Origin of the sequence: Actinoplanes sp. CA-051413, assembly GCF_050955795.1 — a bacterium.
GTDB lineage: Bacteria > Actinomycetota > Actinomycetes > Mycobacteriales > Micromonosporaceae > Actinoplanes.
In genome coordinates, this window is record NZ_CP192100.1 from 6,753,645 (window position 1) to 6,978,543 (window position 224,899).

At 71.7% G+C, this 224,899-nt stretch carries 198 protein-coding genes, 1 tRNA gene and 2 pseudogenes (1 of these 201 running past the window's edge); 113 read left to right on the plus strand and 88 right to left on the minus strand.

Annotated features, from left to right (window positions below):
- The first annotated feature begins 53 nt into the window (after window positions 1–53).
- From ACQP2Y_RS31785 to ACQP2Y_RS31810, 6 genes are all read left to right on the plus strand, one after another.
- Window positions 54–1,028 (plus strand): methyltransferase, encoded by a 975-nt coding sequence (locus ACQP2Y_RS31785; protein ID WP_433719059.1) that lies wholly within the window; start codon window positions 54–56, stop codon window positions 1,026–1,028.
- 36 nt (window positions 1,029–1,064) lie between these two features.
- The gene (locus ACQP2Y_RS31790; RefSeq protein ID WP_433719062.1) at window positions 1,065–2,156 is read left to right on the plus strand and encodes a carboxylate-amine ligase; all 1,092 of its coding nucleotides are present in this window, start codon (window positions 1,065–1,067) and stop codon (window positions 2,154–2,156) included.
- A 62-nt stretch (window positions 2,157–2,218) separates the two neighbouring features.
- Window positions 2,219–2,386 carry a hypothetical protein gene (locus tag ACQP2Y_RS31795; protein ID WP_433719065.1) on the plus strand — a complete coding sequence of 56 codons (168 nt, stop codon included), beginning with the start codon at window positions 2,219–2,221 and terminating at the stop codon, window positions 2,384–2,386.
- Complete coding sequence (locus tag ACQP2Y_RS31800; RefSeq protein WP_433719067.1) at window positions 2,386–2,916, plus strand: hypothetical protein; 531 nt, start codon at window positions 2,386–2,388, stop codon at window positions 2,914–2,916. The genes ACQP2Y_RS31795 and ACQP2Y_RS31800 overlap by 1 nt, the downstream gene beginning before the upstream one ends.
- Window positions 2,917–3,063: 147 nt before the next feature.
- Entirely contained in the window at window positions 3,064–4,455 is a 1,392-nt protein-coding gene (locus ACQP2Y_RS31805) for a hypothetical protein (RefSeq protein ID WP_433719070.1), read from the plus strand.
- A gap of 70 nt (window positions 4,456–4,525) precedes the next feature.
- Window positions 4,526–4,756 (plus strand): hypothetical protein, encoded by a 231-nt coding sequence (locus ACQP2Y_RS31810; protein WP_433719073.1) that lies wholly within the window; start codon window positions 4,526–4,528, stop codon window positions 4,754–4,756.
- A 1-nt stretch (window position 4,757) separates the two neighbouring features.
- On the opposite strand, the gene selB is transcribed toward ACQP2Y_RS31810, so the two are convergent.
- Window positions 4,758–6,509 carry a selenocysteine-specific translation elongation factor gene (gene selB / locus ACQP2Y_RS31815; RefSeq protein WP_433719076.1) on the minus strand — a complete coding sequence of 584 codons (1,752 nt, stop codon included), beginning with the start codon at window positions 6,507–6,509 and terminating at the stop codon, window positions 4,758–4,760.
- Entirely contained in the window at window positions 6,509–7,813 is a 1,305-nt protein-coding gene (gene selA, locus ACQP2Y_RS31820; RefSeq protein ID WP_433719078.1) for an L-seryl-tRNA(Sec) selenium transferase, read from the minus strand. The genes selB and selA overlap by 1 nt, the downstream gene beginning before the upstream one ends.
- 92 nt (window positions 7,814–7,905) lie before the next feature.
- Between selA and ACQP2Y_RS31825 the strand changes: the two genes are divergently transcribed.
- The gene (locus ACQP2Y_RS31825) at window positions 7,906–8,979 is read left to right on the plus strand and encodes a pentapeptide repeat-containing protein (RefSeq protein ID WP_433719081.1); all 1,074 of its coding nucleotides are present in this window, start codon (window positions 7,906–7,908) and stop codon (window positions 8,977–8,979) included.
- 284 nt (window positions 8,980–9,263) lie between these two features.
- Here the strand turns inward: ACQP2Y_RS31825 and ACQP2Y_RS31830 are convergent, their stop codons facing one another.
- From ACQP2Y_RS31830 to ACQP2Y_RS31845, 4 genes are all read right to left on the minus strand, one after another.
- A complete protein-coding gene (locus tag ACQP2Y_RS31830) occupies window positions 9,264–9,662 on the minus strand; it encodes a carboxymuconolactone decarboxylase family protein (protein WP_433719083.1) in 399 nt (132 codons plus the stop codon).
- Between the two features lie 16 nt (window positions 9,663–9,678).
- Window positions 9,679–10,155, minus strand: a complete 477-nt coding sequence (locus ACQP2Y_RS31835) for a MarR family winged helix-turn-helix transcriptional regulator (protein ID WP_433719084.1) — start codon at window positions 10,153–10,155, stop codon at window positions 9,679–9,681.
- 17 nt (window positions 10,156–10,172) lie between these two features.
- Window positions 10,173–11,006, minus strand: coding sequence for an MBL fold metallo-hydrolase (locus ACQP2Y_RS31840; RefSeq protein ID WP_433719086.1), 834 nt, complete (start codon window positions 11,004–11,006; stop codon window positions 10,173–10,175).
- 100 nt (window positions 11,007–11,106) lie between these two features.
- A tRNA-Sec gene (locus ACQP2Y_RS31845) sits at window positions 11,107–11,199 on the minus strand.
- A 67-nt stretch (window positions 11,200–11,266) separates the two neighbouring features.
- Here ACQP2Y_RS31845 and selD point away from each other — a divergent pair.
- On the plus strand, window positions 11,267–12,280 hold the full coding sequence (gene selD, locus ACQP2Y_RS31850; protein WP_433719089.1) for a selenide, water dikinase SelD: 1,014 nt from the start codon (window positions 11,267–11,269) through the stop codon (window positions 12,278–12,280).
- 21 nt (window positions 12,281–12,301) lie between these two features.
- Here selD and ACQP2Y_RS31855 read toward each other — a convergent pair whose 3' ends face one another.
- On the minus strand, window positions 12,302–13,186 hold the full coding sequence (locus ACQP2Y_RS31855) for an SDR family oxidoreductase (protein ID WP_433719090.1): 885 nt from the start codon (window positions 13,184–13,186) through the stop codon (window positions 12,302–12,304).
- Window positions 13,187–13,256: 70 nt separating this feature from the next.
- Here ACQP2Y_RS31855 and ACQP2Y_RS31860 point away from each other — a divergent pair, with 70 nt between their 5' ends.
- Window positions 13,257–13,820 (plus strand): TetR/AcrR family transcriptional regulator, encoded by a 564-nt coding sequence (locus ACQP2Y_RS31860; protein ID WP_433719093.1) that lies wholly within the window; start codon window positions 13,257–13,259, stop codon window positions 13,818–13,820.
- Between the two features lie 4 nt (window positions 13,821–13,824).
- On the opposite strand, the gene nrfD is transcribed toward ACQP2Y_RS31860, so the two are convergent.
- From nrfD to fdh, 3 genes are read right to left on the minus strand one after another with little or no spacing between them, the layout of a single operon-like run.
- A complete protein-coding gene (gene nrfD / locus ACQP2Y_RS31865; protein ID WP_433719096.1) occupies window positions 13,825–14,967 on the minus strand; it encodes an NrfD/PsrC family molybdoenzyme membrane anchor subunit in 1,143 nt (380 codons plus the stop codon).
- Complete coding sequence (locus ACQP2Y_RS31870; protein ID WP_433719098.1) at window positions 14,964–16,028, minus strand: 4Fe-4S dicluster domain-containing protein; 1,065 nt, start codon at window positions 16,026–16,028, stop codon at window positions 14,964–14,966. The genes nrfD and ACQP2Y_RS31870 overlap by 4 nt, the downstream gene beginning before the upstream one ends.
- Window positions 16,028–19,297 (minus strand): formate dehydrogenase, encoded by a 3,270-nt coding sequence (gene fdh, locus ACQP2Y_RS31875; RefSeq protein WP_433719100.1) that lies wholly within the window; start codon window positions 19,295–19,297, stop codon window positions 16,028–16,030. Before fdh ends, ACQP2Y_RS31870 begins: the two co-directional genes overlap by 1 nt.
- A 74-nt stretch (window positions 19,298–19,371) precedes the next feature.
- On the opposite strand from fdh, the gene ACQP2Y_RS31880 reads away from it, so the two are divergent.
- Window positions 19,372–20,460, plus strand: coding sequence for a permease (locus ACQP2Y_RS31880; protein WP_433719103.1), 1,089 nt, complete (start codon window positions 19,372–19,374; stop codon window positions 20,458–20,460).
- A 29-nt stretch (window positions 20,461–20,489) separates the two neighbouring features.
- On the opposite strand, the gene ACQP2Y_RS31885 is transcribed toward ACQP2Y_RS31880, so the two are convergent.
- Together ACQP2Y_RS31885 and ACQP2Y_RS31890 are read right to left on the minus strand one after the other, a co-directional pair.
- Window positions 20,490–21,203, minus strand: a complete 714-nt coding sequence (locus ACQP2Y_RS31885; protein WP_433719105.1) for a GAF and ANTAR domain-containing protein — start codon at window positions 21,201–21,203, stop codon at window positions 20,490–20,492.
- Window positions 21,204–21,397: 194 nt separating this feature from the next.
- Window positions 21,398–21,835: an STAS domain-containing protein gene (locus tag ACQP2Y_RS31890; protein ID WP_433719108.1), complete on the minus strand. Its 438-nt coding sequence runs from the start codon at window positions 21,833–21,835 to the stop codon at window positions 21,398–21,400.
- A 129-nt stretch (window positions 21,836–21,964) separates the two neighbouring features.
- On the opposite strand from ACQP2Y_RS31890, the gene ACQP2Y_RS31895 reads away from it, so the two are divergent.
- The 4 genes from ACQP2Y_RS31895 (at window position 21,965) to ACQP2Y_RS31910 (ending at window position 25,096) form a co-directional block, all read left to right on the plus strand.
- On the plus strand, window positions 21,965–22,978 hold the full coding sequence (locus ACQP2Y_RS31895; RefSeq protein ID WP_433719111.1) for a radical SAM/SPASM domain-containing protein: 1,014 nt from the start codon (window positions 21,965–21,967) through the stop codon (window positions 22,976–22,978).
- Between the two features lie 199 nt (window positions 22,979–23,177).
- Complete coding sequence (locus tag ACQP2Y_RS31900) at window positions 23,178–23,900, plus strand: ANTAR domain-containing protein (protein WP_433719113.1); 723 nt, start codon at window positions 23,178–23,180, stop codon at window positions 23,898–23,900.
- Between the two features lie 97 nt (window positions 23,901–23,997).
- A complete protein-coding gene (locus tag ACQP2Y_RS31905; RefSeq protein WP_433719116.1) occupies window positions 23,998–24,429 on the plus strand; it encodes an STAS domain-containing protein in 432 nt (143 codons plus the stop codon).
- 322 nt (window positions 24,430–24,751) lie between these two features.
- Entirely contained in the window at window positions 24,752–25,096 is a 345-nt protein-coding gene (locus ACQP2Y_RS31910; RefSeq protein WP_433719118.1) for a hypothetical protein, read from the plus strand.
- A gap of 61 nt (window positions 25,097–25,157) precedes the next feature.
- Here the strand turns inward: ACQP2Y_RS31910 and ACQP2Y_RS31915 are convergent, their stop codons facing one another.
- On the minus strand, window positions 25,158–26,021 hold the full coding sequence (locus ACQP2Y_RS31915; RefSeq protein ID WP_433719121.1) for a GAF and ANTAR domain-containing protein: 864 nt from the start codon (window positions 26,019–26,021) through the stop codon (window positions 25,158–25,160).
- Here ACQP2Y_RS31915 and ACQP2Y_RS31920 point away from each other — a divergent pair.
- Genes ACQP2Y_RS31920 through ACQP2Y_RS31930 form a run of 3 tightly spaced genes read left to right on the plus strand, consistent with a single transcriptional unit; the run spans window position 26,014 to window position 27,956 of the window.
- A complete protein-coding gene (locus ACQP2Y_RS31920) occupies window positions 26,014–26,367 on the plus strand; it encodes an STAS domain-containing protein (RefSeq protein WP_433719124.1) in 354 nt (117 codons plus the stop codon). The two genes, ACQP2Y_RS31915 and ACQP2Y_RS31920, sit on opposite strands and share 8 nt — an antisense overlap.
- Before the next feature lie 28 nt (window positions 26,368–26,395).
- Window positions 26,396–26,584, plus strand: a complete 189-nt coding sequence (locus ACQP2Y_RS31925) for a hypothetical protein (protein ID WP_360815166.1) — start codon at window positions 26,396–26,398, stop codon at window positions 26,582–26,584.
- 19 nt (window positions 26,585–26,603) lie between these two features.
- On the plus strand, window positions 26,604–27,956 hold the full coding sequence (locus ACQP2Y_RS31930) for a neutral zinc metallopeptidase (RefSeq protein WP_433719128.1): 1,353 nt from the start codon (window positions 26,604–26,606) through the stop codon (window positions 27,954–27,956).
- A gap of 45 nt (window positions 27,957–28,001) precedes the next feature.
- Here the strand turns inward: ACQP2Y_RS31930 and ctaD are convergent, their stop codons facing one another.
- On the minus strand, window positions 28,002–29,765 hold the full coding sequence (ctaD, locus tag ACQP2Y_RS31935; RefSeq protein ID WP_433719131.1) for an aa3-type cytochrome oxidase subunit I: 1,764 nt from the start codon (window positions 29,763–29,765) through the stop codon (window positions 28,002–28,004).
- A 135-nt stretch (window positions 29,766–29,900) separates the two neighbouring features.
- Here ctaD and ACQP2Y_RS31940 point away from each other — a divergent pair, with 135 nt between their 5' ends.
- A complete protein-coding gene (locus ACQP2Y_RS31940; protein WP_433719134.1) occupies window positions 29,901–30,167 on the plus strand; it encodes a DUF3040 domain-containing protein in 267 nt (88 codons plus the stop codon).
- Window positions 30,168–30,176: 9 nt separating this feature from the next.
- Here ACQP2Y_RS31940 and ACQP2Y_RS31945 read toward each other — a convergent pair whose 3' ends face one another.
- A complete protein-coding gene (locus ACQP2Y_RS31945) occupies window positions 30,177–30,995 on the minus strand; it encodes a SigB/SigF/SigG family RNA polymerase sigma factor (RefSeq protein WP_433719137.1) in 819 nt (272 codons plus the stop codon).
- Window positions 30,996–31,427: 432 nt separating this feature from the next.
- Here ACQP2Y_RS31945 and ACQP2Y_RS31950 point away from each other — a divergent pair.
- Both ACQP2Y_RS31950 and ACQP2Y_RS31955 read left to right on the plus strand, forming a co-directional pair.
- Window positions 31,428–31,709 (plus strand): annotated as a pseudogene (locus tag ACQP2Y_RS31950) (Vms1/Ankzf1 family peptidyl-tRNA hydrolase); the annotation flags it as partial.
- 97 nt (window positions 31,710–31,806) lie between these two features.
- A complete protein-coding gene (locus ACQP2Y_RS31955; RefSeq protein WP_433732431.1) occupies window positions 31,807–31,995 on the plus strand; it encodes a hypothetical protein in 189 nt (62 codons plus the stop codon).
- Between the two features lie 70 nt (window positions 31,996–32,065).
- Here the strand turns inward: ACQP2Y_RS31955 and ACQP2Y_RS31960 are convergent, their stop codons facing one another.
- From ACQP2Y_RS31960 to ACQP2Y_RS31975, 4 genes are all read right to left on the minus strand, one after another.
- Window positions 32,066–33,550 carry an MFS transporter gene (locus ACQP2Y_RS31960; protein WP_433719139.1) on the minus strand — a complete coding sequence of 495 codons (1,485 nt, stop codon included), beginning with the start codon at window positions 33,548–33,550 and terminating at the stop codon, window positions 32,066–32,068.
- Between the two features lie 89 nt (window positions 33,551–33,639).
- Entirely contained in the window at window positions 33,640–33,933 is a 294-nt protein-coding gene (locus tag ACQP2Y_RS31965) for a hypothetical protein (RefSeq protein ID WP_360827720.1), read from the minus strand.
- Between the two features lie 57 nt (window positions 33,934–33,990).
- Window positions 33,991–35,355, minus strand: a complete 1,365-nt coding sequence (locus tag ACQP2Y_RS31970) for a M20/M25/M40 family metallo-hydrolase (protein WP_433719141.1) — start codon at window positions 35,353–35,355, stop codon at window positions 33,991–33,993.
- A gap of 28 nt (window positions 35,356–35,383) precedes the next feature.
- Window positions 35,384–37,684, minus strand: a complete 2,301-nt coding sequence (locus ACQP2Y_RS31975; protein ID WP_433719142.1) for a putative bifunctional diguanylate cyclase/phosphodiesterase — start codon at window positions 37,682–37,684, stop codon at window positions 35,384–35,386.
- Between the two features lie 339 nt (window positions 37,685–38,023).
- Between ACQP2Y_RS31975 and ACQP2Y_RS31980 the strand changes: the two genes are divergently transcribed.
- The 4 genes from ACQP2Y_RS31980 to ACQP2Y_RS31995 all read left to right on the plus strand — a co-directional run bounded on the left by ACQP2Y_RS31980 (window position 38,024) and on the right by ACQP2Y_RS31995 (window position 41,592).
- Complete coding sequence (locus ACQP2Y_RS31980) at window positions 38,024–38,737, plus strand: GAF and ANTAR domain-containing protein (protein WP_433732159.1); 714 nt, start codon at window positions 38,024–38,026, stop codon at window positions 38,735–38,737.
- A gap of 54 nt (window positions 38,738–38,791) precedes the next feature.
- Window positions 38,792–39,103, plus strand: a complete 312-nt coding sequence (locus ACQP2Y_RS31985) for an STAS domain-containing protein (RefSeq protein WP_433719145.1) — start codon at window positions 38,792–38,794, stop codon at window positions 39,101–39,103.
- Between the two features lie 76 nt (window positions 39,104–39,179).
- Window positions 39,180–39,917, plus strand: a complete 738-nt coding sequence (locus ACQP2Y_RS31990; protein WP_433719148.1) for a GAF and ANTAR domain-containing protein — start codon at window positions 39,180–39,182, stop codon at window positions 39,915–39,917.
- 19 nt (window positions 39,918–39,936) lie between these two features.
- Window positions 39,937–41,592 carry an amidohydrolase gene (locus ACQP2Y_RS31995; protein WP_433719151.1) on the plus strand — a complete coding sequence of 552 codons (1,656 nt, stop codon included), beginning with the start codon at window positions 39,937–39,939 and terminating at the stop codon, window positions 41,590–41,592.
- A 6-nt stretch (window positions 41,593–41,598) separates the two neighbouring features.
- Here the strand turns inward: ACQP2Y_RS31995 and ACQP2Y_RS32000 are convergent, their stop codons facing one another.
- Window positions 41,599–42,366 (minus strand): hypothetical protein, encoded by a 768-nt coding sequence (locus ACQP2Y_RS32000; protein WP_433719153.1) that lies wholly within the window; start codon window positions 42,364–42,366, stop codon window positions 41,599–41,601.
- 375 nt (window positions 42,367–42,741) lie between these two features.
- On the opposite strand from ACQP2Y_RS32000, the gene ACQP2Y_RS32005 reads away from it, so the two are divergent.
- The 3 genes from ACQP2Y_RS32005 (at window position 42,742) to ACQP2Y_RS32015 (ending at window position 45,208) form a co-directional block, all read left to right on the plus strand.
- The gene (locus ACQP2Y_RS32005) at window positions 42,742–43,431 is read left to right on the plus strand and encodes a laminin G domain-containing protein (protein ID WP_433719155.1); all 690 of its coding nucleotides are present in this window, start codon (window positions 42,742–42,744) and stop codon (window positions 43,429–43,431) included.
- Window positions 43,431–44,003 (plus strand): choice-of-anchor C family protein, encoded by a 573-nt coding sequence (locus ACQP2Y_RS32010; protein ID WP_433719158.1) that lies wholly within the window; start codon window positions 43,431–43,433, stop codon window positions 44,001–44,003. The genes ACQP2Y_RS32005 and ACQP2Y_RS32010 overlap by 1 nt, the downstream gene beginning before the upstream one ends.
- Window positions 44,004–44,161: 158 nt before the next feature.
- Window positions 44,162–45,208 carry a TolB family protein gene (locus tag ACQP2Y_RS32015; protein ID WP_433719161.1) on the plus strand — a complete coding sequence of 349 codons (1,047 nt, stop codon included), beginning with the start codon at window positions 44,162–44,164 and terminating at the stop codon, window positions 45,206–45,208.
- Here the strand turns inward: ACQP2Y_RS32015 and ACQP2Y_RS32020 are convergent.
- Both ACQP2Y_RS32020 and ACQP2Y_RS32025 read right to left on the minus strand, forming a co-directional pair.
- Window positions 45,178–45,921, minus strand: coding sequence for a cache domain-containing protein (locus ACQP2Y_RS32020; protein ID WP_433719163.1), 744 nt, complete (start codon window positions 45,919–45,921; stop codon window positions 45,178–45,180). The two genes, ACQP2Y_RS32015 and ACQP2Y_RS32020, sit on opposite strands and share 31 nt — an antisense overlap.
- Window positions 45,914–46,645 (minus strand): FadR/GntR family transcriptional regulator, encoded by a 732-nt coding sequence (locus ACQP2Y_RS32025; protein WP_433719166.1) that lies wholly within the window; start codon window positions 46,643–46,645, stop codon window positions 45,914–45,916. The genes ACQP2Y_RS32020 and ACQP2Y_RS32025 overlap by 8 nt, the downstream gene beginning before the upstream one ends.
- Window positions 46,646–46,755: 110 nt before the next feature.
- Here ACQP2Y_RS32025 and ACQP2Y_RS32030 point away from each other — a divergent pair, with 110 nt between their 5' ends.
- Genes ACQP2Y_RS32030 through ACQP2Y_RS32045 form a run of 4 tightly spaced genes read left to right on the plus strand, consistent with a single transcriptional unit; the run spans window position 46,756 to window position 50,696 of the window.
- The gene (locus ACQP2Y_RS32030) at window positions 46,756–47,769 is read left to right on the plus strand and encodes an ABC transporter ATP-binding protein (RefSeq protein ID WP_433719168.1); all 1,014 of its coding nucleotides are present in this window, start codon (window positions 46,756–46,758) and stop codon (window positions 47,767–47,769) included.
- Window positions 47,770–47,798: 29 nt separating this feature from the next.
- Window positions 47,799–49,004: an ABC transporter substrate-binding protein gene (locus ACQP2Y_RS32035; protein WP_433719170.1), complete on the plus strand. Its 1,206-nt coding sequence runs from the start codon at window positions 47,799–47,801 to the stop codon at window positions 49,002–49,004.
- 7 nt (window positions 49,005–49,011) lie between these two features.
- Entirely contained in the window at window positions 49,012–49,893 is an 882-nt protein-coding gene (locus tag ACQP2Y_RS32040) for an ABC transporter permease (protein ID WP_360829903.1), read from the plus strand.
- Window positions 49,893–50,696 carry an ABC transporter permease gene (locus ACQP2Y_RS32045; RefSeq protein ID WP_433719172.1) on the plus strand — a complete coding sequence of 268 codons (804 nt, stop codon included), beginning with the start codon at window positions 49,893–49,895 and terminating at the stop codon, window positions 50,694–50,696. The genes ACQP2Y_RS32040 and ACQP2Y_RS32045 overlap by 1 nt, the downstream gene beginning before the upstream one ends.
- 23 nt (window positions 50,697–50,719) lie before the next feature.
- On the opposite strand, the gene ACQP2Y_RS32050 is transcribed toward ACQP2Y_RS32045, so the two are convergent.
- Both ACQP2Y_RS32050 and ACQP2Y_RS32055 read right to left on the minus strand, forming a co-directional pair.
- Window positions 50,720–51,079 carry a nuclear transport factor 2 family protein gene (locus ACQP2Y_RS32050; RefSeq protein WP_433719174.1) on the minus strand — a complete coding sequence of 120 codons (360 nt, stop codon included), beginning with the start codon at window positions 51,077–51,079 and terminating at the stop codon, window positions 50,720–50,722.
- Between the two features lie 27 nt (window positions 51,080–51,106).
- Window positions 51,107–52,705: an LPXTG cell wall anchor domain-containing protein gene (locus ACQP2Y_RS32055; RefSeq protein WP_433719176.1), complete on the minus strand. Its 1,599-nt coding sequence runs from the start codon at window positions 52,703–52,705 to the stop codon at window positions 51,107–51,109.
- A gap of 469 nt (window positions 52,706–53,174) precedes the next feature.
- On the opposite strand from ACQP2Y_RS32055, the gene ACQP2Y_RS32060 reads away from it, so the two are divergent.
- The 7 genes from ACQP2Y_RS32060 to ACQP2Y_RS32090 all read left to right on the plus strand — a co-directional run bounded on the left by ACQP2Y_RS32060 (window position 53,175) and on the right by ACQP2Y_RS32090 (window position 58,937).
- Complete coding sequence (locus ACQP2Y_RS32060; RefSeq protein ID WP_433719179.1) at window positions 53,175–54,197, plus strand: SMP-30/gluconolactonase/LRE family protein; 1,023 nt, start codon at window positions 53,175–53,177, stop codon at window positions 54,195–54,197.
- Window positions 54,198–54,266: 69 nt separating this feature from the next.
- Entirely contained in the window at window positions 54,267–54,599 is a 333-nt protein-coding gene (locus tag ACQP2Y_RS32065) for a hypothetical protein (protein WP_433719182.1), read from the plus strand.
- A 68-nt stretch (window positions 54,600–54,667) separates the two neighbouring features.
- A complete protein-coding gene (locus ACQP2Y_RS32070; RefSeq protein WP_433719184.1) occupies window positions 54,668–54,919 on the plus strand; it encodes a DUF3040 domain-containing protein in 252 nt (83 codons plus the stop codon).
- Between the two features lie 139 nt (window positions 54,920–55,058).
- Window positions 55,059–55,979 (plus strand): hypothetical protein, encoded by a 921-nt coding sequence (locus ACQP2Y_RS32075; RefSeq protein WP_433719187.1) that lies wholly within the window; start codon window positions 55,059–55,061, stop codon window positions 55,977–55,979.
- A 1-nt stretch (window position 55,980) separates the two neighbouring features.
- Window positions 55,981–57,162 carry a serine hydrolase domain-containing protein gene (locus ACQP2Y_RS32080; RefSeq protein WP_433719189.1) on the plus strand — a complete coding sequence of 394 codons (1,182 nt, stop codon included), beginning with the start codon at window positions 55,981–55,983 and terminating at the stop codon, window positions 57,160–57,162.
- A gap of 88 nt (window positions 57,163–57,250) precedes the next feature.
- Complete coding sequence (locus ACQP2Y_RS32085; protein WP_433719192.1) at window positions 57,251–58,369, plus strand: alpha/beta fold hydrolase; 1,119 nt, start codon at window positions 57,251–57,253, stop codon at window positions 58,367–58,369.
- A gap of 100 nt (window positions 58,370–58,469) precedes the next feature.
- Window positions 58,470–58,937 carry a hypothetical protein gene (locus ACQP2Y_RS32090; protein ID WP_433719194.1) on the plus strand — a complete coding sequence of 156 codons (468 nt, stop codon included), beginning with the start codon at window positions 58,470–58,472 and terminating at the stop codon, window positions 58,935–58,937.
- Window positions 58,938–58,942: 5 nt separating this feature from the next.
- On the opposite strand, the gene ACQP2Y_RS32095 is transcribed toward ACQP2Y_RS32090, so the two are convergent.
- A complete protein-coding gene (locus ACQP2Y_RS32095) occupies window positions 58,943–59,959 on the minus strand; it encodes an SDR family oxidoreductase (RefSeq protein WP_433719197.1) in 1,017 nt (338 codons plus the stop codon).
- Window positions 59,960–60,108: 149 nt separating this feature from the next.
- Here ACQP2Y_RS32095 and ACQP2Y_RS32100 point away from each other — a divergent pair, with 149 nt between their 5' ends.
- The 4 genes from ACQP2Y_RS32100 (at window position 60,109) to ACQP2Y_RS32115 (ending at window position 63,232) form a co-directional block, all read left to right on the plus strand.
- Window positions 60,109–60,360, plus strand: a complete 252-nt coding sequence (locus ACQP2Y_RS32100; protein ID WP_433719200.1) for a hypothetical protein — start codon at window positions 60,109–60,111, stop codon at window positions 60,358–60,360.
- 53 nt (window positions 60,361–60,413) lie between these two features.
- On the plus strand, window positions 60,414–61,313 hold the full coding sequence (locus ACQP2Y_RS32105) for an SDR family oxidoreductase (protein ID WP_433719201.1): 900 nt from the start codon (window positions 60,414–60,416) through the stop codon (window positions 61,311–61,313).
- A 65-nt stretch (window positions 61,314–61,378) separates the two neighbouring features.
- Complete coding sequence (locus ACQP2Y_RS32110) at window positions 61,379–62,626, plus strand: PP2C family protein-serine/threonine phosphatase (protein ID WP_433719204.1); 1,248 nt, start codon at window positions 61,379–61,381, stop codon at window positions 62,624–62,626.
- Between the two features lie 42 nt (window positions 62,627–62,668).
- On the plus strand, window positions 62,669–63,232 hold the full coding sequence (locus tag ACQP2Y_RS32115; protein ID WP_433719206.1) for a DUF5709 domain-containing protein: 564 nt from the start codon (window positions 62,669–62,671) through the stop codon (window positions 63,230–63,232).
- Here ACQP2Y_RS32115 and ACQP2Y_RS32120 read toward each other — a convergent pair.
- On the minus strand, window positions 63,229–64,077 hold the full coding sequence (locus tag ACQP2Y_RS32120) for a transglutaminase-like domain-containing protein (RefSeq protein ID WP_433719207.1): 849 nt from the start codon (window positions 64,075–64,077) through the stop codon (window positions 63,229–63,231). The two genes, ACQP2Y_RS32115 and ACQP2Y_RS32120, sit on opposite strands and share 4 nt — an antisense overlap.
- 98 nt (window positions 64,078–64,175) lie before the next feature.
- On the opposite strand from ACQP2Y_RS32120, the gene ACQP2Y_RS32125 reads away from it, so the two are divergent.
- Complete coding sequence (locus ACQP2Y_RS32125) at window positions 64,176–64,844, plus strand: hypothetical protein (protein WP_433719209.1); 669 nt, start codon at window positions 64,176–64,178, stop codon at window positions 64,842–64,844.
- On the opposite strand, the gene ACQP2Y_RS32130 is transcribed toward ACQP2Y_RS32125, so the two are convergent.
- On the minus strand, window positions 64,810–65,163 hold the full coding sequence (locus tag ACQP2Y_RS32130) for a hypothetical protein (protein WP_433719211.1): 354 nt from the start codon (window positions 65,161–65,163) through the stop codon (window positions 64,810–64,812). The genes ACQP2Y_RS32125 and ACQP2Y_RS32130 overlap by 35 nt on opposite strands.
- A gap of 392 nt (window positions 65,164–65,555) precedes the next feature.
- Here ACQP2Y_RS32130 and ACQP2Y_RS32135 point away from each other — a divergent pair, with 392 nt between their 5' ends.
- The 5 genes from ACQP2Y_RS32135 to ACQP2Y_RS32155 are packed head-to-tail and all read left to right on the plus strand — an operon-like array spanning window position 65,556 to window position 69,580.
- Entirely contained in the window at window positions 65,556–65,873 is a 318-nt protein-coding gene (locus tag ACQP2Y_RS32135; protein WP_433719214.1) for a chorismate mutase, read from the plus strand.
- Window positions 65,873–67,150, plus strand: a complete 1,278-nt coding sequence (locus tag ACQP2Y_RS32140) for a hypothetical protein (protein WP_433719216.1) — start codon at window positions 65,873–65,875, stop codon at window positions 67,148–67,150. Before ACQP2Y_RS32135 ends, ACQP2Y_RS32140 begins: the two co-directional genes overlap by 1 nt.
- Entirely contained in the window at window positions 67,147–68,040 is an 894-nt protein-coding gene (locus ACQP2Y_RS32145) for a hypothetical protein (RefSeq protein WP_433719219.1), read from the plus strand. The genes ACQP2Y_RS32140 and ACQP2Y_RS32145 overlap by 4 nt, the downstream gene beginning before the upstream one ends.
- Window positions 68,037–68,390, plus strand: a complete 354-nt coding sequence (locus ACQP2Y_RS32150) for a hypothetical protein (protein ID WP_433719221.1) — start codon at window positions 68,037–68,039, stop codon at window positions 68,388–68,390. Before ACQP2Y_RS32145 ends, ACQP2Y_RS32150 begins: the two co-directional genes overlap by 4 nt.
- Window positions 68,387–69,580, plus strand: a complete 1,194-nt coding sequence (locus ACQP2Y_RS32155) for a hypothetical protein (RefSeq protein WP_433719224.1) — start codon at window positions 68,387–68,389, stop codon at window positions 69,578–69,580. Before ACQP2Y_RS32150 ends, ACQP2Y_RS32155 begins: the two co-directional genes overlap by 4 nt.
- Window positions 69,581–69,629: 49 nt before the next feature.
- Here ACQP2Y_RS32155 and ACQP2Y_RS32160 read toward each other — a convergent pair whose 3' ends face one another.
- The 11 genes from ACQP2Y_RS32160 to ACQP2Y_RS32210 form a co-directional block, all read right to left on the minus strand.
- Entirely contained in the window at window positions 69,630–70,061 is a 432-nt protein-coding gene (locus ACQP2Y_RS32160) for a hypothetical protein (RefSeq protein ID WP_433719227.1), read from the minus strand.
- A gap of 31 nt (window positions 70,062–70,092) precedes the next feature.
- On the minus strand, window positions 70,093–70,935 hold the full coding sequence (locus ACQP2Y_RS32165) for a phosphotransferase (RefSeq protein WP_433719229.1): 843 nt from the start codon (window positions 70,933–70,935) through the stop codon (window positions 70,093–70,095).
- 62 nt (window positions 70,936–70,997) lie between these two features.
- Window positions 70,998–71,693, minus strand: coding sequence for a hypothetical protein (locus tag ACQP2Y_RS32170; protein WP_433719231.1), 696 nt, complete (start codon window positions 71,691–71,693; stop codon window positions 70,998–71,000).
- On the minus strand, window positions 71,690–72,658 hold the full coding sequence (locus ACQP2Y_RS32175) for an NAD-dependent epimerase/dehydratase family protein (protein WP_433719233.1): 969 nt from the start codon (window positions 72,656–72,658) through the stop codon (window positions 71,690–71,692). Before ACQP2Y_RS32175 ends, ACQP2Y_RS32170 begins: the two co-directional genes overlap by 4 nt.
- Window positions 72,655–73,974 carry a nucleotide sugar dehydrogenase gene (locus ACQP2Y_RS32180; RefSeq protein ID WP_433719236.1) on the minus strand — a complete coding sequence of 440 codons (1,320 nt, stop codon included), beginning with the start codon at window positions 73,972–73,974 and terminating at the stop codon, window positions 72,655–72,657. Before ACQP2Y_RS32180 ends, ACQP2Y_RS32175 begins: the two co-directional genes overlap by 4 nt.
- A gap of 23 nt (window positions 73,975–73,997) precedes the next feature.
- The gene (locus ACQP2Y_RS32185; RefSeq protein WP_433719237.1) at window positions 73,998–75,029 is read right to left on the minus strand and encodes an endo alpha-1,4 polygalactosaminidase; all 1,032 of its coding nucleotides are present in this window, start codon (window positions 75,027–75,029) and stop codon (window positions 73,998–74,000) included.
- On the minus strand, window positions 75,026–75,925 hold the full coding sequence (locus ACQP2Y_RS32190) for an NAD-dependent epimerase/dehydratase family protein (RefSeq protein ID WP_433719239.1): 900 nt from the start codon (window positions 75,923–75,925) through the stop codon (window positions 75,026–75,028). Before ACQP2Y_RS32190 ends, ACQP2Y_RS32185 begins: the two co-directional genes overlap by 4 nt.
- The gene (locus ACQP2Y_RS32195; RefSeq protein ID WP_433719241.1) at window positions 75,922–76,647 is read right to left on the minus strand and encodes a sugar phosphate nucleotidyltransferase; all 726 of its coding nucleotides are present in this window, start codon (window positions 76,645–76,647) and stop codon (window positions 75,922–75,924) included. Before ACQP2Y_RS32195 ends, ACQP2Y_RS32190 begins: the two co-directional genes overlap by 4 nt.
- Window positions 76,648–76,675: 28 nt before the next feature.
- Window positions 76,676–78,199, minus strand: coding sequence for a hypothetical protein (locus ACQP2Y_RS32200; protein WP_433719244.1), 1,524 nt, complete (start codon window positions 78,197–78,199; stop codon window positions 76,676–76,678).
- Window positions 78,196–79,758, minus strand: a complete 1,563-nt coding sequence (pelF, locus tag ACQP2Y_RS32205; protein WP_433719247.1) for a GT4 family glycosyltransferase PelF — start codon at window positions 79,756–79,758, stop codon at window positions 78,196–78,198. Before pelF ends, ACQP2Y_RS32200 begins: the two co-directional genes overlap by 4 nt.
- A 27-nt stretch (window positions 79,759–79,785) precedes the next feature.
- Window positions 79,786–81,927 (minus strand): hypothetical protein, encoded by a 2,142-nt coding sequence (locus ACQP2Y_RS32210; protein WP_433719250.1) that lies wholly within the window; start codon window positions 81,925–81,927, stop codon window positions 79,786–79,788.
- Between the two features lie 633 nt (window positions 81,928–82,560).
- Here ACQP2Y_RS32210 and ACQP2Y_RS32215 point away from each other — a divergent pair.
- Window positions 82,561–83,601 carry a glycerophosphodiester phosphodiesterase family protein gene (locus ACQP2Y_RS32215; RefSeq protein ID WP_433719252.1) on the plus strand — a complete coding sequence of 347 codons (1,041 nt, stop codon included), beginning with the start codon at window positions 82,561–82,563 and terminating at the stop codon, window positions 83,599–83,601.
- Between the two features lie 4 nt (window positions 83,602–83,605).
- Entirely contained in the window at window positions 83,606–84,055 is a 450-nt protein-coding gene (locus ACQP2Y_RS32220; protein WP_433719255.1) for a MaoC family dehydratase, read from the plus strand.
- Window positions 84,056–84,101: 46 nt separating this feature from the next.
- On the opposite strand, the gene ACQP2Y_RS32225 is transcribed toward ACQP2Y_RS32220, so the two are convergent.
- From ACQP2Y_RS32225 to ACQP2Y_RS32240, 4 genes are all read right to left on the minus strand, one after another.
- A complete protein-coding gene (locus tag ACQP2Y_RS32225) occupies window positions 84,102–85,151 on the minus strand; it encodes a M14 family zinc carboxypeptidase (RefSeq protein ID WP_433719257.1) in 1,050 nt (349 codons plus the stop codon).
- A gap of 57 nt (window positions 85,152–85,208) precedes the next feature.
- Window positions 85,209–85,922, minus strand: coding sequence for a hypothetical protein (locus tag ACQP2Y_RS32230; RefSeq protein ID WP_433719259.1), 714 nt, complete (start codon window positions 85,920–85,922; stop codon window positions 85,209–85,211).
- Window positions 85,923–85,983: 61 nt separating this feature from the next.
- Window positions 85,984–86,823, minus strand: coding sequence for a hypothetical protein (locus ACQP2Y_RS32235; protein ID WP_433719261.1), 840 nt, complete (start codon window positions 86,821–86,823; stop codon window positions 85,984–85,986).
- Window positions 86,820–88,094, minus strand: coding sequence for a WXG100 family type VII secretion target (locus ACQP2Y_RS32240; RefSeq protein WP_433719263.1), 1,275 nt, complete (start codon window positions 88,092–88,094; stop codon window positions 86,820–86,822). Before ACQP2Y_RS32240 ends, ACQP2Y_RS32235 begins: the two co-directional genes overlap by 4 nt.
- Window positions 88,095–88,179: 85 nt before the next feature.
- Here ACQP2Y_RS32240 and ACQP2Y_RS32245 point away from each other — a divergent pair, with 85 nt between their 5' ends.
- The gene (locus ACQP2Y_RS32245) at window positions 88,180–89,016 is read left to right on the plus strand and encodes an NAD(P)H-binding protein (RefSeq protein WP_433719266.1); all 837 of its coding nucleotides are present in this window, start codon (window positions 88,180–88,182) and stop codon (window positions 89,014–89,016) included.
- Here the strand turns inward: ACQP2Y_RS32245 and ACQP2Y_RS32250 are convergent.
- Both ACQP2Y_RS32250 and ACQP2Y_RS32255 read right to left on the minus strand, forming a co-directional pair.
- Window positions 89,009–91,111 (minus strand): putative bifunctional diguanylate cyclase/phosphodiesterase, encoded by a 2,103-nt coding sequence (locus ACQP2Y_RS32250; protein WP_433719268.1) that lies wholly within the window; start codon window positions 91,109–91,111, stop codon window positions 89,009–89,011. The two genes, ACQP2Y_RS32245 and ACQP2Y_RS32250, sit on opposite strands and share 8 nt — an antisense overlap.
- A gap of 5 nt (window positions 91,112–91,116) precedes the next feature.
- Complete coding sequence (locus ACQP2Y_RS32255; protein ID WP_433719270.1) at window positions 91,117–91,926, minus strand: SAM-dependent methyltransferase; 810 nt, start codon at window positions 91,924–91,926, stop codon at window positions 91,117–91,119.
- Between the two features lie 246 nt (window positions 91,927–92,172).
- Between ACQP2Y_RS32255 and ACQP2Y_RS32260 the strand changes: the two genes are divergently transcribed.
- From ACQP2Y_RS32260 to ACQP2Y_RS32270, 3 genes are all read left to right on the plus strand, one after another.
- A complete protein-coding gene (locus tag ACQP2Y_RS32260) occupies window positions 92,173–93,630 on the plus strand; it encodes an NlpC/P60 family protein (protein ID WP_433719272.1) in 1,458 nt (485 codons plus the stop codon).
- 3 nt (window positions 93,631–93,633) lie between these two features.
- Window positions 93,634–94,698, plus strand: a complete 1,065-nt coding sequence (locus ACQP2Y_RS32265) for a COG1470 family protein (protein WP_433719275.1) — start codon at window positions 93,634–93,636, stop codon at window positions 94,696–94,698.
- A 114-nt stretch (window positions 94,699–94,812) separates the two neighbouring features.
- Window positions 94,813–97,374, plus strand: coding sequence for a PQQ-binding-like beta-propeller repeat protein (locus tag ACQP2Y_RS32270; RefSeq protein ID WP_433719277.1), 2,562 nt, complete (start codon window positions 94,813–94,815; stop codon window positions 97,372–97,374).
- 14 nt (window positions 97,375–97,388) lie between these two features.
- Here the strand turns inward: ACQP2Y_RS32270 and ACQP2Y_RS32275 are convergent, their stop codons facing one another.
- Window positions 97,389–98,870 (minus strand): dynamin family protein, encoded by a 1,482-nt coding sequence (locus ACQP2Y_RS32275; RefSeq protein ID WP_433719279.1) that lies wholly within the window; start codon window positions 98,868–98,870, stop codon window positions 97,389–97,391.
- Window positions 98,867–100,663, minus strand: coding sequence for a dynamin family protein (locus ACQP2Y_RS32280; RefSeq protein WP_433719282.1), 1,797 nt, complete (start codon window positions 100,661–100,663; stop codon window positions 98,867–98,869). Before ACQP2Y_RS32280 ends, ACQP2Y_RS32275 begins: the two co-directional genes overlap by 4 nt.
- Before the next feature lie 225 nt (window positions 100,664–100,888).
- Between ACQP2Y_RS32280 and ACQP2Y_RS32285 the strand changes: the two genes are divergently transcribed.
- The 17 genes from ACQP2Y_RS32285 (at window position 100,889) to ACQP2Y_RS32365 (ending at window position 118,496) form a co-directional block, all read left to right on the plus strand.
- On the plus strand, window positions 100,889–101,512 hold the full coding sequence (locus tag ACQP2Y_RS32285; protein ID WP_360833731.1) for a helix-turn-helix transcriptional regulator: 624 nt from the start codon (window positions 100,889–100,891) through the stop codon (window positions 101,510–101,512).
- A 12-nt stretch (window positions 101,513–101,524) separates the two neighbouring features.
- Complete coding sequence (locus ACQP2Y_RS32290) at window positions 101,525–102,184, plus strand: DUF4255 domain-containing protein (RefSeq protein ID WP_433719284.1); 660 nt, start codon at window positions 101,525–101,527, stop codon at window positions 102,182–102,184.
- Window positions 102,181–104,169 carry an ATP-binding protein gene (locus ACQP2Y_RS32295; protein WP_433719286.1) on the plus strand — a complete coding sequence of 663 codons (1,989 nt, stop codon included), beginning with the start codon at window positions 102,181–102,183 and terminating at the stop codon, window positions 104,167–104,169. Before ACQP2Y_RS32290 ends, ACQP2Y_RS32295 begins: the two co-directional genes overlap by 4 nt.
- Before the next feature lie 90 nt (window positions 104,170–104,259).
- Window positions 104,260–104,952 (plus strand): eCIS core domain-containing protein, encoded by a 693-nt coding sequence (locus tag ACQP2Y_RS32300; RefSeq protein WP_433719288.1) that lies wholly within the window; start codon window positions 104,260–104,262, stop codon window positions 104,950–104,952.
- A gap of 112 nt (window positions 104,953–105,064) precedes the next feature.
- Entirely contained in the window at window positions 105,065–107,011 is a 1,947-nt protein-coding gene (locus ACQP2Y_RS32305) for a hypothetical protein (RefSeq protein WP_433719289.1), read from the plus strand.
- A gap of 111 nt (window positions 107,012–107,122) precedes the next feature.
- Window positions 107,123–108,673, plus strand: coding sequence for a phage tail sheath family protein (locus ACQP2Y_RS32310; RefSeq protein WP_433719291.1), 1,551 nt, complete (start codon window positions 107,123–107,125; stop codon window positions 108,671–108,673).
- A 22-nt stretch (window positions 108,674–108,695) separates the two neighbouring features.
- Window positions 108,696–109,133, plus strand: a complete 438-nt coding sequence (locus ACQP2Y_RS32315) for a phage tail protein (protein WP_433719293.1) — start codon at window positions 108,696–108,698, stop codon at window positions 109,131–109,133.
- A 2-nt stretch (window positions 109,134–109,135) separates the two neighbouring features.
- The gene (locus tag ACQP2Y_RS32320; RefSeq protein ID WP_433719296.1) at window positions 109,136–109,579 is read left to right on the plus strand and encodes a hypothetical protein; all 444 of its coding nucleotides are present in this window, start codon (window positions 109,136–109,138) and stop codon (window positions 109,577–109,579) included.
- The gene (locus tag ACQP2Y_RS32325) at window positions 109,525–109,734 is read left to right on the plus strand and encodes a DUF6760 family protein (RefSeq protein WP_433719299.1); all 210 of its coding nucleotides are present in this window, start codon (window positions 109,525–109,527) and stop codon (window positions 109,732–109,734) included. The genes ACQP2Y_RS32320 and ACQP2Y_RS32325 overlap by 55 nt, the downstream gene beginning before the upstream one ends.
- Before the next feature lie 96 nt (window positions 109,735–109,830).
- Complete coding sequence (locus ACQP2Y_RS32330; RefSeq protein WP_433719302.1) at window positions 109,831–112,278, plus strand: hypothetical protein; 2,448 nt, start codon at window positions 109,831–109,833, stop codon at window positions 112,276–112,278.
- A 25-nt stretch (window positions 112,279–112,303) separates the two neighbouring features.
- On the plus strand, window positions 112,304–112,741 hold the full coding sequence (locus tag ACQP2Y_RS32335) for a phage tail protein (protein WP_433719304.1): 438 nt from the start codon (window positions 112,304–112,306) through the stop codon (window positions 112,739–112,741).
- Between the two features lie 11 nt (window positions 112,742–112,752).
- Window positions 112,753–113,523 carry a LysM peptidoglycan-binding domain-containing protein gene (locus ACQP2Y_RS32340; RefSeq protein WP_433719307.1) on the plus strand — a complete coding sequence of 257 codons (771 nt, stop codon included), beginning with the start codon at window positions 112,753–112,755 and terminating at the stop codon, window positions 113,521–113,523.
- On the plus strand, window positions 113,516–115,258 hold the full coding sequence (locus tag ACQP2Y_RS32345; RefSeq protein WP_433719309.1) for a VgrG-related protein: 1,743 nt from the start codon (window positions 113,516–113,518) through the stop codon (window positions 115,256–115,258). The genes ACQP2Y_RS32340 and ACQP2Y_RS32345 overlap by 8 nt, the downstream gene beginning before the upstream one ends.
- Before the next feature lie 14 nt (window positions 115,259–115,272).
- Window positions 115,273–115,554, plus strand: a complete 282-nt coding sequence (locus ACQP2Y_RS32350; RefSeq protein ID WP_433719312.1) for a PAAR domain-containing protein — start codon at window positions 115,273–115,275, stop codon at window positions 115,552–115,554.
- 1 nt (window position 115,555) lies between these two features.
- Complete coding sequence (locus ACQP2Y_RS32355; RefSeq protein WP_433719315.1) at window positions 115,556–115,987, plus strand: GPW/gp25 family protein; 432 nt, start codon at window positions 115,556–115,558, stop codon at window positions 115,985–115,987.
- Complete coding sequence (locus ACQP2Y_RS32360) at window positions 115,987–117,921, plus strand: putative baseplate assembly protein (protein ID WP_433719317.1); 1,935 nt, start codon at window positions 115,987–115,989, stop codon at window positions 117,919–117,921. The genes ACQP2Y_RS32355 and ACQP2Y_RS32360 overlap by 1 nt, the downstream gene beginning before the upstream one ends.
- Window positions 117,922–117,923: 2 nt before the next feature.
- Window positions 117,924–118,496 (plus strand): phage tail protein, encoded by a 573-nt coding sequence (locus ACQP2Y_RS32365; protein ID WP_433719320.1) that lies wholly within the window; start codon window positions 117,924–117,926, stop codon window positions 118,494–118,496.
- Here ACQP2Y_RS32365 and ACQP2Y_RS32370 read toward each other — a convergent pair.
- Window positions 118,490–121,285 carry an AAA family ATPase gene (locus tag ACQP2Y_RS32370; RefSeq protein ID WP_433719322.1) on the minus strand — a complete coding sequence of 932 codons (2,796 nt, stop codon included), beginning with the start codon at window positions 121,283–121,285 and terminating at the stop codon, window positions 118,490–118,492. The two genes, ACQP2Y_RS32365 and ACQP2Y_RS32370, sit on opposite strands and share 7 nt — an antisense overlap.
- 192 nt (window positions 121,286–121,477) lie before the next feature.
- Window positions 121,478–125,113: a phage tail protein gene (locus ACQP2Y_RS32375; protein ID WP_433719325.1), complete on the minus strand. Its 3,636-nt coding sequence runs from the start codon at window positions 125,111–125,113 to the stop codon at window positions 121,478–121,480.
- Between the two features lie 289 nt (window positions 125,114–125,402).
- On the opposite strand from ACQP2Y_RS32375, the gene ACQP2Y_RS32380 reads away from it, so the two are divergent.
- The 4 genes from ACQP2Y_RS32380 to ACQP2Y_RS32395 all read left to right on the plus strand — a co-directional run bounded on the left by ACQP2Y_RS32380 (window position 125,403) and on the right by ACQP2Y_RS32395 (window position 128,060).
- Entirely contained in the window at window positions 125,403–125,813 is a 411-nt protein-coding gene (locus ACQP2Y_RS32380; RefSeq protein WP_433719327.1) for a YbaB/EbfC family nucleoid-associated protein, read from the plus strand.
- Window positions 125,803–126,132 (plus strand): hypothetical protein, encoded by a 330-nt coding sequence (locus ACQP2Y_RS32385; RefSeq protein WP_433719330.1) that lies wholly within the window; start codon window positions 125,803–125,805, stop codon window positions 126,130–126,132. The genes ACQP2Y_RS32380 and ACQP2Y_RS32385 overlap by 11 nt, the downstream gene beginning before the upstream one ends.
- Window positions 126,133–126,735: 603 nt before the next feature.
- Window positions 126,736–127,497, plus strand: coding sequence for a hypothetical protein (locus ACQP2Y_RS32390; RefSeq protein WP_433719332.1), 762 nt, complete (start codon window positions 126,736–126,738; stop codon window positions 127,495–127,497).
- The gene (locus tag ACQP2Y_RS32395; protein ID WP_433719334.1) at window positions 127,494–128,060 is read left to right on the plus strand and encodes a hypothetical protein; all 567 of its coding nucleotides are present in this window, start codon (window positions 127,494–127,496) and stop codon (window positions 128,058–128,060) included. The genes ACQP2Y_RS32390 and ACQP2Y_RS32395 overlap by 4 nt, the downstream gene beginning before the upstream one ends.
- Before the next feature lie 7 nt (window positions 128,061–128,067).
- Here the strand turns inward: ACQP2Y_RS32395 and ACQP2Y_RS32400 are convergent, their stop codons facing one another.
- Entirely contained in the window at window positions 128,068–129,213 is a 1,146-nt protein-coding gene (locus ACQP2Y_RS32400; RefSeq protein ID WP_433719335.1) for an acyl-CoA dehydrogenase family protein, read from the minus strand.
- Window positions 129,214–129,292: 79 nt separating this feature from the next.
- Here ACQP2Y_RS32400 and ACQP2Y_RS32405 point away from each other — a divergent pair, with 79 nt between their 5' ends.
- The 5 genes from ACQP2Y_RS32405 to ACQP2Y_RS32425 all read left to right on the plus strand — a co-directional run bounded on the left by ACQP2Y_RS32405 (window position 129,293) and on the right by ACQP2Y_RS32425 (window position 136,627).
- A complete protein-coding gene (locus ACQP2Y_RS32405; RefSeq protein ID WP_433719337.1) occupies window positions 129,293–131,098 on the plus strand; it encodes an acyclic terpene utilization AtuA family protein in 1,806 nt (601 codons plus the stop codon).
- Complete coding sequence (locus ACQP2Y_RS32410; RefSeq protein ID WP_433719340.1) at window positions 131,095–132,693, plus strand: acyl-CoA carboxylase subunit beta; 1,599 nt, start codon at window positions 131,095–131,097, stop codon at window positions 132,691–132,693. The genes ACQP2Y_RS32405 and ACQP2Y_RS32410 overlap by 4 nt, the downstream gene beginning before the upstream one ends.
- A gap of 5 nt (window positions 132,694–132,698) precedes the next feature.
- Window positions 132,699–134,642 (plus strand): biotin carboxylase N-terminal domain-containing protein, encoded by a 1,944-nt coding sequence (locus ACQP2Y_RS32415; protein WP_433719342.1) that lies wholly within the window; start codon window positions 132,699–132,701, stop codon window positions 134,640–134,642.
- Window positions 134,635–135,246 carry a TetR/AcrR family transcriptional regulator gene (locus ACQP2Y_RS32420; protein ID WP_433719345.1) on the plus strand — a complete coding sequence of 204 codons (612 nt, stop codon included), beginning with the start codon at window positions 134,635–134,637 and terminating at the stop codon, window positions 135,244–135,246. Before ACQP2Y_RS32415 ends, ACQP2Y_RS32420 begins: the two co-directional genes overlap by 8 nt.
- A 64-nt stretch (window positions 135,247–135,310) precedes the next feature.
- The gene (locus ACQP2Y_RS32425) at window positions 135,311–136,627 is read left to right on the plus strand and encodes an SGNH/GDSL hydrolase family protein (RefSeq protein WP_433719347.1); all 1,317 of its coding nucleotides are present in this window, start codon (window positions 135,311–135,313) and stop codon (window positions 136,625–136,627) included.
- Window positions 136,628–136,640: 13 nt separating this feature from the next.
- Here the strand turns inward: ACQP2Y_RS32425 and ACQP2Y_RS32430 are convergent, their stop codons facing one another.
- The 3 genes from ACQP2Y_RS32430 to ACQP2Y_RS32440 are packed head-to-tail and all read right to left on the minus strand — an operon-like array spanning window position 136,641 to window position 139,756.
- The gene (locus tag ACQP2Y_RS32430) at window positions 136,641–137,276 is read right to left on the minus strand and encodes a CG0192-related protein (protein ID WP_433719349.1); all 636 of its coding nucleotides are present in this window, start codon (window positions 137,274–137,276) and stop codon (window positions 136,641–136,643) included.
- 9 nt (window positions 137,277–137,285) lie between these two features.
- Entirely contained in the window at window positions 137,286–138,638 is a 1,353-nt protein-coding gene (locus ACQP2Y_RS32435) for an FAD-dependent oxidoreductase (protein ID WP_433719352.1), read from the minus strand.
- 47 nt (window positions 138,639–138,685) lie between these two features.
- Window positions 138,686–139,756: a cation diffusion facilitator family transporter gene (locus tag ACQP2Y_RS32440; RefSeq protein WP_433719355.1), complete on the minus strand. Its 1,071-nt coding sequence runs from the start codon at window positions 139,754–139,756 to the stop codon at window positions 138,686–138,688.
- 105 nt (window positions 139,757–139,861) lie between these two features.
- Here ACQP2Y_RS32440 and ACQP2Y_RS32445 point away from each other — a divergent pair, with 105 nt between their 5' ends.
- The 6 genes from ACQP2Y_RS32445 to ACQP2Y_RS32470 all read left to right on the plus strand — a co-directional run bounded on the left by ACQP2Y_RS32445 (window position 139,862) and on the right by ACQP2Y_RS32470 (window position 142,649).
- Window positions 139,862–140,197, plus strand: coding sequence for an ArsR/SmtB family transcription factor (locus ACQP2Y_RS32445; protein WP_433719358.1), 336 nt, complete (start codon window positions 139,862–139,864; stop codon window positions 140,195–140,197).
- 97 nt (window positions 140,198–140,294) lie between these two features.
- Window positions 140,295–140,639, plus strand: a complete 345-nt coding sequence (locus ACQP2Y_RS32450) for a hypothetical protein (protein ID WP_433719361.1) — start codon at window positions 140,295–140,297, stop codon at window positions 140,637–140,639.
- Window positions 140,636–141,079, plus strand: a complete 444-nt coding sequence (locus ACQP2Y_RS32455) for a MerR family transcriptional regulator (RefSeq protein WP_433719363.1) — start codon at window positions 140,636–140,638, stop codon at window positions 141,077–141,079. The genes ACQP2Y_RS32450 and ACQP2Y_RS32455 overlap by 4 nt, the downstream gene beginning before the upstream one ends.
- On the plus strand, window positions 141,063–141,539 hold the full coding sequence (locus ACQP2Y_RS32460; RefSeq protein ID WP_433719366.1) for a hypothetical protein: 477 nt from the start codon (window positions 141,063–141,065) through the stop codon (window positions 141,537–141,539). The genes ACQP2Y_RS32455 and ACQP2Y_RS32460 overlap by 17 nt, the downstream gene beginning before the upstream one ends.
- Window positions 141,540–141,567: 28 nt before the next feature.
- Complete coding sequence (locus ACQP2Y_RS32465) at window positions 141,568–141,903, plus strand: YnfA family protein (protein ID WP_433719368.1); 336 nt, start codon at window positions 141,568–141,570, stop codon at window positions 141,901–141,903.
- Window positions 141,904–141,929: 26 nt separating this feature from the next.
- Complete coding sequence (locus ACQP2Y_RS32470) at window positions 141,930–142,649, plus strand: sulfite exporter TauE/SafE family protein (RefSeq protein ID WP_433719371.1); 720 nt, start codon at window positions 141,930–141,932, stop codon at window positions 142,647–142,649.
- 16 nt (window positions 142,650–142,665) lie between these two features.
- On the opposite strand, the gene ACQP2Y_RS32475 is transcribed toward ACQP2Y_RS32470, so the two are convergent.
- The 4 genes from ACQP2Y_RS32475 to ACQP2Y_RS32490 all read right to left on the minus strand — a co-directional run bounded on the left by ACQP2Y_RS32475 (window position 142,666) and on the right by ACQP2Y_RS32490 (window position 146,484).
- Window positions 142,666–143,832 carry a winged helix DNA-binding domain-containing protein gene (locus ACQP2Y_RS32475; protein ID WP_433719374.1) on the minus strand — a complete coding sequence of 389 codons (1,167 nt, stop codon included), beginning with the start codon at window positions 143,830–143,832 and terminating at the stop codon, window positions 142,666–142,668.
- 184 nt (window positions 143,833–144,016) lie between these two features.
- Complete coding sequence (locus ACQP2Y_RS32480; protein ID WP_433719377.1) at window positions 144,017–144,619, minus strand: hypothetical protein; 603 nt, start codon at window positions 144,617–144,619, stop codon at window positions 144,017–144,019.
- Window positions 144,616–145,521: an ATP-binding cassette domain-containing protein gene (locus ACQP2Y_RS32485; RefSeq protein WP_433719380.1), complete on the minus strand. Its 906-nt coding sequence runs from the start codon at window positions 145,519–145,521 to the stop codon at window positions 144,616–144,618. Before ACQP2Y_RS32485 ends, ACQP2Y_RS32480 begins: the two co-directional genes overlap by 4 nt.
- A 24-nt stretch (window positions 145,522–145,545) precedes the next feature.
- The gene (locus ACQP2Y_RS32490; RefSeq protein WP_433719383.1) at window positions 145,546–146,484 is read right to left on the minus strand and encodes a PrsW family intramembrane metalloprotease; all 939 of its coding nucleotides are present in this window, start codon (window positions 146,482–146,484) and stop codon (window positions 145,546–145,548) included.
- A gap of 67 nt (window positions 146,485–146,551) precedes the next feature.
- Between ACQP2Y_RS32490 and ACQP2Y_RS32495 the strand changes: the two genes are divergently transcribed.
- The 4 genes from ACQP2Y_RS32495 to ACQP2Y_RS32510 all read left to right on the plus strand — a co-directional run bounded on the left by ACQP2Y_RS32495 (window position 146,552) and on the right by ACQP2Y_RS32510 (window position 151,555).
- Window positions 146,552–147,808 (plus strand): PP2C family protein-serine/threonine phosphatase, encoded by a 1,257-nt coding sequence (locus ACQP2Y_RS32495; RefSeq protein ID WP_433719385.1) that lies wholly within the window; start codon window positions 146,552–146,554, stop codon window positions 147,806–147,808.
- Window positions 147,805–148,164 carry an STAS domain-containing protein gene (locus tag ACQP2Y_RS32500; protein ID WP_433719388.1) on the plus strand — a complete coding sequence of 120 codons (360 nt, stop codon included), beginning with the start codon at window positions 147,805–147,807 and terminating at the stop codon, window positions 148,162–148,164. The genes ACQP2Y_RS32495 and ACQP2Y_RS32500 overlap by 4 nt, the downstream gene beginning before the upstream one ends.
- Before the next feature lie 7 nt (window positions 148,165–148,171).
- A complete protein-coding gene (locus ACQP2Y_RS32505) occupies window positions 148,172–151,123 on the plus strand; it encodes a glycoside hydrolase family 2 TIM barrel-domain containing protein (protein WP_433719391.1) in 2,952 nt (983 codons plus the stop codon).
- Between the two features lie 78 nt (window positions 151,124–151,201).
- On the plus strand, window positions 151,202–151,555 hold the full coding sequence (locus ACQP2Y_RS32510; RefSeq protein WP_433719394.1) for an ester cyclase: 354 nt from the start codon (window positions 151,202–151,204) through the stop codon (window positions 151,553–151,555).
- A 316-nt stretch (window positions 151,556–151,871) separates the two neighbouring features.
- Here ACQP2Y_RS32510 and ACQP2Y_RS32515 read toward each other — a convergent pair whose 3' ends face one another.
- The 5 genes and pseudogenes from ACQP2Y_RS32515 to ACQP2Y_RS32535 all read right to left on the minus strand — a co-directional run bounded on the left by ACQP2Y_RS32515 (window position 151,872) and on the right by ACQP2Y_RS32535 (window position 160,632).
- Window positions 151,872–152,849, minus strand: coding sequence for a hypothetical protein (locus ACQP2Y_RS32515; protein ID WP_433719397.1), 978 nt, complete (start codon window positions 152,847–152,849; stop codon window positions 151,872–151,874).
- 338 nt (window positions 152,850–153,187) lie between these two features.
- Window positions 153,188–154,354, minus strand: a pseudogene (locus ACQP2Y_RS32520) (cupredoxin domain-containing protein); the annotation flags it as partial.
- On the minus strand, window positions 154,351–158,262 hold the full coding sequence (locus tag ACQP2Y_RS32525; RefSeq protein WP_433719400.1) for a ThuA domain-containing protein: 3,912 nt from the start codon (window positions 158,260–158,262) through the stop codon (window positions 154,351–154,353). The gene ACQP2Y_RS32525 and the pseudogene ACQP2Y_RS32520, both read right to left, overlap by 4 nt.
- An 18-nt stretch (window positions 158,263–158,280) precedes the next feature.
- A complete protein-coding gene (locus ACQP2Y_RS32530; protein WP_433719403.1) occupies window positions 158,281–159,279 on the minus strand; it encodes a multicopper oxidase domain-containing protein in 999 nt (332 codons plus the stop codon).
- A 1,155-nt stretch (window positions 159,280–160,434) separates the two neighbouring features.
- A complete protein-coding gene (locus tag ACQP2Y_RS32535; RefSeq protein ID WP_360544681.1) occupies window positions 160,435–160,632 on the minus strand; it encodes a hypothetical protein in 198 nt (65 codons plus the stop codon).
- Window positions 160,633–160,736: 104 nt separating this feature from the next.
- Between ACQP2Y_RS32535 and ACQP2Y_RS32540 the strand changes: the two genes are divergently transcribed.
- From ACQP2Y_RS32540 to ACQP2Y_RS32555, 4 genes are all read left to right on the plus strand, one after another.
- Complete coding sequence (locus ACQP2Y_RS32540) at window positions 160,737–161,924, plus strand: hypothetical protein (protein WP_433719407.1); 1,188 nt, start codon at window positions 160,737–160,739, stop codon at window positions 161,922–161,924.
- 45 nt (window positions 161,925–161,969) lie between these two features.
- A complete protein-coding gene (locus tag ACQP2Y_RS32545; protein ID WP_433719410.1) occupies window positions 161,970–162,425 on the plus strand; it encodes a Fur family transcriptional regulator in 456 nt (151 codons plus the stop codon).
- Window positions 162,422–164,698 carry a catalase/peroxidase HPI gene (katG, locus tag ACQP2Y_RS32550; protein ID WP_433719412.1) on the plus strand — a complete coding sequence of 759 codons (2,277 nt, stop codon included), beginning with the start codon at window positions 162,422–162,424 and terminating at the stop codon, window positions 164,696–164,698. The genes ACQP2Y_RS32545 and katG overlap by 4 nt, the downstream gene beginning before the upstream one ends.
- A 103-nt stretch (window positions 164,699–164,801) precedes the next feature.
- Window positions 164,802–165,494, plus strand: a complete 693-nt coding sequence (locus ACQP2Y_RS32555) for an NUDIX hydrolase (RefSeq protein WP_433719415.1) — start codon at window positions 164,802–164,804, stop codon at window positions 165,492–165,494.
- 62 nt (window positions 165,495–165,556) lie between these two features.
- On the opposite strand, the gene ACQP2Y_RS32560 is transcribed toward ACQP2Y_RS32555, so the two are convergent.
- The gene (locus tag ACQP2Y_RS32560; RefSeq protein WP_433719418.1) at window positions 165,557–165,709 is read right to left on the minus strand and encodes a hypothetical protein; all 153 of its coding nucleotides are present in this window, start codon (window positions 165,707–165,709) and stop codon (window positions 165,557–165,559) included.
- Between the two features lie 317 nt (window positions 165,710–166,026).
- Here ACQP2Y_RS32560 and ACQP2Y_RS32565 point away from each other — a divergent pair, with 317 nt between their 5' ends.
- Window positions 166,027–166,791 (plus strand): hypothetical protein, encoded by a 765-nt coding sequence (locus tag ACQP2Y_RS32565; RefSeq protein ID WP_433719420.1) that lies wholly within the window; start codon window positions 166,027–166,029, stop codon window positions 166,789–166,791.
- On the opposite strand, the gene ACQP2Y_RS32570 is transcribed toward ACQP2Y_RS32565, so the two are convergent.
- The gene (locus tag ACQP2Y_RS32570; RefSeq protein ID WP_433719422.1) at window positions 166,781–167,347 is read right to left on the minus strand and encodes a hypothetical protein; all 567 of its coding nucleotides are present in this window, start codon (window positions 167,345–167,347) and stop codon (window positions 166,781–166,783) included. The two genes, ACQP2Y_RS32565 and ACQP2Y_RS32570, sit on opposite strands and share 11 nt — an antisense overlap.
- A gap of 192 nt (window positions 167,348–167,539) precedes the next feature.
- Between ACQP2Y_RS32570 and ACQP2Y_RS32575 the strand changes: the two genes are divergently transcribed.
- Window positions 167,540–170,557 carry a BTAD domain-containing putative transcriptional regulator gene (locus ACQP2Y_RS32575; RefSeq protein ID WP_433719425.1) on the plus strand — a complete coding sequence of 1,006 codons (3,018 nt, stop codon included), beginning with the start codon at window positions 167,540–167,542 and terminating at the stop codon, window positions 170,555–170,557.
- A 21-nt stretch (window positions 170,558–170,578) separates the two neighbouring features.
- On the opposite strand, the gene ACQP2Y_RS32580 is transcribed toward ACQP2Y_RS32575, so the two are convergent.
- Together ACQP2Y_RS32580 and ACQP2Y_RS32585 are read right to left on the minus strand one after the other, a co-directional pair.
- A complete protein-coding gene (locus ACQP2Y_RS32580) occupies window positions 170,579–172,543 on the minus strand; it encodes a hypothetical protein (protein ID WP_433719428.1) in 1,965 nt (654 codons plus the stop codon).
- On the minus strand, window positions 172,540–173,322 hold the full coding sequence (locus ACQP2Y_RS32585; RefSeq protein ID WP_433719431.1) for a hypothetical protein: 783 nt from the start codon (window positions 173,320–173,322) through the stop codon (window positions 172,540–172,542). Before ACQP2Y_RS32585 ends, ACQP2Y_RS32580 begins: the two co-directional genes overlap by 4 nt.
- Before the next feature lie 410 nt (window positions 173,323–173,732).
- Here ACQP2Y_RS32585 and ACQP2Y_RS32590 point away from each other — a divergent pair, with 410 nt between their 5' ends.
- On the plus strand, window positions 173,733–174,983 hold the full coding sequence (locus ACQP2Y_RS32590; RefSeq protein WP_433719434.1) for a hypothetical protein: 1,251 nt from the start codon (window positions 173,733–173,735) through the stop codon (window positions 174,981–174,983).
- Between the two features lie 5 nt (window positions 174,984–174,988).
- On the opposite strand, the gene ACQP2Y_RS32595 is transcribed toward ACQP2Y_RS32590, so the two are convergent.
- From ACQP2Y_RS32595 to ACQP2Y_RS32615, 5 genes are all read right to left on the minus strand, one after another.
- A complete protein-coding gene (locus tag ACQP2Y_RS32595; RefSeq protein WP_433719437.1) occupies window positions 174,989–178,162 on the minus strand; it encodes an ATP-binding protein in 3,174 nt (1,057 codons plus the stop codon).
- Window positions 178,159–178,791, minus strand: a complete 633-nt coding sequence (locus ACQP2Y_RS32600) for a hypothetical protein (RefSeq protein WP_433719440.1) — start codon at window positions 178,789–178,791, stop codon at window positions 178,159–178,161. The genes ACQP2Y_RS32595 and ACQP2Y_RS32600 overlap by 4 nt, the downstream gene beginning before the upstream one ends.
- A 22-nt stretch (window positions 178,792–178,813) precedes the next feature.
- A complete protein-coding gene (locus ACQP2Y_RS32605; RefSeq protein WP_433719442.1) occupies window positions 178,814–180,751 on the minus strand; it encodes a tetratricopeptide repeat protein in 1,938 nt (645 codons plus the stop codon).
- A 142-nt stretch (window positions 180,752–180,893) separates the two neighbouring features.
- A complete protein-coding gene (locus ACQP2Y_RS32610) occupies window positions 180,894–182,033 on the minus strand; it encodes a tetratricopeptide repeat protein (RefSeq protein ID WP_433719444.1) in 1,140 nt (379 codons plus the stop codon).
- Window positions 182,034–183,720: 1,687 nt separating this feature from the next.
- Window positions 183,721–185,184 (minus strand): 5'-methylthioadenosine/S-adenosylhomocysteine nucleosidase, encoded by a 1,464-nt coding sequence (locus ACQP2Y_RS32615; protein WP_433719447.1) that lies wholly within the window; start codon window positions 185,182–185,184, stop codon window positions 183,721–183,723.
- A gap of 56 nt (window positions 185,185–185,240) precedes the next feature.
- On the opposite strand from ACQP2Y_RS32615, the gene ACQP2Y_RS32620 reads away from it, so the two are divergent.
- Window positions 185,241–185,762 carry a hypothetical protein gene (locus ACQP2Y_RS32620; protein ID WP_433719449.1) on the plus strand — a complete coding sequence of 174 codons (522 nt, stop codon included), beginning with the start codon at window positions 185,241–185,243 and terminating at the stop codon, window positions 185,760–185,762.
- A gap of 121 nt (window positions 185,763–185,883) precedes the next feature.
- Window positions 185,884–188,652: an ATP-binding protein gene (locus tag ACQP2Y_RS32625; protein ID WP_433719452.1), complete on the plus strand. Its 2,769-nt coding sequence runs from the start codon at window positions 185,884–185,886 to the stop codon at window positions 188,650–188,652.
- A gap of 18 nt (window positions 188,653–188,670) precedes the next feature.
- On the opposite strand, the gene ACQP2Y_RS32630 is transcribed toward ACQP2Y_RS32625, so the two are convergent.
- The 7 genes from ACQP2Y_RS32630 to ACQP2Y_RS32660 form a co-directional block, all read right to left on the minus strand.
- Window positions 188,671–188,976 (minus strand): hypothetical protein, encoded by a 306-nt coding sequence (locus tag ACQP2Y_RS32630; RefSeq protein WP_433719454.1) that lies wholly within the window; start codon window positions 188,974–188,976, stop codon window positions 188,671–188,673.
- A 65-nt stretch (window positions 188,977–189,041) separates the two neighbouring features.
- Window positions 189,042–189,719 (minus strand): ABC transporter ATP-binding protein, encoded by a 678-nt coding sequence (locus tag ACQP2Y_RS32635; RefSeq protein WP_433719455.1) that lies wholly within the window; start codon window positions 189,717–189,719, stop codon window positions 189,042–189,044.
- Window positions 189,719–190,663, minus strand: coding sequence for an ABC transporter ATP-binding protein (locus tag ACQP2Y_RS32640; RefSeq protein ID WP_433719457.1), 945 nt, complete (start codon window positions 190,661–190,663; stop codon window positions 189,719–189,721). The genes ACQP2Y_RS32635 and ACQP2Y_RS32640 overlap by 1 nt, the downstream gene beginning before the upstream one ends.
- Window positions 190,660–193,356, minus strand: coding sequence for an FtsX-like permease family protein (locus ACQP2Y_RS32645; RefSeq protein WP_433719459.1), 2,697 nt, complete (start codon window positions 193,354–193,356; stop codon window positions 190,660–190,662). The genes ACQP2Y_RS32640 and ACQP2Y_RS32645 overlap by 4 nt, the downstream gene beginning before the upstream one ends.
- Window positions 193,353–196,445, minus strand: a complete 3,093-nt coding sequence (locus ACQP2Y_RS32650; RefSeq protein ID WP_433719462.1) for an FtsX-like permease family protein — start codon at window positions 196,443–196,445, stop codon at window positions 193,353–193,355. Before ACQP2Y_RS32650 ends, ACQP2Y_RS32645 begins: the two co-directional genes overlap by 4 nt.
- Window positions 196,446–196,529: 84 nt before the next feature.
- Window positions 196,530–197,513: an aldo/keto reductase gene (locus tag ACQP2Y_RS32655; protein WP_433719464.1), complete on the minus strand. Its 984-nt coding sequence runs from the start codon at window positions 197,511–197,513 to the stop codon at window positions 196,530–196,532.
- Window positions 197,514–197,618: 105 nt separating this feature from the next.
- Window positions 197,619–198,497 (minus strand): aldo/keto reductase, encoded by an 879-nt coding sequence (locus ACQP2Y_RS32660; RefSeq protein ID WP_433719467.1) that lies wholly within the window; start codon window positions 198,495–198,497, stop codon window positions 197,619–197,621.
- Between the two features lie 139 nt (window positions 198,498–198,636).
- Between ACQP2Y_RS32660 and ACQP2Y_RS32665 the strand changes: the two genes are divergently transcribed.
- Window positions 198,637–199,500: a helix-turn-helix transcriptional regulator gene (locus ACQP2Y_RS32665; RefSeq protein ID WP_433719470.1), complete on the plus strand. Its 864-nt coding sequence runs from the start codon at window positions 198,637–198,639 to the stop codon at window positions 199,498–199,500.
- Window positions 199,501–199,732: 232 nt separating this feature from the next.
- Here ACQP2Y_RS32665 and ACQP2Y_RS32670 read toward each other — a convergent pair whose 3' ends face one another.
- The 3 genes from ACQP2Y_RS32670 to ACQP2Y_RS32680 form a co-directional block, all read right to left on the minus strand.
- Window positions 199,733–200,302, minus strand: coding sequence for a flavodoxin (locus ACQP2Y_RS32670; RefSeq protein WP_433719472.1), 570 nt, complete (start codon window positions 200,300–200,302; stop codon window positions 199,733–199,735).
- 451 nt (window positions 200,303–200,753) lie between these two features.
- Entirely contained in the window at window positions 200,754–201,617 is an 864-nt protein-coding gene (locus ACQP2Y_RS32675; RefSeq protein ID WP_433719474.1) for an SDR family NAD(P)-dependent oxidoreductase, read from the minus strand.
- 14 nt (window positions 201,618–201,631) lie between these two features.
- Window positions 201,632–202,360 carry a hypothetical protein gene (locus tag ACQP2Y_RS32680; protein ID WP_433719477.1) on the minus strand — a complete coding sequence of 243 codons (729 nt, stop codon included), beginning with the start codon at window positions 202,358–202,360 and terminating at the stop codon, window positions 201,632–201,634.
- A gap of 109 nt (window positions 202,361–202,469) precedes the next feature.
- On the opposite strand from ACQP2Y_RS32680, the gene ACQP2Y_RS32685 reads away from it, so the two are divergent.
- From ACQP2Y_RS32685 to ACQP2Y_RS32705, 5 genes are all read left to right on the plus strand, one after another.
- Window positions 202,470–202,913: a MarR family winged helix-turn-helix transcriptional regulator gene (locus ACQP2Y_RS32685; RefSeq protein WP_433719480.1), complete on the plus strand. Its 444-nt coding sequence runs from the start codon at window positions 202,470–202,472 to the stop codon at window positions 202,911–202,913.
- A complete protein-coding gene (locus ACQP2Y_RS32690) occupies window positions 202,910–203,905 on the plus strand; it encodes a S66 peptidase family protein (RefSeq protein ID WP_433719482.1) in 996 nt (331 codons plus the stop codon). Before ACQP2Y_RS32685 ends, ACQP2Y_RS32690 begins: the two co-directional genes overlap by 4 nt.
- Before the next feature lie 69 nt (window positions 203,906–203,974).
- On the plus strand, window positions 203,975–204,217 hold the full coding sequence (locus tag ACQP2Y_RS32695; RefSeq protein WP_433719485.1) for a hypothetical protein: 243 nt from the start codon (window positions 203,975–203,977) through the stop codon (window positions 204,215–204,217).
- 114 nt (window positions 204,218–204,331) lie between these two features.
- A complete protein-coding gene (locus ACQP2Y_RS32700) occupies window positions 204,332–205,327 on the plus strand; it encodes an SMP-30/gluconolactonase/LRE family protein (RefSeq protein ID WP_433719486.1) in 996 nt (331 codons plus the stop codon).
- Between the two features lie 24 nt (window positions 205,328–205,351).
- On the plus strand, window positions 205,352–207,016 hold the full coding sequence (locus ACQP2Y_RS32705) for a PQQ-dependent sugar dehydrogenase (protein ID WP_433719488.1): 1,665 nt from the start codon (window positions 205,352–205,354) through the stop codon (window positions 207,014–207,016).
- Here ACQP2Y_RS32705 and ACQP2Y_RS32710 read toward each other — a convergent pair.
- Window positions 207,007–207,288 (minus strand): hypothetical protein, encoded by a 282-nt coding sequence (locus ACQP2Y_RS32710; protein ID WP_433719490.1) that lies wholly within the window; start codon window positions 207,286–207,288, stop codon window positions 207,007–207,009. The two genes, ACQP2Y_RS32705 and ACQP2Y_RS32710, sit on opposite strands and share 10 nt — an antisense overlap.
- Window positions 207,289–207,306: 18 nt before the next feature.
- Window positions 207,307–207,753 (minus strand): hypothetical protein, encoded by a 447-nt coding sequence (locus tag ACQP2Y_RS32715; RefSeq protein ID WP_433719493.1) that lies wholly within the window; start codon window positions 207,751–207,753, stop codon window positions 207,307–207,309.
- A gap of 182 nt (window positions 207,754–207,935) precedes the next feature.
- Between ACQP2Y_RS32715 and ACQP2Y_RS32720 the strand changes: the two genes are divergently transcribed.
- Window positions 207,936–208,601, plus strand: a complete 666-nt coding sequence (locus ACQP2Y_RS32720) for a response regulator (protein ID WP_433719495.1) — start codon at window positions 207,936–207,938, stop codon at window positions 208,599–208,601.
- Here ACQP2Y_RS32720 and ACQP2Y_RS32725 read toward each other — a convergent pair.
- A complete protein-coding gene (locus ACQP2Y_RS32725) occupies window positions 208,598–209,809 on the minus strand; it encodes a monooxygenase (protein ID WP_433719497.1) in 1,212 nt (403 codons plus the stop codon). The two genes, ACQP2Y_RS32720 and ACQP2Y_RS32725, sit on opposite strands and share 4 nt — an antisense overlap.
- Before the next feature lie 244 nt (window positions 209,810–210,053).
- Here ACQP2Y_RS32725 and ACQP2Y_RS32730 point away from each other — a divergent pair, with 244 nt between their 5' ends.
- Entirely contained in the window at window positions 210,054–212,213 is a 2,160-nt protein-coding gene (locus tag ACQP2Y_RS32730; RefSeq protein ID WP_433719499.1) for an MMPL family transporter, read from the plus strand.
- Window positions 212,214–212,476: 263 nt separating this feature from the next.
- On the opposite strand, the gene ACQP2Y_RS32735 is transcribed toward ACQP2Y_RS32730, so the two are convergent.
- Both ACQP2Y_RS32735 and ACQP2Y_RS32740 read right to left on the minus strand, forming a co-directional pair.
- Window positions 212,477–213,925: a HAMP domain-containing sensor histidine kinase gene (locus tag ACQP2Y_RS32735; protein WP_433719502.1), complete on the minus strand. Its 1,449-nt coding sequence runs from the start codon at window positions 213,923–213,925 to the stop codon at window positions 212,477–212,479.
- Window positions 213,922–214,605: a response regulator transcription factor gene (locus tag ACQP2Y_RS32740; protein WP_433719504.1), complete on the minus strand. Its 684-nt coding sequence runs from the start codon at window positions 214,603–214,605 to the stop codon at window positions 213,922–213,924. The genes ACQP2Y_RS32735 and ACQP2Y_RS32740 overlap by 4 nt, the downstream gene beginning before the upstream one ends.
- Before the next feature lie 361 nt (window positions 214,606–214,966).
- Between ACQP2Y_RS32740 and ACQP2Y_RS32745 the strand changes: the two genes are divergently transcribed.
- On the plus strand, window positions 214,967–217,255 hold the full coding sequence (locus ACQP2Y_RS32745; protein WP_433719507.1) for an ATP-binding protein: 2,289 nt from the start codon (window positions 214,967–214,969) through the stop codon (window positions 217,253–217,255).
- Here the strand turns inward: ACQP2Y_RS32745 and ACQP2Y_RS32750 are convergent.
- Both ACQP2Y_RS32750 and ACQP2Y_RS32755 read right to left on the minus strand, forming a co-directional pair.
- Complete coding sequence (locus tag ACQP2Y_RS32750; RefSeq protein WP_433719508.1) at window positions 217,174–217,665, minus strand: response regulator; 492 nt, start codon at window positions 217,663–217,665, stop codon at window positions 217,174–217,176. The genes ACQP2Y_RS32745 and ACQP2Y_RS32750 overlap by 82 nt on opposite strands.
- Window positions 217,658–219,394: a PP2C family protein-serine/threonine phosphatase gene (locus ACQP2Y_RS32755; protein WP_433719511.1), complete on the minus strand. Its 1,737-nt coding sequence runs from the start codon at window positions 219,392–219,394 to the stop codon at window positions 217,658–217,660. Before ACQP2Y_RS32755 ends, ACQP2Y_RS32750 begins: the two co-directional genes overlap by 8 nt.
- A gap of 300 nt (window positions 219,395–219,694) precedes the next feature.
- Here ACQP2Y_RS32755 and ACQP2Y_RS32760 point away from each other — a divergent pair, with 300 nt between their 5' ends.
- The 5 genes from ACQP2Y_RS32760 to ACQP2Y_RS32780 all read left to right on the plus strand — a co-directional run bounded on the left by ACQP2Y_RS32760 (window position 219,695) and on the right by ACQP2Y_RS32780 (window position 223,357).
- The gene (locus tag ACQP2Y_RS32760; protein WP_433719513.1) at window positions 219,695–220,636 is read left to right on the plus strand and encodes a LacI family DNA-binding transcriptional regulator; all 942 of its coding nucleotides are present in this window, start codon (window positions 219,695–219,697) and stop codon (window positions 220,634–220,636) included.
- Window positions 220,637–220,651: 15 nt separating this feature from the next.
- On the plus strand, window positions 220,652–221,617 hold the full coding sequence (locus ACQP2Y_RS32765) for an Acg family FMN-binding oxidoreductase (RefSeq protein ID WP_433719516.1): 966 nt from the start codon (window positions 220,652–220,654) through the stop codon (window positions 221,615–221,617).
- 210 nt (window positions 221,618–221,827) lie between these two features.
- Window positions 221,828–221,977, plus strand: a complete 150-nt coding sequence (locus tag ACQP2Y_RS32770) for a hypothetical protein (RefSeq protein ID WP_433719519.1) — start codon at window positions 221,828–221,830, stop codon at window positions 221,975–221,977.
- Between the two features lie 11 nt (window positions 221,978–221,988).
- Entirely contained in the window at window positions 221,989–222,441 is a 453-nt protein-coding gene (locus ACQP2Y_RS32775) for a universal stress protein (protein ID WP_433719522.1), read from the plus strand.
- A 37-nt stretch (window positions 222,442–222,478) separates the two neighbouring features.
- Window positions 222,479–223,357, plus strand: a complete 879-nt coding sequence (locus ACQP2Y_RS32780) for a universal stress protein (RefSeq protein ID WP_433719525.1) — start codon at window positions 222,479–222,481, stop codon at window positions 223,355–223,357.
- Between the two features lie 519 nt (window positions 223,358–223,876).
- Here the strand turns inward: ACQP2Y_RS32780 and ACQP2Y_RS32785 are convergent.
- A protein-coding gene (locus tag ACQP2Y_RS32785) for a zinc-dependent alcohol dehydrogenase family protein (RefSeq protein WP_433719527.1) crosses the window boundary here: on the minus strand, window positions 223,877–224,899 show its 3' portion. It continues 18 nt past the right edge of the window; only the last 1,023 of its 1,041 coding nucleotides appear in the window; its start codon lies beyond the right edge, outside the window; it ends in the stop codon at window positions 223,877–223,879.

A 224,899-nucleotide genomic window follows, 5' to 3' on the forward strand; every position in this document is an offset into this window, starting at 1 on the left:
CGGCGCGGGATTTCGGTACGAATGACCGCGCCGTTCCGGGGCAATCGGGCGCCATGACCATGACCGACACGACGGCTGCCGTGGCGACCAGGGACGTCGCCGCCGACAACGCACTACGGCAACTCGGGACCCTCCTCAAGGACAGCGGCTACACCTTCACCACCGTCACGCCGGCCACCCACCAGCGGGTCAACGACCGCCCGGGGAACGCCCGGGCCCGGACCGCGCGGGACGTGTTCGGGTGGAGCCGCCCGTTCGGCCCCGGCGTGCTGCCGGCGGAGCTGGTCGAGCTGATGGACGCGGCCGGTGTGCTGGACCGCGACGGTGACACCTGGCGGAGTCTGGTCCGCTTTTCCTCGTACGACGGCGAGCTGTTCGTGCACTCGGCCTTCCCGACCGCCGCGGCCGACTCGGTCTTCTTCGGCCCGGACACCTACCGGATGGCCGACGCCGCGGCGGCCCACGTCGAGACCCGCGAGCGGCCCGTCCGCCGTGCGGTGGACATCGGCTGCGGCACCGGGGCCGGGGCGATCACCGTGGCCAAGCGCGCGCCGGAGGCCGAGGTGCTGGCGGTCGACATCAACGACGCGGCGTTGCGCTTCGCCCGGGTCAACACCGGACTGGCCGGGACCCCGGGGGTACGGCCGTGCCGCAGTGACCTGCTCAACGACGTCGACGGCGACTTCGATCTGATCATCTCGAACCCGCCATTCATGATCGATCCGGCCGGCCGGGCCTACCGCGACGGTGGCGGCGAACACGGGCACGACCTGTCCCTGGCGATCATCGACACGGCCGCCAAGCGGCTGGGACCCGGCGGTTCCCTGGTGCTGTTCAGCGGGACCGGCATCGTGGACGGGCGGGACCCGTTCCGGACGGCCGCCGCCGAGCGCCTGACCGGCACCGGCCTCGAATGGTTCTATCGTGAGGTGGATCCGGACGTCTACGGCGAGGAACTGGACGGGCCGGCGTACGCGCACGCGGAGCGCATCGCCGTCGTCGTCCTCACCGCCGTGCGCCCGGGCTGATCCACGAGTGCCGACCCTCGGAACGGTGGTTCCTTGATGCCCATGACCGTGGGTGTGGAAGAAGAGTTCCTGCTGCTGGACCCGGTCACCGGGGAGAACTCCCCGGCGGCCGAGAAGGTGCTGGCCGGGCTCGGCGACGACGCCCGCGCGCAGAGCCGGCTGGAGGTGCGGCACAGCATGGTGGAGATGGTCACCGGCGTCTGCACCGAGCTGGCCGAGGTGCGCGAGCAACTAGGTGGGCTGCGCCGGGCCGCCGCCGAGTCGGCTGCCGCCACAGGTGCCGCGCTGGCCGCGATCGGGGCCACACCGATCGCCGACCCGCAGCGCACGGTGACCGACAACCCGCGGTTCCAGGCGATCGGCCGGCACTACGGCCCGATCGCCCACGATCCCGCGGTGTGCGGCTGCCACGTGCACGTCGGGGTCCCGGACCGGGAGCTGGCCATCCGGGTGTGCAACCACCTGCGGGTGTGGCTGCCGGTGGTCCAGGCCCTGACGGTGAACTCACCGCTGTTCGAGGGGGCCGACACCGGGCATGCGAGCTGGCGCTCGATCCAGCTGGAACGGTGGCCCAGCCTGGGACCGTCGCCCCTGCTGGCGTCGGGCGAGGAGTACGACCGTACGGTCCGGACCATGGTCGCCTCGGGCGTGATGCTCGACGAGAGCATGGTGCTCTGGTACGCCCGCCCGTCCGCGGCCTGGCCCACGGTGGAGGTACGCGTCGGCGACATCTGCCTGACCGTCGACGACACGGTCCTGGTCGCCGGGCTGGTCCGGGCCCTGGTCGCCACCGCCGTCGAGCAGATCACGGCGGGAGTGCCGGCGCCCGGCGTCCCGGACTACCTCGTCCGGGCCGCGCACTGGAACGCCGCCCACGCCGGCGTCGAGGGCACCCTGCTGGATCCGGTCCGCGGCACCGCCCGGCCGGCCTGGGAACTGGTCGAGGACCTCGTCGGCGCCGTCACGCCGGCGCTGGAGAGCCACGGCGACCTGGCCGAGGTCCGCGCCGGACTGCAGCGGTTGCGCCGCGAGGGCACCGGCGCCGAACGGCAGCGCCGCATCCTGCAACGCACTGGCGACGTCCGCGCGGTCCTGACCGAGGTGTCCCGGCTGACGGTGGACGGCTGACGGCCCGTTTGCCTCTCGACGACGCGGGTAGCCGAGGCGCTCCAGCACTTCGAGGAGGAGCCATGACCGATCAGCAGGAGCAGCACATCGAACGGGGCGCGGCCGAGGACAACGCCGGCGCCCCGCTCACCGAGACCGACGTGGAGCTCAGCGAGCGCGCACCGAGCGAGCCGGCCGACCGCGACGTCGCCGACGACAGCGACAGCGCCGGGCAGCAGGACGCGGCCTGATGGGAGCCGTGACCCGGTCGGTGTGGCAGGGCCTGGTCGCGGGCGCGGCGGGGGTGGCGGTGATGACGCTGGCCGAGAAGGCCGAGCAACGCCTCACCCACCGCCCCGGCTCGTACGCGCCGGCGTACGTGCTGCAACGGCTGGCCGGGCGGCGCGACCTCGAGCCGCGCCGCTCGGACGCTCTGAACTGGACCATGCACGCCGGCCAGGCGATGCTCGTCGGCGTCCTGCGCGGCGCCATGGCCAACGCCGGGCTGCGCGGGCCGTGGGCCTCGGCCATGTTCACGGTGGTCCGCCTGACCAGCGACCAGCTGCTGGAGAACGCGACCGGCGTCGGCGCGCCGCCGTGGACGTGGCCCCGCCGTGAGCTCGCCGTGGATCTGCTGCACAAGACCGTCTACGGGTACGCGACCGGCGCTGTCGCCGACCTGCTCGCCGCCCGCAGCGGACCGGGCCCGGGCCAGCGGCACGCCGCCGTGGCACCAGAGCGGCGCTCGCACGTGGGGCCGGTACCGGCCGGGCGGCGCTGACCCGGCCGGTCCTGCGATTGGTGCGGGGCGGCCGAATGATCCGGGGCGACCAGGGTATCCGGCCGCGTGCGCCGGATCGATGCCGGACAGCGGTGGCGCTTCGCATGGAACCGCCACCCCTCCGCCCCCACCTGAAGGAGCCTCGCCGTGACGGAATCCCCGGCGACATCCACTCTGGCCGCCGCTCGCATCGTCGCTCCTGACGGTCCCGAGCGGCCGTTGCTGGAGGCGGTCTCGCGGGCCCTGCGGCAGCGTGGCTGCGAGGGCCTGGACCGGGTTCCCGTGCTGGGACGGCGGGGTGGGCTGCCGGCGGAGCTGCGAGGGCCCGCGCTGGCGTTCGAGGACTGCGCTGAGGCCGTACCGCTGGAGCTGGTCGACCGGGTGGACGCCGGGGATGTGGCTTCGTGGATCACCGGGCACTATCCGGCGGGGCCGTACCCGGCGGTGGTCCTCGGGTCGGCGCACGGGGGTGCGGCGCATTTGGCGGCGGCCCTGGGCGCGCCCTGGTTGCCGACCAGTTTCACCCTCACCGTGCCGTGGCCGGACGGCGATGTCGGCGACTGGACCGGGGCGATGGAGTGGGGTGCCAAGCTCGCCGACCTGATCCTGGCGGCCAATCCGGGGGTGACCGTACGCCAGGTGCACGACCCGGTCGGGCGGGGTCCGCTGTGCGGCTCGACGGTGACGTTGCACGTGCGGTGGCAACGGCTGCCCACGGCGTACCGGGATTTTCTGGGGTCCGGTCTGGAGCCCGGGGGCACCGCACTGCTGCTGCGGGACACCCGGACCTGGCCGGTGCTGGAGCTGACCGACCGGCACAGTTTCCAGCTCGGCCGGCCGGCCGGCGGGATGCGGCACGAGGACCAGACGCTGGACAACCCGTCGTTCCGGCGGCTGATGGAGAGTGTCGGCGGCGACCGGTGGTCGACGCCTTATCTGGACACGCCGCCGCGGTATGCCGAGACCGCCGGTGAGCCGGAGTTCGACCGTGACCTGCGGCGGCTGTCGGCGGCCCTGGACCGGCCGGTGCACCGGGTGCTGTATCCCGGGCCGGAGGTGCTCAGCGCCTGCGTCGCCGATCTGTACCGGGCCTGGCTGCGGGCTACGGGACGCGGCGGGGACGAGTGCGTGGTGGAGACGGGACGGCTGATCGATCCGTGGCGGGTGCTGCGGTCGGGGCTGGTGCCGTACTGGTGCGAGTCCTCGGCCCGGACCGCCGTCGACGGCGCCGAATGGTGGCTGGCCGGCAGTGGCCCGTTCGCCGCGGTGACCATCCTGCCCGAGCCGCCGGGGACCGTCTGCGATGTCCATGCCGCCGCCGCGCAGTGGCGGGCCGTCGCCCACTTCGGGGAGCACCGCACGCACTTCAACCGCCAGGCGCTGGGCCGGTATCCGTTGCTGCCGTTGCCCACCAGCCACGCCTCGGGAGTGCTGCGAGCCCGGCACGAGCCCGCCGGGGTCCCGGGCCGGCTGCCGCTGGGCCTGGCCATGTCGGCCCTGCGCCACTCCGGGTCGCGGCTCGGCCTGCTGGTCGTCTGACCCGGGTTTGACCCGGCGACCTTTGTCCGACCCCGGGTTTGACCCGGTTGCCGGCGGGAACGCCGAGGGCATGACCGATCACGTTACTGACCGCAGCGACACTGACGAGCCCGACGGAACGCCGGCCCACGCGGCCTCGATGCGCCCGCCCGGCGAGAACCTCCCCGGCGGGCCGGACGACGGCGTCGACTTCGGGGCGGACGACGACCCGGCGGCGGACGCGAACGACGCCGAGGTGCGGCGCGCCGGCTACGACGTCGACGCGGTCTCGGGCGACACGGCGGCCGTCCGGCCCGAGTAGTTCAGCCGGTCTCGACGACCCGGCGGTCGTCCGGCAGGTGCCGGGTGACGCCGGTGGTATCAAACAGTTCCAGCAGCGGGACGGCGACCCGGCGGCTCGTGTCCAGAGCCCGCCGGGCCTCGCTGACGGTGAACGGGCCGGGCAGCCCGGCCAGCACCTGCGCCGCCCGCCGCGGCGCGTCGGCCCGCAGGATGACGTTGTCGGCCAGCTGCACCACCAGACCCGCGCGGACGGCCGCGCCGAGTTGCCGGGTGCCGAGCCCGAGCTCGCTCAACCGGTACGCGTCCGGCGCCGCGAACGGCCGGTCGCCCAGCCCGTCGAAGGCCCGCTCCACCGTCGTGACCAGTTCGGCCGGCACGTCGGCGGCACCGGTGGAGATTCGTCCGCGCCGGTTGACCAGCGGCGGCCGCACGAGCGCCTCGACCAGGGCCCGGTCCGGCAGGCCGAGCCGGTGCCGCAGGGCCTCGACGGGGGCGCCGGGCTCCAGCGGATGTTCGGCGGCGTGCTGGACCACCTCCCGCGCCAGCCGCTCCCCCAGTCCCGCCCAGTGCGCGGGGTCGGCCAGCCAGTCCCCGGCGACCGGCTCCCCCGGGTCGCTGACGCCCATCCGGAGCAGGTCGGCACGGCGTACCAGAAGACGACGGTGCAGCTCACTGCTCAGGTCGGGCCCCGACATGCTCTCCAGCTGGGCGGCCCGGGTCGCGGCCGCGCCGCGCCGGGACAGACCCGGGGGTACGACGTCGAGCACGGTCACTCCCCCCGCCACGTGGTGCCGGCCGGGATCGCGCAGCAGGGCCCGGTCCCCGATCCGCAGCGGCAGCGGCGTGTGCAGCCGCAGCCGGGCGGTGTCCGCGCCCAGCGGACGGACCCGGGCGGACACGGCGGCGGAACCGGTGTGCAGGGTGACGGTGGCGGGCAGGTCGGCCACGGGATCGCCGTGCACGCGTACGTCGATCAGGTCGGTGAGCCGGAACCGGCCGGGCGTGAGCAGCGCCTGACCGCGGCCGATGGTGTCCTTGTCGACGCCGCGCAGGTTGATCGCCACCCGCGCGACCGCGCCGACCCGTTCGGCGGCGGCACCGAGGCTCTGCAGACCGCGGACCCGCACCGGCCGGGCGGCGCCGGTCAGCTCCAGCTCGTCGCCGACGCGCAGCTCCCCGGCGCCGAGCGTGCCGGTGACGACAGTGCCGGCGCCCTTGACGGTGAACGAGCGGTCGATCCACAGCCGTACGGCGGCCGCCGGGTCGGGCGCGGGCAGCTCGGCGACAAGCCGGTCCAGCGCGGCCCGCAACTCGTCGAGCCCGGCGCCGGTGACACCGCTGACCGCCACGGCTTCGACGGTGCCGAGCGAGGTCGCCGCGATCTCGGCGCGGGCGTGCTCGATCGCGGGCCCCGGATCGGCGAGGTCGCTGCGGGTGACGACGAGCAGCCCGTGCCGTACGTCGAGGGCGTCGAGCGCGGCCAGGTGCTCGGCCGACTGGGCCCGCCAGCCCTCGTCCGCGGCGACGACCACAACGGCGGCCGGCACCGGCCCCACCCCGGCGAGCATGTTGCCGACGAAGCGTTCATGGCCGGGCACGTCGACGAACGCGACGGTGGCGCCGGAGGGCAGCGAGGTCCAGGCGAACCCGAGGTCGATGGTCATGCCGCGGCGGCGTTCCTCGGCCCAGCGGTCGGGCTCCATCCCGGTGAGGGCGCGGACCAGGGTGGACTTGCCGTGGTCGACGTGCCCGGCGGTGGCGAGCACGTGCATCAGCGGCCCCCGGCCCCGAGCGCGGTCCGGATCGCGAGGATCAGGTCGGGGTCGCGCTCCTCGGGAACGCAGCGCAGGTCCAGCAGGAGACGTCCCCGCTCGACCCGGCCGACCACCGGGGTGGCACCTAGCCGCAGCGCTGCGGCGTACCGGTCGGGCAGTGACAGCGCCCACGACGGGAGCTCGAGCTCGGGCGCCCCGCCGCCACCGACGACCGCGACCGATTCGACCAGCTCGACCCCGGCCAGTTGGTCCCGCACCCGCTCGGTGCGGGCCCGCAAGGAGCCGAGGTCGTAGCGCAGCGCCTGCCAGGTGGGGGTCGTCGGCCCGGTCAGCGTCGCTTGCAAAGCGGCGAGCGTGAGCTTGTCCACCCGCAGAGCCCGGGCCAGCGGGTGCCGGCGCAGCTGCTCGATCAGCGCGGCGGCGCCGAGCAGCAGCCCGGCCTGCGGGCCGCCGAGCAGCTTGTCCCCGCTGGCGATGACCAGGTCCGCGCCCGCGCGCAGGGTGGTGGCGGCATCGGGCTCGTCCGGCAGCAGCGGATCCGGCGCGAGCAGCCCGGACCCGATGTCGGCGACGACCGGCACGCCGAGCCCGGTCAGCTCGCTGACGTCGACGGCCTTCGTGAAGCCGCGGACCACGAAGTTCGAGGGGTGCACCTTGAGGATGAAGCCGGTCTGCGGCCCGATCGCGGCGGCGTAGTCGGCGAGCGCGGTGCGGTTGGTGGTGCCGACCTCCCGCAGCCGCGCCCCGGTCGATTCGAGCAGGTCGGGCAGCCGGAAACCGTCGCCGATCTCGACGAGCTCACCCCGGCTGACGACGATCTCCTGGCCGGCGGCGAGGGCGGTGGCGGTGAGCACGAGCGCGGCGGCGCCGTTGTTGACGACGTGCACGTCCCCGGCGGCGGGGACGGCCGCGGCCAGGGCGGCCAGCGCGGTGCGCCCGCGGCGGGCCCGGACGCCGGTGGCCAGGTCGAGCTCGACGTCGGTGTGCGCGCCGGCCGCGGCGACGGCGGCGAGCGCGGCCGGGGACAGCGCGGCCCGGCCGAGGTTGGTGTGCAGGACGACGCCGGTGGCGTTGAGGACGGTCCGCAGGCCGCCGGCCGTTTCCGGGAGGGCGGCAAGGGCCGCGGCGGCCACGTCGGCGGGGTCGAGCTCACCGGTGCGGGCGCGTTGCTGGGCGGCGACGACGGCGGCCTTGACGGGCGCCCGGCCGAGCCGGGCGGCGGCGTCGACGAGCCGGGGATCGGCCAGGACCGCATCGGTACGCGGGACGAGCCTGCGCCGGTCAACCGTGGCCTCAGCCACCCGAGCCTCCTCCGTCACCTGCCGCTGATCCACCGTACTGCGGGCGTCGCTGCCCGCAGCCACGGGTACCCCGGATCGCCATACTGACGCTCGTGAATTTCAACAGTAAAGCGCGGAGCCGGAGCCCTTTCACGATCTGGCCGCGGTCGCTGCTCGGGCACGTCGCCCTGCTGCTGACACTCGGGACGGCGCTGGCCGTCCTGCTCGGCGTGCTGCTGTGGGCCGGCCTCGGCAAGCCGGACGGGACCGCGCCGACCCCGAACCCCTCCGCATCGGCGGCCGCCCGCCCCCTCACTGCCGCCGAACGGCTGGACAGCATCAAGCTGATTCTGGCGACGGTGGGCGGTGTCGGCGCGGTTGTCGCGCTGACCGTCGCCTACCGCAAACAGCGCCACGGCGAGGCCGCCGAGGACCGCGAGACCGACCGCATCCTGCGGGAACGCTTCGCGAAGGCGGTGGACCAGCTGGGTCACGAGCAGGCCCGGGTACGGGTCGCCGGCGTGTACGCCATGGCCGACCTGGCCGACGACTGGGAGAAGTCCCGGCAGATGTGCATCGACGTGCTGTGCGCGTACATCCGCATGCCGTACGACCCGCACGGCGCTGAGGCCGGCGCGGGCGAACGTGAGGTACGCCGGACGCTGTTCCGGGTGCTGCGCAACCACCTGCGCCCGGAGACCCGCTGGAGCGAGACGAAGTGGTCCGGCTACCGGTTCAGCTTCGAGGGCGCGGTGCTGGACAGCGGCGATCTCTCCGGCGCCGAACTCACCTCCACCGGCCACATGACTTTCCACCGGGTGACATTCGCCGGCCGGTTCTATTTCGACGGGGTGCGGCTGCACGGCGCGCCGATGTGGTTCTCCAGGGCCACCTTTGCCGGCCAATCCGTCACCTTCGACCATGCCGTGCTCACCGGCAGCACGATCGACTTCTCCAATGCCACGTTCGCCGACGGAAATGTGTCGTTCAAGAACGTTCAGGCGCCGGCGGCGGCGAACTTTGACGGAGCCCGGCACATCGGAGGAACAGTCGATTGGGGCCCGTTCACGCCGTTGCCGCCGCCACCGGTCAGCGGGCCGGCTTCCGCACTGACACGCTTGGCGAAGGCGGTGGGATCGGCTCGCTCTCGGCGCGGCGCACGTCCCGGACGAACCACGCCACCATGAGGGCCAGCCCGATCGCCACGAGGACGCCGGTCCGCAAGGCCGCGACCCACGCCGTCCAGAACGATTTCCGCAGTGGCTTCACTGCCGCTTTGGTGGTCTTGTAATCGCGGTTCGCCCGGTGCAGGACGGCCCGCAGATAACCGAAGAGGTAAATGGTCCCGCCCGCCAGCAGAACGATGATGAGCACCGGTCCGCTGACATTTCCCGACTGATCTTCAACGGCAAGCACGCGTCGAAGCGTGTCACTGCGCGGGGATTGTCACAAGCGATCTTCTACCCATTGCCTACCCCTCGCCTACCGTCGCCGAGCGCTGCACCGCTTCCATCCCCAGCGAGCTGTACGGCTGGCCGACGTACGAGCCGAGCAGCACCATCAGCGCGGTGAGCCCCTCGAGGTCGAGACCGTTGCGGCGGGCCAGCGACAGGTAGGTCGACAGCCGCTGGCCGGTGACGTTCTGGGCCACGAGCACGGCGATCACCGCGATGCTCCGGTCCCGGTCGGTCAAGGCGGGACTCTGCCAGCCCGGGCCGCCGGCGGCTTCGTACGCCTCCTGGGTGAAGACCGGGCCGGCGTGCTGGGTCATGAGCCGTTCCACCTCCGCCGGGGACACCCCGAAGTTGCGGGCGTAGACCTCCCGCCCGGCGGCGGCGCGGTCACTCAGATCGTGCGGGGGGATGGCCATCTTCACTCCTGGTGGGTCATAGGCAGGACCCGCGGTCCTCCACGTCGCCGATCACGGCGAGGAGCAACCGCCGCAGGTCCTGGATCTCATCCGGGTCGAGGCTGGTCAGGGCCGAGGCCTCAACGGTGTCGCAGGCGGCGGCGACCTTCGCACGCAGAGACTCGCCGTCCGTGGTGATCACCGGGATGCGCAGCCGGCGGTCACGCGGATCGTTGTGCCGCACGACGAAGCCGTTGCGCTCGAGCCGATCGAGCTGGCTCATCAGGGTCGTCTTGTCGAGCCCCAGGGTCTTGCCGAGTTCGCCCTGGGTGAGACCCGGGCTCTTGTGCAGGGCGCTCAGCACGATGTATTCGCGCAGCGTGAGTCCGTGCTTCTCGGCCACGTCACCGGTCGCGGCGCGCATGCGCTGGGCCGCGCGATGCAGCAGCCAGGTGATCTCGGAGTCGATGGTGGGACGCGGGCCGACGTCCCCGGGTGGTTGCGGGCTGTGCATGCGAGCACCGTACGTCTTCAGCGGGAGCGACCGGCGCCCTCGGGCACCAGCAGCGGGATCCCGTCGTAGGAGCCGAGGTCGTGCGCGGGGACGATTTGCATCAGGCCGTCCAGAGCAATCATGCGGTCGAGATCCCGGCGCACCTGACCGGGGTCGCTGTCGGCAAGCTTGCTCATCAGCCACGGCCGTTCGGCCCGCCGGCGGATACCGTCGATCTGCCAGGTCAGGTCGCCGATGAAGGCGTACCGGTGGCCGGCGGGCACGGTCACGAAGACGATCACCGAACCCTCGGTGTGGCCGGCCGCGTGGACGATGACGACCGAGCCGTCGCCGTGCACGTCGTAGCTCGAGGGAAAGCCGAGATACGGCCCGTCCGGGAAGGCGTACTCGCGGATGCCGTAGCCGCGGGAGACCAGGCGGAACACTTTGCCGTCGGGGTCCTTGGCGGCGTACCGCTGCTCGTCGGCGTTCATCCAGAGCGGCGTGCCCCGCAGGCTGTCGAGGCCGCTCGCGTGATCCCAGTGCGAATGGGTGAGCAGCACGCCCGCCAGCCGGTCGCGGCTGTAGCCGGCGGCGTCGAGTTGCTCCTGCACCGTCCGGCCCACCTGGTAGGGGGCACGGACGAAGGCGGGCAGCAGCTTGATGTGCGCGGCGACGTCGGCGCCGAAGCCGGCGTCGATCAGCAGGTCGCCGTCCGGGTGCCGCACCAGGATCGCGGATGCGGCGAACTGGCGCTTGTCGCGGAACGACCCGCCCCGGACGGCGAGAGCCGCCCGGGTCTCGTAGGTGCCGGTCGGCAAGTGGTAGATGGCCATGTCCGCCGGTGGGTGGGCGGCGGGGAGAGGAGACATGAAGAGACCGTACGAGCTGAGAACGTCTGAGGCAAGACTTTCTTGGTTCAGACGATTATTCGACCGCAAGCCGGTGAGGGCTTGAGCTCATGCTGGGGAGCGGAGGCGGACGGGAATCGAACCCGCCCGGCCCGGATACCGGGCCACACCGGTTTTGAAGACCGGGAGGGGCACCAGCCACCTGAACGCCTCCGTCGATCACCCTAGGCCGCGCGCCGCGGTCCCGCTCGGCGGGAGGCCGGTGATCGTGCAAGAGTGCGATGGTGACGTCTACACAGAGCCGACGGCTGACCGAGTACGCCCACGGCGGTGGCTGCGCGTGCAAGATTCCTCCGGGCGAGCTGGAGACCGTCGTCTCCGGCCTGATGGGCGAGTCCGCGCCGCGCGGGCCGGGTGAGCTCCTCGTCGGGCTGGACGACGGCGACGACGCCGCGGTCGTGCGGATCGCCAACGGTGTTGCCATCGTCGCCACCGCCGACTTCTTCACGCCGGTGGTCGACGACGCCTACGACTGGGGGCGGATCGCCGTCGCCAACGCGCTTTCCGACGTGTACGCCATGGGCGGCGCGCCCGTCGTCGGGGTGAACCTGCTGGCCTGGCCGCGGGATCTGCTGCCGATGGAACTGGCCGCCGAGGTGCTGCGCGGCGGCCTGGCCGTCGCCCGGGAGGCCGGTTGCCACGTCGCCGGTGGGCACAGCGTCGACGACCCGGAGCCCAAGTACGGCATGGCCGTCACCGGCATCGCCGACCCCGATCACCTGCTGCGCAACGACGCCGGGGCGGCCGGCGTGCCGCTGACCCTGACCAAGCCGCTGGGCATCGGGGTGCTCAACAGCCGGCACAAGAACACCGGGGAGGTCTTCCCGCAGGCCGTCGCCGCGATGACCGGGCTCAACCGGGCCGCCTCCGAGGCCGCGCTGGCCGCCGGGGCTGTGTGCGCGACCGATGTCACCGGCTTCGGGCTGCTCGGGCACCTGCACAAGCTGGCCCGGGCCAGCAAGCTGACCGCCCGGGTGGACGCGGCGGCGGTGCCCTATCTGGAGGGTGCCCGGGACGCCCTCGCCGCCGGGTACGTCAGCGGCGGCACCCGGCGCAATCTGGACTGGGTACGCCCGCACCTGGACGCGGACGGTGTCTCCGAGGACGAGTTGCTGCTGCTGGCGGACGCGCAGACCTCCGGCGGGCTGCTGGTGGCCGGCGAGGTGCCCGGCTACCCGGTCATCGGCGAGCTGCTCCCCGCCCGCGGCGACGGCACGACCCTCCTGGTCCGCTGACCGCCGCCAGACAGCCCGCGCTCAGCCGGCCACGGTCGCGGGCTGCTCCTTGGGAAAATGCGAGCGCAAGTCAGCAGCAAGCAGCCGGTCAAGCACCCGATCCGGAAGCAGCCGCGACAGCCGCGTGAGCACCGCAGCATCCCGCCCGATGGTGTACCGAGTACGCGGCCGCCGAACCGTCGCAGCATCCGCGATGACCCGCCCGGCCGCCTCGGCCGGACGCCCCGCCTTCGTGAACGCCGTGGCGTGGCTGACGATCGCCCGCAACAGCCCCTCGTACCGCCCCCGCTCGACCGGCGACAGCCCGGCGATGATGTCGTCGGCCCGCTCGACCGCGTGGCCGGCCATCTCGGTGCGCACGCCACCGGGCTCGACGACCACCACCTGAACACCGTGCGGGGCAAGCTCCCGGCGCAACGCGTCACTCATCGCCTCCATGGCGAACTTCGCCCCGGCGTACGCGCCATAGGTCGGCAGCGCGACCTTGCCGCCGATGGAGCTGATGTTCACCACCCGGCCACCGGCGGCGTGCAGTGCGGGCAGGACGGCCTTGGTGACCGCCACGTGCCCGAAGAAGTTGACCTCGAACTGCTCCCGCCACTGCGCCATCGACAGCAGCTCGACCGGCGCGTTGATGGCGATGCCGGCGTTGTTGATCACCGCGCGCAGCGGTCGGCGTGCCGGGTCGGCGGTGATGCGGCCGGCTACCGCTTCGATCTGAGCCGGGTCGGTGATGTCGAGCAGCACCGGCTCCAGGTTCGGGGCGCGCAACGCGTCGGCGTCCGCTTCGCGCCGGACTCCGGCGAGCACGTGGTAGCCGCGGCGGGCCAGCTCGCGGGCGGTCGCGGCGCCCATGCCGGTGGAGGCGCCGCTGATCAGGATCAACTCTTCGTGTGACGTTGTCATATGACACACGCTACGCATTCAGATGACATTGTCAAGTGAATCGGATGACATTGTCAGGTAGATTGCCGGCATGGTCAGCAGAGTGGAGAGCGCGGCGGCGACCCGACGCGCGTTGGTCGACGCGGCGGCCGAGCTGCTCGACGAGGGTGGCGTCGACGCCGTGACGCTGCGCGCGGTGGGCGCCCGGGCCGGGGTGTCCCGGGGCGCTCCTTACGGCCACTTCCCGGACAAGGAGCACCTGCTCGCCGCGGTCGCGACCAAGAGCTGGGAGGCGGTGAGCGAGCAGCTTGACACATTGACCGCGGACCGGCCGCCGTCCGAGCGCCTGGAGCTGGCCCTGGCCGGGCTCATGGACGTCGGCCGGCGCCGCCCGCACGCGTACGCGTTGATGTTCTCCGCGCCGGCCGCCGAGCACCCCGAGGCGCTCGCCGCGGTCTCCCGCACGCACGACCAGTTCCTGGCCATCGTCGCCGCCGTCATCGGTGATCCGCAGCGGGCCCGGCCGATCGGGGCGCTGGTGATGGCGAGCGTGCAGGGCATCATCGCGATGGAGAACAGCGGCCACCTCACCGCCGAGAAGTGGCAGGTCACCGGCGACGAGCTGCTCAGGATGCTGATCGGCCGGATCGGCTGAGGCGCTACCCCGGTTGCTGGGTCTTCGCGCCGCCGTCGCTGCCGTTCGCAGCAGCCTGCTGCGCCAGCCGCTCCCGCTGCGGCAGCACCGTGTACTTCGGATCGCGCGCCGACGCCAGCCCACCCTCGAAGATCCCGAACCGCGTCGCCAGCGAGGCCGTCAGCAGCGACAGCCCGGACAGCGCCGACACCACCCGGCTGCGGCGTCCCAGGACCGCCCCGGCCACCCCGAGCGCGGTCAGCGTCCGGCCGGCCCGCAGCAGCTTGCCGGCCTTGCCCTCGGTGTAGGGCTCACTCAGGATGCCCTTGGTCGTCTCCACCCGGTGCGCCCCGTACAGCTCCATCGCCGCGCCGAGCACGGCCATCCGCCGCGCCGGGCCGGCCTGGTCGGCCGGGGCCGCCAGCAGGCCCACCCCGGCCCCGCTGGCCAGCGCGCTGCCCGCGAAGACAAACGGCAGTTCCGGGTACGCCGCATGCCAGCTCGGCGTCGCGGTGTCGGCCAGCAGCACCGCCGTGTACGTCGCCAGCGCCGGCGCGACCACAGCGGCGCCGTACTGCCCGGCCGTGCCCACCGGCGGGAGCAGCTTGCGGGCCAGTCCGAGCACTCCCCTGTCCGGCAGCAGCGGAGCCGCCTCGGCAACCGCCGCCGCTCCCGCCGCCGCACCGAAGGCGCTGAAGATCCAGGTGCCCATCGACATCGGCGAGGTCGGCTTGGCCACCCGCAGCATGTGCAGGAAGCGTTCCGGCCGGCCCAGGTCGTTGACCAGGAAGTAGGTGCTGGCCAGGACGGCACCGAGCGCGCTGACCCGGCCGGCCCGGCGCAGGGCCGGGCGCCCGGAGGCGTCACCGCCGGCGGCCAGCAGCGCGGAGCCCGCGGCGAGGCCACCGGTGAACAGGTACGCGGCGATGTCGTGATGCCACACCGCGGCCTTGACGATCGGCCGCCCGTAGTAGGACCGGAACTCCGCCGGCGGGACCATCGACCGGTCGCCACCCCGGCCGCCACCGCGCCGGCGTCCCTTGCGGGCGGTGTCGCGTACCGGGCCGCCGGGGGCCTCGTCGCGGGCCAGGCCGCTGCCGGGCCGTCCCGCGGGCGGCGGGCTGACCGAGTCGTCGCGGGGGCGTTCCGCCTCCTCGCGGGGCCTCATCCGCGCCGTCCGACGAACGAGGCGATCACCGTGGCGGCCATGGCCAGCGCGGCCAGCCCGGCCCGCTTGTACATGTCCGGCAGGTCGCGGGTGGTCACGATCGGGTCCGGGGGCAGGCCGTACACCTCGGGCTCGTCGAGCAGCAGGAAGAACGCGCCGTCGCCGCCCACGCCGTCGTCCGGGCTCTCGCCGTACAGGCGGGCCGAGTCGACGCCCTGCTCGTGCAGCTTCTCCACGCGGTGCTGGGCGCGGGCGCGCAACTCGTCGAGCTCGCCGTACTGGATGGACTCGGTCGGGCAGGCCTTCGCGCACGCCGGGGTCATGCCGTCACCGATCCGGTCGTAGCACATCGTGCACTTCCAGGCCCGGCCGTCGTCCTTGCGCTGGTCGATCACGCCGTACGGGCAGGCCGGGATGCAGTAGCCGCAGCCGTTGCAGATGTCCTCCTGCACCACGACCGTGCCGAACTCGGTGCGGAACAGTGACCCGGTCGGGCAGACGTCCAGGCAGGCGGCGTGCGTGCAGTGCTTGCAGACGTTGGACATCATCAGCCAGCGGAAGTCGCTGCGCGGCGCGTCCATGGTGCGGCCGGGCAGGTCCGAACCGGGCATGCCGAGGAACTGCGGTCCGTTCGGGGCCGTGATCGTGGCCGCCGCGGCCAAGGCGTCCACCGCGGGCGGGATCCCCGGGTCGGTGCCCTGGTCCTGCCCGCTGCCGGCCGCCACCACGGCGGTGTGCGCGCTCACCGACGGGCCGACCGGCAGGCCGGCGAACGCGCCGGGAGTGTCCGTCGATCCGCCGCGGTCGGCCACCGGCTGCTCGATGAACGCGACGTGACGCCACGAGTTCGCGGTCAGGCCGCCGGTGTTGTCGTACGACTGACCGAGCAGGTTGAACCCGTCGTCCGGGATCAGGTTCCACTCCTTGCAGGCCACCTCGCACGCCTTGCAGCCGATGCAGACGCTGGTGTCGGTGAAGAAGCCCATCCGTGGTGGCGCGTCGACGTAACCCGCGTCGGGCGCGGGGTCCAACGGGCCGTAGAGGCTGTTCGGTCCGGCCATTATCCGGGCTCCTCCGGCTCGTTGCTGGTCAGCATGGGGGTGTGGTGGTCCGGCGCGAGCCCGGCCCGCCGGCGGTAGCCGACGACGTACTCCAGCAGCTCCGGCCCGGTCGGGCGGCGGCCCGGCTGGATGTCGCAGGTGCCGACCTTGCTCTCTTGGATGAGCACGTTCGGGTCGAGGGTGATGCCGATCAGGTCGTTGGCCGAGTCGCCGGTGACCAGCCCCTCGCCACCCCAGTGGTACGGCAGCCAGAGCTGGTGGATGACCCGGCCGTCGACGCGCAGCGGGGTGAGCCGGTCGGTGACCATCACCCGCGCCTCGATCGCCGCCCGGGCGGTCACGATGTGCGCCCAGCCCAGGTGCTCGAGACCGCGTTCCGCGGCCAGCTCCGGGGAGACCTCGACGAACATCTCCGGCTGCAGTTCCGACAGGTACGCGAGCTGCCGGCTCATGCCGCCGGCGGTGTGGTGCTCGGTGAGCCGGCTGGTGCTGAAGACGTACGGGAAGACGTCGGAGTGCTGCTCGGGGGCGCTGGGGTTGGTCAGGTTGTCGGCCCGCTCGTACAGCTTGCGGGTCGGGTTGGCCTGCTGCTGGTAGAGCGGGTTGCGCACGATCGACTCGACCGGCTCGTAGTGGGTGGGCATCGGGCCGTCGATGAGGCCGCTGGGTGCGTACAGCCAGCCCTTCCCGTCGCCCTGCATGATGAACGCGTCGTCACCCGAGATGGCCTCGACGCCGGTCGCACCCTCCGGCGGCCGGTACGACGGCGGCTTGGTCTTCTCGAAGTCGGGCACGTCGTAGCCGGTCCACTCGCCGGCCTCCTCGTCCCACCACACGTACTTCTTGCGCTCCGACCACGGCTTACCGTCCGGGTCGGCGGACGCGCGGTTGTAGAGCGTGCGCCGGTCCGAGGGCCACGCCCAGCCCCACTCGCGGGCCACCCAGTCCTGCTCCGAGCCGGGCTTGCGGCGGGCTGCCTGGTTGACGCCGTCCTTGAAGACGCCGGAGTAGATCCAGCAGCCGCAGGCGGTGGAGCCGTCGGGCTTGAGCGAGGTGAAGTTGGGCACCAGGTCGCCGGTGGCGATGTCGTAGCCGTTGATCTCCTTGAGCACGTCCTCGCCGCTGGGCTCGTCGCCGCGTTCGCCGTGCAGCGGGTAGTCCCAGGTCAGGTTGAGGATGCCCTGGTCGCGGGGCAGCGTCGAGCCGGCCAGGCGCTCCCGGACCATGCGGCCCAGGTGGTAAAAGAACCACAGCTCGGAGCGGCAGTCGCCCGGCGGGTCGAGGGCCTTCTCGCGCCACTGCAGCATGCGCTGGGTCTGGGTGAAGGTGCCCTCCTTCTCGGCGTGCGAGGCCGCGGGCATGAAGAACACCTCGGTCCTGCACTCGGTGGGCACGATCTCGCCGGTGGCGACCTCCGGGCCGTCCTTCCAGAAGGTGGCACTCTCGATCATGAACAGGTCGCGGACCACCAGCCAGTCGAGGTTGGCCATGCCCAGGCGCTGGGCCTTGCCGTGCGCGGAGCCGACGGCCGGGTTCTGCCCGAGCAGGAAGTACCCCTTGATCTTGCCGTCGATCATGTCGAGGACCTGCTGGTACGTACCGTGGTCGCCGGTCAGCCGGGGCAGCCAGCTGTAGCCCCAGTCGTTGTCCGCGGTGGCAGCCTCGCCCCAGTACGCCTTGAGCAGGCTGACCGCGTACGACTCCGCGTTGGCCCAGAAGCCCTGCTGCTCGGGGTGCCGGATGGCGTCGACCCACTGCCGGAACGTCTCGTGCTGGGTGTGGTGCGGCATCGGCAGGTAGCCGGGCAGCAGGTTGAACAGGGTCGGGATGTCCGTGGAGCCCTGGATGCTGGCGTGCCCGCGCAGCGCCATCACGCCACCGCCGGGACGGCCCATGTTGCCCAGCAGCAGCTGGATGATCGCGCCGGTGCGGATGTACTGCACGCCGACGCTGTGCTGGGTCCAGCCGACCGAGTAGACCAGGGCGGTGGTGCGCTCGCGGCCCGAGTTGGCCGTCCAGGCCTCGCAGACCTCCAGGAACTTGTCCTGGGGGACGCCGCAGACCTGCTCCACGACCTCCGGCGTGTAGCGGGCGTAGTGCCGCTTGAGCACCTGGTAGACGCAGCGGGGGTGCTGCAGCGTGGGGTCACGGGGCACGTCGGCGGGCACCGGCGGGCCGTGCGACTCCTGCTCCAGGCCGGAGGCGGTCTCCCGGTCGGCGTGCGCCTCGCCCTCGTTCTGCGCCTCGTCCTCCTGACCCTCGTACGCCCAGGAGCTCTGGTCGTACGCGTTGGTCTCGGGGTCGTAGCCGGAGAACAGCCCGCCGAGGTCCTCGGTGTCCTGGAAGTCCTCGCTGACGATCATGGACGCGTTGGTGTACGCGACGACGTACTCCCGGAAGTCCTTCTCGTTGCTCAGGATGTAGTTGACGATCCCGCCCAGGAACGCGATGTCCGCGCCGGCCCGCACCGGGACATAGCTGTGCGCCAGCGCGCTGGTACGGGTGAACCGGGGGTCGACGTGAATGATCTTCGCGCCGCGCTTCTTCGCCTCCACCACGTACTGGAAGCCCACCGGGTGGGCCTCCGCCATGTTGGAGCCCTGGATGATGATGCAGTCTGCGTTGGCCAGATCCTGGAGGAATCCGGTGGCCCCGCCACGGCCGAAGCTGGTTCCCAGACCGGGAACGGTGGCGGAGTGTCAAATACGGGCCTGGTTCTCGATCTGGAGTGCGCCCATGGCGGTGAAGAGCTTCTTGATCAGGTAGTTCTCTTCGTTGTCCAGCGTCGCGCCGCCGAGGCTGGCAAAACCGAGTGTGCGGTTGAGCGGGCGGCCCTCGGCGTCGTTGTCCTCCCAGGTCTGCTCGCGCGCGGCGAGCACCCGGTCGGCGATCATGCTCATCGCGGTGTCGAGGTCGAGCTCTTCCCAGTCGGTGCCGTAGGGGCGCCGGTAGAGCACCTTCTGCTGGCGGCGGTCGCTGGTGACCAGGCTCTTGCTGGCCGAGCCCTTGGGGCACAGCCGGCCCTTGGAGATCGGGCTGTCCGGGTCGCCCTCGATCTGGACGACCTGGCCGTCCTTGACGAAGATCCGCTGACCGCAGCCGACCGCGCAGTACGGGCACACGGACCGGGCCATGGAGTCGGCCGTCTCGGTGCGCGCGGTCAGCGACTTCGACCGGTCGGACTGCGCCGCGGCGCCCCGGCCCAGCGGGTCGGTGCCGGTCAGCTGCCGGTAGACCGGCCAGTGCCCGATCCAGGTGCGGACTCCCATGAGATCGACCTTAGACGACCTCCCGGCACCCCGCACGGCGTGCGGCCGGCGATGTCCGTTGTTAGTTTCCGGGCATGACATCACCCGCCACCGAGACGCCCGGTCCATCGGCGCAGACCCGTACCGCGGTGGTCGCGGCGGTCGTCGCGGCGCTGGTCATCGCGGTGGGGACGCTGCTCTGGTCCAAGTGGCTGCCGTACCAGGCGCGGGTGCGCGAGCTCAGCGCCGGGCACACCTGGTCGGGCAGCAGCATCCTGCGGGCGGGCGGGGTGCAGGCGGGCGATCCGCCGTCCTGGTCCGCGGCGACCACCTTCACCTGGGCGTACCTCCAAGCGGTGTGGAAGGCCCTGGTGGCCGCGTTGTTGATCAGCGCGGCGGTGCAGACCCTGATTCCCCGCGGCTGGCTGCTGCGGATGCTGAACCGGCGCAGCCGGGCGGCCGGCGCGCTGGCCGGCGGGCTGGCCGCCACGCCGTCGATGATGTGCGCGTGCTGTTCCGCGCCGGTGGCGGTGAGCCTGCGCCGCAGTGGTGTGTCGACCTCGGCGGTGGTGGCCTACTGGCTGGGCAACCCCCTGCTCAACCCGGCGGTGCTGATCTTCCTCGCGCTCGTGGCGCCCTGGCAGTGGAGCGTCACCCGGTTGGTGGTCGGCGGCCTCGTGGTGGTGGGCGGGGCGGCTCTGGTGGCGCGCTTGACCGACAGGCCGGCCCCGGACGCCGTGGTGACCGCGCTCGGTCCTGCTGATACCGAGCCCAGGACGCCCGGGAGACTGCTGCGGGACTACGGCCGGGTGCTGCTACGGCTCGCCGTCACCCTGGTGCCCGAGTACCTCGTCGTCGTGCTGCTCATCGGCGCCTTCCGCGGCTGGCTGTTCCCGCTGGGCGGGGAGGCCGCCGGGCCCGTGGTCCTGGTCGTCCTGGTCGCGGCCGTGCTCGGCACCCTGATGGTGATCCCCACCGGCGGCGAGATCCCGATCCTGCAGGGGCTCGCCCTGGCCGGCCTGTCCCTCGGGCCGATCGGCGCCCTGCTCGTGACGCTGCCCGCCGTGAGCCTGCCGGGCCTGGCCATGGTCATCCGGTCCTTCGGCGCCCGGGTCACCGCCGCCACGACAGGGGTGGTCGTGGCCGGCGGAATGCTCGGCGCGGCCCTGCTGGCGGTGCTCTGACCACGAGCCGCGCTCCGCGCAGGTGCTGCTCAGGGCGCCGAGCCGCTCTCGACCCGGGCGACGAGGGCGGCGGCCACGTCCCGCAGCTTGCGGTTCGAGTCCTGCGAGATCCTGGTGAGCACGACGAAGGCCTCGTCGGCGCTGCACCGCCGCTCCCCCATGATGATGCCCTTGGCCTGCTCGATGACCGCCCGGCTCTCCATCGCGGCCTGCATGTGCTGGGCCAGGTTGGTCGTGCTGTCGTGCAGGTGGGCGTTGGCCAGGGCGACCGTCGCGTAGCCGGCGAAGCGCTGGGCCAGCTGGATCGTGTCGTCGTCGAATGCACGCTCGCGCAGGCCGTAGATGTTCACCGCGCCGGTGACGCTGTCCAGGATCGGCAGGCCGACCGAAAGCACGCTGCCCACGCCGGCGGCCGCGGCCTTGGGAGCCCAGCCGTCCCAGCGGGTGTCGCTCGCGGTGTCCGGGACGGAGATGGTGACCTTCTCCGAGGCGGCCTGCAGGCAGGGACCCGCGTCGCGTTCGTACTGCCGTTCGTCGAGCTGCAACGCGATCTCACCGGTGTACGCGGCGGTGTACGGGCGCCCGTCCCGTACCAGGGTGATCGAGACCTCGTCCGCGCCCGGCAGGGTGCGCTGCGCGAGCTCGGCGACGCGGGTGAGGACGCCGTGCAGATCTGTCTCGCCGAGCTTGATCCGGCCGAACTCCGCGAACGCGGCCGCCGGGTCGGTGGGTTGCTGAGCCATGTACGTCTGTTTTCCCTGCAGCGGGCACGCTGCCGCCCCGGGGAGGCGGCCGTGCGGAGTGGACGGACTACCTGTCCAGGGACGGTGGTCCCCTGAACCCGCGCCGCTGCTTGACGCCGGACCGCCCGCACCTTCAGGGGTGCCGGCGGCTGACCAAGATGATAGCCGAGCCTCCCGGCGCAGCGGTGCTGTGTTCAGCCCTCGCGACACACACCGGTGAGGACGAGAATCCGTTCGGTGATGCCGTGCACGCCGCCGAGCCGCAGCTGCCGGCCCAGCGACGCGGCGCGCAACTGGGCGGCGATGACGACACCGACGCCCGCGGCGCCGAAGAAGCGAACCCCGCTCAGCTCCAGGCAGACCCGCTCGGCGCCCTCCAGGGCCTGGATCAGGGTGGCCTGGGCCAGCGGGGCCGTGTCGAGGTCGAGGTCCCCCTGGACGCTGACGACCACCTCGGGACCCGCTTCGCCGGGCTCGGCCGGGCGGACGCGGCGCGCGACGGTGGCGATGACCGACCCGTCCTGGGCGATGACCTGTGCGCTGGCCGCGGGGGTGGGAGTGGCGTGGCTCGGGGCCGGGATGTCCGCGACATCCGGGGCCGGCCGGCGCGGCAGCTGGCCTGAATTGGACATACCTCTCCCGTCAGTAAAAATCGACGGGCACTCGGCTTGACCCTCTATCAAGGTAGCCCGGCCGGGGCGCCCGGTGACCGCCGGGCCGGTGACACGTTTCCAACCGGCATCGTTGGGCACTCCGCGCCCATGCCGGCCACCCTCGAGGCGCCACCGCTGCCGCCGCACCTGCAACTGGAGATCACCTCTGCCTGCAACCTGCGCTGCATGATGTGCCTGGTGCGCTATCGGCCGCCGGTGAACAAGCTGGCCGGGGCCATGGCGCTGCCGCTGTTCCACCGGCTGGTCGGGGAGGTGCCCGGGCTGCGCAGACTGACGCTGCAGGGTCTCGGCGAGCCGCTGCTGTCCCCGCACCTGCCGGAGATGATCCGTACGGCGGTCGCCCGGCGGATCACCGTCGGCTTCAACACCAACGCCACCCTGCTCACCGCGCGGCGCGCCCGGGAGCTGGTGGAGAGCCGGGTCGACTGGCTGCACGTCTCGCTGGACGGCGCGCACGCCGGCGCGTACGAGGCCATCCGCGACGGCGCGCACTTCGACACCGTGCTCGCCAATCTGGCCGGGCTGGTACGGGCCAAGCGGGCGGCGGACAGCACCACCCCGTGGATCCGGGTGGTCTTCGTGGCGATGCGCGACAACGTGGGTGAGCTGCCCGCCCTGGTCGCCCTGCTGGGCGGGATCGGCGTGGACGAGCTGCACGTGCAGAACCTGTCGCACAGCTTCTCCGACACCGACCCGGCCGGCCGGTACGAGGGCATCCGCACCTTCACCGCCGACCAGGCACTCTGGACCGGAGCCGACCTGGAACGGGCCGCCGCGATGTTCGCCGAGTCGGCCCGGCTGGCCCGCGAGCTCGGGCTCAAGCTGCGGCTCCCGGCACTGGGACCGGCGCCACCGGCCGAGGCGGGACGGGGCCGGGGGTGTTCATGGCCGTGGGAGGCCGCGTACATCACGAGCGCCGGGGTCGTCCAGCCGTGCTGCATGGTCATGGGCGACGACCGGGTCACCCTGGGCCGCCTCGACCAGCAGAGCTTCCCGGAGATCTGGCACGGGCCCGCGTACCGGGAATTCCGGCGCCGGTTGGCCGGCGACGAACCGCCGGAGGTCTGCCGCGGATGCTCGCTGTACCAGCGGACTTTCTGAAGTGGCGGTCCGGCGGCCCTGCTGCGGAACCGCCGGAGCCCGCTAACCTGGACCTCTGCGTTCCCCGCCCGCACCGGCGACGGCGCAAGCGTCATGAAGCGGCACGACCCCGGATGCCGAACACCGAGGTCCGGAAGTAGACAGCGCACGGCCCGCACCGGCGACGCGGTGACGTGCACAACCCGAGGACGCATAGCTCATGACCGACAGACAGCCCATGGACCCGACCGACGCGTTCGCCGAGCTCGGCCGGATCAAGCTGAGCGAGACCGACATCGACGGCGTGCTCAACAAGATCGCCCAGCTGGCCGAACGCACCATCCCCGGCACCGACGAGGTCTCCGTGACCCTGGTCCGGGGCAAGGGCGCGTACACGGCTGCCTTCACGGGCGAGCTCGCCGTCGCGCTGGACGAAGCGCAGTACGAGAAGGGCCACGGCCCCTGCCTGGCCGCGTCCACGTCGGGTGACAGCCTCTCGCTGCCGGACATGGCCACCGAGAGCCGCTGGCCGGACTGGGCCGCCCGGGCCCGGGAGGCGGGGGTCAACAGCTCCCTGTCGATCGGCCTGCCGATCCACGAGTCGGTGAGCGGGGCGCTGAACGTCTACGCCCGCAAACCCGACACGTTCGACGACGACGCGATCATCCTGGCCCAGACCTTCGCCGGCTACGCGGCGGTGGCCCTGGCGAACGCCCACCTGTACGACGTCACGGCCACCCTCGCCCAGCACATGCAGGCGGCGATGGAGAGCCGGACGGTCATCGAGCAGGCCAAGGGCATCATCATGGGCGAGCGCCGGTGCACCGCCGACGAAGCGTTCCGGATCATGAGCAAACTGTCGCAGGACTCCAACCGCAAGCTGCGCGACGTCGCGGCGGCCCTGGTCGACCGGGCCCAGCAGCCGCCGCGGTCCTCAACCTGATCCTGTACTGGTCATCCGCAACCGTCCGGCGATACCGTGCAAGGCGAGCCTTCAGCAGGGAGGGCACCCCGCAGGTGCCTATTTCTGGAGCGTGTCCATGCTCGCCGAAGCCTCATCCGCATCCCGCCACGACGACCGCTGTCCGCTGATCGAGGTCCGCCAAGCCGACGAAGACGGCCAGTTGCGGCTGCTGATCTCCGGCGACGTCGACGAGATCAGCGCCCGGCACCTGCAGCAGTGCCTGATCGACGTGCTGCGCCGCGAACCTCCCCGCGACATCGGCGTGGACGTCTCCGGCGTGACGTTCCTGGACGCCGCCGGCATCGAGGCGCTGCTGCGCTGCCAGGCCGACGCCCGGCAGCTGGAATGCCGGCTGTTCCTGACCGACCCCACCCCGATGACCTACCGGGTGCTGCAGATCGCGGGCCTACTGGAGCAGTTCGGGCTGGCCCGGCCGCGGCCGGACGGGCACGGGCACACCCCGGCCGGGGCCGAGCTCGGCATGGTCAACTGCGGCCTGACCGGCTGACTCCAGCGGTACGCGCTCAGTCCGGCGTCTCGTCCGGTCCCAGATCCACCGAGCTGCGCCCGCAGCGCCCGGACAGCAGCATCGTCGACGGACCCGGCGCGCTGCGTGGCGTGCGCAACGATGGCGTCCTCGTCGGCGGGAAACTCCTGGGCTCCGGTGAAGGTCTTGTGGCTCATGTTCTCCTTCAGTTCTCGGCCACGGCAGTCCCGGACCCCACTCGCGTGAGCCCTGCGCTCCGGGACTCCCGCGAGGCGCCGTATGCCCCGGATCCGGCGGGTCGGTCACTGGTTTGACCCGTCCGTGCCCGGGGCAAGCGGCATCGATGGAGCCACTTCGATCCACCGGTCCCGGCGGGCCGGACCACCCGCTGCCGATCGCCCAGGTCAGCACCGGCATGACCGTCATCGACGCGGCCGGCGACGAAATCGGCACCGTCACCGCGGTCGAGATGCCCGGCACCGAGACCCGGCCGGGCCTGTCCGGCGACGGGGCAGATGACGGGGCGGGCCGGCTGATGTCCGAGGGTTATCTGCGGGCGGGCAGCACCGGCCTGTTCGCCAAGGCCTGGTACGCCGACGGGTCCCAGATCGCCGACGTCACCACGACGGACGAGGAAGGCGTCGTGACTCTCACCGTGAGCAAGCAGCAGCTGCACCGCGCCGGCTGACACCGGCCGACATGCAGGAGCCGGGTCGCGGGCTCAATGACGCCCTCAGGCGTCGTCGCGCTCATCGTCGGCAAGCAAGCGCCGCGTCGGGACTACGTCGCTGGAGCGTCATCAGCAAGCGGGCGCTGCGCGGCACGGCCTCAGGCGTCCTCCAGCCACTGGCTGACCGCGTGGAACGGTACCGGCGGCTGAGGCGGCCCCCGCTGACCTTGGTGACCAGCTCCGCGGCGACCTCGCGCAGCTTCCGGTTGCGGTGCTGGGACGCCTGGCGCAGCAGGTCGAACGCCTGCTCCGCCGTGCAGCGCTGCTGGGCCATCAGGATGCCCAGCGCCTGGTCGATGATGCTGCGCGCCGCCATCGCCGCGGTCAGCTGACGGCGCAGCACGGCGGCGTCGGACTGGCACAGCGCCACGGTGAGGGCCGCTCCGCACTGGACCGCGAACGCTTCGGCGTGCCGGCGGGCGGCGCCGCGGAAGGCAGCCGGTTCGTGGGCGTACAGGTTGAGGGCGCCGATCGTGCGGTCCCCCACCCGCAGTGGCAGGGAAAGTGAGCTGCCGATCCCGCAGGCGACGGCGAACGACGCGAAGTCCGGCCAGCGGGTGTCGGCGGCCAGGTCGTCCGCCGCGACCACTTCGCCCCGGCGTAGCGCGTCGAGGCAGGGGCCGCTGTCGGTGCCATACTGCACCTCGCCCACCTGCGCGGCGAGCGGGGTGCTGGTCGCGGCCGTGACGAAGCGTCCCTCGCGGTCGAAGGTGATGCCACCGGCCGCGGCGGGTGTCACCACCTCGGCGGCCAGCCGGATCACCTGCTCCAGGAAGCCGTCCAGCTGCGGGGAGTCGACCAGCAGGGTGACCAGCCCGCCGTAGGCGAGGATGTTGCCGGTCTCGGATTCCGCGACCATGCGCGCCGGCGCGCCGATGTTCACGCTCAGCACCGACGAGGCCGGCGCGGTGACCGTCGTCCGGGCCTGCGGTGAGCTCGACCGCGACACCGCCCCGGCTTTGATCGAGCACGCTGACCACCTCGTCGCCGAGCACTCCCCGCTGGTGCTGGTACTCGACCTGGCCGGCGTGGACCATCTCGGCGCCGCGGGCATCACCGCCCTGCTGCACGTGCGCGAAGCGCTGGTCCGCCGCGGTGGCCGCCTCGTTCTGCGGGAGCCGTCGCCACCGGTCCGCACGGTGTTGCGCCTGGGTCAGGTGGCCGGGCTCTTCGACGTCGATGCGACCGGCGAGACATCCGGGATACATATCCCCTCGCAGATCGGGTAGGCGCTCCGGCAACGGAAAGGAGCTCATCATGACCAATCCTCAGCAGCCGGAACTACGCCGCAGCGGCGAGTCGCCGACCAGCAAGCAGCGCACCGAGGACGCGAATCCGACGAGCCCGCCGGGCGGCAGCCACGACAAGACCGGTGACAGCCCGGTCCCCGAGAGCCAGGTCTCGCCGTACGGCCCCGGCGGGCGTACCGCGTCCGACGGCTCGTGACCGGCCGGCCATCCCGACCGTGAGCGTGCAGAGACTCGTCCGAGGGCTGCTCGCCGGAGTGCTGGTCGCCGCCGCCTCCGGTTGTGTGGTCGTCTCGTCCGGCGGCACCGAGCCGCGCCGGCCCGTGCCGCCGGGTGGCTTGGGCCGGATGAACAACGCGTCGGCGAACGCGGTGCCCGGCGACGTCGTCACCGGGGCATTGCGCGACGTCGAGCGCTTCTGGTCGGCGGCCTACCCGCGGGTCGCCGGCGGTGCCGCCTTCACGCCGATCAAGGGCGGCTACCACCCGTACACTCGCTCGGACCCGGCGCCGGCCTGCGGCGGCCAGGCCGCCGCGTACCAGCCGAACGCCTTCTACTGCCCGGCCGGCGACTTCGTCGCCTGGGACGCCGAGACGCTGATCCCCCAGCTGTACAGCGATTTCGGCCCGCTGCTCGTCGGCTTCGTCATGGCCCACGAGTACGGGCACGCGATCCAGTCCCGGCTGGGCGTCACCGAGCAGCCCACCGTCGTACTGGAGCAGCAGGCCGACTGTTTCGCCGGAGCCTGGACCGCCGACGTGCTGGCCGGCCGGTCGACGGCGTTCAAGAGCGTCACCCCGGCCCAGCTCGACAACACGGTCGCCGGGATGCTGCTGCTGCGCGACGAGCCGGGCACCGCGGCGCAGAACCCGCAGGCGCACGGCAACGCCTTCGACCGGATCCGGGCCATGCAGGACGGCGTGGAGAAGGGCGTGTCGCTCTGCGCCGACTACCGGGCGGACAACGTACCGGTGACCGAGGTCCCCTTCACCACCCAGGAGGAGGCCGCCACAGGTGGGGACCTGCCGTACGCACAAGCGGTGGACGCCCTCAGCAAGGACGCGCAGGCGTACTGGGCGCGGGCGTATCCGCAGCTCACCGGCCAGCCCTGGGAGACGTTGGGCGTGCAGGCGTTCGAGAGCGGCTCGGCGCCGTCCTGCCCGGCCCCGGACTCCTCGGCCGGCGGTGCGGCCTTCTACTGCCCGGACGGCGATTTCATCGCGTTCGACGACGAGCAGCTCGGGCAGCAGTTGTACCAGCGCATCGGGGACAACGCGGTCGGCATGCTGCTCGGGGATCTCTTCGCCCGGGCGGTTCAGGACCGCCGTGGTGCGCAGACTCAGGACCGGGCCGGCCAGCTCGCGGTGGACTGCTTCGCCGGGGCGTGGACGAACGATCTGCTGACCCGTGATCCCGCGGCGGGGATCCGGTTGTCGCCCGGCGATCTCGACGAGGCGGTGGCGGCTCTGCTGGCCTTCGGCCGGGCCGGGTCCCAGCAGGAGGCCAGCGCCTTCGACCGGATCGGCGCCTATCGCGGGGGCGTCCTGAAGGGGCTGCCTTCCTGCAGCTGAGAAAGCACGAGAACCGGCGGTGGGCAAAGAGCCCACCGCCGGGACCTACCGGCCTTCCTCCAGCCGGTGGTCGGTGTCCTCCTGGTACCGGGCGCCGCTGTCGGACTCGCTAGTCAGCGGCCGGGCGCCGCCTTCGGGTGGTCCCGCCTCGGACTGCTCACCGGCGGCCAGCTCGGGGAACTTCGCGTCGAAGGCCGGCCGCTCGGAACGGATCCGCGGCATCTTGTCGAAGTTGCGCAGCGGCGGGGGCGACGAGGTGGCCCACTCCAGCGAGTTGCCATGGCCCCACGGGTCGTTCGCCGTGACCAGCAGACCGGCCTTGTACGAATGCCAGACGTTGTACAGGAACGGCAGGGTGGAGGCGCCGAGGATGAACGAGCCGATGGTCGAGACGGTGTTGAGCGCGGTGAAGCCGTCGTCCGCGAGGTAGTCGGCGTACCGCCGCGGCATGCCCTCCGCGCCCAGCCAGTGCTGCACCAGGAAGGTCGTGTGGAAGCCGAGGAAGGTCAGCCAGAAGTGCACCTTGCCGAGGCGGTCGTCGAGCATCCGGCCGAACATCTTCGGGAACCAGAAGTAGATGCCGGAGAACACCGCGAACACGATCGTGCCGAACAGCACGTAGTGGAAGTGCGCCACGACGAAGTAGCTGTCGTGCACGTGGAAGTCGATCGGCGGGGAGGCCAGCAGCACGCCGGTCAGGCCACCGAGCAGGAAGGTCACCATGAAGCCGAGCGCGAACAGCATCGGGGTCTCGAGGCTGACCTGCCCACGCCACATCGTGCCGATCCACACGAAGAACTTCATGCCCGTGGGCACGGCGATGAGGAAGCTCAGCAGGCTGAAGAACGGCAGCAGCACCTGTCCGGTGGCGAACATGTGGTGCGCCCACACGCTGAACGACAGCATGCCGATGAGGATCGTGGCACCGACCAGGCCCTTGTAGCCGAAGACCGGCTTGCGGCTGAAGACCGGGATGACCTCGGTGACGATGCCGAAGAACGGCAGCGCCACGATGTAGACCTCGGGGTGGCCGAAGAACCAGAACAGGTGCTGCCACAGCATCGGGCCGCCGGTGTCCACGTCGAACACGTGCGCGCCGAGCACGCGGTCCGCGGCCAGGGCGAACAGCGCCGCGGCCAGGAACGGGAAGACCGCGATGACCAGCAGGCTGGTGATCAGGATGTTCCAGGTGAAAATCGGCATCCGGAACATCGTCATGCCCGGCGCCCGCAGCGTCAGGATGGTGGTGATCATGTTGACGCCGCCGAGGATCGTGCCGAGGCCGGACAGCGCCAGTCCGACGACCCACATGTTGCCGCCGACGCCGGGTGAGTGCAGCGAGGTGCTCAGCGGGGTGTATGCCGTCCAGCCGAAGTCCGCAGCGCCGGTGGGAGTCAGGAAGCCCCCGACGGCGATGATCGCGCCGAACAGGTACAGCCAGTACGCGAAAGCGTTGAGCCGCGGGAACGACACGTCGGGCGCGCCGATCTGGATCGGCACCACGAAGTTGGCGAAGGCGAACACGATCGGCGTCGCGAACAACAGCAGCATGATCGTGCCGTGCATCGTGAACAGCTGGTTGTACTGCTCCGGCGAGAGGATCTGCATGCCGGGGCGGGCCAGTTCGGCCCGCATGAGCAGCGCCATGAAGCCACCGACCATGAAAAAGACGAAGGCCGTGGTCATGTACATGATGCCGATCTGCTTCGCGTCCGTGGTGCGCAGCATGCGGGCCAGCGCGGAACCACGGACCTGGCGCCGGACCGGCCACGGCCGGGTCACTACCGGGCGCGGGGTGACAGCAGTCATGCCTACTCCTCCACCGTACGGATGACGGCGGCCTACCCACCCACAGCTCTTTCTAACCGGCGACCACGAATCGGCCGGTTTGAATCTGGCCGGCCGGGGTACGCGCGCTGTTTCCTGCGGCCCGGGAGGTGGGAGATGCTCGACGACCGGGAGCGCCGCGTGCTGGCGGAGATCGAGCGCGGACTGTCCCGGCAGGACGCCGCGTTCGCCTCCCGGATGCGAACAGCCGGCGAGGACCGTCCCGCCCCGACGGTCCTCGCGCTCTGTATCTCGCTCTACATCTCGCTGCCGATGGTGATGCTGTTGTTCGGCTGGGTCGCCGCGGTGTTCACCCTCGAAGCGTTCGCCGTGGTGATCGCGGTGGTGCTGGCCCGGCGCCGGAGCAGCCGGGCCCGTCGCTGAGGTGTGGGCTCAGCAGGCGTCCGGGCCGAGCCGGTTCCGCAGCTTGAGCAGCGCCGCCGACAACAGCCGCGACACGTGCATCTGCGACACCCCGATCTGGGTGGCGATCTGCGTCTGCGTCTGGTTGCCGAAGAAGCGCAGCGTCACGATGGTCCGCTCGCGCTCGGTGAGGCACTTCATCGCGGGACCCAGGCTCAGGTGCAGCTCGGTACGGGCGTAGTCGTCGTCCTCGTCACCCAGGGTGTCGCCGAGCTCCAGCGTGCCGCTCTCGGTGCCGACCGGCGTGGAGAGCGAGGTCGTGCTGTACGCGCGGGCACCCTCCAGGCCTTCGAGCACCGCCTCCTCGCTGACCTTGAGATAGCCGGCGATGTCGGCGACCGTGGGGGCCCGCCCGAGGCTGTGCGCCAGGACCGTACCGGCGTCACTGATGGCCATCCGCATCTCCTGGAGCCGCCGCGGGACCCGGATGGCCCACGCGCGGTCGCGGAAGTGCCGCTTGATCTCGCCGAGGATGGTGGGGATCGCGAAGACCGTGAAGTCGACGCCGACCTCGGCGTCGAACCGGTCGATCGCCTTGATCAGGCCGACGGTCGCGGCCTGGACCAGGTCGTCCAGCGGCTCGCCGCGGCCGGCGTAGCGGCGGGCGAGGCGCCGGGTCATCGGCAGCCAGGCCTCGATGGTCTCGTCCCGCAGCCGCGGTCGCGCGGGGTCGCCCTGCGGGGTGCGCGCCAGGGCCGCGATCAGCTCCACGCCCCGCTCCTCCGTCGCGGCGTCGCCGTAGTCGGACGGGCGGCGGGACTGGATCGGCCTCGTGGCAGGTGCGTACATGATGGTTCCTCTTCTCGAACGCTGCGTCGTGGGCATCCGTTGCCGGACCACCCGCGGACTGCCGCGGCGGGGGAACACATCTGCACGTCGAAGAGGCGTGAGGTCCGCACCGCGACAGAGACATCGCATGGTGGTGATCTCGGCGCCTTCTTGACCGATGCAGTAGACCGTAGCCGAAGAGTGGAGCTATGACTAGCCGAAAGTATGAGTCTTTCTGGCGAGTCGGGTGAGAGGCCCTCATCCGTGGGGCGCCGGACCCCTTGGGTGTCGGTTTACCTCGACGCCGTCGCCACCGCTGTCGAGAACCACCCCTACCAGCCCGGACGCTACGGAATGGCCGTCTTCGCCACCGGCGGCGAGGTGGCCCTGCTGGACGAGCTGCCGGCTCCGCCACCCGCCGACGAGGCGTTCCTCGAGCCGCTGCCACACGTCATGCCGCTGCTGGCCCAGCGCGGTGAGGAAGTGCCCTATGTGCGGGTGCTGGCCGACCGTACCGGGGCCGACCTGGAGGGGATCTCGGCCGGCGCCGCGCCGCGGCGCCGGCAGGTCAGCGGGGGTGAGTCCTTCCCGCTGCGCAAGGTGCACGCCGGCGGCTGGTCGGACCGCCGCTACGACCAGGCGGTCGAGGAGGCGTGGAAGCGCAACGCGCAGGACGTGACCGCCGCCGCGACGGAGCCGGCCGAGTCGCTCGGCGCCGAGATCATCGTGGTCGGTGGCGACGTCCGGGCCGTGCAGAAGTTCGCGGACCAACTGCCCAAGCGGTGGCAGGACCCAGCGCGGCGACGACACAGCCGGTACCGGCCTGGCCGATGTGGTGACCCGGCTCCAGCGCGGCCAGGTCGACACGGTTCTGCTGGTCGACGACCCGTCCTCGACCGACGTGCTCTCCATCGCGCCGGACGATCCGACCCTGGTGGTCACGAATCCAGAGCTGCTGCGCGAGGCCGGCGTCGGCGACCCGCGCCGGGTCCGCGCCGACGCCAGCACCGCCGCCTCCTGACCCGCGCAGACAATTGCCCGGTCACCCCGCTCGGGGTGACCGGGCACCTGCTTGCCGGAGCGCGGGACGGTCAGCCGGTCGCGCGCGGCCGGCTGGTGACCGCGGACAGCGGCGCGGCGACGTCCTCCAGAGACTTGCCCTCCGCGTCGATGCCCAGGAAGATCTCGACGATGCCGCCGATGATCATCACGCCGGCGCCGATCAGGTAGCCGATCAGCAGCTTGCCGGTGTCACCCTCGCCGATCAGGTAGCCGTAGAAGACCGGCCCGATCGCGCCGAAGCACTGGGCGATGGCGAAGAAGACCGCGATGGCCTGGGCCCGGATCTCCAGCGGGAAGATCTCGCTGACGGTCAGGTACGCGGAACTGGCCCCGGCCGACGCGAAGAAGAAGATCACACTCCACGCGATCGTCTGGGTGATCGCGTTCAGCACCCCGGCGTTGAACAGGAACGCGGTGATCGCCAGCAGGACACCGGAGAGCAGATAGGTGCCGGCGATCATCTTGCGCCGGCCGATCACGTCGAAGAGGTGGCCGATGGTCAGCGGACCGATCAGATTGCCCAGCGCGAACGCGATCAGGTACAGCGGCGCGTCCTCCTTGTCGACGCCGTAGATGTCGGTCAGCACCAGCGTGTAGGTGAAGAAGATCGCGTTGTACAGGAACGACTGGGTGATCATCAGCGTGGCACCCAGGATCGACCGGGACGGGTACTGCTTGAAGAGCACTCGCAGCAGCGACAGGTAGCCGTGCGCCTTGGCCGGCTGGATCTCGATGGCCTTGGACTCGTCCACCGGCGCCAGCCGCTGCCCGGACTTCTCGGCCTCGTGCTCGATGTATCGGATGTTCTCCTCGGCCTCGGCCTCCCGGCCGTGCATGATGAGCCAGCGCGGGCTCTCCGGCAGGTGCCGGCGCATGTTCCAGATCAGCGCACCGAGGACCGGGCCGATCAGGAAGCCGATCCGCCAGGCGATGTTCAGGTCCACCTGGTTGAGCAGCACGTAGGTGCCCAGCGTGCCGATGATCGCGCCGCCCCAGTAGGTGCCGTTGACGCCGATGTCGACCCGGCCGCGGTACTTGGCCGGCATCATCTCGTCGATGGCGGAGTTGATCGCGGCGTACTCACCGCCGATACCGGCTCCGGCTATGAATCTCGTCAGGTACAGAAAGATCAGCGCCAGGGTGCTGTTCCCCCAGGTCAGCGCGGTGAGTGCGTTGCCGGCGAGGTAGACGCCGAGGGTGACGACGAACAGGTTCTTGCGGCCGAGCGCGTCGGAGAGCCGGCCGAAGAACAGCGCACCGAACACCTCACCGAGCAGGTAGACCGTGGCGATGGCGCCGACCTCGGTGGTGCTCAGGCCGAGGGTGGCCTTGTCGGTGAGCACCGGGCCGATGGCACCGGCGATGGTGATCTCGATGCCGTCGAGGACCCACGCCGTGCCGAGCGCCATGACCATGCGGGTGTGGAACGGGGACCAGTTGAGCCGGTCGATGCGAGCCGGGATCAGGCTGCGGATGGTGCCCGTGCCGGGCGCCGAACCGAGGGACTGGGCCATTTGTGCCCCTCCATTTCCGAGACGTGTGGCCCGGAATACCCAGCGATCTCCCAGCTAGCCATCAGTTTATGAAGATCTTTTCGGTCGGTTCAGGGCCGCGGCGAGGTCCTGGTCCAGGAACGTTCGCCGCGCCGGGTGGTCGCCGCGACACACCGCGGGCAGATGAACCGGACCTCGTCGCTCGCGGTCACCACGTCGGTGGCCCGGAAGTCGAACCGCACGTGCGGGAAGCGCCGCAGCCGCGTCCGGCTCAGGGCCAGCCCGCAGACCGTCTGATTGGTGCCGGGCAGCCACGCGTGCACCTCGCCGCCCGGCTGCCGGACGCCCTCGGGCGCGACCCACTCGCTCGACGCGGCGACCGCCGCATTCGTCACTCGTGCCATGCCGGCGGATTCCCGCCGGCATCCCGCCTACACCCCCGTTTTTCGGCGGATCGGGGGTCAGGCGAGGCGCTGCCACAGGTACGCGAGGGTCGCCGCCCCGTTGACCAGCATGTCGATGGACACCCGCTCGTCGCTGTCGTGCCAGCGGTCCTCGGGCAGGCCCACGCCGAAGAAGACCAGCGGGGCGTCCAGTTGCCGGGCCAGCAACTCGGCCGGACCGCCGCCGGCATTGCCCATCCGCCCGGCCGGTACGCCGAAGCCGTCCTCGATTGCCGCCGCCAGCACCTCGAGAGCCGGCAGGTCCTGCGGCGTCTCGTACGGCTCCTGCATCGTCTCCTCGGCCACCGTCAGCTGGTAATCGACCGTGTCGCTGATGGTGTCGGCAACCCAGCGCCGCAACTGCTCGGCCACGTCGGCGCACCGCTGGCCGATCACCGTGCGGATGCTGATGGTCGCCGAGGCCACCGCGGGGATGGCGGAACGGGTGACACCGACCGGGTCCCCCGCGACCAAGCTGATGATCTCCGCCGCCGGGCGGGTCCAGAGCTTCTCCAGCACCGTGTAGCCGGCCTCGCCCGTGATGCTGCGGGTCTCCGAGCGTTCCAGCCAGTCCTGCTCGGTGAACGGCAGGGCGGCGAACTCGGCGCGGCGGCGCCCGGACGGTTCGGCGACCTCGTCGTAGAAGCCCGGCAGCGTCAGCCGCCCCTTGTCGTCGTGCAGGGCGCCCAGCAGCCGGGACAGTTCCACGGCGGCGTTGGGTGCGGGCCCGGAGGCGGCGCCGCTGTGCACGTCGCGGCGGGGTCCGTACACCTCCAGCTCGGCCATGACCATGCCGCGCACGCTGGTGCAGACGGCCGGGTGGTCGGCCCGCCAGGTGAGGGTGTCGGAGAAGACCACCAGGTCGGCGTCCAGCCGCTCGCGGTGCTCCTCGATCAGCCCGGCCAGGTGGGTCGAGCCGGCCTCCTCCTCCCCCTCGACGATGACCTTCAGGTTCACCGCGGGCGCCGCGCGGCCGGTCGCCGCGAGGTGGGCCCGGATGCCCCAGAGGTGGCTCAGCACCTGGCCCTTGGCGTCGGAGGTACCGCGCCCGTAGACCCGGCCGTCGCGAACCGCCGGCTCGAACGGAGCCGTCTCCTCCCACAGCTCGTCCTTGGCCGCCCGCACGTCGTGGTGGCTGTAGATCAGCACGGTCGGCGCACCCGGGGCGGCGCACCACTCGGCGTAGACCGCCGGGGCGCCTTCGACCGGCCAGACCTCCACGGTCGGGAATCCGATGTCGCGCAGCGCCGCGGCCAGCCAGTTCGCCGACCGGATCAGGTCCGGCCCGTGTTCCGGTACGCCGGCCACCGACCGCAGCCGCACCCAGCCGATGAGCTCGTCGACGATGTCGTCCTGCCGCCCCCGCAGAAAGCTGTGAATCATGGCCGGCGACTACCCCGGTGACCGGGTGTCATGCGCCCACGAGCTGAGCGGCGGCCAGCACCTCGGTCGTCTCGGCGGCGCCGATCGGGCGCCCGAAGTGGTAACCCTGGCCCTTGTCGCAGCCGAGCTCGCGCAGGACGGCGAGCTGGGCCGGGGTCTCGACACCCTCGGCGACCGCGGCCAGCCGCAGATTGTGGGCCAGGTCGACGATGGTCCGGACGAACGACAGCTGCCGTTCGGCCGTGCCGGATCCGTCCGCCGGCAGGAACGACCGGTCGATCTTGAGGATGTCGATGGGCAGGTCGCGCAGGTAGGCCAGCGACGAGTAGCCGGTGCCGAAGTCGTCGACGGCGACCCGGACGCCCTGCCGGCGCAACGCGGTGAGCTGGGCGATGGTCCGGTCGTCCCGGTTCGCGGCACCGACCAGCATCCCCTCGGTGATCTCCAGGATCAGCGCGGTGGGCGGCAACCCGGAGTCCCGCAGCGCCCGGTCGACCGTCGCCGCGTAGCCGGGCTCCATGAGCTGGCGGGGAGAGACGTTGACGGTCACCGCCGTACCGTGCTGCCGGTGCCAGCCGGCGGCGTCCCGGCAGGCCTGCCGCAGCACCCATTCGCCGAGGGCGACGATGAGCCCGCTGTCCTCGGCGGCCGGGATGAACCGGTCCGGGCCGACGAGCTCCCCCGGCCGGGGGAACCAGCGCACCAGCGCCTCGACCGCGTCGAAGCCGCCGGTGCTCAGCGTGACGATCGGCTGGTAGTACACGGTGAACTGCTCGGCGGTGAGGGCGGTGCGCAGCCGGTCGATCAGCTCGGTGCGCTCCAGCTGCCGCTCGCGCAGGCCGGCGTCGTAGGTCACCGCCCGGTCCCGGCCGGCGGCCTTGGCCTCGTACAGGGCCAGGTCGGCGTCACTGAGCGCGTCGGTGCTGCCGGCCGAGCCGGCCAGCCGGCGTACCCCGATGCTGATCGTCACGTGCAGGCGGTGGCCGTGGATGTCGGCGGGGCGCCGCACCGCGGCCAGGATGTCCGCGCACCGGTTGTCGACCGCCTCGGCGTCACCGCACGGCATCAGGACGGCGAACTCGTCGCCACCGAGGCGGGCGAGCAGCGCGTCGGGCCCCACGGTGTGCCGCAGCCGCTGCCCGAGAGCGACCAGCAGCGCGTCCCCGATCGGGTGACCCAGGCTCTCGTTGATGTGCTTGAAGCCGTCGACGTCGAGCAGCAACAGGCAGCCGGGGTCGTCGTGGTGCGCCCGGGCGCGCAGCTCGCGGTCCAGGTGCAGGCGGTTCGGCAGTCCGGTCAGCGGATCGTGCAGGGCGAGGTGGCTCATCTCCTGTTGCAGGGTGGCCTGGTACTCCACGGCGGCCTGAAGGTCGTCCGCGCGCCGCCGGGCCAGGGCGCTGGCGCGGGTCAGGCGGGCGATGAGCAGGACGGAGGTGACCGCGGTGGCGCCGAGCGGCAGGACGACGTCGATGACGTCGAGATCTCCCTCCGCGATGTCCTGCACCAGGGCGTAGCCGGTGGCCGCCGGCCCGATCAGCACGACCGTGAGCAGACCGGCCATGGTCCACCGGCCGTTGCCCGGCGGCAGGCGGCTCTCGTCGGCGCCGGGCTCGACGGCCATGGACGGGTGCAGGGCGGCCGCGCCCAGCAGCACCAGGAACATCAGCCAGCCGGCGGCGCTGAAGGACGATCCGGCCCACCGGCCGCCGGCCATCACGGCGACGATGTAGGCCACGTCCGCGGCCAGGACCACGATTACGGCCAGCACGAGGAACTGCTGGGCGCGGCTCAGCGCCCGCGTGGTGAAGCGCAGCCGGACCACCATGGTGAGGACGAGCAGGTCCAGGAACGGGTACGCGAGCACGGCGGCACCGGCCGACCAGTCGTCGCGGTCGTTCATGAACGGGTCCAGCAGGAAGACCCAGGCGAGCACGACAGCGGTGCACGCCACGATGCCCGCCTCGCTCATGCCCGCCAGCGCCGCACCCCGGCGCCGGGATGCCGACAGGGCCGCCACGGCGGCGGCGACCAGCAGGTACATCGAGAAGTAGACGACATCGGTCCAGGTGACCGCCGTGTTCAGCACGGTGGCCGGCTGCTGGAAGACCCACCGGCTGTGCGCGACCGCGCCGCAACCCATGCCGGCGGCCAGCAGCCACCAGCCCAGCGGGCGCGCGGGCCGGTGCTGCCGGACGCCGGCAGCCACGGCACCGATGACGGCCAGGCACAGCAGGGCATAGGCGGCCTCGCGGCCGGCGGGCGTGGCGAACGTGGCGGCGGCCGCCACGACGCTGCCGGCCAGCAGGAAGCCCTGCCAGGGCCCGAGCACGCGCTGCCCACCCGGCCCCGGCCGGCGGTGGCTTCCCGATGCGCCGCGCGCAGCCGCCATGTCACCCGCCCCCGCTTCGCCGGCCGACCTCAGAAGAGGTCATTTTCCACCGGCCCGGGTGCAGAGGGGCTGCGATCGCCCGGATGCCCCGGAGCAATCCGGGAAGTCCGACGGTTAACGCCGGTGGATCGGGGTAAGCCCGCCGCCTGATCGCTGCCGGGGATCCCGGCACCGGAAGCCTGTGTCCGCCAGGGGCAGGTCCCGGCCACTGCTCCACGGTCGGCAGATCCGCCATCATGCCCAGGTCACCGGCCGGGGTGGACAGGGAGTTCCATGCACATGTCACCCGACCGGTTGGATCCCACGGCCGCCTTCGCTGAGCTGGGCCGCATCAACCTCGCCGAGAACGACCTGGAGGCGGTGCTGTCACGGGTCGCCGACCTGGCCCGGCGCACCGTCCCCGGCGCCGACGAGGTCTCCGTCACCATGGTCCGCGGATCGGTCGCGGAAACCGCCGCCTACACCGGGCACCTGGCACTGACCCTGGACGAATGGCAGTACCAGCGGGGCAGCGGACCGTGCCTGGAGGCTGCCACCGCGCAGGCGACCGTCTCGGTGCCCGACTTCGCTGGCGAAACCCGCTGGCCGGAGTGGGCCCAGCACGCCGTGGCAACGGGCGCCCGCAGCTCCCTGTCGGTCGGGCTGCCGATCGAGGAGCAGATCGACGGCGCGCTCAATCTTTACGGCGTCACGGACGCGGCCTTCGACGACGACGCGGTGGTGCTGGCCCAGACCTTCGCCGGCTACGCGGCGGTCGCCCTGGCCAACGCCAACCTGTACGGCGTCACGGCCCGGCTGGCCCGGCAGCTGCAGACGGCGATGGCCGGCCGGGCCGTGATCGAGCAGGCCAAGGGCATCGTCATGGGCCGCCGCCGGTGCACGGCCGACGAGGCGTTCCAGGTCCTCACCAAGATCTCCCAGGATTCCAACCGCAAGCTGCGCGACGTCGCCACCGCGCTGGTCGCCAAGGCCGGAGGTGGCGACGATCGGTGATCCGCGACAATGGGTGCCGGACGGACAGCCGTGCGAGGAGAGAGCGGAGCTGACATGGCATTCGACTGCACCGTGGAGCGCCAGGGTGACACCGTCGTGGTCACCCCCGAGGGTGACATCGACCTGGAGACCGCGACCTACCTGCGCGAGGTGCTGCGGCAGGTGGTGGCGGACAAGCAGAACGGCCGCATCGAGGTCGACATGCACGCCGTGACGTTCCTGGACTCCTCCGGCATCGGCATGCTGGTCGCCGCCCGCCGGGCCGCCGAGCTCAAGGGCATCATCCTGCGCCTGCGCGAGCCCGGCCCGATGGTCCGGATGGTGCTCGAGGTGGCGAACCTGGACGGTCTGCTCATCGGCGCCTGAGCGGGACAGCGGCGTGTAACCCGGCGAAGGCCGGGTACACCGGCGTTCCCCGTGCACAAAGCGAGGAGATGTAGTAGTGACCCGATCGCAGCCCCCGGCTCAGGCGCGGCCCCCGGGCCGCGGCACTCTGGCCGACTCCCTGATCGACCTGGCGGGCACGGCCGACGACGACTCCACCGTCGGTGGCCGGCTGAGCACGATTGTCCAGCTCGCGGCCGACATGGTGGACGCGGTGGCCTTCGCCTCGGTGACCTGCCAGGGCGAGAGCGGCTACAGCACAGTGGCGGTGAGCAGCGAGCTCGCCCTGGCCGTCGACGAGGCCCAGTACGCCGACAAAGCGGGGCCCTGCCTCGACGCCCTGGACGGTGGCTCCCCCACCAGCGTGCCGCGGATCGACGCGACGATGATCTGGCCCGCGTTCCGGGACGCGGCGTACAAGCTGGGTCTCCGCTCGTCGCTGTCCATCCCGCTGTTCGCCGGGCGCGGCCTGCCGGTGGCGGCGCTCAACCTCTACAGTCACGACCCGGCCGCCATGGCCCCGCTCAGCGCGGCGGTCCTGGCCGCCTACGACGACGCGCCGGAGGGGCGGCCGCCCGGCCCGGCCGAGGATCTCTGCCCCGGAGCGCAGGACCTGATCGCCGGGCTCGTCGGCGCCTTCGCCGTCCGGGCCACGATCCAGCAGGCGATCGGCATGATCATCTCCGACCGGCAGACCAACGCGGACCTGGCGTACGCGCTGCTGCGGTCGCAGGCCGCCGAGAGGGCGGGTTCTCTGATCGAGGCGGCCACGACAGTCGTCGCCGACGGCCGGTGAACGTGGCACTCTGGCCATCGTGGACACCACCGGCGCCGGCCCCGCTGACCTGATCTTCACCGGCGGTCCCGTCTTCACCGCCGATCCCCGTCAAGGCTCAGCCGAAGCCCTGGCCGTGCGCGGCGGCCGGATCCTCGCCGTCGGCGGTGCCGAGGTCACCGAGCTCGCCGGGCCGCGCACCGAGGTGGTCGACCTGCGCGGGCGGATGCTGCTGCCCGGTTTCCAGGACGCCCACGTGCACGCGGTGATGGGCGGGGTGGAGCTGGGCCAGTGCGACCTGACCGGCACGACGGAGCTCACCGACTACCTCGCCCGGATCGACGCGTACGCGCGGGCCCACCCGTACGATCCCTGGATCGTCGGCGGCGGCTGGTCGATGGAGAGCTTCCCCGGCGGGGTGCCCGGCCGGGAGCTGCTGGACGCGGTGGCCGGCGACCGGCCGGTGTACCTCACCAACCGCGACCACCACGGGGCCTGGGTCAACAGCAGGGCGCTCGCCCTGGCCGGGATCACCGCCGACACCCCGGACCCGGTCGACGGCCGGATCGACCGTGAGCCCGGGGGCGCCCCGAGCGGCGGCCTCCAGGAGGGCGCGATGTCGCTGGTCGCGGTGGTCGTGCCGGCGGTGACCCCGGCGCAACGGCTCGCCGGTCTGCTGCGGGCCCAGCGGCTGCTGCACGAGCTGGGCATCACCGCCTGGCAGGACGCGATGCTGTGCGCGACCAACGGCTATCCCGACATCTCCGACGCCTACCGCACCGCGGCCGCCGACGGTTCGCTGGTCTCGACCGTCGTCGGCGCGCTCTGGTGGGACCGCGAGCGGGACGCCGGCCAGCTGCCCGAGCTCGTGGCGAAGCGGGCGGAGCTGAGCGTCGGGCGGCTGCGCTGCGGCTCGGTGAAGTTCATGCTCGACGGGGTCGCCGAGAACTTCACCGCGGCGATGACCGCTCCCTACCGCGACGGGCACGGCTGCGCGACGGCGAACAGCGGCCTGTCGTTCATCGATCCGGTCGCGCTGCGCGACTACGTCACCGCGGTGGACGCGCTGGACTTCCAAGCCCACTTCCACGCGCTCGGCGACCGGGCCGTCCGCGAGGCCCTGGACGCGATCGCCGCCGCCCGGGCGGCCAACGGCCGGCGGGACACCCGGCCGCACCTGGCCCATCTGCAGGTGGTGCACCCGCAGGACGTGCCGCGCTTCCGTTCCCTCGGGGCCACCGCGACCATCCAGGCGCTGTGGGCGACCCACGAGCCGCAGATGGACGAGCTGACGCTGCCGTTCCTGGACCCGGAGCTGGCCGGGCGGCAGTATCCGTTCGGCGACCTGCACCGCGCCGGCGCGACCCTGGCCGCGGGCAGTGACTGGCCGGTGAGCAGTCCCGATCCGTTGCGGGGCATCCACGTGGCGGTCAACCGGGCACTGCCGGGCAGTGGTGTCGAGGCGTTCCTGCCGGGGCAGCGGCTCGAGCTGGCGACGGCGCTGCGGGCGTACACGTCGGGGTCGGCCTTTGTGAATCACCGGGACGACACCGGCACGCTGCGGGCCGGCAATCAGGCCGACCTGGTGGTTCTGGACCGCGATGTCTTCGCGGGCCCGCCGCAGGCGATCGCGGAGGCCCGGGTGGCGCTGACCTACATCCGGGGCGAACGCGTGCACGCCGCCCCGGATGCGTGAGAGACGTCAGCGCTCGCTCGGCACCGGCTCGGCCTCGACGTGCTCGGTGTCCTCCGGCTGGACCTCGACGGTGTCCTCCACCGGCTGGCGCTGCGCGGGGACGACGGCCTCGGCGCTGGAGCCGTGCCGGCCGGCCGACTCGTCCGGCGCCGGCAGCTCGCCGATGACCTGCGGCTGGTCCACCCACAGGGCGCGCAGCTGGCCCTGCATGAAGGTCATGAGGCGGCCGCGGTACTCCCGGTCGAACTGCTCGAGCGCCTCGATCTGCTCCTGCAGCGCCTCCCGCTTGACGCCGAGGCTGCCGACCACGTCGTCGTAGCGCTGCTTGGCCTGCAGGTTGAGCTGCTCGGCATTGGCCTTGGCCTCGGCCGCGACGGCATCGGCCCGGGCCTGCGCGTCGAGCACGATCTGCTCGGCGTTGCGGCGGGCCTCCTCGGCGGCCGCGCGGGCGTCCTGACCGATCTGCTCGGCGCCGGCGCGGGCGTCGTAGAGCACCTTGTCGGCCTCGCGGCGCACGTTGTGCGCGTGGATCTGGGCGTCCCGGGCGATGTTCTCCGCCGCGGCCAGCGCCTCCGTACGGATCTTGTCGGCCTCCTGGTGGGCCTTGGCGACGTAGTCCTCGGCGGTGCGCTGGGCCATGGTCAGCACCTGGAGGGCCTGGCTCGGCAGTCCCGGCACGGGCGTGGGCGAGACCAGCGCGTGCTCGGAGGTCGCGCCGTCGGGCGACGTCCCGAGCATGACCTTGACGCGATCCTTCATCCGGTTGTCAGTCACAGGAGACCTCCGTACGTGCGGCTTCACCGCGGCGGCTTCGGTCGACGGAGCCCCTGCCGGGAGGCGGGAGCGGACACGGTCGACGCGGCTGTCGGCCCCGGCGTACCGGCCGGAACGCTGGCCATGATCGGCGGCATGTTACCAACTTGAACAGGCGGAACGCGAGAAGCCGTTCAGCGGGAGCCGTCGGCCGTTCGGACCGGTCCGGACAGAGAAACGCCTGCTCGTACGGGGTGCGCAGGGCCGTCGCCGGATGGCCTCGGCAATCACGCCAGGGCGATTCAGCCGTTATTAGGCGATTTACACCATTAATGCTGTTTAGCATGGTCCTCACCTGCCGGCAAGCGTGAGGATGCCATGAGAAGTCGCCGCTCGTTGACCGTCTTTCTGACGGTCGGAACTGTTCTACTGGCCACCGCGGCGACCGCTGACGCCTCCTCCGACCGGCCGGTCGCCATCTGGGAGATGAACGAGCATTCCGGCGCCCGGACCATGACCGACAGCAGCGGCCGCGGGCTGCACGGCCGGATCGGCAACGAGGTACGGACCGACACCCGCGTCAGCGGCGCCACCGGCTACCGCTTCGACCGGCTGGAACCCGACTCCCCGCCGGCCCGCCCCGGCCACCTGGTGACCGTGCGCGACTCCGACTCCCTCGACCCCGGCACCCGCGACTTCGCCGTGACGGTCCGGCTCCGTACGACCCACAAGTTCGGCAACATCATCCAGAAGGGCCAGGCGACGGTCTCCGGCGGCAACTTCAAAATCCAGATCCCCAGCGGCATCGTCGAGTGCCTGTTCCGCGGCTCGTCCCGCTCACTGGCGGTGTCATCGCCGCGGCGGCTCAACGACGGCCGCTGGCACACCGTGCGCTGCGCCCGTACGGGCGACGGGGTGACGCTGTTCGTGGACGGCGCGAAGGTGGCGCGCACCGCGGGCTGGACCGGCCGGATCGCGAACTCGTGGCCGGTGAGCATCGGCGGCAAGACCGACTGCGACCAGATCGACGTGGGCTGCGACTACTACGCCGGCGATCTGGACTACGTAGAGATCGACGCGCGCTGATGCACACCTTGCGCCGTACCGCCGTCGTGGCTTGTGTCCTGGCCGGGGTGGCCGCACCGGCATCCGCCGCACCCGGCCGCCCCGGCGACGGCTTCGAGCAGCCCGTCGTCCCAGCCGGCACCTACGTCACACGCACCGCGGGCGAGACGTTCGGCCGGTGGACGGTCACCCGCGGCACCATCGACCAGATCGGCCGCGGCTATTGGCAGGCGGCCGACAGCCGCCAGTCGATCGACCTGAACGGACGGTCCGCGGGCACGATCCGCACCACGGCGGCCACCCAGCCGTCGGTCCGCTACCGGGTCAGCTACTTCCTGGCCGGCAACCCGGCCGGCGGCCCGGCGGTCAAGACCGGCCAGGTCCTGATCAACGGTACGGTCCGCCAGTCGTTCACCTTCGACACCACGGGCAGGACGTTCGCGGCGATGGGCTACGTCCGCAAGAGTTTCGTCTTCGTCGGGACCGGCGGCCCGGTCACGATCGACTTCGCCAGCACCTCGGGCCCGACGGCGTACGGCCCGGTCATCGACAAGACCTCGGCCGTACGCTGCCTGACCCTCGCCTGCGCCTGAGGCGGGCAGCCGATCGAGGGATGTCCGGGCCGCCGGGCCGGGAGTAGAACGGAGAGCGGACCGGATCCACCGCCGACGGATCTCCGAAGACACCTCCGCGGCGGTGCCGGCCGCGCCTGTGCAACGCGACCTCCTGCTCCGGGTCCGTAGGAGCTTCCGTGCGTCCGCAGCGAACTCCCCTGGCTCTGTCCGCCCTCGTCCTGCTCGTCGCCGGTGTCACCGTTCCCGCGGCGCCGGCGCAGGCGACCTTTCCCGCCGACAACGGCCGTATCGCCTTCCGCCGGTTCCTCGACGAGGACCGTACCTGGGGTGCGGTCTTCACGATCCGGCCCGACGGTTCCGGGGAACGTCAGGTGACCCGGCCGCCGCAGGGCTACGTCGACCGCAATCCCGATGTCTCCCCCGACGGCCGGTGGATCGCCTTCCAGCGCGAGGCCGTCGACTGCGGCCCGGGCTGTAACACGTCGGAGATCTTCACCGTCCGGACCGACGGCACCCGTCTGACCCAGCTCACCCACAACGCTCCCGGGCTGGGTTGCGGCAACGACGGCTTCTGCAACGGCTCACCCGCCTGGTCGCCCAGCGGCCGCCGGCTCGCGTTCAGCCGCGAGTCCGGCCCGGTGGTCGACGACTACGTGGAGAACGTCGGCATCTACGTCATGAACGCCGACGGCTCGCACGTGCGCCAACTGACCCAGCGGGCCCGTCCATCGAACGGCGAGGACACGGATCCGCAGTGGTCCCCGGACGGCCGCACCATGGTCTTCGAGCGCACCAACGTGCGTGCCGCGCTGCCGGCCGGGGGCATCGCGCTGTGGACGGTCGAGCTCGCCTCCGGCCGGGAACGCCGGATCACCCCGTTCCCACTGCGCGGCGGTGACTCGCCCGACTGGTCACCCGACGGGCGGCGCATCCTCTTCCACTCCAACGAGAACGGCGTGCCGGAGGTCTCCGCCAACCTCTACACGGTCCACCCCGACGGCAGTCACCTGCGTCAGCTCACCTTCGAGGCCGGCGGGGCGGTCAACTACCTGGGCTCGTCCTGGTCCCCGGACGGCCGGAAGATCACCGTCGGGCGGCGGCCGGAGACCGGCGGGACCAACGCCGACATCCTGGTCATGGACGCCGACGCCACGCACGTCCGCAACATCACCCGGACCGAGCTCTACGACAGCTACCCGGACTGGGGTCCGGCCGTACGCTGATCGCCGACGAACACGCTGAACGGCACATCCGAGCTGTCGTGCCGGCTCCATCCGACCGGCATCGTCCGGATCGGGGAGCCGGTGGTGTGGGCCGGGTACGTCGACACGACCACCCGGCCCGCCCTGTTCACCACCGTCGCCGGACGGCCGCACGCCCGCAGCACCGGCAGCAGGATCCGCTCGGCCCGCGCCACGTACACGTCCGAGCCCACCACCGCCGCCAGCGACCCGTCCGGGCGGTGCACCGGGACGGTGAACGTCAGCGTGTACGCGTCCGTGCAGAGGTAGTCGACATACGGCCCGGTGATGTGCCGGCGGCCGGAGCGCTGCGGCACCGTCCACCATTCCAGCACCGTGTAGTCGCGGAAGCCGTCGTGGGCCGGATCGGACACCACCCGCAGCGGTGTGATGCGTCCGTGCGGGCCGCGGGTCCACCAGGCCAGGTGCCAGGGCGCGTCGGCGATCAGGGCCGGTTCGGCGACCAGGCCGGAGCCGGCCACGAGCTCGTCCGCGCGGCGCAGCTCCCGCACAGCGAGCGGCCGTACGGCGTGCAGCTGCGCCAGCCGTGGCCGCTGATGCGCGGACAACGTCGTGGCCACTGCCCCGGCCAGCTGCGCCAGCGGCTCGAACACGGTGGCGCACAGCCGTTCCAGCTCGGCGGTGATGCCCGCGGCGGCCGGGGCGGCACCCGGCCGCGTGACGACCTCAGTCATCGACCACCTCCAGGCGCGCTCGGACCACCGCGTCGATCGCACGCCCGACGTGCTGTTCTGTCAAGGTCCGGGCGCCGTCAGCGTCCCCGGCGGCGATCGCGGCGACGATGCCGGCGTGATCCGATTCGGACGCGGCACGGCCCTGCGGCGAACCCAGCGACAGCCACAGCAACGGGCCGAACTCCGCCTGCAGGCGCAGCTCCTCACTGGTCATCCGGGCCGACTGGGTGGCCGCCGCGACCTCCAGGTGGAACTGGGCCTCAGCGCGCCGGGAGCCCCCGGGGTCCGTCGGGCGCCGTACCCCGACCTCGCGGAGCCGGTCCAGGTCGTCGCCGGCCGCGCGGCCGGCCGCGAGCGCCGCGGCGGCGCCGGCGATGGCGGTGTAGAAGTCGCCGAAGTCCCGGATGTCGACCAGAGACAGTTCCGCCAGCCGGGTCCGCACCAGCAGCGCGCCGGGATTCTCCGGTGCGCGCACGAAGCTGCCGCCGCCGCGTCCCCGCCGGGTGGTGACCAGCCCCAGCTCGCGCAGGCTCTGCAGGGACTCGCGGGCGGTGACCGGCGCGACGCCGAGCGCCTCGGCCAGGTCCACCTCGGACGGCAGCTGCTCGCCGTCACCGAGCACGCCGAGCACGATGGCGTCGCGCAGCCGGCGGGTGACGGCCTCGGCCCGGCCGCTCTGGGTCAGCGGGGCGAAGACCGCCCGCCGGGCTCGCTGATCCGGCATCGCTCCCCCATCTGGTTCCCGGCCTGAAACATACAAGCCTTGTGCTCTGAACTATGAAGCCATAGGTTTCGCCGCAACGGCGGAATTTCCTCCAGCCACCGGGGGCCTGCGTGGACACTGCTCCGGCGATCACCCTGACCGGCCTGCACAAGGCCTTCGGCAGCACCGTCGCGGTCGACGGCCTCGATCTGACGATCGCCGACGGTGAGTTCTTCTCCATGCTGGGCCCGTCCGGGTCGGGCAAGACCACGGTGCTGCGGATGATCGCCGGCTTCGAGCGGCCCACCGCCGGGCGGGTCCTGCTCGGCGGCTCGGACGTCACCGGCGCAGCGCCGTTCCAGCGCGACGTCAGCACGGTGTTCCAGGACTACGCGCTCTTCCCGCACCTTTCCGTACGCCAGAACGTCGAGTACGGCCTGGCGGTGCGCAAGGTCGGCCGGGCCGAACGCCGCGAACGGGCCGAGCAGGCGCTGGCCGGCGTACGGATGACCGGCTTCGGCGACCGCAAGCCCGGCCAGCTCTCCGGCGGCCAGCGCCAGCGGGTCGCCCTGGCCCGCGCGCTGGTGGTGCGGCCCAAGGTGCTGCTGCTGGACGAGCCGCTGGGCGCGCTGGATCTGCAGTTGCGCCAGCAGATGCAGGTCGAGCTCAAGCAGTTGCAGCGCGAGGCCGGCATCACCTTCGTCTTCGTCACCCACGACCAGGAGGAGGCGCTGACCATGAGCGACCGGATCGCCGTGTTCGAGCACGGCCGGGTCGCTCAGGTCGGCACCGCCGCCGAGATCTACGAGCGGCCGCGCACCGGCTTCGTGGCCGGCTTCGTCGGCACGTCCACCGTCCTCAGCGGACCCGCCGCCGTCGAGCTGCTCGGCCGGGACGGCACGTTCGTGGTGCGCCCGGAACGGGTCCGGCTCTCGCGTACCGGGCCGGGGCTGGCCGGCACCATCGCCGAGGTGGTCTATCTCGGCGCGACCACCCGCTACCTGGTCGACCTCGAGGCCGGGCCGCGGATCACCGCGAGCGAGGCCAACACCGAGGCCGGCGCCGCGACAGCCGTGCAGCGCCGCGGCGAGCGCGTCCTCGTCAGCATCCGCGGCGGCGACGTCGTGGCCCTGGAGACCCCCTGACCCCCACCCCCGCTGCGAAGGGTTCGGCCATGCGCATCACCAGATCACTGCTCAGCGGTACGGCCATCAGCCTCGTCACCCTGCTCGCCGCCTGCGGCACGTCCTCCGGGGACAGCTCCCCGGCGCCCGGCGCGTCCGGTTTCACCCCGCCGAAGATCGACCAGCTGCAGCAGCTCGGCGCCGGCGAGGGCGCCGTCTCCATCCTGGCCTGGCCCGGGTACGCCGAGAACGGCGGCAACGACCCGGCGGTGGACTGGGTGACCCCGTTCGAGAAGCAGACCGGCTGCAAGGCCACGGTCAAGACGTTCGGCACCTCCGACGAAGCCGTGACTCTCATGAAGACCGGTGGCTACGACGTGATCTCGGCCTCCGGTGACGCGTCGCTGCGGCTGATCGCGGGCGGTGACGTGGCCCCGGTGAACACCGCCCTGATCCCCAACTACGCCGACGTCACCGGCTTCCTCAAGGACAAGGCGTGGAACTCCGTCGGCGGCCAGATGTACGGCGTCCCGCACGGCTGGGGCGCCAACCTGCTGATGTACCGCACGGACAAAGTGGATCCGGCCCCCACCTCCTGGGCCTCGGTGTTCACCGACGCGGGCAAGTACGCCGGCAAGGTCACCGCGTACGACTCCCCGATCTACATCGCCGACGCCGCCCTGTTCCTGATGAACACCAAGCCGGAACTGGGCATCAAGAACCCGTACGCGCTGGACGACAAGCAGCTGGCCGCCGCGGTGGAGCTGCTCAAGGCGCAGAAGGCCAACATCAGCGAGTACTGGTCGGACTATCTCAAGGAGGTGCAGTCCTTCAAGAGCGGCAACTCGGTGATCGGCACCACCTGGCAGGTCATCGTCAACACGGCGGCCGCGGAGAAGGCTCCGGTCAAGGCGGTGCTGCCGGCGGAGGGCTCGACCGGCTGGTCCGACACGTGGATGGTCGCGGCCAGGAGTGCGCATCCGAACTGCGCGTACCAGTGGCTGAACTGGATCGTCGGTCCGACGGCCAACGCCCAGGTCGCCGAGTACTTCGGGGAGGCGCCGGCCAACCAGAAGGCGTGCGCGCTGACCACCGACAAGAACTTCTGCGAGACCTACCACGCCGGTGACGCCGCGTACGCGGAGAAGATCTGGTACTGGAGCACGCCGATCCCGCAGTGCCTGGACGGGCGCACCGACGTCACCTGCACGGACTATGCGGCCTGGACCCGGGCCTGGACCGAGATCAAGGGCTGACCGGCCGGTGACGCTGCTGGACACCCGCCGGCGCCGGCTCTCGGCCCGGCTCACCCGCTCGCCGCGCACCCGGCTGACCCTGCTGCTGGGTGCGCCGCTGCTCTGGCTCGGGCTGGCCTACCTCGGGGCCCTGGCGGCGTTGCTGGTCACCGCCCTGTGGTCGACGAACACGTTCACCGGGGCGATCGAGCGGGTGTGGACGCTGGACAACATCCGTACGGTGCTGACCGACTCCGTCTACCGTTCGGTGACGATCCGCACGATCGGGGTGGCGGCCCTGGTCACGGTCATCGACGCGGTGCTGGCCCTGCCGGTGGCGTTCTTCATGGCCAAGGTGGCCCGCCGGCGCTGGCAACCGCTGCTGGTCGCCGGCATCCTGCTCCCGCTGTGGGCGTCGTACCTGGTCAAGGCGTACGCCTGGCGCAGCATGTTCGGCGGGGGCGGGCTGATCGACTGGGCCGGGGCGCCGTTCGGGCTCGGCTCGCCCGGGTACGGCCTGACCGCCACCGTGTGCACGCTGGCGTACCTGTGGTTCCCGTACATGGTCCTGCCGATCTTCGCCGGCCTGGAACGCCTGCCGGACTCGCTGCTGGAGGCCTCCGGGGATCTCGGTGCCCGGCCGGGGCGCACGGTCCGGACGGTCGTGCTGCCGCTGGTGTTCCCGGCGGTCGTCGCCGGGTCGATCTTCACCTTCTCGCTGTCGCTGGGCGACTACGTGGCGGTGGAGATCGTCGGCGGCACCAAGCAGTTCCTCGGCAACCTGGTCTACGACAACATCGGCGCGGCCAACAACCAGCCCCTGGCGGCGGCGGTCGGCCTGGTCCCGGTGGTGGTCATGATCGTCTACCTGTTCCTGTCCCGGCGCGCCGGTGCCCTGGAGAACCTCTGATGTACCTGACCCGGGGCATGCGCGTCGCGTTGCGCGTCATCACCGCCGTCGTGCTGGCCGTTGTCTACGTGCCGCTGATCGTCGTGGTGATCAACTCGTTCAACAGTGACCGGGCGTTCGGCTGGCCACCGGCCGGTTTCACCCTGCAGTGGTGGTCGCGCGCCGCCCACAACGCCGGGGCCCTGGACGCGCTGCGTACCTCCGTGATGGTGGGCTTGCTGTCGACCGCGGTGGCGCTGGTGCTCGGCACGCTGGCGGCGATGTCCCTGCAGCGGTACAGGTTCTTCGGCCGGGAGGCCGTGTCGCTGCTGGTGATCCTGCCGATCGCGCTGCCGGGCATCGTCACCGGCATCGCGCTGAACAACGCCTTCCGCACGATCCTGGGCGTGCCGCTGTCATTGCTCACCCTGGTGGTGGCGCACGCGACGTTCTGCGTGGTGGTGGTCTTCAACAACGTCATCGCCCGGCTGCGCCGGCTCGGCGGTGACCTGGAGGAGGCGTCGATGGATCTGGGCGCGGACAGCTTCACCACGTTCTGGCGCGTCACCTTCCCGCTGCTGCGCACGGCGCTGCTGGCGGGCGGGCTGCTGGCGTTCGCGCTCAGCTTCGACGAGATCATCGTGACCCGCTTCACCGCGAGCCAGAGCACCACGACGCTGCCGATCTGGATCCTGGACAACCTGTTCCGGCCGAACCAGGCCCCGGTCGTCAACGTCGTGGCGACGGTCCTGGTGATCGCCTCCGTCATCCCGATCGCGATCGCCCAGCGGCTGTCCGGAGATCCCTCCGGCGGCCGGGTCTGAGCACCGGACCGCCGGCCGGCCGGCTACACCGGTGTCTGGTGGATGGCGGCCACCCGCCACTCGTCGTCCTCGCGGCGGTAGGCGGTCGAGGCGTACCAGGACGACGTCTCCGCCCCGGTGATGCTGTTCAGGGTGTAGGTGACCAGCGCGCCGCCGTCGCCGAGCAGCCGGACCCGGGCATCCTGGATCCGGTTGCGCCGGTCCCGGCTGCCGCTGCCGTTGGCGTACATCTGGAGCACCTGGGCCCGGTCCACCACGCCGTAGTTGCCCATGGCCACGAAATCGGCGGTGCAGTGCTTGTCGAAGAAGGTCTCGTCGTAGGCGGCGTCCGCGTCGAGCATCTGCTGCTCGATGGCCAGCAGGATCCTGTCGGTCTCACTCATCCGCCGACCGTAGCCCCCGTACCTGGGTCAGGCGGTGAACCGGACCCGGCGCCGGCGCACGAGCAGCAGACCGGCCGCGCCGGCGAGCAGCAGCAGCGCGCCGCCCGCGCCGAGCAGGCCGGCGTTGGCACCGGTCACCGGCAGGCCACCGCCTTGGCCGCCGCTGAGCTGCACCGTGATCGCCGCCGTGTCGTTGCGGGCGTCGCGGTCGATCGGGTACTCGGTGAAGATCTCCTCGTTGATGAGGACCCGGCCGGCCGCCGCGGACGGGTTCGCCCGCACCTGGAAGGTGAAGTCGAACAGGGTCGACGCCTTCGCCTTGGTCTTGCCCTCCTCGAGCAGGCACAGGTATTCCGACGCTCCGGTGAAATCGGTGCCGAAGTCCTCGGGCTCCTCGCCGTCCTCGAACGTCATCGGGAAGCAGCGCTCGTCGACGCCGACGGCCTCGAGCCCGGCCGGCACGACGATGTGGGTCGACGGGTCGGTGTTCTCGAAGGTCCAGTGGTAGAGCGTGCCCGGCCCGTTGTTGCCGAAGCCGACGCGGGCCGGCACCTTGTCGCCCGGCTCGCCGGTGACAGTGGCCCCGACGGCGGCCAGGTCCGACCGGCGGCCGCCGACGACGAACTCGCTGACCAGGATGTTGTTCTTCGGGTCGGTGTCGACCTGGCTCGCCGCGGCCCGCGCCGCGCTCTTCGCCGGCACAGCCCGCAACCCGACGGCGGGACCGGTGCCCTTCGGGCCGAGCGTCTCCTCGTCGAGGTCGGGCGCGGTGTCGATCAGTTCCCGGAAGTCCGCCGGGGTGTACCAGCCGCCGAGGGCGCTGGCCCGGGAGCCGGCCGCGGCGTCGGCCGGGATCTTCAGGCGCATCGGCGTGGTCAGCTCGTAGGTCGTGCCCGTGGCCAGCTCGTCGTCGAAGGTGCAGACGGTCAGGATGCCGTACCGGCAGTTGCCGAAGCCGGGCCCCGGCGACAGGCTCGGGTCCCAGCCCAGCATGACCAGCACGACGCTCTTGACGGGCGTGGTCCCGACGTTGGACACGCGCAGGCCGGCGTCGACGTTCGCGCCGGCCGCCACGGTGCGCGGGGTGCTGATGACGCCGGCCAGGTCGACGCCCTCGCCGATCGTCACCGTCGACGCGGTGGTGACCTCGGGCAGGTCGTCGAGGCGGGCGCTGAACGCCAGCTTGCCGTGCGCGTCCTGGGCGGCGCCGGCCTTCGCGGTGACCTCCAAGGCCAGCAGGGCCACCAGGTTGGTGCCCGGTTCGAGCTCGAAGTGCCCAGTGAGGGTGCAGCTGATGACCGTGCCGCTGCGGCCGCAGGACTGCTCGTCACTCAACTGAAAGTCGTCGGCCGCGACCACGGTGGCGATGTCGGCGACGCCGGCGGTGTCCACCCGCACGGTCATCTTCTCGAACGCGGCAGGCGCGTCGCCCGGCCCGTCCGGCACGTCGATCCAGGCGAAGAGCGGGGTCGCCTTGGGCACCGACCCGGCCACCGCGATGTCCGGGAAGTGCAGCCGCACGGCAGGGTCCGCGGCCAGCGCGGGCGTCCCGGGTACGGCCAGGGCCGCGACCGCCGTCAGGGCTGCCGCCGATCCGGTCAGCAGGCGGTGCAGGGCGCGGCGCATGGTGGTGGTTCCTCCCCGTGAACGACAGAGCCGCGTGAGCATAAGCGGGGAAGATCATCTTGCGAGCCCACCGTTCGGTCAGCTCCGGCTCTCCGGTCGACCGGGTACGGCGGCGGGGCGTGGCGCTGGGTGGTCGCCACGCCCCGCTCTGAGGGCCGTCCTCCGCGCCGGGCGGCAGCGTCATACCGCGCGGCACCGCAGGGACGGCCAGGTCAGTGATCGACGGCCGTCACTCGTCATTGTTCGGTCCCGTTTCCGCACACGTCAACAACTCGTTCCGGAAGTTTGCCGCGATGTTTCGGACCACGTCCGGCGCCCCGGCCCAGACGAGGCAGGCATTCCACCAGGCCAGGGCCAACTACACGGTTCAGTTGCGCCGCATCGAGCACCCCCGGACTCCGGAACTTGCGCACATGTTCCGAGACTTCGAGCCCTGGCCGCGCGCCCCCGCACAGGCCACGATGACCCGATGACGGTTCCCCGCCCGCCCGCACCCTGGTTGCTCCGCCCCGTAAAGCTGCCCGCCACCGTGCCGCCCGAGCTCACCGGCGCCTGGGCGCCCGCCGACACCCGGCTCGACGACGTCGAAGTGCTGACGGTGCCGACCGGTCACGGCCCCGAGGATGTCGCGGTCGGTGCGGAGGGACACATCTACTCCGGTACGGACGACGGGAACCTCTGGCGCTGGCCCGCGGACGCGCACCCCGGCACCACCCCGGACCTGCTCGCCACCACCGGCGGCCGGCCGCTGGGCATCGAGGTCGATCCGCGCGACGGCAGCCTGATCGTCTGTGACGCGTACCGGGGACTGCTGCGGGTGACCGACGACGGCACGGTCACCGATCTGGCCCACCGGGCCGGGGGCACGCGCATTCTGTTCTGTAACAACGCGGCCGTGGCGCGGGACGGCGTCGTCTACTTCACCGACAGCTCGAACCGCTTCCCGGTCTCGCACTGGCGCCGGGATCTGTTGGAGCACCGGCCCAACGGACGGGTGCTGGCGTTCGATCCGGCGTCCGGCCGCGTTGACGTGGTGGCCGAGGGCTTCCACTTCCCCAACGGCGTGGCCCTCACGCCGCAGGAGGACGCGCTGCTGCTCTGCGAAACAGTCGCGCACCGCCTGGTCCGGGTGTCCTTGCCGGACGGCGCGGTACGGGTGCTCGGCGACCTGCCCGCGTACCCGGACAACATGGCGCCGGTCGGCGACGGCACCTACTGGATCGCCCTGGCCAGCCCACGGGTCGCGCTCGCCGAGAAGCTCCTGCCGCACCCGCAGCTGCGCCGCATAGCCGCGATCCTGCCGACCCGCTGGCAGCCGCAGCCGGTGCCGTACTCGATGGCGGCCCTGGTCGACGGCGAGGGCACGGTGCTGCGCGTCCTGCACGGACCGGCGGGCCGGTACGTGATGGCCACCGGCGTCCGTCAGCACGGCGACACCCTCTGGCTGGGCAGCCTGACCGAGAAGGCCGTTGCGCGGGTGTCGCTCTCGTAGGGATAAGCACGGTATTCAGGGGTTTTGCCGTTATCCTGAGTTCCCGCGCAGTCGACCCAGGGCGGCGAGATGACGCACGCACAACCGGACATCGTGGTTCCCGAGGAACTGGAGTGGGCGCTGGCCGAGGCCGGCAAGGAGGCCGTCGCGGTCGCCCCCGGCTGGTTCCGGGCCTGGCCCACCGGGGACGAGAAGTGGTCCGTGGTCAACATCCGGGGCGCCAGCCAGGTCATCGTCAACCACAGCCGGGAGGACGACCGCCACCCGAACAGCTGGACGGTGCGCGCACTGTTCGGCGACAAAGCGGTGGAGCTGCGGGTCGGGCCGTACGACAACAAGGCGCAGGCGATCTGGGTCGCGCACGCCGTGCTGAGCCTCGCTTTCGGCGACACCCGGCCCTGAGCCGGGCGCCACGAGCGCGCGATGGGGGTACCGTCGGCTGATCCAGCGCGGCCCGGGGAGGTGGCGACGTGCCCGACAACGACGAGTCCCGCGCCTTCGCCCGCATCGTCTCCCAGTTGCGAAGCGAGGATCCCCGCTTCGCCGCCGGCCAGGCTGATTCCGGCAAGCGCCGCGGTCGCACGCTCCTGCTGATCGGCATCGTCCTGTGCGCCGCCGCCGTCCTGTTGATCGCCTTCGGGGGTCCTAAGGGGGCGGTCATCGCCATCCTGCCGTGGCTGGCCGGCCTGATCGCCGTGATCCGGAGCCGGAGTGGAAAATGAGCCGATTGTGATTCCTCTGGGTTATCACTCGCTTACTCAAAGTCATATTCCGCACATTCTCTGAATTCCCGAGGCCTAGACTCCGAGTACTACGCACGTGCGCACTTGTCTCAGCGCACCCGCGGACAACAATCGACTCATGACGTACGGCAAGAAGGATCTCCCCTTCCCCTATTGTCAGGACTTTTCCGGCATCGTGACGCGAGTCAAAGGTGTCCGGGAGTCGACCCGCGCCGCCCTGGTGAACTCGCTCAAGGTCGCCTCCTACCTCAAGGCGGGGGCGAACCTGGTCGAGAAGAACCTCGGCGCCAAGGACTCGGCGCTCCCGACCGACGATGGTGGCCGGAAGCCGTACTGGTCGGGCCTGCGCTTCCTCACCGAGCGCGCGCTGTCCCGCGAGATGGAGAGTCTCGAGCCGCCGTTCCTGCGCCAGAAGGGTGACGGCCCGTACCGGGCCACCTGGGCCAGCCACGACGACTACCTCAACGACCTGCTGACGTTCCTGTTCCACGCGATGAACTACGACCCGCAGTACGGGGCCGACCTGGAGACCCGCGGCGACTGGCTGATCAGCACCGAGCCGAACTTCGCCAACGCCCTCGACCGGGCCTCCTACCACGAGCTGCTGGCCATCTGCCGGATGCCGCTGTTCCGCCTGCAGCTCATCATGGTGGCCACGGCGGACCGCAACGACGGCATCCACGACGCGATCGCCAACCAGTACGCCGGCGCCCTCGGACCGTGGACCAAGATCTACGAGGCCACCATCGCCGCCCGCGGCTACCAGCTGCGCAAGGGCATCACGATCGACCAGTTCGCCAACATCCTGGCCGCGATCACCGAGGGCTTCGCCGTGCACCACCTCGGCGACCCGCACGCCGGCATCGTCGGCGACGACCACACCCGGGACAACCTGATCGGCATGGCGGTGCTCGCGATCATGAACAGCTATCTCGAGCCGGCGGGTGAGTCGAGCGGCCTCACGCTGCGCGAGGAGTTCGAGCGGTACGCACCCGTACCGCGTTCCGCCGAGCACACCTCCGACGACAGCGGGGACTGACATGACCAGCACCGTCGAGCCGAGCATCGTGCGAGCCGCGCACGAACCGTCGTGGTGGGACCGGCAGGGCGACCTGATCATGCGCCGGCCGTTCAACGAGTGGACGTTCACCCACATGAACTGGCTCATGCCGACCGAGTACGTGCCGCGCGGCGGCCCGCACCTGCCGCTGCCGCTGAGCCCATGCCCGCTCGACCTGACCTACCGCTTCGACGACCGCGACCACACTCTGACCGAGCTGCACCGGCGCACCTACACCACGGCGTTCGTCGTGCTGCACCGCGGCGAGATCGTGCACGAGACGTACCCGGGCGCCTTCGCCGGTCCCCGCAGCCGGATGCAGCTGTTCTCCATCTCCAAGTCGGTGACCTCGATGCTGATCGGTATCGCGCTGGCCGACGGGGCCATCGGCAGCATCAAGGACCGGATCACCGACTACCGGCCCGACTTCCGCGGCACCGCCTACGAGGAGTCCACCCTGGCCGACCTGCTCGACATGACCAGCGGGGTCGGCGACGCCGAGGTGTGGGACGTGCCGGACAGCGGCATCAAGCGCTTCGAGCAGGCCGTCATGGGCGGCGGCGACGTCGCCGAGGTGATCCGGGCCGCACCGCGCCGCACCGCCCCGGGCGAGACGTTCAACTACTCCACCTTCGACGCTCAGATCCTGGGCTGGGTGCTGGAGGCCGCCACCGGCCGCAGCCTCGCCGCCTACGCCTCCGAGCGGCTGTGGAGCCACCTCGGCGCCGACCGTGACGCCTACTACTGGCTCACCCGGGCCCGCCCGCGCACCGCCATCGGCGGCGGCTCGTTCAACGCCACCGCCCGCGACGTCGCCCGGCTCGGCCTGCTCATGGCCAACGACGGCGTCGTGGCCGGCCGGCAGGTCGTGCCCCGCGACTGGGTGCGCCGCAGCCGCGGCAGCGACCTGCCCCAGCTGGCGGTGGGCGCGCTCGGCCCGAGCGGCTACGACCACTACGGGTACGCCAACCAGTGGTGGACGCTGGGCGAGAGCTCCTTCAACGCCTTCACCGGCCTGGGCGTGCACGGCCAGTACCTCTTCGTCGACCCCACCGCCGACGTCGTGATCGTCAAGTGCAGCGCCTGGCCCACCCAGGACGACGAGCGCCGCGACCGCGAGACCATCACCGCTCTGCGCCGGGTGGCTGACCACTTCGCCTGACCCGTTTCTCCGCTCCTTTCCACCATTTCCGCAATACGGTCCGGGCCCCCGCATGCCCGGATTCACCGTCCTCGAAAGGGATCCGTAGATGAACTCTGCCCGTTTCCATGCCTGGGTCGCCGCTTTTCAGGTGGCACTGCTGAGCACCGCCATCCTGTTCTTCGCGGGCTCACCGGCCAAGGCAGCAGTGGCGCCCGGCACGGTCCTGCTCAACGTCACCGCGACACTGCCGGCCGAACTTTCCGGGCTGGCGACCGCAAAACGCATCGCGTACGTCTCCACGTCCGTCACCGGGAGCACGATCACCGCCACCGGGCTGATCATCACCCCGAAGGCCAACAAGAAGAACAAGACAGTGGTGTGGGGACACGGCACCACCGGGCTGGCCGACAAATGCGCACCCTCGGCCAATCAGGCGGTCTTCTGGCCCGAGGCACGGGCAGCGATCGCCGCCCTGCTCGCCAAGGGCTGGACCGTGGCCGCCCCCGACTATCCCGGACTGGGCACGCCCTCGGCCCACCAGTACCTGATCGGCCTGAGCGAGGCCCGCTCCATGATCGACAGCGTCAAGGCCGCCCGGAACCTGGACAACAAGCTGACCACGGCGTACGCGGTCGACGGGCACTCCCAGGGCGGCCAGGGCGCGCTCTTCGCCGGCCAGCTCGCCCCGAGCTACGACGGTCCGCTGGTCCTCAAGGGCGTGGCGGCCATCGCCCCGGTCTCCAACGCCGACATCTTCGCCCCGCTGGTCCCCGGCACACCGGGCCAGGGCTACCTGGTCATGGCCCTGTACGGCCTCAACGCGGTGGACCCCTCCTTCAACCCGAACTCGGTGCTCGCCCCGCCGGCCCAGCAGCGCGCGAGCGTCCTGCAGACCGACTGCCTCTACCCGATCCTCGACGCCTACGACGAGCTGACGCCGGAGCAGTTGCTGATCGGCGGCGCCCTGCCCGACCCGGTGCTCGCCAAGCTCTCCTCCTACGTCAACCCGGCGCAGTCCGCCCCCACCGCACCGGTGCTGCTCGTGCAGGGCACCGACGACGAGGCGGTCCCCTACTTCCTCACCGCCGACGTGCTGGTCGAGCAGCTCCGGGCGTACCACACGGCGACCGTGGACTTCGTCCCGGTCAGCGGGGCCAACCATGACGGCGCGGTCTTCGCGACGACCGGCCAGGTCGCCGACTGGATCGCGACGAAGCTCGCCTGAGCACGGCGAGCCGGCAACAGGTGACGGCGTCCCAAGCGTCCGCCCCCCCGCGTGGGGCGCCGTCACTCCATCCCCTACCGACCGCAGTGAGGCAACGTCCATGAATTACTCCGTCAGGCCGCCGGCCCGGTCGTTCGCGACCCGCGCCGGCGCGCTCAAGATGCGTCGCTACCTGCACGGCCGGGCGCTGAGCAGCCCACCGGCCTCGCCGCGCGCCGCGGAACTGTGGGTGCACGGCATGTCCGTGACCCAGCTCAAGGCGCTGGCCTGGGGTTGCACCCCGTACCGGGCCCGGGCGGTCTTCGAGCTGGCGCTGCGGGCCCGCAGCGAGGACGCCGCCGTGACCGCGCTCGGCGAGCTGAGCCTGCTGCCGCCGTTGCAGGAGAGCCGGCTGTTCCACCTGGTGACGCTCTCGTGGGCGGCCATCACGGCGCTGCTCGCCGCCGAGACCACGCGTTCCCGGCGGCTCGCGTACGCGCGCTTCGCCGACCTCGATCCGGGCGACCAGCAGGCCCTGCTGCTCTACCTGAACGCACCGACCATCGAGGAGGCGCACCCGCGGTTATGACCAGGTCAGACCGGTGCCCGCTCCGGCTCCCGTGGCGGCGAGCGGTGCAGCAGGCGCACCAGGGCCGTCGCGAGGTCGCCCGGCCTCGGTCGCCGGCCGAGCAGCCGGGTGAACGGACTGTGCCGCAGCACGAGCCCCGGGTGGCTGCCGTGTATCTGCCCGGGACCGTCGAGTGCTTCGTCGAGGTTGTCGACCCCGTTGTCCGGGCGGTCGGTGCGCTGCGAGGAGACCCCGAAACGGCGGATCGCCAGCACGGCGTCGGTCAGCGCGGGCGACAACCGCTGGCCCAGCATCAGCGCTGCCGCGGCGGCACCGACCGGGATCTCGCGCCGGGGATGCCGCGCCGCGTAGACGATGCTGTCGGCCACGACCTCGGGCGCGTACACCGGCGGTGGCGGCTTGACCATGACGCCCAGCTTGCTGCGGGCGTGCTCGAAGAACGGCGTGTCCACCGACGCCGGCAGGATCGTGGTCACCGCGATCGGCTCACCGTCCTGCGCCAGTTCCGAGCGCAGGCAGTCGTAGAGCGCGCGGAGGGCGAACTTGCTGGCCACGTACGGGGCCTGCAACGGCACGGCCCGCACGCCTTCGGCCGACGAGACGCCGATGATCGTGCCGCCGCCGGCCCGTCGCAACGCCGGCAGCGCAGCGTGCATCCCGTGCACGTGACCCAGGAAGTTCACCCGCAGCACCCGGTCGAACTCGGCGTCGGTGATGTCCTCGATCCGGCCCCACACCCCGACCGCGGCCACGTTGACCCAGGCGTCGATCCGGCCGTACTGCCGCTCGGCCAGCTCGGCCAGCGCCCGGACCGCCGCCGGATCCGCGACGTCGACCGGCACCGCGACCGCGCTGCCACCCGCCTGCCGGATCTCGCCGACCACAGTGTCCAGGGCCTGCACGCCGCGGGCGGCGCAGACGACCTTGGCGCCGCGGGCCGCGAAGGCCAGCGCGCTCGCCCGGCCGATGCCGCTGGACGCGCCGACGATCACGACGACCTGCTCGGACAGGGGCTTGGACATCTCGGTACCTCCCGGACGGTGATCCCTGCGACCTACCCGGTGCGGCCCCTGCTACGCCTGCGGTGCTGTGTCAGCCCTCACCGCTGCGTGGGGATTGGCCGATGCCGGGGCACAGTTGAACCACAGAAATGGGAAAGGAGGTGAAGGAGATGCAGGAGTCCGCTGACGACGTCACCCGCGCCGAGGCGCTGTTCGCCTCGGATCTGCAGGCAGCGGACGTCAAGGACACCGCGATCGTCGACCGGACGGTCACGGATCTGCTGCGGCAGGACGGGCCGCGCGGATGTTCGGCCCGGATGGCGTACGAGTTCGGCGAGCACCCCGACCTGGCGGCCGAGCGGATGCGCTGGGCGCGCCGGGTGGTCCGGCAGTCGGTCGGTAGTTCCGGGACCCGCGCATAGTCGCTGCATCCGGGGGAAACCGCGGTCATCCGCTTCGTCGAAAGGATGGCACCGTGCCCGAGGACCAGTACGGCCAGCAGGACCCGCAGAAGCAGTTCAAGGGTCCGGAGCAGCAGGACAGCGAGCAGATCCCGCACCCCGGCGTCACCCGGCAGATGGACGACGAGCCCGATCACGGCGAGGACAGCTACCGGGGCAGCGGACGGCTCACCGGCAAGCGCGCGATCATCACCGGGGGCGACTCCGGGATCGGGCGCGCGGTCGCCATCGCGTTCGCTCGCGAAGGCGCCGACGTGCTCATCGCGTACCTGCCGGACGAGGAGGAGGACGCCCGCCAGACCGCCCAGCTCGTCGAGAAGGCGGGCCGCAAGGCGGTCACCGTGGCGGGCGACATCCGCGACGAGCAGCACTGCACCGCGCTCGTCGAGCGGGCGGTCGGTGAGCTCGGCGGGCTGGACATCCTGGTCAACAACGCGGCGTACCAGATGGCCCAGCCCGGCGGGATCACTGACATCACCACGGAGCAGTTCGACCGGGTGATGAAGACGAACCTGTACGCGATGTTCTGGCTGAGCAAGGCGGCCGTCCCGCACCTGCGGCCCGGCTCCACGATCATCAACACGGCGTCGATCCAGGCGTACCAGTCCACCCCCGAGCTGCTGGACTACGCCACCACCAAGGCCGGCATCGTGGCGTTCACCCGCGCGCTCGCCGCGGGCCTGGCGGATCAGGGCATCCGGGTCAACGCCGTGGCGCCGGGGCCGATCTGGACCCCGCTGATCCCGGCGACCATGCCGGCGGAGAAGGTCGAGTCGTTCGGCGAGGACACCCCGCTGGGCCGCGCCGGGCAGCCGGCCGAGCTGGCCCCGGCGTACGTGTTCTTCGCCTCGCAGGAGTCCAGCTACATCACCGGTGAGGTGCTGGCGGTGACCGGCGGTAAGCCGCTGAACTGATCACCGGGATTCAGCACGGCGTCTCCTGGGAACGATCACCTGAGCGAACGGCGAAGGGGGTCGGTATGAGCGGGTTGGGGTCACTGCGGCAGCTGCTGCAGGAGGCCCATCACGCCCGCCCGCAGGACCTGCCGGAGATGGCGATGCGCGTCGCGCCCCAGGTCGGCGCCACCGCGGTGGTGATCTACGTCGTCGATCACCAGCAGCGCGAGCTGCGGCCGCTGCCGGGCGGCTCGACCCCGGCCCGGAAGCCGCTGATGATCGACGGCACCCGGGCCGGGCAGGCGTACACGAGGTCGGTGCCCTGCCCCGCAGCTGAGGACGAGGGCGCGGGGCTGTGGGTGCCGATCCTCGACGGTGTCGAGCGGCTGGGCGTGCTGGAGGTCGCCGCCGGCACGCCGCTGGACGACCGGGCCGTCGACGACTGCATGACCCTGGCCTCGCTGTTCGCCGAGCTGCTGATCACCCGTGCGCAGTACAGCGACATGCTGGAGAAGGTGCGCCGTCGTAAGCCCATGCAGCTGGCCGCGGAGCTGTTGCGCGGCCAGCTGCCGCCGCTGTCGTTCTCCACCGGGCACGTGCTGATCAGCGGAATGCTGGAGCCCTGCTACGACGTCGGCGGGGACGCCTTCGACTACGCGGTCAACGGCGACACCGCGCACCTGGCCCTCTTCGACGCCACCGGGCACGGCTCGGCCGGCGGGATGCGGTCGGTCATGCTGGTGTCGCTGGCGCTGGCGGCGTACCGCAATGCCCGTCGCCTCGATCTTGACCTCATCGCCACGTACCACCACATCGACGCCGCGATCCGCGACCACGACCGGTCCGGCCTGATCACCGCCGTGCTCGCGGAGCTGGACCAGCGCACCGGCCGGCTGCGGGTGATCTCCGCGGGCCACCCGAGCGGGATGGTGCTGCGCGACGGCCAGGTGGTCAGGGTCCTGCCCACCCCCACCGCCCTGCCGGTCGTCCTCGGGGATCAGCGCCCGCCGCTGGTCATCGAGGAGCAGCTGATCCCCGGCGACCTGGTGCTGTTGCACACCGACGGCATCACCGAGGCCCGCTCCCCCGACGGCGGGGAGTTCGGTCTCGACCGGCTGGTGAGCTTCGCGTGCCGGGCCGCCGCCGAGGACGTGCCGCTGCCGGAGACCACCCGCCGGCTGGTCCACGCCATCCTCGATCACCAGCACGGCCATCTGCAGGACGACGCCACCATCCTGATCGCGCAATGGCTGAGCCCGGCGCCGCCGCACGCCGACGCCGAGCCGGTCGCGGCACCGACGCGCGCGCCGCTCGACCTCCCGGACTCCTGACCCGGATGCATGGCCGGCCGCCGAACGGGTACGCACCCCCGCATGCGAGACAACGACTACCCCACCCCGGCGTCCGACCCCGAGGCCGAGGGCCTGCCCGGCACCGCGGACGACGACTCGACCGCCTACGACGACGTCGAGACCGGCCGGTGGGCCGACGGCCCGGACCCTGCGGCGCTGCCCGCCGACCACCCGATGGCGGTCGACCGGTACGGCACCACCGCGGAGGAACAGCGCGCCGGTGAGTCGCTGGACAACCGCCTCGCCCAGGAGCAGCCGGACATCCAGCCGGAGGAGCCGCTGGAGTCCCCCGGCCCGCTGGCCGACGAGGCGATCGACGAGCAGGGCGCGGCCCAGGCCCGGCTGGACGCCGACGTGTACGGCGAGAGCCCGACCTCCGACCCGAACTCTCCGGTCTCGCTGTACGACCACGGTCAGCTCGACGGCACCTCGCCCGAGCCGGTGGGCCGGCTGGTGGAGCCGGACGAGGGCTACGGCTACGACGCCGAGCCGGACAACGTGGCGTACGACGCGGGCGCGGCGGGCGGCGGGGCCAGCGCCGAGGAGCTCGCCGTCCATGAGACCGAGGCGCCCGGCTACCGCTAGACCAGGGCCTCCTTGCGCCCGTGCTGGACGTTGAACACCTCGGCCGGCACCCGCAACCGCTCGTCGGCCAGCAGCCGCCGGACGTCCGCCATGGACGGCCCGGCGGTTGCGGCGGCCAACTCGTCGAACAGCGCCACGTCAACCGTGTCCTCAGGCTCCGGCATCGCGCCCCACAGGTCCCAGGGCAGCAACTCCACGTTGTCCAGAGCCGCGGCGTCCCGCATCAGGTTGGCCGCGATCCACCAGGCCCCGGCCTCGTTGATCACGGTCAGCCCGAACCGGTCCGGATCGGCCTGACCGGCCCGGGTCCGCGTCCAGGCGTCCCCGGCGATCACAAACTGGTCCCGCGGCACATCGGTCAGGTCGAAACCCAGCCCAAGGTGCTTGCGCTGCACCTCGTCGATCTGCGCGTCGAGCAGCTTCCACCGGCCGCCGTCGAGATACTCGGCCACCCAGTGGTCCTCGAACCAGCCGGGCTTGAAATAGGCGCCGAAGCCGCACCGCGCCCGGGCCGGCACGCCCCGCGCCCGGAACAGGGCGACAGCCATGACCGAGAACCCCCGGCAGTTCGTGGCGATCCGCCGCTCGGGCGCGCGCGGCACGTCCAGCGGCCGGTCGTCACGCGCGCTGACCGCGTCGAGGACCTGCTCGACCCGTCGCAGGTTGACCCGGTCACGGTCCGGCTCGGCCAGCGTCACGCCGTACGCGTCGGCCCAGAACTCGTGGATCAGCAGGCCCTGCACGACCCGGGCGATCCCGGCCGCGTCGGCCGGAAGCCCGTCGAGCAGGCCCGCGTACTTGCCGGCAGCCGTCATGACGCCCGGCTCCACCCATTCGGTGACCATCACCGTCTCCTCCCGTGGTTGCGATCACCCCACCGAACCGTCCGCCCCTGGGGCCGGGTCAAGCATTCTTGTCGTACCACCATGGTCGGATGTTTCTCGTGCGCTACCGACGACACGACACCGAGTTCCGGCTCCTCGACGTCCCCGACGAGCTGGTGCCGGCCGTCCGCAAGGCGGCCTTCACCGAGGCTGACGGTCACTGGAGCAGGAGCTTCCCCGCCGAGGTGGCCCACCTGGACGAGGCCTGGGCAAACTTTCAGCGGCTGATCGAGCCGGCTCTGCGCCAGATCGCCGGGCTGGAGCCGGTGCCGTGGCAGGAGGCCCTCAGCGAGGTCTGCCACCGGCTCGACGGCGCCGGGGTGGACTGGTGGCTGACCGGGAGCGCGGCCCTCGCTGTCCGAGGCCTGCCGATCTCGCCGGTCGACCTGGACCTGGTCGTGGCCGACGCGGACGCCCGGCGGGTCGGTGACCTGCTGCTGGACGGGCTGATCGAGCCGGTCGCCCGGGTCGACTGGTTCTGCCGGTGGTTCGGGCGGGCGATGCTCGGGGCGCGGGTGGAGTGGGTCGGAGGGGTCGGGCCGGGTGCCGACCAGCCGGAGATCACCGACTTCGGGCCGGTGGCGGCCGGGCGGCTGGAGGTCGTGCGATGGGAGGGGTACGAGATCCGGGTGCCGCCGATGGAGCTGCAGCGCGCGGTGAGCGTCCGGCGGGGGCTGGTGGAGCGCGTGCGCCTCATCGACAGACAACCGCGAACGACAAGACCATGAAGAACGCCGCGTACATCGACACCAGGACGGCCACGGAGGCCCGGACGGCACCTTCGAGCCGGGAGTGGCCCTGCCAGGTCTCGGCCAGACACTGCTCGGCGATGACGCAGCCCACCCAGAGCAGGGTCAGGAGGGGGAAGAGGAGGTCCCAGATGGGGCTCGGGTAGGCGCTGGCGTTGCCGCTGCCGCCGTAGTTCGGGCAGTCCTGCTGCGTGCTGACCGGGTCGAGGTAGATGAGGAGCGCGGTCAGGAGCAGGCCGCCGACGACGAAGGCCCACAGACCGGCCAGCGGCGACGATCTAGCCTGGTCGTGGTCCATCCGCGGCATGGTACGAACGGCCCGCCAGCGACCTCAGGCCGGCCGGTCCGGGCGGCCCTGCCCTCCAGGGCTCTGCCGGTCCCCCGGTCCTGCCTGCCTCTCGGCCCTTCCACCTCGCGGGCCAGCTCGTCTCTCGCCCTGCCCACCTTTCGGCCCCGCTGACACCTCGGCCCTCCTACTCTGCGGCCTTGCCCACCCCGCGGCTCCGCTCACCTGGGGCACTGCCGACCCTGCGGCCCTGTCTGCCTCGCAGCCCTTCCATCTCGGGGCCCTACCCGTCTCTCGACCCTGCCCACCTCTCGGCCTCGCCCATCCCGCGGCCTCGCCCACCCCGCGGCTCGGCCGACCCCGGTGCCCCCTGTCGGGTTGGTGGGCGTGGGAGGATGTCCGACATGGTCGATGCGACGTCGCTGGACGAGATCAGGGCGGCGATCGATGCCGTGGACGCCGAGCTCGTTCGGCTGCTGGCCCGTCGCGAGAGCCTGGTGCGGCAGGCCGCGCCCCTCAAGCGGGATGCGCCCGCCGTGCAGGCTCCCGGGCGTGTCGAGCAGGTTGTCGGCCGGGCCCGGGCGCAGGCCACCGCCGCCGGTGCTGATCCGGATGTCGTCGAGCGGATCTACCGGGCGATGATCCAGGCCTTCATCGACATGGAGCTCACCGAGCACCACCGGGTCACGGCCCGTTCGTCGGACAATGGAGTGATCGAGTGATGAAGTCCGTGCCACCCGGGTCTTTCAGTGCGCGCGAGCGGTGGGTGCTGCTGGTCGCGAGCGCTTGGCTGGTCAGCGGGCTGCAGCTCGACGCGTACGCGCATGCGACGACGCCCGAGCTGGAGACGTTCTGGACGCCGTGGCACGGGGTGCTCTACTCCGGCATCGCCGTCTCCGGGTTGACGCTGGTGTGGCTCATGCGGCCGCGGCTGCCGGTGATCCCGACGTACGGCACGATCTTGGCCCTGCCCAACGCCCTGCGGATCCCGATCGCCGGCATGGCGTTGCTGCTGGTCGGCGGCGGGGTGGACACGCTGTGGCACAACGTCTTCGGCATCGAGCGGGGCCTGGAGATCTTCGTCAGCCCGAGCCACGAGTTGATCATCCTGGGCATGGCCCTGGTCGCCGCCGGCCCGGCCCTGATGCTCGCCGGCAAGCCGGGCCGCGGTCTGTCGGTGGCGGACGGCACCCTGGCCACCATGTCGGCGCTGCTGTCTGTGCTGCCGCTGCACATCTACTCGCTGCACGCATCCGCGCTGGGCACCATGTACTACGGCGAGCCCGGCGACGGCACGGTCCGGATCTTCTCGTTCGACGCCCAGGTGATGCACGGGTACCTGTTCAGCACGGTGCTGCTGTTCCTGCCGATCCTGATCATGGGCCGACGCTGGCGGCTGCCGATCGGCGTGCCGACTGTGCTGGTGGCGGTGCCGGCGGTGCTGATGCACCTGATGTTCTCGTCGGAGGCTGGCTGGTGGCTGGCGCTGACGGTCTCCGGCGCGGCGGCCGGGGCCGAGCTGGTGCTGCGGCTGGCCGGGCGGGTGGTGCGGTGGTCGGCGGACGCCCGCTGGTTCGCGGCCGGCCTGGTGGCGCCGCTGATCGTGTGGGGAACGGTGCTGGTGGCGGCGGCCCAGACGGTCGGGGTCGGGTGGAATGTGCACATGGTCAGCGGGCTGCTCACGCTGGTCGCGATCATGGGCGGGCTGACGGCGCTGATCGCCCGCCGGGTGCAACCCGCTCCTGCGCAGGGCGCATACCTGACCGGCTCGCCGGCCCAAGCATCAACCGAGTCACCCGTCGCAGCGTCGGCTGAATCGCGCGCCGGCTCGGGGCCGGCTGAGTCGCCCGCCGGGTCGACGCCAACCGAATCGCCCGCCGGGTCTTCCGCCGACGCCGGCATCGCGGCGCCTGGCGGGAAAGCCGCAGGCGCACAGACCACTGCCACGGCCGGCGCCTCGGCCGACGACGAGTCCCGGACCGGTGTGCCGGCGTCGTGAGGCTCCTGCGCTACTTCGGTTTTCTGCTCCTGGTTTCGAGTGGACTCCTGCTGACCACAGCGTCGCCGGCCGCAGCCCACGCCGGCGGTCTGACCGCCACCGACGCCCGCAGCCGGGTGGTCGCCGTGACACCCGCCCTTCCCGGCCTGGTGATCACCGCGATCGAGGACGGCGCCCGGCTGCGGCTGCGCAACGGCACGGCGTTCCCGGTCACCGTGCCCGGTGGTGGCGGTCCGGCGACCCCGGCGGTGGTCGCGCCCGGACGGGAGCTGACCTGGATCGACACCAGGAGCAGCCCGGACGGGCGCACGGTCCGCGCGGGAAGCACGCAAGCCTGGTCGCTGGTCCTGGACGCCGGCGGTACGCCCGTGACAGTCACCGGGGAACTCGTCGGTGAACAACCTCCGACACCCGCGCCGTGGTGGGCGGCTGTGCTGGTGACTGCTGTGGCCGTACCCCTGGTGTCGCGTCGCCTGCGCCGCCCCGACCTGGCGCTGGCCGCGGCCGGTCTTGCCGCCATGGCCGCGTCCGTGGTTCATGTCGCCGGTTCGACCATGGCTGTCGAGTCGGCGCCGCTGCTGGGCACCTTTCTCAGCGCGTGCGGGATCAACCTGCTGAACTGGCCGCTGATCGTAGGCGGAACGGTAGCGGTGCTGCGGGGCCGGCCCGCCGGGGTGCTCGCGATCTGTGCCGGAGCGGCGCTGACCGCGGTGTTCGTACTGCCCGACGTGACCTCGCTGCACCGGGCGGTGCTGCCGTTCGCGGGTCCGGCGGTCGTCGAGCGGCTGCTGGTGGTGGTGACGCTGGGCGCCGGGGTGGGTGTGGCGGTGGCGGGCGCTTCGGTGCTGCGTACCCTCGCGCAGCGGTCTCTCGCCGGGGAGCGCGCGTGAAACGCCTGCTTGTTGTCGCGCTGCTCGCTGGCTGCAGCAGCAGCCCCGCCGCGCAGCCGGCGACCACTGGTTGTGCCTCGGCCGCGCCCAACAGTGTTGTGGTGACCGCGGCGGTCCGGGATGGCCGGGCGGAGCCGGCGCCGCACCGGGTCAAGGTGCCGCTGGGCAGCGCCGTGCTGCTGCGGGTGGAGGCCGACGCGGACGCGGAGGTGCACGTCCACGGGTACGACCTGGAAACCGAGGCCAAGCCCGGAAGCGCCGGTTGCGTGAGTTTCGTGGCGGACCGCAGCGGCCTGTTCGACGTCGAGGCGCATCCCGAAACGCTGCTGGTGCAACTCGAGGTGCGGTGACGGTCCTCGCCCACGGGGTCGGCCAGTCGCAGGACCTGCCCCTGCCGCTCGACCTGGTCCTGCAGACGGGCGCGGCCACGGTGGTGGTCTCGTTCCTGGTCGTGGCGGTCTGGTGGAAACGCCCCCGCCTGCGCCTCGCCGAAGGACCCGAGCGACCGGTCCGGGAGAGTCCGCTCCGGTGGCTCGTCCTCGCGGTGACCCTGTACCTGGTCGGCAACGCGCTTCTCGGGCCGCGCGGGCCGGAGAACCCGGCCGGGCATGCGCTGTTCGTGTGGCTGTGGGTGGGGCTGGTGCCGGTCAGCGTCGTGTTCGGGCCGGTCTGGCGGCAGGTCAACCCGCTGCGCACCCTGTTCCGGTTGCTGCGGCTGCCGGCCGCCGGACTGCGGCCGATCGCCCCAGGGCCGGCGAGCCGATGGCCGGCGGCGATCGCCCTGCTGGCGTTCGTCTGGCTCGAACTCGTGGCGCCACATCGGGGCGAGCCGGTCGTGGTGGGTGGCTGGCTGCTGGGGTACGGGCTGGTGCAGCTGGCCTGCGCGGCGGTGCGCGGGGAGGAGTGGTTCGCGCGGGGCGACTGCTTCGAGGTCTACTCGGAGCTGGCCGGCCGGCTGAGCCCGCTGCGCCACCGCAACCCACTCGCCGGCGTGGCCCACACCGCGCCGGGGCCGGGCCTGGCCGCGTTCCTGGCGGTGTGGTGGGGCTCGACGATCTTCGACAGCGCGTCGGGCTCGCCGGCCTGGGCGGCCTTCCTGCAAAGAGCGGGCAACCCGATCCTGTACGGGAGTGCCGGCCTGATCCTGCTGTGCGCGATCGTGCTGGTGAGCGTCCGCGTGTTGTCCGGACGGCTGGACGTGACCGCGTCCCTGATCCCGATCGCGGTCGGCTACACGCTGGCCCACTATTTGTCGTTGCTGCTGGTCGAGGCGCCCCGAGGAGTGCTGCTGATGGTGCAGCAGTGGGGTCTGGCCGGGGGCGTCGAGTGGAACGTGGCTCCGACGCCGGGCGTGATCGCCGCAGCGCAGATCACGTTGATCCTGATCGGCCACGTGCTGGGTGTGGTGGTGGCCCACGACATGGCGCTGACGGCGGCCCCGGAACGCCCGCCGCTGGCGACGCTGGCCGACGAACTACCGGTGGTGCTGCTGATGATCGGCTACACGTGGGCGGGATTGTTCCTGCTCTTCGTCCGCTGAGCCGGCCTCAGAACATCAGGCGGTTGGCGAACTCGGTGCACCTCTTGAGTCACCCGGTCGGATCCGGACGGCGGCGGAGGTCGGCGTGGGCCGTGCGCAGGCCGTCGACCCGCTTGTCGGTGCCCGGCGGGCTCAGCCGGTCGAGCTCCTGCCACGCATCCTCCAGCGCCTGCTCCAGCCCCACGTGCTGCCGCCGGAACTCCGCACGCAGCTTGTCGATCCGCCTGATCCAGCCGGCCGCCGCCGGGTTCTGCCGGTCGGCTGAAGAAAGGTCGGCGGCAGGACGGTCGGCGGCAGGAAAAGCGGCAGGACGGGTCGCGCCCATCGGCACGATCGCCGCCAGCGGGCGGCCATCCTCGGTCACTACAGTGGTCTGGTTGGTCAGGCCGGCGAGCCGGGCGAGCTGCACAAAACGCGTGCGAGCCTCCACCAGCGACAACTCCAGGCGTGGATGCGGCAACGGGGTGGCGGGTTCAGCCATACCCCGATGATGCCGTCACCCTCTGACATTTCTAGGCCAGAAGGTCGGCGATCATCCGGTGGCCTTGGGCTTCGAACGCCTCATCACCCACTTTGCAGGCCCACGCGGCGGTCCCGATCGCCTCGCGGACCTGGTTACGGCGCCACGCGCCCGCCTCGCGCGGGTCAGTGCCGTACCCGTCCAGAAAGGCGGCCTCGAGGCCAGGATCGCGGTGGAAGTCCTGAACGGCCAGCCGAGCCAAGTCGGTGAGTGCGGGCCGCAGCGCCGCCCGGCCGAAGTCGATGACGCCCACGACGTCGTCGTGAACGAGCCAGTTCCGGGGCTGCCAGTCGCCATGGGTGGGTACCAGGGTCGCCGGCGGCGTCGGCCAGGCAGCGATCTCAGCTCGCAGCCGCGCCACGATGCTCGCCTGGATGCGGTGTGGTCCGTTGAGCCAGGCCAGCGCCTTCTCGCTCGCGCGCCTCTCGTAGTCGTCGTCCGTGACGGCGGTCTGGGAGTGCAGCAGGGCCAGCAGCTCACCGGCCTGCCGGTAGGTGCCGGGGTCGGCGGCGTGCTTGCTGCCGAGCACCAGCTCACCGGGGAGGTAGCGAGTGACGAGTATCTTCGCGTCCGCACTGGCCTGGACCATGGTCGGTGCGCGGCCCCGGCTGGTCCAGGGCCGTAGCCAATTGAGGTGAGCGTGGAGCTCCCGCGCGATGTGATGGTCGTCGTCACCGCCGGCTTTGACGATGAACCGGGACCCGGCGCAGGTCATCTCGAGGACCGTGGTCTCCACCAGGCCCCAGCTGTGATCCTTCTCGACGACCGCGCCGGGAAGCCACCGATCCACCAGCGCCTGCTGCTGCGCGGAGAGCTTCCCGAGAGCTGAGGTCACCGCGGGATCATATGAGACGCAGGGTGAGCGGGGCCCGGCCGGCAAGCCGGGCCCCACTGCTTTCAGACCCGGGACAGCGCCCGGTCGCTCACCACGCACTGCATGCCGAACTGCCGGGCCCGGCGCACCGCGAAGTCCGTCAGACCCGGTGAGTCCGCGTAGTCCAGCGCGTACAGGTCCACTTCCAGCTGGAGCAGCTGCTCGGCAATCTGGGCGTGGAACTCCAGCACGTCCGCCGGCCACGGCGCGTAGCCCTCGTCCGTCCAGCGGGCCGAGAACGACTCGAAGACCACCCCGTCGACCAGCTCCCCGAGTCTGGGCAGCATGCCGAACCCTCGGTTGGCCAGCAGGTAGCCCGGCTTGGCCTCGGTACGGATCGCCGCCACCAGCGTCAGCAGGTGCGGGACGTCCTCCGGGTAAGTCAGCTCCACGTTCAAGGTGTCCATGAACAGGCCCGCGAAGCCGGCGGCCATCGCGTCCTTGGCCTGACCGACCACGTGTTCCACCCACAGCGGGTGGCCCACCTCGACGAACGCGCCGCCCCAATCGGGGTTGCGTTCCTGGCGTTGCCACGGTGCCGGCGGGCCCTGGTCCTCCGACAGGGACAGATAGCCCAGGGTCTGTACGCCCTTGTCGGCCAGCTGGGCCAGCTCCTGCGGGGTGTAGAACTCCGGCTGGAGCACCACCCGCGGGTACGTGGCCAGCTCGTCGAGGTGCTTGTCGCCGTAGTAGAAGCAGATCGGTGGTCTCTCCGTCATGACGGCCATCCGTTTTCGCGGTACCAGGTGTACGTGCTCCGGACGCCTTCCTCCAGCGGCACCGCCGGTTCGTAGCCGGTCAGCTCGCGCAGCCGGGTCAGGTCGGGGCAGCGGCGCGGCACCGAGCCCGCCGGCGCGGCCAGTGGCTCGATCGCCGGGCTCACCCCGGCCAGCCGCAGCACCAGTTTGGCCAGGTCGCCGATGTTGGTCTCGTCGCGGTCGTTGCCGATGTGCACGATCTGCCCGGCCGCCGCCGGTGCCGCCATCAGCCGCAGCATCGCCTCGACCGCGTCGTCGACGTGGCAGAAGGCGCGGAACTGGTCGGCGCCCGGCACCTTGAACGGGTCGTCGCCGCGCAACGCCCGCAGCGACATCTCCGGGATCACGTGGTCGGCGCCCATCCGCGGGCCGTACACGTTGTGGAAGCGACCGACCACCGCGTCGAAGCCCTTGGCCCGGGCGGTGTGCAGGAACGCCGCCTCGCCGAGCAGCTTGCTGACCGCGTACGCGAAGCGGGGTGCCGTGATGTCGGAGATCATCACCGGGATGTCCTCCGGGGTCGGCACCGCGACGACGCCGGCGTCGACGCCACCGGCGTAGACCTCGCTGGTGGAGGCGAAGAAGACCCGCTCCCCCGGCACCACCCAGTCGAGCAGGTGCATGGCCGACAGCGTGTTGACCCGGACCACGCGGGCCGGGTCGGCCTCCACGTTGCGGACGCCGACGACGGCCGCGAGCAGGTAGATCTGGTCCCAGCCGTGCGGCAGCCCGGCGAAGGTGACCGGATCGGTCAGATCACCGGAGATCACGTGTACGGCGGGAGCAGCGCGCAACTCGTTCAGGTCCCGGTCCTCGCGGCCGCGGGAGAAGTCGTCCACGATGGTGACCTCGTGGCCCTCGGCGACGAGCCGGCGCGCGAGATGCAGGCCGATGAAACCCGCACCCCCGAGCAACAGAGCCCTCACGCGGTCACCGCCGAGTTGAAGCGGGGCAGGTAACCCAGGCCGGCGTACCGGATGCCGGCCGCGGTCACCGCGTCGGCGTCCAGGACCCGCCACGAGTCGTAGATGAACGCCGGCCGGGCCTCGCCCAGGATGTCCGGGATCCGGATCGCCCGGTAGTCCGGGTGGTCGTTGATGACCAGCACCGCGTCCGCATCGGCGAACGCCTTGTCCAGGCTGACCGGCTCGCCGCCGTACTGGCGGATGACGTCGTCGCTGACCATCGGGTCGTGGCCGGTGACGGTGATCCCGGCGGCGGAGAAGGCCGGCATCATCGCGGCGATCGGGGTGCCGCGCATGTCGTCGGTGGGCGGCCAGCCCTTGTACGCCCAGCCGAGCACCGCCAGCCGCGTCCCCCGGGTCTCGCCGCGGGTCTCCTGCAGCATCCGCACCACGGTCTCGGCCACGTGCACCGGCATGAACTCGTTGAGCTCGCGGGCCCGTCCGACCAGGAACGGCTCCCGGCCGCCGGCACTGTCGATCATGATGTACGGGTCCTTGGAGAGGCACCCGCCGCCGACGTACCCGGGCTTGGACAGGTCCGGGCGCGGGTAGTCCGCGTTCGCCGCCCGGATGACCTCCAGCGGGTCCAGCCCGTGCCGCTCGGCGATCAGCGCGATCTCGTTGCCGAACGAGTAGATCAGGTCGGTGTGGCAGTTGTTGGACAGCTTGACCAGCTCGGCGGTCTCCAGGTCGGAGACCTCCACGATGGTCCGGGCCAGGCCGCTGAAGAACTCGACGCCGGCCCGCAGGCTGGCCTCGTCGAGCCCGCCGATGACCTGGGGCAGCTCGACGAGCTCGCGCAGCGCCTGGCCCTGGATGGTCCGTTCCGGGGCCATCACCAGCTTGACGTCGTCGCCCCAGGCCGCGCGCAGCTCGGGCAGGACGACCCGGCGGCTGGTGCCGACCGGCACGGTGCTGCGGACCACGACCAGCGTGCCGGGGCGGCAGCGGGCGGCGACGCTGCGGGCGGCGGCGGCCAGGTTGGCCAGGTTGGGCCGGCGGGTGATGTCGTCGACCGGCGTCGACACGCTGATCACGGCCACCTCGACGGTGTCCGGCGGCAGTTCGGTGCCGACGTGGATGCGGGTGTTGATGTGCTCGGCGAACACCTCCTCGACGCCCGGCTCGAAGATGTGCGACCGGCCGTGCGACAGCGTCTCCAGCACGCCGGGCGACACGTCCGAGCCGTGCACGACGAAGCCCTTGTCCGCCAGGGCGGCGGTGAGGGTCAGCCCGACGTAGCCGAGGCCGACGACGCCGATGGTTGTGGGCGGCATGTGCCATTCCTTCCGATGCAGGTTCAGGAGCAGGGTGGGGTGAGCCGGTCGAGTTCGAGCACGGTGACCGTGCCGGCGAAACGTTCGGTGCGGTACCGGCCGCACGCCGAGCGGATGTCGGCGGGCCGGGTGGCGTAGTCGACGCTGAGCACGAACTTGCCCGCGTCGCGCAGCGCCCGGGTGTCGGCGAGGTTCTCCGCGCACCAGTCCTGCGTGCACGGCTCGTCGGTGGCGAGGAAGAACAGCTCCTCCATCGCGATGCCGTCGATCGCCGCCGTGTAGCCGGGGTGGCGGCGCAGCTCGGGCGAGTTCTGCGGGACGATCAGGAAACCCGGCTGCCGGGCTTTGGCGTACGAGCTGATCCGCGCGATGAGCGCGGCCATCTCCCGGCCCAGCGCCGCCCGGTCGCGGCCCTGGGCGTAGCCGGGGTCGATCTGCTCGTAGGCCAGCGGGGTGTCGAGGTAGACCCCGTCGAAGCTGGCCCGCAGGGCCTGGTCGACCCGGCCCCGGACGACCCGGTCCCACCAGCGTTCGTCCCAGTAGCGGACGAAGTGCTCGCCCGGCCAGTCCGTCCACTCGTTGGCGATCAGGTCGGCGGCGTCGCGGCGCAGCGCCGGATACTCCGGCCGGAAGTCCTCGATGCTGCCGATCTCGAAGTAGGCGAGGACCCGCTTGCCGGCCCGCTTGACCGTGCGGATCTCGTCGGCCCGGAAGTAGTCGGCGTGCGCGTCGCGGGCCAGGTCGACCACGGCGAGCTGGTAGGGCCCGGCGGCGATGTGGTCGAGCCGTCCCCCGGCGTACCCCTGGAGCTGGTAGGCCCAGCTGGAGATCCGCCCCGGCCCGGACTTCGACGGCAGTGGCAGGGGTGCCAGGGAGGCCGCGGGGGCGGAGACCGGCGGTGAGGAAAGTGGCGGCGCGGAGCCGGCGGGCGTCGGGGAGCCGGCGGCGGTCGGTGCACGGTCTGTCCCGGTACGGGTCACCAGGATGCCGCTGACCACCAGCGCCGCCACCACGATCACGGCCGCGAGCACGATCCCGCGCCGCCGGCGCGTCATCCGGCCTCACCGGCCGCCCAGATGTCCTTGATCGAGGTGGCCAGGTCGCGGCCCGGCGCCCAGCCCAGCTCCTCGCGGGCCCGGCGCACGTCCGCCTGGATCCAGTCCACCGCCGCCGACCGCTGCGGCCCGGCTCCCTGCTCACGGATCTCGCCGCCATAGCCGGCCGTCTCGGCCAGCAACTGCACGGCGGCCCGCGAGCGGACGGCCCGGCCGCTGCCCACGTTGAAGACCCGGTGCCGCAGCTGCGGCGGCCGCAGCACGGCCAGGACCATCGCGGCGAGGTCGCGGACGTCGACGAAGTCCCGGTACGCCGACAGCGGCCCCATGGTGATCCCGCTCGCCCCGGTGGCCAGCGCCGCGCGGATCCGGTCGGCGGCGCGACCGAGCATGTTCTCCGCCGACATGCCGGGGCCGATCGGGTTGAACACGCGCAGCGACACTGCGTCGACCAGGCCGTTCTCCCCGGCGAGCTGGAACAACCGGGTCCCGGCGAGGTGGCTGACGCCGTACGCGGCCACCGGCTGCACCGCCTCGTCCTCGGTGACGGCGTGCCCGTGCGCGACCACGCCGTACTCCCCGGCGGAGCCGAGCCGGACCAGCCGCACACCGGGCCGGGCCGCGGCGACCGCTTCCAGCAGTTTGGTCGCGACCAGGGTGTTGCCCCGGATGAGCTCGGAGTCGGTGCCGCCGAGGCGGCCGACGCAGCTGACGATCGCGGTGGGCGCGGCGTCGAGGATGACCTGGACCAGGCCGCGGTGGTCGCCGTCGATCAGGTCGTGGTCCCGGCGGCCGGGGCAGATGACCGCGCTGACCTCCGGATCGGCCTCCAGCGCGGCGCGCACGTGCCCGCCGATGAACCCGGAGGCACCGAACAGGACGACCCGCTGACTCATACGGGTTCCTTGGAGCGCGGGAGCAGGATCGGCAGCAGGGTGTCGCAGGTGCGGTTGGCCTCGTCGTAGTCCTCGGGCCGGCCGATGTCGAGCCAGAAGCCGTCGAAGGGGTAGGTGGCCGGGTGGTCACCGCAGTCGAGCAGGTCGAGCACCAGCTGGTCGAAGCCGAACGGCAGACCCGGAGGGTACGGCGTGAGCGCCTTGCGGGACATGCCGTAGACGCCCATGCTCACCGGATAGCTGAGCACCGGCTTCTCCCGGAAGCCGACGATGCGGCCCTCCTCCACGTCCAGCACCCCGAAGTCGATCTTGTGGGTCTGCGCGGCGGTGGCCACCGTCAGCGAGCTGCCGCCGAGCATGTGCTCGGTGAGCAGCGCGGCGTAGTCGAGGTCGGTCAGGATGTCGCCGTTCATCACCAGGAAGTGCTCGGGCAGCGTGTGCTTGATGCCGAACAGCGGCCCGATGGTGGACAGCGGCACGTTCTCCTCGACGTAGTCGATGCGCAGCCCCCAGCGCGCCCCGTCCCCGACGAACGCCCTGATCAGCGGGCCGAGATGGTTGATGGCCAGCGTCACGGACGTGAAGCCGAACGACGCGAGCTGATCCAGCACGATCTGCAGGATCGAATGGTTGTCACCGATCGGCATCAGCGGCTTGGGCAACGCCGTCGTGTACGGCCGCAGCCGGACGCCTTTGCCGCCGGCAAGGATCACTGCGTGCATCGCTGACCTGCCTCCCCACGTGTCGGTACTACCGGTAGTGCCGGGCCTGGCCGAGGATCGGGGCCAGGCCGAGCACAAAGAGCGCCTGGAGCAGCAGCACGCTGCCCAGGTAGAGCGAGGTGTCCACGAGCGCGGAGCCGGGGCGGCCCAGCAGCGGCGCGGTGCCGAGCAGGGCGCCCAGGCCGACGTGGACGGTGATCGCGGCGAGCATCGAGGCGCACAGCCAGCCGAAGCGCTCGCGCCCGGCGAGCAGGAAGGCCAGCAGGTATGCGCCGCCGAGCGCGACATGGGCCGCCGTCATGACGACCCCCGCGCTGGACAACAGGCCGGCCCAGAACAGCACTGCCACCATCGCCGCCGCCGGGAGCGCGGGTGCGAGCAGGCAGATCGCGACCTCCCGGGCCAGCAGCAGCCACACGCCGCGGACGAACTCCCGGGGCCGCTCGACCCGCCGGACGAGGGCGACCGCCTGCGGCCGGAACCGCTCGGCCCGCCACTCGACCACGCCCATGGTCAGGATCAGCGGCGCGGCGGCGATGGCGATGTCGAGCCGGCCCAGCAGATACGGCGCCTCGGCGTGCAGCAGGAGCGCCGCCGAGCACAGCCCGTACGCGCTCACCCCGATCAGTGCCGGCACCTCCGGTCGCAGCGCGACCCGCAGCGCGGGCTCCTGCACGGCCGGCACCCGGCCGTGGTGCACGGCGAGCAGCATCGCGATCAGGAATCCGGCCAGCACACACCCGGCTGCCACGCCGACCGACCAGAGCTTGAGCCCGGACCCGAGGACCAGGTAGGCCGCGCCGACCAGGAAGGCCGGCGTCATGGCCAGGGCCAGCCACCGTTCCCGGCGGTAGAAGACCAGCACGGTGCTGGTGAGCTGGTAGGCCACCTGACAGGTGATCATGGCGATCAGCGCGGCGCCGCCGCCGGTGAACCAGACCAGCGCGGCGCCGGCGAGGGCGCCGGCCACCGGCGCGGACCCGGCGGCCAGGGTGAGGATCCGGGCGGCGGAACGGGGCCGGCCGAGACCGAGCATCCGGTACGCCCCGTGCGCGGCGGCACCGGCCCACACCCAGCCCAGCGTGCTGGCCAGGACCAGGCCCAGCACCAGCGACCGCCGCCCGACGATCGCCAGCACCGCCGGGAACGCGGTGCTCGGCAGCACGTACAGCGGGCCGTGGGCGATCAGGCGCAGGCTCTCCCGCCAGGCCTCGGGGTCGCGGGCGGTCGCTTCGCGGGGCTTGGGCAGCTGCGGGCCGAGGCGGCGGAACACCTCGGTGGCCAGGGCGAAGACGTCGCGGTAGCCGTACTCGACGCGGGCGCCGCGGTCGGTGAGTCCGTCGGCTTCGAGGGCGGCGGCCACGTGCAGCGAGTCGACCGCCTGACCGAGCTGGGGGCGTACCCGTTCCACCAGGTCGTCCAGCGGATCGGTGGAGATCTTGGGCAGCAGCACGGTGTGCTCGCCCGGCCCGGCGGCGCGGTTCTTCGCCGCGGCCGCCATGATCGAGCCGAGCCGCTGGCGGTTCGGATCGAGCTCGCTGTCCAGACTCACCGGGACTCACCGTCCAGCTGCAGCTGCTGCCCGGCGGCGCGCTGCGTCGGGACGGCCACCCGGCCCTGGGCCTGACCGCGCAGGTGCCGCGGCGGCGGGGACGCCTTGAGCGGCGTGGCCAGCCCCTCGTAGACGTTGCGGTACATCTCCAGCGAGCGCCGCAGGGTGAAGTGTTCGAGCACCCGGGCCCGGGCCATGATGCCGAGCCGGCGGCGCATCTCGTTGTCGCGCAACAGCTTCACGCACGCCTCGGCCACGGCCGCGTAGTCGCGGGGCGGGACGACGAAGCCGGTGTCGCCCACCGCTTCCGCGACCCCGCCGACGTTGGTGCACACGGTCGGGCGCCCGCACGCCATGGCCTCCACCACCGTGTACGGGAAGCCCTCGGAGATGCTGGTCAGCGCGACGATGCTGCCCGCGTGGTACGCGTCGACGGCGTTGCCGACCCGGCCCTCCAGCACCGCGGCGCCGGTGAGGCCGAGCTCCTCGATGAGCCGCTCGCAGCTCTCGTGATAGATCCGGTTGACCGCCGGGGTGCCGCCGAAGATGCGCAGCCGGGCCTCCGGGATCTCGGCCCGGACCAGCGCGAACGCCCGGATCAGCGTGTGCAGGTCCTTGAGCGGGTCGACCCGGCCCATGTACGAGATCGTGGGCAGCTCGGGCTCGCTGGTGGCGGCCGGGAACTCCTCCGGCTCGACGCCGTTGTACATGGTCCACATGCGTTCCGGGTCGGCCCCGTTGTGCAGCTGCCAGCGCCGGTTGTACATGGAGTGCGGGGCCAGCACATCGGTGATCAGGTACGCGGCGCCGGCCAGCTGCCGGAAGAAGCTGAGCACCAGCACCCGTACCGGATGCGACGCGTCGTCGTGCAGGTGGGCGATGTAGCGCTCGCGCAGGTAGATGCCGTGCTCGGACATGACCAGCGGGGTGCCGTGCTTCCACTTGGCGGTCATGCCGACGAGCGTGGCCAGCCCGTTCATCGAGGAGTGCACGATGTCGGCCTCGACCGGGGTGGCGCTCAGCGGGCGCAGCATGTGCTCGATGAGCCAGGCCGCCTCCACGGCGTCGGCCACCGTGGGCGCCGGACCGATCTCGTCGACGCGCAGGTCGCGCCAGGCGTCGAGCATCATCGTCAGGGCCTCGTTGGACAGCAGCGCCCCGCTCAGGTCGCCGCCGTCGCTGGCGTACTCGAACATGCCGCGCAGGGCGAGCAGGAACATGCTGCGGCTGACGGCGCTCTGCTCGGAACGGGTGGCCTCCAGCGGGGTCACCAGCGCCCGCAGGAACACCTCGTACGACTCGGTGAAGGTGGCTCCGGGCCGGCGGCCCGGACCCCGCCGGGAGCGGCGGCCGGGCGGCCGCGCACCCCACAGCGGGATCGAGTGGACCTGGCCGAGGTTGGTGGGGGCCGGGAAGACGGACTGCTCGGCGCCGTCGACGGTGAGCGCGACGACATCCCAGCGGTAGTCGGGCATGCCCTTGATGAGCTGCTCGCACCACACGCTGACGCCACCCATCGCGTACGGGTAGGTGCCCTCCGACACCAGCGCGATCTTCACCGGCCCCCCTCTACCAGGTCCTGCTCGTCACAGGTGCGGGACTGCGGTGACCGTGACGGCGGTGTTCGCCGCGAGGGCGAGCGTCGTCGTCACATCGGTGCCGTACGTGCTGGCCCCGGTGCCCTGGGCGCCGCTGATCTGCACGGTGCCGGCGGCCGGCGAGGTGACCGTGATGTTGCCGGTGGACCGGTCGTAGACGGGGTCCACGCCGGCGCCGAGCTGCGCGAAGTGCGCGGTCCGGGTCGAGGTGTACGCCGCCAGCGTCGGCCAGTCCTGGTTGAGCAGCGGTACGGAGTAGAAGCCCTCGTACTTGGTCATCACGGCGTCGATCCAGTCCGTGAGCAGCGTCTTGCCGGCGCCGTAGTCCCGGACGTTGCCGATGTGGAAGGTGTGCGAGTAGATCGCGCCGGAGGACACGTGCCCGAGGGCCACGCCGGCCTCGTAGTCGATGATCTGCTCGTAGGTCAGGTTCGTGGGCCAGTACGGGAAGCGCCCGTTCGGGCCGTAGAAGGAGTTGTAGAACGCGGTCTCCTCCTGCGGCGTGGTGACGAAGTAGGCGACGTTCGTCGGCCAGTCCGGCACCACCGAGATGCTCGGCTCCATCGGGTGCACCTTGGCGGCGTTGAGGTTGGCCGGCACGTGGCTGGCGAACGACATGTTGCCGTGCAGGTACTTGACGTTGAGGTCCTTGGCCGCCCGCAGCAGCTCCGGGTTGGAGCCGGTGAGACCGTGGTCGACCGGCGGGCTGGTGTCGTCGTTCGGGTTCGGGTTGTAGACGCCCAGGCCGGAATACTCCGGGGTCTTGAGCACGCTGTCGGGGGAGGTCAGGCCGATCGCGTTGCCCGCCGCCCGGTTGTCGTTGATCTCCTGGTACGAGGTGGCGTAGCTGGTGTTGTTCAGCTCCGGGTGGTTCAGGGTGTGGTTGACCCAGCGGAACTTGTCCTTGAGGCACTTGGTCGTCGCGGTGAGCTCGGCGATGCCACCGTTGGGGCTGCACGCGCTGCCGGCGAACGGGTCGATGTCGGCCCCGTTGAACGCCACGTTGAACTTGAAGCCGGCGGCCTGCGGGTGCGCGGCGCGCAGCGCGATCTGCTGGTTGTCGAGGTTGACGGTGTCATGCCCGCTGACCTGGAAGCCCGGCGTGTACTCGACGTGGCCGTCCGGGTAGTAGTGGTCCGAGGTGTTGAACCAGTCGTCGATGTCGACGTTGAGGTGGTGGCGCTGCTCACCGAGGAACATGCCCTTGCTCGCCCACCGCAGCATGCCGTAGACCAGCAGGTCGGAGTGCGTCAGGTACTGGTTCGAGGTGAACGTCAGCGCGAGCCGCTCGCGGCCGTCGGTGGAGGTGGTGCGCACGCCGAGCACATCCGAGCCGTTGGTGATGGTGGCCTCGGCGCCGCAGCCCGGGGTGATCGCGGTGCGGTAGACGTACGACTGCACCAGCGGGATCTGGGCGGTGCTCTTCAGGTAGTCGAAGACGCCCGCGCCGGTCGCGGTGAGCGACAGGTTGATCGGGGTGCTGCCGACGCCGGTCTCACCGTTGGAGGTGAGGCAGTAGTTCTCGGGCCAGGTGCCGTAGCTGGTGTAGAGGGCGGCCTGGCGGACCCCGAAGTTGCGCTCGTACGCCCAGAGGATGTTCCACTCCGCGGGGTCGAGGCCGCTGAGGTAGCTGCCGTTGGACTCGTACACCTGCATGCTGTTGGTGAGCAGGATCGCGTTGTAGCGGCCGACGCCGTCGGGGCGCACGAGGGTGCCGGTGGTCAGCGGCGTGGTGGAGTCGTAGAGCACGTCGTAGGAAGCGCCGACGCGGTCCAATGTGGTCTTCCAGGTGGCGACGCCGAAGTCGTTGGCGTCGGTGCCGATGACCAGCGCGCGCAGGGCGACCTGGTCGTTGAGACCGGCCGCCGCGGCGGCGGCCCGGGCCGGCTTGGCCGGCTTGACGACCTTGACGCTGCCGGCGCGCTTGGGCAGCGGGGCGGGGCGCGCCTCGGTGGGCCGGGCGACCTGGGCCAGACCGGGCACGCTCGGTGGTTGAACGGCGGGCTTGCCGAGCGCGCCGGTCGCCTGGGCCGCAGCGGGGCTCGAGGCGCCGAGCAGCACTGTCACGACAGCCGTCGCGACGAGGGCGATGCGCGTCGATCGACGGCGCGCGGGACGAGTGGGGACCATCCAGTACCTCCAGAGCAGGGGAGGATCAGCACAGGTGCCGTTAAGGAAATTGACACAGAGCGATCCCGGAGGTGGCCCACGATGAAGCCACGATGGACGGTAGCAACGATCGGCGGGACATTCGATGTCCCGTGGCTGACCCGGTTCAGCCGTTGACCCGTCCACGTAGGAGTGCTAGCGCCGTCAATTTCCCGGCGCTGTTTTCAAGTCCGTCTACATTGCTGACTGAACTGTTAAGCATCGACTGACATGGGGATTCCCTTAAGTGATCTTAATGAAGGCGTAATAAACCAGACACGTAGCGGAAGCGTGACAGGGCGCAGTGGATCATGGTCCGCCGAGCCTCTTCACGCCCGAGATGATCAACTAGGGGCGATCGGACACCGAAAATTCACGGGTTTCGAGGTCGATCGGACCATGGCCCTATCCACCGTTGGGACAGGCTTTTCCGGTCACACGACGGCGCGGCGACCATTGACGAACCTCTCCGCCTGCGAAACGCGAAATCAGCGCACCGAATCGGGGACCCGGCCGTTCACGGGTGTCCGAGAATGCATTCCCGTTACGTTTACGGTCCGGTAACCGCCGCGGCCTAGCGTCGTACGCTCAAATCCCGGAAAGGCGGAGGCCCCCATGCCACTGCGCCACCTGCTCGCCGCCCTGGCGTTCGTACCGGTGCTGGCCGGGCCGGGAACCGCCCAGGCCTCCCCCGCCGCCCGCTTCGACCTCCAGGCGCACCGCGGCGGCATCGGCCTGACCACCGAGGAATCCCTGGAGGGCTTCGCCAAGGCGCTGCGGCTGGGGGTCAGCACGCTGGAGCTGGACACCCAGCTCACCCGCGACCGCCGGGTCGTGGTCACCCACGACCGGCAGGTCAGCGCGCAGAAGTGCCGCGACACCGCGCCGGTCACGCCGGGTGACCCGCAGTTCCCGTACGTCGGCCGGTACGTCAAGGACCTGACGCTGGCGCAGCTGAGGACGATGGACTGCGGCTTCCAGCAGCTGCCCGGCTTCCCGGAGCAGGAGCAGATCAAGGGCCTGCGGATGGTCGAGCTGCGCCAGGTGTTCGACCTCGTCAGGCGCTACCGGGCCCACGGCGTGAAGCTGAACATCGAGACCAAGGTGGAGGCGGGCGCGCCCGAGCAGACCGCGCCCCGGGAGCTGTTCGTCCGCCGAGTCTTCGAGGAAATCCGCCGGACCGGCCTGGAGCGGCAGGTGACGATCCAGTCCTTCGACTGGGGCGCGCTGCGCGAGATGCACCGGCTGGCGCCCCGCTGGCCGCTGGTCGCCCTGACCAACTACGACTTCCTCCAGGTGGGCCGGCCGGGCGCCTCACCCTGGCTGGGCGGCATCGACGCCGACGACTACGACGGCGACTTCGTCCGGGCGGCGGACGCGATCCCGGGCGTGACGGCGCTGTCCCCGGTGTACGGCTTTCCGCAGAACGGCAAGCTGGGCGACCCGGGCTTCCGCTTCTACCCGGACGCGGCGATGGTGCGCCGGGCCCACGAGCGCGGCCTGAAGGTGATCCCATGGACCTGCGACGACCCGGCCACCGTCGCGGCGCTGATGGACCTGGGCGTGGACGGCATCATCACCAACTATCCGAACCGGGTCCGCCACCTGATGGCCGCGCGCGGCATGCGCCTGCCGAGGGCCTACCGGTCACACTGACCGGATGACCGCCTTCGACAGCATCGACGACCTGCTCGCCCGCGACGAGCTCGGCACCTCCGGCTGGCAGCTGATCGACCAGGCCCGGATCGACACGTTCGCCGACCTCACCGGCGATCACCAGTGGATCCACGTCGATCCGGAACGGGCCGCGAAGGAAGGCCCGTTCGGCGGGACGGTCGCGCACGGCGCGCTGACTCTGTCGCTGTGCACGGCGTTCATCACCGAGATCATCCAGGTCCGCGACGTGACCCGGGCGATCAACGTGGGCTTCGACCGGGTCCGCTTCCGCGCGCCGGTGCCGGTGGGATCGCGGCTGCGCGGCACCGCGACGCTGCTCACCTCACGGCGGATGGCCGGGTCGGCGCTGGCGACCATCCGGATAGCGGCGGAGGTCGAGGGGCAGACCAAGCCGGCCTGCATCGCCGACCAGGTCCTGGCGTTCTACAACTGAGCCCCGCCGGCGGCCCGGCTGGGCCGCCGGTGGAACCCGGGCCGGGTCAGGCGGCGTCGACGCGTGCCAGTGGGGACACGATGCCCGGCAGTGCGGGACCGCGGGCCGGGATCGAGTCCGCCCGCGCCGGATCGGCCCGCCGCAGCGATTCGTCCGCCGCCGCCTGCGCGGTGGCGAGCATGGACACGAACGCGGTGCGGATCTGGAACTCCACTTGCTCGGCGGGCAGATCGGAGAGCTCGACGAGCAGCGACGCACTACCCAGGATCCCGTACGCGTTGCGCGCGATGCCCTCGTAGTCGCCCCCGGGATAGCGCGTCACGTTGGCCCCGGCCACCCGGGTCATCGCGGCGTCGTTGACCACCGCGAGCCGGCGCGCCGCGGTGACCGCCGGAGCCGGGGCCAGCGGGCTGGTCGGCCACAGGATCGAGGCGGTGGTCTCCCGGCCGTCGGGCTGCAGGTAGCGGCCCTGCATGTGGTAGTCGATCACGACCTGCGGCCGGGTGGCCTGCCACAGCCGCAGGATCGCGCGTGACTCGGGCACCGGGTTGTCCCCGATGGGCGTGAGCGGGTTGTGGAAGCGGTTGATGTCGTACCCGACGCCCGGCTCGGTGTAGTCACCGGTGGCGGCGGGGTCGTGGTTGTAGCGCTGGTTGCGTACTGCGCCGTCGGGGTTGGCCTGCACCACGACGTCGATCGTGACCCGGCTGAGCAGCCAGCGGTGCCAGGCCGTGCGGGGCACCCCGAGAGACCACAACAGGCGTACGGCGGCCGGCGTGCCCAGCGGCTCGTCGCCGTGCTGCTGGGTGACGTAGAGCAGCCGGGTGGGGCCGTGCCCGACGCTGGCCAGGCGCAGCGCCCGGCCCTCGTTGCTGCGGCCGATGACGCCGAGCCGGACCCGGCCGGCACTGTCGCGGGCGATGCGCACGAGGGAGCGGCGCACATCGTCCGGGCTGGGCCGGGCCGGGATGAGCCGGGCGGGCACCTCCGCCGCACTGACCGGTGCGGCCGGCGCGGAGGTGCCGGCCCGGGCGGGAGCGGCGAACAGAGTGGTGCTGAGCAGGACAGCGGTCACGGCGACGGTGAGCGACTTCATCCGGGTTCTCCCGTGATCGACGTTGATCGATGAACGTCGCTCCACCGTACCGTCGAACTAGCCCGCCTTGCCGATCGACATGTACTGCACCGTGTCGCCCTTGAGCTCGAACAGGACGGTCCAGCCGGCGTGGCCTTCGACCGGCAGCTCGTACGCGGTCTTGGAAGTGCTCTTGAGCCCCTTGCCGTCATAGGCCGCCTTCAGCTCGGCCACCGACGAACCCCGCTTGACCCCGGCCTCCGTGACGGCATCCTTCGGCGCGGCGATGGAGCTGAGCCTGCCGTCCCGGAAAGAAGCACCCCCGGCACCGAGGTACGCCTCCAGCCGCTCGACGATGCGCTGCGTGGAATCGGCGTACGCCTTGGCGGCCTTGGCCGAACCGGCCGCGGAAGTATCGGTGCCCGCGTCGGCCTTCTCGACGGCCTTTTCGAGCTTTTCGTCGGCGGCCATCCGCTTGGGATCGGGCTTCGGGCCACCGACGAAGGAGTACACGTTCTTGCCGAGCACGGTCGAGACGGGCTCGGTCTGCAGCTCACCAGTGGCCAGCGCGTCCTTCTCGGACATGGTGATGGTGAGCTTGCCGAAGGAGTCCGGGCCGAAGTACTTGACCGCGGGAGCGCTGGATGCGGCCGGGCCGGCGCCGGCGACCGAGGCCGGCTCGGCGGCGGTGGGAGTCTTGCAGGCGGCGGTGAGGCCGGCGACGGAAAGGGTCAGGAGGCTGGCGATGACTCGCCGGCGCCAGGTGAATCGATGAAGGTCCCCGTTATGCATGCGGGCAGCCTAGATCGCCCGCACCACCAAGATCCATCGACATACGCCGCTTGTGATGGGGTCAGCCGGCGCTGGGCCACGGCACGGGGTCCGGCACCCGTTGCCACCACCAGGCTTTCCCCTCGGCCGCAACCGGCCGGTCACGGGTGGCGGCCCGAAACGCTTCGTCGACCCGGGTGAGTGCTTCGGTGAAGTGGCTCTGGACCGCAGGCGGGATCCGGTCGACGTCAGTGGCCAGATCGTCCCGGTTCGCCAGATCCTCCTGGTAGAAGGCCTCCGGATACCAGCCGTCCGGCGGCCAGCCCGACTTCATCCGTACGGTCAACGCCTCCCACGCCGCGAGCCGACCGCACGCGGCCCGCAGCACGTCCTCCCGCTCGGGGATCATCATCTCGCCGGCCAGCCAGGACTCGAACTCGGCCGTGACCGGGGTCGGCATCCGATGCTCCCGGATCACCTCCGGCTGCGCCTCGACCCGGATCCCCGGCAGCCACGCGACCGGCTTCGCCACCGCGTCGATGACGAGCACCGTCTCGCCTTCCTTGTCCTGCTCGTAGACGCGGGCCCGGGTCCGGGAGCCGTCCGGCAGTGCCATCCAGTACGCACTGGGCGGGAACGGCTCGGCCGGATACAACACCGGCAGCCCCAGTGACACGGCGAGCGATTCGGCGGCCTTCATCGCACCCGGCGGCTCCGGCACGGCCAGGTAGACATCCAAGGACCAGGAGAGATCACCCTGCACAGCTCGACAGGTGCACAGGACAGCCGCGTCCCAGTTACGCTCCTCAGCCTCCGCGTCGGCGACGTCCACCGCCTCCAGCGGGACGGAGGCCAGGTCGGCGAGCGCCGCGCTGAGCCGGGCTGTGTCGAGGTCACCGGCCAGGAGCAGGTCGTAGGTCATTCCGGGTAGGTCCCGTCGTAGATGGACTTCGCCTTGGCGATGGCTTCGGGATGGCTGACGTAACGGGGGTCCCGGGTGAAGACACGCACGCTGTCCACGTCGCCTCCCGCCCGAGCGATCTCTTTCAACGCCGCGAACTCGTTGCGGTCCAGTTTCACAATGCCAGGACCGGAGTCCGGGAACACGGTGCCACTCTGCTCGATGCCGTAGGTTCGGCCGTTGATCTCGTACCGGTTGATCTCGGGCAGCCACTCGGCGTGGCCGGCGGCGATCTGCGCGATGTCGTCGCGGATCAGGCTCTCGTTCCCGCGCAGGATCACGCTGTTGTCGCCTCTGACCTCGCCGTGCGCGGCACCGGTCACTGTGTGGCGCTTGTTCGGCGGCTTGAGGTCCTTGCCGCGCGCAGCGCCAGTGACGTCGTCGCGAACGGGCCACGGTGGTCCTGGAGGCGGAACGGCGGCGCCTGAGGACGAGCCGGCTGATCCGGCGCCGGTGCCCTGCTCGCCCTTGCCCGCGGACGCGTCGGCCCGGTTGACCTTGAGATCGTGGATGCGATCGCCGAGCCGGCGCATCGCTTCGCCGAGCTTGCGCAAGCTGGCGATCAGACCCTTGAGCCATCGGGCGATGCGCGCGCCCCACGCGGCACACAGCGTGGTCACCTGCTCCACGACCAGCGGTGTCGCCAGGCCTGCCGTGGCGATCAGCTCGCCCGCGTAGACGATCAACCGCGAGACGACGGTCGCGACGGCGTCACGGACCATGATCCGTACGGTGCCGATCAGAGTTCCGGCGGCTTCGGTCATCAGGGCCATCCCGTCGGCCGCCAGGCCGAGGGTTCGCAGGTTCTCCGCCCGGTGACCAGCGTGACGGCGGTACGCGTCGCCGGCCGCGCCCGTCCATCCCTCGACGTCCCAGCGAACCGAGCGGACCAGCTCATCGGCCTCATTGCCCAGACTGACGGCGACATTGCGCCAGGTCTGCGCGTGTGCCGCGATCTGGGCCGGATCTCCCGCCAGCCAGTCCAGCGCCTCGGACAACGGCTTCACATGCTCGATCAGCCAGGCGATGCCGTACTGCAGCAGCGCCCCCACCGGATCCGACACCAGGGCCAGCCCGTCCAGCCCCGCCCCGACCACCCCGAGCGTGCCGTCGATCCAGGAGCCGTTCTGCACGCCGGAGATGATCTGCTCGATGTCCTCGGCGATCCAGACGCCCGCCCATGGACTCGGGCCCTGCGTCGACGGCGCCGCGATCAGCGGGTTATCGGCCATCGGTCCTCGGCATGGCTGCCCTTCCCCCAGGAGTTCCGCCAGAGTAGTCGGTGGCACCACGACACATTCGACCGAGAGGAACGGCATGATTCTGGTTACGGGGGCGACCGGCACCATCGGCAGCGCGGTCGTCCAGGCCCTGCACGACACCGGCGTACCGGTCCGCGCCCTGGTCCGTGATCCCACCAAGGCCGCCGACCGCCTCCCCCACGGCACCGCCCTGGCCACCGGCGACCTCAACGACCCCGGATCCGTAGCCCCCGCCCTCCCCGGCATCGCCGGCCTCTTCCTCCTCGCCGGCTACGACAACGCCGAGCAACTCCTGGCCGACGCCCGAGCCGCCGGCGTCGGGCACGTCGTGCTGCTGTCGAGCAGCTCAGTCCTCGGCACCGACACAGACAACGCGGTGGCGCGCTACCACCTCGCCGCCGAGCGGGCCGTCGCCGGCAGTGGCATTCCCTGGACGTTCCTGCGGCCGAACAGCTTCATGACCAACACGCTGCAGTGGAAGGACCAGCTCGATCGGGGCGACACCATCAGCACCCAGTTCCCCGACGTCGCGGTGTCCACCATCGATCCCCGGGACATCGCCGATGTCGCCGTCCGGGCTTTCACCGAGCCCGGCCATCAGCTGCGGCGCTACCGGCTCACCGGGCCGCAGGCCCTCACCCCCGCCGACCGGGTCGGCGTTCTCGCCGAGGTGCTCGGCCGGCCGCTGCGGGCGGTCGGCCAGACCCGGGAGCAGACCCATGACGAGCTGTACGCGACCCTCCCCACCGAGTACGCCGCGGCCTTCGAGGCGTTCTTCGCCGACGGTGTCATCGACGAGACCACGGTTACGACCACCGTCGAAGAGGTGATCGGGCATCCGGGACGCACGTTCGCCCGCTGGGTGAGCGATCACCGCGCCGCGTTCAGCTGACGGGTTCCTCACGCAGCAGGTCGGCCACGCCGGCCGGGAGCATCGGGCGGGCGAACAGCCAGCCCTGGCCGGTGTCGCAGCCCAGCGCCCGCAGCCGGTCCGCCTGCAGCCGGGTCTCGACCGCTTCGGCCGTCACGCTGATGCCGATCGTGTGGGCCAGCCGGATGATCGTCTCCACGATGCGTTCGTCCACCGAGTCGCCGCCCGCCGGGTCGCGCAGGCCGTCGACGAACGGGCCGGCCAATTTCAGCGTGTGCACCGGCAGCCGGCGCAGGTACGCGAAATTCGAGTACCCCGTGCCGAAGTCGTCGATGGCGATGCGGATGCCGCGCTCGGCCAGGCTGGCCAGCGCCTGCAGCGGGCCGTTGGTGTCCATGATCGCGCTCTCGGTCAGTTCCAGGACCAGCAGTGACGGGTCCAGGCCGGTACGCGTGAGGATGCTCTCCACCTCGGCCGGCAGCGTCGGCTCGTGGGCCTGCGAGACCGTGATGTTGACGCTGACCGAGATCCGTACCCCGGGGAAGCGGCGGGCCCAGTCGGCCGCCTGGCCGCACGCCTGCTCGAGGACCCAGCGGCCCAGCGGCACGATGATGCCCGTCTCCTCGGCCAGGGTGATGAACGAGTCCGGGGTCAGCTCGCCGAGCTGGGGATGCTGCCAGCGCAGCAGCGCCTCGACGCCGATCAGGCGCTGGTCGGCCAGGTTCACCAGCGGCTGGTAGACCAGGGTGAACTCGCCGCGGTCGAGGGCGTCGGGCAGCGCCGCGGCGAGCGCGTACCGGGCCGCCTGGCGGGCGTTGCGGTCGGCGTCGTACATCACGAAGCGGCTGCGGCCCTCGGACTTGGCCACGTACAGGGTGAGGTCGGCGGCCTTCATCAGCTCGGCCGGGCTGGTCGCGTGGACGTTGCTCTCCACCAGGCCGATGCTGGCCGACACGCGCATCCGGTGCTGGCCCAGCTGGTACGGCTCGGCCAGCACGGCCAGGGTCCGCTCGGCCAGCTCCGTCAGCTCCGTCGGCCCGCTCGAGTTCTCGATCAGCAGCACGAACTCGTCGCCGCTCATCCGGCCGGCGAGCTGCCCGAAGCCCGCCGCGCACGTGCGCAGCCGCTGGGCCACCGCCACCAGCAGTTCGTCGCCGACCTGGTGGCCCAGGGTGTCGTTGACCCGTTTGAAGCCGTCCAGGTCCAGGTAGCACAGCCCGACCCGGGCGTCCGGGTCGCCGGTGTCGAAGATGCGCTGGAGCTGGTCGCCGACCATCGTGCGGTTCGGCAGGCCGGTCAGCGGGTCGTGGGTGGCCTGATACTCCAGCCGGTGCTTGAGCCGGCGGCGGTCGGTGATGTCCTGGACCATGGCGATGGTGAACTCCGGGGCACCGGCGTCGTCGCGGATCAGGGACACCGTCAGATCGGTCCAGACGACCGCGCGGTCCTTGCGGTAGTAGGCCTTCTCCATCCGTACGTGATCGTGCTCGCCGCCGATCAGCGCCTCGTACATCTTCCACATCTCGGGCGGGTCTTCGGGGTGGTTGAGCTGCGGCACCAGCAGGCTGCACATCTCCTCGGTGGTGTAGCCGAGCAGATCGGCGAACGCCTGGTTGACCTGCACGATGCGGCCGTCCATGGTGCTGACGCCGATGCCGATCGCCGCGCCGTGGAAGACCGCCCGCAGCCGCGCCTCGCTGGAGCGCAGCGCGCGCTCGGCGGAGGCGTGCGCGCTGAGCACCGACCGGCCGAGCAGCTCCTGCTCGGCCATGGTGGCGTCGCGGATCGCCGTCGCGTAGCCGGCGGCCACGGCGGCCTGGATCTCCACGATCCGGTCCGGTCCGGCTCCGGTGGCCGCGGCCAGGTGGGTGCCGATCAGGGAGACAGTGGCGGCGAGCACGGCCGGCTCGGTCAGGTGCGCCTCGACCAGCGCGAAGCCGACCGCGCCGACCGACTCGGGGTCGAACGACCCGGCCCGCGCCGCCTCGGCGAGCCGGTCGGTCAGGCTCCCCAGCAGGGCGTCGAGTCCGCCGAGGTCCATCGGCACGAAGCCCTCGTGGGCCACCAGCCGGCGCCAGCACGCCGCGAAGTCCGTCAGCCCGCCCTGCGAGCCCATCCCGGTCAGTCTTTTCTGCCGACGCCGGCGTAGGCACCGACCTGCTCGGGGTGCTCGTCGGCCGGATCACCGGGGTCCGGCCGCCACTGCGGTATGAACACCAGACCGGGATCGACCAGGGAGAACCCGTCGAAGTAGGCCGCGATCTGCGCCCGCGTGCGCAGCACGATCTCGGTCGCGGTACGGCCGGAGAGCCGTTGCGCCTCCACCACCTCGCTGGGCTGCCCGTCGGCCGTGGCGTGCGACACGAGCAGGTAGCTGCCGGGGGCCATCGCGTCCCGCAGCGCCGCCACGGTCGCGGCCGGCTCGTCGCTGTCCGGCACGAAGTGCAGCACGCCGGCCAGCAGTACGGCGACCGGCTCACTGAAGTCGAGCAGCCCGAGCCGACCGGCCTCGCCGAGCACCCGGTCGACGTCGCGGACGTCCGCGCAGATCACGCCGGCCCGGTCCACCCCCTTCAGGATCGCCCGGCTGTGCTCGACCGCGACCGGATCGATGTCGACGTAGACCACGGCCGCGTCCGGGGCGGCGGCCAGGGCGATCTCGTGCACGTTGCCGGCGGTCGGGATGCCCGAGCCGATGTCGAGGAACTGGCGTACGCCCTGCTCGACGAGGTAGCGCACGGCCCGGCGCAGGAAGACCCGGTTGGACCGCATGGTCTCGCCGATGTTCGGCGTCATCGCGGCGATCTGCTGGGCCAGCGCCCGGTCGACCGCGAAGTTGTGCGCCCCACCGAGGAAGTAGTCGTAGACCCGCGCGGCGCTGGGCCGATCGACGTCGATGCCGGCTGGAACCCAGTCGGACGGTCCGGTCACGGTGGAGCCTCCCTGTTCGCGGCGCGCGGTCGATCTCCACAATGGCCCGCGGCACCGCCCACGGTCCTCGGCAAAGCGGTGCGTCAATATAGGACGAAGGGGTGAACCTGGCCGGACGCGCGCTGCCTGAAAGGGCACTGATCGGCACCCCGGGCCGTGCCTGATCCGCCCGCCACCGGCGCCCCGGCCGTTCCTATCGTGGCGGGATCGCGGCCGGCGACCTCTTCCCGGCGAAGGAGGGGCTCCATGCGGACGTATTCGGCCGAGCAGATCTACGGCTTCGCGCTGAGCGCCGGGTTCTCCCCCGACGCGGCCGCCACCATGACCGCGATCGCCCTGGCCGAGTCGCGGGGCAACACCGGCGCGCACAACTCGACCGGCGAGGACTCCCGGGGGCTGTGGCAGATCAACGCGGCGGCGCATCCGGACCTGGCCCGCCGCTACGACCTCTACGACCCGGTCCACAACGCCCGGGCCGCCTTCGAGGTGTCCGGCGGCGGGGCCGACGTCTCGCCGTGGACGGTCACCCACGGCGGTTCCTCCGCGCGCTACCTGCAGTACCAGGACGAGGCCCAGGGGGCTGCCGTCGCGGCCGGCCAGCCGTCCGGCCTGGGCGTCTGGACCGGCACCCCGGGGTACGGGCACCCGCTCGCGCCCGGTGGCGGCGCAAGTGGTGGCGGCACTGCGGCCTTCGCGCAGGGTGCCACCGGCGACAACGCGGCCCTCGACCGTTTCCTCGAGGTCGCCCGCAACCAGATCGGCGACCGGTACGTCTTCGGCTCGGAGGCCGACCTCGACGATGCCGACCCGGAGGTCTTCGACTGTTCCGAACTCACCCAGTGGGCCGCGAGCCAGGCCGGGGTGACCCTGCCCGACGGCGCCACCCAGCAGTACCTGCACCTGAAGAAGCTCGGGGTGCTGGTGCCGGTCGAGGAGGCCAAGGACATCCCCGGCGCCCTGCTGTTCTCCTTCGACCGTGAGCCGCGCCTGGGCGACGGCCGTACCCCGGGCGCGCACGTCGCGATCAGCCTCGGTGACGGCGCCACCGTGGAGGCCCGCAACTCGCGCGACGGCGTCGGCCAGTTCACCTCCGGCGACCGCTTCCAGTACGCCGCGGTCATCCCCGGCATCTCCGACGGCGAGGCCACCGTCCCGCCCCCGGTCACCCTGCCGCCGGTCGAGCCGCCACCCCTGCTCGGCGGCCCGGACACCGACGCGGACGGCCTGAGCGACGCCTACGAGCAGCAGGCCGGCTTCGACCCGGCGAACCGGGACACCGACCGCGACAACCTGCCCGACGGTTACGAGGCCGTGGTGATCCGCACCAACCCGCTGCAGGCGGACAGCGACTCCGACGGGCTCTCGGACGCGTTCGAGATCCCCAGCGGGCTCGACCCGAACTCGCCGGACACCGACCGCGACGGCCACCTCGACGGCAGTTTCGCGGCCGACTGGCGTGACGACGACCGGGACGGCCTCGACAACCGGCTGGAGCAGATCAGCGGGCTCGATCCCACCCGGGCCGACAGCGACAACGACGGCATCGCCGACAAGCTGGAGCTGCAGAGCGGCCCGGACCCCGCGGCCGACCCGCCCGGCGGCCCGCTCGGCCCCCACGACCCCCTCGGCCCGGCGGGCCGGCTCAGCCCGGCAGACACCCGGGCGCCGCTGGACACCGACCCGTATGACTTCCCGGTGGGCTGACGGGTGCACGTCGAGATCGTGCTCCCGCACGTGCCGGCCGACCTGGTGCCCGGCACGCGCACGACGGTGCCGGCCGAGCTGCACAACCCTTCCGGTACGGCGGTCAGCGTGCGGTTGTCGGTCGCGCGGGGCCGGGTCGGCGACTGGGCGCTCGTCGAACCGGCGACCGCCGACCTGGCCCCGGGCGGGCACACCGCCGTCGAGGTGGTCTTCGACCCGCCGGCCGGCACCGCGACCGACGCCGCTCTGCTGCCGTTCACCGTGCGGGCGACCGACGCCGTCGACGACGCCCGGGTGGGTTCGGCGACCGGGCTGGTGCGGTTGACCGGCCGCGACGACCTCACCGCGACGCTGGGCGCGGAGGTGGGCACGGCGGCGGTCGGCCGGTACGCCCTCTGGCTGCAGAACCGCGGCACGAAGGCGGTCAGTCTGGGCCTGGCGGCGCGGCTGGAGCCGGACACCGGCCGGGCCACGGTGGAACCGGCCGTCGTGGAGCTCAGCCCGGGCGGCACCGCGACCGCCCGGGTCACCACCCGTCCGCGGCGGCGCCTGGCCGGGCGGCCCAGGACCTACGGGGTCACGGTGGCCGGCCGCGACCTCTCCGGCGGTGGTGACGGCCGGCAGGTGCTGACCGTACGGGCGGACGGCGCGGCTCCGGCCCGTACCGGTGTCGCAGTGGTCCTGGCGGTCCTGACCGTGCTGGTGGCCGCCGGCGCGCTGACCGCCTGGCTCGCCCCCGGCCGGCTCCCGTTCCTCGACCGCCGGGCCGGCCCGGCAACCAGCACCGCCGCCGCACCCGCGGGCGCGGTACGCCGGCCGTACGTGATGGTCGACTCCCGCCCTCAGCTCGCCCCCACCGACCGGACCGCCGCCGAGGCGACCTTGACCCAGCTGACCGCGGTCGGGTTGCCGGTGCGGCTGGTCGACAGCAAGACGTCCGACGAGATCGCCGACGGGACCAACGGCTTCTGGGTGGTGCTGCGCGACGGTTTCGGCTCCGCTGAGGAGGCCGATGCCTTCTGCGCCCGCTACCGAGGGGTGACACCGCAGTGCGAGGTCGTCCGCTGAGGGGCCGCTGTCGTGCCCGATCGGGCAGCGGACTGCCCGCAAGGCCGCACGTCCGGCCATCTTCGGCCGCCCGGCGACCGCCCTACGGTGGAGAGCACGCTTGGGGAGGACCTCGTGGAGTACGGCCTGGGTGTCGACCTCGGAACCACCTGCACCGCGGCCGCGGTGCGGGTGGGGGAACGCCTGGAGATCGTCCAGCTGGGCACCCGGCGGCCGGAGATCCCGTCGGTGGTGTTCGTCAAGGCCGACGGCGAGATGCTGATCGGGGACGCCGCCGACTGGCGCGGTGACGCCGAGCCGGACCGGCTGGTGCGCGAGTTCAAGCGCCGGATGGGCGACCCGGTGCCGATCATGGTGGCCGGGTCGCCGTACTCGGCCCACATGCTGACCGCCCGACTGCTCCGGCATGTCGTCGACACCGTGACCCAGCAGCGGCAGCAGCCGCCGAGCAGCATCACCGTCGCCCACCCGGCCAACTGGACCCGGTTCAAGCGGGACTTCCTGAGCCAGGCCGCACACCTCGCCGAGCTGGACGACGTCGCATTCCGTACCGAGCCGGAGGCGGCGGCCCTGCAGTACGCGGCGGCCGAGCAGCTCGGGACCGGCGAGACGCTGGCCGTCTACGACCTGGGCGGCGGCACGTTCGACGCCGCGGTATTGCGCCGCAGTGCCACCGGCTTCGAGCTGCTGGGCGAGCCGGAGGGCATCGAGCACCTGGGTGGCGGCGACTTCGACGAGGCCGTGCTCGATCACGTGACGACCATCCTCGGCGGCCCGTTCGCGGAACTCGACTTTGACGACGACGACGTGGTGGTCGGGCTGGCCCGGCTGCGCCGCGACTGCGTACGGGCCAAGGAGAACCTGTCCGCGGACACCGAGACCAGCGTGCAGGTGGCGTTGCCGGGGCTGCACCAGCGGGTCCGGCTGAACCGCTCGGAGTTCGAGGCCCGGATCGGCCCGCCGCTGGAGCAGACGGTGGCGGCGATGCGCCGGGCGTTGCGTTCGGCCGGTGTCGCGCCGGAGGAGCTGCGGTGCCTCCTGCTGGCCGGCGGCGCCGCCCGCACCCCGCTGGTGGGACAGCTGCTGGCCGCGGCGTTCGACCGGCCGCTGGTGCTGGACGCGCATCCGGAGCACAGCATGGCGCTCGGGGCCGCGCTGACCACCGGCCCGGCTCCCGTGCCGGCGGCAGCGCCCGCTCCCGCTCCGGCGCCCGCGGTGGGGACCGCATCCATCCCGGTGGTGGTCGCCGCCCCGGTCAAGCGCCGCGGGCGGTGGCGGGACTCGCTGCGCAAGGCCGCCGGCCGGACCGGCGCCACCCTCACGACCCGGCGCGGCGGGCTGGCGGCGGGCGCCGGTGGCGTGACAGCCGCCGCGGTCGTCGCGGCCCTGCTGTGGTGGCCCGAGGCCGACGCCGACGTCACCCCGCCCCCGGGGCCGTCCCCGTCGGCGTCGGCCGGCCCGGTCCAGCTCTTCGCGGCGACACTGGCGGGCCCGGTCGGCACGGCCGCCACGGCCGACGCCCAGCGGATCTTCGTCACCACCGGCCGGACGATCCAGGCGCTCCGGCGCGCCGACGGCAAGCCGGCCTGGGCGCGACCGTTCACCGCGCCGGCCGCGATCGTCGCGGCACCGCAGCTGGCCGGCGACACCCTGTACGTGCCCGGCGACGACCAGCACCTCTACGCCGTGAACGCCGCCGACGGTGAGCAGCAGGCCCGGATCAGCACCGGCAGCCGCGACCCGGGCCCGCCCACCGCCGCCGGGGACGCCGTCTACTTCGGCACGTCGGGTGGCTCGGTTCGCAAGATCCGGGCGGCCGACCGCAGCCCGCAGTGGCTGTTCCAGACCGGCAACGCGGTCTCCCAGCCGCCCGCCGTCGCCGCCGGCCTGGTGGTGGCGAGCAGCGGCGACGGCTCCCTGTACGCGTTCGGCGACGACAGTGGTGACCTGCGGTGGAGCGCCGAGCTGAAACCGTCGTCCGCGCCCGTCGTGGCCGGCGGCCGGGTCTACGTGGGCAGTGACGACCAGCGGGTGCACGCCGTCGACGCGCGTACCGGCGAGACCGACTGGACCTTCGCGACCGGCGCGCCGGTGGTGTCCACGCCCACGGCCGCCGGTGCCCTGCTCCACGTCGGCGGCCAGGACGGGATCGTCTACGCGATCGACGCGGCGACCGGGGACGAGCGCTGGCGGTTCCCCGGGGCGGCCGGTGAGGAGTTCGGCTCCCCGATGGTGGCGGCCGGGGTCAGTTACGTCGCGGCGTCCACCGGGAGGCTCTACGCGCTGGACGCGGCGACCGGGCGCCGGCTGTGGACGTACGACCTGAAGGGCAAGCCCGCACCGCCGCTGCTGGCCGACGGGGTGCTCTACCTCGGCACGGCCGGCAAGCTCCTGTACGCGTTCCGGGTCGCGCCGCCGGGAGCCGCGGTGCCGTCCTTGGCGCCGTCGCGGCCGGTGGCGACCGTGCCGACGCCGACCCGGACGCCGCAGCGGGCGCCCACGCCGGCCCGGACCGAGCCGGGGCGCCAGACGACCAGCCCGACGAAGAAGCCGACCAGGACGTCACGGCCGCCGAGGACGACCAACCCGCCTACCACCCGGCCACCCTCCACGCGGCCCCCGGCAGAACCCACGACACCGCCCACAGCACCCGACGACCCCGGCGACGGCGGCTGACCGGCGTGACGGCCCTAATTGGGCCGCGGTGCTCGCAGGCCGGCCAGGATGCCTTCGCAGGTGCGGACGGTTGCCCGGGCCGCGGCCCGCATCTCGTGCACCGACATGGGATGCTCGGCGATCCGCCGCCAGCGCCGCAGAGCCGCACCGGCCTCGGCCAGCAGCAGGTCAGCCGGCGCGTCCGGCGGCTGCCCGAGCCGGATCGCCGGCTCCGCCCCGGCGCCGCCCAGCAGCCGTTGCATCTCCGCCAGCCGGTCCGGCGCCCCCGGCAGCCGGCCGGAGCTCAGCAGGTGCAGCAGCCGGATCTCGACGAACTCGTGGGCGCCGGCCCGGATCTCCTCGGCCCGGGCGGCCAGGTCACCGGCCGCGTCGTAGCGGTGGCCGCGCAGCAGGTCGTCCAGGGTGGTCAGCGCGGAGCGGGCCTTGAGCACCTCGCGCCGCCCGAGGAACTGCGCGGCGAGAATGGCCTGCAACCGGTCCAGGCCGCTGCGCACGGTGAGCTCGCGCGCCAGCCCGTCGGCGCTGCGCACCACGCCCTCGCGGATCAGCTGGACGCCGAGCCGTACGCCGAACAGGCCCAGCCGGTCCAGGACCTGCTCGCGGGCCGGCCCGGTCGCCACGACACCCGCCCGGGGCGCGACGAACCGGTCGGCGGTCAGCAGCATCGCGACCAGGTCCGGGCCCGGCGCCCCGGCGATCACCTGCAGCGTCCGGAACTCCTCCTCGCGCAGGGTGGCGCCGGCCGCGCCGAGCAGGCCGGCCACCGGTACGACGATCGGGCAGAGCCGGCGCAGCCGTTCGTCCGCCTGGTAGCGGGCCGCGACGGTCCCGGCCGTGGTCATCGCGTCCAGCCGGCAGCCGCCGACCTCGTCGGCCCGGGACAGCACCCCGACCGCGTTGATCGGTGAGCCGCGCGCGAGGTCGTCGCCGCGGAAGGCCTCCAGGAAGCGGATGTCGGTGCTGTGCATGTGGCGCAGCAGGTAGACGACCGCGTCGGCCTGGGCGCGGTGCTCGTCGTCGGCGCCGAGGTGGGCCAGCGTCCGGACCGACACCTCGGCCGAGATGGACGCGAGGCCGGGGGTGTCGATCAGCGTGTGCTCACGCAGCCGCCGGCTGGGCACCTCGATGTCGAGCCGGTCCACCCGTTCGGCCGGATGTCCCAGGTCCACCCGGATCGCCCCGGACTGCCGCCGGAACGGCCGCTGCTCCGCCGGCCCGCCGGTGAGGTGCACGACCACCCGGTACGCCGGCCCGTCCCGGTACCAGGTGACGATCTTCGTGCACTCCCCGGCGTCGGTGGGCGCCAGCTCCTCCCCCACCATCGCGTTGAGCAGCGTCGACTTGCCCGCCTTGACCTTGCCGGCGATGGCCACCCGCAGCGGCTCGTCCAGCCGGCGCAGCGCCGCGCCGACCACCGCGCGGGCCGCCGGCTCGTCGATGTCCCGGCCGGCCAGCAGGAGCAGCTCGCGGACCTGTTCCAACAGCTGCTGCGTCATGACCGGCCGCCGCTGCGGGTCAGGCTCTCGCCCACCCGGTCGAGGGCGCGGGCCTGACCGTCCAGCTCCCGGGCCCGGCCGGCGCGTTCTGCCTCGGGCAGCTCCCCGGCCTCCCGGACCGCCGCCAGGGCCTGGGCCGACGACCGCTGCGCGGCCAGGGCCCGGGACGCGAACTCGTCGCGCAGGTAGCGCTGCGCCCGGCGGACGGCGTCGCGGGAGTCGTTGCCGACCACGAAGCCGACCTCGTCGACGTAGCGGCGCAGCTCCTGGCGGGCCAGCTGCCGGCGCTGCTCGACCTGGCGGCCGCGCTCGATCTTGAGCAGCCGGTGGCCGACCACGAGGCCCGCGACCGCGCCGACCGGGCCGAGGAACGCCATCTCCAGCAGTGTGCCGACCGCGTGCGCGACGACCACACCGCCGACGGCGAGCCGGGCCGCGGTGAACATGCCCAGCCACCGGCCGGCCGTACGGTCCTCGCGCATCCGCGGGCCGTCGACCGTGGACAGGGAACCGGCCAGGGCGGGCAGGTCCAGGTCGAGAGCGCCGTACTCGTGGTCGAAGTGCTCGGCGACGTCGCGGGCGAGCTCGTCGGCCCGGGCGACCAGCGCGTACAGGTTGTCGACGGCGACCGCGGTGGCCTCCTTGGCCGCCCAGGCCTCGAAGTCCGGCCAGGTGTCCTTGGGGTCGCCCAGCTCGAGCAGCGCCTCGCCGTGCCGCTGCATGGACCGCAGCCGTTCCCGCAGGTCCTGGTCGACCTGGGTGCCGAGGTCCTGGATGCCGTCGTTGAGCGCGGTCTGCCAGGAGGCCGCGGGGCCGGCCAGGCGGGCGCTGCGGCGGACCTTCTCGGCCAGCCGGTCGGCGATCTCCGCGGACGCCTCCGGGTGGTGCACGGCGGTGCGTTCGACGGCGACCTGGTCGCGCAGCTGGCCGAGGACGAACGCGACGTCACGCCGGGTCGCGGCCACGGTGGTGGTCTCGGCGCCGGCGAGGACCTCCCGGGCGAGGATCCCCAGCAGGGTGGGGAAGCCGGACTCGTCGTTCAGGGCGTCGTCGCCGCTGCGGCCGGCGTGCAGCCGCAGGAACGACGAGACGGCGACGATGCGCAGCGGGAGGCCGGCCCGGGCGAGGTGGGCGCGGTTGAGCTCGGCGATCCGGCGCCACTGCCGGTGCAGGTCGGTCTTGGTCATGACGCACACGACCGCGGGGCAGCCCTGCACGGTACGCCGCAGGAAGTCAAGTTCCGGCTCGGTGAGCTCCTGCGCGGCGTCGGTGACGAACAGCGCCGCCCGGGCCAGCGGCAGCACACCCAGGGTCAGATTGCCGTGCGCCGAGTCCAGGCCGCCGACGCCGGGGGTGTCGACGAAGGTCATCCCGCCGCGCAGCAGCCGGCGGTCGAGGCGGACCTCCACGGTACGGACGGGCTGACCGTTGTGGCCGCCGGCGACGACCTCCCGCAGCCGGTCGAAGGGCACCGCGACCCGCGACGGGGTCTCTCCCTCGGCGCCCACGAACGCCGCGGCCGAGGGTGGCGTCCCGTACCGGACGATGGTCGGCACCGCGGTGACCACGTCCGCGTCGACCGGGCACACGTCGGTCCGCAGCAGCGCGTTGATCAGAGTGCTCTTACCCTGCTTGAACTCGCCGACCACCGCGATCGGCACGTCTGCGCCGGTCAGCCGGGCGCTGAGCTGGTCCAGCCGGGCCACCAGGTCGCCGCGGTGCGCCTGCTCGGCCATCCGGCGCACCTCGCCGAGATCGGCCAGCGAGCGCGCCACCGCTGCGCTCTGTGTCACGCCGGCCTCCCTCGGTGATGCCGTCGGGAAAAACTGTCCGTCACCACGCGGCGGGTTGTAAACCCGCGGCCGGGCTCACGGCCCGCGGGGTCGGCCGATCAGGCACCGCCGTTCCGGCCTTTCGGGCAGCGCTCGCTGACGTTGAGTGCACGTTTACTGCACGCGGAGTCGCGCCCGGCATCCTGGTCCGGCTGTCCCGCAGCGGCGTCGATCCTGGAGGCGGAGATGACACGGATACCGGTCTACCTGGATGCCGGCGACCCGATCTGCCGGGCCGGGCTGGCCAGCCAGCTGCGGCCGCGGCCCGAGGTGCTGGTGCTCGACGACGGGGAACGCGACCGGGCCGAGGTCGGCGTGGTGGTCACCGACACGATCGCCGACGAGTCGATGCGGGCCCTGCGCACGATGCGCTGCGCCGGCATCAACCGGCTGATCGTGGTGGCGGGCCAGATCGACGACGCCGACCTGGTGGCGCTCATGGAGGTCGGCGTGGCCGGGTTCGTCCGCCGGGCCGACGCGACCGCCGATCGGCTGGTGACGGTGATCCGGTCGGCGGCGGCCGGTGAGGGCTCGGTGCCGCCGGACCTGCTCGGCCGGCTGCTCGCCCAGGTCGGCAAGCTCCAGCAGCAGGTGCTCGGCCCGCGCGGCCTCACCTTCTCCGGCCTGTCGGACCGCGAGGTCAAGGTGCTCAAGCTGGTCGCCGAGGGACTGGACACCTCGGAGATCGCCGTCTCGCTGTCCTACTCGGAGCGCACGATCAAGAACGTGCTGCACGAGGTGACCAGCCGGCTGCAGCTGCGCAACCGGTCGCACGCCGTCGCGTACGCGTTGCGCAACGGCCTGATCTGACGGGCGTCCGCGGTGATTCACGAGGTCGACGAGGCGCTGCGGCGCCTGGTCAAGGAACAGGCGCTGCACGGCACCGACGTGGAGATCGCTTTCGAGGCGCCGACCAAGGACTGGGCGGCGCGGCGCAACGCGCCGACGGTCAACCTCTACCTGTACGACATCCGCGAGGACCTGCGCCGGCGGCAGCGCGGACTGCTCAACGAGTACGCCAGTGACGGCACCGTGGCGGCCCGGCACGTACCGCCCCGGCACATCAAGCTGTCCTACCTGATCACCGCGTGGACCCAGCGGCCCGAGGACGAGCACCGGCTGCTGTCCGAGCTGTTGCTGAACATCCTGGCCAACGAGGCCATGCCGGCGGACCTGCTGACCGGGTCGCTCGCCGCGCTCGGGTTGCCCGTACCGATGACGATCGCGCTGCCGCCGCCGGAGGACCGGGCCTTCGCCGACGTGTGGACCGCGCTCGGCGGCGAGCTGAAGCCGTCGCTGGACGTCGTGGTCTGCGCGCCGGTCGACGCCGGCCGCCGCTTCCCGGCCGGGCCACCCGCGACCGAGGGCCTGCGCATCACTGTCGGCGACGACGCCGCGGTGGCGCACCACGTGGGCGCCGCCGAGGAGCCGGGCGGGCCGCCCCGGGTAAGCATCCGCCGGGTCGCGGAGCCCCGGACGTGACCAGCCCGCTGGCCGTCCTGGACGGGCTGGCCGCGCTGGAGGGGCGGATCCGGGCCGCGGTCGCCGACCGGCGGGCGCTCGATCCGAACCCGGACGACCCGTTCCGCGGGCTCTACCTTTCCGACGAGGCGATCGCGGCGCTGCTGGACGAGCCGCGTACGCCGTTCGCCGCGCCCACCGGTGGCTCCCGGCTCGGGGCGCTGGCCCAGGCTGCCCAGCTCATGCCGCTGGACGAGGAACTGCTGCTGGTCGCCCTCGCGCCGGACGTCGACGGGCGCTTCGAGCAGTTCTACGGCTACCTCAACGACGACGTGACGCGGCGGCGCGCGACCGTGAGCCTGGCTCTGCGACTGTGCGGTGTTGCCGAGGCCTCCGCGGGAGGGCGGGCCCGGCTGGACGCTGCGGCGCCCCTCGTCCGGTGCTGCCTGGTGACCGTGGAGCAGCCCGACCGGCCGTTGCTGTCGCGCACGTTGCGCGTACCGGATCGGGTGGTGGCCCATCTGCTCGGCGACGACCGGCCCGACCCGGCACTGGCGGAGATCCTCGCCCGGCCGGACCTCACCGGCATGCCGGTCCCGCCCGGCGCCGACCGGCTGGCCCGGGCGCTCGCCGCCGGAGCCGAGCTGATCTACCTGCGGGAGCGGCCCGGCGCCGGCGGCCTCGCCACCGGGCTGGCCGGCCTGACCCTGCTCGACCGGCCCGCGCTGGGAGTGGACGCCACCCGCTTCGCCGCCGCCACCGAGCGTGCCGAGCTGGCCCGCGCGCTGGTCCGCGAGGCGGTGCTGACCGGCGCCGGCCTGGTGCTCGGCCCGGTCGGCGCGGACGGTCCCGGCGCCTGGCTGGACGCGCTCGCCGAGGTGCCCTCGGTCGTGCTGTTCGGCGCGGCCGGCTGGGACCCGTCGTGGAGCCGGCGGCCCGCCCTGCTGCTCGACGCCGTGCCGATGGCCGCCGGACAGCGCGCGGCGCTGTGGCAGGCGGCCCTCGCCGGCCGGCCGGCGGTCACCACCGACGCGGCCGCGGTCACCGCCCACTTCGTCCTGGACCCCGTGCAGGTACGCCGGGCCGCCGACGCCGCGGCGCTGGACGCGCTCTCCGACGGCGGCACGATCAGCGCCGCCCACCTGCGCCGCGGCGCGCGCAGCCAGAACGCGGCCGGGCTGGAGCGACTCGCCCGCCGGATCCAGCCCGGCGTCGACTGGCCCGACCTGGTGCTCCCGCCGGTCGTGCTCGGACAGCTGCGCGAGTTCGCGGCGCGGGCCCGGCACCGGCATCTGGTGCTCGACGACTGGCGGATGCGCCCGGGCGGCGGCCGGGGACGCGGCATCACCGGGCTGTTCGCCGGGGACTCCGGCACCGGCAAGACCATGTCGGCCGAGGTGATCGCGGCCGAGCTCGGCCTCGACCTCTACACGGTCAACCTGGCCACCGTGGTGGACAAGTACGTCGGCGAGACCGAGAAGAACCTCGAACGGATCTTCGCCGAGGCCGCCGGGGTCAACGGGGTGCTGCTGTTCGACGAGGCGGACGCCATCTTCGGCAAACGCTCCGAGGTGCGCGACGCCCACGACCGGTACGCCAACATCGAGAGCGCGTACCTGTTGCAGCGGATGGAGACCTTCGACGGGCTGGCCATCCTCGCCACCAACCTGCGGGCCAATCTGGACGAGGCGTTCACCCGCCGGCTCGACACCGTGGTCGACTTCCCCACGCCGGACGAGGCGCTGCGCCGTACGCTCTGGGACCGCTGCCTGGGCCGGCTGCTGCCGCGCGACCGGGACGTCGACCTCGGCTTCCTCGCGGCGGCCTTCGAGCTGTCCGGCGGCCACATCCGCTCGGCGGCGGTCACCGCGGCGTACCGGGCGGCCGACGGCGAGCGGGCGGTGACCATGACCGACGTGGTCGCGGCCGTGGCCAGTGAGTACCGCAAACTGGGCCGGCTCTGCCTGGAACGGGAGTTCGGCCCGTACCTCACGCATGCCCGATAGGGCAGCAGTTCTGCACTCACGGCGGTGCCCGCGATTCTTCCCGGCCCGGACCGGCGCCGCGATCCTGGAGCTGTCCGGAAGGGGGCGGTCATGCGCGCGCACGACCACGAGAGCGACACCGATGCCGGCCTGCGGCCCCGGGGCGACCGGGTCGGCCCGGGCCGCGAGGACCTGACCTACCGAGCGGCGGCGACCGGCCGTACCGAGGCGCTGGGTGCCGGCGGGCTGCTGGATCTGCAACGGACCGTGGGCAACGCCGGCGTCGGCGCGGTCGTCGGTTCCGGCGGGGGCAGCCCCCTGGATGCGGACACCCGCGCCGACATGGAAGGCCGGCTCGGCGCCGACTTCGGTGACGTCCGGGTGCACACCGATCAGGCGGCGCACGACTCGGCGCGGTCCATGAACGCGCAGGCGTACACGGTCGGCTCGAGTGTGGTGTTCCAGCGCGACCGGTACGACCCCGCGTCAGCCGACGGCCGCCTCATGCTCGCGCACGAGCTGACCCACGTGGTGCAGCAGCGCAGCGGACCGGTGGACGGCACCGACACGGGCACCGGCGTACGGGTGAGCGACCCGTCCGACCGCTTCGAACGCGCGGCGGTCGCCAACGCGGAGCGGGCCCTGGCCCAGCCCGCAGCGCCCACGGCCCAGCGCACCCTGGACACCCCGACCGGTACGGCGACCGTCCAGCGCGACGAGGCGCCGCCGGAGGAGGAAGAAGAAGCGCCGGCGCAGACCTTCGTCCAGCGCGAGGAGGAGGAGCAGGAGGACCAGGCGCCGTAGCCCGTTGCCCGATGGGGCACCGTCGACTGCCTGCCCGAGGGCATGGTCCGCCCTGCCGGGCCGGTCCCGCCCGGGACAGCGTGGTCCGTGAACTGCGTGGCGGGAGTTGACCATGGCAATCATCTGCGCTCAGTGCGGGCACCGGAACCCGGACGGCTCGCGCTTCTGCACCAACCGCGACTGCGGGGCCTTCCTGGCCTGGACCGACCCGAACGCCGGACCACCGGCGCAACCGCCGCGCCCGGAACCGGCCCGGCCGCTGCCCCGGCAGGGTGACGCCACCCGCTGGGGAGCCGGCGTGGACGGCCACAGCGACGTGGCCGCCAGCATGACGCTGACCGACGCGACCCTGGCCGTTGTGCCCGGCGAGACGGTCAGCACCACGGTGTCGGTGCACAACGGCGGCGGTCAGGTCGAGCAGTTCGCCCTCACGGTCCTCGGGCCGACGGCCGGCTGGGCCGAGATCGAGCCGGCCGTGCTCGCGGTCTACCCCGATGCCCGGGCCGAGGCCGTGATCCGCTGGTCGCCGCCGCGGCAGGCCAGCACCGCGGCGGGCCGGGCGCCGTTCACGGTCCGGGCCGCGTCGATCCTGCACCGCGGGTTGCAGGTGCACGCGACCGGCGTGCTGGACGTCGCCGAGTTCCGGGCTCTGACGGCCACGCTGACCCCGCAGACCACTTCCGGCCGCTGGCAGACCAGCCACCGGATCCAGCTGACCAACGAGGGCAACGTCGTCGAGCCCGTACAGCTCAAGGCGACCGACCCGGCCGGGCGGATCAAGTTCTCGCTGCCGGCCGGTGAGCTGCCGGTGCCGCCGGGCTCGCAGAGCATCGACATGTCGGTCCGGCCGCCGTGGCGTTTCTTCGGCCGGCCGACCAGCCTGCCGTTCCAGGTGATCGGGACGCCGCGGCCGCCGGTCACCCCGGTACGGCTCGACGGCACCCGGGAGGTCGTGCCGCTGATCGCCGGCTGGATCCCCAAGGTGGCCATCGGCCTGCTGGCCCTGGGCGTCGCGGCCGCGGCCATCGCGCTGTTCGCCAGATCCTCCGAGGATGGAGCCTCCGCGGGCGGCGGGGCCTCGGCGAATCCGGCCGGAGCCACGGCCGCCGCCACCCAGGCCGTCTCAAGCCAGCCTCAAATCCCGCCCGTTGTCGGTTCCGGCCCCGCCAAGCCGTCACAGCCGGCCACCTCCGCGCCGGCGAAGAAGAACGACACACCGTGGGCTGTCGTAGACGGCAGCGGCGCCCTGGTGTTCACCAAAGACGCCACGACTGTCACACCGCTGGGCACCGGGCGGTTCGAGGTCACCTTCGACCGGGCTGTCGACGGCTGCGTCTTCCTGGGCACCGTGGCGGCGTCCGGTGGTCAGCCCGTACCGGAAAGCGGTCTGGTCTTCACCGCGAGCGGCAGCAACCGCAACAGCGTGCTCGTGCAGACCCGCAACATCGACGGCACGCCTGCCGCCCACCCGTTCCATCTGCAGGTCCGCTGTTCCGTCGGCCAAACCGCAGTGGTTTCGGGCGACCGGGTGGTCCGCGACACCGACCGGGCGAGAGTCGAGCAGACCGAGGACGGGCAGTGGGAGGTCCGCTTCAACCGCGACATGCGGGAGTGCTCGTACGTCGCCACGATCGGCGATCCGGGCACCGACGACCCACCGACCGGGCTCATCACCGTCGGTGCCGGGCGGCAGAACAAGGCCGCCATCCTCGTCGAGACCAGGACCCGTGACGGGCAGCGCGCTGACATGCCGTTCCATCTGCAGAGCCGGTGCTCGGGACTCTTCGTCATTGTCGACGCCGACGGCCGGACGGTGCTGGACCGCGGGTTCGACGAGGTGGGCCGGGCCAACCAGGGCGTGTGGGAGGTCAACTTCAACCGCGACGTGTCGAGGTGCTCCTACGCGGCCTCGCTCGGTGATGCCGACCTCGGCGGAGTGGTCTACGCCGCGAGCGGGTCCCGCCCGACCAGCGTGCAGATCCACACCCGCAAGCTCGACCCCGGCACGGGCGTCCCCACGCTCGCCGACGCCCCGTTCCACCTTCAGGTCGTGTGCTGACCGCCTGCCCCAACGGGCACCGCATGTGCACTCAGGGGCGGCCCGACGGCCATGCCGCAGCCCCGGATTCGGCGAAACCATCGAGAGAACCAGCCCAGACCTGGAGGCGCCATGCCCACCTATCTGTCCCCCGGCGTGTACGTCGAGGAGGTCAGCTCCGGCTCGCGGCCGATCGAAGGGGTCGGCACGGCCGTCGCCGGCTTCATCGGGTTCGCGTCGCAAGGGCCGTTCAACTCGCCGACGCTGGTCTCCAACTGGAGCCAGTTCACCGAGCAGTTCGGCGACTTCGTCGAGGGCTGCTACCTGGCCCACGCGGTGTACGGCTACTTCCTCAACGGCGGCGGCAACTGCTACGTGGTGCGGCTCGGCGGTGCCCGCGATCAGGGCAACGGCAAGTCCGACGTGCCGCAGGCGATGCTCGGGCCGTACCGGGTGGTCGCCAAGGAGACCCGCTCGGGCCGCTCGCCGGCCGAGATCTCCGTCGAGGTGACCGATCCGCCGCCGCCGGCCGAGGGCCAGCCGCCCGCCGAGGACCGCTTCAACCTGGTGGTCAAGCGCGGCGGCCGGGTCGTGGAGACGTACGACGGCGTGACGGTCAAGCGCGGCAAGGAGAACGTCGTGACCGCCGTGCGCGAGCGGTCCAAGCTCATCACGCTGGAGGAGCCGTCCGCGGCACCGGACAGCGTGACCACGCCACCGCGGGGCACGGTTGCGCTGCGGGAGGCGCCGGCCGCACCGGCGACGCCACGCCAGATGGGTACGGAGGACTACGTCGGCGACGCCAGTGAACGCACCGGGGTCGGCGGCCTGGAGGCCATCGACGAGATCACCATGGTGTCGGCGCCCGACCTGATGGGGGCGTACCACCGCGGCATCGTCGACCTGGAGTCGGTCAAGGCGGTCCAGCTCGCCATGATCGCCCACTGTGAGCAGATGGGCGACCGGATGGCGATCCTCGACCCACCGCCGTCGCTGTCCGCGCAGCAGATGCGGGAGTGGCGCACCGATCTGGCCGGCTACGACACGGCCTACGGCGCCCTGTACTACCCCTGGGTCAAGGTCTTCGACCCGGCCACCGGCACCAACGTCTTCGTCCCGCCGAGCGGGCACGTGGCCGGGGTGTGGGCCCGCAACGACGCCACCCGAGGCGTGCACAAGGCGCCGGCGAACGAGGTCATCCGCGGCGCCATCGCCCTGGAGACGCACCTGACCCGCGGCGAGCAGGAGCTGCTGAACCCGAACGGGGTCAACTGCATCCGCGCGTTCCCGGGCCGCGGCGTACGGATCTGGGGCGCCCGCACTCTCTCCAGCGACCCGGAATGGCGCTACCTCAACGTGCGGCGACTCTTCAACTTCCTGGAGGAGTCGATCCTCAACGGCACCCAGTGGGTCGTGTTCGAGCCCAACGACGACGCGCTGTGGGCCAAGGTACGCCGCACCATCAGCGCCTTCCTGGTGCTGCAGTGGAACAGCGGCGCGCTGTTCGGCCTGACCCCGACCGAGGCGTTCTTCGTCAAGTGCGACCGGGAGACCAATCCGGCCGAGAGCATCGACGTCGGTCAGGTCATCTGCGAGATCGGCGTCGCCCCGGTGAAGCCGGCCGAGTTCGTCATCTTCCGCCTGGCCCAGATGTCCGGCGGCAACAGCCTGGTCAGCGAGTAGTCGCAGAGGAGGAGACCCAGCCATGGACGAACTCGACAAGGCCGTAGGTCATGCGTTCGGCCTCGAGGTGGACGGCGTCGTCATCAAGCAGATCAACGAGGTCAGCGGCCTCAAGATGGAGCAGGACGTCATCGAGCTGAAGCAGAACACCAGCGACGGCAAGTACGTCATCAAGAAGCTGCCGGGCCGGCCCAAGGCGGGCGAGGTGACCCTGACCCGCGGCCTCACCGGTGACAACAGCTTCGAGAAATGGGTCCAGTCGGCCCAGTTCGGCAAAATGGCGGACGCCCGCAAAGGCGGCGCGATCATCGTGTACGACTACGAGGGCACGGCGATCAAACGCTACAAGCTGACCAACGCGTGGCCGAAGAGCCTGGAGATCGGCGCCCTCAAGGCAGGCGACACCAGCGTGCTCACGGAGAAGATCGTCATCACGTACGAGCGCATGGAAGTCGAGTAGCCATGCGGCGCACGATCGCCACCGTGGAGCAGCCCGAGTCCCGCCCCCAGCAGCAGCAGGAGGCGCGCCCGGAGCCGCTGCGCACCGAGTTCGCCTTCGAACTGCCCCGCGGCTACGTCGACGGATCAGGAACGGTCCACCGGTCAGGCTCGATGCGCCTCGCCACCGCCCGCGACGAACTGGTGCCGCTGCGAGACGACCGCGTACGGGAGAACCCGGCATACCTGACCGTGGTGCTGCTGGCCCGGGTCGTCACCCGGATCGGCCCGGTCACCGACGTACACGCAGGCATCGTGGAACAGCTCTTCGCCGGCGACCTGGCCTTTTTGCAGGACCTCTACCGGCGCATCAACAGCGAGGGCCACACCCGGGCGGCGGTCGCCTGCCCGGAATGCGGCCACCGCTTCGCCATCGACCTGGCCGGTGGGCGCCTGGGGGAATCCTGACGTACGCGGCCGGCCGCCTCTACGAGGAGGTCGCGTACGTCGCGTACCACTTCCACTGGCCGCTGGACGACATCCTCGACCTGGAACACGCCGAACGCCGCCGCTTCGTCGGCGAGATAGCCAAGCTCAACACGCGGATCAGCGAGGGACGGTGAGCGCAGATGTGGCCGTGGCGGCGGACCGCCGAGCGCGAGGTGCCCGGGCCGCCTCCCGTCGTGGCGAGGCGGCGGGAGTGGGCGGATCTGGCGCCGGTGCAGCGGGTCATCGGGGAGCATCCGCTGATCGACCCGCCGGGCCGGTTCGCCGGGGAGCTGGCGTCGTGGCAGAGCCCCGGGTTTCTGGCGCCGCTGGGTCATGTGGTCACGCCGGAGGAGCCGTCCGGGGTGGTGGAGGCGGCCCTGGTGGCGCCGGCTCCGCCGGTGGTGGCGGAACCGAAGCGACCGTCGGGTGGTGGCGGGCGGTTGAGTGCATTCGTCCAGCGGTGGACGGCAGATCCGCCGGCCACAATGGATGCCCTTGCAGTCGATCTCGGGGACGACACGTCCGCGCGCGACGCGGCTGCAGGGACCGACCTGCCCGATGCGGGGTCGCCGGCGCTCGTTCCGCAGTTGACGGACCCGTCGGCGGCTGCAGTTCACCTTTCCATGACCAGGCAGACCTCAGGTGCAGAGAGTCCGCCGGCTCAGCGTGCGGCGATCCCGGTGCCGCAGGTGCAGCGGGCGGTGGACCCGATCGCGCCGAGCCGCGATGAAGGGAGCTCGGCGCGCCAGGCGCAGCGGTCGGTGGAGCCGGTGCCGCCGGCCCAGCTTGCGACGAGTCCGAAGCCGGCCGGCACGCCCGCGGAAAGCCCGGTCCAGCGAGCGACCGACCCGGCGCTGCACACCCAGCGGGCTGCCGACCCACTTCCGCAGGACCAGCCGGCTACGAACCCGGTGCCGCACGCCCAGCGTGCGAATGACCCGCTGCCGCCGATTCACCTTGCTGCGAGCCCGGAGTCGCCGACCGAGCGCGCGGCAGACCCGCCCCCGCTGATCCAGCGTGCGACGGACCTGATGCCACACGTCCAGCGCGCGTTGGACTCACCCCCGCCACGTCAGCCTGACGTCAACCTGAAGTCGCCGGCCGAGCATGCGATAGATCAGCTGCCGCCGGTCCAGCACGCGGTTGGCCCGTCGCTGCAGGCCCAGCGCGCGGTGGACCCGCTACCGCCGACCCAGCACGCGGCTGGCCCGGCGCCGCAGACGCAGCGCGCGGTAGACACGCTACCGCCGACCCAGCACGCGGCTGGCCCGGCGCCGCAGGCGCAGCGCGCGGAAGACTCGATGCCACCGGCAAGGCACGCTGCCAGCCCGGCACCGCAGGCCCAGCATGCAGCAGACCCGCCCCAACCGCGTCAGCCTGCTGCGAGTGCGACACCGCCGGCCCAGCGCGCGGTAGACCAGCTGCCGCCGGACCGCCAGGCGGTGGACCAGCTGCCGCCGGACCGCCATGCGGTGGACATGCCGCCGATCCAGCATTCGCCGGACCCTGAAACGAGCCACGATGTAGCTCATCTGCCGCCGACGGTCCGAAGTGGACCACCGTCATTGCCCGTCGCACAACGTGCCTTCGATCCGCGGCCGGTAGTCAGCAAGGCAGCCGATCCGCTCCCCAGGAACGAGCCGAGCACCGAGCCGCCACCACTGGCCTCCGGCGAACCTCCGCTAGCGGTCCAGCACCCCACCGAGCCACAGCCTATCGAGCACAACGTCAGACCATCGGCGCCAATCCACCACACCATCGACCAGCCGAAAACCGTCCATCATGGATTGCCGCAGTCGGTGGATCCGCCCTTACCTTCAGCTGTCCAACGTGAGGTTGACGTCTCCATGACGTCGCTCACCCCAGGACGAGAGCCGCCCGCGACCGCGCAGCGCACCACGCTCGGCGACGCACCGCCCCCTCGCCGGCTGGGCCTCGGCGCGCCGATCGTGCCACCGCCGCTCCCGCCGCCCGCACTCCCCGACCGACCGGCCGGACCCACCCGCGCCATCGGTGCACCCCTCACCACATCCCCGGCCCTGCAACGGATCACGACCCCGCCGACCGCCGGAGTTGAGGCTCAGAACACCCAGGAGATGCTGACCTCAACCCGAGGCGCACACGCCGCTACGACTCACCTCGCGGACACCGAGCACGCAACGCCCGGTCCCCAGCACGGACCGCCTCTGCCACCGGCACAACCCGTGCTTCCTCTCGCCCGAGCGACCGAAGAACCACCCCCGATGGCCCGCCTGCTCGCCGACCGCCCCCCACCTCTCTCCGCGCAGCGCACCACTGACCTCACCATGCCGACCGCCCCACGACCGGGCCGAGCGACAACCCAGCCCACCCCACCCCGCCCCATCACCTCCCCCGGAATGCCGACGATCGTTTCGTGGCCTGACGAACCACCGCAGCTTCCAACCTCAGAAACCATTCAGCGGGCCGTACAAGTCATCCAGGCGACCGCCGAGCCGGCACCCGCCGCACCAACCGAAGTGCCGATCCCGGCCGAAAGCCCACCGGCAACTGCCACCCCACCCCCGCAGCCGCCCCCCACCCCACCCCCACCGGAAGAGCTGCTCAAAACCCTGTTCGACCCGCTCTACCGCCGACTGCGGGCCGAACTGCGCAAGGACCGGGACCGTCGCGGCCTGATCACCGACCTGCGGCGCTGAGGCGTCCGAGAGAGGGAGTGCCACCATGACCGACACCGATGAGGCGGTGGCCGTCTGTTTTGTCGTCAGCATCGACGACGACAACCTCGGCTCCTTCAACAGTTGTGACGGTCTGGGTTGTGAGGTCGTCATGGAGCAGCGGGAGGAGGGCGGCAGCAACGGGGTGATCTGGCAGCTGCCCACCCGGATGAAGTATTCGAACGTCAAGCTGTCCCGGCCGGTCACCAGTGCCAGCGCCGGGATTCTGCGGTACTTCACCGAGATGACCAGTGGCGTCAAGCGCCGGACCGCGACCATCGAGGCGCGTACCCAGGAGGGCACGGTCATCGCCCGGTGGGCGCTGACCGGGGTGATTCCGGTGCGGTGGACCGGGCCGCAGCTCAGCGCCGACTCGCCGAAGGTGGCCACCGAGACCCTCGAGCTGGCCCACCACGGCTTCCTGGCGCCCGGCGCCGGGGCCTGAGGCGGGCCGCGATGACCTCTCCCGTGACGTTCACCGCCGCCGGCGCCGCGCCGCCGGCTGCCGGGGCGCCGGCCAATCTGCAGCATGCGTACCTCGAGCTGCGGGAGCCGCCCTCGGACGGCAGCACCGCCGCGCCCAGCGGGGTACGGATCGGCCGGATCGACTTCCAGTTCAATCCGAAGGAGCTGAGCCTCACCAAGAACGCCAAGTGGTCGCGGGAGAACCAGCGCAGCGCGCCGAAGAGCGGGCCGGTCCAGTTCACCGGCTCGGATCCGAGCAAGTTGACCCTGGAGATGTTCTTCGACGCCACCGACACCATGGACGACCGGGTGCCGAAGATCGTCGATCAGCTCTTCGCCTGTTGCGTACCGACGGACAAGAGCCGGCAGGCGAAGAAGGCGTCGCCGCCGTGGGTCATCTTCCGGTGGGGCGGGATGACCGGCTTCCCCGGTTTTGTCAGCAGCGTCACCGCGAAGTACACCCTTTTCACGCCGAGCGGCAATCCGGTACGGGCGGTGTGCACCGTGACGCTGGAGGAAATCTCCGGCGAGCGTGGCGGCCAGAACCCGACCTCCGGGGCACTGGCGGCCCGGGACGCGCACGTGGTGGTGGCCGGCGACACCCTTCCGTCGGTGGCCTTCCACGCGTACGGGGATCCGAACCTGTGGCGGGCCGTCGCCGAGGCCAACGGGATCGACGACCCGATGCGGCTCCGCGCGGGCACCCGGCTGCTGCTGCCGGCCCTGGACGAGCTGGTGGCGGAGGGCTTCAGCCATGGCTAACGAGAGCTTCGCCAACACGCTGATCGTCGAGCTCGACGGTTCCGCGCTGGCGGCCGACGTGATGTCGCTGCTCACCCAGGCTTACGTCGACGACAGCGTGCACCTGCCGGATCTGTGCGTGCTGCGGTTCCGGGACCCTGAGCAGCTGGTGGTGGCCAAGGCCAAGGTGAAGATCGGGTCAGCGCTGACGGTGAAGGTGCAGACCGCCGAGCCGGGGCCGCCGCAGCCGCTGATGATCGGTGAGGTGACCGCCCTGGAGGTGGACATCGACCCGGCCGGGACGTTCACCGAGGTGCGCGCGCTGGACCGGGCGCACCGGCTGTTCCGGGGACGGCGGGTGGCGGCGTACCCGAACATGACCATCCCGGACGTGGTCCGCAAGGTCACCGACCGGGCCGGGCTCAAGCCCGGCCGGATCGAGGCCGGCTCCGGGGCCGGCGGGCAGTCCGACGCCCAGCTGAGCCAGGACAACGTCAGCGACTGGGAGTTCCTGAGCCGGCTGGCCTACCTGGTCGGGGCGCGGCTCACCGTCGTCGACAGCACGCTGGACTTCCGCGTACCGGATCCGCCCACCGGGGCGCCGGCGACCACCGTGGCCGCCACCCGCGATCCGCTGGTGCTTGAGGTGAACCGCAACCTCGTGTCGTTGCGGGCCTGCCTGAGCGCGGCCGAGCAGGTGCCCGAGGTGGAGGCGCGGGGGTGGAACGCCGACCAGAAGCAGGAGCTCACCGCCACGGCCGTTCCCCGCGTCCCGGGTACGGAGGTGGCGGGCCTGGACCCGGTGGCGATGGCCCGGACCTTCGGCAGCCCGCCGCTGCTGGCCTCAGGTGCGGCTTACCACAATCATGGTGAGGTGAAGGCGGCCGCGCAGGCCCTCGCCGATCAGATCGGTGGTGCCTGTGCCGAGCTCGACGGAGTGGCCAAGGGCAACCCGAGGCTGCGCGCCGGTACGGCCGTCACCTTGGCCGGCCTGGGCGAGCCGTTCGCCGGCAAGTACACGCTGACCAGCACCCGGCACCAGTTCGGCGACCAGGCCGGTTACACCACCGCGTTCACCGTGTCCGGCCGCCAGGAACGCTCGCTCTACGGGCTGGTCTCCGGCGGCGCCGAGGCGACGATGCCGAGGGTGACCGGCGGACTGGTGCCGGCCATCGTCAGCGACGTCCGGGACCCGCTCAAGACCGGCCGGGTCCGGGTCACGCTGCCCTGGCTGTCCAAGGACTTCACCAGCGGCTGGGCCCGTACCGTGCATGCCGGCGCCGGCCGGGACCGCGGGTTCTTCGTGCTGCCCGAGGTCGGTGACGAGGTGCTGGTCGGGTTCGCCGGCGGTGACCTGGACACGCCGTACGTGCTCGGCGGCCTGCACAACGGCAAGGACACCCCGCCGGCCACCGAGGTGCCGGCCATCGACGACGCGAGCGGTGAGATCGGCGTACGGGCGATCGTCAGCCGGACCGGGCACCGCCTGGAGCTGATCGACTCCCCGCGCGGCGACGCGGTGCTGTTGCGCACCGGCAGCGGCAAGCTGCTGCTCAAGCTGGACGGCGCCGCGAACACCGTGGAGCTGACCAGCGCCGGCCCGGTGAAGATCAGCGGATTGGGCGTGACCGTCGATGCCGGGGCCGGGCTGCTCGACCTCAAGGGCGCGCAGGTGAAGATCGCGGGTCAGAGCACCGCGGAACTGACCGCCGGCGGCGCGCTGACCGTGCGCGGCGGAATCGTCCGGATCAACTAGAGGAGACGGTCACGATGCCACCGGCGGCGAGGGTCGGTGATCCCACGGGTCACCCGGGTGTGCTGGCGCCGCCGGGCGTGCCCACGGTGCTGATCGGCGGGCTGCCGGCGGCCACGGTCGGCGGGCTGCACACGTGCTCGTTCCCGCCGCCGGCCGTGCACCCGCCGACCCCGATCGTCCCGCCGGGCTGCCCCACCGTGCTCATCGGTGGGATGCCCGCCGCCCGGATGGGTGACCTGGCCGCCTGCGGTGCGCCGATCGTCGCCGGCTGCTTCACCGTGCTGATCGGAGGCTGAGATGCGCGAGGAGTTCATCGGCGCCGGCTGGGCCTTCCCGGTGCACACCGACGTCACCGGCTCGATCGCGCTGGTCGCCGGGGAGCGCGAGGTGATCGAGAGCATCCAGCTGATCCTGGCCACGGCCCCCGGGGAACGGCCGATGCGGCCGGAGTTCGGCTGCGCCATCCACGACCTGGTGTTCGCGTCGGCGGACGCGGCCACGGCCGGGCAGATCGCGTACGAGGTGCGGCTGGCCCTGGACCGCTGGGAGCCCCGGATCATGGTCAGCGACGTCGTGGTGTCCTTCGACCGGGCCGACCGCGGCACCCTGCTCATCGAGATCCGCTACCTGATCCGCGGCGACAACGACCCGCGCAACCTGGTCTTCCCCTTCTACGTCATCCCCGCCCACGACGGCGGCGACGGCGCTATCGAGCAGGACGGTGTCTGATGTCGCTGCCGGCCCCCAACCTCGACGACCGCCGCTTCCAGGACCTCGTGGACGAGGCCAAACGCCTGGTCCAGCGCAACTGTCCGGAGTGGACGGACCACAACGTCTCCGATCCGGGGGTCACCCTGATCGAGACCTTCGCCATGATGGTCGACCAGCTCATCTACCGGCTCAACCGGGTGCCGGACCTGCACTACCTGCGGTTCCTGGAGCTGATCGGGCTGCGGCTGTTCCCGCCGACCGCGGCCCGGTGCGACGTCACCTTCTGGCTGTCGGCCGCGCGGGACGCCGCCGTGACGGTCCCGGCGGGCGCCGAGGTGGCGTGCGTGCAGACCGAGGCGGAAGAGCCGGTCGTCTTCCACACCCGCGACGACCTGTTCATCGTGCCGTGCTCGCTGTCGCGGATCATGACCTGGAGTGCGGGCGGTCAGCCGTTCGACCGCACCGAGGATCTGCGCGGCGGCGCCGGCGTGGAGTGTTTCGCCCAGCCGCCCGGGATCGGCGACGCGGTCCTGTTCGGACTGTCAGCTGCGGTTCCCCGGTGCGCGGTGCTGCTCCGGCTGGACTGCCCGGTCCGCGGCGTGGGTGTCCGGCCCGACGATCCGCCGCTGCAGTGGGAGGCCTGGACCGGTACGGAATGGGCGCCGTGCGAGGTCGACCGGGACGACACCGGCGGCCTCAACAAGCCCGGCGACGTGGTGCTGCACGTACCGCCGTCGCACGTCGTGTCGCTGATCGGCCGGCACCGCGCGGGCTGGCTGCGCTGCCGGACCGTCGAACCGCGACCCAAGCAGGCGTACTACACCAACACCCCGGGGATCCTCGGGGTGAGCGCCGCGACCATCGGCGGGACCATCGGCGCCGAGCACTCCGACACGGTGGAGCACGAGGTGGTCGGGATGTCGGAGGGCGTACCGGGTCAGCGTTTCCCGTTGCAGCGCCGGCCGGTGGCCGCCACCGGCGACCTGGTCGTCGAGGTAGCCGGCGGCAACGACTGGGAGCAGTGGCAAGAGGTGCAGACGTTCGCCGCTTCAGGCTCAGGTGACCCGCACTTCATGGTCGACCGGGTGCAGGGCGAGGTGGTGTTCGGCCCCGCGACCCGCGAGCCGGACGGGACCCTGCATTACTACGGCAAGGTTCCGCCGAAGGCCGCGCCGATCCGGGTGCCGCGGTACCGCACCGGCGGCGGCAAGCGGGGCAACGTGGCCCGCAACGTCCTGCGCGTGCAACGTGATCCGGTGCCGTTCGTGACCAGCGTGACCAACCGGCGGGCGGGCAGCGGCGGGGTCGACGGCGAATCGGTGGCCGACGCGGCGCTGCGCGGGCCGCTGCTGCTCCGGACCCGGGACCGGGCCGTGACCGTGGACGACTACGAGTACCTGGCCCGCGAGGCCGCGCCGGACGTGGCCCGGGTCAAGTGCGTACCGGTGCCGGATCAGCCCGGCGCGGTGCGGCTGCTGGTCGTACCGAAGGTGTCCGAGGCGCTGGATCCCGCCGCCGCCGAACCGCAGCCGAGCGACGAGACTCTCGCCCGGATCGCCGACTACCTGGAGGAGCGGCGGTGTCTCGGCGCCCGCGTCATGGTCGAGCCGCCGTACTACCTGGGCGTCACAGTGGTCGCGCAGTTGCACGCGCGGACGCGTACCTCTCGCGACACGCTGCTCAGCCAGGCCACTGAAGCGCTGTACCGCTACCTGAACCCGGTCGTCGGCGGACCGGACGGCACCGGCTGGCCGTTCGGCCGGCCGGTGCAGTCCGGCGAGATCTTCGCCGTGCTCCAGCGGCTGCCCGGGGTCGATCTGGTCGAGGACGTCCAGCTGTACGAGGCCAGAGCGCGCAGCTCACCCGACGTGCGGCCGGTGCAGCGCATCGACCTGCCACCGCACGGCCTGGTTATCTCTCGCGGCCACCAGATCAGGATCACCGAAGGATGAGCATGCGTACGGGACTCGACCAGGCGCCGACCGCCCACCCGATCGGCCAGACCCTGCCGGCGGTCTACCAGGAGCACGAGTTCGTGCAGCAGCTCACCGCGGCCCTGGACGAGGTGCTGGCCCCGGCGCTGCTGACCCTGGACAGCTTCGCCGCGTACCTCGACCCGAACCTGGCGCCGGAGGACTTTCTCGACTGGCTCGCCGGCTGGGTGGCGTATCCGCTGGACGAGACGTGGCCGCTGGCGCAGCGGCGGGCCCTGGTGGCCGAGGCCGTGCAGCTGCATCGGTGGCGCGGCACCCGGCGTGGCCTGGCCAAACATGTCGAGCTGCTCACCGGCGGCACGGTCGAGGTGGTGGACACCGGCGGCTGCGGCTGGTCTCCGCACCCGGGCTCGCGGCTGCCGGGCACGCCGGAACCCCGGATCGAGGTGACGGTCCGGACCCGCGCGGGCGCCCCGGTCGACCCGGCCCGGATCCGGACGCTGATCGTGGACTCACTGCCGGCGCACGTACCGGTCACGGTCCGGGCGGAGTCGGTCGCCGTCGGCCGGGCCCGGGTGCACCGCGATCAGTGAACGACCTGCGACGAGATGCCCAGCTCGGCGAGGGCTTCGGCATAACGGCCGCGGGCCCGCTGGGCGGCGCCCAGGTCGCCGTTGCGCTCGTACGCCGCGACGAGCACCCGCCACCCCTCGTCGTGGTACCGGTCGATGGCCAGGCACCGCTCGGCCGCCACGGTGGCCGCGACCGCCGCACCCCCGTCCAGCTCGTACGCGGCGAGCTGGGCAGCGGCGATGGCCACGGCAGTACGCAGGACGTCGCGTTCGCGGACCACCCATTCCTCCGTACCGTCCTGGGGCAGCAGGTCGCCGCCGTAACCACCGACCGCCGCCCGCAGGGCCCGCACCGCGCCGGCCCGGTCCCCGCCGAGCTGCCGGCGGCGGGCGTCGTCGAGCGCGGCGCGCACCTCGGTGACGTCGCAGGAGGACGGTGGCGGCAGGGCCAGCCGGTAGCCGTCGCCCTCGCGCACCAGCAGCCGGGCGTGCCCGCGCGGAGACTCCGGCTCCAGCAGCTTGCGCAGGCTGGACACGGCGACGTGCAAGTTGTGCGCGGCGGTGGCCGGTGACAGGCCGGGCCACAACGCCTCCACGAGGGCATCGCGGTGCACGGCGGCGCCGGCGTTCATGGCGAGCAGGCGCAGCAGGCTACGGACGCGAGGCTTGACCGCCGACTGGTCCACCGGCAGCCCGGCCCGCTCGACGCTGAAGGCACCCAGGCACCGCACGGTGATCGACGGTGCCGCACCGGCCCCGGCGTACGGCGGCTCCGCGGCGTCCAGCCACGCCTCGGTCAGGCTGCCGGGCAGCCCGCATTCCGCGGCGAAACTCCGCGCCCGCGCCGCCGACCCGGGCGGGCACCCCGGCACGCCGGCCGTCGCCGCGAACGCCAGCGCCCGCGCACCCGGAACCCCGGCCGACCGGGCCACCGCCGCGGCCTGAGCGGCCAGCAGATCGGCGTCCGGCAGATCCGCCACAGCCGCGGCCAGCGCGTGCATGGCCTGCACCCAGGCGAGCAGCACCGCGGCGTCCAGCTGCCGGCACCGCCGTACGAGATCGGCGATCTCAGCCGGATCGGCGCTCCCGGCATGCGGCAGCCAGGCCAACCCGGCCGCGACGACCTCACCCCAGGCGTCACCCTCGCGCGCGCACTCCTCCGCGATCGCCAGCGCCGTCTTGGCACCCTGCTCGCTGCCGTCGACGGCCACGGCCGCGCGGGCCATCCGCGCCAGCCACGGCGCTTCGTGCTCGGCCTCCAGCGCTACCTGGGCCAGCGTGACCGGGCCGGCGGATGAGTGGGCGGCGGCCTGCGCCGCGCCGTGCAACAGCCGCAGAACCATCCCGAGGACCCCCGGCACCTCCGCGTCCGTCGCGGCAAGCTCGCGGCGGGCCCCGAGCAGATCACCGGCAAGGGTACGGGCGACGACCCGTACCAGCCGCCCGCCGGGTCCGGGCAGCTCATCGGCGCGCCCGGCCACCATCGCCGGGTGTCCCTGAGTGGCGGCCCGCAACCAGTTCGGCCACGCCCCCTGGGCCCGCTGCGGGCCGGACAACCAGACATTCGCCCGGGCCAGCGCCTGCTGACAGTGCGCCCGCCCGTCCGCGTCGGTGAACAGCCCGTGCGCGTGCCGGAACGACTCGATGGCGCCGACGAGCTGCCCCCGGCTGAACCGGTGCCGGCCCTCGGCGAGCATCAACCACGGATCCTCGGCGACGAGCCAGGCCGGCAGCACGTCCCGCCACGGCTCGACACCGTCCGCGATCAGTCCCGGCCCCAGCCGGCCCAGCAACCGGCGCACACTCGACCAACGGCCGGCGCGGGCGTACGAGCGGGCGGCCTCGGCGTACGCGTCCTCCCGCTCCAGAATCTGCGCCGCCCGCACATGCCACTGCCGGGCGCCGTCATCGCCGAGATCATCGACCAGCGTGGCGGCGAGATGCGACCGGAGCACCTCGTGGTACCGGTAGGTCCAGCCGCCGTCGGCGCTCGTGGTGAAGGCCTGCAGGCGTTCCAGCTCGGCCAGGATCAGGTGACTGTCCCGCTGGCCGAGCAGCTCGTCGCAGCGCGGGCCGGTGAGCGTGTCGAAAACCCCGGTGCGGATGAGGAAGGAATGCAGGTGGGCGGGGAGGTCGGCGAGCACCGTACGGGCAAGGTAGGCGCGGCAGAGTGACGCACGCCCGTCAAGCGCGGCGACGGCGGCCCGGCGGTCGGCCACCGGCCGGCCGCGGGTCGAAAGATGAAAAAGATGAAGCCCGGCAGGCCACCCACCGACCCGGCGCGTGAGCGCGGCGATGTCACTGGGCGGAAGCGGCTCACGGTAGACGTCGCGGAGCAGCTCCTCGGCCTCCCAGGCCCGGAACCGCATCTGATCGGGACCGATGGTGAGCAGACCGGTGAGCTCATGCCGGGAGGTGTTGACGCCGGGCATGCGCCGCCCGGCCAGAACGGTGTGCAGCTGCGGAGGGGCGGCAACAAGCATGCGCTCGACGGCACGCTCACCGTCGGACCCTTCCAGCCATTGCGCATCGTCGATCACGAGCAGGGTGTCCTGCCGCAGCCCGGCCCCGAGATCCTCGGCGAACTCCACAAGATCATGCGGCCGGTGCGGAACCGGCAAGCTGACCGGACAGGCCCGGCGAAGGCGCCGGTTGAGGGTGGCGGGATCGGTATCACCAGGATCAGCGGTGATCCACACAACGGCACCGTCAAAAGCATGCGCATAGTGCGCAAGAAGCGTCGTCTTCCCAAACCCGGCCGGCGCGACGATGAGCGCAAGCGGAGCCTGACGAAGCGGGGTGAGCTCCATCAACAGGCGAGACCGAACCAGCCCGGTAGCGCCAGTATGTCGAAACGTCGGCACGGTGATCACCGCCTTGATGGGCGGACTCTGGGCGGGTGCTCCGCTAGTCTGCACCGGTCAGGGCGATGACTTCATGTATAAGTTGACACGGTCAGCAAGCTGACACTCGACCCGTCACCCGGAGTTGCCCGCCCGTGATCAAGGTCGTCCGATTCTGATCAGGCCTAACGTTTCCAGGTCCTCGTTGACGTTGTCAGCCTTCTGCTGCAGCTTGCGCTTGGTCTCCGCCCCGATGTCATCGTCGTCCACATCGCGACCGAGCCGCTTCCGCATTGCGCGGAGAATGTCCCAGGCCTCGATCTTCACCTTGTGCGCGTCGCGGAGTTCAACCAGGTCTGTCACCGACGTGCCACCGACCGCGCTTCCCTCGCCCTCGTAGACACTGGCGATCTGCACCGTCACGTTGACGTTGTACTTCGGCGTCTTGCGGCCCTTATCGTCCTGCCCGGCTTCCTTCAACTGCTTGAACATCATGATCCGCGTCGTGCAGTCCGAACAGGGCGAACGCGTCACCTGCAAGACGATGTCGACGGGTTGGGCGGCATCGGTCACCACCGTCTTCCACTTGCGGTCGATCATGGTGAGACACTTCCGCTCCGCGTGCCGCCCTTTGGCCCGAGAGGTGGTGATGTGCTGACCGTTCACCGTCGCGACGCAGGTGGTTCCCTCGCTGAAGTCGAGATCGTCGGTTTTCAAGTGCATGTCCGCGAGCACCTGCACAGCGGCTTTTGAGGGCGAACAAGCGACCATCACATCGAATACGCCCGCCTTTCCGCCGGCGTGCTTCAAGGTGAGACTCTTGAGTCCCTTGGGATGGTAGATGTCGAAGATCCGTTGCAGGATCGGACGAACCTCCGCCGCCCGGACTCCCGACTTGGGGAGCTCACTCGCAAGCTTGGCTTTGACCTGAGTACGGACGTCGCCGGCATTCACAGCATCTTCGGGGCTCGATCCGCGGGCGGACCCTGCTCTTCCTGCGGCGATCTTGCTCTTTACCTTGCTGCCGATCCCCTTGAAACCACGGATCACCGGCCCCGCCAGCTTCAGCCCCGTCTTGATCACGAAGTCCAGCGCCTGATTAACCGGCTTCTGCAACGTCTCCACGATCGACCGGATCTTCTGCCCGATCCCACCCAGCCCGATCACACTCGCCAGGAACCCGATGATGATCGGCAGCATCTGCCCCAGCACATCGTTGATCTTGTTGATGACCCCGCTGACGTTCCCCCGCACGATGTCCGCGACCGAGTCCAGGATCGTGTCCACGAAACGAGCGATCCGCCCCGCGTTGGTCACGAAGAACATCACCACGTCATAGATCAGCTTGCAGGCCTTGATGAACGCCGCCGCCGGGTTGAGCAGTCCGATCAGCCACGTGACCCCGGCCGCGATGATCTTCTCCTCGACGAAGTCGCGGACCTTCTCCAGGATCATTTCCTTGATGTCGCCGAGTTTCTCCAGCAGCATCTCCCACAGCCCGCCGACCCCCTGGGCCGCCAGGATCTGGAAGATCGTCACGCCTTTCTCGACCGCCGCCATTGCCGGGGCGCCGATCTGCTTGACGATCCGGTTGCGGATGTTGGCCCAGGTCAGGCCGAAGATCGAGGCCAGCAGCCGGATGATGCCCTTGACGTCGAACGTCTCCGGCAGCTCCACCCCGCCCTCGGCCAGCGCGCCGAACAGCCAGCCCATCAGGCCTTTGCGGAGGTGGTCGACGATGTTTTCCTTGAATTTGAGGATGCCGCCCTTCACTCCGGCGATCAGGTTGCCGAGGAAGCCGATCGGGTTCTTGATGATGTCGCCGACCACGCCGGCCGCCCGGGACAGGACGTTCTTGAGCATCGCCACGAGTTCGCGGATCGTGTTGATGACCGCCTTGATCGCGCCGATCGCCTTGTCGACCAGGCCTTTGTTCTCCGCCTGCAGCGCTTCGATGCGTTCGTCGAGGCCCTTGCGCGCGTCGACGTACTTCGTGGCGAGCATGTCGACGACCGATTCCTGTTTGGCGTCGACGTCACTTTCCAACTGGCTGAAGCGGTCGCTGATCTCCTTCGAGGCCTCGGCGCCGACCTTCTTCAGGTCGGTGGGCAGGCTCTGCACGTACGCGGTGATCTCCGTCCGGCCCCGCGCGATGCGCTGCTTCGCCGCGGTGAGCTCGCCGCCCACGATGGTCGCGACTCGGCTGATGACGCCGTCCATCCGCTGCAGGTACAGCTCACGCCCGGCGCGGTAGAACTCGTCGACCTTCGCCGGCATCCCGAACAGCTTGTCCTTCGCCCAGCGGAAGCCGCCCAGCCACCCGCCGTAGCGGTCCTTCTTGTACGCCGCCATCTTGGTCGCGACGAACGTCTCGAACGCCGCCCGGGCGCCGGCCTCGCCCTGGTTGAACTCGGCCTCCACCTTGGCGTCGATACCGTCGAGCAGTTTGCGCACGTCGGCCTCGGTGGCGGCGAAGAGGCCCTGGATCTTCCCGGTGACCTCGGCCCGCTTGGCCTCGTCCTTGGACTTGGCCTTCCCCTTACCCGCGACCAGAGCCGCGAGCGCCGTCCCTTTGGCGCCCTGCATGCCGGCGACGCCCGCGGTGGTCTGCGCGGCGGCTTCCGTCCGGCTCTGGGTCAGCACCTGCTGTTCCTGCTGGCGGAACTCGCCCGGGGCGGTGTCGGCGTGCGCGGCCGCGGCCTGCTTGTCGGTGAGGGCCTGCTGGAATTCCGGCTCGTTGGACCGGGCCAGCTGCGGCTCGCTGACGTCGGCGTCGGCCAGTTCCTGATCGGCCTCGTGCTTGCCGGCGGCGAGGTTGAGCTGCTCAGCCGGCGCCGTCTTCGGCACGGCACCGGCGGCCGGGATCGCAGCCGCCTGCCCCGGCTGTTCCTCGGCCATCGGAGTGACCGGCTTGGGGATCGCCTTGGAGGTGTCCGGCGGTGCTGCCGTCGCTGCCTCGATGTCCTTGGCCTGGCCCTGTTTGCCCTGGGTCACCAGCCCCTTGATGTTGTCCTTAACCTCACCAGCCTTACCTGAACTGCGGTAGGCGTCGGCCTCCTCCAGCGTCTTGGGCGACTTGGCCTCGATGGCCGTCTTCACCGCCGCGATGAAAGCCTGCTTGTCGAAGGTGCCGGCCGGCTGGGCGTCCATCGTGTCGACCTTGGCCGCCCGGGCCTGCCCGGTGACGTCGTCACTGGGCGCCAGCGCCGCGTCCTGGGCCTCCTTCGCTTTGGATGCCGCGGCCGGGTGGGCCCGCTTCTGTTGGGCGAAACCTTTGACGTTGCGCCGTACCTGGGCAAAGGCTGGATCGTCGTCGGGCCGCACGCCGGCCGGCGCGACCGGTGGCTGCAGAAGCTGATCCCCGGACAGAGCCGCAGGCGCCGTTGTCGGCGGGGCGCCGCCGGCGGCCGCGACCGGCGCCGCGGGTGGTGCACCGCCGCGAGTCCCACCGGGCTTGGGCACGACGGCCGCGGCCTTGCCGAGCGGACTGACGGCCGGCACCGGCTTGGGCGGCGGCACCGGCGCCTTCGGCGCGACCGAAGCCGGCCCGAAACCGGTCGTGGTCACCGCGAGCGCCGACGCCGGCGGCCGCGGACCTTCAAGATCGACGGGTACGCCCACAGCCTTCGCCGCGCGCAGCCCCTTCTCCACCGTGTCGACCGCCGGTTCGTCGCGGCGCATCTCCTTCAGCGCGGCATCAACGTCGGACCGGGCCTGCTCGCCGGGCGACCGCAGCCGCGCCGCCAGCAGCGCACCGACCGCGGCGTTCCCCGCAGCCCGTTGCAGGGCGAGCACGGCCTGCCGACCGGCCACCGGCCGCCGGTGATCGCCGCCGGTCCGCTGCCGGCCGGCGGCGAGGGCGTCGCTCACCTGAGCCCGCGCACCCTCGGCCGTCTGACGTGCGCCCGTCATCCTCTGAGCGTCCCGGCGTCAGCCCGCCGGCGCAGCATCCGGTCAGGCATCTGGGAGGGCATCTCTTCCTGCCCGATCGGGCGTCCAGGATCCGGCCCGTGGAAGCGCTGGGTGACGGGGTTGCGGCGTCGCAGCCATCGACCTAGGGTTCGGCAGATCGGGGGGCTATGTCATGAGAGATATCGATTCGGCCGAGGAATGGCTGGAGACCTGGGCGGCCGGCGTCGATGCGAACGCCGCGCGGGCCGTGGAGCTGTCGCGCCGGGTCGCCACTCTGACCGGGGAGGCAACGAGCCGCGACGGGTCCATCTCCGTCGCCGTCGGGTCGGCCGGCCAGCTTGAACGCCTGGACATCGAGGACCGGCCGGGCCAGCTGACCGGTGCACAGCTCAGCCGGGAAATCATGAGCCTGATCCGCCGCGCCCAGGCGCAGCTCGCCGCCCGCGTCGCCGCCCAGGTGGAGCAGACCGTCGGCGCCGACACCGAGACCGGCCGCGCGGTGATCCACTCTTACGCGGAGCGGTTCCCGGAACCGCCGGGCGGGCCCGGTGACGACGACCCGCGGGACAGCCATGCCCGGTGAGGAGATCCAGTTCCCGGCTGATGCCGTACGCGGGCACGCCGGCAGCGTCGACGGGATCGCGGACGCTGTCCGGCAGGGCCGGTCAGCGGTGCACGAGGTCACCATGGACACACAGGCCTACGGGCAGCTCTGCCAGTTCCTGCCCACGTTGCTGAGTCCGGTCTTCGCCCTGGCGATCGGCGCTCTCGACGACGCCGAGGACGCCTTGAGAGAGACCGCGGGCAACCTCCGGGCCGTCGTCAGCAGCACGACGGCCACCGACGAGTCGGCCGCCCACGGGGTACGCGCGGCGGGCAAGCACCTCGAACTGCCCCTGTGAGCGCCAACCCGCTAGTGGCGCAGAGCCACGACTCGACGACCTGGTACACCGGCCTCGGCCTGGTGGAGGATGCCGCCGCCATCACCGACGGCATCCGTGACAACAGCTGGGTCGACGGCACACTCGGCGGCGTCGGCGCGTCGCTGGACATGCTCTCCCTCGCGGTCGACCCGCTGGGCACGCTGGTCTCCTGGGGTGTCGCCTGGCTGATGGAGCACGTCCAACCCCTCAAGGACGCCCTCGACTGGCTCGCCGGTAACGCCGACGAGGTCGCCGCACACGCCGCCACCTGGTCGAACGTCGCGGCTTTCACGGACGAGGCCCGCCAGCAGTACGCCGACCGCCTCCGCACCGAGGTGTCCGGCTGGTTCGGCGCCTCCGGTGACGCGTACCGCGCGCACGCCGGCATACAGCTACAGGTGCTGGAGGGACTCGCCACGGCGGCCCAGGGCATCTCCTACGCCGTGGAGGGCGCGGGCCTGCTGGTCGCGCTGGTCCGGGGCATCGTCCGCGACCTGATCGCGGAGTTCATCGGTACGCTCGCCGCCCGCCTGCCGCAGTGGCTTGCCGAGGCCCGGACTGACGCTGGGCATCGCCACGCCGGTGGTCATCGGCCAGGTCGCCACCCTCGTGGCCAAGTGGGTCAACCGGATCCAGCACTTCGTCCGGGGCCTGCTCAGCAGCCTGCGCAGGCTCAGCACCAAGCTGGACGACCTGGCCGGCATCTTCTCGGACCTTAGCGGCCGCAACCGGGCCCTGGCCCGCACCGACCCGAGCGAGTTCCGGCCCGACTTCCCGCGTGGCTCAGACTTCATCGACCCCGGCGACGGCTTCTCGGACCGGGCGGCCGATGCGTACCGGCGCATCCGGGGCAGCGCGGACGACACTCCGCTCGCCGCGGCGAACACCGGGATCGACGAAGGGGTCATCGAGCGGATGCGCCAGAATCTGTTCGTCCAGCAACACGACGTCTCGCTGGTTCCGAACCAGGTCGAGCGCGGCTACTTCACCCCGGTCGAGCGCATCGCCGACCTCTGGGACGGCGCCACTCAGGGCACGCTCAGCCCGGACGACATGGCGGCTTTCCGGAACCTCGCCGCCCACGAGTACGTGGAGAACAGACTCATGGAAGCGGGCCTGCCCTACCGGTCTTCCCATCCGGATGCTTTCGATGCCGACGGCGACCCCATCATCAACCGCGACCATCCGGGTGCTCACGATCTGGCGCCCAACGAGTGGCGGCCCAACGCCCCCTTGGACCACTGGCGCGTGTTCGGCCTCGACGGCTCCGGCCTGCAGATGGCCGACGATCTGTCGAACCTCGATGAGGTCGTCGACGCGGCTCTGCGAGGATTGGGCCGATGACACCCGACGAAGCCGTGCAGGCCGTGGCCGTCCGCCTGAGCGCCATCGACTGGGAGCGCCATGGCGACAAGGCCTGGTCGAAGGCCGCCCTGCTCAAGGAGTACTTCCGGCGGGCAGCCCGGTGGGCGGCGGCCTACGAGTGCGACACGAGAGTGCCGTTCTTCGACATCGCCCTGTGTGTGGATCCGAACGTGCGCGCTCAGCAGGGCGTGGTCGACGAGTTGCTGGAGAAGGTGAAGTCCAGCGGGTGGGACATCCGGCAGGTGGTTCCGTTCATCCTGCACTGGGCCGCGCTGAGTGCCACGCCGGGATTCGAGTATCCCCCTGGCCTGGAGGATCCGTTCGAGCCGCTGATCGGCATGTTCGAGCGCGGCGGCGGCTTCCACACCGAGAACGGCGAGGTCAACCTCGAGTACAAGTCGGTCCGCATGGCCGGTTGGCGAAACCGGGCCGGCGATTCCCCGATGACCGTTTTCGCCGCCGAGACCTTGGACGAGATCGACCGGGCCGGCTCACTCGCCCAGTTCGGTTACGTCATGGGTCCGGACGGCCAGCCGATCTGACAGCCGCTCAGGCCGGCAGCCCGTCGAGCCGAGCCAGCACCTGCAACATCACCTCATCCGCCCCAGCCCCGATCGACGTCAGCCGCGTATCGCGGAACAGCCGAGCCGTCCAGTTGTCCTCCAGATACCCCATCCCCCCGTGGAACTGCAGGCACCAGTCCGCCACCTCCCGCACCAGCCGCCCCGCCTTCAACTTCGCCACCGTTGCCATCCGGGTGATGTCCTCGCCGGCCATCAGCGCCTCGCACGTCACGAGATTGTGGCTGCGCAGGAGGTCCACCTCAGCCTGAAGCTCGGTCAGGCGGAACGCCACGTACTGCCGGTCGGCAAGTGGACGGCCGAAGACCTGCCGGTCCAGGACGAAGCGGCGCGTACGGTCCAGGGCGTACTGGCAGCCACCGACCGTGGTGTACGCGGCGAACATCCGCTCGGTCACGAACTGCCGCATCTGCTGCTGGAAGCCCCGCCCGACCTCGCCGATCGTGTTGGTGACCGGTACGCGCACCTGGTCCAGCACCAGCTCCGCCGTGTCCGAGCAGCGGTTGCCGAGTTTGTCGAACGTGCGGGCCACGCTGAAGCCGGGCAGGTCCGTGGGCACGACGATCTGGGACATGCCCCGGTAGCCGCCCTCGTCCGACGTGCGCGCCAGCAGGCAGAGCCAGTCGGCCTGGGCGCCGTTGGTGATGTACGCCTTCCGCCCGGTGATGACCCAGTCGTCGCCGTCGCGGACCGCTCGGGTGCGCAGCTGGGCCACGTCGGAGCCGGTGTCCGGTTCGGTCACGGCGATCGACGTGACCGCGGTGCCGGCGATGGCCGGGGTGAGGTAACGCTGCTTCAGTTCAGGTGAACCGTAATCGTGCAGCGAGGGGGTGGCCATCATCGCCTGGACGCCGATGGCCATTCCGACCCCGGTGGCGTGCATCCGGCCGTACTCCTCGGCCGCGACCAGCTGGAAGCTCGCGTCGGCGCCCTCGCCGCCGTAGGCCTCGTCGTATTCGAGGCCGAGCAGGCCGAGGGACGCGGCCTTGGGCAGCAGGTCGTGCAGGGGCACCCGGCCGGCCGCCTCCCAGGCGTCGACGTGCGGGTTGACCTCGGTGTCGACGAACCGGCGGACGCTGTCCCGGAAGGCGCGGTGGTCCTCGTTGAGGCGCATGGGCCGACGCTAGCGAAGGGCACCCGGCAGAAACAAGCGCGCTTGCTTGTTTTTTGAACCTGTGCCAGGGTCGGTCGGCATGAGGCCCGAGATGCTGCGCGTCGGCAACTGTTCCGGGTTCTACGGCGACCGGCTCTCAGCCATGCGCGAGATGCTCACCGGCGGCGAGCTGGACGTGCTCACCGGCGACTACCTGGCCGAGCTGACCATGCTGATCCTCGGCCGGGACCGCGCGCGAGACCCGGCGACCGGCTATGCCAAGACGTTCCTGCTGCAGCTTCGCGAGTGCCTGAAGCTGGCGCTGGAGCGCGGCGTGCGGATCGTCGCCAACGCGGGCGGCGTCAACCCGCCCGCTCTGGTGGCCGCGATCCGCGAGCTGGGGACACCGGCCCGGGTCGCTCTGGTACGCGGTGACGACCTCACCCCCCGAGCCGGCGAGCTGGGCCTGGGCACGCCGCTCGGGGCACACGCGTACCTCGGCGCTTTCGGCATCGCCCGGGCGCTCACCGCCGGCGCCGATGTCGTGGTGACCGGGCGGGTCACCGACGCCTCGCTGACCGTCGGGCCCGCGATCGCCCACTTCGGCTGGGAGCGCGGCGACCTCGACGCGCTCGCCGGGGCCACGGTCGCCGGTCACGTCATCGAGTGCGGCGCCCAGGCCACCGGAGGCAACTACGCGTTCTTCACCGAGCTCGACGACCCGCTGCGGCCCGGCTTCCCGATCGCCGAGCTGCACCCGGACGGCTCCAGCGTCATCACCAAGCACCCCGGCACCGGCGGGGCGGTCACCGTCGGCACGGTCACGGCCCAGCTGGTGTACGAAGTGGACGATGCGCGCTACGCCGGCCCGGACGTCACCACCCGGCTCGACACGGTGTCGCTGCGCCAGGCCGGCCCGGACCGGGTCGAGATCACCGGAGTACGCGGTGAGGCACCTCCACCTGACCTGAAGGTCTCGTGCACCACCGTCGGCGGCTACCGCAACGAGCTGACCGTCGTGCTGACCGGGCTGGACATCGAGGCCAAGGCGGCGCTGTTCCGCCGCCAGTTCGAGGCCGCCCCGGGCACCGCGCCGGCCGAGGTGACCTGGAGCCTGGCCCGGCTCGACACCGCCGACGCGGCCACCCAGCAGCAGGCGTCCGCCCTGCTCACCGTCGTCGCCCGGGATCCGGACGAGAAGGTGGCGGGCCGCGCGTTCAGCAAGGCCGCGGTCGAGCTGGCACTCTCGTCGTACCCCGGCTTCTTCAGCACCACCCCGCCGGCCGGCGCCCAGCCTTACGGCGTCTTCGCGGCGGGTTTTGTCCCCCAGGCCGTCCCGGCGCACGAGGTCGTCCGCCCCGACGGCGCGGTGGAATCGATCGAGCCGCCGCCGGTCACCCTGGCGCTCCGGCCGCATGCCGGCGGACCGCAGGTCACCGCCACCGCAGGACCGGCCGGCCGCGCGCCGATCGAGCCGCCGGCACCCGGCGGCCCCGAGATCCGGGGTGCGCCCGACGAACCAGGAGCTGATCCCGGGCCCGGTGTCGGAGCCGGGCCGACCCGGCGGATGCCGCTGGGCACGCTGGCCGGGGCGCGCTCGGGCGACAAGGGTGGCAACGCCAACATCGGCCTCTGGGTGCGCGACGACGACGCATACCCGTGGCTGGCCGCCCTGATCACCGAGCAGACCATCCGGGAGCTGCTCCCCGAGACCGCCGCGCTGCCGATCCGGATCACCCGGCTCCCGGGCATCCGGGCCGTCAACGTCGTCGTCGAGGGGCTCCTCGGCGCGGGCGTCGCCTACAACGCCCGCTTCGATCCGCAGGCCAAGGGCCTCGGCGAGTGGCTGCGGTCCCGGCACGTCGAGATTCCCGTAGCACTGCTGACCGACCGGGAGGAACTGTGACCGTCCTGCGGTCCACGCTCGAACCCGCCACCGACGAGGCCCGGGCCGCCCGGGAGGCGATGCTGGACGCGCTCGCCGAGATCACGGCCGAGACCGCCCGGGCGGTGGCCGGCGGGGGCGAGAAGGCGGTGGCCCGGCACCACGCCCGGGGGAAGATGACCGCCCGGGAGCGGATCGAGCTGCTGCTCGACGAGGACTCGCCGTTCCTGGAGCTGGCCGCGCTGGCCGGCTACGGCTCGTCGTTCACGGTCGGCGGCAGCGTCGTCGCCGGGATCGGCGTGGTCAGCGGGGTCGAGTGCCTGCTGATCGCCAACGATCCGACGGTCAAGGGCGGCGCCAGCAACCCGTGGTCGCTGCGCAAGACGCTGCGGATGCACGAGGTTGCCCTGCACAACCGGCTGCCGGTGATCTCGCTGGTCGAGTCCGGGGGTGCGGACCTGCCCACCCAGAAGGAGGTCTTCGTCCCCGGCGGCGCGGTCTTCCGCAACCTCACCCGGCTGTCCGCGGCCGGCATCCCGACGATCGCGCTGGTCTTCGGCAACTCGACGGCCGGCGGCGCGTACCTGCCCGGGATGAGTGACCATGTGGTGCTGATCGAGCGGCGCTCGAAGGTCTTCCTGGCCGGTCCGCCGCTGGTCAAGGCGGCCACCGGCGAGGAGTCCGACGACGAGTCGCTCGGCGGCGCCGAGATGCACGCCCGGGTGTCCGGCCTCGCCGACCACTTCGCGCACGACGAGCAGGACGCCATCCGGATCGGGCGGCGCATTGTCGCGCGGCTCAACTGGCGCAAGGCGGCCGGCCCGGTCACGGCCACCCCACAACCCCCGCGGTACGCGGCCGAGGAGCTGCTGTCGATCGTCCCGCCCGGCCTCAAGGCGCCCTTCGACCCGCGTGAGGTCATCGCCCGGATCGTCGACGACAGCGACTTCGACGAGGTCAAACCGCTGTACGGCAGCTCGCTGGTGACCGGCTGGGCGCAGCTGCACGGCTACCCGGTCGGCATCATGGCCAACGCCCGCGGTGTGCTGTTCAGCGCCGAGGCGCAGAAGGCGGCCCAGTTCATCCAACTCGCCAACCGCTCGCACACGCCGCTGCTGTTCCTGCACAACACGACCGGCTACATGGTCGGCGCGGAGTACGAGCAGGGCGGCATCATCAAACACGGCGCCATGATGATCAACGCGGTGTCCAACTCGACCGTCCCGCACATCTCGCTGCTCATCGGCAACTCGTACGGCGCCGGCCACTACGGCATGTGCGGCCGCGCCTACGATCCCCGGTTCGTCTTCGCCTGGCCCAGCGCGCGGTCCGCGGTGATGGGGGCCCAGCAGCTCGCCGACGTGAGCACCATGGTGTCCCGGGCCTCCGCGCTGGCCCAGGGCCGGCCCTTCGACGAGGACGCCGCGCAGCTGATGCGGCAGGCGATCGAGCGGCAGATCACCGCCGAGGCGATGCCGATGGTGCTGTCCGGGCTGGTCTACGACGACGGGATCATCGACCCCCGCGACACCCGTGACGTGCTGGGCATCGCCCTGTCCGCCATCCACACCGCGCCGGTGTCGGGCACCGACGCCTTCGGCGTCTTCCGGATGTGAGCAGCATGACTTTCCACGCCGTTCTGGTCGCCAACCGCGGTGAGATCGCCCGGCGCATCTTCACCACCTGCCGGCGTCGTGGCCTCGCGACCGTGGCCGTCTTCTCCGATCCCGACGCGGACAGCCCGCACGTGCGGGAGGCGGACAGCGCCGTACGCCTGCCCGGCTCGACGCCCACCGACACGTACCTGCGCGGTGATCTCATCATCGCGGCGGCCCACCGGGCCGGCGCCGACGCCATCCACCCCGGCTACGGCTTCCTGGCCGAGAACGCCGGCTTCGCCCGCGCGGTGCAGGAGGCGGGCCTGACCTGGATCGGCCCGGATCCGGCGGCGATCGAGGTGATGGGCTCCAAGATCGAGTCCAAGCGCCGGATGGCGGCGGCCGGCCTGAGCGTGCTCGACCTGCTCGAACCGGACGCCGTCACCGAGGCCGAGCTGCCCGTACTGGTCAAGGCGTCGGCCGGCGGCGGCGGGCGCGGCATGCGGATCGTGCGCACCCTGACCGAGCTGCCCGCGGCCGTCGCGTCCGCGGCCCGCGAGGCCGGCGCCGCGTTCGGCGATCCCACCGTCTTCTGCGAGCGGTACCTGGACGAGGGGCACCACATCGAGGTGCAGATCATGGCCGACGCCCACGGCACCGTCTGGGCGCTCGGCGAACGCGAGTGCTCCCTGCAACGCCGGCACCAGAAGGTGATCGAGGAAGCCCCCGCCCCGCTCGTCGAGCGGATCGGCGGTGACCTGCGCGAACGCCTGCTCGCGGCGGGCCGGCAGGCCGCGGCCGCGGTCGGCTACCGCGGCGCGGGCACGGTGGAGTTCATCGCCGCCGGCAACGGCGACTTCTGGTTCCTGGAGATGAACACCCGCCTGCAGGTCGAGCACCCGGTCACCGAGTGCGTCACCGGCACCGACGTGGTCGGCCTGCAACTCGACGTCGCGGCGGGCCGCCGGCTCAGCGGTGCGGAGCCGGCGATGACCGGCTACGCCGTCGAGGCCCGCCTGTACGCCGAGAGCCCCGCCGACGACTGGCGCCCCGAGACCGGCACCGTGGTCACCTTCGACGTCCCCGGCGTGACGGCCCGTTTCGAACGAGCGAGCCTGGACGGCCTCCGCCTCGACTCCGGGGTGGTGGACGGCAGCGTCGTCGGCACCCACTACGACGGCATGCTGGCGAAGGTCATCGCGTACGCGTCGACCCGGGAAGCCGCGGCCCGGCAGCTGGCCGCCGCCCTGCGCCGCTCGCGGGTGCACGGGGTGGCCACCAACCGTGACCTGCTGGTCGCGAGCCTGCTGCACCCGCAGTTCCTGGCCGGCACCGCCGGGACCGGCTTCTACACCGCCCACCCGCCGGCTGAGCTGACCGCCGGGACCGGGCTGGACCCGGCTCTCGGCGCCCTGGTCGCGGCGCTGTCCGACGCCGCGCTGGTGCCGCTGCTGGCCCGCGGTTTCCGCAACATCCCGGTCGGCTACCGCAGCCGCATCTACACCGCCGGCGACACCGAGATCGAGGTGCGGTACCGCTTCGGCCGCGACGGCCTGGAGGTGGCGGGCCGGGACGACGTCGCCCTGGTCGACGCCGGCGCCGACGCCGTGGTGCTCGACCTCGACGGTGTCCGCCGCCGGTGGACGGTGGGCCGCTTCGCCGACCGCGTGGTCGTCGACGGGCCGCAGGGCTCGCTGGAGCTGCGCCGGGTGCCGCGCTTCACCGACCCGTCGGCCCAGCTGCCGGCCGGTGCCCTGGTCGCGCCGATGCCTGGCACGGTGGTGCGCACGGACGTGCGGATCGGCGAGGCCGTCGTGGCCGGCCAGGCGCTGATCTGGCTGGAGGCGATGAAGATGGAGCACGTGGTGCGCGCCCCGGCGGACGGCACGGTGACGGAGCTGCCGGTCCCGCTGGGCCGGCAGGTCAGCCAGGGCACGCCGCTGGCGGTGGTAACCACGGATGGCTGACGACTCGGCTCCCAAGCAGGACCGCTCCCGGGAGACTCGCCGGCGCTTGCTGGAGACGACCATCCGGAGCCTGGCGCGGCACGGGTGGGAGACCTCCACGGTGGCCTTCATCGCCGCCGAGGCCGGCATCAGCCGCGGGGCCGTCCAACACCACTTCCGGACCCGAGAGGCGCTCATCCTGGCCGCGCTGGAGGCCATGTTCGAGGAGCGGGCGGCCCTGCTCGACGCTCTGCCGGACCCTGGGGGTTCGAGCCCGGACCGGGTGCACGCCGTGGTGACGGGCCTGGTCGACGCGATCGGCGGCGAGTTGTTCCGGGCCGCGCTGCAGGTCTGGACCGTGGCCGCCGCCGACCCCGAGCTGCGGGCCGCGGTGGTCCCGCTGGAACGGCACTTCGCCCGCGGCGTGCACCGGCGGGCCGTACGACTGCTGCGGGTCGACGACACCGACCCGGCCGTCCGCGGTCTCATCCAGGCCACCCTGGATCTGGCCCGGGGCCTGGCCCTGGCCGACGTGCTCACCGACGACTCCCGCCGCCGGGCCCGGGTGGTCCGCGCCTGGTCGGACCAGCTGACCGCCGCCCTGGCGGCGAGTGCCAGAACTTGATGTTCGTCGATGTCTTGACACCTCCGCCGGGCTGAGCTGGGCTGGTCCGGAACGGAGGTCGACGATGACTGCATCCCTGCGACTCCGGCGCCTGTGCGCCACCGCGATCGCCACGTTCGGCGTCGCGACCCTCACCCTGACCGGCTCGGCCGTCGCGGCCGACCGGCCGGCCGCCTGGACCGGCACCTGGAGCACGGCCGTGACCGGCGCGGCCACCCCACCGATGCCGCAGACCGTGTTCGAGAACCAGACCCTGCGCCAGATCGTGCACACCAGCATCGCGGGCCGGTCCCTGCGGGTGCGGCTGTCCAACGAGTACGGCACCGAGCGGCTGGTAATCGGCGAGGCGCGGGTGGCCCGCAGTGCCGGCGGTTCCCAGCTGCTGGCCGGCACCGACCGCAGGCTCACCTTCGGCGGGCGCTCCTCGTTCAGCATCCCGCCCGGTGCGCCCGCGCTCAGCGATCCCGTGGCTCTGCCCGTACCGGCGCTCTCCGATCTTGTGGTGAGCATCCACCTGCCGCAGCGCACCGCTGCCGCGACCGTGCACGGCTCCGCGTTCCAGACCAACTACCTCGCGGCCGGCAACGTCACCCGCTCCCCCGCCCTGACCGGCGCCACGACCATGACGTCCTGGCACTTCCTCTCCGGCGTCAGCGTCGCCACCCCGCCGCGAGCGGCCTCGGTCGTGGCGTTCGGCGACTCCATCACCGACGGCGCGATCACCACGGTCGACGCCAACCACCGCTGGCCCGACTACCTGGCCCGCCGGTTGCAGGGGCAGGCCTCGCTGCGGCACCTGGGCGTGCTCAACAAAGGCATCGGCGGCAACCGCCTGCTGTACGACGGCAACACGCTCCCCGACCCGGTATTCGGGGGGCTCGGGCCACTCTTCGGCGACAGCGCGCTGAGCCGCTTCGACCGTGACGTGCTCGCCCAGCCGGGCGCCCGCGCGGTGATCGTGCTGCTCGGCATCAACGACATCGGCCAGCCGACCTCGATCGCCCCACCGTCCGAGGCCGTAACTGTCGACGAGTTGATCGCCGGCTACCGGCAGCTGATCGCCCGGGCCCACGAACGCGGCCTGCGGATCATCGGCGCCACCATGACGCCGTTCCAGGACACCACGATCACCGGCTACTACAGCGCGGAGAACGAGGCCAAGCGGACCGCGGTCAATCGGTGGATCCGCACCAGCGGCGAGTACGACGGCGTGATCGACTTCGACTGGGCCGTCCGGGACCCGGCGCAGCCATTGCGCATCCTTGCCCGCTACGACAGCGGCGATCACCTGCACCCCAACGACGCCGGGATGCAGGCCATGGCGGACGCGATCCCGCTGCGACTGCTACAGGTGACCGGCGACCGGGCAGCGGCTCAGTGACCCGCCGCACCCGTCAATGCCGCGGGGTGGCGTAGGCCAGCGGTACGGGTAGCGGCTCGTCGCCCCACATGCCGGTCAGCACCGGGCCGGTGACCCGCTGGCTGGTGCCGACGCGGCGCAGCACGGCCAGCTCCACGTCGTCCGTCACGATCACCGTCGGGTCCTCGTCGACGACCCGGTGCACGGTGCCGGCGGCCGGGACCGGGGCATCCCCGGTCCCGCTGCCGCTGACGGTCATGGCCGGCGCACGGGTCTCACGCCGGCCGTCGACCTCGAAGTACTCCTCCGCCTGGGTGCCGCCGGCGTGGATCACCCGCGCCAGCACCGCGGCGTAGACCGGGTCGCAACAGGCGTCGTAGACCCAGCGGCGGCCCAGGGCCGAGTGCTCGGTCGTGCCGATCAGCCACTCCTCGGCGCCGTCCAGGGGTGCGTCGCGATACGTGACCGGGACCTGCAGGACCGGGCCGTCACCGGCGCGGACCAGCATCGTCTCCACGCCGACCGCGCCGGCCGGGTCGTCGAAGCGGAAGGCCGAGACCCGGGTCACCTCGCCCTCCGGCGGGCCGGCGAACCACGGGCGGCCGGGCAGCCAGCCCGCCAGCAGCTCAAGCTTGGTCGGGGTCAGATCCGCTCGGTGCAGCAAAGCCATCCGCTGAATCTAGAGGATCGACCCTGAGGCCGCAGAGCTGCCCGCCACCTTCCGATCACGACGGGCGGCGCGGAGGACCTTGACGACCATGGCCGGCCGGAGCAGCGCGGACCCGGGCGCGAGCAGGTGCTGCACCCGTACGACCTGCCGGATGACCTCCGGCGAGACATGGGTGGCCCGGAAGATCTGCCGCTGGTACCAGTGCGTCAGGGCCAGCCCGCGGGGCTTGGGACCCTGGGTGCCGGGATAGGCGAAGTCGGTCGTGGCAGCCATCTCCCAGGCGACGGCGATCGGCTTCGCGCTGCGGCGGTAGAAGTCACGCGCCATCGCCACCTCGGAAGCGCGGTGCCGATCGAGACACTCCGCCAGCGTGACCGCCTCCAGCGCGGCCACCGTCATGCCGTGCCCGTACACGGGATTGAAGCTGCACAGCGCGTCGCCCATGGCCACGTACCCCGCCGGTATCCGCCGCAGCCGTTCGAAGTGCCGGCGCCGGCTGGTCGGATAGGTGTAGGCGACCGGGTCGGTCAACGGCTCACCGGTACGCAGCAGCTCGGCGATCGTGCCGTCCGGCAGGCTCTCGGCGAAGCGCTGGTAACCCTCGGGATCGGTGGGGGCCTGCTCGCCGTGGAAGCCGCCGAGGGTGACCAGCCACCGGTCGCCCTCGACGGAGAACGCGGCGCCGTAGCGCTGGTGCTCCGGCGGGCTCTCGGCGAGCACGATCATCCCGGGCCCGGGCAGGCACTGCGGCCGGCCGCTGACCAGGCGGGTCGTGTAGTGCACGCGTACGGTGATCACCGACTCCGGTGGGCTCGGAAAGCCGAGGTCGTGCAGCCAGCGGTCGGAGCGGCTGCCGCGACCGCTGGCATCGACCACCAGCTCGGCCTTCCGCTCCCGGCCGCCGGCCAAGGTCACACCGGTGACCCGCTCGCCGGCCCGGCCGGTCAGCCCGCCCACCGCGGTCTCGTCGAGCACGCTCACCTGCGGCAACGCCCGCACCCGCCGCTGCACACAGCTCTCCAGCAGCGGCCGGCTCATGGCGAGCATCGTGACGCCACTGTCGACCCGGACCCGGTAGCCGTCGAGCTGCCAGACGTGCGCGTCGCGGGCCACGTCGATCCACCGTGCGCCGAGGGCGAGCAGCTCGTCGGTCAGCCCGGGGAAGAGCTTCTCCAGGGCGTCCCGGCCGACCGCGAGCAGGGCGTGCGGGTGGGCGCTCTGCGGAACGCCGCGGCGGCTGTCCGGCCCGGGCGGCAGCCGGTCCCGATCGACGACCGTCACCCGGTCGAACCGGTCGGCCAGCACCCGCGCGGCGGCCAGACCGGCCATGCCGGCCCCGATGACCACGGCATCGTCGCCCATCCCTCGATGGTGGCACTTCAGCCCGCCAGGGTCCTATCCGGAATCCGTCAGTGCCCTACCGCGGGCGAGGACAGGCGGTCGCGACGGTGCTGGGACAGGTCGGTGTGGTGGCTGTCGCCCGGGTGGCTGGCCGGGTCCACGTGCACGGTCGCGCCGGTCAGCCGCGGCACCCGGTGGGTCAGCTGATGCTCGGCATCCGCGGCGATCTCGTGCGCGGCCAGCAGGCTCAGGTCGGCATCCACCACCACGGCCGCCTCCGCGTGCATCCGGTGCCCGATCCAGCGCAACCGCAGCCCGGACACGTCACGGATGCCCGGAACCGCCCGCAGCGATTCCTCGGCCCGGTCGACCAGCTCCGGATCCACCCGGTCCATCAGCCGCCGGTACACCTCCCGGGCGGCGTCCTTGAGCACAAACGCGATCGCCGCCGTGATGGCCAGCCCGACGGCCGGGTCGGCCCAGCGCCAGCCGACCCAGGCACCGGCCGCCGCGACGACGACCGCGAGCGAGGTGAAACCGTCGGTGCGGGCGTGCAGGCCGTCGGCGACCAGGGCCGCCGAGCCGATGCGCCGGCCGACACTGATGCGGTAGCGGGCGACGATCTCGTTGCCGACGAAGCCGATCACGCCGGCGGCCAGCACCCACGGCAGGTGCGTCATGGTCTGCGGGTGCAGCAACCGGTTGACCGCGGTCCACCCGGCGGCGATCGCCGAAGCGGCGATCACCAGCACGATGACAATGCCGGCGAGATCCTCGGCCCGGCCGAAACCATAGGTGTACGCCCGGGTCGCGGCCCGGCGGCCGAGCAGGAAAGCAATACCCAGGGGTACGGCGGTCAGCGCGTCAGCGACGTTGTGCAGGGTGTCGCCGAGCAGCGCCACCGAGCCGGAGAGCACGACGACGCCTGCTTGCAGGGCCGCGGTGACACCCAGCACGACCAGCGAGATCCACAGGGCACGGAGTCCTTCCCGCGACGACTCGAGCGCCGAGTCGACCTTGTCGGCGCTGTCGTGCGAGTGCGGGGTGAGCTGGTGGCGGAGGCGCTCCCACCAGTTGTCGTGGTGGCTGTGATCGTGGTCGTGCTGGCTGTGGTCGTGCTGGTGGTCGTGGTCGACCATCGGTGCTCCCCTGCCGTTCTGGTGGTCCGTGCCTCCCACCGATAATATGTGCTCATGTACGCACGCGACAACGGTGCAACTGCCAGTGACCTGCAGGAACCACTCATGAGCGACGCCGTGATCCAGGCAGCGACGGTCACGCTCGGGATGCTGGCCGACGGCACGAGGCTGCGCCTGATGGCTGCTCTGGTCGACGCGGAGAGCGACGTGACTGCTTTGACCCGGCTGGTCGGTGCGGCTCGTCCGGCCGTGTCGCAGCATCTTGGCAAACTGCGCCTCGCCGGGCTGGTCCGGGCCCGCCGCGACGGTCGCCGGTCGGTGTACGCGGTCACGGACCCGCACGTACGCCGCCTGGTGGTCGAGGCGCTGCGGATGGCCGAGCATCGGGTCTCCGACCGCCCAGCCCACCACGCGAGCGCACCCGTCCCCTCCCCGCGCTGATCCCGATCCGCCCACCACCCGAACGCCTCAGTCCCGCGCCACGACAAGGCCCAGTCGAGTTGTATCCGGTACCTAGGTACGGGTTTACCGTCGGACCATGACCGGAGAAGACCAGGAGTGGGTGTCCGAGGCGTGCACCTTGCCCACCATCGACCAGCCGCTGCGGCTGGCCGAGTTCGACGACCTCTTCGCCACCGCGCTGCGTGATCAGCGGCGGCTGTCGCCCACTGTGCTGCGGTGGCGGCTCGACCCGGCCGCCGAGCCGGTGGCCCGCGACCTCACCGCCCGGGAAAGCTCATGCTGCTCCTTCTTCACGTTCACCTTCACCGCCGCCGGTGAAGGTGAGCATGAAGCAGTGAACCTCGACGTACAGGTGCCGCCCGCGCAGATCGCCGTGCTGGACGCGCTCGCCGGCCGGGCAGTCGCCGGGATGGCCGCGTGAGCGGCCTGCGCAGCAGTGTGGTCGCCGCGGCCGCGGGGGTGAACCTCCAGACGCTGCGCTACTACGAACGCCGGGGCCTGCTCGCCGAACCGGACCGCAGCCTGGGCGGGCACCGGATGTACCCGGCCGAGACGGTCACCGTGCTGCGGGTGATCAAGGCGGCGCAGCGGCTCGGCTTCACCCTCGAGGAGATCGCCGACCTGCTGGAGACCGGCCGGCACCGGCACGGGCGAGGCGCCGATGCCGGGCTGCAGTCCCGGGCGCAGGCCAAGCTCGCCGAAGTGGAAGCCAAGATCAGCGACCTGCAGATCATCGCCGGCACGCTGCGAGCGGCCGTCGACGCCGGCTGCGACGACCTGGTGACGTGCGCCGCTCAGCCCTGCTGCCCGATCCCGTTCGCCACCATCGCGGTAGGAGCCCCGGATGCCGATCCCCGCTGACCCCGCCCGCCAGCTTCTGCCGCCCAGCCCGACCGGCCCTGCCGACCGCGCACACCCTCTGCCGCCGCCCGGCCTGACCGGCCCCGCTCACCGCACCAGCGCAGTGCCGCTCGCCAGCCCGACCGGCGGCACCCGCCCACTGCCGACGCCCTTAAGCCCTGCCGGCCCCGCTCACCGCACTCGCCGACTGCCGCCCTCCGGCCTGACCGCCCGCACCCGCCGACTGCTGCCGCCCGGCCTGACCGGCCTCGCCGCCCTCGCCTGCGCAGCCTGCTGCGCCATCCCGCTGCTCCTGACCGCCGGAGTCCTCTCCGGCGCAACCTGGGCCGTAGCCGTGTCCTGGCTGCCCGGCACCGCCGCAGCACTCACCGCCCTGGCCGCCGCCGCCTGGTGGCGCACCACCCACAACCCCCACCGCGCCCGTTGCACCGGCGGCACCTGCTCTTGCGCCACCCCGTGACCACTCCGGTACGGATACCGTGGCCAAGGTGATCATCGCCCGTTCATTGCTGCTCTTCGTCCTGGCGGCCCTCGCCGAGATCGGCGGCGCCTGGCTGATCTGGCAGGGCTGGCGCGAACACCGCGGCCTGTGGTGGATAGCCGCCGGCGTGATCGCTCTCGGCGCGTACGGTTTCGTGGCCTGCCTTCAGCCTGACGCCAACTTCGGGCGGATCCTGGCCGCCTACGGCGGCGTCTTCGTCGCCGGCTCGCTGGCCTGGGGCATGGTCGTGGACAAGTTCCGCCCGGACCGGTGGGACGTGATCGGCGCCGGCATCTGCCTGGTCGGCGTCGCCGTGATCATGTACGCCCCACGCGGTTCCTGACCGGCCGCGACTACAGTCGGCAACCGATGGAGACGTTGGCGCTCGCGGCCGCCGCGGCGTTCCTGCTGGCATTGCTGTCCGCCGTGACCGGGTTCGGTGGTGGGGTGCTGCTGCTGCCCGTCTTCACTGCCTTGTTCGGGCTGCGGGTCGCGGTGCCGATGCTGACGCTGGCGCAGTTGTCGAGCAACGGCAGCCGGCTGTGGCTCAACCGCCGGGACATCCGGTGGCCGCTCGTGGGCTGGTTCGCGCTCGGCGCTGTGCCGTTCGCCGTGGGCGGTGCCGTCCTGCTGAGCCACGCCCCGCTGAGTCCGCTCAAGCGGGTGCTGGGAGCGTTCCTCATCGGGGTGGTGGCCTGGCGCCGGCTCCGCCCGCGCCCCGGCCGGCCCGGCGACCGGGCGTTCATCGGTGTCGGCGCCGCGTCCGGATTCGGTTCGGCGCTGCTCGGGTCGGTGGGCCCGCTGACGGCGCCGTTCTTCCTGGCGTACGGGTTGACGCGCGCGGCGTACATCGGCACCGAGGCCGCCGCCGCACTCACCCTGCACCTGACCAAGACGGCCGCATACGGCGCCGGTGATCTGCTCACCGGGCGGATCGTGCTCTACGGCGCCGCGCTGACGCCGGTTGTCATGGCGGGCGCGTGGACCGGCCGGAGGATCGTCGCCTCGATCAGCGACCGGGTGTTCGTCGCGCTGGTCGAGGGCGGGCTGGTGATCGCCGGATTGCTCTTCCTGACCGGACTCGCCTGAGCGCCTACGCCGGCTCCTACGCCGGGTCCGGTCGCATGGCCGGCGACCGGTAGAGACTCGGAACCCGGAAACCACCAAGCCAAGCAGTCAACCGAGCCGCCTCCACATCAAGGCACCGGCGACCAGCAGCCGACACAGACTCCAGCAACCTCACCCTCACCACACCAACCTCGTCCTGCACCCAGCTACCCACAGCACGCCCATCGACCCAAGCGGTCGCGCCCGCGTTCCCCCGGTTGTCGAAGAGCTGGTCGCGGTGCGGCCCGAGGTAGAAGTCCCGCCGCTGCCACCCCATGACCGTCGGATCGAGAACCGGCAGCAGCGCCGCCCACGGTCCCGGGTCGGGCACTTCGTCGAGGTCGTCCGGCAACAGCCAGCCGGTGTCGCCACTGTCGAGCGAGACCGCGACAGCACCGACCTCCCCGAGCGCCGCCCGCACCACGCTCCGGGTCGCCCCGAGCCACCAGACAAGGTCGTCCTCAGTGCCGGGTCCGAAGGTGTACAACGAGCGGCGCACGATCTCGCGATAGCCCTCAGCCGCACCGCCGATCGCCGGAACGTCGGTGAGCCAGTGCCGCATGAGAGTCCAGCGCGGCCGGGACGTGTACCAGCCTGCGGTGTTGACGCCCCGCACGATGTCGGCGGTGGCCCCGAGGTGGGTCAGCACCCGGCCCGCCGGCGACAGTCCGCCGGCCCCCACGGTCGTCTTCACGTCGATCAGCGGCACCGCCTGCCGGATCTCCAGCGCCGAGCGACCGTCCGGGGCGTCCGCGAGCGCGGCGATGACCTCGGCGCGGGCGCGGTCGATCCAGTCGTGCCCGTCCTCGGCGAGTCCGGCCAGGACGGCGTCCTTGGCGATGCGGGCCCGTTCGGTGCCCGCGACCCGGGCGGACGCGCTGGACCAGACCGCCGGCAGCAGGTCGCGCGGGACCACGAAGAGAGTGCGGCGCATGGCCAGCTGCTTGACCAGCGTACGGTCGGCGTAGAGCGCCCGGTCGACGTCGGCGATCTCGATCGACCCGGCCCGCGCCCAGCACGACAGGTAGACCGTGGCCGGCTCGGTGGCGTGGAGCACGGTCATCGCCCGCGTGACGGAATCCGGAGAATCGGCCCGGAACGCGGGCGCCAGCGCGTGCCGGACCCCGAGCCGGGCGCGGCGCTCATGATCAGACACGTGACGCATCGAGCCATGCTGCCACGAAAAGCCGTGCTGCCATGAGAGGCCGTGCTGCCGTGAAAGCCCGTGCGGCCGTGAAAGCCCGTGCGGCCGTGAAAGGCCGTGCGGCCGTGAAAGCCCGTGCGGCCGTGAAAGGCCGTGCGGCCGTGAAAGCCCGTGCGGCCGTGAGAGGCCGTGCGCCGGGGACCGGTCAGTCGCCGGTGAGGTCGCGGCGGATCGCGACCGCCGCGCCGATGATCGTCGCCAGGGTCCAGCCCAGCAGGATCAGCAGCTTCTGGACGTCGCCCGAGGCCGCGTCCAGGTAGGCGGAGAACGGCAGTGGCTCCTGGAGCTTGCCGTACATCGCCTCGACGAAGATGATCCACGCCACGAAGCCGACGAACAGCATGGTCGCGCTGCGGGCGATGGCCGCCGCGGCGGCGCCGAGCACCGCCATGATCGGCGCGACCAGCAGGGTGATCAGGTATCGCTCGCGGTTGCCCTGGATGAGCACGATCAGACCGCTGATCGCGGTGAAGCCGAAACCCACGATCACGGTGGTGATCAGCTGGCCGATCAGCACCCGGATGCGCCGGGGCCGGGCCAGATACAGCAGTACGGCGGTCCGGTGCTGGAAGTGCTGGGAGACGCCGGTGACGCCGAAGCCGAACGCGCCCACTCCCGCCAGCAGCGCCCAGAAGTCGGAGCCGATCATGCCGAGGATGGTGCCCAGGCCGGTGAAGATCGCGAGTGACAGCGCGCTGGAGCGGATCGTCGAGAGGCGGTAGAGCTCGCTGCGTACCACGGCGATCATGGGACGGCCTCCTCGACGGCGGAGGCCGGGGCGCTGACCAGGCCGAGGAAGATCTGTTCGAGGTTGGGGGCGTCGGTGGCCAGTTCGTAGATCGGCACCTGAGCCTCGAAGGCGAGCTCGCCCGCGTCCTCCGGCGTCAGCCCGATCACCTCCAGGGCGTACCCGTCGGTGTCGACCTGGGCCCCGGCCTCCTCGAACACGCGCCACAGCAGCTGCGGATCGCGGCCGCGGATCCGCAGCCGCGCCGACTCCGAGCCGTACAGTTCCGTCAGCGGTGCCGCGTAGCGCACCGTGCCGTCCGCGATGATCACGACGTCGTCGATGAGCTGGGCCAGCTCGGCGAGCAGGTGGCTGGAGATCAGCACCGTGCCGCCGTTGCGGGCGTGCTCGCGCAGCAGCTCACGGAGCCAGGCGATGCCCTCGGGGTCCAGGCCGTTCGCCGGCTCGTCCAGGACCAGCACCGACGGCTCGCCGAGCAGGGCGGTCGCCACGGCGAGCCGCTGGCGCATGCCGAGCGAGTAGTCGCCGCAGCGCTGCTCCGCGGCGTCGTCGAGGCCGACCTGCGCCAGCAGCGGGTCGATCCGGGCCCGGTCGGCCCCGGTGAGCAGGGCCTGCGTCACCAGGTGGGCCCGGCCGCTCTGCCCGGGATGGCTGATGCCCTGCTCCAGGACGGCCCCGACCTGCCGGGCCGGATCGCTCAGCTCCTGGTAGCGCACCTTGTTGATCAGCGCCATGCCGGACGTCGGCCGGGTCAGGCCGAGCAGCATCCGCAGCGTCGTGGTCTTGCCGGAGCCGTTGAGCCCGAGGAATCCGGTCACGCGCCCGGGCACGGCGGAGAACGTCACGTCGTCGACGGCACGGACCCGCCCGTAGGACTTGGTCAACCCGATCACTTCGATCATCGCGCGCCATCATGACAGGCCGTGTCACCGATAGGCGGGGATCTTCCACAGCACGGCCCGGGCTTCCTGGTCGGCGTGCCGCCGGACAGCGAGCAGCCAGCCGATACCGACCAGCGACACGACGAGCAGACCACCCCAGGACAGCGCGGTGAAGAGATGGGTCTGGCCGGCGGTCGGCTGCGGCTGATAGCCGCGGTCCAGCAGGGAGAACTGGTACGGCGTACCGGTCAGCACCAGCGTCAGCAGCAGGGCGATGCTGTGCATGCTGTCCCAGAGCGCGTGCAGGGCAGAAACTCCGAGGTACGCCAGCAGCAGCCGCCAGGTCAGCGCGAAATGCTCCCGGCCGCTCGCGGAGAACAGCACGCCGCCGAGGATGGCCGTCCACAGGCCGTGGCCGACGGGAGCGAGCAGCCCGCGCAGCAGCTCGGTCTGGACCAGCTGCATCAGCGACAGCCCCTGCTCGGTGAACAGAGCGGTGAAGGCGTAGCCGGCCGATTCGAAGGCGGCGAAGCCAAACCCGACCGAAGCGCCCAGGATCAGCCCGTCCGCGGCGTACTTGTGCTGCAGTCTGCGGGTCAGGACGGCCAGGACGGTGAGCTTCGCGGCCTCCTCGATCAGGCCCACGCCGATGAACAGGCCCGGTGAGGGGTGCAACAGGTAGGACTCCAGCAGCGAGGCCGCCAGCACCCCGAGCACCCCGCCGGTGACGAACGTGCTGAACAGCAGCTCGGCGGTGACCTCACCGCTGTGCCGGCGGCCGAAGGCCCAGACCACGAAGGACACCGGTACGAGGAAGCTGCCCAGCAGGACGAGGGTCGGGATCAGATTGGGGTTGCCCGTCACGAAGGTGACCGCGACCGTGAGGATCCACAGCACCAGGCCGGTGAGGAACACCCGCAGCCAGGTCCGGCGGCGTCTCGGAGCCGGGTGGACGGCCCGCTCGGCCGTGCTGACGTCGTCCATGGTCTTCTCCTCGTGTTCGGCTCGGCCCGCCGCATACCCACGCCGGCGCGGATCTACGCTGGTGCCCATGGGCGAATCGGAGGAGTCGCGGTGGTTCGAGGCACTGCGGCAGCTGCTGGACCGTTCTCACCTGTGGACCCCTGAGGACGTACCGTCGTCGCTCGATGCCGTGGTCGCTCCGCTCGGCCTCCGGGCCCGGATCTGGTTGGTCGACCATGAGCAGGTCGCCCTGCGGGCGCTGGTCGGGCCGGGTGCGGAAGCGCCCGATCCGGTGTCCGTCGACGGTTCGCTGCCGGGCCGGGCGTTCGCGCGCGTCGAGTCGACGCCGGCCCTCGGTGGCCGGGACGGTGTCCGCCGCTGGTGGGTGCCGATGGTCGACGCCACCGACCGGCTCGGCGTGATCGAGTTCGTGGTGACAGAGGACGCGGACGCCGAGGACCGGGAGCTGGTCCGGCACTGCGAGTTGCTCGCTGGTCTCGTCGGGCATCTGATCGCCTCCGTGACCACGCGCGGTGACCACATCGACCGCGTCCGCCGGACCCGGCCGATGTCGACGGCGTCGGAGCTGCTCGGGAGCATCCTGCCGCCGCTGACCTCCAGCACCGATCGGGTGGCGGTGAGCGCCATCCTGCAGCCGTGTTACGAGGTCGGCGGCGACGGTTTCGACTACGCCCTCACCGGCACCACGGCACAGCTGGTGATCCTGGACGCGGTGGGCCGGGGCCTGCGGGCCGGCCTCGCCTGCGCGGTCGCGCTCGCCGCGATCCGGACCACGCGCAACGCCGGTGGCCGGCTGGACGAGCAGGCGCGGGCCGCCGACGCCGCGCTGGAGGAGCAGTTCCCGGACACCCGCTTCGCCACGGCGGTGCTGGCCGAGCTGGACCTGCACACCGGAAGGTTGCGCTTCGTCAACGCCGGGCACCCGCCGCCGCTGCTGCTGCGCGGGGGCAAGCTCGTCCGCGAGCTGAAGGCGCCGGGGCGCATGCCACTGGGCATCGCCGACCCGTCGGCCGAGGTCGCCGAGCATTTCCTCGAACCGGACGACCGGCTGCTGCTCTACACCGACGGCGTCACCGAGGCACGGACCGCGGCCGGCGACCGCTTCGGGGTCGGCCGTCTGGTCGACCTGGCCGAGCAGCACGAGCGCGCCGGCCTGCCGGCCCCCGAGACCCTGCGCCGGCTGGCGCACGCCGTGGTCGACCATCAATCCGGTCCCCCGGCCGACGACGCCACCCTGATGCTGGTGCAGTGGTCCACCCCGGCGGCCCTGAACACCGTGCCGAAAGCCGGCCAAGCGACGAGAGAGGACGACGCCCGCTCATGACAGAGCAGATGCTCACGGTAACCGCGACCAGCGAGGGCCCGGTCACGGTGTTGTCCGCCGCCGGCGAGATCGATCATGACAGCCGGCAGGCCCTGGAGGACGCGGCCGAGGCGGCATTCCAGGACGGCTGCCGGTGGCTCGTCCTCGATCTCGGTGCGGTGACCTTCTGCGACTCCGGTGGCCTGAGCTTGTTCGTCGACCTGCACAAGAAGACGCTGGCACGCGGCGGGCAGCTGCGGCTGGCGGGCGTCCAGCCGGCGGTCACCGCGGTGCTGCTGGCCACGAACCTCGACCGCCTCCTGCCGGTGCACGCCACGGCCGCCGAGGCTGTTGCCGCTGCCACGCCCACCGGCTGAGCAGCCGATGACCGACCGGTATCACGAGGACCTGCGACCCGGGGAAGGGCTGTGCGGACCCCGGGCCGACGTCGGCTCGGACGCCGCGGCGCTGACCCTGGACGGCCCTTGGCGGTTCCACCTGGCCCCCACGGTCGACGCTGTCACCAGCGGCTTCGCCGATCCCGGCTTCGCCGACCAGAGCTGGGACACCCTCGCCGTTCCGGCGCATTGGCAACTGCACGGGTACGGCGCACCGGCGTACACCAATGTCCGTTATCCGTTCCCGATCGATCCGCCGCACGTGCCCGACGAGAACCCCACCGGCGAGTATCGCCGGGTCTTCGACCTGCCGGCCGGCTGGCCGGCAGGTCCCGCGGTGATCCGTTTCGAGGGCGTCGACTCCTGCTACAAGGTGTGGTTGAACGGCGAGGAGCTGGGCCACGCGAAGGGCAGCCGGCTGCCCGCGGAGTTCGCCGTCGGGGGCCTGCTGCGGCCGGGCCGCAACGTGCTGGCGGTACGGGTGCACCAGTGGTCCTCGGGCAGCTACCTAGAGGACCAGGACATGTGGTGGCTGTCCGGCATCTTCCGGACGGTCCGGTTGCTGGCCCGGCCCGAGGGCGGACTGGGCGACGTGTTCGTGCACGCCGCCTACGACCACCTCACCGGACACGGCACAGTGTCGGTCGACACCGACGTTCCGGCCCGGCTCACGATCGCCGAGCTCGGCCTGGTCGACGTGGACGCGGCCGGCCCGCACGTCATCAACCGGGTGGAACCGTGGTCGGCCGAGACACCCCGGCTCTACACCGCGCGGCTGGAGACCGGGACGGAAGGTGCCGACATCCGGATCGGTTTCCGTACGGTGGCACTGGCCGACGGCCGGTGGACGGTCAACGGGACACCCGTGTCGCTGCGCGGCGTCAACCGGCACGAGTGGGACCCCGACGCCGGGCGGGCCGTGCCGGTGGCGGTCATGCGCCAGGACCTGCTGATGATGAAACAGCACAACCTCAACGCCGTACGCACCAGCCACTATCCGCCGGCGCCGGAGTTCCTGGATCTCTGCGACGAGCTGGGCCTGTGGGTCGTCGACGAGTGCGACCTGGAGACCCACGGGTTCGCCGTGACCGGCTGGCGCGGCAATCCCAGCGACGACCCCCGCTGGGCACCCGCCTTTGTGGACCGGGCGCAGCGGATGGTCGAACGCGACAAGAACCATCCCAGCGTCATCGCCTGGTCCCTGGGCAACGAGGCAGGCACCGGACGCAACCTGGCCGCGATGGCCCACTGGATCCGCGACCGCGACCCCTCCCGCATGATCCACTACGAGGGCGACCGGGACAGCAGCTACACCGACTGCTACAGCCGCATGTACGCCTCCCCGGACGAGGTCGCCACGATCGGCCGCGGCGAGGAGCCACCGACCCGCGATCCGGCCGCCGACGCGCACCGCCGGTCCCTGCCGTTCATCCTCTGCGAGTACGCGCACGCCATGGGCAACGGTCCGGGCGGGCTGGCGGAGTATCAGCGGCTCTTCGACACGTACCCCCGATGTCAGGGTGGCTTCGTCTGGGAGTGGATCGACCACGGCATCCGCCAACCGGTGCCGGGCGGCGAGGGGCACTATTTCGCGTACGGCGGCGACTTCGGCGAACCGCTGCACGACGGCAACTTCGTGGCGGACGGCCTGGTGTTCCCGGACCACACCCCGTCACCGGGCCTGCTCGAACTCAAGAAGGTCAGCGAACCGGTCAGGCTGACCGTCGATCCGGGCCTGGCTGAGGTTCAGGTCAACAACAAGTACGACTTCAGGAACACCTCACACCTGGCCTTCGACTGGGCTGTGCAGGAGCATGGCGTCACCCTGGCCGAGGGCAGCCTGACCGTGCCGGTCGCCCCGGCCGGCGCTCAGGTCACCGGCCACCTGCCGGAGTTGCCCGCCGCGGGCGTAGACACCTGGCTGACCGTTCGGGCCTTGCTGGCCCACGACGAGCCGTGGGCCCCGGCGGGCCACGAGATCGCCTGGACCCAGGTGCAACTCCCGGCCCGCGCGCAACCCACCCCCCGAAAGACCAGGCATCCGGTACGGACGGACGACAGCGGACTGGTACGAGTCGGCACGGCCAGGTTCGACCCACGCACCGGTCTGCTGCTGAGCCTGGACGACCGAGTTCCGGGACCGGATGGTCGAGCTCGACCCGGAAATCAACCGGGCCTACCGGTGACCGGCCCGCGGCTGGACCTGTGGCGCGCGCCGACGGACAACGACGCCCCACCCCGGGATGTCCGCGACGCGGTGGCGAGCGAATGGCGCAGGATCGGCCTGGACCGCCTGCAGCACCGCGTCATCGACCTCGGCGCGGACGGCGACACCTTCGTGGTCCGCACCCGGGTCGCCCCGGCCGCCACCGACCTGGCAGTCCTCGCCACCTACCGCTGGACGGCCGCGGACGACGGCGTGACGCTGTCGGTCAACACCGAGCCGGTGGGAGCCTGGAGCGGCGTACTGCCCCGGCTGGGTCTGCACCTGGCCGGCCCGGCGGACCTGGACGTGGTGGAGTGGCTCGGCGACGGCCCGGGCGAGGCGTACGCCGACAGCCGGCAGGCGGTGCGGTTCGGCCGGTACCGCCTCCGGGTGGACGAAATGCAGACGCCGTACGTCCATCCCCAGGAGAACGGCAACCGCACCGGCGTGCGCTGGGCCCGCATCACCGCACCGGACGGCAACGGTCTGGAGATAAGCGGCCACCCGACGTTCGAGCTGACGGCGCGGCGCTGGACGAGCGCGGACCTGGCCGCGGCCCGGCACCCGTACGAGCTGAAGCCGTCCGACCGGGTGCACCTTAATGTTGACCTCGGCCAGAACGGGCTCGGGTCCGCCTCGTGCGGGCCGGGTGTGCTGCCGGAGTACCAGTTGGCGGCCGACCGGGCCTACACGTTCGAGGTGCAATTCCGCCGGCTCAGGCCGACTCCCTGATCGAGGTCGCTCAGCCCGCTCGCTCGACGTCGACGCGGCGTGAACAATCCAGTCGCCATCAGATACGGGGGCACCTCGATGAGTCAAGGACCGGCCGGCACCAGCGTCATGCGCTACTTCGACATGTGGAACACCGGCGACACCGCGATCGCTGACGAGATCCTGCATCCCGACTGGGTCGACCACACCCACCCGGAGGTCACCGGACCCGCCGCCGTCAAGCAAGCCGTCCAGGCCATCCGAGCCGCCCGCCCGGACCTGCACTTCACCGTCCACACCGTCCTGGGCGACGACGACCTCGTCGCCGTCGTGGGCTCCGTCGGCCGGCCACAACACCGCGGCGAGCCCGGCCGCCTGATCTGGTTGGTCCGCCCCGTCGACGGGCTCATGGCCGAGATGTGGACCTACCAACAGAACCAAGCATCACGGTGACGCCTTGATTCGCAGGCGATGATGGTTGGGCTGAGGCAGCCCGGGCCGGCCTGGCTCATCACAAGCCGGAGCGACCCTGGCCGGGCGGGTCGACCGCAAGCCGGACCAGCCCGGCCTGACGCAAGCCAGAGCAACCAGGATCGGCCGCGGCTTATCGCAAGCCGGAACGACCGGACCAGCCGCTGCCTACCTGAGCCGGAACAACCGGACCAGCCGCCGCCTACCTGAGCCGGAACAACCGGACCAGCCGCCGCCTATTCCGGGCCGGCAAGGCGGGCCGGCCCGGGCACCGTTCGATCCCCGGGCCGCGCGCCGGTCAGAGCCCGGCGTCTCCCGCCGCGTCCGCTTCCTGAACCGCCGAGGATGTCCGCGCCGCGGCGCGCTCCTCGCCCTTCGCCTCGCGCTCCGGCAAGCTCCGCTTGGCCGACACCCGAGCCGCCGCCAACCCCTGCTCCCCCGCGACGCCGCCGCGGATGCGGTTGTTCGCCGCCACCTTGGCCGCCGGCGTGTTGGATGTTGTCGTCAGCTTGCCGTCGATGATGTTGTCGTCAACATTCACCCCGCCTGTGGTGTTGGTGATGCTCACGTCACGCCCCCAGTAGCCACCTGAGGCGCATCCGTCCAAGGTGCCGTTCGGGCCCAGCTGGACGCCGCCGAGGTTGCCCGCGAACGTCGCCCGGCCGCGGACCGCGCTGCCGCAGATCACGCTTCCGGTCGCGCTGTTGAGGACCGACAGCGTGCCGTCGACGAACGAGTCGTGCACGTCGGTGTAGTAGCTGCCCGTCGTGCTCACGTTGCCGGTCACGTCCGTGTTGCGGTCGAGCCGGATCTCACCCGCGCTTGCGGTCACCGTGCCGTCGATGGCCGCGTTCTCCGCGAACAGGAAGCTGTCGTTCGTGGCGGATCCCTTGGGCCGTACCGTGATCGAGCCGGTTCCGGTGTCCTTGAGGAACACGCCGTAGCCGCCGGACGCCAGCTCGATGCCGCCGCCGATGGCGGTCGTGCCGGCGTCCAGGTAGCCGTCCGCGGCGACCTGGATCTCGCCGCTGATCCGGCCGCCGGTCACGACGAGGTTGGCGCCCGCGGCCACGCTGACGTTGCCGGTGATGGTCGTGCCGGTCAGCGCGCACGACTTACCGGCCGGCACCAGTAGGTCGTTCGGCACGGTCACCGCGCCGCCGGTGCCGACGCAGTGGGTGACCAGGTCGGCGCTGGCGCTGGTGGGGGCGATCGTCAGCGCCGCGGCGGTGACGACGGCAGTGACTGTGGCCAGCTTCGCGGCGGTACGTCTCATCGCTGTACTCCCTTGACGACGTCGGAGCGGGCCGCGGCCCGCACGATGGTTCCCTGCTGGCGGGCCGTGAGCCGGCCCGCGGCGACCAGCGGCGCCGTGACCGCTTCGACGTGCCGGACGAAGGCGGCGTGGGTCGGGTAGCCGGCGTGTTCGGCGATCAGGTCGTTGATCGTGCAGCCGTTGCCGGTGTCGGCGTTGGCGATGCCGGTGTCCTGATCCCCGATGATCACCGTGGCGCGGGTGTCCGGGACCGGGCAGTCGCCGGTCGTCGGCGGCACGACCGTGAAGTTCACCGATTTCTCCGCCGCGGCGTTCCCGGCCACGTCGGTGGCCCGGTAGCGCAGGGTGTGCGCGCCCGGTGCCCGGACGGCGACTGCTGACGTGTACGCCGTCCAGGCGCCCGAGTCGAGCGCGTACTCGATCGAGGCGACCCCCGATCCGGCATCCGAGGCCGTGACCGTCACGACCGCGCCGCCGTCCGCCTCGGTACGCACCGCGGCAGAAGTAACCGGCGGCGTGGTGTCAGGAACTGGCGCGGCGACCACGGTGAAACTGGCCATCTGCTCGGCCGAGATGTTGCCGGCGACGTCCGTGGCCCGGAAGTGCACCATGTGCGACCCGACCGTGTTGACCACGACCGGCGCCGTGTACGCCGCAAAGGCGCCACCGTCCACGTTGTACTCGATGGTCTTCACCCCGGACTCCGCGTCGGTGGCCGTGATGGTGACCGTGGCCTTGCCGACGTACTGCCCGGCGGTGTTACGGTCGCCGGTGACCTGAGAGGTGACCACCGGTGGAGTCGTGTCCTCCGCCGGCCCCGGCTCGACCACAGTGAAGGAGACCGAGCCGGCCGCCGAGGCGTTGCCCGCCTTGTCGGTGGCCCGGAACTGCACCGAGTGGTCACCGATGGCGTTCACCGTCACCGGAGCCGTGTACGGCGTCCAGCTCGTGTCGTCGACCTGGTACTCGACCGTGTCGACGCCCGACCCCGCGTCGGAGGCGGAGACCGTCACCGTCGCGCTGCCCAGGTAGTCACCGGCGGCGTTCCGCTCCCCCGAGACCTGCGCCGAGACAGTGGGCGCTGTGGTGTCCCCGCCTCCGCCGCCGTCGGTGACGACCAGTTCGCCGACCATCGAGCTGTGCCCCGGGATCGAGCAGAAGTAGCGGTACTTGCCCGGAGTCAGGGTGACGGTCGCCTGGTGCCGGCCGTTGTTCGTGTCGAACGGGCTGGCCAGGATGTTCAGGTTCACATCATGGTTGTAACCCTCGGTGGTGGTGTCGAAGGTGAGCGTGTGCGGCATGCCGGTGGTGTTGCCGGTGGCCGCGCTGTTCTCGAAGACGATCGTCGTCGCACCGGCGGTGGCCGAGGCGGGCGTCGACTTGTAGCGGGTGATGTCGTCGTCGGCCGTCCAGGTCAGGGTCCCCGCGGCGGCGGCCGGAGAGACCGCCACCGGGGACACCACGAGCAGGAGGCCGAGCAGCGCCACCTTGAAGAAGCGGATCATAGAGGCCTCACCCGGATGTTCTGGAAGTCCATCAGGTCGGTGTCGCTGTGGTTCTGCAGCCCGATGAAGCCGCTGGCGAACTGCCGCAGGTCGGTCGGCGGGTCACCGGCGCGGGAGGACTGCTTGCCGGGCGTGTTGTCGAACTCGTTGATGACCACGCCGTTGCGCAGGATCGTGTAGTGCTGGCCCACGACCCGCACCTCGTAGGTGTTCCAGACGTTCTTCGCGGTGACCCGGGCGTCGGCGAGCGTCACCGGGTCGAAGTTGTAGATCGAGCCGGTCTTCTGCGGTTCACCGGTGTCGCCGTCGTAGAGCTGGATCTCGTGCCCGCAGTAGATGGCCACCCATGCCTGCGACGTCCGGGCCGAGCCGGTGGTGCCACAGCTGCCCGGCGGGCGTTCCTCGAGCGGAATGCGCGGGTCCGGGAACCGGGTGAAGACGCCGCTGTTGGCGCGGGCCGTACCCGGTGCCACGTCCCGGAACTGGAGCTTGAGGGAGAAGTCGCCGAACGGCTTGGTGTACCAGAGCATCCCGAGCCCACCGCTGGACCGCAGGGAGCCGTCCGGCTGGATCGTGAACTGCCCGGCGGGCGCCTGTTCCCAGCCGAGCAACGACTGGGCGGTGCCGTCGTACAGCGGTTCGTAACCCTTGTGCCCGGGCCGGCCGACGGCCGATCCGGCCGCCGCACGAGTCAGGGCGCCGGCTTCGCGGCTGGTGAGATCGAGCGTACGGGTGACCGCGGTGACATGCCGCACGAAGCTGTCGTGGTCCGCCCAGTTGCTCTCGTCGTCGATGAGATCGTTGATGGTGCAGCCCTCACCGACCGTCCTGTTCGGAACTCCGGTGTCGGTCTGGTCCACCCACACCGTGGTGCGGGTGTCCGGCGTCGCACAGCCGACCGTCACGGCGACCTGCGTCGTCGCTGTCTCGCCACCTGCGTAGGTCACCGTCAGCTTGGCGGTGTACTTGCCGACCTTGGCGTAGGTGTGGCGCGGGTTGGCCTCGGTCGAGGTGCCGCCGTCACCGAACTCCCAGCGGTACGACAGTCCGCCGGACCGGGACCCGGAGAACGCGATGGTCAGCGGCTTGTTCTGGACGGCGACCGAGGACGCGGTGGGAGCCGGGGTCGGCGCACCGCCCTGATAGGTGATCCTGATCAGCTTCTGGTTGGCATGAAGGCTGAAGAAGCCGCCGCCGTAGTCCAGCAGATACAGCGCGCCGTCCGGGCCGAACTTGGCGTCCATCCAGCTCTGCAGCCGGGCGTCGCCGTTGCCGCTCGGGATGATGGCCCGCAGCGACTCACCGAAGACCGGCGGTGCCTGCCGGGGTACCCCGGCCGGGTCGACGGTGACAGCGACGCGGTTCGCGGCGTTCGACTGGTCGCCGATGAACCACTTGTCGTCCCAGTACTGCGGCCAGGCCACGCCGCTGGCGGTGTCCACCAGATCGCGGTGGTACGTCGGACCGGACATGATCGCCTGCCCGCCACCACGCAGGTACGGCTGGGTGTAGGTGGCGTCGGCCTTGACGTAGGTGGGGATGCCACTGCCGTCGGCCCGGGGCGGGAAGACGGGTCCGCCGCCGTCGGGCGCGTACCAGATCATGTTGTCGCGGGCCGGCGGGATGTCGACCAGGCCGGTGTTGCGCGGCGACTCGTTCTTGAGGTTGTCGCAGTCGTACCAGCCGGTCAGGACGGTGGCGTCGGTGCTGCTGCGGTCCCGGTACGGCTGCTTGTTGCCCATGCAGTACGGCCAGCCCTGGTTGCCGGCCGAGGTGATGATCGTGGCGGTCTCGTACTTTGCCGGGCCCAGCGTCGGACTGGGTGAGGCGGCGTCGGGGCCGACCCAGCCGGCGGTCAGCCACTGGCGTTCCGGGTCGATCGCGAGCCGGGCGATGTTGCGCACGCCCATCACGTAGATCTCCGGGCGGGCCTTGTCGGTGCCGGGCGGGAACAGGTTTCCGGCCGGGATCGTGTACGTGCCGTTGACCTCAGGATGAATTCGGATGATCTTGCCGGCGAGGTCGTTGGTGTTGCCCGAGGTCCGGCGGGCGTCCTGGAACGAGACGCCCTGGTACTCGGCGGTCCAGTTGTTGCCGGAGTAGCCGCTCGAGCCTTCCGACGAATTGTTGTCGCCCGAACCGACGTACAGGTTGCCCTGCTTGTCGAAAGCCATGCCGCCGCCGGCGTGGCAGCAGCTGTGAATCTGCACCGGGAACTGCAGCAGGTCCTTGCGGCTCGCCTGATCGATGGTCTGGGTCGCCTTGTCGTAGGTCAGCCGCGAGATGGTGCGCTGGCCGATTCGCTTCTCCCGGTCGATGGAGTCGTGCGGCATCCAGTAGACGTAGAGCCAGCCGTTGGTCGCGAACGACGGGTCGGGCACGATGCCGAGCAGACCCTCCTCGTTCTTGACCAACTCGGAGCCGCTGCCCCGGTTGCCCATGACCGGCAACGTGGTCAACAGCTTGACCTGTTTGGTTTTCGGGTCGTAGGAGTGGATCGTGCCGCACCCGAGGCCGACCTTGGGATCCGCCCAGTCGACGATCGGCCCGCTCGGGCAGGCGGCCTTGCCGACGTAGAAGACGGTGCCGTCGTCGGCGATGGTCAGCCCGTGCGGCTCGCCGATCTGGTCGAGCTCGCCGGTCTTGTTGGCCGCGGTGAGCCGTTCGACCTTGTAGTTGGCGGCGATGGTGGCCTGGCAGTCACCGCGTTCGACGCCGGTGGTCCAGCGCAGTGCGCCGGCGAGGTGCGTGCGGAAAGCGCCTTCGCCGTAGCTGCCCTCGGTGTGGCCCATGCCGGTGTAGAAGGACCGGCCGCCGTCGTAGTCGCGGCACCACGAGACCGGGTGGAACGGCCCGTTGGCGCTCGCACCGGGGTCGTAGAAGCGTTCCTCGACCTGCGCGACCGTGTGCACGGTGCCGACCGGGTTCGGATCCCAGTTGTACCAACGGTCGGCGCGCTTGACCGTCGTCGGCAGGCTCTTCGTGGCCGGGTGCTGCCGGTCGAGGATGTCCACGACCGCCTCGTTGACGCCGGGCGGCTGCGGTGCCGTCGTCGCGCCGGTGAACAGCCGTAGCTCGGCCAGCTGGATCAGTGGTTCGCCGCCGTTGGCGGTGATGTTCAGGCGGTAGTGCTTGTACTCGGCCGCGCCGGTGACCTCGAACTTGCGCATCACGAAACGGTCCGGGAACGTCTGCCCGGACCGCTTGTCCACATCGGACCAGGTCGTGCCGTCGGCGGAGCCCTGCAGCGTCCAGTCCTTCGGATCGCGTCCGACGAAGTCGTTGGCGGAGGTGAGCGAGTATCCGGTGACGGCGGTGGGCTTGTTCAGCTCGTAGGCGACCCAGGCAGTTGGTGTTCGCACCAGCCACTTCGTGTTCGCGTCACCATCACTCAGCTTCTCTTTGGTTTCGTTGGGCGTGTTCTCCCCGCTCGCGGTCACCTTGGCGACCGGCTCGGGCACCGGGACGCTGCCCGCGGGCCGGGTGCCGATCAGTCCGGTGAACCAGGCCGAGTCCAGCTGAGCGCTCGCCGCGTCGGCGATGCCCACGAAACCGTTGCCCGCCTTCACATAGCTCTGCAGCGCCGCTTCCTGCGGCCCGCTGAGCGCGGCACCGGCAGCCGACAGGAACACGACCGCGCGGTACCGGGCGAGCGTGGCGGGCGCGAACGTCGCCGGGTCGGTGGTCTCGGTGACGGTGATGCCGTCCGCCTGCCCGAGCTCCTTGATCGCCTGGGCCGCGCGGGCCACCGGATCCTGCTGCTCGGCGACCGGCCCGTGAAAGACCAGCACTTCCACGGCCACGGCATTTTCCCGTACGGCCGGAGCGGCGTGCGCGACCGCAGCCGACCCGCCCACCATGAGCACGGCCACAGCCAGTGCCCTCCGCAGGAGTAGTCCTCGTCTCATCCCAAGCCCCCTTGCTCGTCAGCCGTGCTGCGCTGTGTGGACGTGACCCTGAAAGCGATGGATGGCCTCCTCGGCACCGGGCGGCATGCTGCCGTCGGCGTTGCGGACCAGGAAGATCCCGGCCATCCCGCCGTCGGAGTGGAACTGCACGTGGCAGTGGTACATCCAGGCGCCGGGCCCGACGCCCTCGCCCGCGAGCACCTGGAAACCGAAGGAACTGCCCGGGTTGAGGTCCTTGTTGTCGATGACCTGAGCCGGATCAGCCGGACCTTCGAGCATGCCGGTGCGGTTGTCGGCCCAGCGATGCGCGTGCAGATGGAACGTGTGAAAGGTGCCGCCGTGCCCGATGGCGAGCCACTCGACGCGCTGCCCGAGATTCGCCTCGAACATCGGCGTGTCCGGCGCCATCCGGTTGTTGATCATCATGTCGTTGAAAACTACGGTGAACTGCTTCTCGGGCAGGATGTCGCCGCGCCGCCGGACGATCAGAGCGCCGTACAGTCCCTTGGCGACTCCGCCAGTGCCGTGATCGGTGCCCATCGCATGGTCGTGGTAGTGCCAGTAGCCGGCACTGCCGGGCATGAACCGGCGCCCCTCAGCGGCGAACATCTCCCGAGACCGCCACACGTAGGTGCGGGTCTCCCCCGGCTTGTTGAAGGAATCGTTGAGCGGGCTGCCGTCGGAATCGGTGCTGTAGTCGACGCCGTGCGGATGGATGGACAGCCGCTGGTTGGTCGTGTTGACCAGGGTGATCTCGAGGGTGTCGCCCTCCCACATCTCCAGCACCGGGCCCGGCACGGTGGCCTTGCCGGGGGCGAGTCCGTAGCCGAAAAGCCCGCCCGGCAACGCCTCGGCGTAGATGGTGACCTTGCGTGTGGCACCGGCCGCAGCCCGCGCCGGCTCAGCGCGCAGTGCAGCTGCACCACCGGCAGCTGAGGTCAACCCCAAGGCCCCACCGACGACCAGAGAACGCCGCGAGACGTTCTTCCGAGGCCAGCTGACAACGTTGTCTTCCATGCGTCTCGCCCACCTGTTCGCAACCGATCACGGGGTGCAGAAGATCGAGGGATGTCCACGGTGGGGCCGAGCTTTCCGCATCGACCGCCACGACTTTCGTCGGATGACAGCAATCTATGTTTGCCATCGACGAAAGTAAAGGTTACAAACCAAAAAGTCCGAATCCTGTGGGGTGGGCGTCACCTCGTCGAAATGCCCCTGAAATCGTCGGCGGTGCCTATTTCCGCAGCTGGATACGGGATTCGGACATGATCGACAGGCGTGGAAATCCGGGGCTTCGGCTCGCCTGACAGATCTTGGCAGCTCCCCGCCGGGGGCCACTGACGGGGGCACATGCGGGCGGAAGTCGACGTCGCGGGCGGGGTGTCCGCGTCGCGTTCGGCATGCCGGCGTGGGCGTGCGGGATGTCGGCGTAGGCGTGCGGGACGTCGGCGTGGGCGTGCGGACGTCGGCGTGGGCGTGGGCGTGCGGGACGTCCGTGTCGCGTGCGGGATATCCGCGTCGGCGTCCGGGACGCCGGCGTCGGATCACGCGGCGTCGTCCACCGCTCGCGCACGGCGGCCAACGATCGTCGTTGTGTTCCACGGCGCGGCGCGGCGTTCCAGGGCTGGCAAATCCGCCGGGTTTGTCGTTGCGGCGTGCCGGCATCCAAAGACGACAGATCAGCGACAGCCGCCGGTGGGCGCCGGTCCCCCCGTGACTGTTCGCATCGTCGCCTGGCGTCGTGTCGGCCTCTTCCACCGCCTCCACGCCCAGGTTCGGCAGGAGTTCAGGGCTTCCTGAGGTGACCTTCAGGCGCACCTCAGGAGAAGGTCGAACGCACCGCCCGAGGCGACAGGGAGACGGTCGGCGGTGCCAGCCGGGGTGGAGCAGCCGGTGGCCGAGCCGCCGGCGGAGACGTCCCGGCCGCGCGAGCGTGCGGGAACGCAACCAGCTGTCCGAGCCAGGCCGTCACGCCCGAAGCGACCGACCCGGTCGCGAAACCCGGCGAGATGACCTCACCAGCACACGAGATGATCGTCCCGTTCCAAGACGCACAGCAACCGCTGCGCCAATCGCGTGTCCGGCACCGGCGCACGAGACGATCGTCGCGCTTGAAGACGCCCAGCAACCACTGCGCCAACCGCGCTTCCGGCAGCGGCTTGGCGGCGACTTTCAGCTGTTGCGGACTCGGTTGTCCAGCGGCGCGGGCTGGCTGGCCCACCACTCCTCCGGCACCTCGGCATACAGCTCAGCAGCGACCGCCCGCAGGTGCGTCTCGATCGGCTGTCCCTTGTGCGCGTCGGCGAGGCCACTCAGGCGTACCTGCCATTGCGCGATCTTCTCCACGTTCACGCTGACCTGATAATCCATACGTTCACCTTAGGACGCGGCCGGCGTACCCATGGCGGTTCCGCGCATGGGCACCCGTCCGGGTGCCCCTCGCGGGTGTCTCCGGACTGATAGCGTCGCCGGGCATGAATCGCCGTGGATTTCTGACCGTCGCGGCCGGCGTGCCCCTTGCCGCCGCCGGCGTCACCGCTTCACCGGCATTCGCTGCTGCCGCGCCCGCCGTCAGCACTGCCACGCCGGCGGCCAACCCCGCCCTCGGCACTGCTGCGGGGGCGGCCTCGGGCGCCGCGCCGCTGCGGGGGCGCGTCACCGGACTGCTGGTCCGCGATCCGATGCTGATCCGCGACGCGAGCGCGGCCCGGCTGCGTGGCTTCGTCCAGCCGCTGACGTGGGCCGAAGCCCAGCCCGAGCCCGGCGGCGACCTGAGCAGCCAGGCACTGACGAAGCTCCAGGCCGCCGCCGACCTCGCGCGGCAACGCGGCTACTCCCGCCTCAAGCTGCGCCTGCTCGCCGGCTGGCAGTCGCCCGGCTGGGCGCTCGCGCTCGGCGGTGGGCCGATGCGGGAGTGGGAGGACCCCGACGCGGTCGAGCCCGACCTGTACGACGTGCCGGTGTGGTGGGCGGACGATTTCCTGGCCGCGTACAGCGCTTTCCTGCCCAAGCTGGCCGCCGCGCTGGAGGACGAGCCGCTCTGGGGTGAGGTGACCGTTTCCGGGACGTGCACGGTCTTCGCCGAGCCGTGCGTCAAGCAGCTCGGGGTGGCGGCCAACCGGAAGCAGGCCCTCGACAGGGAGTACACCGCCGCGGCTGACCGGGCGGCGCTGGAGACGGTGATCGCCGCCCACCACGACACCTTCTCGCCCATGGGCATCACTTCCTCGGTGGCGTACAACCCTTGGCAGTTCATCGCCGCGAGCGGGCGGATGGAGACCGACCCGGCCGTTACCGTGCAGCTCATGGACCACCAGCGGGCCACCATGGGGGCGTTCGGGGTCTGGGAGAACAACTCGTTGATCGCCCGCCGGACCGGTGGCGTGCTCGAGCAGACCCGCCCCGACTACCAGGGCATGTACGACCACATGATCGCCGGCGCCGCGGCCGGGCACCCGATCCAGTTCCAGACCGCCACCCTCGCCAAGATCCAGGCAGCCGGTGGCACTGCCGAGGCCACCGCGTCCTGGGTTGCCGAGAACGGCGGCATCTCGGTCGAGCTGCCGCGCGGCTGGGAGCAGGACACTGACGCCATCGGCGTGAACCGCGCCGACCAGCTCAACCGGCAGCTGGCGGTGAACGCCGCCGCCACGCTCGGCTGACCGCGCAAACTTGAACTATTCCAGAAAAGCCTCTAGGTTGATCCGGTGACGCCTGACTTCGAGACCCAGCTGCGGGCGGTCTCGTTGCGGGTGACCAGGCCACGGCTGGCTGTGCTGGCCGCGCTGCGGAACCATCCGCACGTCGACACCGACACGGTGATCGCGCTGGTCCGGGCCGAGCATCCCGCGATCTCCCACCAGACGGTGTACGACGTGCTGCGCGCGTTCACCGAGACCGGCCTGATCCGGCGCATCCAGCCGGCCGGCGCGACGGCTCGCTACGAGTCCCGGGTGGGAGACAACCACCACCACGTCGTGTGCCGCTCCTGCGGCGCCATCGCCGACGTCGAGTGCGCGGTCGGTCATGCCCCATGCCTCACCGCCTCCGACGACCACGGCTTCGTGGTCGACGAGGCGGAGGTCGTCTATTGGGGCACCTGCCCCGACTGCGCGACCGAACGCCTTGCCCAAGGATCCGCCAGTTCGGAAGGAAACAGATGAGCGACACCCAGGACAACGCCCCGGCGAGCGCGCAGGGCGTGGACAAGATGGCGGCGGAAGGCTGCCCGGTCGCGCACGACTCGGTGACCGCGACCGGCAGTGAGAGCGAGAACCCGGCGATCGACTCGCCGACGCCGAAGACCGGCGGCCGGCCGCACACGATCCGCGACTGGTGGCCCAACCAGCTCGACCTGTCCGTGCTGCACGCCCACTCGTCCAAGGGCAACCCGCTCGGGGAGAACTTCAGCTACGCCCGGGAGTTCGCCAAGCTCGACGTCGACGCCCTCAAGCGCGACATCACCGAGGTGCTCACCACCTCGCAGGACTGGTGGCCGGCCGACTTCGGCCACTACGGCGGCCTGATGATCCGGATGAGCTGGCACGCCGCCGGCACGTACCGGATCCACGACGGCCGCGGCGGCGCCGGCGACGGCGGCCAGCGGTTCGCCCCGCTCAACAGCTGGCCCGACAACGCCAACCTCGACAAGGCCCGGCGCCTGCTGTGGCCGGTCAAGGCCAAGTACGGCCAGCAGGTCTCCTGGGCCGACCTGCTCGTGCTGGCCGGCAACGTGGCCCTGGAGTCGATGGGTTTCAAGACCTTCGGTTTCGGCTTCGGCCGCCAGGACGTCTGGGAGCCCGAGGAGATCTTCTGGGGCCCGGAGGACACCTGGCTCGGTGACGAGCGCTACGTCTCCGACAACGAGATGGCCGAGAACGTCGGCGCGACCGAGATGGGCCTCATCTACGTCAACCCCGAGGGTCCCCGCGGCAGCGCGGACTTCCGGGCGGCGGCCCACTTCATCCGGGAGACCTTCGGCCGGATGGCGATGAACGACGAGGAGACCGTCGCGCTGATCGCCGGCGGCCACACCTTCGGCAAGACCCACGGCGCCGGCCCGGCCGACAACCACGTCGGCCCGGAGCCGGAGGGCGCCGACCTGGAGACGCAGGGCCTGGGCTGGCTGAGCACGTACGGCAGCGGCAAGGGCGCCGACACGATCACCAGCGGTCTCGAGGTGACCTGGACCGACCGCCCCACGCAGTGGAGCAACCGCTTCTTCGAGATCCTCTTCGGCTACGAGTGGGAGCTCAGCACGAGCCCCGGCGGCGCCAAGCAGTGGGTCGCCAAGGACGCCGAGGAGATCATTCCGGACGCGTACGACCCGGCCCGGAAGCACAAGCCGACGATGCTCACCACCGACTTGTCGCTGCGTTTCGACCCGGCGTACGAGAAGATCTCGCGCCGTTTCCTGGAGAACCCGGACGAGTTCGCGCTGGCCTTCGCCAAGGCCTGGTACAAGCTGCTGCACCGCGACATGGGCCCGGTCAGCCGCTTCCTGGGCCCGTGGGTCGCCGAGCCGCAGCTGTGGCAGGACCCGGTGCCGGCCGTCGACCACGAGCTCGTCGGTGACGCCGACATCGCCGCCCTCAAGGCGAAGGTGCTGGAGTCCGGCCTGACCACCGCCCAGCTGGTCGCCACCGCCTGGGCGTCGGCCGCGAGCTTCCGCTCCACCGACAAGCGCGGCGGCGCCAACGGGGCCCGGATCCGCCTCGAGCCGCAGCGCAACTGGGAGGTCAACCAGCCGGAGCAGCTCGCGACGGTGCTGGGCACCCTCGAGGGCATCCAGCAGGAGTTCAACAACGCGGGCGGCGCGCAGATCTCGCTCGCCGACCTGATCGTGCTGGCCGGCTCGGCCGCGGTCGAGAAGGCGGCGCGCGACGCCGGCGTCGAGATCACCGTGCCGTTCCACCCGGGCCGCACCGACGCGAGCCAGGACCAGACGGACGTCGACTCCTTCCGGGTCCTCGAGCCCCGCGCCGACGGCTTCCGCAACTACCTGCGCCCCGGCGAGAAGACCCAGCCCGAGGTCCTGCTCATCGACCGCGCCTACATGCTCGACCTGACGGCGCCCCAGATGACGGTCCTGATCGGCGGCCTGCGCTCGCTGGGCGCGAACGTCGGCGGGTCGCAGCACGGCGTCTTCACCGACCGGCCCGGCGTGCTGACCAACGACTTCTTCGCCAACCTGCTCTCCCCCGGCACCCGGTGGAAGACGTCGCAGTCGGACGAGAACGTGTACGAGATCCGTGACGTGACCACCGACGAGGTCAAGTGGACCGCCACCGCGGTCGACCTGGTCTTCGGCTCGAACTCGCAGCTGCGGGCGCTCGCCGAGGTCTACGCCGGCCAGGACGCCGGCGAGAAGTTCGTGACGGACTTCGTCGCGGCCTGGACGAAGGTCATGGAGCTGGACCGCTTCGACCTCGCCTGATCCTCCTACGACCGGAGAAGCCCGGCCGATCCGCTGCGATCGGCCGGGCTTCTCGCATTCCCAGCGGGTTCTTGTCAGAACAACATCAAGCTATGCTCAGCGAGTGACCAAGCGGGACCATGCACAGCTGCGCATCGCCGTCGACCTTGCCATTCTCACCGTTCGTGAGGGCAGTCTGCAGGTGCTAGTCATCACCCGGGGCAACAAGCCCTTCGTCGGCCAGCCCGCCCTCCCCGGCGGTTTCGTGCGCACCGGTGAGGACATCGGCGCCGCCGCTGTGCGGGAGCTCGGTGAGGAGACCGGCCTCGACGGCGGCCAGCTGCATCTTGAGCAGTTCGCCGTCTACGGCGACCCCGAGCGTGACCCCCGGGGCCGGGTCGTCAGCGTCGCGTACCTGGCGATCATGCCGGATCTGCCCATCCCGACCGCCGGGTCGGATGCCAGCAGCGCCTCCTGGATCCCGGTCGACAAGGTCCGGGGCAGTCTGGCCTTCGACCATGACCGCATCCTGGACGACGCCGTGGAGAGTGCGCGCCGGCGGCTGGAGCTGACCACGCTGGCGACCAAGTTCTGTCCGGCCGAGTTCACCATCGGGGATCTTCGCTCGGTCTACGAGGTGGTCTGGGGTGAGCCGCTGGATCCGCGGAACTTCAGCCGGAAGGTGATCAACACCGAGGGGTTCGTCGAGCCCACCGACAACAAGCGGGTTCCCGCCACGGGCCGGCCGGCGGCGCTCTACCGGGCCGGGCCGGCCACCACGCTGAACCCGCCGATCATGCGCACCGGCTCCCGCTGAGCCCGGCGCACGGCGGTGCCGGCACCCCCGAGGGGGCGCCGGCACCTTGTGCTGGGCCGTGATCAGCGGCAGATCTTCAGGACCCCGTCCCAGTTGGTGCCGGCCTGGCAGACCGGCTCGGCGGAGGCGGGGGCGGACGCGACGGTGGCCGCGCCCAGGGCGAGGGCGGCTGCGGTGACGACGAGGGTCACGGCGCGGCGCAGGGTAACGGGCATGGTGATTCCTTCCCGGAGCTTCATGGAGTCGTGATGACGGCGAGGGGGACCCGGCGCTCGCGTTCTCCCGCGTCGGACGACGCGGGATCCGGAGGCTGGCCGGCCTCCACGCGGCGCCCCGCGCGGCCGGTCCCCGGCGGGCCGGCTGGAACGCCGGCCTGCCCAGTGCGGCGGGTGGGCCCGGGCCGGTCGTCCGCCTCGGCCGTCGGCTCATCCGCCTTACTGTCAAACTCACAATAACTAGGTCAGGGGTTCGTGTCAACACGACACTAAGTCTGTTACGGTGGGTGTACCCCCTGACACTCTGAGGTGATGGCATGATGTTTCGTGCGCTCGATCTGGTCCTGACGATCGCGGTGGCCGTAGCCGTCGGTGTGCTCGGCGCCCTGGATGTGGTCGGGCCCGCGGTCACCGGTGGAGCCACCCTCACCACGCTCGGCCTGCTCGCGCTCAGCTCCCTGCACGGCCGCTCGACTCTGGGAGCATTAACGCGTTCGGTCACCGAGCTGGGCCGGACCATGAGCGACCGGGCCAGCGCCGACCGGCTGCTGGCCCCGTCCACCTCCGGTGTGGACCTGGATCTCGGCACGGCCGACGACATCCGCGCCGTGGGCGTCACCCTGGCCCGGACGATCCGCAACCACTACGCGGCCCTTCAGCAGCGGCTCGACGCCGGGGCCACCGTACGGATCGCTCTGATCGCGCCGGAGGCGGCGACGGTCGCCGAGGCCGCACGGCGCAGCACCATCGCCGACAGCCCGGCGATCTTCGAGCACCGGCTGCGGCCCACCCTGGACCTGCTGGAGGGCCTGGCTCAGCGCGCGGCGGCGGGACCGGGCCGGCTCCAGGTACGGCTGCTCGACTTCGTCCCGGCGTTCGGGCTGGTGGCGGTCGACGCGGAGACCCCGCACGGTCAGGTACGCGTCGACATCTACTCGCACCGCTGCGGCACGCAGGAGCCGACCCTGCCGCTGTACGCCGACCGTGACGCCCGCTGGTTCCGGCACTTCGTCGCCGAGTTCGACCGCGTGTGGGCCGTGGGCCGCCCGTACGACGTGGCCGATGAGCAGCTCAGCCGATAGGGGGCCCGCCGCTGGCCGCAGCGAGCGCCTCCACCGCGCGCGATGGTCCCCGGCGGAGCTGACCCGACCGAAGCCGGCCACGGATGGCGGCCACGGCATCGCTCGCCTCGATCCAGGACACCTCGGTGCCGGTGGCCGCGGGCAGGTCCAGGCGGCCGTCGAGGCTCGGGTGGACCACGACGACGGCGCTCACCCGGTGGCCCCGGGGTTGCAGGCGGCGCAGGCGGCGGACCGCGGCGAGCAACGGCCGGGCCGACTGCCCGATGTAGACGTCTCCGCAGTACACCGCGCCCGCGGCGCTGGTCGCGTACGAGCCGGGTGGCCAGGCGACCGCGTCCACGAGCACAACGCGGGAGCCGGCGCTGAGCGCGTACGGCAGCGGCGGGTGGCCGTTGAGCCGTACGCCCTGGTAGAGCCGCACGCCGGGCAGCCGCAGCAGACCGGTCAGCAGCTCACCGGTCCGCCGCGCGACCTCGTACGCCGACGTCCCGATCGGCCGCAACGGGCGCCGTTCCGTGTCCACGATCCGGGCCAGGCTGCCGTGGTGGTCGATCATCTGTGGTCACCTCAACACTGTCCGTCATCCGACGATGACGTGGCGCAATTCAGTCACGACCGGCTACCGAAGTGCTTCCGAATGACTACCCGGACTTCGCGGTAGTCCGTTCGGCGCTGGCGGCAACTGCCTGCGCCTTCTACGGTCGGAGAGCGGGGGATCAACGCGGTGTGAGGGGCGGAGGTCCACTACGTGATCTACGGGGTCCTGGGTGAGCTGGAGATACGAGACCCACGCAGCGGGCAACCGCTGAGGTTGCCGCCCGGACGGCAGCTCAACGTGCTCGCCGCGCTGCTGGTCCAGCCGAACAAACGGCTGTCGCAAGCCGACCTGCTGCGGATGGGCTGGGGCTCGGCCGACGTCGCGGAGGCCCAGCTGCACAAGGCCGTGTCGGCGCTGCGAGCACTGCTGCGGCCGATCGGCCACGCCGAGGACCTCATCACCCATCCCCGCTTCGGGTACGAGCTCAAAGTCGGCGACGACGACCTCGACCTGCTCGTCTTCGAGAAGCTGACCGCCGCCGCCGACGAGCAGGACGGTCCCGGGGACGAGGCTGAGCTGCTCCGGCAGGCCCTGCGGCTGTGGCGCGGGCCGCAACCGTTGTCCAATGTGTCCGCGCCGATGCTGGCCCCGCTGGTCCGGTCGCTGCAACAGCGGCGCAAACGGCTCGCGGTACGCCTGTTCACGCTGCTGACCCGGCGGCGTGACTTCAGCGGCGTCCTGGACGACCTGCAACGCATCGCGGCCGAGTTCCCGACCGACCACCAGCTGCAGAAGCTGCTGATGGTCGCGCTCTACCACAGCGGGCACCGGGCGGAGGCCGTCGACGCGTACGAGCGGTACAAGCGGGAGTTCGGCGCGGCCGTCGGTGACATCGACGCCGAGTTGCGGGATCTGGCCTATGCGATCGGCGGCGGCAACGACGAGGCCGTGGCCCGGGCGTTCCCGCTGGAGGAACGGCCGGTCCGCAGCGCGCCGACCGTGCCCAAGCAGCTGCCGGCCGCCCCGCCGGGCCTGGTCGGCCGGGACCCGCTGGTGGCCGAGCTGTTCTGGCTGCTCGGGCCCGACTCGCCGTACCGGGTCATGGTGGTGCCCGGGCCCGGCGGCATCGGCAAGACCGCGCTGGCGCTGCGGGCGGCGCACCACCGCCGCGCGGACTATCCGGACGGCCAGCTCTGGGCCGAGCTGCGCGGCGCGTCGGCCGACCCGGCCACCCCAGCGGAGATCCTGGCGCAGTTCCTGCGCTCGCTGGACGCACCGGTCGTGCCGGAGTCGCTGGCCGAGCGGGCCGCGCTCTACCGGAGCCTGCTGGCCGACCGGCGGATGCTCGTGGTGCTCGACGACGCGGCCGACGGCGCGCAGATCAATCCGCTGGTCCCGGCCGGGGCGGGCTGCAAGGTGCTGGTCACGGCCCGGCGCCACCTGCCCGATGTGGCCGGCGCCCATCACGTGGGCACACTGGAGCCGCTCGCCGAGCCGGACGCGGCCGTGCTCTTCGAGTCGGTCGTGACGGCGTCGCGGATCGACCTGGGCCGAGAGCACGAGGCCGTCCGCGAGGTGGTGCGGCTGTGCGGCGGGTTGCCGCTGGCGCTGCGGATCGCCGCCGCGCTGCGCGTGCACGACGATCCCCGGCCCACCGCCGAGCTGGTCCGGCGGCTGCGCACCCACGGGCCCGCGGCGTACACGTACGGCGCGGACAGCCTGGCGCGCACGCTCGACACCGGCCTGGCCCCGCTCGCGGCGGCGCACCGGCGCTTGTTCGTCGACCTGGGCCTGCTGCCGCTGCCGACCTTCGGCACCTGGACGGCCGCCGCGCTCAGCGACGACCCCGAGCAGGGCCGGGCCGCGCTGGCCGAACTGGCCGCGGCCTCGATGGTGGAGACCACGGCGGCGCCGGTGCCGCGCCGTTTCCGGTTCCACGACCTGACCCGGGAGTACGCCCACCGCCGCGCCCTCGCCGAACACCCGGACCAGCGTGACCGCGACGAGCTGCTGCGCCGGGTGTGCGCGGCGCTGCTGGACCTGACCCGGCACGCCCACGCCGGCCTGTACGGCGGCGACTTCGAGGTCGTGCACAGCGACGTACCGGGCACCGACCTCCCGGAGGACGCGTACGCCGAGGTGGCCGCGGATCCGGTCGCGTGGTTCCAGGCGGAACGGCTCTCCGTACGGGTGGCGGTCGAGCTCGCCGCGCGGCTCGGGCTCACCGCGCTGTGCTGGGACCTGGCCGTCTCGGCCCACGAGTTCTACACGATCCTCAACCTGCACGACGACTGGTACGACACCCACATGACGGCGCTGCGGGCGTGCCGCGAAGCCGGTGACCGCCGCGGCGAGGGCATCGTGCTGACCTGCCTCGGCCAGCCGGCCCTGGTCGCCGGTGGGCGCCGGCCCGGGCTCTCCGGCATCGGCGACCTCGTCCGGGCGGTGGAGCTGCTGGGCGCCGAGAAGGACGAGCACGGCCTGGCGATCGCGCGGCGGACGCTGGCCAATGCCGTGCGCCGCCGCGGCCGGTCGACCGAGGCGCTCGCGCTGTTCCACGCGGCGCTGACCGGCTACGAGGGCGCCGGCGACACGGTGGGCCGGTGGCAGACGTTGCGGTTCATCGGCCAGGTACACCTCGACCGGGGCGACCACGATCAGGCGACCGCCGCCCTGGCCCGCGCCGACGAGATCGCCGCCGAGCTGGACAAGCCGCGCTTGATCGCGCAGACCCGGTACTGGTCCGGGTGCGCGTACCTCGCCGCCGGTGATCCGGTACGGGCGCAGCAGTCGTTCGCCGCCCTCCTGGCGATCGTCGGCGACAGTGGCCAGGGCTACGCGTACGCGTTGCACGGGCTCGGTGAGCTGGCCCGGCACCGGCAGGACCTGGCCCGCGCGCAGAACCAGCTGGGTCTGGCCGTGACCCTGGCCCACGAGCACGCCGACGCCCTGCTGGAGGGCCGGGTCCGGCTGTCGCTGGCCGAGCTGTGGCGGGCCCGGGGCCGGGGCGCGGAGCAGGTCGCGGAGCTCCGGCGGGCGGCCCGGTGCTTCGCCACCGTCGACGCCGCCTACCTGGAGATCCAGGCGCAGGCCCGGCTGGCCGAGGCCCTGACGGGCCAGGAGCCGGACCGGGCCGCGGACGCCGTCTGGGCCAGGGTGGAGCAGCTGTACGACGCCGGGGAGGTCCCCGAGCAGGACCGGGTCCTGCGCCGCCCGCCCACCGGGTGAGCTCCGCCGGCGGGCCGGGGCTCAACTCGCCCGCCGGTACGCCGGCCCGGCCCACCAGCTGCGCCCCTCGGCGGCGACGCCCTCGAGCACGAACAGGGTGTTGCGCAGGCCGGTGGCGTCCTGCGCGCCGTCGGCCAGGATGCGCGAGTCCTCGTCCGCGCCGGCCTGACCCGGCTCGGTCACCGCGACCTCGATGTCCGCGCCGTTGACCAGGAACAGCTGGAACTCGCGGGCGCCGTTGTCGAGCGTCGTGACCCGGACCGCCGCCACGGCGTCGTAGCGGTAGTTGGTGCGCTCCCAGTGGTGGAACGTGGCCTGCGCGAAGTCCAGGTCGACGGAGATCTGCCGGACCCCGTCGGCGGTCAGCAGGAACACCAGCAGCTTGTAGCGCGAGTACCGCCACGGGCCGTTCTTCGCGCGGGCCCGCTTGCTGCCGTCACCGCGGGCCTCCATCGACGCGTACGCGCTGATGTCGCTCCACTTCAGCTGGTACGCGGCCAGAGCGTGCTGCAACAGGATCCGGCGATCACAGTCCAGCCACTGCGCCATCTCCACGTCATGGGGCCGGTCGGAGAGCCGCCGCTCCCACCGCTGGAACTCGAACCAGTACGTCGTCTCGCGCTGCTCGCGTTCGGACTCGTCGACCGCCACCCGCTTGTTCTCCGCCAGGATCCGCAGCCCGACGATCGCCACTGTCCAGCCCGCGGCGATGATCGCGACCAGGGCTCCGGCCGTCTGGAGCAGGTTCTGCCGGGCGGCGGACTGGATCCCCCACATCAGGCCGGCCACCGCCGCCAGGCCTGCGGTGACGGTGACGGCCTTCACCGCCGTGGGGACGGTCCAGCGGCGATGTTGCTCGACGAGCCCCCCGGCGTCCCACTCGCGCCGCAGCTCGCGTACCTGGAACCGGATGAGCCACTTGACGGCCTCGGCCTTGACCCGCTTCTCGCGGTACACCTCGACCAGTTCGTCGCGGAGCCGGCTCATCGGCCCGTACGCGTCGACGAGCCAGGCGGCCCGGTCGGGGCCCTTGGGGGCGTACCTGTCGGCGTACCGCATGTAGAGCCGGTCCACCTGATAGGTGAACCCGCCCGGGCGGGCCGCGTCGCTGGGCAGCCGCTGGGCCCGCAGCTGCCGATTCTCCGCGCGCAGCCGGTCGACGCGGAACCGCCACTCCGCACCGTTGGTGACCGCGACGCCGGCGGCGATCAGGGCCACGGTGAGCGCGATGATCGCCGAGGTGTCGTCGCGCTGGAGCGCGAGCCAGCCGATCATCGCGACGGCACCCGAGACGGCGGTGGCCAGCACCGAGGCGGCGGCCAGGTCCCCGCCGGAGACGTCGACCGGGCGCACCGGCCGGGTCCGGGGCTGCGCGGGGTCGGGCTCGAAGAACTTCCACACCCGCTCGCGGCGGCGCTCGGCGCGCCGGCCGGCCTCGGCCTGCCGGAGGTCCTCGTGCCACAGCTCGTCCTTCAGCGAGCCCTGCAGGACCCGCTCCAGGTGCCGCAGCACCTCCTTGCGCATCGCGGCGTCGAGATCCTCGATCTCCCGCCGGACCAGCGAGATTGCGGCGTGGTCGGCGTTGCGGGACCGGCTGGCGGCCACCAGGTGCCGGATCGCCTCGATGCCAGGCGTCCAATACTCCCGCGGTAGCTCGTCGATCTGGTCGAGAGCCGCCTTGAGCGCGGCCCGGTCCTCGACCGACAACTCCCACAGCGTCCGTTCGCTGAAGAACGCGAGCAGCCAGTGGAACCACACCTTGGTGGAGCTGCGGATCTCGACGGTGACCTCGGCCAGCAGCTTGCGCGCGGTCGTGGCCTGTCCCGAGGCGAGGTAGCGCAGCGCGATGTCGAACTTCTCCCACGGCGAGGCGCCCGGCGGGACCTGGTAGTAGTTGTTGTGGACGCCGCCGTGGATGGTCCCGGCCACCGCGCCGTGACTGCCGCCGTTCGCCGTGACCGTCGGGCCACCGCCGTCGCCGTTCACGACCAGCCTCTTTCCTCACGCCAGGCCGGGCCGGTCCGCTGGTCGTTGTGGACGCCGCCGTCCGCGTTGCGCACCGCCTTCGCCTGCCAGTGCTCGCCGTCGGTGCCGGACTTCGTGCCGTCGGCGAAGTCGCTGATCGTCCGCACGACGGCCACCGGGGCCGCGCTGAGGTGCCCGGCCTTGGCGACCCCGGCGGCCTCCATCTCGATGGCCAGCGCGTCGTCGTAGTGCTCCCGGAGCCACCGCAGCGGCTGGGAGACCTTCGCGTCGTGCAGTACCTCCCCCGACGCCACCGGTCCGAAGTGCACCCGCGGGCCCTCCGCGCCCACGCGGAGATTGCGGGCCCGATCCACGCGCCGGGCGATCTGGCGGGCGGCCTGATCGATGCCGTGGTCGAGCTCCCAGACCCGGGGCCGGGACTTGAGACCACCGGTACGGGCGGCAGCACCGTGGTACGCGTACACGTGGGTGGCCACCACGACGTCCCCCAGCGCCAGGCCGGGGTGCAGCCGCCCGGCCACGCCGACGAAGAGCACGGCGGCCGGGGTGAACTCGCGGATGGCCCGCTCGGCGATGACGGCCGACCCGTGGTTGCCCGCACTGGTGAGGGCCAGCACGACCTCACCCGCGCCGCCGCCGAGCGAGCCGATCTCGAAGCGGGTTCCGGAGACCGGCGGCGGCTGGCGGAGATCGGCGAGCGTGGCCCGGACGGCGGCGTACTCGACCTCCAGGGCGGTGAGGATCACGATCGGTGGACGAGAGGTTCGAGGTCCGGTCATGGCGGCCACCTTGCTGTCAGAGTAACAAGAACCCCGGCGACAGATCGGCCGTTGCGCTTTTCCGAGCCTGCGCTTCCCGACCCCCGGGGCGAACGGTTACATCGTCATATCTCGATCTACCGGAGGCCTACCGGGCCCATCACCGGCATTCGGTCAGCGTCCGCACGTGCTCTGCTGTAGCTGGACCGGACCGGCCGGCGTGGCGCCGGCCGCCCCCGTCGGGTGCCCGGCACCGACCGGCGGCCGCCACCACCGCGCCGGCGCCGGGCACCCCACACATGCTGAGGCGCGGTTCTACCGTATTTCCACCGTCGGCCGGTGACCGTCGCCCGATCGGGTCCGGCCCGGTCTAAGCTCCGGGCGGTCGAGTCGCCAGCGTCCCTTGTCCCTCCGCGAACCCGGACGGTCCGATGACCCAGCAGAGCGCACGCGTGGATGTCCTCGTCATCACCGCGCTGAAAAAGGAGTACGACGCCGCGAAGGCGGTGGCCGGGATGTCGCCGTGGCAGGAGCACGGGGCCGGCGGCCCGGAGCCGTACGCCACCGCCACGTACGAGCCCGGGACCGGGGTGCGGCTCTCCGTGGCGCTCGCCCGCCCGATCCGGATGGGTGGACGGGGCACCAGCCCCATCGCCACCGCGCTGACCGAGAAGCTGCAGCCGACCTGCCTGGCCATGAGCGGGGTGTGCGCCGGCAATCCCGGTGACACGGCCGCGGGCGACGTGATCATCGCCGCGCCGGCCTACGAGTGGGACGAGGGCAAGGACTACGGCGACGTCTTCAAGGCCGATCATCAGCAGTTCCCGCAGGACGCCCGCTGGGCCCGGGCGGTCCAGGACTTCGATCCGTCGGGCCTGCCGAGCCACGGCACCGCGACCGAGGAGGAGGCAGCGCTCTGGTATCTGGAACAGCTCCACAAAGATCAGGACCCGCGGAAGCATCCGGCCCGTGAGCGCTACTTCCCGCGCGGCACGTGGGGGCCGCGGCTGGAGCAGTTGCAGTCGGCGGGTCTCATCACCCGGCAGGGTGCCGGCTGGGCGCTGACCGAGGCCGGCCGGACCCATATCGGGCGCCGCCTGTACGACGACGTCGACGGGCCGGAGCGGCTGCCGTTCGTGGTCGTCCCGGGGCCGATGGCCAGCGGCAGCGCCGTCATGGCCGACCCGGGGATCTGGGACCGGCTCGAGGTCACCCAGCGCAAGATCCTGGCCCTGGAGATGGAGGCGGCGACCATCGCCACGGTCGCGCACGAGCGGCAGGTCCCGCACTGGCTGGTCGCCAAGGGCGTGATGGACCACGCGAACTTCGACAAGGACGACCGGTTCAAGGCCTTCGCCGCCAAGGCTTCCGCCGAGGTGCTCTTCGCCCTGCTGGGCAAGCTCTTGCGGGTCGCGGCCGCCCCGGCACGGCCGGTGCCGCCGGCCGCGGAGCTGCCCGGCCGGGTGAAACTCGAGGTCGTGCGGCGGCTCACCTACGACTGGCAGGACCTGGCCGACGTCGTCGGGGTGCCCTCGTACGAGGTGCGCCGGTTCCGGTCCGGCGACGAGCCCCGTGAGCTGTGGGGCTGGCTGGAGAACCGGGGACGGCTGTCCGACCTGCCCGGCGCCCTGGAGGAGATCGGCCGCGCCGAGCTGGCGGCGCTGCTGCGCCCGTACGAGTAAAGGCCTCAGGCCCGCGCGCGGGCCATGACCTCCTCGTCGGTCAGCGGGCTGCTCGGGTGATGGCTGAGGCACATCGGCGTACGCGTCTTGTGCGGCGCCTCGCCCTCCAGCGCGATGTAGAACTCGCCCGCGGTGAGGTTGCCGATGTCCGGCACGTCGCCGCCCTTGACCTTGGCCATCTCCCGGGCGGCGTCGATCTGGATGGGCACGCTGAGCCGGCCGAAGAAGTGCGTGGCCGCGTTGCCCGGGATGCGGTTGTGCAGGTTCTTCGGCGCCTGGGTGGCGAAGATCAACCCGAGGCCGTACTTGCGGGCCTGTGACGCCAGGGCCAGCGTGCTCTGGGTGCACGCGGTCATCGCCCCGGACGGCGCGAACGTCTGCGCCTCGTCCATCACCAGCAGGCCCAGCAGCGGGCGGTCCTTGGCCGGGTGCTTCTTGATCCAGGCGAACAGCCCCATCTGGAGCTGATTGACGAACCCCTGCCGGGCGTCGTCCGCGGGCAATCCGATGAGGCTGATGACCGAGATCCGGGCCCGCTTACCGGGCGACGGGGTCAGCAGGATGCCAGGGTCAGCCGGAGTGCCACCGCCACCGAACATCGGATCGTTGTCCATCGAGGCGGTCAGCGTCTGCGCGAGCCCGGCGGCGATCTTGGTGGCGTCGTCCAGCCCGCTGACCCCGTCGGGCAGATCGGACAGCAACGCGATGAGCGCCCGGATGTCATGGCCACCCTGCCGGCCGAAATGCTCCACCGCCCGCCGCAGCACGGCCGTACCCAGATGCACCCTGGACGTCCGGCCGACCAGGTTGGCCCGCGGAGCCAGGGCGGTCACCGCGGCCTCGACCGCCGCCCCGAACTCGTCCGGATCGTCGAGCACGCTGGGGAAGTCAGGCAGCGGCTGGAAACTCAACGGCCGCCCCGACTCCCGCCGCGGCGTCCAGGTCAGCACCTCGGTCCCGGCCAGGTAGCGGGCGGCCCGCTCGGCATCACCGGGACGCCAGCCGGCCGGCGGCTCCGGCCACGGATCCCCCAGCCGCGCCAGGTCGTTGTTCGGATCCAGCACGATGGCCGAGACACCGAGCAGCGCGCACTCCTCCACGAGCCGGCGCAGCAGCACGGTCTTCCCGGAGCCCGACGCGGCGAAGATGGCCGCATGCTTACGCAACGCTTCGAGGGACAGCGGGGCGGGCGCGTCGTCGTCGACGCCGTAGCCGATGGTGAAGGCGCTCGTCCTCACCTCCGCCTCATCTTGCTCAGGCACGCGCTCCGGCGGTTTGGCTTCACCGGTCCAGGCGTCGGCGTCGGCCAGGGCTTCCTTGAAGAGGGTGATCTGCTCGGTGGGCCGGTAGCGCACGAGCCAGGCATGCAGTTGCGCCGGGTTCTCGTCCCGCAAGCCGTGCAGGGCGGCGAGGACCCGCAGGTCGGAGTCGTCGACGCTGAGCGTGACGCCGCCGTCGCGTTCGAGCTGGCGGACGACCTCCTGGGTCTTGGCGGACTGACTCCAGGGGCCGTTACGCAGGAGGAAGAGCTTGCGCTTGGCGACGTCCGGATTGAGGCCGGCGGCGGTGCGGGCCCGGCGGATGCGATGCAGCGCGGCCACACCGTGATGGGTGTCGCTGATCGCCCGGAACGACCAGTGCATCTGGTCCTCGGTGCGGGACTGGTCGGCGGAACGCTCCCGCTCCTCCTCGGACCGCTCGTCGAGGTTCCGGCGAAGGCGAGCATGAAGATCCGGCTTCGAACTGGGCGGCGGATCGATGCTGAACTTCTCGCCACCATCGCCGCGCTCGACGATCCAGGCCTGCAGACCGGCCGCGAGCAACGCCGGGAACGTCCGGTCCTCGGTGTCGTGTTCGAGGGGCGAGGTGATGTCGGCGGTGCGCTTCAGCTTCTCGAAGCGCGCCTCGATCCGGCCGAGCTCGTCGTCGGAGATGCCGGGGGCCGCCCGGACCGGCGCCTTGGTGACCTGATCCTCGGTGGGGGCGTCGCGGAGGTGGCTCAGCTCCCGCACCTCATCGTCGATCAGGCAGGCCCGGATGTGGCGATCAATGGCAACCAGCAGGCGCCGTGGGGTGTACTCCGTGGCTTCGTCGAAGACCCGCTCCTTGATGGGCCACGTCGGATAGGGCGGGGTGAACGAAATGACGCTGAAGCGCGCCGCGAACCGCTTCTCGATGAGCTCGCGGGCGATCTGCGGCGTGCGGATTCCCTGCAACGCCATGCAGCGACGGAACCTGTCGGGGAACGACTGGGGTGCGCGCGCCGAAATCTGATTCCAGGTCGACGAAAGACTGGCCACCACCGTCAGGGTTCGACGCGTGGTGTCCCGGAGATCGCTCAAGCCGTTGGCCAGGCCCGCCGCCACCACTGCCTGTCGCAGATCTGCCTCACCTGAGGATGACTTGGCCAGGTCCTCCTGCAGAGCCGACTGCGCGACGGCGGTGTCGATCTGGTCGAACGCGATCACCGACGGTCCCGTCGTGGCCAGCAGCCAGGAGATCTCATGAACGATCTCCTGAGCTGTCCGGGATTTGTTGCGGATACCCCAGGCCTGACGTTCCCCCTCCGTCCCTTCCCCGCTTCCTGCGAAGAAGTTGTCGGCGATGTCCTGGTGCTCCTCGTTGTCCGAGGCCCGCAAAGCCAGCGCTCGCAACGTGTCTCGGCACTGGTGGGCGACGTGGCGATCGTATTCCCGCAAGCCACCGACGAAGGCGTCAAGCGCGGCCCGGTTCAGCTCGGTCTCCCCGATCACCGCACGGCGGTCAGCCCGTGGCGCACCGATACGTGAGGCCAGGCGGCGCAGCAGCAGCCGGAGCTGGGTCTCGCCGTTCGGCACCTCCCGGGCCATACCGTCGAGCAGAAAGACCAGCAGGCCGTCCCAGAAGTCCCGGCCGTCGAGGAGGCCGATGAGGAAGAAGTACCCGCCCTGTTGCTGCACCTGCTCCCGGATCCACCCGAGCAGATGGGTCTTCCCCGTGCCGTGCCGTCCCTCGAGCACCAGGCCGATCGGGCTCGCGTCGGCGCTGCCCTCAGCCTCCGCGATGCCGTCACGCACATCGCGGACCATGGACTCGTGCAGTCCGTCCACATGGAACGGCGAGCGTCGCCACACGTCGTCCGGCGCCAGCACCCAGCTGAGCCGGAGCGCGGCGAGTACGGTGCGCTCCTCCTCGGTCATCGCAGGCCGATCGCCAGCTTGTGCCGGTCCTCACCGCCGACGTGCACGGCAGCCTTCCGCTCCTCGGCACCGATCCGGTGCCCGAACGGCTCCGGCTCGAGCCGCACGTCGGGAGAGTCGAGCAGCCGCACCAGCGCCTTGTCGACCTCGGCCTTCGAGGCGTCGCCGATCAGCGGCCGCAGCTCGGTCAGGTTGACGTAATCTCCTGGCGCACCGGCCAGCTTCGTGTAGGCGGCCCGGATCCGGCTGTCCAGGTCCGTCGGCTCGGGCTTCTCGATCACGGCCGAGGTGCCGTTTCTCTTCGCCAGCAACAGCTTCTGCTGCGCCACCATGGCAGCCCAGAACAGCTGCCGCTCCCCGGCCGAGCGCTTCGCGCCTTCCCCGGCTCGGCCCTGGTCGATGGTCAGCGCCTCGCCGAGAACCTTGCTGCCTTTGTCGGTGATGACGTGCCGGTAGGGACGGGGCTTGGTCGTGGAGACCACGTAACCGTCCGCGTTGAGCTTCTCGTAGTCCGGACTCTTCAGCCGGACCTCGTAGATCTCGAACATCTCGTTGTTGGAGATCTCCCGGCCCTCCGCCTCCAGGATGATCAGGTAGGCGTATTCCGCGGCGGTCAGCTCGGCGGCCATCGATGGTCCTTTCCACGTACGGTCAAGGGGTCTGTTCCGGGGTGACCAGCTGTCCGTCCGCGTCCAGGCCGAAGGCCCGCAGCCGGATCAGCGACCGATGCTCCTGCGCCGTGTAAAGGGCGATCAGCCGCTCCGCCGCCCCCGTCGTGCCGGCGTTCAGCTCGGCCTTGAGGTTCTTCTCGTCGCGCAGCTCGAACAGCAGGGTGCAGAGTTGCAGCGCCGCCTCGGGCCGGCCCTCGTCGACCGCCGCCCGCAGCTCGGCGATCTCGTACGTCGCGGCCGCGCGCCGGGCCGAGAGGCGATGGATCTTCGCCAGGCGCAGGCCGGCCGCGCGGTCCCCGGCGTCGGCGCGGTCGCGCAGCAGCTCCACCTCGCCCCATGCCAGGTAGAGGTCGGCCAGCGCCTCCGCCGCCCGGACCTCGCCGCGCTCGGCACGGTCGCGGATCTCGTGCAGGCAGCCGCGTTCCACCAGGCGCTCGATAAGTCTCTCGGCCGCGATCGCGTTGCCGGCGTCCGCTTCCCTGCGCAGCTCGTCGCATACGCCGCCATCGGCAAGGATCTCGGCGACCACGCCGGGTATGTCGCGGGCACGAGGATCGATCGGCGGACGGACCTGCTGGACACGCCGCCACAGCTCCTGCACGTGCGTCAGCTTCTTGCCGGCCAGCATGTCCTGAGGGTCTGTCTCCAACCGGTGGCGAAGGACCTCGACTGCCCGATCGAGCCTGTCCTGCCGCACGAACAGGTCGGCCAGCTCGACCGCGGCGCGGCCGTCGTCGAACTCGTCGACGAGCCGGGTCAGCGCCCGTTCGGCGTAGCAGTAGCCCAGCCGCGCGACGGCGCTCGCGACCAGGCGCCGAAGATCCTCGGGCCGGTGCAGCTTCGTCACCAGTGCTTGCCAGGCATGATGCGGGACAGGCTCGGTGCGTCGCTTCCGCCGCACGTGCTGAGCCAAGTAGTCCGCGATCGTGTAACCCGCGAGTGTGCCCGCGCGTCCGTCGTCGACCGGAAAGAGGGGCGACACATCGCCGTAGAGCGGTTCGGTGGCATGCGGTAGAGCAGCGGACAACCAGTAGTCCACCGATCGAACCCGCTGATGCGCCTTCAGGTAGCCGAACATGGCCCCGGTCAGCACATCTTCGCTCAGGGCCGACTGCACGCCGAGCCGATGCGCGTCGGCCGCGGCGCTGATCATGGCCTTGGCGTAGGCGTTGGCGGGCTGCTCCCAGCACATGACCAGCCGTGGCCCACCGGCGAGCACCTGGGTGAGGCCGACCTCACGCGCGTCCAGTGCGTCCCGGATCCGCTCATCCTGCTCGGCGATGACCTCGGCCTTCGACAGCTCCTCGGCGTTCAAGGCATCGGGCACCGAGATCGGGAAGGCGCTCTTGACCAGCAGGTGCACGTCGTCGCGGCCGGCGGTCCACTTGGCGTACTGGTCCGGCCAGAGTGTCCCGACGACCAGGTTGCCGTGGCGCACCAGCGCACGCACGCATTCCGCGGTCAGTGGCGGGTGACCGCCGAGATACTGCTGCAATTCGTCGAGCCAGAACACGGTCTCGCGCGGTGGTGCGTTCTTGACGTCGAGCAGCGCGGACGCGTCGGCCGGCTGCACCAATCCCCATTCCGGCACGAGCTGATAGATCGCCTCGTACAAAGAACGGGTCTTGCCGGTCGAGGAACCGCCGACCATGACGACGAAGCTGCCCCGGTCGGGCAGATTGGTGGCCAGCGCGGTCCGCAATTGGAAATCGAATTCGCGTTCGACGTAGGTGGGGAGGTCGTCGTCGCTGCCCACCATCGGAATGGCGCTGTGAATCCCCAGCTCACGGGGGATCGCCATGTCGACGCGCAGCCGGTCGAGCGACACTAGGGAATCATCCCGGGAGCGAATTGCCACATCCGCACGCGCCATCGCCTTCTTTCCAAGCCCGGAAAGGGCCGAGACGGTTTCCTGCACCCGCGATCCGATGATCGGCGGCCGACGATGGAGCGAACGCTACCGCACGATTGGATAAGATCACCAGCGCTGATTCAGCGCGGAAAGCGGCGGGTAACCGGGGAATGCTGCCAAGCATTTCTACCGTTTCTCTACCGCATTCCTACCGGCGCAGGCCCTCGGCCTCCGCGCGCAGCTCCGCGACCTCCGGCCGGGCCAGCACCTCGGCCGGCAGCGCCGCATAGACGCCCACCGCCTCCTCGACTGCCGCCCGCGCCTCCTCCACCGCTCCGGCCGCCTGCCGCGCCACGGCCAGCACGGTCAGTCCGGTGGCGAGATCAACCGCGTCCAGCTCGCGGCTGAGTGCGGCCGCCTCCCCGGCCGCCGCCACAGCGTCGTCGGTGCGGTCCAGAGTTAGCAGCGCCCGGGCATGACCGGTGAGCGTCGCGACCAGGTGGACCCGATGCGCGGCCGGCCGTTTCGCCTCCAGGCGGCGGTAGACCGCGGTCGCCTCGCGGTAGGACTCGGCCGCTTCGGCGTCGCGGCCCAGCGTCAGCTGGACCTTGCCCTGGTTGTTCAGCGACGACGCCAGGTACGGGTCATAGGTGGCCGGGTCGTCGGCCGCGAGCCGGCGGCGGATGGCGACCGCCTCGGTCACCGTGCCGAGCGCCTCCTCGGCCTGCCCGGCGGCCAGTTGGTCGACCGCGTGATTGTTCAGGCCGATGGCCAGATCGGCAGTGAAGACGCCAGGTCTCGCCGCGGCCAGCCGCCGCCGGATCTCCACCGCCTCGGCGGACGCGGCCAGCGCCTCGGCCGTGCGTCCGACGTGGAACAGCGGCTCGCTGAGGTTGCTCAACGCGGTCGCCAGGAAGTGCTCGAACGAGTCGGGTCGCAGGTCGGCCAGCTTGCGGAAGGCCGCCACCGACTCGGTCATCACCTCGGCCGCCTCGGCGTAGCGGCGCAGCCCGTCGAGCTGCATTCCCTCGTTGACCAGGGCGGCAGCCACCTCGTGCAGGTACGCGTTCGGATCCTGCGCGGCCCGGCGGCGGTAGATCGCGGTGGCCCGGCGGGCGTCGGCCAGCGCTTGGTCGTACTGTCCCAAGCTGTGCCGCCAGGATCCGCGGTTGCCGAGCGCGCCGGCCAGCTCGGTCTCGTACTGGTTCAGGTCGGCCTCGGCCAGGTCCTCGTAGAGGCGCACCGACTCGGTGCAGGCGTCGACCGCTTCCTCGTGGCGGCCGAGGGCGGCGAGGACGGTGCCGAGCGTGGACCACGCGTACGCCAGGTCGGGCTCGTGTCCCGCCACCTCGCCTCCTCGGCACTGGCCAGGGCCTGCGACCGGCGGCCGACGTCGAGCTCGGTGTGGGCCAGGTTCATCAGCGCGTGGGCGAGGTCCGCGTCCGGCTCGCCGGGCGCGGCGGCGACGCGGTAGCACTCCACGGCCGCGGCCATCTCGGCGCGGGCGGGGTCGCGATGGCCGGTGACGTTGAGCCGGTAGCCGAGGTCCGCATGCACGTCACCGCGTTCGCGCGGGCCGCTCGCGGCGGCCAGCCGTTGGTCGGCGAGCCGCTGCTGGACGGCCAGGGCGGCGACGTCCAGGTCCAGGTAGCGGCCCTTGGGCAGGTGCTCCTCGATCTCGGCGAGCAGGTCCAGGTCGATGCCGTCGGCGGCCGTCAGGGTGCCGAGGCTGTCACCGCCGGCCTCGACCGCGAGCCGCGGGTCCGCGCGCAGCACCGGGTAGAGGTGGCCGGCGCCCACGTGCGGCCAGCGCAAAGTGGCGGCGGCCAGCGTGGACACCGCCCGCCGCAGCCACGGCCGGGGCGAGCCGTCGTCTTCGCGTCCGAGCAGCCGGGTCAGCAGCGGCCCGGCCCACTCGCCGGCCGGATAGGCGACCCCGTGCCCGTCCAGGGTCAGCGCGACGAAGTCCTCGGCCAGCCGGTCGGGGTACAGCGGCTCGCACCGGGCGGCGGTGGCCTCACTCGGGTAGCAGGCCGCGTGGTCGTCGGCCGCGACGGCGGGATCAACGCCGTCCGGCAGCAGGTCGCGCAGCAACGTGACCGCGGCGTCGACCGGCTGGGTGCCGCACAAGGTCGCGATGAAGACCACCCGCTTCATCGCGTCGGGACGCAACCGGCCGCCGGCCGCGTGCCGGTCGGCCCAGTGCAGCTGTTCGCGGTCCAGCAGGTAGAGGGTGAGCCCGCCGAGGTCGGTGGGCAACGGCCGGTCGCGCTGCCGCGCGTCGACCGCCACCAGAGCGGCCATGTGCACGGCCAGGGTCAGTCCGAACTCCGGGCCGGCGAGCAGATCCACCGGTACGGGCACAGCAGCGCCGTAGTAGGCGAGGAAACCGTCACGGGCCGCCTCGAACATCTGCCGGCGCGCAGCACCGGTGGCGTCGAGCGAGGCCAGCCGCTCGTCCGAGAGATCCAGCCGCCCAGGGTCCAGAGCCGTCGCGAGCCCCCGCCAAGCCGCGTCGGTGCGGGCGAGGAACAGCACTCGTACCGGCACAGTCGCCTCGGTCAGCAGCCTGTTGTCCAGCAGCAGCGCCAGGGAGGACAGCGGCCAGCGGTCGGCGTAGTCGGCAATCAGCAGAATCCCGGTCGCCCGGCCGGCCCGCAGGTCCTGACTGCCGGGCGGCGGCTGAACCGGGCCGGCGCCGGTGCTCGCCGAGACGACCAGCCAGCCGTCGTCCTGCGCCCGGCCGGCCACCTCGTCGGCGAGGCGGGTCTTGCCCTGGCCGCCGGGCCCGCACAGCCAGCGGACCGCGATCGGGGCCGGGCCGGCGAGCCACTGCCGGTACTCGGCCAGCTCGGTCCGGCGACCGGTGAAGGTGACCACCCGGTGCCGGGCGTTCAGCAGGCGGCTGGGCAGCTCGGACAGCCACTCGGCGGACGGGCGCGCGGCCCGTTCCCAGCGGGTGAGGAGGTAGAGCGGGGATCCGTCAGCGTCGACGTGCAGGTCGGCGCCCACCGTCCCGTACGCGTACCCCATGGTCAGCGACGGCCGTGAGCGGCCAGCAGGCGCGCGGCCAGCTCGGCGGCGACGTCGCCCGGCAGGGCGGCGAGGTGGCTCGCCGGGACGGATTCCTCAGCCGGCACCTGCAGTGGACCTCGACCGTGTCCCATCGACGCCGACTTGCGGGGCAGCGAGTCCGCCCGGCCGACGCTGAGCATGATCGTGGGTTCGACGGCCAGCGCGAGCGCCCAGCGCACCGGGGACGGGAGGTCGAGCTCGGTGAGGGAGGCGATCATCCGCTGCAGACAGGCGATGATCCATTCCTCGTCGAGCACCGCGCCGAGCGAATCGCCGGGCAGCGGTTCCCAGGCCGACCGCTGCCCGGAACGGCTGACCACCCGCCCGGCGGGGCCACTGCGGTAGTCGGTCGTCCAGGCCCAGGCCGCCCGGTCGTCGTGACCGGTCACCAGCTGTGTCCCGGCCGGGAGCTCCCCGGCCAGTCGTGGGGCCAGCTCGCGCAGCCGGCGCACCTCGATCAACGACGACTCGGTCGCGGGCACCAGATGCAGCTCCAGGGCGGCCCGCTCGAAGGACGAGGGCCGGTTGACGAAGTCGGAGCGCCAGGTCACCTGGGGTGGGCGGCTGACCTGCCGCCACTCCACCGAGCTGGGCGGCTCGGCGGTGTGGACGTACATGTTGCCGTGCATGACCCCGAACGCCGTGCCGCCGTTCGCGGTGACGTTCTGCACCGACCCGGGGCGTTCCTCGGCGGGCCGGGAGAGGAAGTCGGTGATCACCACGGCCGCGAACGCAGCGGCGTTGCGCGCCGCGCGCGGCTGCGAGCCACCGGCGTCTGCCTCGGTCTTCCCCCCATCGGCCTGGTCGCTGATGCCCCGCACGGTCAGCATCCGGACGCGACCGACGTGGGCCGCACGGGCCGTCCCGGCGCTCTCCATCTCGATCGCCACGGCGTCGTTGTAGTGGTCCTTGAGCTGCTGGGCCAACGGTGTCGTCCGCGAGTTGAGCACCACCTCGCCGGCCGCGATCGGCGCGAAGTGAACCTCCGGTGCACCCGGGCGCAGCTGGAACTCGCGGGCGACAACCCGGGCCCGCTGCAGCAGCTCGTGGTCGGCGTCGAACGAGCGGGGCCGCGCGTAGGACTGATCGTCCTGCTCCTTGGCGCCGTGGACAGCGAAGACGCGGGTCGCGACGACCACCGAGCCGAGCGCGATCTTGTCGTTCAGCGCACCGGCGACCCCGACGAAGAACAGCGCCTCCGGCCGGAACAGGTCGATCGCCTCACCCGCCACCAGGGCCGCGTCCACATTGCCGGCCCCGACCTCGGCGATCGCCACCCGGGCCCCGCCCAGCGTGCCGACCTCGTACTGCGTGCCGGACCGGGCCGGTCGCCGGCTCAGCCCGCCGAGGTGCTCGCGGAGCGCTGCGTATTCGAGCGACAGAGCGGTCAGCACCACGATCCGCGCACCGTCGTCCGTGCTCACTGATCCCCACTCCGCCGCCGGCCGGTCTCCCAGCCTACCGGAGGCATGATGGACCCATGGACGAGCAACGGGTCGTCGCCCGCGGCGGCACCGCGTACGCGGTCATGCACGCTGACCTGCACATCCACGGTCGCGGCAAGGCCTCGTACCGGCTCACCCGGATCGAGCCGCAGCCCGCGCAGACCCCCGTGCGACCCGACTGGCCCGGCACGCGACTCGCCGCGCTGTGGCTGCACGGGCCGGACTTTCCCCGTACGGGTGACGCGGCCGAAGCCGCCGCCGCCGACCTCGCCCGCAGCGGCTGGGTGGTGTTGAGCGCGCGGATCGAGCACGGCACCGCCGAACACCCGGCGCAGCTCGTGCCGCCCGGCGCGCCCGGCGTGGTGATCATCGTGGACGGTGCCGACGACTGGTCGGTGGCCGAGCTGTGCTGGCTGCTGAGCAACGCGCTGGTGCACGAGCCCGGGTTACCGGTCCGGTTGCTGCTGACCGCGAGCACCATGGACGGCCTGCCGGAACTGCGGGCGGCGCTGGCCAACGTCCAGGCCGGAGTGAGCGCGCTGCCGGTGCCGGCCTGAGCCCGGCGCCCGCCCGGTGTTCATCGCGGCAGACCTTGACCCGGGAGCGGTACCGAGCGGACAGTGAGCAGCGCGACTGCTGCCTCCAGGTCGGCGGCAGCAACCATGCGGCGGTGCTTTCATGCCCGATCGAAGTCCTTCCCTGCCGCTGCGCGGACGTAGCGTCGAATGCGGGGCCCTCGACCAGCTCATCGTGAGCGCGCGCGCCGGGCACAGCCAGGTCCTGGTCCTGCACGGCGAGGCCGGCATCGGCAAGACGGCCCTGCTGGAGTACCTGTTCACCCGGTCCGCCGGCTGCCGCGTCGCCCGGTCCGCCGGAGTCGAATCGGAGATGGAGCTGCCGTTCGCCGGGCTGCACCAGTTGTGCGTCCCGTTCCTCGGCCTGCTCGACCGCCTGCCGGAACCGCAGCGTGATGCTCTGCAGACCGCGTTCGGGATGCGGGGCGGCACGGTCCCCGACCGGTTCCTGGTCGGGCTGGCGGTGCTGACACTGCTGTCGGAGGTCGCGGAGGAACAGCCGCTGATCTGTGTGATCGACGACGCCCAGTGGCTGGACCGCGCCACCACCCAGACGCTGACCTTCGTGGCCCGCCGGCTGCTGGCCGAGTCCATCGCCGTGGTGTTCGCGCTGCGCGAGTTCGGCAACCAGCAGGACCTGTCCGGGCTGGCCCGGCTGGCCGTCGAGGGGCTCATGGAGGCCGACGCCCGCGAGCTGCTGCAGACCGTCGTCACCGGGCCGCTGGACCCGCAGGTGCGGGACCGGATCGTCGCCGAGACCCACGGCAATCCGCTCGCACTGCTGGAGTTGCCGCACGGCCTGACCGCCACCCAGCTGGCGTTCGGTCCCGACGCGGCCAGCATGCCGCTGGCCAACCGGATCGAGCAGGGGTTCCTGCGCCGGGTGCACCCGCTGCCCGTCGAGACGCAGCAACTGCTGCTGCTGGCCGCCGCGGAGCCGGTCGGCGACCTGACCCTGCTCTGGCGGGCCGCGCACCGCCTGAGCATCCGGCCCGACGCGGCGAAACCGGCGACGGCGGCCGGGCTGCTCGAGCTGGGCGGGCGGGTACGGTTCCGGCACCCGCTGGTGCGTTCCGCGGTCTACCGGTCGGCTTCCGATGCCGAGCGGCGAAGTGTGCACGAGGCGCTGGCCGAGGCCACCGACCCGGCGGTGGACCCGGACCGCCGGGCCTGGCACCGGGCGAACGCGGCCACCGGTACGGACGACGGTGTGGCCGACGAGCTGGAGTCCTCGGCCGCACGGGCGCAGACCCGCGGCGGGGTGGCCGCGGCCGCCACGTTCCTCGAACACGCCTCCCGGCTGAGCGTCGACGCACGTCTCCGGGCCCGGCGGGCGCTGGCCGCGGCGCAGGCACATCGCCAGGCCGGGGCCTTCGAGTCGTCGCTGGCGCTGCTCGCCCAGGCCGCTTCGGGGCCGCTGACCGCGTTCGAGCAGGCGCAGGGAGACCTGCTGCGGGCGCAGATCATCTTCGCGACCACGTTCGGGGCCGACGCCCCGCCGATGCTGCTCAGCGCGGCCCGCCGGCTGGAACCGCTGGACGTCCACCTGGCCCGGGACACCTACCTGGAGGCCCTCGCCGCGGTCAGGTTCGCCGCTGACGGCGACGGCGCCATGGTGAGCGAGGTGGCGCGGGCGGCGCGGGCCGCCCCGCCGGCACCCGAGCCGGTACGGGCGATCGACCTGCTCGTGGACGGGCTGGCGGTGCGCTACACCGACGGCATGGCCGCGGCCAAGGCGACGCTGAAACAAGCGGTGGCAGCGTTCAACGGTCCCGAACTGCCGCCCGGGGTGGGCCTGCAGTGGCTCTGGTTCGCGGGCATGACGGCGATGGAGCTGTGGGACGACACCGCCTGGCTGAACCTGGCCGACCGGCACGTCCGCCTCGTGCGCGACCTCGGTGTCCTGCCGTTGCTGCCGATCGCCCTGAGCACGCGCAGCGCCGTGCACGTCTGCGCCGGGGAACTGCACGAGGCCGCCCAGCTCAACGACGAGGTCGGCCGGGTCACCGAACTGCTCGGGGGTCAGCTCGGGCCGTACGCGTCCCTGAACTTCGCCGCCACCCGCGGCCGGGAAGGTGACGCCCTCGACCTGATCGAGACGGCGATCTCCGACTCGCGGGCGCACGGCCAGGGACTGGCCGTCGTGATCTCGAACTACGCCGGCGCCCTGCTGTACAACGGCCTGGGCCGCTACGAGCAGGCTCTGAGTGCGGCGGAGCGCGCCACCGTGCTGCCCGAGGACCTCGGCGGCAACACCTGGGCGCTGGCCGAACTCGTGGAGGCGGCACACCACAGCCGGCAGCCGGAACGGGGCGCCGAGGCGCTGAGCCGGCTGTCCCGGATCACCCAGGCGGCCGGCACGGACTGGGGACTGGGCCTCCAGGCCGCGATGACCGCCCTGCTCACCGACGGCGACGCGGCCGAGCCGTTGTACCGGGAGGCGATCGGCCGGCTCGGGCAGACCCGCATCCGGCTCGCGCTGGCCCGGGCCCACCTGCTCTACGGCGAGTGGCTCCGCCGGCGCAAACGCAGGATCGACGCGCGCGAACACCTGCGGACGGCCTTCGAGATGCTCTCCGCGATGGGCGTGGAAGGCTTTGCCGAACGGGCCCGCCGGGAGCTGGCGGCCACCGGCGAGACGGCCCGCAAGCGCGTCATGGAAACCCACCTGGAGCTCACGGCTCAGGAGCGGCAGATCGCCCGGCAGGCGGCCGACGGTCGCACCAACCCGGAGATCGGCGCCGAACTCTTCATCAGTGCCCGCACCGTGGAATGGCACATGCGCAAGGTCTTCACGAAACTCGACATCACCTCACGCCGCCAGCTCCGCGAAGCCCTGCCACGCCCCGGCAGATCCACCGCCTCGGCCTGACCCGCCGGATCGTCCTGCCTACTTCTCCTCCACGTCCAGGAAGAGCCCGGTGAAAGCGGCGTTCATGGCACCGAGCTGGCCGAAGAGTTCTCCCGCTTCCGGGGTGGTGACCGCGCGCGACGCGGCCGCGTAGTCGTCGAAATAGAGGTCGAGGGTGCGGTGGGCCGGGGTCGCCGTCCCGTCCTCCTTGGGGAACACCTTCGCGGACTCCAGCCGCCGCAGCCCGGGCAGGGCGGCTGCCCGTTCCAGCAGGGCCGGATACTCCGCTTCGAAGATGCCCGGGTCCGCCGGGTTGTCCAGGATGAGCGTGATTTTGGTAGCCATGGGACTCACCCTGCTCCGCCGGCCGGAGCTTTCGCACCCGTGGAACACCCGGGTCCGTTCACCGGTCAGTCGACGAGGGCGCCGTCGCGCAGGGTGAGCACGCGGTCGGCGCGGTCCATCAGGCTCGTGTCGTGAGTGGCGACCAGCACGGTCATCCCGTGCGCGTCGACCACCGCGCGGAGCAGGTCCATGATCGAGCGGCCGGTGTCCGAGTCCAGCTGGCCGGTGGGTTCGTCGGCGACCAGCAGCAGCGGCTCGTTCGCCAGGGCCCGGGCCACGGCCACCCGCTGCTGCTGGCCGCCGGACAGCTCGTACGGTCGTTGCGCCGCGTGCGCGCCCAGGCCGACCAGCTCCAGCAGCACGGCGACCCGCTGGTCGCGTTCGGCGGGCCGGCGCCGGGCCAGGCGCAGCGGCACGCCGACGTTCTCGGCGGCGGACAGGATCGGGATGAGCCCGAAGGACTGGAAGATGAAACCGATCGTGGTACGGCGCAGCTCCAGCAGCTCCCGCTCGGTGGCCCCGCCGACGTCGCGCCCGGCCACCTCGATCCGGCCGGCGGTGGGGCGGTCCAGTCCGCCGATCAGGTTCAGCAGGGTCGACTTGCCGGCCCCGGACCGGCCGCGGACGGCGACGAGCTCACCGCGGGCCACCATGAACGACACCCCGCGGACGGCGTGCACCACGCCGTCGCCGGCCGGGAAGTCCCGTCCCAGGTCGCTGACCCGGACCACCGTGTCGGACATCAGGGCTCCTCGCCGGGCCGGACGGCCACGTGGTCGGGTTCCAGGGTCAGTCGCACCCGGTCGCGCAGGGTCAGCGCCTCGACGAACGCGGCCGGCAGCTGCAGGCGGCCGTTGCGGTCGAGGACGGCGTACTCCTCGCTGACCAGCTCTTCCACGCCGTCGGTGCCGCGGCGCGCCGAGCGGCGTACCTCCGCGGCCGTCCGCCCGTCGCGGATCGCGACCGCCCGGCGCACCTCGCCGGCGACGTTGCGGTCGTGGGTCACCACCACCACGGTGACGCCCAGCTCGGCGTTCACCGTGCGCAGCGCGCCGAAGACCTCCACCGCGGTGGCCTCGTCCAGTTCGCCGGTCGGCTCGTCGGCGAACAGCACCTCCGGATCATTGGCCAGTGCGACCGCGACCGCGCAGCGCTGCTGCTCGCCGCCGCTGAGGCGGGCGGGCCGGCGGTCCGCCTGGTCGGCCAGGCCGACCAGCTCGAGCAGCTCGTCGGCGCGGGCCCGGGCCGCCTTGCGGCTGCCGCGGGCCAGCCGCACCGGCAGCTCGACGTTCTCCCGGGCATCCAGGTACGGCAGCAGATTCCGCGCCGTCTGCTGCCACACGAAGCCGACCTTCCGCCGCCGGTACGCGAGCCGGCTCTTCGCCGACATGCTCAGCAGGTCGTAGCCGGCGACCCGGGCGACGCCGGCGGTCGGCACGTCCAGCCCGGACAGGATGTTGAGCACGGTGGACTTGCCGGAGCCGGACGCGCCGACGATGGCCAGCAGTTCCCCGCGATCGACGACGAGGTCCAGGCCCTGCAGGGCAACGACCTCGACGCCGTCGGTCTTGTAGATGCGCACCAGGCCGTCGCACACGATGTGCCCGGCCAGCCGGTCGGCACCACCCGCGCGGTCGGCCGCCCGTTGTGCCGCGCGGCGTTCCAGGGCGGCGAGATCCTCGGTCATCCGTACTCCCCTCCGAGCCGCAGCGCCTCGCCCAGGCGCATCCGGCGGTTCGCGGCACTCTCCACCAGCAGCGCCGCGGCGACGGCGAGCATCACCACGGCGAGCACGGCGGCGACGAGCGCCGGGTCGATGCGGTCGCGGGCCGGCACCCCCGCGGTGAATCCGGACAGGCCCAGGGCGGGACCGAGCAGCCTTGGCAGTGCGACGCCGACCAGGCCGCCGGCGACCAGGGCGACGGTCAGCAGCGGTACGAGCTCGTACAGCAGCAGCCTGCGTCCCTGGCCGGCGGACAGTCCCAGGGTCCGCAGCCGCGACAGCGTGGCGCCGCGGACCGGTGCACCGGCGAGCACGGCGAAGGCGACGGCCAGCAGGGCCAGCAGGACCGCGCTGGCGGCACCGGCGGTGAAGGTGAAGCTGAGCACCCGGTTGACGCCGCTGTCCTCAAGGGACGCTCGCCGGCCCTGCCACGTCGTGACGGTCGTCGGTGGCAGCGCGTAGTCGGCCGGCGCCTGACCGAGCCCGCTCGTCCGGTACGCGAGCTGCCCGGCGTCCCCGGCGCGGCGCAGCGCGTCCGGGTCCGCATCGGGGCCCGCGACGACGAACCGGTTGAACTGCAAGGGCTGCGCCGCGACCGGCAACGCCTGAGCGGGCAGCACGACGAACCGCTGCGCTCCCACGCCCAGTCCCGCCACCTCGGCGGCGACCGCAGCGACCCGGAACGGGTAGGGCGTGCCCTGGACGTCCACCGCGCCCTCGGTGCCGACCGGCGCGGCGAGGTCGGGTGACACGAGTGCGGGCACGGGGTCACCACTGCGGCCGGCCCGGGTCAGTGCCGGTGGCAGGCGCAGGCTGTTGCCGCTGTCGCGCAGCACCCGGTCAACGGCCGGGCCGTCGACGACCAGCACGCTCACCTGACCCTGCGCCCGGCCGCCGCCACTGCTGCGCAGCGCCACGCCGTTGGCGACCCACAGCGGCGCCACCGCGGTCACCCCGGGAACGGCGGCCAGAGTCCGCGCGGTGTCCGCCCCGAACCCGGCGCCGACGATCAGCGCGTCCCCGGCCACCTCCTGATCCGTCGCACGGTCGCGGGCGTCGGCGATCGAGCCGGCCACCGTGCCGGTGAACACGCCGGTGGCCACCGCCACGACGAGCACCGCCAGCGGCGCGGTGTGCACCGGCGAGCCGCGACCGGCCCCGGCCAGCCCGAGGAACGGCACGGCACCGCGGGCCCGCGCGGTCAGGCGGCCGGCCAGCCGCAGCGGCCACGGCAGGAGCCGCAGAACGATCAGGGCCACCCCCACCGCGAGCAGGACCGGCACCACGACCAGGTACGGGTCCACGCCGTCGGACGCGGCCAGCCCGCGCCGGCGTACCAGCAGCACGCCGAGCGCGGCGAGCAGCACGACGAAGGCCTCGGCCACGAGTCGCCGCGCCGACGGACGCGACCGGGTGAGGTCCTGGCGCCGGCCGGCGAAGGTGGGATGCCGCTGTGTCACCGTGGCCAGCACCGGCGCGGTCAACGTGGCCACGGCCGCCACCGCGAGCAGCGGCAGCCAGCCGTGCGCGGGCGCCCGCCCGGGCAGCAGGGCACCGGCGAGCGCACCTGCGAGCACCGCGGCGGGCACGACCAGCAGGGTCTCGCCCAGCAGCCGGCCGCCGATGGTCGCGGCGGCGCCCCCGCGTGCCCGGATCAGGGCGAACTCGGCCCGGCGCCGCTCCACGACCAGGCCGGCGGCGAGCGCGATCAGGCCGAGCAGGGTCGCCAGGACACCGGCCTGCACGACGGCCAGCAGCGCGGCGACGGCGCTCTGCTCGTTCGTGAAGCGGCTCAGGGAGGTCTCGAGGCCGCTGGTCAGCACGGTTCGCGGCGGTGGTTCGCGCCGGGCGGCGGCCACGGCTGCGGCCAGCGCGGGCACGTCCGGGGCCGACAGGCGCTCCTCGGCGAGCCGGTAGCGCCACTCGTGGACCACGTCGCCGGTGCGCTCGGCGGCGAACCGCAGGCCGGCGTCGTCGGTGAGCAGGCCGGCCCGCACGGTGACGCCGTCGTCCGGGTTCGGGCAGGCCGTCTGGGTCAGCGGCATGTCGGCCCAGATCGGTGCCCCCGGGTCGGTCTGCTCGAAGATGCCGACCACCTGCACGGGGATCTCGCCGTACGAGCCGGTCAGGGTGAAGGTCGAACCGACCCGCAGCTTCATCGCCGTCGCGGCCGGGCGGGCCACCGTCGCTTCGACGGTGCCGCCCGAGGCCGGCGGCCGGCCCTCGACCATCCGCATCGCCTGATCGGCGCCGGTCAGCGTGCGCACCGACAGGCTGGGCGTGCAGCTGCCGCGGAACGGTGCGACATCGCCACTGGTACGCACACCGGCCGGCCCGACCCGCGCGGTGTACCACTGGTCGCTGATCAGCTCCGGCAGCGGCGCACCGAGCTGCGCGCGGTAGGTGTCGAGCCGTTGCGGGCCGTCGCGGACGACATCGGCGGTGGGGTCCAGCGGGAAACGCGCGCGCACGCTGCCGAAGGTGAGGTCGCGGGCGGTGTGCGGCAACTTGGCGATGTCCGCGCGCAGGCCCGCGTCCGTGTTGCCGTTGGCCAGTTTGGGCACGCCGCTCACCAGCAGGGCGGCGACCAGGGCGAGGGCCGCGAGCAGGGCCAGTCCACCGGCGAACGCGCGGGCACGGTGCAGCAGGGCGGTCATTGGTCCTGCCCCCAGGTGGGCGGGGCCGCGGCGAGGCGGCGGTGCGTGCGGACCGCGGCCAGCGCGGTCAGGGCGAGGGCGAGCACGACCAGGACCAGGCCCGTACCGGCGGCGCGCAGCCACTCGATGTCCGGCAGCGGCACGGGCACGGGCCGGGCGGCGGCGGGCGTGAGGACCAGCAGCGGGGCCACCGCGATCGCGACGAGCACCCCGGTGACCAGCCCGGCGAGCGCGCCGATCCCGGCCAGGAACGCCTGCTCGACCAGCAACGACCGGGTCAGCAGCCGGGGACCCGCGCCGAGGGCGTGCAGCACCGCCAGCTCACCGGCGCGGCGCCGGGTGGTGGCCTGCACGTCCACCGCGACCCCGACCGCGGCAAGCAGGACGGCTGCCAGGGCCGCTCCGAACAGCGCCGCGCGGGCCCCGGCCCCGAACGGGTCGCTACTCGCGGCGGCCAGCGCCCGCCGGTCGACGACCTGGATGCCGTCGAGCCGGGCCGCAGCACTCGCCGCGGCGGCGTGCGCATCCTCGCGCGTGGCCAGCCACCACTCCTGGGTCGCCGAGACCACGCCGCGCCGGCCGAGCAGCTGGGAGTTCAGCGTCGGGAGGTCGGCCAGCATCGCCGGGCCGCCGTCCGTGCCGGGCACAGCCTCGATCGTGTCCGCGATCCTGACGTCCACCTGAACACCCTCGATGTTCAGGGTGGTGGTCTGCCCGGTCCGCAGCCGCAGTTCGGCCAGCGCGGCCGGGGTGACCGCGATCGGCACCGGAGTGGCGGCGACGGCCGGCACGACCGCGAAGTCCACCCGGCCGGACCGGGGCACCCGGTAGGACACGGTCAGGGCATCCGGCCGAGGGCGGGCGGCGGGCGCCGTGAACTCCCGGTCCGCCACCTGCCACTTCGGGGCGGACAGCGGGACGTCCAGACCGTCGAGCCGCCAGTCCACCGTGGAGGACCCCGTGGCGGGGGCCACGACGAGGAACCCGGCCAGCCGCCACGAGCCGCCGGCCGGGGGCGTCAGGGTGAACCGGCCGGCAGCGTCCGGCTCGACCGGCGTACGTACCTGCCGGCCGCTGGGATCGGCGAACAGGGCCGTCGTCTGCACTCCCGGACCGGCCGTGACGGTGCCGGAGCGGGGCACCTCGCCGTCGCCCGGTGCGGGCCGGGCGGCGGCCAGCGTGCGCCACAGGCCCTCCGGGTCGCCGCCGGCGAGGTCGTCACGGATGCGCAGCACGCGCGGCCCGGCCGCCGCGTCCACGGCGATGAAGTCGCCCGTGCCGCCGCCACTGCCGAGGGAGACACTGGTACGCAGGCCGGGCAGCGCCGCCACCAGCCCCGGCAGCGCGCCGAGCTCGGTGGACCGGTCCGCGGGCGGGATCCCGGCGTTCTCGACCAGCCGCAGGTCGGCGCCGGCGCGCAGGTCGGCCTGATCAGCGGCGGAACGCTCGGACGTGCCGGCCAGGCACCACGAGACCGTGCCCGCGGCGACCGCCAGCGCCACCAGGACCATCGGGCCCGCGTGTGCCCGGCGCCCGGCCTGCCAGGCACCGAACACCGCCGCGCTGTCGGCCGTCCGCTCCGCGAGCCGGGCCCCGAAACGCGCCGCCGGGGGCAGCAACCGCAGCGTGAGCACGGCACCGGCGATCACCCCGAGCGTGGGCGCCGCGGCGAGCAGCGGGTCGATGCCCAGGGCGCCGCCCGAACCCGCGCCCGACAGCGGGGACGCGTACTGGCGCAGCTGCAACCAGCTCAGCACGGCCAGGGCCAGCAGCACCACGTCCAGGCCCGCGCGCAGGACGACGGAACGGGTGCGCGGTCGTGAACGGGCGGCCAGCTCAGCCGCGTACGCGCGCCCCCGCCGCGCCGCCGGACCCGCGACGGCCAGCGCACAACCGGCCGCGGCCACCGCCGCCACCAGCCACGTCGAGGCGGCCAGCCGAGGACGCAGCTCCAGCACGGCGGCCAGCGCCGGCACCCGGCTGGCCAGCACGACCAGCCCGAACGCCAGTACCGGCCCGAACACCGCCGCGGGCAGCACCACCAGCAGCGCCTCACGGACGGCGAGCCCGGCCAGCCAGCCGCGGGACGCACCACGGGCCCGCAGCAGCGCCGTCTCGCCGCGCCGGTCCTCGGCGAGCACCACGGCCATCAGCAGCAGCGCGTACCCGGCCAGCACGATGATCAGCAGGGCGGGCGTGACCAGCGTGGACCGGCCGACCAGATCGGCCCTGGGCAGCCGGACGGCGAGCTCGGGCAGGCCGGTCTCGGCCGTCGCCGACTCGTCCAGCCCCCGCGACGGTGGCAGTCCGGTCCCGGCCGCGGTCGCCGCGGCGGCGACCCGCTGCACCTCATCCAACGTGGTCGCGTCCAGTCGCGGGGTCACCAGCCACGCGGCGGACGCGGAGGCGGCGAAACGCGCGGCGAAGTCGGCCCGGTCCACCACCAGCGGCCCGTAGGTCGCCGACTGCGGCCGTACGCCGGTGGTGACCTCCGGCATCAGCCGCCAGTACGGATCACCGGCGTCCACCGGCCGCCACACCCCGGCCACCACCACCTCGGTGACCCGCCCGGTGCGCCGGTCGGCCAGCGGGATCCGGTCACCGACCGTGCGGCCCATCAGCCGGGCGGCCGGCTCGGCCAGCATGGCCTGGGCCGGCGACGCCCCCGGGTCGGCCCACCGGCCGGCGGTCAGCCGCGCGTGCCCGGGCAGGTCATCCACGTGCACAACCGACGCGTACGCGACCCCGGACGAGTCGGGCCGGGCCTGCCCGGTCGGCGCGGCGAGCGCCCAGCCCACGCCGTACTCGGCACCGGTGACGGTAACGGGCACGCCACCCAGCCCGCCTGCGAACGAGCGGCGCAGCGTGGCGTCCCGCTCTTGTTGCCGGGCCTGGTCGTCACCCGCCGAGCCGCGCACGAGCACCGAGCGCTCGGCCGGGTCGGCGGCGGCCACGGCGGTGCGGACGCTCGCCTCGGTCACGGCCGCGCTGTAGACGGTGAGGGCGGCCAGCAGCGTCGCCGCGGTCAGCGCCACCCCGGCCGCGGCCAGCAGCAGAGCCGCCGCCCCCCGTGTGCGCCGCAACATCATGCGCGCGATCTTGCCAGATCACCGAGCCGATCTGGGGGCATGGTGCCGCTCGCGACGTGCCGGGCCCCGGTCGTGGCCGGTTGCTCAGCGCTCGATCAGCCGCATCTGGTCGTCTGTGTGGTGACCGCCCTCGGCCGGTGGCAGCGCGGTGAGCGACGCGATCAGCTCCGCGCCGAGCTCCACCGTGTCCGCGGCCGTGTTCTCCTCCACCCGGCTCACCCGCTTGGTCCCGGGGATGGGCACGACGTCCTGCCCCTGAGCGAGCAGCCAGGCCAGCGCCACCTGGGCCGGCGTACAGCCCACCTGGTCGGCGACGGCCTGCACCCGGTCGGCGATGCGCAGGTTGCGCTGGAAGTTGTCCCCGGTGAAGCGCGGGTGGTGCTTGCGGAAGTCGCTGTCGTCCAGCTGCTCCAGATCCGCCGGCGACCGCAGCGCCCCGGTGAGGAAGCCACGCCCCAGCGGCGAGTACGCCACCAGCCCGATCCCCAGCTCACGCAGCACCGGCAGCAGTAGCTCCTGGTCACGCGTCCACAGCGAGTACTCCGACTGCACGGCGGTGACCGGGTGGACGGCGTGCGCCCGCCGGATGGTGCCGGTCCACGCCTCGGACAGCCCGATGTGGCGGATCTTGCCGTCCCGGACCAGGTCGGCGAGGGCGCCCATGGTGTCCTCGATCGGGGTGTCCGGGTCGACGCGGTGCTGGTAGTACAGGTCGATGTGGTCGGTGCCGAGGCGCTTGAGGGAGCCGTCGACCGCGGCGCGGATGCTGTCCGGGCTGCTGTCGGGCCGGCCCGCGGCGCGGCCGGTGTGCGAGATCAGGCCGAACTTGGTGGCCAGGACCACCCGGTCGCGGCGTCCCCGCAGCGCCCGGCCGACCAGCTCCTCGTTGACGTACGGGCCGTAGACCTCAGCGGTGTCGATCAGGGTGACGCCCAGGTCGACGGCCCGATGGATGGTGCGGATCGACTCGGCGTCGTCACTGCCGGCGCCGGTGTAGCCGTGCGACATCCCCATCGCGCCGAGGCCGATCCGGGCGACCTCCAGGTCGCCGAGCTTCGCGGTACGCATGATCGTCCTCCGTGTGGTTGCGGGTAGGGGGGTTCAGGCCTCGCGGCCGGGTCGGGCCTCGCGGCCGGGTCAGGCCTCGCGGCCGGGTCAGGCCTCGCGGCCGGGTCAGGCCTCGGGGATGGCGCGGCCGAAGGTTTCGAGGGTGACGTCGGCGGGCTCGGGGCCGCCGCGCTTGCCGGTGTCCAGGGCGTCGATCGCGGCGAGCTGCTCGCCGGTGAGGTCGAAGTCGAACACGTCGAAGTTCTCGGCGATCCGCTGCGGCTTGGTCGACTTCGGGATCACCTGACGTCCCTGCTGAAGGTGCCAGCGCAGCATGACCTGCGCCGGGGTCTTCCCGTACGCCTTGGCGATCTCACCGATCACCGGATCCTGCAGGGTGCTGGTGTGCCCGCTGTCGCGGTAGAACGTGATGCCCCCGATCGGAGCCCACGCCTGGGTGAGGATGCCGTGCTGAGCGCCGAACTCCTGCACGTCACGCTGCTGGAAGTAGGGGTGAACCTCAATCTGGTTGACCGCGGGCACGACCGAGGCCCGGTCGAGCAGGGCCTGCAGGTGCTCAACCATGAAGTTGCTGACGCCGATCGCGCGCACCTTACCGTCGGCCAGCAGCTGCTCCAGCGCGCGGTAAGCATCGAGGGTCCGCCCGAACTCCGAGGGCAGCGCCTGGTGCAGAATCAGCAGGTCGATCCGGTCGACACCGAGCTTGCCGGCACTCTTGTCGAAGCCGTGCAGCGTCTCGTCGTACCCGTAGTCACTGATCCAGATCTTGGTTTCGAGGAAGACCTCGGCGCCGGACCTGGCGACGGCCTCGCCCACCTGCCGTTCGTTGCCGTAGGCAGCGGCGGTGTCGACGTGCCGGTAGCCGGTCGCCAGCGCGGCCTCGACGGCGGCGCGGGTCTCGTCCGGCGGGGTCTGGAAGACGCCGAGGCCGATGGCGGGGAGCTCGACACCGTTGTTCAGCGTCAGGCTGGGGACGGTGGTCATGGAACGTTCCTCTCGGTTGCCGGTCATCAAGTGACGTATCCCAAGAGCCTGCGCTGAAACGGATGCGGCTGGGAGACCCTGCGTAGAGGGGTAGTGCCAGGGACCCCCTCCCGCCGGGCGAACTGCCTAGCCTGGGGGCATGGACAACCGCAGCGAGGTCCGCGCGTTCCTCAGCTCCCGCCGGGCGAAGCTGAGCCCGGAACAGGCGGGCATCCCCGCGTACGGCAGCCGCCGGGTCGCCGGCCTCCGCCGCGGCGAGGTGGCAGCGCTCGCAGGGGTCAGCGTCGAGTACTACACCCGCCTGGAACGCGGCAACCTCGCCGGTGCCTCGGACAGCGTCCTCGACGCGATCGCCCGCGCGCTGCGGCTCGACGACACCGAGTCGGCGCACCTCCACCACCTGGCGCGCGCCGCGGGCCGGCCGCCGGCTCGCCCCCGCCGCGAAAAGGCGCCCGAGATCCGGCCGGCGATCCGCCGCGTGCTGGACTCGATGACCGGCGTACCGGCGTTCCTGCGCAACCATCGCTTCGACGTCCTGGCCGGGAACTCGCTGGGCCTGGCCCTCTACGCGCCGATGGTGGCCGTTAGTCCGGAGCTCCCGGTGAACTCCATGCGGTTCACGTTCCTGGACCCGCATGCGCAGGCGTTCTATCCGGAGTGGCCGCAGGTGGCGCGCTCCGCGGTCGCTGCGCTGCGGACCGCGGCTGCCAGGCATCCGGACGACCCGCAGCTGATGAACCTGATCGGGGAACTGTCTATGCGCAGCGAGCCGTTCCGTAGTTGGTGGGCGGCTCAGGATGTCTACGTGCACCGGCACGGCAGGAAGCGTTTCCGCCATCCGGTGATCGGGGAGTTGGAGCTGGCGTTCGAGGGGCTCGAGCTGTCCGGTGACGACAACCTGACGGTTTTGACCTACTCCGCTGAAGCTGGCACGCCCTCTGGGGATGGGTTGGAGTTGCTCGCTACCTGGGCCGCGACGCAGCGGAGCGCCGTCAGCGGGTGACCGCCGTCAGCGGGTGACCGCACGGTCAGCCGCCGAGCGCCGCCAGCGGCTGAGCTCCATCAACGGCCAAACACCATCAGCGGCCCAGCGCGGTCAACCGCCAGGCACTGCCAGCCGCCGAGCGCCATCAGCGGCTGAGCAGGCCGATGCGGCCGAACGCCATCAACAGCCGAGCAGGCCGATGCGGCCGAACGCCATCAACAGCCGAGCAGGCCGATGCGGCCGAACGCCGTCAGCGGCCGAGCAGGCCGATTCGGCGCAGCCAGGCTGCGACGTCGGGCTCGGCGGCGGCGACTTCCTCGCCGCGCACGGCCAGGCCTTCCCCGAGCTTCGCGCCGGGACAGGCAGCGGCATAGTCCCGCTCGGTGGTCCCCAGCCTGCTCATCGCGTGCGTCGTGAGCGGATGCACAGCCTTTCCCGCGAAGTCGAGACCCGCCACGAACGTCGTCATGATCATCGGCGCCCGGACGTTCCAGATGGGGCTGCCGAGCAGGACCGTGTCGTAGCGGGCGATCGAGCCGAGCGGGTTCGCGATGCCCGGGCGCGCGTCCGTCTGCTGTTCGCGGACGTTGCGGGCGACCGTCGGCTCGTAGTCGTCGGGATAAGGCTCGGCGGCCTCGATGCGGTGCACGTCGCAGCCGATAAGCCGGCCGATCACGCCCGCGACGACCTCGGTGTTCCCCACGGTGAGCCGTCGGCGGCCGCCGTTGAAGTAGTTCTCCCCGGCACGGGAGAAGTAGGCCAGCAGCACTCTGTTGCCTGGCGAGGAGGGGGACGAAGCAGCGTCGCGCGACGTGCTCACGGCGGGACCAGAATCCGACGGCGCAGAACCCTGCGGCGCGGAACCTGGCGGCGCGGAACCTCGTGGTTCGGAACCTGCCGGCGGGGAAGCCGGCGCATCGGTGCAGGCGCCGAGCATCGCACCGAGCACGACACCTCCCATCAGCGCCCGCCGCGGGTACCTGGTGCTCTCATCCATACCGTGCATGCAACCCGCAATCGCGGCCGTCAGGGAGCCCCTGCCGAAAGGGGTAACGGCAGGGACCCCCAGCTTCAGGCTCGCCTCAGCCTGAGCCTGATCAAGTTCACCGCACGTTCTGCTCGAGATTCGTCGACGGCAGGGCCTGCCCGATTCGGGCGACGTGACCGATGCGGGACGTCAGTTTGCGATGCACGCCCAAGCTTCCGATACGTGCGGCCAGCCGCAAGACCCGCGCACCGACCTCGCCGACCAGGCCGATCGGTAGAGCGATTCATCTGCCCACATTCGACGGTCGCGGCAGGGCATCAACGCCGAGCACGCGTGCCGTGCGTTCGTAGACCGCCGTCGCCAGCTCGGTGTCGCGGGCCGGCGCGGGCGGGGTCGCGCTCGCCCCCTTGGCGAAGAAGCCGCCGTTCGGGGACGGAGGCGTCGTGGCCGTGGCGAGCAGGACCGGCGTCCGGGCCGCCTTGTCCGGCCTCTGGGCGAGGAGGCCGCTGACCGAGGACACGGCCTTGAGCAGGCCACCGGACTTGGCACTGAAGCCGGTACTGATGACGCCGGGGTTGGCACTGTAGGCGCTCATGCCGGCCGGAAGCCGATCCGCGAGCGCGACGGTCGCCAGCACGCCCGCGAGCTTGGCCGTGCCGTACACGGCGAGCTGCGAGAACCGCTCACGCCAGGAGACGCCGGTGACGTCCGGGTCGTCGGCGTCGAGCCGCCCGCGAGTCACCAGGTCGCTGGAGATACTGATGATGCGAGCGTCCGCGGCGAACAGGCCGTCGGCAAGCAGCAGGTGGGTGAGCTGGAACGGCGCCAGGTGGTTGAGGGCGTGCGTGCGCTCCACGCCGTCGGCGGTCTCCGCGTACCGGGGAAACGCTGCTCCGGCGTTGTTGATCAGCACGTCGACGCGCTCGACGGATTCCCGGAGTCGTGCGGCGAGCGTGCGAACGTCGTCGCGATCGATCAGGTCGGCGTGCAGCGCGTGAACGGTACCACCACGGGCATCCGCAGCGAGGGCACTGTCCGCGTCACGAGTGACCGCGACGATGTCGAATCCGGCGGCCAGCAGGTGCCGGGCCGTGGCACTCCCAAGGCCCCCGGCCGCGCCGGTGATGACAGCGGTGCGTGTAGTCATTAGGCACTCCTGGTTCAGGTGAGGATCTGGAGGGTGACGTCAGCCTGATGTCCCTCCCCGGCCGGGCGCACGGCCGGCCAACTGCCCGGCGATCCCTTGGCCATGCGGATCTCGATGTCGGGGGTGTTGCGGTACGGGCCGCGACCCCGTCCCGCGTACGGCGGCAGCGACTGGATGTGCGCGGCGAAGTCGTCGGAGAAGTACAACTCGGTGCCCAGCAGTTCCTGGCCGCCAAGACTGACCCGTACGTGGATGTGCAACGTCCGCGGCGTGTACCAGCCCGGCACGATGGTCCGGAATTCGACGTACCCGGAATCGTCGGTGACCTGCCGCCCGCGCAGGAACATCGCCGTGTCCGTCGGCCGGAACCGCCGCAGCGTCAACGAAACCAGGGCGGGAAACTTGTCCGCGCCGTACCGCTGATAGCCGGAGTAGATGCCGTCGGCGTCGCAGTGCCAGATCTCGACCATCGCGCCGGCGACCGGCGCGAGCGTGCCGACCTCCACGGTACGGATCCGCAGCAGCAGCGGAACTCCGTCCCGCCCCTCGCGGACGTCACGCCGAAGCGGCGACCCCGGCACGTAGTACGGCCCGTTCCCCTGGTTCGCCGTGGCCTGACCCGGTTCAAGAGTGGCCGCACGCCGGATGGCCGCATCGTTGTCGATCAAGCCCAGCAACGTCGTCAGCACCCGCCGGCGAACCCGGTCCCGCACCGACTCCCGCCTTCCCGCGATCGCGTTCATGCCGGCCCCTCGGTCAAACACTTGGACTCTCCAAGTATCGGCGATCCTTCCGGTAAAGCTTGGACTAGTCAAGTATTGGAGTCTCCAAGCATTGGGGTACGATGAGGCCATGGACGGTGAGTCGTTGACCTACCAGCTACTGCGGCTGGTGCACGCCATGGAAGGCGCAACCAACGCGCGGATCGAGGACGTCGTCACCGAGCTGAAACTCACCCACGCCCTGGCCGACGCCCTGTGGCAGCTCGAGCCGTCGGCCCCGGCGCCGTCAATGCGCCAGATGGCCGCCAAGCTGGGCTGTGACCCGTCGACGGTGACCTTCCTCGCCGACCGGCTGGAGCAGCTGGGCTACGCCGTCCGCGCGGCAGCCCCCGGCGACCGGCGCACCAAGGCGCTGCACCTGACCAACGCCGGGCGCGCAGCCCGCCGCCGCCTGGTCGAGACAGCAACAACCCGCACACCGATCGCCCGCCTGACCGACGCCGAACAGCGCCGCCTTCACCGCCTGTTAATCAAAGCGATGGAGCCACCCGAGCCGGAATACTCAGCCGAATGACCCTGCTTCGACCTCGCGCCCTCCAGCCCGGAGACCTGGTCGTCATCGCGGCCCTGTCCGGGCCACTCCAGGCCGTCTACGAGCCGAACGTCGAAAAGACGGTGGTCGTGCTCGAACGGATGGGCTTCCGCGTACGCCGGGCGCCGCTGCTCGAAGCAGGACGCCACCGTTGGTGGAGCGCGGCAACACCAGCGGAAATCGCCGCGGAATTGAATACCCTGCTGCGTGACCCCGAAGTGCGCGCGATCATCGCGAACGACGGCGGCCAGACGGCACTCGGCTACCTCGATCTCATCGACTTCGAGGCGATCAGGGCCGATCCCAAACCGATCCTCGGCTACAGCGACATCTCACTGCTGCATCTGGTGCTCTATGCCCGTACGGGATTGGTCGGTTTCCACGCCGACATGGCCACCCCCGGCTTCGGTGGAAACTGGCAGACCGCTTCGGCGACGCGCCGAGCGGAACTCGAGGATCTCTACACCAGACTGCTGACCAGCACCGAGGCGATCGGTGCGCTACCCGCGAGCCCGACCTGGGAATGCTGGCGGCCCGGGCGCACCGAAGGCCCACTGATCGGCGGAGTCATCAACCGCATTGTGCTGGCCCAGGCGACGCGCTTCGCGCTGCCGCTCGAAAGCTTCGACGGTGCGGTGCTGTTCTGGGAAGAAATGGGCGGGCTGGCCTCGTACGTGTGGAGCTATCTGCAGGTGATGCGGCACAGCGGCATCCTCGATCGAATCTCGGGCATGGTCGTGGGCATTCCCCGCGAAATCGATGGACTGGAGGAACTGACTCTGCGCGAAATAGTCCTCGACGTCCTGGGCGACCGCGACATCCCGGTCCTGGGCAACGTCGAGGTCGGACACGCCGGCCCGAACCTCCCGATGCCGGTCGGCATCCGCGTCGCCCTCGACGCTCAACAACGGAAACTGTCCCTCCTCGAACCGGCGACAAGAACTCCGCACCCCGATCGAGGCAACCGGCGTTGAACCCCCGGCAAGCCCCCTGAGACTTCGGCAGTGTCGATGTCGCACGGACGAGGCCGACCGAGGGGGATCATGAACGGAAACACCTGGCCTCTTGCGCTGTTCGCAGCCGCACTGGGCCTGTGGGCTCAATACGCCATCATCAAGACGGCTGTCCATCACGGTCTCGCCGCGTTCCTCCGCGACGCGGCCCGGGCCGGCGACATGCGCGAGGGCTACGACGTGCCGAGACGGCTCGACAGCCTCGCCACTCATATCGCCGAAGTCATCCGCCAACCGCCCGACGACCCGACTCAGACACCCACCTCGACATAACAATTATCTACGAATCGGTATCAGTCGACGGACTCCGACGGGTGCGTTATCGTTCGAACGTCGTCAATGTCTGAACCCATTACGAGGACGTCCATGAAAACGCGAAGTGCCCTGGTGACCGCAGGCGCGGCCGGCCTCCTGCTGGTCGCCGGCACGACCGCGGCGACGGTCGCGCAGGCCGCTGACCTCCCGCCCGGCGCCCCGCCCGGAGTCTGCCCGACCGGCACCGAGCACGGCCCGCCGCTCGCCTCACCGACGACCACCGCTTCGCGACTCATCGGCGGCCGCACATTCCTCGAGGGCCCGGCCTGGGTCGCCGATCCCGGCTACCTGCTGATGTCCGACATGCGCGCGGCGACCGGCCCGCAGCGCGTGCAACCGTCGACCATTCTGCGATACACCCCCGGTTCAGCAACGGTCGAAACGGTGATCGCCGAATCCGGCAGTAACGGCCTGGCCATCTCCCCCGACGGGCAATCAGTAGTCGCGGCCACCCACGATCAGCGCAGCGTCTCCCGCTATCAACTCGCAGATCTCTCCCGGCAAGTGGTAGCCGCAAACTTCCAGGGTGCGGCATTCAACTCGCCGAACGACGTGTCGATCCGCTCCGACGGCGTCGTCTATTTCACCGACCCCGATTTCCAGCGAGGCCGCCGAGCCGACGCGATGAATGGCCGGACCAGCGTCTTCCGCGTCTCCGGCGGCACGGTCTCACTGGTCGACGACGCCCTGCGGCAACCGAACGGCATCGCCCTGTCCCCCGACGGCAGCACCCTTTACGTCGGCGCCTACGGCGAAAACAAAATCTACAGCTATCCCGTACGGGCAGACGGCAGCACCGGCACCCGAACGCTGTTCGCCTCGATCGCCGGACCCGACGGCGGAACAATCGACTGCGCCGGCAATGTCTACTGGGCGTCCGGCACCGACGGCCTCGTCCACGTCTTCAATCCCACCGGCGCGCAACTCGGCACAATCGCCTCCGCTGCGGGAACGACCAACGTGGCATTCGGCGGCGCAGACCGGCAGACCCTGTTCATCACGTCCGGACGCACGGGCGATTCCGGGTTGTACAGCGTGCACCTGGGCGTGCCCGGCTACCCGTACTGAAATATCGCTTTTGAAAGGCCCCTCATGACTGCACCGCGCGCTTTTCTCGCCCTGGTAGCCGTTCTGATCGGCGTACCGTTGCCCGCCGGATCCCCGGTCCTGGCCGCCGCGGCCGACACCCGGCCGCCCACCGCCCCGACCGGCCTCGCGGCCGGCGACCTGAGCTGCTCCTCGGTCACCTTGACCTGGTCGGCGTCCACCGACGACACCGGCGTCGCGTTCTACGACCTCTACCACGACGGCCAGGCGATCGGCTCGACCACCGCCGAGGTACGCACGATCACTCTCGGTGTGGTCCCGGGGGCCCGGTGGGGCTTCTACGTCAACGCCCGGGACGCCGCCGGCAACGTCTCCCAGGCCAGCAACACGGTGTCGGTCACCCCGCCGTTCTGCTCGTCGGACACAACCGCGCCGAGCGTCCCAGCCGGACTCACCGGCAGTGCCGTCGGCACTGCGGTGACCCTCCGGTGGTCACCCTCGACCGACAACGTCGCCGTGACCAGCTACGACGTGCTGCGCGACGGTGCCAAAGTCGGAGGACTCACCGGTACGGCGGCCAGCCCACCCGCCACCACATTCACCGACGTTGGCCTCAAAGCTGACACGACCTACACATACACGGTGATCGCGCGCGACGCCCAGGGCAACACGTCGGCCGCCAGCGACCCGGTCGAAGTCCACACCGGAAGCTCCTGCGCGGCCGTGTGTGCCGCCACCCAAGTGACCACGGAACGTGACCTCCCCTGGGGCCTGGTGCAGCTACCGGACGGAACGGTCCTCTACGGTCAGCGCGACCTGTTCACCATCCAGGCGATGGCCGCGGACGGCACAGGCAAGCACAGCATCGGCAAGCTCCCGGACGCGGCCGGCACCGACGGCGAGGGCGGCGTCCTAGGCCTGGCAGTTTCGCCAAGCTTCGCCGCCGACCATTGGTTGTACGTCTACCACACCACGGCGACAGACAACCGCATTGTGCGTTTCCAGTACGACGGCACGCTGCGCACCGAATCCCGCGAGATCCTGGTCACCGGAATCCCCCGCAACAAGTACCACAACGGCGGCCGCCTGCGATTCGGCCCGGACGGCAAGCTCTATGCAGCCGCCGGTGACGGTCAGGATCCTGACCAAGCACAAGAACTCGTCAGCCTCGGCGGAAAGGTCCTGCGCATCAACCCGGACGGCACCGTCCCGGACGACAACCCGTTCCCGGGCAGCGTTGTGTGGAGCTACGGCCACCGAAACCCGCAGGGCTTGGCATTCGACTCCCAGGGCCGGCTGTGGGAGCAGGAATTCGGCAACAACGTGATGGACGAAACCAACCTCATCGTCAAGGGCGGCAACTACGGCTGGCCGGCCTGCGAAGGCACAATCGGCGACGCCTGCGCAAGCTTCATCGCCCCGGCCCAGACCTATCCCGTCGCGACCGCCTCCTGCAGCGGAATCGCCATCGTCCGGGATGTCATGTACATCGCCTGCCTTCGCGGCACCCGCCTGTACCGCGCGGTAATCGCCGGCGACCACCTGACCGAGATCCAGCAGTACTACATGGGCACCTATGGCCGACTGCGCACGGTCGAACCGACCATCGACGGCAACCTGTGGCTGACCACCAGCACCGGCGGTGACAAGGACAGCATCCCCCGAAACAGCAACGAGAAGATCTTCAAAATCACGCTGGGTCAGGACTGATGGGTATTGCTTGAAGTGCGTGCTGCACCAGCCAGCTCAGCACGGACGCCGCGCTCGATGTGCTCGCAGCACCACGCCTCGAGCTCGTCGTCGCGGAATCCCCGGGTCCGCTCCTCGAGCGCGACCACGAAGGTGAAGCCTTCCGTCGGATCAGTCTGCGGTTCGAAGTCGGCCACGGCACGAGCGAAGCCGCTGCAGTTGGCATGCGTGCCGGCGGTGACGTGGATACCGCGGATGACCACAGGCCAAGCGGGAGCAGCAGGCGAAGTCACGCAGCCACCGTAGACGACCTACGTGTCGTATTCGCCGTTCCAGGGCGCATGGAACCCCAAGCGGGCAGGGTAGAGCTCGGCCCAGTTGCTACTGCCGTGGTCGCCGGACTCGTCGATGAGGCCGAAGACCACGCCGTCGAAGTCAACGCGGAACGGCTTGATGGCGATATCGCCGTACCGCCGGCCCGGTAGCGCATCGAGAAGCGTCCTGAGCGGCTCGGGGTCAAGCCGCACCTCATTGAACTGTCCGGCACCGAGAAAGCGAATCTCCGAGGATTCATGGATGCCGGCGTGGTCGAACAGATGCATGACGCCGTACCAGCGCATGAGTTCGCGGCGGTGCTCGTCTTCGTGCCGGTACGCACCGGTAACCATGGCAAGAAACTGGCCACCGTCGTACCCGCCGATGGTGCCGGTCCGGTAACCGGGTTTGTGCGCGATCGGGATCACCTCGGGCAACGACATGACGTTCACGGTAGATCATCATGCAAGAGTGGCCTGTGCGCCGTTTTAACAGTCGTCTCAGGTTCGCTCGGTATGAAGTAGGCCTCGCCGGGCGACGCGGGCCTCGGCCTCGCCGGCACGGCCGAACGCGCCGCGCTCCACGGCGGCTCGACCGTCCACGCGTTCCTGAAAGGCAGCCACTCATGATCTCTGTGCTCGTGGTGGACGCCCAGCCGCTACAGCGCTTCGGGTTTCGCATGCTGCTGGAGAGCACCCCCGATACCGAGATCGTCGGCGAGGCCGAGAACGGCGCCGAGGCCGTTCGGTGGACCACCGCGCTGAATCCCGATGTGGTGCTGATGGACATCCGCATGCCGGGCGTCGACGGGATCGAGGCCACCCGGCGCATCGCTGCCGCCGGTGGGCGTTCGCGGATCCTGGTGCTGACGACGTTCAGCGTGGACCGGTACGCGCTCGCCGCGCTGCGGGCCGGGGCGAGCGGTTTCCTGCTCAAGGACACCCGCCCGGAGGAGCTGCTCGCCGGCATCCGGGCCGTCGCCGCCGGAGACGCGGTGATCGCGCCGGCGCTGACTCGGCGGCTGCTCGAGGCGTTCGCCGACCGGCTCGGGGATGACCTCTGCGAGCCCGTACGGGAAGATCCTCGGCTTGGATCCTTGACCGGCCGCGAGCGCGAGATCCTCGTCGCCATCGGTCACGGCCTCACCAACGGCGAGATCGCGCAACGGTTCACGCTGTCGGAGTCGACGGTGAAGACGCACGTCGGGCGGGTCCTCGCCAAGATCGGCGCACGGGACCGGATCCAGGCCGTCATCCTCGCCTACAACCTGAGACTCACCCGGCCGATCTAGCGCTGTGGGGAGACCGTCATGATGCCGATGCACATCTCGTCGCTGGTGCCGTCGCCCCACACCACGTAGCGCGGCGGCAGCTTGCTCAGCTGTGGCAGCTGTTTGCGCAGTCCCGCGTCGTGCGTACACGTCGTCCGCAGCGTGTCCCCCGGACCGATCTCCACCGGCGACGGCAGCTTCATCAGCCGCTGGTTGTCGAAGTCGAACTGCGGCACGTCCAGCAGGACCTTGGCGTTCGGCTTACCCGGGTTGAGTTCGACCTTGATGGCCCGCCCGAGCATGTGCATGTGGCCGAAACCGGCGAACACCGTCACCGGCTCCTCCACCTTGTGGTCGCAGGTCTGGGTGTCACGGGGCTTCGGCGCGCCGCCCTGGTTGCATTCCTCCACCTGCTCGTCCGCCATTTCGCCGACATCCGGCCCGAACCGCTTCGTCACGTCCGCGATCGAGGCCGCCCGGTCACAGAGCGGACCCGACTCGTCGGCGGCGCAGGGCAGATCGGTCGGCGCGTCGAGCGACCACGTCTCGAGTTCCCGGGTCTGCGGCGTGCCGTCGGTCAGCCGCAGCCGCACCGCCGAGCGGTCCGACCCGGCCGGCTTGCCGTCGGTCGTCAACAGGTTGTAGTGCATCTGGAAGATGATCAGGGTGCCCGGCTCCAGCTTGTGGCCGGCGTCCTGGGTGAGCAGCGTCTCCGTGGCACCCGGCGCCCAGGTGTCCACCCATACCGCGCCCGGTTCGTCGTCCTCCACGTCGGCGCCCTTCACGCCGGTCCCGCCGAAACACTGCCAGCCGGGGCCGGGGGTCTTCGCGTCCTGCTCGCGCACCAGGGCAGCTTTGCCCGGCCGCACCGCGTACACGATGGCGTGGTGGGCGACGGCGACGTTCTCCGGCATGACCTGGGTCCCGGTCAGGAACGCCGTCTTGGTCAGGCCCGGATCGATCACCTGGCACCGGTACTCGTCCGAGCCGCCGCCCGCCGGCGGCACGGGTGTGTAGGCCTCGGCCATCTTCAGGTCGAGGAACCGCTCGCCGGCGCGCAGCGGCAGCGGCGGAGCCGACGACCCGCCCGCGTGCGCGCTGTGCGAGCCGGCCGCAGCGGGCGCCGCACTGTTGTCGGCGTCCGACCCGCAGGCGACGACAGCGAACGCCGTCGCCAGCGCCACGGTGGCCGCCCCGAACCTCCGGAGTGGACTATCAGGTTTGGTCATAGCCCGAACGCTAGGCCCGATTCCGTCCCGCTTCGTCGTACTACGGTCGTCATCCTCGGGAGGAAGGGGGTACGACGGTACTACTCCCCGGACCTGATGGACCTCGACGCCACCACGCTGGTGCGTGCGCTGGGCACCTGGTTCGGCCGACCGGCCTGAGCGCTCGATTAATGATCGTCTCAGATTCGCTCGGTACGAAGTAGGCGTCAGACAAGCGATGTAACTCGTATGCAGGAGGCCAGTGATGGCAGTCAACACAGCGTCGTCCGGGGAAGCACCGCCCGGCCGGTTGGCCGGCCGGTGGGTGCCGTGGTTGGTGATCGGCTTGTGGGTGGCGCTGGCGGTGGTCATGGTGCCGCTGAGCGGGAAGTTGAGCTCGGTCACCACCGACAAGGCCGCGGACAACCTGCCGGCCAGTGCCGATTCCACCAAGGTGGCGGTGCACGAGGACAGTCAGCCTGGTGGTGAGGCCAGCACGTTCGTCTTGGTGTACCACCGCGCCGGGGGCATAACCGACGCTGACCGCGCGACGGTCGAGCGCCACTACAACACCCTTGCCAAGCGGTACCCGCCGAACGTGGCGGCCCCGGCCGGTGGCGAGGACGAGGGCGAGGGCGAGGGCCCAGCGGTGAGACCCTCCGCCGACGGGAAGGCGATGATGTTCACCCTCGACGTGAGCGCGGCCTACGGCGGACCGGAGACCATTGTCGGCCCGTTGCGTGACGTCGCGAAGGACCGCCCCGCCGACCTGGAACTCGACGTGACGGGCCCGGCCGCGATCGAAGCCGACATGGAGGCCGTCTTCGACGGCGTCGACACCCAGGTCCTGCTCACCACCATCATCGTCGTCACGGTCCTGCTCATCATCACCTACCGCAGCCCGGTGTTGTGGTTGATCCCGTTGATGGCCGTGGGCGCGGCCGCACTGACCGCGATGGCGACCGTCTACCTGCTCGTCAAGGGCTCCGGCATCGTGATCAACGACCAGAACTCGGCGCTGCTGACGATCTTGGTATTCGGTGTCGGCACGGACTACGCGCTGTTGCTCATCTCCCGGTACCGGGAGGCATTGCACCACCACGAGAACGTCCGGGTCGCGATGGTCCACGCGCTACGCGGCGCGGCGCCGGCCATCATCGCGTCCGCGGCCACCGTGGTCGCCGGCCTGCTCTGCCTGCTTGTGGCGGACCTGAACAGCACCAGCGGGTTGGGCCCGATCGGTGCGGCCGGCATCCTGTGCGCGCTGGTGGCCATGCTGACGCTGTTCCCGGCGGTGCTCGTGGTGCTCGGCAGGCGGATCTTCTGGCCGGCCATCCCGCGGTTCAGCACGGCCGTGGAGGGGAAGCGGGGGCTGTGGGGACGGCTTGGCAGCGCCATCAGCCGCCGTCGGTGGGTGGCGACGCTCGGCTCGTTGGGCATCCTCGGCGTGCTCGCCATCGGGCTGGCGGGCAACACAGGAGCCCTGCGGGAGCAGGACCAGTTCGTGTCCGCGCCGGAGTCGGTCAAAGGCTTCACCGTTCTGAGCCAGCACTTTCCGGAGCTCGGCGGCCAGCCGATGACGATCCTCACGCGGCCGGAGTATCAGGAGCAGGTGCTCGACGTCGTCAAGGGCACTCGCGGTGTGGCCCAGGCCGTGCCGGGTGAGACCAGCCGTGGCTGGGCCGACATCTCCGTGTTCCCCACGGACGCGCCGGACACCGTCGCAGAGTACGACACGATCAAGCGGGTGCGCACCGCCGTGCACGCGGTGAGCGGGGCGGAGGCGATCGTCGGCGGGCCGAGTGCCGAGCACCTCGACACCGAGGTGACCACCACGCGCGACGAGAAGCTGGTGATCCCGCTGGTGCTCGCCGTCGTCCTGATCATCCTCGGGCTGCTGCTGCGTGCGATCGTGGCCCCGCTGATCCTGATGGCCACTGTAATCGTCTCATTCGCCGCAGCCTTCGGCGGCAGCGTGTTCGTCTTCGACACGATCCTCGGGTTCAAGGGCATCGACTATTCGGTGCCGCTGCTGGCATTCCTGTTCCTGGTGGCGCTCGGTGTCGACTACAACATCTTCCTGGTCAGCCGGGCCCGGGAGGAGGCCGTGCGGCTCGGGACCAGAGAGGGCATGCTCAAAGCCCTCTCCTCCACCGGTGGCGTCATCACCTCGGCAGGCGTGGTCCTGGCGGCCACGTTCGCGGTCCTCGCCACGCTTCCGCTGGTGATGCTGATCGAGGTCGGGTTCCTGGTCGCCTTCGGCGTGCTGCTCGACGCCCTGCTGGTGCGGTCGGTCCTGGTGCCCGCCCTCACCCTGCTGGTCGGCCGGCGGATGTGGTGGCCGAGTCGGCTGTCCCGACCGGTGGAACTGCCGGACCGGCAACGGCCGCTCGCCGACGACAAGGAGCCCGCGCTCCAACGGTAAGCGCGGTGGACGTACGAGATCCGGGACGGGGACCCACACCCGTCCCGGATCTTTTCATCGGCCCGACGGCCGCCGCCCTTTGGTCCTGCGCCACGCGCCAGGGCTGGGGCGGGCGCACCGCGGTGTCCCGCGCGGTGGTGGGCCGCTTGGCCTGGGCCGTGGGGCCGGGTCGGCGCACCGCGGTGTCCTGCCCCGACGGTGAGCCGCTGGGCCGTGCCCGAGTGCCGCCGTCCCTTTGTCCTGCGTCGCGCCGCCGGGGCGGGTCAGCGCATCGCGGTGTCCTCGCCGGCGGTGAGCCGCGCGATCGGGGCGGGCGGGGCCGCGGCCGGAAGGTCGACCCGAAGCAGCGCGCCACCGCGTACGGATCGGGCGACGGTGGCCCGGCCGCCGTGGGCGTCGACGACCCGCTGCACGATCGACAGCCCCAGACCGGATCCCGGCAACGCCCGGGCACTGTCGGCCCGGTAGAACCGGTCGAACACCCGCGGTACGTCGGCGGCGTCGATGCCCGGCCCGGCGTCGTCGACCTCGAGCACCGCCGACGCGCCCTCGGCGCGGAGCCGGACCTGGACCGGCTGGTCCGCGGGGGACCACTTGCCGGCGTTGTCGATGAGGTTGAGCACCGCCCGTTGGAGCGCAGCGGGACGCCCGCTCACCCACACGGAGGTCACGTCGAGCGCGACCTCGATGTCGGGCACCCGGGAACGCGCCCGGGTCGCGGCGGCCAGCACCACGTCGGCGAGGTCGAGCAGCTCGGTGCTCTCGTCGCTGACGTCACCGCGCGCCAGGTCGGTCAGCTCGGCGGCAAGGGTGCTCAGCTCGGCCACCTGGGCGCCGAGATCGTTGAGCAGCCGGCTCCGGCTCTCGGCCGGCAGTGCGCTGTCCAGCGTGCCGCGCCGATCGAGCCGGATCAACAGCTCGACGTTGAGGCGCAGGCTGGTGAGCGGGGTCTTGAGCTCGTGGGCGGCGTCCTCGGCGAGGAGCCGCTGGGCCCGCCGGGAATCCCGGAGCGCGGCCAGCATGTCGTTGATCGCCTGGATCAGCCGCCGGATCTCCCCACCTCCCTCATCCGGGATGTCGGCGTCGAGATCGCGGGTGTGCGCGACACGTACGGCGGCGGCGGTCAGCCGGTCGATCGGTGCCAGCGCGGTTCGCGCCACGGTCCGCCCGACAAGGCCGCCGCCGACCACGCAGAGCAGCCCGATCAGCAGCATGCCGAACCCGAACTGGTTGATCGGGCTGTCGTCGGCGAGGTCGGCCACCTGGACCGCGCCGTCGCCCGCCCGCAGCGTGTAGATGCGGTAGCCGTCGTTCCAATCGTTCGACTCCAGCAGGTCGGTCGACGCGCCCTGCGCCACGCGGCCGGCGCGCTCGCTGACCCGGGGCAGCGCGGGTTGGCCGGCGGGCGTCCGGGTCGAGCCGTCGGGCAGGATGACCCGCACCAGCCGCCCGGATCCGGGATACGGCGGTAGCTCGACCTGCGCCAGACCGGCGCGCTCCGCGTTCGCCGCCAGGACGCGGGAGTCGGCGCGTAGCTGATCCTCGGCGGTGTCCCGCAGCTTTCGGTCCATCAGCTCGCTGGCCACCTGGAACGCCAGGAACACGCTGACTGCGATGGCCGTCGCCGCGATCACCGTCAGCCTGGTCCGCAGGGACTGCCGGCGCCACCATCGGGTCAGCCGGCGCGGTTCCCGGCCGGCGGGCCTGCTCACGGAGGAGTCTCCCGCAACGTGTATCCCAGGCCGCGCAGCGTGTAGATCAACCGCGGCTCTCCCTCGGCCTCCATCTTGCGGCGCAGGTAGCTCACGTACACCTGAAGGTTGTTGGCGGTGGCGCTCATGTCGAAGCCCCAGATCGCCTCGAACAGCGCGTCGCGGGTCAACACCCGGGTCGCGTTGCGCACGAGGACCTGCAGCAGGGAGAACTCGGTCCGGGTCAGGCGCAGCGGCCGCTCGCCACGCCACGCCTCGAACCTGTCGGGATCGAGCCGGACGTCGGCGAACGACAGGATCTGCGACTCCCCGTCGCCCGGCGCGCGGCGGCGCAGCAGGGCCCGCACCCGGGCCAGCAGCTCCTCGGTGGCGAACGGCTTGGGCAGGTAGTCGTCGGCGCCCGCGTCCAGCCCCGCGACCCGGTCGGAGACCTGATCCCGGGCGGTCAGCATGAGCACCGGCAGATCCTGGCCCGCGGCCCGCAACCGCCGGCAGGTCTCCAACCCGCCGAGGCGGGGCATCATCACGTCGAGGATCAGCAGATCCAGCGTGTCACCGCCGGCCCCACCGACCCCGTCGAGCACGGCGAGACCGTTGGCGACGGTGCTGACGTCGTATCCCTCGACCTGGAGCACCCGCTCCAGTGACTCACGGATGGCCGCCTCGTCATCCGCGATCATGATCCGCACGCCGGCCCGCCCCCTTCCAGTCGATGCTTTTGACGATCATCCTCCCCGATCAACCTGAGGCCAGGATTAGAACCGTCGCCGCTGTGGTGCGTGGGCTTGTTGTGTTCCAGAGCATGACTTCACGGGTGTCACGCCAGGACTGGGTGTTAAGGCTGCCGAGCAGAACCAGTCGTGGATCGCGGTGATGCCTACGTGCGGGCGAGGCCGGCCGATGTGCGATTGCCGTCCGGGGCAGCGTGCCTCCCTGGAGCAGCAGCTCCCGGCCGGTTACGACCGCAGGGCGTCGGTCATTTCGTGGGCTGAGTAGCGTTGACACGACCGCACGTGGTTCGACGAGGACAGGGCGTGCGCGATGACGACGGACCGGGGACCGGACTGGCTTTCCGAGCGGGAGCTGGCGGCCGAACGCGAGGCCGGCACACTGTTCGATCTCGCCGATTGCGTGCGTGAACCGATCCACCGGCTGGGTGGTGTGCAGTCGTACGGTGCGCTGGTGGCCGCGCGGGCCGGGGTCGTCGAGATGGTGAGTGCCAACACGGCCGAGGTGCTCGGGCTGTCCGTCGATGAGCTGATCGGCGCTCCGCTGGCCCTGCTGCTCGGCGATGAGCAGTGCGAGGCGGTGTTAGGGCTGGCCGAGGACTGTCCCGCAGCCACCGAGACAGTGCCCGTCACCGTGGGCGACGGCCGGGAGTTCCACGTGACGGTGTACGTGGCCGACGGGCTGGTGGTGCTGGAGTTCGAACCGGTGGGCACCGCGAACCGGTTGTCGTTTTCCCGTACCTACGCCCCCATCCGGCAGGCGCTGACCCGGTTGCAGCAGGCGAGGTCGGTGGCCGAGGCCTGTCGTGCGGCCGTGCGGGAGGTACGGGCGGTCACCGGGTACGACCGGGTGGTGGCGTACCGGTTTGACTCTGTTGACGGGCCGGGCGAGGTCATCGCCGAGGATGTCGCGGCCGACTGGCCGCCGTGGTTGGGCTTGTGGTTCCCGGCTACTGACATTCCTCCGCAGGCCCGCCGGTTGTACGAGCAGAACTGGATCAGGGTCATTGCCGACGTCGACGACCCGGGTACGGGACTGGTTCCGCCGGTGCTGCCGGGTGTCGGCGTTCCGCTGGATCTGTCGTTGTCGGTGTTGCGGACGGTGTCGCCGTTCCATATCGAGTATTTGCGCAACATCGAGGTGACCTCGTCGATGTCAGTGTCGCTGCTGGCCGACGGGCGGCTGTGGGGGCTCATCGCCTGCCACGGGCGGGCCGCCAACCGGCTCGGCCCGGAGCTGCGGGCCGCGTGCGAGTTCTTCGGGGTGGCGCTGTCGCTGCACCTCGCCGCTTTGCGGGAACGCGACGAAACGGCCGCCCGGGAGCAGTCCCGCATCGTCATCGCCCGGCTGATGGAGACCATCGCGGTGGATCTGCCATCCGGCTGGGCGGACGGCCCGGCCGGGCTCGACAGGATCCTGCCCTGCGACGCGGTGGCGATCAGGTTCGGTGGCCGAGTGACGGTGCACGGCTCCCGGGTGGACCCGGCGGCGTTCTTCGCGGTGCTGCCTTCGCTGCGGTCCGGCGAGTTGTGGCAGTCCGACCGGGTCGGTGAGGTGCTCGGATTGACCCCGTGCCCGGGTGGGGTCGACGGGGCGTTGGTGCTGCCGTTGGCCGGCGAGGATTGCATCGCTTGGCTGCGTACGGGTAGCGCCGTACAGCAGCGCTGGGCGATCGATCCCGACCAACCGGTTGTCGCGGGCCCGAACGGCAGCCGGTTGAGTCCGCGCGGGTCGACGGCGGTGTATCTGGCCACGGTCCGGGGTCGCAGCACGCCGTGGTCGACGTCGGACCAAGTGATGGCGGCCGAACTCGGCCGGTCGATCGTCGAGGTGGCGCTGACGCATGCCCAGGCCGTCGCTGCCCTCAATGCCGAGCTGGCCCGCAGCAACGTCGATCTCGACTCGTTCGCCCACGCCGCCGGGCACGACCTCAAGGAACCGCTGCGCGGCATCGCCCACACGGCGGCGTTCATCGTCGAGGACGCGGGTTCCGGCCTCGACACGGTCACCGCGTCCCGGCTGACCGCCATCCAACGGCTGGCGACCCGGATGGACGAACTGCTGAACTCGCTGCTGCACATCTCCCGGCTGGGCCGCACCGATCTGCGGCGCGAGGACATCGACCTGCGCGAAGCCGTGGACCAGGCGCTGGAGGTAGCCGGGCCGCGCCTGGCCGAGGAATCCGTCGACGTCCACCGACCGGACACCGGCGAGGTGACGGTGCACGCCGACCCGCTGCGCCTCGACGAGGTGCTGATCAACCTGCTGGTCAACGCGGCCAAATACGCCCGCCCCGCCCTGCCACGCCAGGTCACCGTGGGCGGCGCCCGGGTGACTCCCCCCGGCGGTGCCGGGCAGGTGTCCGCCGTCTACGTCGCCGACAACGGCATCGGCATCCCGGCCCACCTGCGCGACCAGGCGTTCCAGCTGTTCAAGCGGTTGCACGCGCCGGGTGAGCACGGCGGTGGGTCGGGCGCCGGGCTGGCCATCGTGCGGCGCCTCGTCGAGCGGCACGGCGGTCAGGCCTGGGCGGACTCGACGCCCGGCGGTGGAACCACGATCTGGCTCACGTTTCCCGCGGCCTCGCCCGATCCTTCATAGAGAGCCGATGTGGTCCGCGACCGCCAGTAGTCGATGGTGCCCCGCAGGACGGTCTGAAACAGGGCGAAGTTGATCGGCTTGTAGACGTAGCTGTCCGCCCCGGCGGCGTAGCAGCGATCCGCCTCCGCCGAATCCGTCGACGAGGTGAACACCACGACGGTGATCGCCCTGTACGCGGGCACCGCCCGTACCCCGATCAGGATCGTCAACCCGCTCTCACCGGGCATGTTCAGGTCCAGCAACAGCAGATCCGGCAAAGGTACGGCCGGGTCGGCCAGCCGGGGCAGCACCGCGTCGCCGCGCCGGACGAACTCCAGCCGCACATCCGGGTGCGACCGGCCGACGGCACGCTCGATGGCCTCGACATCCTCGTCGGAGTCCTCCACCACGAGGATCAGCTCGTCACTCACCGGCATCTCCCTCGTCCGCTGCGCGCACACCGAGCACCGCGATGTCGTCCGCGCCGCTGCGCCGGAACTCGACCGCCAGCCGGCACAGGTTCTCGACCAGCACGGCGACGGGCGCGGCGCGCAGCCGTACCAGCGCGTCGGCGAGGACCACCGAGTCCTCGAACATGGCACCGTCACCGTCACGGGCCTCGGTCAGGCCGTCGGTGAACAGCAGCAGCGTGTCGCCGACCGCGAGCCGCAGCTGCGACCGGCCGATCCCGGCCCGGTCGCGTACGCCCAGCAGCAGCCCACCCCCGCCCGGCCGGCTGACCCGACCCGATGCCCGGACCACAAGCGGCGCGGGGTGTCCGGCGGATGCCAGCCGCACCGCGAGCCCGCCGCGCGCCGTGGGGCAGAAGGTGGCGACGGCACCGGTGACAAACCGCCAGGAACCGTCGCGCCGCAGCGCCGCGTTGAGCCGAGACAGCGCGCGTTCGCCCGACGCGCCGTCGCGCAGCAGAGTACCCAGAGTGTGCCGGGCCATGCCGGTCAGCGCCGCCGCGGCGACCCCGCGGCCGCAGACGTCACCGATCATCGCCGCGCCGCCGGTGCCGTGCGGCACGATGTCGTAGAAGTCGCCGCCGACCTCGAGGATCTGGTCACCGACCGCGTAGGCCGCTGCCGTCGTCACCCCGTCGAGGACCGGCAGCCCGGTCGGCAGCAGGTGACTCTGCAGGGTCATCACATCCCGGCGGCGCTGCTCGTACAGCTCGGCGTTGTCGATGGCCAGCGCCGCCCGCCGGGTGAGGTCCACCAGCAACGCCGGGTCCGGAAGTCGATCGACCGCCCGGTCGAACAAAAACACCAGCACCCCGAGCACGCGGCCACGGGCTCGCAGCACGGTGGTGGCGAGGGCCTGAGCGCCGACCGCCAGCCCGGCGGCCGGGCTGAGCTCCCGGGCTGCACCGCCCGGCGTACCCGGCGGCTCGGCTGTCGCCCGGCCCACCAGGTCTCTCAGCCACTGCATGTCTCTGTCCCCGGCCACGGGTAGCTGCCTGTGCGCGTCGACGTGCACACCGGTGATCAATCGCACGGTGTCGCCGTGCCCGAGATACACCAGGCAACCGTCGGCGACCGCGGGGACGACCATCCGGGCGACGCGCTGCAACGTCTGAGGGGCGTCGAGCTCTGCATCCATCTGCAGGGACGCCTCCGCCAGCAACGCGTCCCGGTTCCGCGTCTCCTCGATCAGGGCCTGCCCGGCCAGGCGTTCGCCCGCCGTGCGGGCGACGTCGACCACCTGCGCGAAAGAGCCCGCCGGAGTCGCATCGCAGCCGCCGGCCACGGTGACGAGCAGGTGCGCGGTACCGCCGCCGGGCCGGGCGAAACCGCCGATGAACAGTGTGGACGCCGGGTGGTCGAGGGTCGTCGCGGCGAGGGCGGTCAGTTCCGGTACGTCCCGGCCGAGGTCGATGATCAGCACTGGGCTGTGCCGTCTGCTGACCACTTGCTCGATGTCGCGGAACAGGGCGGCTGTGCTGTTCTGTCCGCCGCCCCGGTTGACCCAGGAGACATGCTCGGTGCGTCCCTTGCGGTCCTGGGTGATGGTGCCTGCGGCGAACACGCCGGGGAGTTCGAGCAGCGCAGCCAGTAACGCCACGTCGAGGGCGCCGGGGTCGGCAGCCGCCGTCGCGGCCGTCCACAGCTGGTGCAGCGCGTCCGCCCATCCGCCGTCATCCGGATGACTCATCACAGCTTCCGATCAGCCGCCGCTCAGGCGGACCTCACGCAGCAACCTGCGAGTATCGGCGGAAAAGGGCGGAAAAGGAGGCATACTCATCGGGCGGGCTGCGCTTGTGGCTCCAACTCCGTGACGAGTACGTCCGGGCCACCGGCCGATCGTATGGACCCACTCTCTCACGAATACCCGGGGGCGCCGACGCGGGACGCGCATCGGTGCCCGGTGCGCGAGGGATACCCGCCGGCTCTCGGCATCCCAGAGCCGCCGGGTCCAGGGCGGGTAGCCCGGCCGCCGGGAGACGCCTTCCGCGTGCAGGGTCGTGAGCTGGTGGGCCTGGAGACCCGGTACGTGTGCCCCAAGTCGGTGCGGGTGGAGTGGCAGCTGTACGAGCTGGACACCGGCGAGCTGCACCGGTGCCCGCCCAAGGACGACTCGTATCGGACGGTGCACATCCCGGCCTGGCTGGGGTCGCTACTGACCGCGCAGGTCGGCCGGCGGCCGGTCGGCGCGTGCGAGTGCCACGGACAGCGGTACGCCTTCGGCGGATACGGCACCGCCAACGGAGCGGCTCGCCGGTCGGTGCCGAAGCTGGTCGACGTGGCTCGCGCTGCTGCGGTATCGAAGGGCACCGTGTCCAATGTGCTCAATCGCCCGCAGCTTGTGGAGGCCGCGACGCGCGAGACGGTGATGGCGGCTGTCGAACGGCTCGGCTACGCCCGGGGCGCACCCACCACCGCAGTGGCGGCGCACTACCGGCGCAACGGTTTCGCGACCTGGCTGTTCCAGCCCGCCGCCACCGGCCGGTACCCGGCGAAGGCGCCCAAGGTTGCCCGGCCGGTCCCGGTGACGGCGGATCCGTGGCCCGGTGTTCCGGTCCGGGGACGCAACGCGGCGGACCGGGCGAACGTGTGCTGGCTGCCGATCGCCCAAGGCATCACCCCGCACGGAGTACGTCACACGTACAAGACGCTGATGGTGGGGCTGGGAACGCCGGCCACCCTGATGGATGACCAGATGGGCCATTCCGACGGTTCGGTCCAAGCGCGCTACTCGCACGCGACGGCCGACATGCTTCGGCAACTCCTCGGTGGGCTGACGGGCGTATGGGAGAGCGGCGCGGGCCGTTCGGCCCTGACGACATCACCGGTGAAGCCGCACTGTGGGTGGCAGATCAAAGACTCGCGCCGCCGTCGTCACGACCCCGCGATCTCCCGCAATCATGATCCGTGTCGCCGACGAGGGCAGCGGTGAACAGGGGTGGCTTCCATGACACCACAGCCCTACGGCCCGGCGGAGCTGCACGCCGCCGCGGCGGCCGGTATCCGGGCGCCGTCACTGCACAACAGCCAACCCTGGCGCTTCCGGCTGCACGACGGCGCGATCGAGGTCCTGGCCGATCCCCGCGACCACCCGGCCCTGTCCGACCGGATCGGCTGGGCGGTACGGATCGCCTGCGGCGCCGCAGTGTTCAACGCTCGCCTGGCGCTTCTGGCCACCGACACCCCCGCCGACGTGCGGCTACGACCAGACCCGGCCGACCCCATGGTCATGGCCCGCCTGCGACCGGGACCACAGCGTCGCGCGACGTACCCGGAAAGTGACCTTCTGGCCGCAGTCGGCCGGCGGCACAGCAGCCGGCAGCCGTTCTGGCCCGACCCGGTCCCGACGGAAGCCCGCATGCGGCTCGTCGACGCTGCCCGGGCGGAGGGAGCCTGGTTGGAGTTGCTCATCGGGATGACCGCGCTCAGCGGCTTCGCCGAGATCGCGCAGAGCACGGACCGGGTGCTGCGCCGCGATCCTGCTTACCAGGAGCGGCTGTCCGGGTGGGTCCGTACCGAAGCCGCCGGCGATGGGATACCCGTTGCTGCGGTCGCCCGCGTCGGTGAACCTCAGGACCTGCTCCCCCAACGGACCTATGGTCACAGGCCGCGCGCCCCGGGTCGCGACTTCGAGCCCGAACCGCTGATCGCGATCCTCGGCTCGACCGGTGACACCGCCACCGATCAGATCAATGCCGGACAGGCCCTGCAACGGGTGCTGCTCACCGCCACCGACGCCGGCCTCGCGACGTCGATGATCTCCCAACCGATCGAAGTGACCGGCGCGCGGGAACAGCTGAGCCGATCGCTGGGCAGCCGCTCCGGCACACCCCAGATGGCCTTACGCATCGGCTACGGCCAGGCCGGCAGGCCCACCCCGCGCCGCGACCAGGCACAGGCGCTCCTGTCCTGAACCTCGCACGCCGTCTCTCCGCCACCTGCGGCCTCTCACGGCTGCTGACCCGCCGAGTCGGGCCTTTCGGCCCTGAACACAGCCGGTCTGCCCCCGCACTCTGAGGAGGAGACGAAACCGGAGGCTTCCTATGACTGCCTCATCCGAGCGCCTGACCAGCGGCGACATGACTGCCATCCTCGACGCCGCAGCGCGCGCGTCGCCGTCGAAGTGACCTGGCCACGGCAGCTGCTGCGTGGCCTGCTGTCCGACATCGGCGAGTTCTGCCTGGCCGTTCGACTCGGCTACCCGGCGACGCGGACCCCGCTGCCGCCCGTCCCCCGGCGCGGACCCGCGGAGGCCGTCACGACCCAGGAGTAGAGGACATGGCCATGCCAGAACACGGAATCGACAGCACCGGCCGCATCGTCGTCGGAGTAGACGGATCACCGGGCTCGAAGACCGCCCTGATGTGGGCGATGAACCAGGCCCGGCTGACCGGCGCCACGATTCAGGCCGTCACCGCCTGGGAGGACCCAGCCAGGTACGGGACCGCCTACGGGTGGACGGCCACAGCCTTCGACGGGAACACCTTCGCCACCGCGATAGCCAAGGACCTCGACGCCACGGTCGCCGACGTGACCGCCCAGATGGAGTACCCCGTCACCGTCCTGACACAGATCGTCGAGGGCCATCCCGCCGAAACCCTCCTGCGGGCCGCCGACGGCGCGCAGCTTCTGGTGGTCGGTAGCCGTGGGCACGGCACCTTCGCCGGCATCATCCTCGGCTCGGTGAGCCAGCACTGCGTGCAGCACGCACCTTGCCCTGTCGTCGTCGTTCCGTGACAACGCTCGAGCACTCAAAACCACTGGGAGGTCAGCGATGAGCACGGTAGCCGGAGCCGCAGTCGTAGTAGGCGTGGACGGATCGGCGTGCAGCTTGTCCGCGGTCCGGGCAGCCGCGCACGAGGCGGTGGAACGAGGGCGACCGCTGCGGGTCGTGCACGCCTTCATCTGGCCGTCGATGGGCGTCGCGATCGGCCCGGCCACCACCGGTCCATCCGACATGGGCATGCGCAGCGCAGCCGAACGCAGCCTGGCCGAAGCCGTCACCGAAGCCGAGAAGGCCGCGCCGGGCGTGGAGGTGACGAAGGTGCTGGTCGACGGTTTCCCCGCACCGGTCCTGCTCGCCGAGTCCCGTGATGCCGTGCTGCTGGTGATCGGGGACCGGGGACTGGGTGGATTCGGCAGTCTTGTGCTCGGCTCCGTCGCCCTGCACATCACGGCCCACGCCGCCTGTCCCGTGCTGGTGGTCCGCGGTACGCAACGCACATCCGGACCGGTGGTGGTCGGTGTCGACGGCTCGGCCGGATCAACGGCCGCTGTCGGCTTCGCCGTCGAGGAGGCGTCGCGGCGCAGAACCGAGCTGGTCGCCGTGCACGCGTGGGGTGCCTTCGACTCCCTCGGTCAGGACGACGTACTGCCCGCATACACCGATCCGGGAGCACTGCAAGCCGAGGAGCAGCGCATTCTGAGCGAGTCGCTGGCCGGCTGGTCACAACGGTATCCCGATGCCACCATCCGGCAGGAGCTCGCCCACCGGCACCCCGCAGCGGCGCTGATCGAGCGATCGCAGACCGCGCAGCTGCTGGTGACGGGGGCCCGTGGACGTGGCGGTTTCGCGGGTCTGCTCCTCGGATCGGTCAGCCAGACCGTTATGCACCACGCCGGCTGCCCCGTCGCGATCGTACGAGTGAAGTAGTGCACAGGTTGGCTTGAGTCAGGTACCAACCTCGGGTAGCAGAGCCCGGCCACTGCGTTGATCGCGGCGGTCCGGGTTCTTCCCCCTGCCGCCCGTAGGGTCCCCGGCACGGAAGTGCGCTGCAGGTCAGGGCTTGCGAGCGGTGGAGCGTGCGATGAAGGCCTCGTCGAACGCCCCAGGTTCGGTGGCGTAGACGTTGAGCGCCCCGGTGACGGCCTCCTGCACGGGCAGTCCGATCGACAGGGAGCTGTGGGCTCCGGCTTCGCAGGCCCGAGGGGTCCAGTCCGGCCACCGGCTCTCGCTGGTGATGTCCGCGACGTGTGCCCTTGCCCTGGGCGCATCACCGTCACCCCTGATGGGTGCGGGTGTGCGCGGATCCGCTCTGAGCAATTCGTGCGAGAGACCCTGGCCCGCGGCCGGTGCGCCGTGAGCGACCCGCCGGCGGTTCCGACGGGCAGCCCCGGCTGCTGGGGGATCAGCCCCGGCTTGATCGCGCTGGGCGTCTCTCGTGCACGTTCGTCATTTGTGCAGCAGGACCTTGAGCGCGCCGGTGTCGGCGGCGCGGCTGAACACGTCGTAGGCGTCGAGGGCCTGGTCGAGCCGGAACCGGTGGGTGATGAACTTCTGCGGGGCGAGCTGCCCGGTACACAGAAGTTTGAGCAGGGTCGGGGTGGACCAGGTGTCGACCAGGCCGGTGGTGATGGTGACGTTGCGAGTCCACAGGTCCTGCAGGTGCAACATCGCCGGTTTGCCGTGCACACCGACGTTGGCGACATGCCCGCCGGGACGCACGAGCCGCGTGCACATCTCGAACGTGTCGGCCACCCCGACAGCTTCGATCGCGACATCGGCGCCGAGGCCGTCGGTGAGTGCGGCGATGACCTGCGCGGGATCCTGCCGGGAAGGATTGACAGTGACGTCCGCGCCGAACTGCTTGGCGGCTTCCAGCCGGCTGTCGGCCAGGTCGATGGCGATGATGTGGCTCGGGCTGTACAACCGGGCGCCCATGATCGCGGACAGCCCGATCGGTCCGGCGCCGACGATCGCCACGGTGTCACCGGGCCGGATACCACCGTTGATCACGCCGACCTCGTACGCGGTCGGCAGGATGTCGGAGAGCATCAGCACGGCCTCGTCGTCCAGGCCGGCCGGGATCACGTAGGTGGAGGTGTCGGCGAACGGGACCCGTACGTAATCGGCTTGGGTGCCGTCGATCTTGTAGCCGAGGATCCAGCCACCGCCGCCGAGGCATTGCCCGTAGGCGGCCTCGCGGCAGTAGCGGCAGCGGCCGCAGGCGCTGATGCAGGACACCACGACCCGGTCACCCGGTTTGACCGTGGTGACGGCGGAGCCGACAGCTTCGACCGTGCCGACGGCTTCGTGGCCCAGGACCCGCCCTTCAGCGGTCTCCGGTAGATCACCCTTGAGGATGTGCAGGTCGGTGCCGCAGATCGTGGTGGCGTCGACTCCGACGATCGCATCGGTGTCGTCGACGATGCGCGGATCCGGTACGTCGTCCCAGCTCTTGTGTCCGGGACCGTG

What these genes read in the sequence shown, in the direction of transcription:
- ACQP2Y_RS31785 (WP_433719059.1), top strand. Translation starts at nt 54, where the DNA reads ATGACCATGACCGACACGACGGCTGCCGTGGCGACCAGGGACGTCGCC.
- ACQP2Y_RS31790 (WP_433719062.1), top strand. Translation starts at nt 1,065, where the DNA reads ATGCCCATGACCGTGGGTGTGGAAGAAGAGTTCCTGCTGCTGGACCCG.
- ACQP2Y_RS31795 (WP_433719065.1), top strand. Translation starts at nt 2,219, where the DNA reads ATGACCGATCAGCAGGAGCAGCACATCGAACGGGGCGCGGCCGAGGAC.
- ACQP2Y_RS31800 (WP_433719067.1), top strand. Translation starts at nt 2,386, where the DNA reads ATGGGAGCCGTGACCCGGTCGGTGTGGCAGGGCCTGGTCGCGGGCGCG.
- ACQP2Y_RS31810 (WP_433719073.1), top strand. Translation starts at nt 4,526, where the DNA reads ATGACCGATCACGTTACTGACCGCAGCGACACTGACGAGCCCGACGGA.
- selB (WP_433719076.1), bottom strand. Translation starts at nt 6,509, where the DNA reads ATGCACGTGCTCGCCACCGCCGGGCACGTCGACCACGGCAAGTCCACC.
- ACQP2Y_RS31830 (WP_433719083.1), bottom strand. Translation starts at nt 9,662, where the DNA reads ATGGCCATCCCCCCGCACGATCTGAGTGACCGCGCCGCCGCCGGGCGG.
- ACQP2Y_RS31835 (WP_433719084.1), bottom strand. Translation starts at nt 10,155, where the DNA reads ATGCACAGCCCGCAACCACCCGGGGACGTCGGCCCGCGTCCCACCATC.
- ACQP2Y_RS31840 (WP_433719086.1), bottom strand. Translation starts at nt 11,006, where the DNA reads ATGTCTCCTCTCCCCGCCGCCCACCCACCGGCGGACATGGCCATCTAC.
- selD (WP_433719089.1), top strand. Translation starts at nt 11,267, where the DNA reads ATGGTGACGTCTACACAGAGCCGACGGCTGACCGAGTACGCCCACGGC.
- ACQP2Y_RS31855 (WP_433719090.1), bottom strand. Translation starts at nt 13,186, where the DNA reads ATGACAACGTCACACGAAGAGTTGATCCTGATCAGCGGCGCCTCCACC.
- ACQP2Y_RS31860 (WP_433719093.1), top strand. Translation starts at nt 13,257, where the DNA reads ATGGTCAGCAGAGTGGAGAGCGCGGCGGCGACCCGACGCGCGTTGGTC.
- nrfD (WP_433719096.1), bottom strand. Translation starts at nt 14,967, where the DNA reads ATGAGGCCCCGCGAGGAGGCGGAACGCCCCCGCGACGACTCGGTCAGC.
- ACQP2Y_RS31870 (WP_433719098.1), bottom strand. Translation starts at nt 16,028, where the DNA reads ATGGCCGGACCGAACAGCCTCTACGGCCCGTTGGACCCCGCGCCCGAC.
- ACQP2Y_RS31880 (WP_433719103.1), top strand. Translation starts at nt 19,372, where the DNA reads ATGACATCACCCGCCACCGAGACGCCCGGTCCATCGGCGCAGACCCGT.
- ACQP2Y_RS31885 (WP_433719105.1), bottom strand. Translation starts at nt 21,203, where the DNA reads ATGGCTCAGCAACCCACCGACCCGGCGGCCGCGTTCGCGGAGTTCGGC.
- ACQP2Y_RS31890 (WP_433719108.1), bottom strand. Translation starts at nt 21,835, where the DNA reads ATGTCCAATTCAGGCCAGCTGCCGCGCCGGCCGGCCCCGGATGTCGCG.
- ACQP2Y_RS31895 (WP_433719111.1), top strand. Translation starts at nt 21,965, where the DNA reads ATGCCGGCCACCCTCGAGGCGCCACCGCTGCCGCCGCACCTGCAACTG.
- ACQP2Y_RS31900 (WP_433719113.1), top strand. Translation starts at nt 23,178, where the DNA reads ATGACCGACAGACAGCCCATGGACCCGACCGACGCGTTCGCCGAGCTC.
- ACQP2Y_RS31905 (WP_433719116.1), top strand. Translation starts at nt 23,998, where the DNA reads ATGCTCGCCGAAGCCTCATCCGCATCCCGCCACGACGACCGCTGTCCG.
- ACQP2Y_RS31910 (WP_433719118.1), top strand. Translation starts at nt 24,752, where the DNA reads ATGGAGCCACTTCGATCCACCGGTCCCGGCGGGCCGGACCACCCGCTG.
- ACQP2Y_RS31920 (WP_433719124.1), top strand. Translation starts at nt 26,014, where the DNA reads ATGTTCACGCTCAGCACCGACGAGGCCGGCGCGGTGACCGTCGTCCGG.
- ACQP2Y_RS31925 (WP_360815166.1), top strand. Translation starts at nt 26,396, where the DNA reads ATGACCAATCCTCAGCAGCCGGAACTACGCCGCAGCGGCGAGTCGCCG.
- ctaD (WP_433719131.1), bottom strand. Translation starts at nt 29,765, where the DNA reads ATGACTGCTGTCACCCCGCGCCCGGTAGTGACCCGGCCGTGGCCGGTC.
- ACQP2Y_RS31940 (WP_433719134.1), top strand. Translation starts at nt 29,901, where the DNA reads ATGCTCGACGACCGGGAGCGCCGCGTGCTGGCGGAGATCGAGCGCGGA.
- ACQP2Y_RS31945 (WP_433719137.1), bottom strand. Translation starts at nt 30,995, where the DNA reads ATGTACGCACCTGCCACGAGGCCGATCCAGTCCCGCCGCCCGTCCGAC.
- ACQP2Y_RS31960 (WP_433719139.1), bottom strand. Translation starts at nt 33,550, where the DNA reads ATGGCCCAGTCCCTCGGTTCGGCGCCCGGCACGGGCACCATCCGCAGC.
- ACQP2Y_RS31965 (WP_360827720.1), bottom strand. Translation starts at nt 33,933, where the DNA reads ATGGCACGAGTGACGAATGCGGCGGTCGCCGCGTCGAGCGAGTGGGTC.
- ACQP2Y_RS31970 (WP_433719141.1), bottom strand. Translation starts at nt 35,355, where the DNA reads ATGATTCACAGCTTTCTGCGGGGGCGGCAGGACGACATCGTCGACGAG.
- ACQP2Y_RS31980 (WP_433732159.1), top strand. Translation starts at nt 38,024, where the DNA reads ATGTCACCCGACCGGTTGGATCCCACGGCCGCCTTCGCTGAGCTGGGC.
- ACQP2Y_RS31985 (WP_433719145.1), top strand. Translation starts at nt 38,792, where the DNA reads ATGGCATTCGACTGCACCGTGGAGCGCCAGGGTGACACCGTCGTGGTC.
- ACQP2Y_RS32010 (WP_433719158.1), top strand. Translation starts at nt 43,431, where the DNA reads ATGCACACCTTGCGCCGTACCGCCGTCGTGGCTTGTGTCCTGGCCGGG.
- ACQP2Y_RS32020 (WP_433719163.1), bottom strand. Translation starts at nt 45,921, where the DNA reads ATGACTGAGGTCGTCACGCGGCCGGGTGCCGCCCCGGCCGCCGCGGGC.
- ACQP2Y_RS32025 (WP_433719166.1), bottom strand. Translation starts at nt 46,645, where the DNA reads ATGCCGGATCAGCGAGCCCGGCGGGCGGTCTTCGCCCCGCTGACCCAG.
- ACQP2Y_RS32035 (WP_433719170.1), top strand. Translation starts at nt 47,799, where the DNA reads ATGCGCATCACCAGATCACTGCTCAGCGGTACGGCCATCAGCCTCGTC.
- ACQP2Y_RS32045 (WP_433719172.1), top strand. Translation starts at nt 49,893, where the DNA reads ATGTACCTGACCCGGGGCATGCGCGTCGCGTTGCGCGTCATCACCGCC.
- ACQP2Y_RS32050 (WP_433719174.1), bottom strand. Translation starts at nt 51,079, where the DNA reads ATGAGTGAGACCGACAGGATCCTGCTGGCCATCGAGCAGCAGATGCTC.
- ACQP2Y_RS32055 (WP_433719176.1), bottom strand. Translation starts at nt 52,705, where the DNA reads ATGCGCCGCGCCCTGCACCGCCTGCTGACCGGATCGGCGGCAGCCCTG.
- ACQP2Y_RS32060 (WP_433719179.1), top strand. Translation starts at nt 53,175, where the DNA reads ATGACGGTTCCCCGCCCGCCCGCACCCTGGTTGCTCCGCCCCGTAAAG.
- ACQP2Y_RS32065 (WP_433719182.1), top strand. Translation starts at nt 54,267, where the DNA reads ATGACGCACGCACAACCGGACATCGTGGTTCCCGAGGAACTGGAGTGG.
- ACQP2Y_RS32075 (WP_433719187.1), top strand. Translation starts at nt 55,059, where the DNA reads ATGACGTACGGCAAGAAGGATCTCCCCTTCCCCTATTGTCAGGACTTT.
- ACQP2Y_RS32080 (WP_433719189.1), top strand. Translation starts at nt 55,981, where the DNA reads ATGACCAGCACCGTCGAGCCGAGCATCGTGCGAGCCGCGCACGAACCG.
- ACQP2Y_RS32085 (WP_433719192.1), top strand. Translation starts at nt 57,251, where the DNA reads ATGAACTCTGCCCGTTTCCATGCCTGGGTCGCCGCTTTTCAGGTGGCA.
- ACQP2Y_RS32090 (WP_433719194.1), top strand. Translation starts at nt 58,470, where the DNA reads ATGAATTACTCCGTCAGGCCGCCGGCCCGGTCGTTCGCGACCCGCGCC.
- ACQP2Y_RS32095 (WP_433719197.1), bottom strand. Translation starts at nt 59,959, where the DNA reads ATGTCCAAGCCCCTGTCCGAGCAGGTCGTCGTGATCGTCGGCGCGTCC.
- ACQP2Y_RS32100 (WP_433719200.1), top strand. Translation starts at nt 60,109, where the DNA reads ATGCAGGAGTCCGCTGACGACGTCACCCGCGCCGAGGCGCTGTTCGCC.
- ACQP2Y_RS32110 (WP_433719204.1), top strand. Translation starts at nt 61,379, where the DNA reads ATGAGCGGGTTGGGGTCACTGCGGCAGCTGCTGCAGGAGGCCCATCAC.
- ACQP2Y_RS32115 (WP_433719206.1), top strand. Translation starts at nt 62,669, where the DNA reads ATGCGAGACAACGACTACCCCACCCCGGCGTCCGACCCCGAGGCCGAG.
- ACQP2Y_RS32120 (WP_433719207.1), bottom strand. Translation starts at nt 64,077, where the DNA reads ATGGTCACCGAATGGGTGGAGCCGGGCGTCATGACGGCTGCCGGCAAG.
- ACQP2Y_RS32130 (WP_433719211.1), bottom strand. Translation starts at nt 65,163, where the DNA reads ATGGACCACGACCAGGCTAGATCGTCGCCGCTGGCCGGTCTGTGGGCC.
- ACQP2Y_RS32135 (WP_433719214.1), top strand. Translation starts at nt 65,556, where the DNA reads ATGGTCGATGCGACGTCGCTGGACGAGATCAGGGCGGCGATCGATGCC.
- ACQP2Y_RS32140 (WP_433719216.1), top strand. Translation starts at nt 65,873, where the DNA reads ATGAAGTCCGTGCCACCCGGGTCTTTCAGTGCGCGCGAGCGGTGGGTG.
- ACQP2Y_RS32160 (WP_433719227.1), bottom strand. Translation starts at nt 70,061, where the DNA reads ATGGCTGAACCCGCCACCCCGTTGCCGCATCCACGCCTGGAGTTGTCG.
- ACQP2Y_RS32170 (WP_433719231.1), bottom strand. Translation starts at nt 71,693, where the DNA reads ATGACGGAGAGACCACCGATCTGCTTCTACTACGGCGACAAGCACCTC.
- ACQP2Y_RS32180 (WP_433719236.1), bottom strand. Translation starts at nt 73,974, where the DNA reads ATGCCGCCCACAACCATCGGCGTCGTCGGCCTCGGCTACGTCGGGCTG.
- ACQP2Y_RS32185 (WP_433719237.1), bottom strand. Translation starts at nt 75,029, where the DNA reads ATGACGCGCCGGCGGCGCGGGATCGTGCTCGCGGCCGTGATCGTGGTG.
- ACQP2Y_RS32190 (WP_433719239.1), bottom strand. Translation starts at nt 75,925, where the DNA reads ATGAGTCAGCGGGTCGTCCTGTTCGGTGCCTCCGGGTTCATCGGCGGG.
- ACQP2Y_RS32195 (WP_433719241.1), bottom strand. Translation starts at nt 76,647, where the DNA reads ATGCACGCAGTGATCCTTGCCGGCGGCAAAGGCGTCCGGCTGCGGCCG.
- ACQP2Y_RS32210 (WP_433719250.1), bottom strand. Translation starts at nt 81,927, where the DNA reads ATGGTCCCCACTCGTCCCGCGCGCCGTCGATCGACGCGCATCGCCCTC.
- ACQP2Y_RS32215 (WP_433719252.1), top strand. Translation starts at nt 82,561, where the DNA reads ATGCCACTGCGCCACCTGCTCGCCGCCCTGGCGTTCGTACCGGTGCTG.
- ACQP2Y_RS32220 (WP_433719255.1), top strand. Translation starts at nt 83,606, where the DNA reads ATGACCGCCTTCGACAGCATCGACGACCTGCTCGCCCGCGACGAGCTC.
- ACQP2Y_RS32225 (WP_433719257.1), bottom strand. Translation starts at nt 85,151, where the DNA reads ATGAAGTCGCTCACCGTCGCCGTGACCGCTGTCCTGCTCAGCACCACT.
- ACQP2Y_RS32230 (WP_433719259.1), bottom strand. Translation starts at nt 85,922, where the DNA reads ATGCATAACGGGGACCTTCATCGATTCACCTGGCGCCGGCGAGTCATC.
- ACQP2Y_RS32235 (WP_433719261.1), bottom strand. Translation starts at nt 86,823, where the DNA reads ATGACCTACGACCTGCTCCTGGCCGGTGACCTCGACACAGCCCGGCTC.
- ACQP2Y_RS32240 (WP_433719263.1), bottom strand. Translation starts at nt 88,094, where the DNA reads ATGGCCGATAACCCGCTGATCGCGGCGCCGTCGACGCAGGGCCCGAGT.
- ACQP2Y_RS32245 (WP_433719266.1), top strand. Translation starts at nt 88,180, where the DNA reads ATGATTCTGGTTACGGGGGCGACCGGCACCATCGGCAGCGCGGTCGTC.
- ACQP2Y_RS32250 (WP_433719268.1), bottom strand. Translation starts at nt 91,111, where the DNA reads ATGGGCTCGCAGGGCGGGCTGACGGACTTCGCGGCGTGCTGGCGCCGG.
- ACQP2Y_RS32260 (WP_433719272.1), top strand. Translation starts at nt 92,173, where the DNA reads ATGCGGACGTATTCGGCCGAGCAGATCTACGGCTTCGCGCTGAGCGCC.
- ACQP2Y_RS32275 (WP_433719279.1), bottom strand. Translation starts at nt 98,870, where the DNA reads ATGACGCAGCAGCTGTTGGAACAGGTCCGCGAGCTGCTCCTGCTGGCC.
- ACQP2Y_RS32285 (WP_360833731.1), top strand. Translation starts at nt 100,889, where the DNA reads ATGACACGGATACCGGTCTACCTGGATGCCGGCGACCCGATCTGCCGG.
- ACQP2Y_RS32300 (WP_433719288.1), top strand. Translation starts at nt 104,260, where the DNA reads ATGCGCGCGCACGACCACGAGAGCGACACCGATGCCGGCCTGCGGCCC.
- ACQP2Y_RS32305 (WP_433719289.1), top strand. Translation starts at nt 105,065, where the DNA reads ATGGCAATCATCTGCGCTCAGTGCGGGCACCGGAACCCGGACGGCTCG.
- ACQP2Y_RS32310 (WP_433719291.1), top strand. Translation starts at nt 107,123, where the DNA reads ATGCCCACCTATCTGTCCCCCGGCGTGTACGTCGAGGAGGTCAGCTCC.
- ACQP2Y_RS32315 (WP_433719293.1), top strand. Translation starts at nt 108,696, where the DNA reads ATGGACGAACTCGACAAGGCCGTAGGTCATGCGTTCGGCCTCGAGGTG.
- ACQP2Y_RS32320 (WP_433719296.1), top strand. Translation starts at nt 109,136, where the DNA reads ATGCGGCGCACGATCGCCACCGTGGAGCAGCCCGAGTCCCGCCCCCAG.
- ACQP2Y_RS32325 (WP_433719299.1), top strand. Translation starts at nt 109,525, where the DNA reads ATGCGGCCACCGCTTCGCCATCGACCTGGCCGGTGGGCGCCTGGGGGA.
- ACQP2Y_RS32335 (WP_433719304.1), top strand. Translation starts at nt 112,304, where the DNA reads ATGACCGACACCGATGAGGCGGTGGCCGTCTGTTTTGTCGTCAGCATC.
- ACQP2Y_RS32340 (WP_433719307.1), top strand. Translation starts at nt 112,753, where the DNA reads ATGACCTCTCCCGTGACGTTCACCGCCGCCGGCGCCGCGCCGCCGGCT.
- ACQP2Y_RS32345 (WP_433719309.1), top strand. Translation starts at nt 113,516, where the DNA reads ATGGCTAACGAGAGCTTCGCCAACACGCTGATCGTCGAGCTCGACGGT.
- ACQP2Y_RS32350 (WP_433719312.1), top strand. Translation starts at nt 115,273, where the DNA reads ATGCCACCGGCGGCGAGGGTCGGTGATCCCACGGGTCACCCGGGTGTG.
- ACQP2Y_RS32355 (WP_433719315.1), top strand. Translation starts at nt 115,556, where the DNA reads ATGCGCGAGGAGTTCATCGGCGCCGGCTGGGCCTTCCCGGTGCACACC.
- ACQP2Y_RS32360 (WP_433719317.1), top strand. Translation starts at nt 115,987, where the DNA reads ATGTCGCTGCCGGCCCCCAACCTCGACGACCGCCGCTTCCAGGACCTC.
- ACQP2Y_RS32365 (WP_433719320.1), top strand. Translation starts at nt 117,924, where the DNA reads ATGCGTACGGGACTCGACCAGGCGCCGACCGCCCACCCGATCGGCCAG.
- ACQP2Y_RS32370 (WP_433719322.1), bottom strand. Translation starts at nt 121,285, where the DNA reads ATGGAGCTCACCCCGCTTCGTCAGGCTCCGCTTGCGCTCATCGTCGCG.
- ACQP2Y_RS32380 (WP_433719327.1), top strand. Translation starts at nt 125,403, where the DNA reads ATGAGAGATATCGATTCGGCCGAGGAATGGCTGGAGACCTGGGCGGCC.
- ACQP2Y_RS32385 (WP_433719330.1), top strand. Translation starts at nt 125,803, where the DNA reads ATGCCCGGTGAGGAGATCCAGTTCCCGGCTGATGCCGTACGCGGGCAC.
- ACQP2Y_RS32395 (WP_433719334.1), top strand. Translation starts at nt 127,494, where the DNA reads ATGACACCCGACGAAGCCGTGCAGGCCGTGGCCGTCCGCCTGAGCGCC.
- ACQP2Y_RS32400 (WP_433719335.1), bottom strand. Translation starts at nt 129,213, where the DNA reads ATGCGCCTCAACGAGGACCACCGCGCCTTCCGGGACAGCGTCCGCCGG.
- ACQP2Y_RS32405 (WP_433719337.1), top strand. Translation starts at nt 129,293, where the DNA reads ATGAGGCCCGAGATGCTGCGCGTCGGCAACTGTTCCGGGTTCTACGGC.
- ACQP2Y_RS32415 (WP_433719342.1), top strand. Translation starts at nt 132,699, where the DNA reads ATGACTTTCCACGCCGTTCTGGTCGCCAACCGCGGTGAGATCGCCCGG.
- ACQP2Y_RS32420 (WP_433719345.1), top strand. Translation starts at nt 134,635, where the DNA reads ATGGCTGACGACTCGGCTCCCAAGCAGGACCGCTCCCGGGAGACTCGC.
- ACQP2Y_RS32425 (WP_433719347.1), top strand. Translation starts at nt 135,311, where the DNA reads ATGACTGCATCCCTGCGACTCCGGCGCCTGTGCGCCACCGCGATCGCC.
- ACQP2Y_RS32430 (WP_433719349.1), bottom strand. Translation starts at nt 137,276, where the DNA reads ATGGCTTTGCTGCACCGAGCGGATCTGACCCCGACCAAGCTTGAGCTG.
- ACQP2Y_RS32435 (WP_433719352.1), bottom strand. Translation starts at nt 138,638, where the DNA reads ATGGGCGACGATGCCGTGGTCATCGGGGCCGGCATGGCCGGTCTGGCC.
- ACQP2Y_RS32440 (WP_433719355.1), bottom strand. Translation starts at nt 139,756, where the DNA reads ATGGTCGACCACGACCACCAGCACGACCACAGCCAGCACGACCACGAT.
- ACQP2Y_RS32445 (WP_433719358.1), top strand. Translation starts at nt 139,862, where the DNA reads ATGAGCGACGCCGTGATCCAGGCAGCGACGGTCACGCTCGGGATGCTG.
- ACQP2Y_RS32450 (WP_433719361.1), top strand. Translation starts at nt 140,295, where the DNA reads ATGACCGGAGAAGACCAGGAGTGGGTGTCCGAGGCGTGCACCTTGCCC.
- ACQP2Y_RS32460 (WP_433719366.1), top strand. Translation starts at nt 141,063, where the DNA reads ATGCCGATCCCCGCTGACCCCGCCCGCCAGCTTCTGCCGCCCAGCCCG.
- ACQP2Y_RS32470 (WP_433719371.1), top strand. Translation starts at nt 141,930, where the DNA reads ATGGAGACGTTGGCGCTCGCGGCCGCCGCGGCGTTCCTGCTGGCATTG.
- ACQP2Y_RS32475 (WP_433719374.1), bottom strand. Translation starts at nt 143,832, where the DNA reads ATGCGTCACGTGTCTGATCATGAGCGCCGCGCCCGGCTCGGGGTCCGG.
- ACQP2Y_RS32480 (WP_433719377.1), bottom strand. Translation starts at nt 144,619, where the DNA reads ATGATCGCCGTGGTACGCAGCGAGCTCTACCGCCTCTCGACGATCCGC.
- ACQP2Y_RS32485 (WP_433719380.1), bottom strand. Translation starts at nt 145,521, where the DNA reads ATGATCGAAGTGATCGGGTTGACCAAGTCCTACGGGCGGGTCCGTGCC.
- ACQP2Y_RS32490 (WP_433719383.1), bottom strand. Translation starts at nt 146,484, where the DNA reads ATGGACGACGTCAGCACGGCCGAGCGGGCCGTCCACCCGGCTCCGAGA.
- ACQP2Y_RS32495 (WP_433719385.1), top strand. Translation starts at nt 146,552, where the DNA reads ATGGGCGAATCGGAGGAGTCGCGGTGGTTCGAGGCACTGCGGCAGCTG.
- ACQP2Y_RS32500 (WP_433719388.1), top strand. Translation starts at nt 147,805, where the DNA reads ATGACAGAGCAGATGCTCACGGTAACCGCGACCAGCGAGGGCCCGGTC.
- ACQP2Y_RS32505 (WP_433719391.1), top strand. Translation starts at nt 148,172, where the DNA reads ATGACCGACCGGTATCACGAGGACCTGCGACCCGGGGAAGGGCTGTGC.
- ACQP2Y_RS32510 (WP_433719394.1), top strand. Translation starts at nt 151,202, where the DNA reads ATGAGTCAAGGACCGGCCGGCACCAGCGTCATGCGCTACTTCGACATG.
- ACQP2Y_RS32515 (WP_433719397.1), bottom strand. Translation starts at nt 152,849, where the DNA reads ATGAGACGTACCGCCGCGAAGCTGGCCACAGTCACTGCCGTCGTCACC.
- ACQP2Y_RS32525 (WP_433719400.1), bottom strand. Translation starts at nt 158,262, where the DNA reads ATGAGACGAGGACTACTCCTGCGGAGGGCACTGGCTGTGGCCGTGCTC.
- ACQP2Y_RS32530 (WP_433719403.1), bottom strand. Translation starts at nt 159,279, where the DNA reads ATGGAAGACAACGTTGTCAGCTGGCCTCGGAAGAACGTCTCGCGGCGT.
- ACQP2Y_RS32535 (WP_360544681.1), bottom strand. Translation starts at nt 160,632, where the DNA reads ATGGATTATCAGGTCAGCGTGAACGTGGAGAAGATCGCGCAATGGCAG.
- ACQP2Y_RS32540 (WP_433719407.1), top strand. Translation starts at nt 160,737, where the DNA reads ATGAATCGCCGTGGATTTCTGACCGTCGCGGCCGGCGTGCCCCTTGCC.
- katG (WP_433719412.1), top strand. Translation starts at nt 162,422, where the DNA reads ATGAGCGACACCCAGGACAACGCCCCGGCGAGCGCGCAGGGCGTGGAC.
- ACQP2Y_RS32560 (WP_433719418.1), bottom strand. Translation starts at nt 165,709, where the DNA reads ATGCCCGTTACCCTGCGCCGCGCCGTGACCCTCGTCGTCACCGCAGCC.
- ACQP2Y_RS32565 (WP_433719420.1), top strand. Translation starts at nt 166,027, where the DNA reads ATGATGTTTCGTGCGCTCGATCTGGTCCTGACGATCGCGGTGGCCGTA.
- ACQP2Y_RS32570 (WP_433719422.1), bottom strand. Translation starts at nt 167,347, where the DNA reads ATGATCGACCACCACGGCAGCCTGGCCCGGATCGTGGACACGGAACGG.
- ACQP2Y_RS32585 (WP_433719431.1), bottom strand. Translation starts at nt 173,322, where the DNA reads ATGACCGGACCTCGAACCTCTCGTCCACCGATCGTGATCCTCACCGCC.
- ACQP2Y_RS32590 (WP_433719434.1), top strand. Translation starts at nt 173,733, where the DNA reads ATGACCCAGCAGAGCGCACGCGTGGATGTCCTCGTCATCACCGCGCTG.
- ACQP2Y_RS32595 (WP_433719437.1), bottom strand. Translation starts at nt 178,162, where the DNA reads ATGACCGAGGAGGAGCGCACCGTACTCGCCGCGCTCCGGCTCAGCTGG.
- ACQP2Y_RS32600 (WP_433719440.1), bottom strand. Translation starts at nt 178,791, where the DNA reads ATGGCCGCCGAGCTGACCGCCGCGGAATACGCCTACCTGATCATCCTG.
- ACQP2Y_RS32620 (WP_433719449.1), top strand. Translation starts at nt 185,241, where the DNA reads ATGGACGAGCAACGGGTCGTCGCCCGCGGCGGCACCGCGTACGCGGTC.
- ACQP2Y_RS32625 (WP_433719452.1), top strand. Translation starts at nt 185,884, where the DNA reads ATGCCCGATCGAAGTCCTTCCCTGCCGCTGCGCGGACGTAGCGTCGAA.
- ACQP2Y_RS32630 (WP_433719454.1), bottom strand. Translation starts at nt 188,976, where the DNA reads ATGGCTACCAAAATCACGCTCATCCTGGACAACCCGGCGGACCCGGGC.
- ACQP2Y_RS32635 (WP_433719455.1), bottom strand. Translation starts at nt 189,719, where the DNA reads ATGTCCGACACGGTGGTCCGGGTCAGCGACCTGGGACGGGACTTCCCG.
- ACQP2Y_RS32640 (WP_433719457.1), bottom strand. Translation starts at nt 190,663, where the DNA reads ATGACCGAGGATCTCGCCGCCCTGGAACGCCGCGCGGCACAACGGGCG.
- ACQP2Y_RS32645 (WP_433719459.1), bottom strand. Translation starts at nt 193,356, where the DNA reads ATGACCGCCCTGCTGCACCGTGCCCGCGCGTTCGCCGGTGGACTGGCC.
- ACQP2Y_RS32650 (WP_433719462.1), bottom strand. Translation starts at nt 196,445, where the DNA reads ATGATGTTGCGGCGCACACGGGGGGCGGCGGCTCTGCTGCTGGCCGCG.
- ACQP2Y_RS32655 (WP_433719464.1), bottom strand. Translation starts at nt 197,513, where the DNA reads ATGCGTACCGCGAAGCTCGGCGACCTGGAGGTCGCCCGGATCGGCCTC.
- ACQP2Y_RS32660 (WP_433719467.1), bottom strand. Translation starts at nt 198,497, where the DNA reads ATGACCACCGTCCCCAGCCTGACGCTGAACAACGGTGTCGAGCTCCCC.
- ACQP2Y_RS32665 (WP_433719470.1), top strand. Translation starts at nt 198,637, where the DNA reads ATGGACAACCGCAGCGAGGTCCGCGCGTTCCTCAGCTCCCGCCGGGCG.
- ACQP2Y_RS32675 (WP_433719474.1), bottom strand. Translation starts at nt 201,617, where the DNA reads ATGACTACACGCACCGCTGTCATCACCGGCGCGGCCGGGGGCCTTGGG.
- ACQP2Y_RS32680 (WP_433719477.1), bottom strand. Translation starts at nt 202,360, where the DNA reads ATGAACGCGATCGCGGGAAGGCGGGAGTCGGTGCGGGACCGGGTTCGC.
- ACQP2Y_RS32685 (WP_433719480.1), top strand. Translation starts at nt 202,470, where the DNA reads ATGGACGGTGAGTCGTTGACCTACCAGCTACTGCGGCTGGTGCACGCC.
- ACQP2Y_RS32690 (WP_433719482.1), top strand. Translation starts at nt 202,910, where the DNA reads ATGACCCTGCTTCGACCTCGCGCCCTCCAGCCCGGAGACCTGGTCGTC.
- ACQP2Y_RS32695 (WP_433719485.1), top strand. Translation starts at nt 203,975, where the DNA reads ATGAACGGAAACACCTGGCCTCTTGCGCTGTTCGCAGCCGCACTGGGC.
- ACQP2Y_RS32705 (WP_433719488.1), top strand. Translation starts at nt 205,352, where the DNA reads ATGACTGCACCGCGCGCTTTTCTCGCCCTGGTAGCCGTTCTGATCGGC.
- ACQP2Y_RS32715 (WP_433719493.1), bottom strand. Translation starts at nt 207,753, where the DNA reads ATGTCGTTGCCCGAGGTGATCCCGATCGCGCACAAACCCGGTTACCGG.
- ACQP2Y_RS32720 (WP_433719495.1), top strand. Translation starts at nt 207,936, where the DNA reads ATGATCTCTGTGCTCGTGGTGGACGCCCAGCCGCTACAGCGCTTCGGG.
- ACQP2Y_RS32725 (WP_433719497.1), bottom strand. Translation starts at nt 209,809, where the DNA reads ATGACCAAACCTGATAGTCCACTCCGGAGGTTCGGGGCGGCCACCGTG.
- ACQP2Y_RS32730 (WP_433719499.1), top strand. Translation starts at nt 210,054, where the DNA reads ATGGCAGTCAACACAGCGTCGTCCGGGGAAGCACCGCCCGGCCGGTTG.
- ACQP2Y_RS32740 (WP_433719504.1), bottom strand. Translation starts at nt 214,605, where the DNA reads ATGATCGCGGATGACGAGGCGGCCATCCGTGAGTCACTGGAGCGGGTG.
- ACQP2Y_RS32745 (WP_433719507.1), top strand. Translation starts at nt 214,967, where the DNA reads ATGACGACGGACCGGGGACCGGACTGGCTTTCCGAGCGGGAGCTGGCG.
- ACQP2Y_RS32755 (WP_433719511.1), bottom strand. Translation starts at nt 219,394, where the DNA reads ATGAGTCATCCGGATGACGGCGGATGGGCGGACGCGCTGCACCAGCTG.
- ACQP2Y_RS32765 (WP_433719516.1), top strand. Translation starts at nt 220,652, where the DNA reads ATGACACCACAGCCCTACGGCCCGGCGGAGCTGCACGCCGCCGCGGCG.
- ACQP2Y_RS32775 (WP_433719522.1), top strand. Translation starts at nt 221,989, where the DNA reads ATGCCAGAACACGGAATCGACAGCACCGGCCGCATCGTCGTCGGAGTA.
- ACQP2Y_RS32780 (WP_433719525.1), top strand. Translation starts at nt 222,479, where the DNA reads ATGAGCACGGTAGCCGGAGCCGCAGTCGTAGTAGGCGTGGACGGATCG.